General features: G+C 72.9%; 206 protein-coding genes, 1 tRNA gene, 1 other RNA gene, 5 pseudogenes and 1 riboswitch (2 of these 214 running past the window's edge). Of the genes and pseudogenes, 122 read left to right on the top strand and 91 right to left on the bottom strand.

The features are described from left to right. Positions 1 to 942 carry the end of a hypothetical protein gene (locus ACH4C6_RS27055; protein ID WP_398111201.1) on the top strand. The gene continues 1350 nt to the left of window position 1, outside the view, so 942 of the gene's 2292 nt are visible here — the last part of the coding sequence; its start codon lies beyond the left edge, outside the window; the stop codon is at positions 940 to 942. An 85-nt stretch (positions 943 to 1027) separates the two neighbouring features. Here the strand turns inward: ACH4C6_RS27055 and ACH4C6_RS27060 are convergent, their stop codons facing one another. Further along, on the bottom strand, positions 1028 to 1384 hold the full coding sequence (locus ACH4C6_RS27060; RefSeq protein ID WP_010037217.1) for an iron-sulfur cluster assembly accessory protein: 357 nt from the start codon (positions 1382 to 1384) through the stop codon (positions 1028 to 1030). Between the two features lie 282 nt (positions 1385 to 1666). Between ACH4C6_RS27060 and nadA the strand changes: the two genes are divergently transcribed. Further along, positions 1667 to 2851, top strand: coding sequence for a quinolinate synthase NadA (nadA, locus tag ACH4C6_RS27065; protein ID WP_398111202.1), 1185 nt, complete (start codon positions 1667 to 1669; stop codon positions 2849 to 2851). 66 nt (positions 2852 to 2917) lie between these two features. Here nadA and ACH4C6_RS27070 read toward each other — a convergent pair whose 3' ends face one another. The 5 genes and pseudogenes from ACH4C6_RS27070 to ACH4C6_RS27090 all read right to left on the bottom strand — a co-directional run bounded on the left by ACH4C6_RS27070 (position 2918) and on the right by ACH4C6_RS27090 (position 9286). Next, positions 2918 to 6037: an efflux RND transporter permease subunit gene (locus ACH4C6_RS27070; protein WP_398111203.1), complete on the bottom strand. Its 3120-nt coding sequence runs from the start codon at positions 6035 to 6037 to the stop codon at positions 2918 to 2920. A gap of 158 nt (positions 6038 to 6195) precedes the next feature. Beyond that, positions 6196 to 6879, bottom strand: a complete 684-nt coding sequence (locus ACH4C6_RS27075) for a response regulator (protein ID WP_398111475.1) — start codon at positions 6877 to 6879, stop codon at positions 6196 to 6198. Next, positions 6876 to 8099 carry a sensor histidine kinase gene (locus ACH4C6_RS27080; protein WP_398111204.1) on the bottom strand — a complete coding sequence of 408 codons (1224 nt, stop codon included), beginning with the start codon at positions 8097 to 8099 and terminating at the stop codon, positions 6876 to 6878. Before ACH4C6_RS27080 ends, ACH4C6_RS27075 begins: the two co-directional genes overlap by 4 nt. 124 nt (positions 8100 to 8223) lie before the next feature. Continuing rightward, a pseudogene (locus ACH4C6_RS27085) lies at positions 8224 to 8481 on the bottom strand (hypothetical protein); the annotation flags it as partial. Positions 8482 to 8515: 34 nt separating this feature from the next. Further along, entirely contained in the window at positions 8516 to 9286 is a 771-nt protein-coding gene (locus ACH4C6_RS27090; protein ID WP_398111477.1) for a PspA/IM30 family protein, read from the bottom strand. Between the two features lie 332 nt (positions 9287 to 9618). On the opposite strand from ACH4C6_RS27090, the gene ACH4C6_RS27095 reads away from it, so the two are divergent. Beyond that, entirely contained in the window at positions 9619 to 10218 is a 600-nt protein-coding gene (locus ACH4C6_RS27095) for a DUF3043 domain-containing protein (RefSeq protein WP_398111205.1), read from the top strand. An 83-nt stretch (positions 10219 to 10301) separates the two neighbouring features. Then, entirely contained in the window at positions 10302 to 11003 is a 702-nt protein-coding gene (locus ACH4C6_RS27100) for a class I SAM-dependent methyltransferase (RefSeq protein WP_398111206.1), read from the top strand. A gap of 54 nt (positions 11004 to 11057) precedes the next feature. Here ACH4C6_RS27100 and ACH4C6_RS27105 read toward each other — a convergent pair whose 3' ends face one another. After that, entirely contained in the window at positions 11058 to 11270 is a 213-nt protein-coding gene (locus ACH4C6_RS27105) for a hypothetical protein (protein ID WP_376323609.1), read from the bottom strand. Positions 11271 to 11447: 177 nt separating this feature from the next. On the opposite strand from ACH4C6_RS27105, the gene ACH4C6_RS27110 reads away from it, so the two are divergent. After that, positions 11448 to 12647, top strand: a complete 1200-nt coding sequence (locus ACH4C6_RS27110; RefSeq protein WP_398111207.1) for a bifunctional adenosylcobinamide kinase/adenosylcobinamide-phosphate guanylyltransferase — start codon at positions 11448 to 11450, stop codon at positions 12645 to 12647. Between the two features lie 6 nt (positions 12648 to 12653). Here ACH4C6_RS27110 and ACH4C6_RS27115 read toward each other — a convergent pair whose 3' ends face one another. Beyond that, positions 12654 to 13700: a methyltransferase domain-containing protein gene (locus ACH4C6_RS27115; RefSeq protein WP_398111208.1), complete on the bottom strand. Its 1047-nt coding sequence runs from the start codon at positions 13698 to 13700 to the stop codon at positions 12654 to 12656. A 181-nt stretch (positions 13701 to 13881) separates the two neighbouring features. Here ACH4C6_RS27115 and cobT point away from each other — a divergent pair, with 181 nt between their 5' ends. Beyond that, positions 13882 to 14982, top strand: a complete 1101-nt coding sequence (gene cobT / locus ACH4C6_RS27120; protein ID WP_398111209.1) for a nicotinate-nucleotide--dimethylbenzimidazole phosphoribosyltransferase — start codon at positions 13882 to 13884, stop codon at positions 14980 to 14982. 132 nt (positions 14983 to 15114) lie between these two features. Then, entirely contained in the window at positions 15115 to 15813 is a 699-nt protein-coding gene (locus ACH4C6_RS27125) for a hypothetical protein (protein ID WP_398111210.1), read from the top strand. Here ACH4C6_RS27125 and ACH4C6_RS27130 read toward each other — a convergent pair. Beyond that, a complete protein-coding gene (locus ACH4C6_RS27130; protein WP_398111211.1) occupies positions 15753 to 16514 on the bottom strand; it encodes a hypothetical protein in 762 nt (253 codons plus the stop codon). The genes ACH4C6_RS27125 and ACH4C6_RS27130 overlap by 61 nt on opposite strands. Positions 16515 to 16574: 60 nt before the next feature. On the opposite strand from ACH4C6_RS27130, the gene ACH4C6_RS27135 reads away from it, so the two are divergent. Continuing rightward, a complete protein-coding gene (locus tag ACH4C6_RS27135; protein ID WP_398111212.1) occupies positions 16575 to 17357 on the top strand; it encodes an adenosylcobinamide-GDP ribazoletransferase in 783 nt (260 codons plus the stop codon). Between the two features lie 82 nt (positions 17358 to 17439). Beyond that, on the top strand, positions 17440 to 18051 hold the full coding sequence (locus ACH4C6_RS27140; protein WP_398111213.1) for an RDD family protein: 612 nt from the start codon (positions 17440 to 17442) through the stop codon (positions 18049 to 18051). Here the strand turns inward: ACH4C6_RS27140 and ACH4C6_RS27145 are convergent. Next, positions 18011 to 18790, bottom strand: a complete 780-nt coding sequence (locus ACH4C6_RS27145; RefSeq protein ID WP_398111214.1) for an endo alpha-1,4 polygalactosaminidase — start codon at positions 18788 to 18790, stop codon at positions 18011 to 18013. The two genes, ACH4C6_RS27140 and ACH4C6_RS27145, sit on opposite strands and share 41 nt — an antisense overlap. Positions 18791 to 19093: 303 nt before the next feature. Here ACH4C6_RS27145 and ACH4C6_RS27150 point away from each other — a divergent pair, with 303 nt between their 5' ends. From ACH4C6_RS27150 to ACH4C6_RS27180, 7 genes are all read left to right on the top strand, one after another. Continuing rightward, entirely contained in the window at positions 19094 to 20620 is a 1527-nt protein-coding gene (locus ACH4C6_RS27150) for a leucyl aminopeptidase (protein ID WP_398111215.1), read from the top strand. A 283-nt stretch (positions 20621 to 20903) separates the two neighbouring features. Then, the gene (lpdA, locus tag ACH4C6_RS27155; RefSeq protein ID WP_398111216.1) at positions 20904 to 22292 is read left to right on the top strand and encodes a dihydrolipoyl dehydrogenase; all 1389 of its coding nucleotides are present in this window, start codon (positions 20904 to 20906) and stop codon (positions 22290 to 22292) included. Positions 22293 to 22354: 62 nt separating this feature from the next. Continuing rightward, a complete protein-coding gene (gene sucB, locus ACH4C6_RS27160) occupies positions 22355 to 24190 on the top strand; it encodes a 2-oxoglutarate dehydrogenase, E2 component, dihydrolipoamide succinyltransferase (protein WP_398111217.1) in 1836 nt (611 codons plus the stop codon). 220 nt (positions 24191 to 24410) lie between these two features. Beyond that, positions 24411 to 25034, top strand: coding sequence for a GntR family transcriptional regulator (locus ACH4C6_RS27165; protein ID WP_398111218.1), 624 nt, complete (start codon positions 24411 to 24413; stop codon positions 25032 to 25034). A gap of 266 nt (positions 25035 to 25300) precedes the next feature. After that, positions 25301 to 28003: a pyruvate dehydrogenase (acetyl-transferring), homodimeric type gene (aceE, locus tag ACH4C6_RS27170; protein WP_398111219.1), complete on the top strand. Its 2703-nt coding sequence runs from the start codon at positions 25301 to 25303 to the stop codon at positions 28001 to 28003. A 132-nt stretch (positions 28004 to 28135) separates the two neighbouring features. After that, positions 28136 to 29122 (top strand): helix-turn-helix transcriptional regulator, encoded by a 987-nt coding sequence (locus tag ACH4C6_RS27175; RefSeq protein WP_398111221.1) that lies wholly within the window; start codon positions 28136 to 28138, stop codon positions 29120 to 29122. A gap of 56 nt (positions 29123 to 29178) precedes the next feature. Beyond that, on the top strand, positions 29179 to 29697 hold the full coding sequence (locus tag ACH4C6_RS27180) for a DUF4240 domain-containing protein (protein WP_398111478.1): 519 nt from the start codon (positions 29179 to 29181) through the stop codon (positions 29695 to 29697). 33 nt (positions 29698 to 29730) lie between these two features. On the opposite strand, the gene ACH4C6_RS27185 is transcribed toward ACH4C6_RS27180, so the two are convergent. After that, positions 29731 to 30504, bottom strand: a complete 774-nt coding sequence (locus tag ACH4C6_RS27185) for a peptidoglycan recognition protein (protein WP_398111479.1) — start codon at positions 30502 to 30504, stop codon at positions 29731 to 29733. A 276-nt stretch (positions 30505 to 30780) separates the two neighbouring features. On the opposite strand from ACH4C6_RS27185, the gene ACH4C6_RS27190 reads away from it, so the two are divergent. After that, on the top strand, positions 30781 to 31965 hold the full coding sequence (locus ACH4C6_RS27190; RefSeq protein WP_398111222.1) for a MarP family serine protease: 1185 nt from the start codon (positions 30781 to 30783) through the stop codon (positions 31963 to 31965). Between the two features lie 16 nt (positions 31966 to 31981). Here the strand turns inward: ACH4C6_RS27190 and ACH4C6_RS27195 are convergent, their stop codons facing one another. Continuing rightward, a complete protein-coding gene (locus ACH4C6_RS27195) occupies positions 31982 to 32479 on the bottom strand; it encodes a GNAT family N-acetyltransferase (RefSeq protein WP_398111223.1) in 498 nt (165 codons plus the stop codon). Positions 32480 to 32550: 71 nt separating this feature from the next. Here ACH4C6_RS27195 and ACH4C6_RS27200 point away from each other — a divergent pair, with 71 nt between their 5' ends. Then, positions 32551 to 33453 carry a TIGR01777 family oxidoreductase gene (locus ACH4C6_RS27200; RefSeq protein WP_398111224.1) on the top strand — a complete coding sequence of 301 codons (903 nt, stop codon included), beginning with the start codon at positions 32551 to 32553 and terminating at the stop codon, positions 33451 to 33453. An 857-nt stretch (positions 33454 to 34310) separates the two neighbouring features. Further along, positions 34311 to 35717, top strand: coding sequence for an NAD(P)/FAD-dependent oxidoreductase (locus ACH4C6_RS27205; RefSeq protein WP_398111225.1), 1407 nt, complete (start codon positions 34311 to 34313; stop codon positions 35715 to 35717). A gap of 25 nt (positions 35718 to 35742) precedes the next feature. On the opposite strand, the gene ACH4C6_RS27210 is transcribed toward ACH4C6_RS27205, so the two are convergent. Continuing rightward, positions 35743 to 37215: a regulator gene (locus ACH4C6_RS27210; RefSeq protein WP_398111226.1), complete on the bottom strand. Its 1473-nt coding sequence runs from the start codon at positions 37213 to 37215 to the stop codon at positions 35743 to 35745. 238 nt (positions 37216 to 37453) lie between these two features. Between ACH4C6_RS27210 and lipB the strand changes: the two genes are divergently transcribed. The 4 genes from lipB (at position 37454) to ACH4C6_RS27230 (ending at position 40566) form a co-directional block, all read left to right on the top strand. Next, positions 37454 to 38254 (top strand): lipoyl(octanoyl) transferase LipB, encoded by an 801-nt coding sequence (lipB, locus tag ACH4C6_RS27215; RefSeq protein ID WP_398111227.1) that lies wholly within the window; start codon positions 37454 to 37456, stop codon positions 38252 to 38254. A 94-nt stretch (positions 38255 to 38348) separates the two neighbouring features. Beyond that, positions 38349 to 39314 (top strand): lipoyl synthase, encoded by a 966-nt coding sequence (gene lipA, locus ACH4C6_RS27220; RefSeq protein ID WP_398111228.1) that lies wholly within the window; start codon positions 38349 to 38351, stop codon positions 39312 to 39314. 261 nt (positions 39315 to 39575) lie between these two features. Next, positions 39576 to 39788 carry a hypothetical protein gene (locus tag ACH4C6_RS27225; protein ID WP_398111229.1) on the top strand — a complete coding sequence of 71 codons (213 nt, stop codon included), beginning with the start codon at positions 39576 to 39578 and terminating at the stop codon, positions 39786 to 39788. A 76-nt stretch (positions 39789 to 39864) separates the two neighbouring features. Then, positions 39865 to 40566 carry a DUF4191 domain-containing protein gene (locus tag ACH4C6_RS27230; RefSeq protein WP_398111230.1) on the top strand — a complete coding sequence of 234 codons (702 nt, stop codon included), beginning with the start codon at positions 39865 to 39867 and terminating at the stop codon, positions 40564 to 40566. Between the two features lie 93 nt (positions 40567 to 40659). Here the strand turns inward: ACH4C6_RS27230 and ACH4C6_RS27235 are convergent, their stop codons facing one another. Continuing rightward, complete coding sequence (locus ACH4C6_RS27235) at positions 40660 to 41127, bottom strand: RDD family protein (protein WP_398111231.1); 468 nt, start codon at positions 41125 to 41127, stop codon at positions 40660 to 40662. 210 nt (positions 41128 to 41337) lie between these two features. Here ACH4C6_RS27235 and glnA (ACH4C6_RS27240) point away from each other — a divergent pair, with 210 nt between their 5' ends. The 7 genes and pseudogenes from glnA (ACH4C6_RS27240) to ACH4C6_RS27270 all read left to right on the top strand — a co-directional run. Further along, complete coding sequence (gene glnA / locus ACH4C6_RS27240) at positions 41338 to 42747, top strand: type I glutamate--ammonia ligase (RefSeq protein ID WP_369196108.1); 1410 nt, start codon at positions 41338 to 41340, stop codon at positions 42745 to 42747. 143 nt (positions 42748 to 42890) lie between these two features. Next, complete coding sequence (locus ACH4C6_RS27245; protein ID WP_398111232.1) at positions 42891 to 43154, top strand: hypothetical protein; 264 nt, start codon at positions 42891 to 42893, stop codon at positions 43152 to 43154. 27 nt (positions 43155 to 43181) lie between these two features. Next, complete coding sequence (locus tag ACH4C6_RS27250; RefSeq protein ID WP_398111233.1) at positions 43182 to 43565, top strand: signal peptidase I; 384 nt, start codon at positions 43182 to 43184, stop codon at positions 43563 to 43565. 588 nt (positions 43566 to 44153) lie between these two features. After that, positions 44154 to 44738: a hypothetical protein gene (locus ACH4C6_RS27255; protein WP_398111234.1), complete on the top strand. Its 585-nt coding sequence runs from the start codon at positions 44154 to 44156 to the stop codon at positions 44736 to 44738. Between the two features lie 40 nt (positions 44739 to 44778). Next, positions 44779 to 46413, top strand: a complete 1635-nt coding sequence (locus ACH4C6_RS27260; protein ID WP_398111235.1) for an alpha/beta fold hydrolase — start codon at positions 44779 to 44781, stop codon at positions 46411 to 46413. Positions 46414 to 46535: 122 nt separating this feature from the next. Then, complete coding sequence (locus ACH4C6_RS27265; protein WP_398111236.1) at positions 46536 to 47717, top strand: winged helix DNA-binding domain-containing protein; 1182 nt, start codon at positions 46536 to 46538, stop codon at positions 47715 to 47717. A gap of 63 nt (positions 47718 to 47780) precedes the next feature. Then, positions 47781 to 47918, top strand: a pseudogene (locus ACH4C6_RS27270) (aldo/keto reductase); the annotation flags it as partial. Between the two features lie 130 nt (positions 47919 to 48048). On the opposite strand, the gene ACH4C6_RS27275 reads toward ACH4C6_RS27270, so the two are convergent. Beyond that, on the bottom strand, positions 48049 to 48369 hold the full coding sequence (locus ACH4C6_RS27275; RefSeq protein WP_398111237.1) for a hypothetical protein: 321 nt from the start codon (positions 48367 to 48369) through the stop codon (positions 48049 to 48051). 226 nt (positions 48370 to 48595) lie between these two features. Here ACH4C6_RS27275 and ACH4C6_RS27280 point away from each other — a divergent pair, with 226 nt between their 5' ends. From ACH4C6_RS27280 to ACH4C6_RS27320, 9 genes are all read left to right on the top strand, one after another. Next, positions 48596 to 48955, top strand: a complete 360-nt coding sequence (locus ACH4C6_RS27280; RefSeq protein WP_398111238.1) for an arsenate reductase family protein — start codon at positions 48596 to 48598, stop codon at positions 48953 to 48955. Positions 48956 to 49074: 119 nt separating this feature from the next. Further along, on the top strand, positions 49075 to 49791 hold the full coding sequence (locus ACH4C6_RS27285; RefSeq protein ID WP_398111240.1) for a hypothetical protein: 717 nt from the start codon (positions 49075 to 49077) through the stop codon (positions 49789 to 49791). Positions 49792 to 50119: 328 nt separating this feature from the next. Continuing rightward, on the top strand, positions 50120 to 51151 hold the full coding sequence (gene glnII, locus ACH4C6_RS27290) for a glutamine synthetase (RefSeq protein WP_398111241.1): 1032 nt from the start codon (positions 50120 to 50122) through the stop codon (positions 51149 to 51151). A 126-nt stretch (positions 51152 to 51277) separates the two neighbouring features. Then, on the top strand, positions 51278 to 51400 hold the full coding sequence (locus tag ACH4C6_RS27295; RefSeq protein ID WP_398111242.1) for a hypothetical protein: 123 nt from the start codon (positions 51278 to 51280) through the stop codon (positions 51398 to 51400). A gap of 119 nt (positions 51401 to 51519) precedes the next feature. Beyond that, positions 51520 to 52110, top strand: coding sequence for a winged helix-turn-helix domain-containing protein (locus ACH4C6_RS27300; RefSeq protein ID WP_398111243.1), 591 nt, complete (start codon positions 51520 to 51522; stop codon positions 52108 to 52110). Between the two features lie 169 nt (positions 52111 to 52279). Continuing rightward, positions 52280 to 53281, top strand: coding sequence for an NAD-dependent epimerase/dehydratase family protein (locus tag ACH4C6_RS27305; protein ID WP_398111244.1), 1002 nt, complete (start codon positions 52280 to 52282; stop codon positions 53279 to 53281). A 100-nt stretch (positions 53282 to 53381) separates the two neighbouring features. Next, on the top strand, positions 53382 to 54641 hold the full coding sequence (locus tag ACH4C6_RS27310; RefSeq protein WP_398111245.1) for a sensor histidine kinase: 1260 nt from the start codon (positions 53382 to 53384) through the stop codon (positions 54639 to 54641). Continuing rightward, a complete protein-coding gene (locus tag ACH4C6_RS27315; protein ID WP_398111246.1) occupies positions 54632 to 55285 on the top strand; it encodes a LuxR C-terminal-related transcriptional regulator in 654 nt (217 codons plus the stop codon). The genes ACH4C6_RS27310 and ACH4C6_RS27315 overlap by 10 nt, the downstream gene beginning before the upstream one ends. A gap of 203 nt (positions 55286 to 55488) precedes the next feature. Next, on the top strand, positions 55489 to 57030 hold the full coding sequence (locus ACH4C6_RS27320) for a DUF1996 domain-containing protein (protein ID WP_398111247.1): 1542 nt from the start codon (positions 55489 to 55491) through the stop codon (positions 57028 to 57030). A gap of 81 nt (positions 57031 to 57111) precedes the next feature. Here the strand turns inward: ACH4C6_RS27320 and ACH4C6_RS27325 are convergent, their stop codons facing one another. Continuing rightward, complete coding sequence (locus tag ACH4C6_RS27325) at positions 57112 to 57543, bottom strand: hypothetical protein (protein WP_398111248.1); 432 nt, start codon at positions 57541 to 57543, stop codon at positions 57112 to 57114. 165 nt (positions 57544 to 57708) lie between these two features. Here ACH4C6_RS27325 and ACH4C6_RS27330 point away from each other — a divergent pair, with 165 nt between their 5' ends. The 3 genes from ACH4C6_RS27330 (at position 57709) to ACH4C6_RS27340 (ending at position 61029) form a co-directional block, all read left to right on the top strand. Then, positions 57709 to 58236 carry a tetratricopeptide repeat protein gene (locus tag ACH4C6_RS27330; protein ID WP_398111249.1) on the top strand — a complete coding sequence of 176 codons (528 nt, stop codon included), beginning with the start codon at positions 57709 to 57711 and terminating at the stop codon, positions 58234 to 58236. Between the two features lie 48 nt (positions 58237 to 58284). Beyond that, the gene (locus tag ACH4C6_RS27335; RefSeq protein ID WP_398111250.1) at positions 58285 to 60246 is read left to right on the top strand and encodes a hypothetical protein; all 1962 of its coding nucleotides are present in this window, start codon (positions 58285 to 58287) and stop codon (positions 60244 to 60246) included. 93 nt (positions 60247 to 60339) lie between these two features. After that, positions 60340 to 61029: a TetR/AcrR family transcriptional regulator gene (locus ACH4C6_RS27340; RefSeq protein ID WP_398111251.1), complete on the top strand. Its 690-nt coding sequence runs from the start codon at positions 60340 to 60342 to the stop codon at positions 61027 to 61029. A gap of 6 nt (positions 61030 to 61035) precedes the next feature. Here ACH4C6_RS27340 and ACH4C6_RS27345 read toward each other — a convergent pair whose 3' ends face one another. The 7 genes from ACH4C6_RS27345 to ACH4C6_RS27375 all read right to left on the bottom strand — a co-directional run bounded on the left by ACH4C6_RS27345 (position 61036) and on the right by ACH4C6_RS27375 (position 73711). Then, positions 61036 to 61392 (bottom strand): 5-carboxymethyl-2-hydroxymuconate Delta-isomerase, encoded by a 357-nt coding sequence (locus ACH4C6_RS27345; protein ID WP_398111252.1) that lies wholly within the window; start codon positions 61390 to 61392, stop codon positions 61036 to 61038. An 89-nt stretch (positions 61393 to 61481) separates the two neighbouring features. Beyond that, positions 61482 to 66878, bottom strand: coding sequence for a pullulanase-type alpha-1,6-glucosidase (gene pulA / locus ACH4C6_RS27350; protein ID WP_398111253.1), 5397 nt, complete (start codon positions 66876 to 66878; stop codon positions 61482 to 61484). Between the two features lie 193 nt (positions 66879 to 67071). Further along, a complete protein-coding gene (locus ACH4C6_RS27355) occupies positions 67072 to 68445 on the bottom strand; it encodes an alpha-amylase family protein (RefSeq protein ID WP_398111254.1) in 1374 nt (457 codons plus the stop codon). Positions 68446 to 68565: 120 nt separating this feature from the next. Then, on the bottom strand, positions 68566 to 70257 hold the full coding sequence (locus ACH4C6_RS27360) for a glycoside hydrolase family 13 protein (protein WP_398111255.1): 1692 nt from the start codon (positions 70255 to 70257) through the stop codon (positions 68566 to 68568). A gap of 138 nt (positions 70258 to 70395) precedes the next feature. Beyond that, complete coding sequence (locus tag ACH4C6_RS27365; protein WP_398111256.1) at positions 70396 to 71307, bottom strand: sugar ABC transporter permease; 912 nt, start codon at positions 71305 to 71307, stop codon at positions 70396 to 70398. Positions 71308 to 71320: 13 nt separating this feature from the next. Next, entirely contained in the window at positions 71321 to 72325 is a 1005-nt protein-coding gene (locus ACH4C6_RS27370; RefSeq protein ID WP_398111257.1) for a carbohydrate ABC transporter permease, read from the bottom strand. Positions 72326 to 72442: 117 nt separating this feature from the next. Continuing rightward, positions 72443 to 73711, bottom strand: a complete 1269-nt coding sequence (locus ACH4C6_RS27375; RefSeq protein ID WP_398111258.1) for an extracellular solute-binding protein — start codon at positions 73709 to 73711, stop codon at positions 72443 to 72445. A gap of 390 nt (positions 73712 to 74101) precedes the next feature. Between ACH4C6_RS27375 and ACH4C6_RS27380 the strand changes: the two genes are divergently transcribed. Both ACH4C6_RS27380 and ACH4C6_RS27385 read left to right on the top strand, forming a co-directional pair. Beyond that, on the top strand, positions 74102 to 75136 hold the full coding sequence (locus ACH4C6_RS27380; protein ID WP_398111259.1) for a LacI family DNA-binding transcriptional regulator: 1035 nt from the start codon (positions 74102 to 74104) through the stop codon (positions 75134 to 75136). A gap of 93 nt (positions 75137 to 75229) precedes the next feature. Next, entirely contained in the window at positions 75230 to 76216 is a 987-nt protein-coding gene (locus ACH4C6_RS27385) for a phosphatase PAP2 family protein (RefSeq protein WP_398111260.1), read from the top strand. Between the two features lie 331 nt (positions 76217 to 76547). On the opposite strand, the gene ACH4C6_RS27390 is transcribed toward ACH4C6_RS27385, so the two are convergent. Then, on the bottom strand, positions 76548 to 79556 hold the full coding sequence (locus ACH4C6_RS27390) for a bifunctional [glutamine synthetase] adenylyltransferase/[glutamine synthetase]-adenylyl-L-tyrosine phosphorylase (RefSeq protein ID WP_398111261.1): 3009 nt from the start codon (positions 79554 to 79556) through the stop codon (positions 76548 to 76550). 291 nt (positions 79557 to 79847) lie between these two features. Between ACH4C6_RS27390 and ACH4C6_RS27395 the strand changes: the two genes are divergently transcribed. Both ACH4C6_RS27395 and ACH4C6_RS27400 read left to right on the top strand, forming a co-directional pair. After that, positions 79848 to 80297: a VOC family protein gene (locus ACH4C6_RS27395; protein ID WP_398111262.1), complete on the top strand. Its 450-nt coding sequence runs from the start codon at positions 79848 to 79850 to the stop codon at positions 80295 to 80297. Positions 80298 to 80413: 116 nt separating this feature from the next. Continuing rightward, positions 80414 to 81040, top strand: coding sequence for a glyoxalase (locus tag ACH4C6_RS27400; protein WP_398111263.1), 627 nt, complete (start codon positions 80414 to 80416; stop codon positions 81038 to 81040). A gap of 33 nt (positions 81041 to 81073) precedes the next feature. Here ACH4C6_RS27400 and ACH4C6_RS27405 read toward each other — a convergent pair whose 3' ends face one another. From ACH4C6_RS27405 to ACH4C6_RS27415, 3 genes are all read right to left on the bottom strand, one after another. Further along, positions 81074 to 82828 (bottom strand): NAD+ synthase, encoded by a 1755-nt coding sequence (locus ACH4C6_RS27405; RefSeq protein WP_398111264.1) that lies wholly within the window; start codon positions 82826 to 82828, stop codon positions 81074 to 81076. A gap of 94 nt (positions 82829 to 82922) precedes the next feature. Then, positions 82923 to 83543, bottom strand: coding sequence for a DUF305 domain-containing protein (locus ACH4C6_RS27410; RefSeq protein ID WP_398111265.1), 621 nt, complete (start codon positions 83541 to 83543; stop codon positions 82923 to 82925). Beyond that, the gene (locus ACH4C6_RS27415) at positions 83540 to 84205 is read right to left on the bottom strand and encodes a DUF3105 domain-containing protein (RefSeq protein ID WP_398111266.1); all 666 of its coding nucleotides are present in this window, start codon (positions 84203 to 84205) and stop codon (positions 83540 to 83542) included. Before ACH4C6_RS27415 ends, ACH4C6_RS27410 begins: the two co-directional genes overlap by 4 nt. Before the next feature lie 476 nt (positions 84206 to 84681). Here ACH4C6_RS27415 and glnA (ACH4C6_RS27420) point away from each other — a divergent pair, with 476 nt between their 5' ends. Then, positions 84682 to 86043 carry a type I glutamate--ammonia ligase gene (glnA, locus tag ACH4C6_RS27420; protein WP_398111268.1) on the top strand — a complete coding sequence of 454 codons (1362 nt, stop codon included), beginning with the start codon at positions 84682 to 84684 and terminating at the stop codon, positions 86041 to 86043. Between the two features lie 134 nt (positions 86044 to 86177). Here the strand turns inward: glnA (ACH4C6_RS27420) and ACH4C6_RS27425 are convergent, their stop codons facing one another. Continuing rightward, a complete protein-coding gene (locus ACH4C6_RS27425) occupies positions 86178 to 86684 on the bottom strand; it encodes an ArsI/CadI family heavy metal resistance metalloenzyme (protein WP_398111269.1) in 507 nt (168 codons plus the stop codon). An 88-nt stretch (positions 86685 to 86772) separates the two neighbouring features. Here ACH4C6_RS27425 and ACH4C6_RS27430 point away from each other — a divergent pair, with 88 nt between their 5' ends. From ACH4C6_RS27430 to ACH4C6_RS27445, 4 genes are read left to right on the top strand one after another with little or no spacing between them, the layout of a single operon-like run. Beyond that, complete coding sequence (locus ACH4C6_RS27430; RefSeq protein ID WP_398111270.1) at positions 86773 to 87153, top strand: ArsR/SmtB family transcription factor; 381 nt, start codon at positions 86773 to 86775, stop codon at positions 87151 to 87153. Further along, positions 87150 to 87920, top strand: coding sequence for an aquaporin (locus tag ACH4C6_RS27435; RefSeq protein ID WP_398111272.1), 771 nt, complete (start codon positions 87150 to 87152; stop codon positions 87918 to 87920). Before ACH4C6_RS27430 ends, ACH4C6_RS27435 begins: the two co-directional genes overlap by 4 nt. Continuing rightward, a complete protein-coding gene (locus tag ACH4C6_RS27440) occupies positions 87920 to 88336 on the top strand; it encodes an arsenate reductase ArsC (protein WP_398111274.1) in 417 nt (138 codons plus the stop codon). Before ACH4C6_RS27435 ends, ACH4C6_RS27440 begins: the two co-directional genes overlap by 1 nt. Before the next feature lie 32 nt (positions 88337 to 88368). Continuing rightward, positions 88369 to 88842: a GNAT family N-acetyltransferase gene (locus ACH4C6_RS27445; protein ID WP_398111480.1), complete on the top strand. Its 474-nt coding sequence runs from the start codon at positions 88369 to 88371 to the stop codon at positions 88840 to 88842. Positions 88843 to 89028: 186 nt separating this feature from the next. Here ACH4C6_RS27445 and ACH4C6_RS27450 read toward each other — a convergent pair whose 3' ends face one another. The 5 genes from ACH4C6_RS27450 to ACH4C6_RS27470 form a co-directional block, all read right to left on the bottom strand. Further along, positions 89029 to 89574 carry a hypothetical protein gene (locus ACH4C6_RS27450; protein ID WP_398111276.1) on the bottom strand — a complete coding sequence of 182 codons (546 nt, stop codon included), beginning with the start codon at positions 89572 to 89574 and terminating at the stop codon, positions 89029 to 89031. A gap of 170 nt (positions 89575 to 89744) precedes the next feature. Beyond that, complete coding sequence (locus tag ACH4C6_RS27455; RefSeq protein ID WP_398111277.1) at positions 89745 to 90962, bottom strand: MFS transporter; 1218 nt, start codon at positions 90960 to 90962, stop codon at positions 89745 to 89747. A gap of 132 nt (positions 90963 to 91094) precedes the next feature. Then, on the bottom strand, positions 91095 to 92147 hold the full coding sequence (locus ACH4C6_RS27460) for an endonuclease/exonuclease/phosphatase family protein (RefSeq protein ID WP_398111278.1): 1053 nt from the start codon (positions 92145 to 92147) through the stop codon (positions 91095 to 91097). A gap of 177 nt (positions 92148 to 92324) precedes the next feature. Further along, complete coding sequence (locus ACH4C6_RS27465) at positions 92325 to 92975, bottom strand: TetR/AcrR family transcriptional regulator (protein WP_398111279.1); 651 nt, start codon at positions 92973 to 92975, stop codon at positions 92325 to 92327. A gap of 104 nt (positions 92976 to 93079) precedes the next feature. Beyond that, positions 93080 to 94681 carry an MFS transporter gene (locus tag ACH4C6_RS27470; protein ID WP_398111280.1) on the bottom strand — a complete coding sequence of 534 codons (1602 nt, stop codon included), beginning with the start codon at positions 94679 to 94681 and terminating at the stop codon, positions 93080 to 93082. 199 nt (positions 94682 to 94880) lie between these two features. Between ACH4C6_RS27470 and panB the strand changes: the two genes are divergently transcribed. The 3 genes from panB to ACH4C6_RS27485 all read left to right on the top strand — a co-directional run bounded on the left by panB (position 94881) and on the right by ACH4C6_RS27485 (position 97749). Continuing rightward, a complete protein-coding gene (panB, locus tag ACH4C6_RS27475) occupies positions 94881 to 95750 on the top strand; it encodes a 3-methyl-2-oxobutanoate hydroxymethyltransferase (RefSeq protein ID WP_398111281.1) in 870 nt (289 codons plus the stop codon). Positions 95751 to 95917: 167 nt separating this feature from the next. Next, positions 95918 to 96937 carry an ATP-binding cassette domain-containing protein gene (locus ACH4C6_RS27480; protein WP_398111282.1) on the top strand — a complete coding sequence of 340 codons (1020 nt, stop codon included), beginning with the start codon at positions 95918 to 95920 and terminating at the stop codon, positions 96935 to 96937. Then, positions 96934 to 97749, top strand: coding sequence for an ABC transporter permease (locus tag ACH4C6_RS27485; protein ID WP_398111283.1), 816 nt, complete (start codon positions 96934 to 96936; stop codon positions 97747 to 97749). Before ACH4C6_RS27480 ends, ACH4C6_RS27485 begins: the two co-directional genes overlap by 4 nt. A gap of 20 nt (positions 97750 to 97769) precedes the next feature. Here ACH4C6_RS27485 and ACH4C6_RS27490 read toward each other — a convergent pair whose 3' ends face one another. After that, complete coding sequence (locus ACH4C6_RS27490; RefSeq protein WP_398111284.1) at positions 97770 to 101045, bottom strand: BTAD domain-containing putative transcriptional regulator; 3276 nt, start codon at positions 101043 to 101045, stop codon at positions 97770 to 97772. A gap of 218 nt (positions 101046 to 101263) precedes the next feature. Between ACH4C6_RS27490 and ACH4C6_RS27495 the strand changes: the two genes are divergently transcribed. After that, entirely contained in the window at positions 101264 to 102064 is an 801-nt protein-coding gene (locus tag ACH4C6_RS27495) for a site-2 protease family protein (protein ID WP_398111285.1), read from the top strand. Between the two features lie 11 nt (positions 102065 to 102075). Here the strand turns inward: ACH4C6_RS27495 and ACH4C6_RS27500 are convergent, their stop codons facing one another. Beyond that, on the bottom strand, positions 102076 to 102255 hold the full coding sequence (locus ACH4C6_RS27500; protein ID WP_398111286.1) for a hypothetical protein: 180 nt from the start codon (positions 102253 to 102255) through the stop codon (positions 102076 to 102078). 65 nt (positions 102256 to 102320) lie between these two features. After that, positions 102321 to 103040 (bottom strand): NADPH-dependent F420 reductase, encoded by a 720-nt coding sequence (gene npdG, locus ACH4C6_RS27505; protein WP_398111287.1) that lies wholly within the window; start codon positions 103038 to 103040, stop codon positions 102321 to 102323. Positions 103041 to 103251: 211 nt separating this feature from the next. Between npdG and ACH4C6_RS27510 the strand changes: the two genes are divergently transcribed. Next, on the top strand, positions 103252 to 103854 hold the full coding sequence (locus ACH4C6_RS27510; RefSeq protein ID WP_398111288.1) for a hypothetical protein: 603 nt from the start codon (positions 103252 to 103254) through the stop codon (positions 103852 to 103854). Positions 103855 to 103977: 123 nt separating this feature from the next. Here ACH4C6_RS27510 and ACH4C6_RS27515 read toward each other — a convergent pair whose 3' ends face one another. After that, entirely contained in the window at positions 103978 to 104208 is a 231-nt protein-coding gene (locus ACH4C6_RS27515; RefSeq protein ID WP_398111289.1) for a hypothetical protein, read from the bottom strand. 58 nt (positions 104209 to 104266) lie between these two features. Here ACH4C6_RS27515 and map point away from each other — a divergent pair, with 58 nt between their 5' ends. Continuing rightward, positions 104267 to 105124, top strand: coding sequence for a type I methionyl aminopeptidase (map, locus tag ACH4C6_RS27520; protein WP_398111290.1), 858 nt, complete (start codon positions 104267 to 104269; stop codon positions 105122 to 105124). Between the two features lie 155 nt (positions 105125 to 105279). Then, complete coding sequence (locus ACH4C6_RS27525) at positions 105280 to 105927, top strand: heme oxygenase (biliverdin-producing) (protein ID WP_398111291.1); 648 nt, start codon at positions 105280 to 105282, stop codon at positions 105925 to 105927. Between the two features lie 70 nt (positions 105928 to 105997). Here the strand turns inward: ACH4C6_RS27525 and ACH4C6_RS27530 are convergent, their stop codons facing one another. Both ACH4C6_RS27530 and ACH4C6_RS27535 read right to left on the bottom strand, forming a co-directional pair. After that, positions 105998 to 106201 carry a hypothetical protein gene (locus ACH4C6_RS27530; protein ID WP_369197323.1) on the bottom strand — a complete coding sequence of 68 codons (204 nt, stop codon included), beginning with the start codon at positions 106199 to 106201 and terminating at the stop codon, positions 105998 to 106000. Between the two features lie 98 nt (positions 106202 to 106299). Next, positions 106300 to 106944 (bottom strand): PhzF family phenazine biosynthesis protein, encoded by a 645-nt coding sequence (locus ACH4C6_RS27535; RefSeq protein ID WP_398111292.1) that lies wholly within the window; start codon positions 106942 to 106944, stop codon positions 106300 to 106302. A gap of 218 nt (positions 106945 to 107162) precedes the next feature. Here ACH4C6_RS27535 and efeO point away from each other — a divergent pair, with 218 nt between their 5' ends. From efeO to ACH4C6_RS27555, 4 genes are all read left to right on the top strand, one after another. Further along, positions 107163 to 108314 (top strand): iron uptake system protein EfeO, encoded by a 1152-nt coding sequence (gene efeO, locus ACH4C6_RS27540; protein ID WP_398111293.1) that lies wholly within the window; start codon positions 107163 to 107165, stop codon positions 108312 to 108314. A gap of 11 nt (positions 108315 to 108325) precedes the next feature. After that, on the top strand, positions 108326 to 109564 hold the full coding sequence (gene efeB, locus ACH4C6_RS27545) for an iron uptake transporter deferrochelatase/peroxidase subunit (protein WP_398111295.1): 1239 nt from the start codon (positions 108326 to 108328) through the stop codon (positions 109562 to 109564). A 2-nt stretch (positions 109565 to 109566) separates the two neighbouring features. After that, a complete protein-coding gene (efeU, locus tag ACH4C6_RS27550; RefSeq protein ID WP_398111296.1) occupies positions 109567 to 110397 on the top strand; it encodes an iron uptake transporter permease EfeU in 831 nt (276 codons plus the stop codon). A gap of 124 nt (positions 110398 to 110521) precedes the next feature. Further along, positions 110522 to 111514 carry a hypothetical protein gene (locus tag ACH4C6_RS27555; protein WP_398111297.1) on the top strand — a complete coding sequence of 331 codons (993 nt, stop codon included), beginning with the start codon at positions 110522 to 110524 and terminating at the stop codon, positions 111512 to 111514. A 47-nt stretch (positions 111515 to 111561) separates the two neighbouring features. On the opposite strand, the gene ACH4C6_RS27560 is transcribed toward ACH4C6_RS27555, so the two are convergent. Further along, positions 111562 to 112296, bottom strand: a complete 735-nt coding sequence (locus ACH4C6_RS27560) for a bifunctional DNA primase/polymerase (RefSeq protein ID WP_398111298.1) — start codon at positions 112294 to 112296, stop codon at positions 111562 to 111564. A 208-nt stretch (positions 112297 to 112504) separates the two neighbouring features. Between ACH4C6_RS27560 and ACH4C6_RS27565 the strand changes: the two genes are divergently transcribed. Continuing rightward, positions 112505 to 113380 carry a glycerophosphodiester phosphodiesterase gene (locus ACH4C6_RS27565; protein WP_398111299.1) on the top strand — a complete coding sequence of 292 codons (876 nt, stop codon included), beginning with the start codon at positions 112505 to 112507 and terminating at the stop codon, positions 113378 to 113380. A 45-nt stretch (positions 113381 to 113425) separates the two neighbouring features. Here ACH4C6_RS27565 and ACH4C6_RS27570 read toward each other — a convergent pair whose 3' ends face one another. Continuing rightward, on the bottom strand, positions 113426 to 114067 hold the full coding sequence (locus ACH4C6_RS27570; protein WP_398111300.1) for a TetR/AcrR family transcriptional regulator: 642 nt from the start codon (positions 114065 to 114067) through the stop codon (positions 113426 to 113428). Positions 114068 to 114174: 107 nt separating this feature from the next. On the opposite strand from ACH4C6_RS27570, the gene ACH4C6_RS27575 reads away from it, so the two are divergent. Further along, positions 114175 to 114372 (top strand): DUF6243 family protein, encoded by a 198-nt coding sequence (locus ACH4C6_RS27575; RefSeq protein WP_398111301.1) that lies wholly within the window; start codon positions 114175 to 114177, stop codon positions 114370 to 114372. A gap of 228 nt (positions 114373 to 114600) precedes the next feature. Here the strand turns inward: ACH4C6_RS27575 and ACH4C6_RS27580 are convergent, their stop codons facing one another. The 3 genes from ACH4C6_RS27580 to ACH4C6_RS27590 form a co-directional block, all read right to left on the bottom strand. Continuing rightward, on the bottom strand, positions 114601 to 115620 hold the full coding sequence (locus ACH4C6_RS27580) for a small ribosomal subunit Rsm22 family protein (RefSeq protein WP_398111302.1): 1020 nt from the start codon (positions 115618 to 115620) through the stop codon (positions 114601 to 114603). A 71-nt stretch (positions 115621 to 115691) separates the two neighbouring features. Then, positions 115692 to 116879, bottom strand: a complete 1188-nt coding sequence (locus tag ACH4C6_RS27585) for a serine hydrolase domain-containing protein (RefSeq protein ID WP_398111481.1) — start codon at positions 116877 to 116879, stop codon at positions 115692 to 115694. Next, on the bottom strand, positions 116813 to 118138 hold the full coding sequence (locus ACH4C6_RS27590; RefSeq protein WP_398111303.1) for a multidrug effflux MFS transporter: 1326 nt from the start codon (positions 118136 to 118138) through the stop codon (positions 116813 to 116815). The genes ACH4C6_RS27585 and ACH4C6_RS27590 overlap by 67 nt, the downstream gene beginning before the upstream one ends. A gap of 85 nt (positions 118139 to 118223) precedes the next feature. On the opposite strand from ACH4C6_RS27590, the gene ACH4C6_RS27595 reads away from it, so the two are divergent. Continuing rightward, complete coding sequence (locus tag ACH4C6_RS27595) at positions 118224 to 119258, top strand: Gfo/Idh/MocA family protein (RefSeq protein WP_398111304.1); 1035 nt, start codon at positions 118224 to 118226, stop codon at positions 119256 to 119258. Here ACH4C6_RS27595 and ACH4C6_RS27600 read toward each other — a convergent pair. Further along, complete coding sequence (locus ACH4C6_RS27600) at positions 119245 to 120885, bottom strand: alkaline phosphatase D family protein (protein ID WP_398111305.1); 1641 nt, start codon at positions 120883 to 120885, stop codon at positions 119245 to 119247. The genes ACH4C6_RS27595 and ACH4C6_RS27600 overlap by 14 nt on opposite strands. A gap of 134 nt (positions 120886 to 121019) precedes the next feature. Between ACH4C6_RS27600 and ACH4C6_RS27605 the strand changes: the two genes are divergently transcribed. Further along, positions 121020 to 121778: an SDR family oxidoreductase gene (locus ACH4C6_RS27605; RefSeq protein WP_398111307.1), complete on the top strand. Its 759-nt coding sequence runs from the start codon at positions 121020 to 121022 to the stop codon at positions 121776 to 121778. A gap of 276 nt (positions 121779 to 122054) precedes the next feature. Here ACH4C6_RS27605 and ACH4C6_RS27610 read toward each other — a convergent pair whose 3' ends face one another. Beyond that, positions 122055 to 122381, bottom strand: a complete 327-nt coding sequence (locus tag ACH4C6_RS27610; protein WP_398111308.1) for a nuclear transport factor 2 family protein — start codon at positions 122379 to 122381, stop codon at positions 122055 to 122057. Positions 122382 to 122542: 161 nt separating this feature from the next. Here ACH4C6_RS27610 and ACH4C6_RS27615 point away from each other — a divergent pair, with 161 nt between their 5' ends. Then, a complete protein-coding gene (locus tag ACH4C6_RS27615) occupies positions 122543 to 123100 on the top strand; it encodes a DoxX family membrane protein (protein WP_376323435.1) in 558 nt (185 codons plus the stop codon). Positions 123101 to 123144: 44 nt separating this feature from the next. Next, on the top strand, positions 123145 to 123489 hold the full coding sequence (locus tag ACH4C6_RS27620) for a MazG-like family protein (protein ID WP_398111310.1): 345 nt from the start codon (positions 123145 to 123147) through the stop codon (positions 123487 to 123489). 26 nt (positions 123490 to 123515) lie between these two features. Here the strand turns inward: ACH4C6_RS27620 and rnpB are convergent. The 4 genes and pseudogenes from rnpB to ACH4C6_RS27640 form a co-directional block, all read right to left on the bottom strand. Then, positions 123516 to 123919, bottom strand: an RNA gene (rnpB, locus tag ACH4C6_RS27625) — RNase P RNA component class A. Between the two features lie 115 nt (positions 123920 to 124034). Beyond that, positions 124035 to 124814: pseudogene (locus ACH4C6_RS27630) on the bottom strand (DMT family transporter); the annotation flags it as partial. A 19-nt stretch (positions 124815 to 124833) separates the two neighbouring features. Further along, entirely contained in the window at positions 124834 to 125664 is an 831-nt protein-coding gene (locus tag ACH4C6_RS27635) for an AraC family transcriptional regulator (protein WP_398111312.1), read from the bottom strand. A gap of 24 nt (positions 125665 to 125688) precedes the next feature. After that, positions 125689 to 126267 (bottom strand): Uma2 family endonuclease, encoded by a 579-nt coding sequence (locus ACH4C6_RS27640; protein WP_398111313.1) that lies wholly within the window; start codon positions 126265 to 126267, stop codon positions 125689 to 125691. Between the two features lie 166 nt (positions 126268 to 126433). On the opposite strand from ACH4C6_RS27640, the gene ACH4C6_RS27645 reads away from it, so the two are divergent. The 4 genes and pseudogenes from ACH4C6_RS27645 to eda all read left to right on the top strand — a co-directional run bounded on the left by ACH4C6_RS27645 (position 126434) and on the right by eda (position 129351). After that, a complete protein-coding gene (locus ACH4C6_RS27645; RefSeq protein WP_398111314.1) occupies positions 126434 to 127192 on the top strand; it encodes a MerR family transcriptional regulator in 759 nt (252 codons plus the stop codon). After that, positions 127189 to 127768, top strand: a pseudogene (locus ACH4C6_RS27650) (hypothetical protein). The gene ACH4C6_RS27645 and the pseudogene ACH4C6_RS27650 overlap by 4 nt, the downstream one beginning before the upstream one ends. A gap of 43 nt (positions 127769 to 127811) precedes the next feature. Next, positions 127812 to 128594 (top strand): peroxide stress protein YaaA, encoded by a 783-nt coding sequence (gene yaaA, locus ACH4C6_RS27655; RefSeq protein WP_398111315.1) that lies wholly within the window; start codon positions 127812 to 127814, stop codon positions 128592 to 128594. A gap of 103 nt (positions 128595 to 128697) precedes the next feature. After that, positions 128698 to 129351 carry a bifunctional 4-hydroxy-2-oxoglutarate aldolase/2-dehydro-3-deoxy-phosphogluconate aldolase gene (gene eda, locus ACH4C6_RS27660; protein ID WP_398111316.1) on the top strand — a complete coding sequence of 218 codons (654 nt, stop codon included), beginning with the start codon at positions 128698 to 128700 and terminating at the stop codon, positions 129349 to 129351. On the opposite strand, the gene ACH4C6_RS27665 is transcribed toward eda, so the two are convergent. Genes ACH4C6_RS27665 through ACH4C6_RS27675 form a run of 3 tightly spaced genes read right to left on the bottom strand, consistent with a single transcriptional unit; the run spans position 129326 to position 132588 of the window. Further along, the gene (locus tag ACH4C6_RS27665) at positions 129326 to 130975 is read right to left on the bottom strand and encodes a bifunctional RNase H/acid phosphatase (protein ID WP_398111317.1); all 1650 of its coding nucleotides are present in this window, start codon (positions 130973 to 130975) and stop codon (positions 129326 to 129328) included. The genes eda and ACH4C6_RS27665 overlap by 26 nt on opposite strands. An 18-nt stretch (positions 130976 to 130993) precedes the next feature. Further along, complete coding sequence (locus ACH4C6_RS27670) at positions 130994 to 131737, bottom strand: zinc ribbon domain-containing protein (RefSeq protein ID WP_398111482.1); 744 nt, start codon at positions 131735 to 131737, stop codon at positions 130994 to 130996. Then, positions 131734 to 132588, bottom strand: a complete 855-nt coding sequence (locus ACH4C6_RS27675; RefSeq protein WP_398111318.1) for a Nif3-like dinuclear metal center hexameric protein — start codon at positions 132586 to 132588, stop codon at positions 131734 to 131736. The genes ACH4C6_RS27670 and ACH4C6_RS27675 overlap by 4 nt, the downstream gene beginning before the upstream one ends. Positions 132589 to 132787: 199 nt before the next feature. Between ACH4C6_RS27675 and ACH4C6_RS27680 the strand changes: the two genes are divergently transcribed. The 3 genes from ACH4C6_RS27680 to ACH4C6_RS27690 all read left to right on the top strand — a co-directional run bounded on the left by ACH4C6_RS27680 (position 132788) and on the right by ACH4C6_RS27690 (position 135837). Continuing rightward, positions 132788 to 134104, top strand: a complete 1317-nt coding sequence (locus ACH4C6_RS27680) for a hypothetical protein (RefSeq protein WP_398111319.1) — start codon at positions 132788 to 132790, stop codon at positions 134102 to 134104. A gap of 97 nt (positions 134105 to 134201) precedes the next feature. Then, on the top strand, positions 134202 to 134366 hold the full coding sequence (locus ACH4C6_RS27685; protein ID WP_398111320.1) for a hypothetical protein: 165 nt from the start codon (positions 134202 to 134204) through the stop codon (positions 134364 to 134366). A 256-nt stretch (positions 134367 to 134622) separates the two neighbouring features. After that, positions 134623 to 135837, top strand: coding sequence for a polysaccharide pyruvyl transferase family protein (locus ACH4C6_RS27690; RefSeq protein ID WP_398111321.1), 1215 nt, complete (start codon positions 134623 to 134625; stop codon positions 135835 to 135837). A 26-nt stretch (positions 135838 to 135863) separates the two neighbouring features. Here ACH4C6_RS27690 and ACH4C6_RS27695 read toward each other — a convergent pair whose 3' ends face one another. After that, positions 135864 to 136610 (bottom strand): class I SAM-dependent methyltransferase, encoded by a 747-nt coding sequence (locus ACH4C6_RS27695; protein ID WP_398111322.1) that lies wholly within the window; start codon positions 136608 to 136610, stop codon positions 135864 to 135866. Between the two features lie 240 nt (positions 136611 to 136850). Then, positions 136851 to 138311, bottom strand: coding sequence for an MFS transporter (locus ACH4C6_RS27700; RefSeq protein WP_398111323.1), 1461 nt, complete (start codon positions 138309 to 138311; stop codon positions 136851 to 136853). Between the two features lie 218 nt (positions 138312 to 138529). Between ACH4C6_RS27700 and ACH4C6_RS27705 the strand changes: the two genes are divergently transcribed. From ACH4C6_RS27705 to ACH4C6_RS27730, 6 genes are all read left to right on the top strand, one after another. Further along, positions 138530 to 140269, top strand: coding sequence for an MFS transporter (locus ACH4C6_RS27705; protein ID WP_398111324.1), 1740 nt, complete (start codon positions 138530 to 138532; stop codon positions 140267 to 140269). An 87-nt stretch (positions 140270 to 140356) separates the two neighbouring features. Continuing rightward, positions 140357 to 141007: a class I SAM-dependent methyltransferase gene (locus tag ACH4C6_RS27710; RefSeq protein ID WP_398111325.1), complete on the top strand. Its 651-nt coding sequence runs from the start codon at positions 140357 to 140359 to the stop codon at positions 141005 to 141007. A 107-nt stretch (positions 141008 to 141114) separates the two neighbouring features. Next, positions 141115 to 141402, top strand: coding sequence for a hypothetical protein (locus tag ACH4C6_RS27715; RefSeq protein ID WP_398111326.1), 288 nt, complete (start codon positions 141115 to 141117; stop codon positions 141400 to 141402). A 62-nt stretch (positions 141403 to 141464) separates the two neighbouring features. Then, positions 141465 to 142415: an N-acetylmuramoyl-L-alanine amidase gene (locus tag ACH4C6_RS27720; protein ID WP_398111327.1), complete on the top strand. Its 951-nt coding sequence runs from the start codon at positions 141465 to 141467 to the stop codon at positions 142413 to 142415. A 158-nt stretch (positions 142416 to 142573) separates the two neighbouring features. Then, on the top strand, positions 142574 to 143410 hold the full coding sequence (locus ACH4C6_RS27725; RefSeq protein ID WP_398111328.1) for a hypothetical protein: 837 nt from the start codon (positions 142574 to 142576) through the stop codon (positions 143408 to 143410). A 125-nt stretch (positions 143411 to 143535) separates the two neighbouring features. After that, complete coding sequence (locus tag ACH4C6_RS27730) at positions 143536 to 143826, top strand: hypothetical protein (protein WP_369197287.1); 291 nt, start codon at positions 143536 to 143538, stop codon at positions 143824 to 143826. 77 nt (positions 143827 to 143903) lie between these two features. Here ACH4C6_RS27730 and ACH4C6_RS27735 read toward each other — a convergent pair whose 3' ends face one another. The 3 genes from ACH4C6_RS27735 to ACH4C6_RS27745 are packed head-to-tail and all read right to left on the bottom strand — an operon-like array spanning position 143904 to position 147150. After that, positions 143904 to 144974, bottom strand: a complete 1071-nt coding sequence (locus ACH4C6_RS27735) for a prenyltransferase (protein WP_398111329.1) — start codon at positions 144972 to 144974, stop codon at positions 143904 to 143906. After that, positions 144971 to 145720, bottom strand: a complete 750-nt coding sequence (locus tag ACH4C6_RS27740; RefSeq protein WP_398111330.1) for a methyltransferase domain-containing protein — start codon at positions 145718 to 145720, stop codon at positions 144971 to 144973. Before ACH4C6_RS27740 ends, ACH4C6_RS27735 begins: the two co-directional genes overlap by 4 nt. After that, positions 145714 to 147150, bottom strand: a complete 1437-nt coding sequence (locus ACH4C6_RS27745) for a glycosyltransferase family 4 protein (protein ID WP_398111331.1) — start codon at positions 147148 to 147150, stop codon at positions 145714 to 145716. Before ACH4C6_RS27745 ends, ACH4C6_RS27740 begins: the two co-directional genes overlap by 7 nt. A 212-nt stretch (positions 147151 to 147362) precedes the next feature. Between ACH4C6_RS27745 and ACH4C6_RS27750 the strand changes: the two genes are divergently transcribed. The 6 genes from ACH4C6_RS27750 (at position 147363) to ACH4C6_RS27775 (ending at position 153908) form a co-directional block, all read left to right on the top strand. Then, entirely contained in the window at positions 147363 to 148028 is a 666-nt protein-coding gene (locus ACH4C6_RS27750) for a TetR family transcriptional regulator (protein WP_398111332.1), read from the top strand. An 81-nt stretch (positions 148029 to 148109) separates the two neighbouring features. Continuing rightward, positions 148110 to 148178, top strand: a riboswitch (cobalamin riboswitch). Between the two features lie 131 nt (positions 148179 to 148309). After that, positions 148310 to 149539 (top strand): prenyltransferase/squalene oxidase repeat-containing protein, encoded by a 1230-nt coding sequence (locus ACH4C6_RS27755; RefSeq protein ID WP_398111333.1) that lies wholly within the window; start codon positions 148310 to 148312, stop codon positions 149537 to 149539. Next, a complete protein-coding gene (locus ACH4C6_RS27760; protein WP_398111334.1) occupies positions 149536 to 150201 on the top strand; it encodes an SCO2322 family protein in 666 nt (221 codons plus the stop codon). The genes ACH4C6_RS27755 and ACH4C6_RS27760 overlap by 4 nt, the downstream gene beginning before the upstream one ends. After that, positions 150194 to 151288, top strand: coding sequence for a CbiQ family ECF transporter T component (locus ACH4C6_RS27765; RefSeq protein ID WP_398111335.1), 1095 nt, complete (start codon positions 150194 to 150196; stop codon positions 151286 to 151288). The genes ACH4C6_RS27760 and ACH4C6_RS27765 overlap by 8 nt, the downstream gene beginning before the upstream one ends. Beyond that, on the top strand, positions 151285 to 152997 hold the full coding sequence (locus ACH4C6_RS27770; RefSeq protein WP_398111336.1) for an ABC transporter ATP-binding protein: 1713 nt from the start codon (positions 151285 to 151287) through the stop codon (positions 152995 to 152997). Before ACH4C6_RS27765 ends, ACH4C6_RS27770 begins: the two co-directional genes overlap by 4 nt. Further along, positions 152994 to 153908, top strand: coding sequence for an ECF transporter S component (locus ACH4C6_RS27775; protein ID WP_398111338.1), 915 nt, complete (start codon positions 152994 to 152996; stop codon positions 153906 to 153908). The genes ACH4C6_RS27770 and ACH4C6_RS27775 overlap by 4 nt, the downstream gene beginning before the upstream one ends. A 212-nt stretch (positions 153909 to 154120) precedes the next feature. Here ACH4C6_RS27775 and ACH4C6_RS27780 read toward each other — a convergent pair whose 3' ends face one another. Then, entirely contained in the window at positions 154121 to 154399 is a 279-nt protein-coding gene (locus tag ACH4C6_RS27780; protein ID WP_398111340.1) for a DUF397 domain-containing protein, read from the bottom strand. After that, positions 154359 to 155207: a helix-turn-helix domain-containing protein gene (locus ACH4C6_RS27785; RefSeq protein WP_398111341.1), complete on the bottom strand. Its 849-nt coding sequence runs from the start codon at positions 155205 to 155207 to the stop codon at positions 154359 to 154361. The genes ACH4C6_RS27780 and ACH4C6_RS27785 overlap by 41 nt, the downstream gene beginning before the upstream one ends. 93 nt (positions 155208 to 155300) lie before the next feature. On the opposite strand from ACH4C6_RS27785, the gene ACH4C6_RS27790 reads away from it, so the two are divergent. Further along, positions 155301 to 155702: an ATP-binding protein gene (locus ACH4C6_RS27790; protein ID WP_398111342.1), complete on the top strand. Its 402-nt coding sequence runs from the start codon at positions 155301 to 155303 to the stop codon at positions 155700 to 155702. A 15-nt stretch (positions 155703 to 155717) separates the two neighbouring features. On the opposite strand, the gene ACH4C6_RS27795 is transcribed toward ACH4C6_RS27790, so the two are convergent. Continuing rightward, the gene (locus ACH4C6_RS27795) at positions 155718 to 157760 is read right to left on the bottom strand and encodes a phosphatase PAP2 family protein (protein ID WP_398111343.1); all 2043 of its coding nucleotides are present in this window, start codon (positions 157758 to 157760) and stop codon (positions 155718 to 155720) included. A gap of 394 nt (positions 157761 to 158154) precedes the next feature. On the opposite strand from ACH4C6_RS27795, the gene proP reads away from it, so the two are divergent. Continuing rightward, positions 158155 to 159537, top strand: a complete 1383-nt coding sequence (gene proP / locus ACH4C6_RS27800) for a glycine betaine/L-proline transporter ProP (RefSeq protein WP_398111344.1) — start codon at positions 158155 to 158157, stop codon at positions 159535 to 159537. 138 nt (positions 159538 to 159675) lie between these two features. After that, positions 159676 to 160347 carry an O-methyltransferase gene (locus ACH4C6_RS27805; RefSeq protein ID WP_398111345.1) on the top strand — a complete coding sequence of 224 codons (672 nt, stop codon included), beginning with the start codon at positions 159676 to 159678 and terminating at the stop codon, positions 160345 to 160347. Positions 160348 to 160389: 42 nt separating this feature from the next. On the opposite strand, the gene ACH4C6_RS27810 is transcribed toward ACH4C6_RS27805, so the two are convergent. After that, positions 160390 to 160782, bottom strand: a complete 393-nt coding sequence (locus tag ACH4C6_RS27810) for a hypothetical protein (protein ID WP_369197271.1) — start codon at positions 160780 to 160782, stop codon at positions 160390 to 160392. An 89-nt stretch (positions 160783 to 160871) separates the two neighbouring features. Between ACH4C6_RS27810 and ACH4C6_RS27815 the strand changes: the two genes are divergently transcribed. Further along, positions 160872 to 161279, top strand: a complete 408-nt coding sequence (locus tag ACH4C6_RS27815) for a DUF1992 domain-containing protein (protein WP_398111346.1) — start codon at positions 160872 to 160874, stop codon at positions 161277 to 161279. Between the two features lie 18 nt (positions 161280 to 161297). On the opposite strand, the gene ACH4C6_RS27820 is transcribed toward ACH4C6_RS27815, so the two are convergent. Next, positions 161298 to 162149: a hypothetical protein gene (locus tag ACH4C6_RS27820; RefSeq protein WP_398111347.1), complete on the bottom strand. Its 852-nt coding sequence runs from the start codon at positions 162147 to 162149 to the stop codon at positions 161298 to 161300. 5 nt (positions 162150 to 162154) lie between these two features. Then, positions 162155 to 162859, bottom strand: a complete 705-nt coding sequence (locus ACH4C6_RS27825; RefSeq protein WP_398111348.1) for a hypothetical protein — start codon at positions 162857 to 162859, stop codon at positions 162155 to 162157. Between the two features lie 168 nt (positions 162860 to 163027). Between ACH4C6_RS27825 and ACH4C6_RS27830 the strand changes: the two genes are divergently transcribed. Next, complete coding sequence (locus ACH4C6_RS27830) at positions 163028 to 163519, top strand: GNAT family N-acetyltransferase (protein ID WP_398111349.1); 492 nt, start codon at positions 163028 to 163030, stop codon at positions 163517 to 163519. A 45-nt stretch (positions 163520 to 163564) separates the two neighbouring features. On the opposite strand, the gene ACH4C6_RS27835 is transcribed toward ACH4C6_RS27830, so the two are convergent. Beyond that, complete coding sequence (locus ACH4C6_RS27835) at positions 163565 to 165628, bottom strand: MFS transporter (RefSeq protein WP_398111350.1); 2064 nt, start codon at positions 165626 to 165628, stop codon at positions 163565 to 163567. A gap of 1098 nt (positions 165629 to 166726) precedes the next feature. Between ACH4C6_RS27835 and ACH4C6_RS27840 the strand changes: the two genes are divergently transcribed. Continuing rightward, positions 166727 to 167785, top strand: coding sequence for a peptidoglycan-binding protein (locus ACH4C6_RS27840; protein WP_398111351.1), 1059 nt, complete (start codon positions 166727 to 166729; stop codon positions 167783 to 167785). A gap of 131 nt (positions 167786 to 167916) precedes the next feature. Further along, positions 167917 to 168094: pseudogene (locus tag ACH4C6_RS27845) on the top strand (chloramphenicol phosphotransferase); the annotation flags it as partial. Positions 168095 to 168273: 179 nt separating this feature from the next. Here the strand turns inward: ACH4C6_RS27845 and ACH4C6_RS27850 are convergent. Both ACH4C6_RS27850 and ACH4C6_RS27855 read right to left on the bottom strand, forming a co-directional pair. Further along, positions 168274 to 168933 (bottom strand): HAD-IA family hydrolase, encoded by a 660-nt coding sequence (locus ACH4C6_RS27850; protein WP_398111352.1) that lies wholly within the window; start codon positions 168931 to 168933, stop codon positions 168274 to 168276. 202 nt (positions 168934 to 169135) lie between these two features. Continuing rightward, entirely contained in the window at positions 169136 to 169717 is a 582-nt protein-coding gene (locus ACH4C6_RS27855) for a TMEM165/GDT1 family protein (protein WP_398111353.1), read from the bottom strand. A gap of 389 nt (positions 169718 to 170106) precedes the next feature. On the opposite strand from ACH4C6_RS27855, the gene ACH4C6_RS27860 reads away from it, so the two are divergent. The 5 genes from ACH4C6_RS27860 (at position 170107) to ACH4C6_RS27880 (ending at position 175409) form a co-directional block, all read left to right on the top strand. Further along, positions 170107 to 170751, top strand: a complete 645-nt coding sequence (locus tag ACH4C6_RS27860; RefSeq protein WP_398111354.1) for an HNH endonuclease family protein — start codon at positions 170107 to 170109, stop codon at positions 170749 to 170751. A gap of 81 nt (positions 170752 to 170832) precedes the next feature. Next, complete coding sequence (locus tag ACH4C6_RS27865; RefSeq protein ID WP_398111355.1) at positions 170833 to 172473, top strand: alkaline phosphatase D family protein; 1641 nt, start codon at positions 170833 to 170835, stop codon at positions 172471 to 172473. A 231-nt stretch (positions 172474 to 172704) separates the two neighbouring features. Next, positions 172705 to 173157: a DoxX family protein gene (locus ACH4C6_RS27870; RefSeq protein WP_398111356.1), complete on the top strand. Its 453-nt coding sequence runs from the start codon at positions 172705 to 172707 to the stop codon at positions 173155 to 173157. Positions 173158 to 173399: 242 nt separating this feature from the next. Further along, the gene (locus tag ACH4C6_RS27875; protein WP_398111357.1) at positions 173400 to 173996 is read left to right on the top strand and encodes a DedA family protein; all 597 of its coding nucleotides are present in this window, start codon (positions 173400 to 173402) and stop codon (positions 173994 to 173996) included. 129 nt (positions 173997 to 174125) lie between these two features. Beyond that, positions 174126 to 175409, top strand: coding sequence for a phosphatase PAP2 family protein (locus ACH4C6_RS27880; RefSeq protein ID WP_398111358.1), 1284 nt, complete (start codon positions 174126 to 174128; stop codon positions 175407 to 175409). A gap of 18 nt (positions 175410 to 175427) precedes the next feature. Here the strand turns inward: ACH4C6_RS27880 and ACH4C6_RS27885 are convergent, their stop codons facing one another. Then, a complete protein-coding gene (locus ACH4C6_RS27885; protein ID WP_369197258.1) occupies positions 175428 to 175658 on the bottom strand; it encodes a DUF2277 domain-containing protein in 231 nt (76 codons plus the stop codon). A 103-nt stretch (positions 175659 to 175761) separates the two neighbouring features. On the opposite strand from ACH4C6_RS27885, the gene ACH4C6_RS27890 reads away from it, so the two are divergent. The 3 genes from ACH4C6_RS27890 to ACH4C6_RS27900 all read left to right on the top strand — a co-directional run bounded on the left by ACH4C6_RS27890 (position 175762) and on the right by ACH4C6_RS27900 (position 177810). Next, positions 175762 to 176667: a ketopantoate reductase family protein gene (locus ACH4C6_RS27890; RefSeq protein ID WP_398111359.1), complete on the top strand. Its 906-nt coding sequence runs from the start codon at positions 175762 to 175764 to the stop codon at positions 176665 to 176667. Between the two features lie 51 nt (positions 176668 to 176718). Next, positions 176719 to 177072: a hypothetical protein gene (locus ACH4C6_RS27895; protein ID WP_398111360.1), complete on the top strand. Its 354-nt coding sequence runs from the start codon at positions 176719 to 176721 to the stop codon at positions 177070 to 177072. Positions 177073 to 177270: 198 nt separating this feature from the next. Next, on the top strand, positions 177271 to 177810 hold the full coding sequence (locus tag ACH4C6_RS27900; protein ID WP_398111361.1) for a hypothetical protein: 540 nt from the start codon (positions 177271 to 177273) through the stop codon (positions 177808 to 177810). 64 nt (positions 177811 to 177874) lie between these two features. Here ACH4C6_RS27900 and ACH4C6_RS27905 read toward each other — a convergent pair. After that, positions 177875 to 177946 (bottom strand) — tRNA-Val (locus ACH4C6_RS27905). Between the two features lie 197 nt (positions 177947 to 178143). Between ACH4C6_RS27905 and ACH4C6_RS27910 the strand changes: the two genes are divergently transcribed. After that, positions 178144 to 178995 carry a DUF4097 family beta strand repeat-containing protein gene (locus ACH4C6_RS27910; RefSeq protein WP_398111362.1) on the top strand — a complete coding sequence of 284 codons (852 nt, stop codon included), beginning with the start codon at positions 178144 to 178146 and terminating at the stop codon, positions 178993 to 178995. A 74-nt stretch (positions 178996 to 179069) separates the two neighbouring features. Further along, a complete protein-coding gene (locus ACH4C6_RS27915; protein WP_398111363.1) occupies positions 179070 to 180470 on the top strand; it encodes a hypothetical protein in 1401 nt (466 codons plus the stop codon). Between the two features lie 19 nt (positions 180471 to 180489). On the opposite strand, the gene ACH4C6_RS27920 is transcribed toward ACH4C6_RS27915, so the two are convergent. Genes ACH4C6_RS27920 through ACH4C6_RS27930 form a run of 3 tightly spaced genes read right to left on the bottom strand, consistent with a single transcriptional unit; the run spans position 180490 to position 185196 of the window. Continuing rightward, entirely contained in the window at positions 180490 to 181662 is a 1173-nt protein-coding gene (locus tag ACH4C6_RS27920) for an amidase domain-containing protein (protein WP_398111364.1), read from the bottom strand. Between the two features lie 47 nt (positions 181663 to 181709). Further along, positions 181710 to 183008 (bottom strand): hypothetical protein, encoded by a 1299-nt coding sequence (locus ACH4C6_RS27925; RefSeq protein WP_398111365.1) that lies wholly within the window; start codon positions 183006 to 183008, stop codon positions 181710 to 181712. 55 nt (positions 183009 to 183063) lie between these two features. After that, positions 183064 to 185196 (bottom strand): transglycosylase domain-containing protein, encoded by a 2133-nt coding sequence (locus tag ACH4C6_RS27930; RefSeq protein ID WP_398111366.1) that lies wholly within the window; start codon positions 185194 to 185196, stop codon positions 183064 to 183066. A 302-nt stretch (positions 185197 to 185498) separates the two neighbouring features. Here ACH4C6_RS27930 and ACH4C6_RS27935 point away from each other — a divergent pair, with 302 nt between their 5' ends. Both ACH4C6_RS27935 and ACH4C6_RS27940 read left to right on the top strand, forming a co-directional pair. Continuing rightward, positions 185499 to 185723: a zinc ribbon domain-containing protein gene (locus ACH4C6_RS27935; RefSeq protein ID WP_398111367.1), complete on the top strand. Its 225-nt coding sequence runs from the start codon at positions 185499 to 185501 to the stop codon at positions 185721 to 185723. Between the two features lie 59 nt (positions 185724 to 185782). After that, positions 185783 to 186565 carry a DedA family protein gene (locus tag ACH4C6_RS27940; protein ID WP_398111368.1) on the top strand — a complete coding sequence of 261 codons (783 nt, stop codon included), beginning with the start codon at positions 185783 to 185785 and terminating at the stop codon, positions 186563 to 186565. Here the strand turns inward: ACH4C6_RS27940 and ACH4C6_RS27945 are convergent. Genes ACH4C6_RS27945 through ACH4C6_RS27955 form a run of 3 tightly spaced genes read right to left on the bottom strand, consistent with a single transcriptional unit; the run spans position 186486 to position 191015 of the window. Next, positions 186486 to 187298: an HAD family hydrolase gene (locus ACH4C6_RS27945; protein ID WP_398111369.1), complete on the bottom strand. Its 813-nt coding sequence runs from the start codon at positions 187296 to 187298 to the stop codon at positions 186486 to 186488. The genes ACH4C6_RS27940 and ACH4C6_RS27945 overlap by 80 nt on opposite strands. Continuing rightward, complete coding sequence (locus tag ACH4C6_RS27950; protein ID WP_398111371.1) at positions 187295 to 189817, bottom strand: phosphoribosyltransferase; 2523 nt, start codon at positions 189815 to 189817, stop codon at positions 187295 to 187297. Before ACH4C6_RS27950 ends, ACH4C6_RS27945 begins: the two co-directional genes overlap by 4 nt. A gap of 31 nt (positions 189818 to 189848) precedes the next feature. After that, complete coding sequence (locus ACH4C6_RS27955; RefSeq protein ID WP_398111372.1) at positions 189849 to 191015, bottom strand: HpcH/HpaI aldolase/citrate lyase family protein; 1167 nt, start codon at positions 191013 to 191015, stop codon at positions 189849 to 189851. A gap of 228 nt (positions 191016 to 191243) precedes the next feature. On the opposite strand from ACH4C6_RS27955, the gene ACH4C6_RS27960 reads away from it, so the two are divergent. Then, entirely contained in the window at positions 191244 to 192149 is a 906-nt protein-coding gene (locus tag ACH4C6_RS27960; protein WP_398111373.1) for a TerD family protein, read from the top strand. A gap of 30 nt (positions 192150 to 192179) precedes the next feature. Here ACH4C6_RS27960 and ACH4C6_RS27965 read toward each other — a convergent pair whose 3' ends face one another. From ACH4C6_RS27965 to ACH4C6_RS27990, 6 genes are all read right to left on the bottom strand, one after another. Further along, a complete protein-coding gene (locus ACH4C6_RS27965) occupies positions 192180 to 192914 on the bottom strand; it encodes a Tellurium resistance (protein WP_398111374.1) in 735 nt (244 codons plus the stop codon). A 131-nt stretch (positions 192915 to 193045) separates the two neighbouring features. Then, a complete protein-coding gene (locus tag ACH4C6_RS27970) occupies positions 193046 to 194191 on the bottom strand; it encodes a DUF475 domain-containing protein (protein WP_398111375.1) in 1146 nt (381 codons plus the stop codon). 125 nt (positions 194192 to 194316) lie between these two features. Then, positions 194317 to 194892 (bottom strand): TerD family protein, encoded by a 576-nt coding sequence (locus ACH4C6_RS27975; protein ID WP_398111376.1) that lies wholly within the window; start codon positions 194890 to 194892, stop codon positions 194317 to 194319. Between the two features lie 118 nt (positions 194893 to 195010). Beyond that, complete coding sequence (locus tag ACH4C6_RS27980; RefSeq protein ID WP_369197241.1) at positions 195011 to 195586, bottom strand: calcium homeostasis/redox stress adaptation protein; 576 nt, start codon at positions 195584 to 195586, stop codon at positions 195011 to 195013. A gap of 147 nt (positions 195587 to 195733) precedes the next feature. Beyond that, complete coding sequence (locus ACH4C6_RS27985) at positions 195734 to 196192, bottom strand: peroxiredoxin (RefSeq protein WP_398111377.1); 459 nt, start codon at positions 196190 to 196192, stop codon at positions 195734 to 195736. Between the two features lie 107 nt (positions 196193 to 196299). Further along, the gene (locus tag ACH4C6_RS27990; protein WP_369197239.1) at positions 196300 to 196737 is read right to left on the bottom strand and encodes a DUF3052 domain-containing protein; all 438 of its coding nucleotides are present in this window, start codon (positions 196735 to 196737) and stop codon (positions 196300 to 196302) included. Positions 196738 to 197186: 449 nt separating this feature from the next. Here ACH4C6_RS27990 and aceE (ACH4C6_RS27995) point away from each other — a divergent pair, with 449 nt between their 5' ends. Together aceE (ACH4C6_RS27995) and ACH4C6_RS28000 are read left to right on the top strand one after the other, a co-directional pair. Beyond that, positions 197187 to 199934 (top strand): pyruvate dehydrogenase (acetyl-transferring), homodimeric type, encoded by a 2748-nt coding sequence (gene aceE, locus ACH4C6_RS27995; protein WP_398111378.1) that lies wholly within the window; start codon positions 197187 to 197189, stop codon positions 199932 to 199934. 272 nt (positions 199935 to 200206) lie between these two features. After that, positions 200207 to 200941 carry a potassium channel family protein gene (locus tag ACH4C6_RS28000; RefSeq protein WP_398111379.1) on the top strand — a complete coding sequence of 245 codons (735 nt, stop codon included), beginning with the start codon at positions 200207 to 200209 and terminating at the stop codon, positions 200939 to 200941. 105 nt (positions 200942 to 201046) lie between these two features. Here ACH4C6_RS28000 and ACH4C6_RS28005 read toward each other — a convergent pair whose 3' ends face one another. Together ACH4C6_RS28005 and ACH4C6_RS28010 are read right to left on the bottom strand one after the other, a co-directional pair. Next, a complete protein-coding gene (locus ACH4C6_RS28005; RefSeq protein WP_398111380.1) occupies positions 201047 to 201355 on the bottom strand; it encodes a small hydrophobic protein in 309 nt (102 codons plus the stop codon). A gap of 265 nt (positions 201356 to 201620) precedes the next feature. Then, on the bottom strand, positions 201621 to 203243 hold the full coding sequence (locus ACH4C6_RS28010) for an MFS transporter (RefSeq protein WP_398111381.1): 1623 nt from the start codon (positions 203241 to 203243) through the stop codon (positions 201621 to 201623). Between the two features lie 117 nt (positions 203244 to 203360). On the opposite strand from ACH4C6_RS28010, the gene ACH4C6_RS28015 reads away from it, so the two are divergent. The 3 genes from ACH4C6_RS28015 (at position 203361) to ACH4C6_RS28025 (ending at position 206196) form a co-directional block, all read left to right on the top strand. Further along, a complete protein-coding gene (locus ACH4C6_RS28015) occupies positions 203361 to 203993 on the top strand; it encodes a TetR family transcriptional regulator (RefSeq protein WP_398111382.1) in 633 nt (210 codons plus the stop codon). A 73-nt stretch (positions 203994 to 204066) separates the two neighbouring features. After that, the gene (locus ACH4C6_RS28020) at positions 204067 to 205275 is read left to right on the top strand and encodes an alpha/beta hydrolase (RefSeq protein ID WP_398111383.1); all 1209 of its coding nucleotides are present in this window, start codon (positions 204067 to 204069) and stop codon (positions 205273 to 205275) included. 66 nt (positions 205276 to 205341) lie between these two features. After that, complete coding sequence (locus tag ACH4C6_RS28025) at positions 205342 to 206196, top strand: DUF4429 domain-containing protein (protein ID WP_398111483.1); 855 nt, start codon at positions 205342 to 205344, stop codon at positions 206194 to 206196. Positions 206197 to 206280: 84 nt separating this feature from the next. Here ACH4C6_RS28025 and ACH4C6_RS28030 read toward each other — a convergent pair whose 3' ends face one another. Together ACH4C6_RS28030 and ACH4C6_RS28035 are read right to left on the bottom strand one after the other, a co-directional pair. After that, positions 206281 to 207294 (bottom strand): aldo/keto reductase, encoded by a 1014-nt coding sequence (locus ACH4C6_RS28030; RefSeq protein WP_398111384.1) that lies wholly within the window; start codon positions 207292 to 207294, stop codon positions 206281 to 206283. Further along, positions 207291 to 207755 carry a MerR family transcriptional regulator gene (locus tag ACH4C6_RS28035; RefSeq protein ID WP_398111385.1) on the bottom strand — a complete coding sequence of 155 codons (465 nt, stop codon included), beginning with the start codon at positions 207753 to 207755 and terminating at the stop codon, positions 207291 to 207293. Before ACH4C6_RS28035 ends, ACH4C6_RS28030 begins: the two co-directional genes overlap by 4 nt. A 126-nt stretch (positions 207756 to 207881) precedes the next feature. Between ACH4C6_RS28035 and ACH4C6_RS28040 the strand changes: the two genes are divergently transcribed. Further along, a complete protein-coding gene (locus tag ACH4C6_RS28040) occupies positions 207882 to 208697 on the top strand; it encodes a serine hydrolase domain-containing protein (protein ID WP_398111386.1) in 816 nt (271 codons plus the stop codon). Between the two features lie 37 nt (positions 208698 to 208734). Here ACH4C6_RS28040 and ACH4C6_RS28045 read toward each other — a convergent pair whose 3' ends face one another. Continuing rightward, entirely contained in the window at positions 208735 to 209403 is a 669-nt protein-coding gene (locus ACH4C6_RS28045) for a pirin family protein (protein WP_398111484.1), read from the bottom strand. 62 nt (positions 209404 to 209465) lie between these two features. On the opposite strand from ACH4C6_RS28045, the gene fasR reads away from it, so the two are divergent. The 5 genes from fasR to fabF all read left to right on the top strand — a co-directional run bounded on the left by fasR (position 209466) and on the right by fabF (position 214395). Next, complete coding sequence (fasR, locus tag ACH4C6_RS28050; protein WP_398111387.1) at positions 209466 to 210671, top strand: fatty acid biosynthesis transcriptional regulator FasR; 1206 nt, start codon at positions 209466 to 209468, stop codon at positions 210669 to 210671. A gap of 89 nt (positions 210672 to 210760) precedes the next feature. Beyond that, a complete protein-coding gene (locus tag ACH4C6_RS28055; RefSeq protein WP_398111388.1) occupies positions 210761 to 211690 on the top strand; it encodes an ACP S-malonyltransferase in 930 nt (309 codons plus the stop codon). Positions 211691 to 211705: 15 nt separating this feature from the next. Next, positions 211706 to 212707, top strand: a complete 1002-nt coding sequence (locus ACH4C6_RS28060) for a ketoacyl-ACP synthase III (protein WP_398111389.1) — start codon at positions 211706 to 211708, stop codon at positions 212705 to 212707. Between the two features lie 81 nt (positions 212708 to 212788). Then, positions 212789 to 213037, top strand: coding sequence for an acyl carrier protein (locus ACH4C6_RS28065; protein ID WP_003989952.1), 249 nt, complete (start codon positions 212789 to 212791; stop codon positions 213035 to 213037). A gap of 86 nt (positions 213038 to 213123) precedes the next feature. Next, a complete protein-coding gene (gene fabF, locus ACH4C6_RS28070; protein WP_398111390.1) occupies positions 213124 to 214395 on the top strand; it encodes a beta-ketoacyl-ACP synthase II in 1272 nt (423 codons plus the stop codon). Between the two features lie 124 nt (positions 214396 to 214519). Here the strand turns inward: fabF and ACH4C6_RS28075 are convergent, their stop codons facing one another. Next, positions 214520 to 215014, bottom strand: coding sequence for a DUF3145 domain-containing protein (locus tag ACH4C6_RS28075; RefSeq protein ID WP_398111391.1), 495 nt, complete (start codon positions 215012 to 215014; stop codon positions 214520 to 214522). A gap of 256 nt (positions 215015 to 215270) precedes the next feature. Between ACH4C6_RS28075 and ACH4C6_RS28080 the strand changes: the two genes are divergently transcribed. Together ACH4C6_RS28080 and ACH4C6_RS28085 are read left to right on the top strand one after the other, a co-directional pair. After that, positions 215271 to 216158, top strand: a complete 888-nt coding sequence (locus ACH4C6_RS28080; protein WP_398111392.1) for an SGNH/GDSL hydrolase family protein — start codon at positions 215271 to 215273, stop codon at positions 216156 to 216158. Between the two features lie 325 nt (positions 216159 to 216483). Beyond that, entirely contained in the window at positions 216484 to 217716 is a 1233-nt protein-coding gene (locus ACH4C6_RS28085; protein WP_398111393.1) for a pyroglutamyl peptidase, read from the top strand. Here ACH4C6_RS28085 and ACH4C6_RS28090 read toward each other — a convergent pair. Next, positions 217667 to 218494, bottom strand: a complete 828-nt coding sequence (locus ACH4C6_RS28090) for an EI24 domain-containing protein (protein ID WP_398111394.1) — start codon at positions 218492 to 218494, stop codon at positions 217667 to 217669. The genes ACH4C6_RS28085 and ACH4C6_RS28090 overlap by 50 nt on opposite strands. A gap of 192 nt (positions 218495 to 218686) precedes the next feature. On the opposite strand from ACH4C6_RS28090, the gene ACH4C6_RS28095 reads away from it, so the two are divergent. Beyond that, positions 218687 to 219832, top strand: coding sequence for a serine hydrolase domain-containing protein (locus ACH4C6_RS28095; RefSeq protein ID WP_398111395.1), 1146 nt, complete (start codon positions 218687 to 218689; stop codon positions 219830 to 219832). Positions 219833 to 219901: 69 nt separating this feature from the next. On the opposite strand, the gene ACH4C6_RS28100 is transcribed toward ACH4C6_RS28095, so the two are convergent. After that, entirely contained in the window at positions 219902 to 220321 is a 420-nt protein-coding gene (locus ACH4C6_RS28100; protein ID WP_398111396.1) for an organic hydroperoxide resistance protein, read from the bottom strand. Positions 220322 to 220417: 96 nt separating this feature from the next. After that, entirely contained in the window at positions 220418 to 221440 is a 1023-nt protein-coding gene (locus ACH4C6_RS28105) for an NADP-dependent oxidoreductase (RefSeq protein ID WP_398111397.1), read from the bottom strand. Between the two features lie 102 nt (positions 221441 to 221542). Between ACH4C6_RS28105 and ACH4C6_RS28110 the strand changes: the two genes are divergently transcribed. Further along, the gene (locus ACH4C6_RS28110; RefSeq protein ID WP_398111398.1) at positions 221543 to 221992 is read left to right on the top strand and encodes a MarR family winged helix-turn-helix transcriptional regulator; all 450 of its coding nucleotides are present in this window, start codon (positions 221543 to 221545) and stop codon (positions 221990 to 221992) included. Between the two features lie 527 nt (positions 221993 to 222519). Here ACH4C6_RS28110 and ACH4C6_RS28115 read toward each other — a convergent pair. Further along, positions 222520 to 223175: the 3' portion of a hypothetical protein gene (locus ACH4C6_RS28115; RefSeq protein WP_398111399.1), read on the bottom strand. Its footprint extends 223 nt past the window's final position; the window shows 656 of its 879 coding nt (coding positions 224–879); its start codon lies beyond the right edge, outside the window; the stop codon is at positions 222520 to 222522.

A 223175-nucleotide genomic window follows, 5' to 3' on the forward strand; every position in this document is an offset into this window, starting at 1 on the left:
AAGGGCGTCGACACCTGCAAGGGCCCGCAGGCGGCCGGTGGCGATCCCGTCGGCGAGGCGGAGGCGCGGCGGGCGGCCGCGCCGGTGCTGAAGGCGGTGGGCCAGGACGGCGCGAAGCTGGACACGAGCCAGGTCATGGGCGCCCAGCGGGTCGTGAACGCCGAGCCCCGGGTCGGCGGTCTGCCCACCCACGGCTGGACGACCGGGATCACCGTGGGCCCGGACGGCGAGGTGGTCGGCGGCAGCGGCCGGCTGCGGGCGCCGGTGAAGGGCGACACGTACCCCGTGGTCGGCGCCGAGAAGGCGCTGGAGCTGATGGAGGGGCAGTCCGGGGGTGACCGCCGGGCGGGCGTCGGCGGCTGCGCCTCCCCGGTTCCGTTGGAGGGCCGCCCGGAGGAGGAGCCCTGCGGAACGCCGGCGGGCGGCGGGCCCGCGAAGGAGACCGTGACGGTCGAGGACGCGGTGTTCGGGCTGGCCGCGCACCACGTGGACGGGCGCGAGGCGCTGGTGCCGTCCTGGCTGTTCGAGGTGCGGGCCCCGGGCGCGCGGGATCCGTTCACGGTGACGTACCCGGCGGTCGATCCGACGTACCTGGCCTCCCCCGCGCCGAGCGAGCCGCAGGAGCGGCCGACCTCCGCGCCGGGGCCGCGCGAGGTGAAGGTGGACGGCTACCGGGCCGAGGGCGCGGAGCTGACGGTGTCGTTCACGGGCGGCGTGTGCGCCGACTACGACGTGACGGCGGCCGAGAAGGGCGACGAGGTGACGGTCACGGTGACCTCGACCCCGTGGCCGGACAAGGTGTGCGTCATGATCGCCAAGCAGTTCCAGAAGACCGTGCAGCTGGACGAGCCGCTCGGTGCCCGCGGGGTCGTGGACGCGGACGGCAGGGCGGTCCCGCTGGCCAAGGAGGGTGCGCGGCTGCCCGCTCCGCCCACGCGGTAGTCCCGGGAAGCACGAAGGCGGCGACCCCGTCGGAGGGGGTCGCCGCCTTCTTTGCGTCCGCGTGCCGCCGGGGCGGCCGGCCGGCTCAGCTGAAGGAGTCGCCGCAGGCGCAGGAACCCGTCGCGTTGGGGTTGTCGATCGTGAAGCCCTGCTTCTCGATGGTGTCCACGAAGTCGATCGTGGCACCACCCAGGTACGGGGCGCTCATGCGGTCGGTGACGACCTTCACACCGCCGAAGTCCTTCTCCACGTCGCCGTCGAGGGACCGCTCGTCGAAGAAGAGCTGGTAGCGCAGGCCGGAGCAGCCGCCGGGCTGGACGGCGACGCGCAGGGCGAGGTCGTCGCGGCCCTCCTGGTCGAGCAGCGCCTTGACCTTGGACGCGGCGGCGTCGGTCAGGATGATGCCGTCGGTGACGGTGCTGGTCTCGTCCGATACGGACATCTACATCTCTCCCGGGTTGTTCGGAGACTGCTTGCCGACGGTTGCAACCGGCGGGGCCTCGGATTCATTCCGGACCGGACGCTCGATCTCGGCTCCTTGCCATGCTCGCACACCCGCCCGGGAGCGGAAAACGGCTCTTTCCGGGCCTTGTGGGGAAGAGACGGCCGTGGGCCGGGATTCACGTCACACCGACGCTATGGCCATCGTCAAAGTGACGTGAAGCGGTTATGATAGATAGCGTCAAATCGACGAAAAGTCGCAGAAACAGAAAGGGTGCGTGTCGTGACCACCGCCCAGACCCAGGACCTCGACGTACAGCCGACGCCCCTCGCCCTGCTGCTCCTCGGCCGCGAGGCCGACCCGCGGAGCGAGCGCGGCGTGGAGTGTCCCGGTGACCTGCCCTCGCCGTCCGACCCGGACCTGGTGGAGCGCGCCCGCAAGGCGAAGGAGAAGCTCGGGGACAAGGTCTTCGTGCTCGGCCACCACTACCAGCGCGACGAGGTCATCCAGTTCGCCGACGTGACGGGTGACTCCTTCAAGCTGGCCCGGGACGCGGCGGCACGCCCGGAGGCCGAGTACATCGTCTTCTGCGGTGTGCACTTCATGGCGGAGTCCGCGGACATCCTCACCTCGGACGACCAGAAGGTCGTGCTGCCCGACCTGGCCGCCGGCTGCTCCATGGCCGACATGGCGACGGCCGAGCAGGTCGCCGAGTGCTGGGACGTGCTCACCGAGGCCGGCATCGCCGAGCAGGTCGTGCCCGTCTCGTACATGAACTCCTCCGCGGACATCAAGGCCTTCACCGGCAAGCACGGCGGCACGATCTGCACCTCGTCCAACGCCCAGCGGGCCCTGGACTGGGCGTTCGAGCAGGGCGAGAAGGTGCTGTTCCTGCCCGACCAGCACCTCGGCCGCAACACCGCCGTGCGGGACATGGGCATGTCCCTGGAGGACTGCGTCGTCTACAACCCGCACAAGCCGAACGGCGGCCTGACCGCCGACGAGCTGCGCGGCGCGAAGATGATCCTGTGGCGCGGCCACTGCTCGGTGCACGGCCGCTTCAGCCTGGACTCGGTGAACGACGTGCGCGAGCGCATCCCCGGCGTGAACGTCCTGGTGCACCCCGAGTGCCGGCACGCGGTCGTGGCCGCGGCCGACTACGTCGGTTCGACCGAGTACATCATCAAGGCCCTGGAGGCCGCGCCGGCCGGCTCCAAGTGGGCCATCGGCACGGAACTGAACCTGGTCCGCCGCCTGGCGAACCGTTTCGCTCCGGAGGGCAAGGAGATCGTCTTCCTCGACAAGACGGTCTGCTTCTGCTCGACCATGAACCGCATCGACCTCCCCCACCTGGTCTGGGCCCTGGAGTCCCTGGCCGAGGGCAACCTCGTCAACCGCATCGCGGTGGACAAGGAGACGGAGGCGTTCGCGAAGCTGGCCCTGGAGCGGATGCTGGCGCTGCCGTAGCGGGTCCCGAGCGACGCGAAGGCCCACCCGGGGTCCCCGGGTGGGCCTTCGTCGTGCCGCGGCAGGTCAGACCTGGGCCGGCTCCGGCTCCGGGGCGCTCTCCTCGGGGCCCGTGAGGCCCTTCTTCGCCGCGCGCTTCTTCGCCCGGCGCTCCTTGCGCAGCTCGACCATCGCGTACAGCGTCGGCACGAGCAGCAGCGTGAGCAGGGTCGATGTCACCAGGCCGCCGATCACCACCACGGCCAGCGGCTGGGCGATGAATCCGCCCTCGCCCGTGATGCCGAGGGCCATCGGCAGCAGCGCGAAGATCGTCGCCAGTGCCGTCATGAGGATCGGGCGCAGCCGGTGCCGGCCGCCCTCGATCACGGCCTCGACGACGCCGTGGCCCTGCTTGCGGTACTGGTTGATCAGGTCGATCAGGACGATCGCGTTGGTGACCACGATGCCGATCAGCATCAGCATGCCGATCATCGCCGGGACGCCCATCGGGGTGCCGGTGGCGATCAGCAGGCCGATCGCGCCGGTGGCGGCGAACGGGATGGACACCAGCAGGATCAGCGGCTGGATCAGCGACCGGAAGGTGCCGACCAGCAGCATGAAGACGATCGCGATGGCCGCGAGCATCGCCAGGCCCAGGTTGGCGAACGCCTCGTCCTGGTCCTCGGAGACACCGCCGATGGAGGCGGTGGCACCGTCCGGGAGCTTCAGCCCGTCGATCTTCGACTGGAGTGCGGCGCTGACCGCGCCGGTGTTGTCGCCGGTGGGCTTGGCGGTGATGGTGGCGGCGCGCTGGCCGTCGATGCGGGTCATCGAGACCGGCCCGTCGACGACCTTCACGGTCGCGATGTCACCGAGCTTCACCGAGGCGCCCAGGCGCAGGTCCTCGAGCTGCTTCAGGGTCTGCGCCGGCTTCGCCGAGCGGATGACGACGTCGCGCTCGGTGTCGTCCAGCACGGCCTTGGCGGTGGGGATGCCGCGCACCGCCTGGGCGACGACGGCCCCGAGGCTCTGGTCGTCGAAACCGGCCGCTGCCGCCTTGGTGTTGGCCTTCACGGAGATGCGCGGGACGCTCTGCGACAGGTCGCTGGTGACGTCCCGGACGTCGTCGAGCGAGGCGACCGCCTTGCGGACCTCCTCGGACGCCGTGCGCAGGACACCGGCGTCGGCGGCCTTCACGACCACGCTGAGGTCCTGGGCGCCGAAGCCGTCACCGGCGGAGACGGTGGTGGTGCCGATGCCCTTCAGCCCGGCCAGGCCCTTCTCGATGTCCTCCTGGACGCCCTCGGCGGACGCGGAGTCCTCCAGACTCACCTGGTAGGACGCCTGGTTGGTGTCCGTGCCGCCGCCGAAGGCGGCCATGAAGCCGGACGAGCCGATCGTGACCTGGTAGTCCTTCACACCGTCGGTGTCCGCGAGCAGCCGCTCGACCTTCCTGGCCTGGGCGTCGGTGGCGGTCAGGCTGGTGCCGGGCTTCAGCTCCTGCTTGACGGTGAGGACCTCGACCTCGCCCTGGTCGAAGAAGTTGGTCTTCAGCAGCGGTGCCATGCCGAAGGTGCCGACCAGGACGACGACGGCGATGGCCACGCTGGTGAGGCGGCGGCGCGTGGCGAAGCGCAGGACCGGGACGTAGACCCGCTGGAGGCGGCTCCTGGCCTCCTTGTCCTCGGCCAGCCTGCGCGCCTCGGCCGCGTCCTCGGGCGTGCCCTTGGGCGGACGCAGGAACCAGTACGACAGGACCGGGACGACCGTCAGGGAGACGAGGAGGGACGCCAGCAGGGCGGCCGTCACGGTGAGGCTGAACGAGCCGAACAGCTCGCCCACCATGCCGCCGACCAGGCCGATCGGCAGGAACACCGCGACCGTGGTGAGCGTCGAGGACGTCACCGCGCCCGCCACCTCGCGGACGGCGTTGATGATGGCCGAATGCCGCTCCTCGCCGTAGCCGAGGTGCCGCTTGATGTTCTCCAGGACCACGATCGAGTCGTCGACGACCCGGCCGATGGCGATGGTCAGCGCGCCCAGGGTGAGGACGTTGAGCGACAGGTCGCGCGTCCACAGCACGATCAGCGCGAGGACCACGGACAGCGGGATGGACACCGCGGTGACGAGGGTGGAGCGGACCGAGGCGAGGAAGACGAGGATCACCAGGACCGCGAAGAGCAGACCGAGCGCGCCCTCGGTGGTCAGGCCCTCGATGGACTTCGACACGGCCGGGCCCTGGTCGCTGACGACCGTGAGGGTGGCGCCGGAGCCGAGGTCCTCGCGCAGGCCGGGCAGCTTGTCCTGGACGGCCTCGGAGATGGCGACCGCGCTGCCGTCGCGGTCCATGGTCACGGCGACGGCGAGGCTGGGCTTGCCGTCGGTGCGGGTGAGGGAGTCGGCCGGGGCCTCCTGCTGCTTCACCGCGGCCACGTCGCCGAGGCGCACCGGCTCGCCCTTGCCGGGCTCGCCCTTGACCATCAAGTCCTTGATCTGACCGACGGAGGTGAAGCCGCCGCCGACCTGGACGGTGCGGTTGGCGCCGCCCTCGTCGAAGGAGCCGGCCGGGACGGTCGCGCCGCCCGCCCTGAGGGCCTCGCCGAGCGACTGGACGGTCAGGCCGGCCTTCGCCAGCTTCGCGTCGTCGGGCGTGACGGTGACCTGGACGTCGCGCACGCCGTCGACGGTGACCTGGCCGACGCCGTCGATGCTCTTCAGGTCCGGCACGACCGTCCTGTCGAGCTGGTCGGCCAGGGCCTGCTGGTCGCGGCCGGAGGTGACGGCCAGGACGACGGTCGGGATGTCGTCCGTGGAGCCGGCGACGACCTGCGGGTCGACGTCGTCCGGGAGCTGGACGCGCGCCCGGTTGACGGCCTGCTGGACGTCTCCCACCAGCTGCTCGGTGTTGTTGCCGTAGTCGAAGGACGCCATGATCACGGCGTTGCCCTCGCTGGCGGTGGAGGTGACGCCGCTGATGCCGTCGACGGCTTCGAGGTTGTCCTCGATGGGTTCGACGACCTGCTTCTCGACCACGTCCGGGGACGCGCCCTGGTAGGGCGCCAGGACGGACACCATGGGCAGTTCGATGGTGGGCAGCAGCTGCTGCTTGAGCTGGGGTATCGCGATCGCCCCGAAGACGAGCGCGATGATCGACATCAGCCCGATCAAGGCCCGTTGCGCGAGGCTGAACCTGGACAGCCAGGACATGGGTGAGGGTCTCTCTTCTGTTAACGGCAGAAGCGGCAGCGGACGCGCAGAGGAGCGCCCGTCCCTACACCCTGGGCCATGGGACGACGCTGTCCCGTAGGCCCCAGGTCCATTTCCTTATGCGGCGCATACTCCGCCCGCAGTACGCCCGGTGGCGCTCACTCCACCCTCGGACGGACCAGCCCGGACTCGTAGGCGATGACCACGAGCTGGGCCCGGTCGCGGGCGCCGAGCTTGGCCATGGCCCGGTTGACGTGCGTCTTCACCGTCAGCGGACTCACCTCCAGCCGCTCGGCGATCTCGTCGTTGGAGTGGCCGCCGGCCACCTGCACCAGCACCTCGCGCTCGCGGACGGTGAGGGAGTCCAGGCGCTCGCCGCGGGCCGGGTCGCGGTCGCCGTCGGCCGGGTCCTCCTGGGCGAGGAAGCGGGAGATCAGCCCGGTGGTGGCCGCCGGGGAGAGCAGGGCCTGGCCGCCGGCGGCGATCCGGATGGCGTTCAGCAGCTCCTCGGGCTCGGCGCCCTTGCCGAGGAAACCGGAGGCCCCGGCGCGCAGCGACTGCACCACGTAGTCGTCGACCTCGAACGTCGTCAGGATGACCACCCGGACGTCCGCGAGCGCGGGGTCGGCGCTGATCAGGCGCGTCGCCGCGAGACCGTCGGTGCCGGGCATCCGGATGTCCATGAGGACGACGTCGGCGTGGTGCTCCTTGGCCAGCCGCACCGCCTCCGCACCGTCGGACGCCTCCCCGACGACCTCCATGTCGGGCTCGGAGTCGACGAGCACGCGAAAGGCGCTGCGCAGCAGCGCCTGGTCGTCGGCGAGCAGGACGCGGATGGTCATGCGGGGTCCTCCCCGTCGGATGTGCGGTTCTTGACGGGCAGGATCGCATGCACGCGGAAACCGCCCCCGTAGCGGGGACCGGTGGTGAGGGTGCCGCGCAGGGCGGTGACGCGCTCGCGCATGCCGAGCAGCCCGTGGCCGCCTCCGCCGGCGGGGGCCTCGTTGTCGCCGCTGCCGTCGTCGAGGACGGTGATCTCGACGTTCGGCCCGACGCGGACCACGCTGACCTCGGCCCTGGCCTGCGCCCCGGCGTGCTTCTGCACGTTGGTCAGGGCCTCCTGGATGATCCGGTAGGCGGCGAGGTCGACGGCCGCGGGCAGGGCGGTGCCCTGGTCGGCGCGGGCGACCTCGATGTGCAGGCCCGCGTTGCGGAAGGTGCCGGCGAGTTCGTCGAGGCGGTCGAGGCCCGGGGCGGGCTCGGTGGGGGCCTCCGGATCGCCGGACTGGCGGAGCAGGCCGACGGTGGCGCGCAGCTCGTTGAGCGCGGAGCGGCTGGCCCCACGGACGTGCGCGAGGGCCTCCTTGGCCTGGTCGGGGCGCTTGTCCATGACGTGGGCGGCGACCCCGGCCTGGACGTTGACCAGCGCGATGTGATGGGCGACGACGTCGTGCAGGTCGCGGGCGATGCGCAGGCGCTCCTCGGCGACCCGGCGGCGGGCCTCCTCCTCCCGGGTGCGTTCGGCGCGTTCGGCGCGTTCCCGGATGGCCTGGACGAAGGCGCGGCGGCTGCGGACGGCGTCGCCCGCCGAGGCGCCGATACCGGTCCAGGCGAAGATCGCCAGGTTCTCCTGGGCGTACCAGGGCAGGCTGCCGGCCGCCATGGCGGTGCCGGTGAGCACGGTCATGGTGAGCAGGCCGACGCGCCAGGTGGTGGGCCGGTCGGTGGTGGAGGCGACGGTGTACAGGGCGATGACGGCGGACATCGCGACGGGCGCGCGGGGGTCGGCCGTGACGGACTCGACGACGGACGCCGCGCCGGTGACGGCGAGGACTCGCAGCGGGGCGCGGCGGCGGAAGACCAGGGCCGCGGCGGCCAGGGTCATCAGCACCAGGCTGAGGGTGTCCGGGGTGCGCAGGACGCCCCAGCTGACGTTGTCGCGGTGCCGGGGCTCCACGAAGGATCCGGCGACCATGCAGACCAGGACGGCGGCGGCCAGGGCCGCGTCCACGGCCAGGGGGTGTGCCTTGGCCCGGCATCTGGCCCGCGCGAATGTGCTCACGAGCGTTCACGGTATCCGGCTCCAGGGCCGGGCCCCCAGCCCTCCGCCGGCCGGAGGGGCCCGGGCCCCGGCCGCCGGGGGACGGCCGGTGTCGGGTGCGGAGCTCAGCCCGGATCAGGCCGTCGTCACTGAGGAGCTCCCGGACGTCCTCGAGCGTCGCGTCCGGGGAGGGCAGGATCAGCTCGGACGGCTCCAGGGAGTCGTCCGGCAGCGGTTCGCCGAGGGCGCGGACCCTGGCGAGCAGGGCCTGGAGGGTGCGGCGGAAGCCCGGGCCGTCGCCCTTCTCCATCTCCGCGAGCAGCTCGTCGTCCAGCTCGTTCAGCTCGGCGAGGTGGCCGTCGGCCAGACTCACCTGGCCCTCCCCCATGATCCGTACGATCATGTCGCCTCCCTAGGCGTGGACCCCTGCCGCTCGGCTACTGCTTGTCGAAGCGCGGGGTGTCCTGCGGCTGCTGCTGGGACTGCTGCCCGGTCGTGCCGCCCTCGATGGCCTGCTGCCCGGCGCTCGGGCCCCCGGCCAGCTCGGCCTTCATGCGCTGCAGTTCCAGCTCCACATCCGTACCACCGGAGAGCCGGTCCAGCTCGGCCTGGATGTCGTCCTTGTGCATGCCGGAGGGGTCGTCGAGGGCACCGGAGGCGAGCAGTTCGTCGATCGCGCCGGCGCGGGCCTGGAGCTGGGCCGTCTTGTCCTCGGCACGCTGGATGGCCAGGCCCACGTCGCCCATCTCCTCGGAGATGCCGGAGAACGCCTCGCCGATGCGGGTCTGCGCCTGGGCCGCCGTGTACGTGGCCTTGATCGTCTCCTTCTTCGTGCGGAAGGCGTCGACCTTGGCCTGGAGCCGCTGGGCCGCGAGGGTGAGCTTCTCCTCCTCGCCCTGGAGCGTGGCGTGCTGGGTCTCCAGATCGGTCACCTGCTGCTGGAGCGCGGCACGGCGGGAGAGCGCCTCGCGGGCGAGGTCCTCGCGGCCCAGCGCCAGGGCCTTGCGCCCCTGGTCCTCCAGCTTCCCCGACTGCGACTGCAGCTGGTTCAGCTGAAGTTCCAGGCGCTTGCGGCTGGTCGCCACGTCGGCGACACCGCGCCGCACCTTCTGGAGCAGCTCCAGCTGCTTCTGGTACGAGTAATCGAGGGTCTCGCGCGGGTCCTCGGCCCGGTCAAGGGCCTTGTTCGCCTTCGCGCGGAAGATCATCCCCATACGCTTCATGACACCGCTCATGGGCTTCGCGCGCCCCCTTCTGACCGACTCCGGCTGAGCTCCTGCGACAGAACCCACAGTACGGGCCCTGCATCCATTACCGCACTGTTCGGGGACGGATGCGCTCATCCCCAAGGACGACTGCGCGCGCTCCCGGTCCGGCGTAGGGAGTAGGTGGTACCCGGGGTCACCGGAGGGGGGCCTCCAGGGGAACGACCGGGTGCGTGCGCAACGTCCCGTCTGTCCCCTTACAGACGACTGGTGTTGCCGGATCGTTCCCCGCGGGACTGGGGTCCATGCCCGTCATGCCCTTACCCTTGGGTTTTGTGTTCCGTAGCCGTGCCAAGGAAGAGAAGGCCCAGGCCGCCGACAAGGCGCCGGTGAACTTCTCCAAGCAGCCCCGCGACCCGCAGGCCCCCAAGGGCCGCCCCACGCCCAAGCGCAGCCAGGCCCAGAGCCAGCGCCGCAGCGTGGCCAACACGTCGATGACGCGCAAGGACGCCGCCAAGCGCCAGCGGGAGGAGCGCCGCGCCGCCCTCGAGCGCCAGCGCCAGGCCCTGGCGAGCGGCGACGAGCGGTACCTGCCCGCGCGTGACAAGGGACCGGTCCGCCGGTTCGCGCGCGACTTCATCGACTCGCGGTTCAACATCGCGGAGTTCTTCCTGCCGATGGCGGTGGTCATCCTCGTGCTGAGCATGGTGCGGGTGGCGTCGCTGCAGAACGTCGCGCTGCTGCTGTGGCTCGTGGTGATCGTGCTGATCGTGCTCGACTCGTTCGTCACGGCCTTCCGCCTGAAGAAGCAGCTGAACGAGCGCTTCGCGGGTGAGAACAAGCGCGGCGCGATCGCCTACGCCCTGATGCGCTCCCTCCAGATGCGTCGGCTCCGGCTGCCGAAGCCGCAGGTCAAGCGCGGAGAGCGGCCCTGACCACGACGCCGTTCTCCGGGGGTGCGGCGGACGCCTGGCTGGACAAGCTGGGCGGGCTGCGCGATGTCGTCCGGCAGGAGCTGGTGGCCCGCCAGCTGGACGAGCAGATAGTGGCCCGGTTCCCGGTCGGGCAGCGCCTGCGGGTGCTGGACGTCGGGATGGGCCAGGGCACGCAGGCGCTGCGGCTGGCCCGGGCCGGGCACGAGGTGACGGGCCTGGAGCAGGACGCGACGATGATCTCCGTGGCGCGGGAGTCGCTCGCCGGGGAACCGGCGGGCATCCGCAAGCGGATGCGGATCATCGAGGGCGACGGCCGGGACACCGGCGTGCACTTCCTGCCCGGCAGCTTCGACGTGGTGCTCTGCCACGGCGTCCTGATGTACGTGGAGGAGCCCGACCCGCTGCTGGCGGGGCTGGCCCGGGTGCTCGCGCCCGGCGGGCTGCTGTCCCTGCTGGTGCGCAACGGCGACGCCCTGGCGCTGCGTCCGGGGCTGTCCGGTGACTGGGCGGGCGCGCTGGCCGCGTTCGACACGGTGGCCTACCGCAACCGCCTGGGGCTGGACGTGCGGGCCGACCGCCTGAAGGACCTGACGGCGACGCTCGCCGGGATCGGGGCGCCGCTGCACGTCTGGTACGGCGTGCGCGTGTTCACGGACACGGCCGCGGACGGCGCCGAGGTCCCCGCCGACGTCGAGACGCTGCTCGCGGTGGAGGAGAAGGCCGGGCGGACGGATCCGTACCGCGGGGTGGCGGCGCTGCTGCACCTGTGCGGCGTGCGGGGCTGATCCCGCCGGCCGCGCACGAGCAGGGGCGGGGACCGCGGGCCCCCGCCCCCGGGCTCACGCCTCGGCCGCGTGCAGGCTCATCGGCCCGTAGATCTCCGTGGCGTCCTCGAACAGCCGCACCTGGTCGGCGCCGCCCTCCTGGAGTTCCTTCCAGTGCTCCCCGATCCAGGACTCGGCGTCCCCCTGGGTCGTGAAGTCCTCCGGCGCCACCGCGGGCTGGACCTCCGTCCCGTCGGTCTTCTCGAACCGCCACGTCCATGCCGCCATGTACGCCTCCCATGCGTGTGAGCACATTGCACAGCGAGAAGCCGGAACAGGGTCCGGCTCCTGACCAGAGCCTAAGCGCTCGGCCGGGCGGGGCGGCACAGGTGGTCGGATGCGCGCGTGACCCCGCGAGGGTGTCTCCGTCACGCGAGTCCCGCACGCGCGGGTGAGAATCGGGGCGTGGAACTGACTCTCCTCGGCACCGGCGCCCCCGCGGGACTCCCCCGCCCCGACTGTCCCTGCGCGGCCTGTGCGGTCGCCCTCGGCCCCGACGCGCGGGCGGCGACCGCGCTGCTGCTGGACGGGGTGCTGCTGCTCGACCTGACGCCCGGGGCGGCCTTCGCGGCGGCCCGGGCGGGCCGCTCCCTGGGCGGGGTCCGGCAGGCGCTGCTGTCCCATCCGCACGACGGGCCCGCGGTGGAGGTCCCGGCGGGGCTGCCGCAGCCCGGACGGGTGCCGGACGGGCAGGAGTTGACGCTGCTGACGGGGCATCGGGTGCGGGCGACGGCACTCGACGCGCCGGGCACGGGCTACGCGGTGACGGGGCCCGAGGGGCAGCGGCTGCTGTACCTGCCGCCGGGCGGGGCGCCGGCCGGGATCGAGGGTCCGGCCGAGCCGTACGACATGGTCCTGGCGGACGTCGTGGGGCGGCCCGACGCGCTGGCGAAGCTGCGGGCGGTGGGAGCGGTGGGGCCGACGACCGACGTGGTCGCCGTCCACCTGGACCACGACGTGCCGCCCGGACCGGAGCTGGGGCGGCGGCTCGCCGCGGCCGGGGCCCGGGCCGTGCCGGACGGGACGACGCTGACGGTGGGCGTGTACGAGGACGTGCCGGACGTGCCGCGGCGGACGCTGGTGCTGGGCGGGGCGCGCTCGGGCAAGTCGGTGGAGGCGGAACGGCGGTTGGAGGCCTTCCCCGACGTGCTGTACGTGGCGACGGGCGGGTCGCGCAACGGGGACACCGAGTGGTCCTCGCGGGTGGCCGCGCACCGGGACCGGCGGCCCGGGTCGTGGCAGACGGCGGAGACCTGCGACCTGGTGCCGCTGCTGGCCGGGGAGGGGCCGCCGCTGCTGATCGACTGTCTGTCGCTGTGGCTGACCGACGCGATGGACTCCGTCGGGGCGTGGGACGACGCGGTGTGGGCGGAGCAGGGCGAGAAGGCGCTGCGGGAGCGGGTGCGGGAGCTGACGGAGGCGGTGCGGACGACACGGCGGACCGTGGTCGCCGTGTCGAACGAGGTGGGGTCGGGCATCGTGCCGGCGACCGCGTCGGGGCGCCGGTACCGGGACGAACTCGGGCGCCTGAACGCGGGGTTCGCCGACGAGTGCGAGCACGTGCTGCTGGTGGTGGCGGGGCAGGCGGTGGCCCTGCGGGGCTGACAGCCCTCAGGGGGCCTTGCGGGCGATCACCCGGTAGGTGTTGGCGAAGCGGGTGCGCCGGGCCACCGGGGCGATCAGGTGGTCGGCGGTCGCCGCCAGTGCCACCAGGGGGACGCCCGCCCGCAGCAGGGCCGTGCGGGTGTGCCGGTGGAGCGGGGGCGGGGGGACGGCCCGCCAGGGGGTGTCCGGGGCCGGGAGGCCGTGGGAGATCGCCAGGGCCAGGGCGCCGGAGAGGTCGTGCGGGATGTGGACCGGGCGGTGGTCGAGCGTCAGGACCTCGCAGCCGTCCGACTCGAGTTCGGCGCGGAGGTTGCGCGGGGGCAGCAGGTGCAGGTGGCGGGGCTGGTCGTAGGGGAGCCACCAGCGGCCCAGGAGGGCGGCGAAGACGCTGCGGGGGCTGAGGGTCTCGACGATCAGGTGGCCGCCCGGGCGCAGCACGGTGAGCGCGGCCCGCAGTTCCGCCCGGGGGTCGGGCGTGCCCTCCAGGTGGTGGAGCATGCTGACCACGTCGTAGCGACCGCGCAGTTCGGCGGCGATGCGGGGGTCCGTCAGCCGGCCGACGTGGGCCTCCTCGACGCGGTCGGCGGAGCGGGCGCGCACCACCCGGGGCGTGGGGTCCAGGCCGTCGAAGGCGGTGTAGGGGAAGTACCGCCGGGCCGTCGCCGGGAAGCGGGCGTGGCCGGTGCCGACGTCCAGCCAGCTCTCCGGCTCCCCGGTGCGCAGCATCGCCTTGGCGGCCGAGCGGTGCCGGCGGGGGCTGGCCCGCAGGGCGAGGAGGCCGTCGCTCGCCGGGTCCCGCGGCGCCCCGCGCACGCTGCGGTGGTAGAGCGCGAGGCCCTCGGCCGTGAGGCGGGGGTTCTGGAAGGTGTGGCCGCACTCGCGGCACTCGTCGACGGTGAAGACGCCGGGCTTGTACTCCCGTACGTCACCCGTCCGCAGCCGGTTGCGCAGCCGGGCCGAGCCGCACCAGGGGCAGTCCTCCCGGCGCGGTTCGTGGACCGGGGCGCTGGTGCGGGGGGCGGGGGGTGCGGAGGGGGCGGGACGGGCGGGCATGGGCGGCTCCCGGGCACGACGGCGTACGGCAGGACGGCGGGGCTGCCCTGGGGGCGAACATGTAGGACAATCCGCGCGAAAGGGAACGTATGGGATGCCGGTGCCGGGTGCAACGATGCCGTCCCGGCGGAGTCGTGACGTGGCGCCCTGCCGTTCGGCCACGGCCGGTACTGTTCGGCGAATGAGCTCGCTTAATCTCGACGACTTCACCGATCTGATCGAGCGTCCGGACGGCGGGATCCGCCGTGACGCCGAGGCGCGCCGGGAGCGACAGGTCGTGCCGCCCGGCTCGCTGGGCCGGCTGGACGACCTGGGTGAGTGGCTGGCCGCGGCGCAGTCGGCGGTGCCGGTGCGGCCGGTGGAACGGCCGCGGGTGGTGCTCTTCGCCGGTGACCACGGCGTCGCCGCCCTGGGCGTCTCGGCCCGGCCGGCGGGCAGCGCCGCGGAGTCGGTGCGCGAGGTGCTGGAGGGCGGGCGGCCGGTGTCGGTCCTGGCCCGCCGTCTGGGCGTGCCCGTGCGGATCGTCGACATGGCCCTGGACTGCGACCCGGCGACCCTGCCCGAGGACGTCGTGCGGCACCGGGTCCGGCGCGGCAGCGGGCGCATCGACATCGAGGACGCGCTGAGCCTCGCGGAGGCGGAGGCGGCGTTCCGGGCCGGGATGGCGGTGGCCGACGAGGAGGCCGACTCGGGCACGGACCTGGTGGTGCTCGGCGATGTGAGCGTCGGCGGGACCACGGCGGCGGGCGTGCTGGTCGCCGCGCTGTGCGGGGTCGACGCGTCGGTGGTCACCGGGCGCGGCGGGCAGGCCGTCGACGACCTGGCGTGGATGCGCAAGTGCGCGGCGATCCGGGACGCGCTGCGCCGGGCCCGGCCGGTGCTCGGCGACCAGATGCAGCTGCTGGCGACGGTGGGCGGCGCCGACCTCGCGGCGATGACGGGCTTCCTGCTGCAGAGCGCGGTGCGCAAGCTGCCGGTGGTGCTCGACGGGGTGGTGACGGCCGCGTGCGCCCTGGTCGGGCAGCGGATCGCGTTCCGGGCGCCGGACTGGTGGCTGGCCGCGCACGACAGCGGCGAGCCCGGGCAGGCCAAGGCGCTGGACCGGATGGCGCTGGAGCCGCTGCTCGGCCACGGCGTGACCGTCGGGGAGGGCACCGGCGGGCTGCTGGCCCTGCCGCTGGTGCAGGCGGCGGCCGCGCTGGCCGCGGAACTGCCCGAGCGGCCGAAGGAGTCCGAGGCGGCCGACGCGTCGCCCGCCCCGGAGGTTCCCGCCGAGTCGTAGGTGCGCCGGAGATCCAGGTCACGCCCGCCCGGCTCAACGTCGTCCCGTTGCGGTCGGTCTTGGCACACGGTGTCCGTTTGACTGAGTGACGGACACCCGCGCCCGGACCACCGCACCGACGAGGACGACCCGATGAGCACGCTCGCCCGCTGGGCCCGCGCCGAATGGGGGCCGTTGGTCGCCGCGATGCGCGGGCCGCTGGCGCGGCGGCGGTGGCGGGCCGTGCCCCTGGCGGTCACGTCCGTGTGCCTCACAGCGGCGCTGCACTTCGCGGACGGCCGGGCGTGGGGCCACCGGTTCGTGCAGGACGCCGGGGGCGTGCGGGCCGAGGACCCGCTGTGGGCGGCGCTGCTGCGCACACCGCTGTCGCTGTTCGTGCCCGCGCTGGACCTGCCGGTGTGGGGTGCGCTCGTGCAGCTGCTGCTGGTGTTCGGGATCGCGGAGCTGTGCCTGGGCCGGTGGCGGACCCTGGCGATCGCCTACCTCGCCACGCTCGCCGGCACCCTCTACGCCCGGCTGGGCATCTGGCTGGGGCCCGGCTCGCCGCTCGGCCTGCCCGCCTCGGACGCCCGGGTGGTGGACACCGGGCCGTCGGCGGCCGTGGTGGGCCTGGCCGTGTTCGTCGCCTGGCGCTTTCGCGCGTACGCCACCGCCGGGCTGGTGATCGCGGCGATGGTGGCCGAGGTCGTGGTGAAGGAGAACCTGGCGGGCAAGGAGCACCTGGCCGCGATCGCGGCCGTGCTGGTGCTGTGCGCGGCCGGCGAGGTGCGTCAGCGGCGCTCCAGGGCGCGGGCGGGCTCGGGGTCCGGGGCGCCGCCGATCCAGTCCTGAAAGGTCCGCCGGGGCCCCACCCAGCGGCGGTCGTGGTGGTAGGCGCGCAGACCCGACTTGGCCCGGGCCCGGGGGCGGTTGCGGTAGAACCGCTTGGCCCACGGGGAGGCCGGGCGGGCCAGCCGCACGGCGGCGACCAGGGCCACGAGCGGGACGATCACGCCCAGGACGGCCATGCGGACCTTCCCCTTGAACAGGGCGATGAGGGCGAAGCCGAAGTTCACCAGGACGTTGGCGAGGACAGCGGCGCGGTTCTGCTGCTGGTCCTCGGTCAGGTCGTTCACGCCCAGGGGCGAGAAGCCGATCAGGAGCAGCCCGACGAGGGAGGCGGTGAGGACGACCATCTCCACGCTCTTGCGCCCGTCCGGGGTCCAGTAGACGTCGGCCAGGTGCAGCACCAGGGCGAACTCGTCCAGCACCAGGCCCGCGCCGATGCCGAAGATCACCGCCGCCAGGCACGAGCCGAAGCCGTGCTGCCCGCCCGCGACCGCGCCGAAGCCGCCGACGAGGGTGAGGATGACACCGGGCACCACGTGGTGGACGTGGACGCCGCCGCTGCTGATGTTGCCGAAGGGGCCCTTGCCCGCGCGGATGAGGCGGGTGATGACCCGGGTGATCACGAAGGTCAGCACGAAGGCGACGAGGGCGAGGAGCAGCGGCAGTTTGCCCGGTTCGACGATGTTTCGCTCCAGCCATCCCATAACGGAACTTTATCCTCGCCTGCCGTCACCGCTCTCGTGACCGGCGGGTAGCCTGCGCCGGTGCCCAGAACCTCGCCCTTCGACGGCCTCCGTTTCGCCTTCGGCACCCTGACGGTGTTCCCGGTCCGGGTGACCCGCTGGGATCGCGAGGCGGCCCGCGGCGGCATGCTGTGCGCCCCGCTCGCCGGCCTGGCCGTGGGGGCCGCCGCGGCGGGCCTCGGGCTGGTGCTGCTGGTCCTCGGCGCGGGCGCGCCGCTGGCCGCGGTGGCCACCGTCGCTGTGCCGGCGGTCCTCACCCGCGGCCTGCACCTGGACGGGCTCGCGGACACCGCGGACGGGCTGGGCAGCGGCAAGCCCGCCGAGGACGCCCTGCGGATCATGAAGCAGTCGGACATCGGGCCGTTCGGCGTGATCACCCTGGTCCTGGTCCTGGCGGGCCAGGCCGCCGCGCTCGCCCAGTCCTACGGCACCTCCTGGACCCGTGGTGCCTGCGCCGCGGTCCTGTCGGCGACGGTGGCCCGGCTGGCCCTGACCCTGGCGGCCCGGGCCGGGGTGCCCGCGGCCCGGCCGGAGGGGCTCGGGGCGGCGGTCGCGGGCGTGGTGCCGGTGCGGGCGGCCGCGGCGGCGGGGCTCCTGGTGGCGCTGGCCGCGGCAGCGGCGGGCGGCGCCTGGGGACCGTACGGGGCGGTGCGGGCCGTCCTCGCGGTGGTCCTCGCGCTGGCCGCCGCCGAGGCACTCCTGCGGCACTGCACCCGCCGTCTCGGCGGGATCACCGGCGACGTCTTCGGCGGTCTGGCGGAGACGGCCGCGACCGCGGTGCTGGTCGTCGTGTCACTGGGCTGAAACGATCCCCTTGTCGCCCTCCCGACCCGGCCTCCGGGCGGCTAGCTTCCTTCCCGGACACACGAGTGATCGGGGGACGTTCATGCCGAAGCTGCGCCGTGCCGTGGCCTGGGCCGTCGACTTCGCGCTGGTGGTGACGCTGGCGTCGGCGCTGGCGGTGCTCACCTTCCACCGGGTCTCGGCGCTGGTCACCGACGTGCCCGAGCTGGCCGCCCGGGGCGGCTGGGACCTGCTGACCTCGCGCGGCGACGTCGTCGACGCCTCCGCCGGCCTGGGGTTGTCGCTGTGGGACAGGTCGGTGCTGTACGTGGAGCAGGCCTTCGGGCTGCTGGTGCTGGCGGTGTTCCTCTACCAGTGGGCGTGCCTGTCACTGGCCGGGCGCACGGCCGGCAAGGCCCTGACCGGTCTGAAGGTCACCGGGGGTGTGCCGGGCCGGGTCAGGGCCGCACGGCGGGCCGCCGTCACCACGGTCGTCGACGTCGCCGTGTACGCGGTGGCCTGCGTGCTGCTGGTCGAGGGGCAGCTGCTGCTGTCAGTCCTGGTGTGGGCGGTCGCCGTGGTGCTGTTCCTGCTGAACGCGCTGCCGGTCCTCTCCCCCGGCCGCCGGTCGCTCGCGGACCGGCTGGCGGGCACCTCGGTGACCGGCATCGGCCTCAGCAGGCCCGTCGCCACACCCCCAGTTCGTACTTCTTGAGCAGCGAACTCAGCTTCAAGCGGCGGGAGTCGGGGCAGAAGCGGCCGGTGGGCAGCTCGTACTCGACGTGGAAGACGGCCTTGTCCGCGTCGACGAACGGCTTCAGCTCCGCGCACTCGCCGTACTGGGCGCACTGCTCGTTGACGGCGAAGTCGAAGTCCCCGACGAGCTGCGGGATCTGGTCCAGGTCGTTCTTCAGCCCGACGGCCAGGCCGCGCTCGTGGGCCAGGCGGGCGATGAGACGGTTGTAGCGGAGCTGGTCGGCGGCGGTGAGGGGGAAGCCGGTGTCGTTCCGGTAGCCGTCCATGTTGTCCGGCTCGACCGCGTCGAAGCCCTTGTCCCGGCACATGTCGATCCGGGCGGCCATCAGCGGCCGCAGGACGTCGGTGCGGCGGATGTCGAGCCAGCGCTCGCCCTTCCAGCCGTTGCCGCGGCCCAGCACGGACGCCGGGAACCTCTTCGCGTCCGGCCGGAACTCCTCCCAGGCGCCGGTGGAGAGGTAGCAGATGACCTTGCGGCCGTCGTCGTGCAGCCGCGAGACCGTCTCCGCGGAGTGGTCGTAGCCGTCGATGTCGTAGACCGGCACGTCGACGGAGGTGTCCAGGCGCCCGCTGAGCTGCCACTGCCAGCCGGTGCCGGGGCGGGGCTGCCAGCGCGGGCCGGGTTCCTCGTCCGCGGGCTGCGAACAGCCCGCCAGCAGCAGGGCGAACAGGACCAGGAACAGGGACGGGCGTCTCACGAGGCGTTCTCCGCAGGGGGTTCGGGGCGGGACCGGGGTGTCCACGACGATCATCCCCCGCCCCGCCGGGGCCGGTTCACGGGTGCCGGGAACCGGACATGGCCGCCGGGCCACGGGCGGGTGAACGCCCGCGGGGCATGAGCCGGGCGGGCCACGCGCGTAGTCTCGTCGTCGAGTGTTCGCCGTACCGGGGAAGGCCCCGTGACCACCGGCCCCAGGGGCCGGACTAGGGTCGGCTCGGGCCCGGTCGACCCACACCGTTCGACCACCGCAACTTCACATCGGAAGCGAGATTTCACCACCGTGACTGCTCTCACTCTCAGCACCGCCGCGGCGCCCGGTCTGCGGGCCGACGCCATCGTGATCGGTGTGGCCAAGGGTGCCAAGGGACCGGTCGTCGCGCCGGGCGCCGAGGCCGTGGACAAGGCGTACGACGGCAGGCTCGCCGGCGTCCTGGAGACTCTCGGCGCCTCCGGTGCCGAGGGCGAGCTGACGAAGCTGCCGGCGCCGTCCGGCTTCAAGGCCCCGCTCGTGCTGGCGGTGGGCCTGGGCGCGGTGCCCGAGAAGGACGCCGACTACGCCGCCGAGGCCCTGCGCAAGGCCGCCGGCGTCGCCGCCCGCGCCCTGGCCGGAGTCAAGAAGGCCGCCTTCGCCCTGCCCCTGGCCGACGCCGCCGACGTGGCCGCGATCGGCGAGGGCGCGCTGCTCGGCGCGTACTCCTTCGACGCGTACAAGGAGAACGGCAAGGACGCCCGGTCCAAGAACGGCAAGGCGCCCCTCGCCGAGGCCACGCTGCTCGGCGGCAAGTCCCGCGACAAGGCCCACAAGGCGGCCGTCGAGCGGGCCGTCGCCGTGGCCGAGGAGCTGAACCGCGCCCGCGACCTGATCAACATGCCGCCGAACGACCTCGACCCCGAGGCGTTCGCCGCGATCGCCCAGGCCGCGGCCAAGGAGCACGGCATCAAGGTGCAGGTGCTCGACGAGAAGGCCCTCGTCAAGGGCGGCTACGGCGGCATCCTCGGCGTCGGTGCGGGCTCCGCGTCCGGTCCGCGCCTGGTGAAGCTGTCCTACACCTCCTCCAAGGCCAAGAAGCACCTCGCCCTCGTCGGCAAGGGCATCACCTACGACTCGGGCGGCATCTCGCTGAAGCCGGCCGGTCACAACGAGACGATGAAGTGCGACATGAGCGGCGCGGCCGCGGTGTTCGCCGCGGTCGTCGCCGCCGCGCGCCTCGGCCTGGAGGTCAACGTCACCGGCTGGCTGGCGCTCGCGGAGAACATGCCCTCCGGGTCCGCGACCCGTCCGGGTGACGTGCTGCGCATGTACAGCGGCAAGACCGTCGAGGTCCTCAACACGGACGCGGAGGGCCGCCTGGTGCTGGCCGACGCGCTGTGGGCCGCTTCGCAGGAGAAGCCGGACGCGATCGTCGACGTGGCGACCCTGACCGGGGCGATGGTGCTGGCGCTGGGCAACCGGACGTTCGGGATCATGGGCAACGACGACGCCTTCCGCACGGCGGTGCTGGAGGCGGCCGAGGAGGTCGGGGAGCCGGCGTGGCCGATGCCGCTGCCGGAGCACCTGCGCAAGGGGATGGACTCGGCGACCGCCGACATCGCGAACATGGGTGAGCGGATGGGCGGCGGCCTGGTGGCCGGTCTGTTCCTGCGCGAGTTCGTGGGCGAGGGCATCACCTGGGCGCACCTGGACATCGCCGGGCCGGCCTTCAACGAGGGCGGGCCGTTCGGATACACGCCGAAGGGCGGCACGGGGACGGCTGTGCGGACGCTGGTGCGGCTGGCCGAGCTGACGGCCGCCGGGGATCTGGGCTGACCTTCCCCTGAGAGCTCGGTCTCGTCCGTCGTGTGGCGAGTGCGGGGGCGTGGGGGCTGTTCGCGCAGTTCCCCGCGCCCCTTCGGGGCGCTCCCCGGCACGCTCATCCGAACGTGGGGTGTCTCACACCGCAGCCCGGCGTCTCCTTGTGTGCCGACAAGTGCGAAGATGGGGCTCGGCAGGACAGGGCCCCACCGAAGGGCCGAAGAACGAGCGGCCGGACACCAGCCGCCTGCCGGTCACTGACGACCGGCTCACGGCGCACATGCATGGAGGACGTGACGTGGCGAACGACGCCAGCACCGTTTTCGACCTAGTGATCCTCGGCGGTGGCAGCGGTGGTTACGCCGCGGCCCTGCGCGGGGCGCAGCTGGGCCTGGACGTCGCCCTGATCGAGAAGGACAAGGTCGGCGGCACCTGCCTGCACCGGGGATGCATCCCCACCAAGGCCCTGCTGCACGCGGGCGAGATCGCCGACCAGGCCCGCGAGAGCGAGCAGTTCGGTGTGAAGGCCTCCTTCGAGGGCATCGACATCGCGGGCGTCCACAAGTACAAGGACGGCGTGATCGCCGGCCTGTACAAGGGCCTGCAGGGTCTGGTCGCCTCCCGCAAGGTGACCTACATCGAGGGCGAGGGCCGACTGTCCTCCCCCACCTCCGTCGACGTCAACGGCCGCCGCGTGGAGGGCCGCCACGTCCTGCTCGCGACCGGCTCCGTGCCGAAGTCGCTGCCGGGCCTGGAGATCGACGGCAACCGGATCATCTCCTCCGACCACGCCCTCGTCCTGGACCGCGTGCCGAAGTCCGCGATCATCCTGGGCGGCGGCGTCATCGGCGTCGAGTTCGCCTCCGCGTGGAAGTCCTTCGGCACCGAGGTCACGATCGTCGAGGGTCTGAAGCACCTCGTCCCGGTCGAGGACGAGAACTCCTCCAAGCTGCTGGAGCGCGCCTTCCGCAAGCGCGGCATCAAGTTCAACCTGGGCACGTTCTTCCAGAGCGCCGAGTACACCCAGGACGGTGTCAAGGTCACCCTGGCCGACGGCAAGCAGTTCGAGGCCGAGGTCCTGCTGGTCGCCATCGGCCGCGGCCCGGTCTCCCAGGGCCTGGGCTACGAGGAGCAGGGCGTCGCGATGGACCGCGGCTACGTCCTGGTCGACGAGTACATGCGCACGAACGTGCCGACCATCTCCGCCGTCGGTGACCTGGTCCCGACCCTCCAGCTCGCGCACGTGGGCTTCGCGGAGGGCATCCTGGTGGCGGAGCGTCTGGCCGGTCTGAAGACCGTCCCGATCGACTACGACGGTGTCCCGCGGGTGACGTACTGCCACCCCGAGGTCGCCTCCGTCGGCATCACCGAGGCCAAGGCCAAGGAGATCTACGGTGCGGACAAGGTCGTCGCTCTGAAGTACAACCTCGCGGGCAACGGCAGGAGCAAGATCCTGAACACCGCGGGCGAGATCAAGCTCGTCCAGGTCAAGGACGGTGCCGTCGTCGGCGTCCACATGGTCGGCGACCGCATGGGCGAGCAGGTCGGCGAAGCCCAGCTGATCTACAACTGGGAGGCGCTGCCCGCCGAGGTCGCGCAGCTCATCCACGCCCACCCGACGCAGAACGAGGCGCTCGGCGAGGCCCACCTGGCCCTGGCCGGCAAGCCCCTGCACGCGCACGACTGACCCTCGGTCGACGAACGCGACGACACAGACTTCCGCACTTTCCGTAAGGAGCAACCGAAACCATGGCGGTTTCCGTAACCCTTCCGGCGCTCGGCGAGAGCGTCACCGAGGGCACCGTCACCCGCTGGCTGAAGGCCGAGGGTGAGCGCGTCGAGGCCGACGAGCCCCTGCTCGAGGTCTCCACCGACAAGGTCGACACCGAGATCCCCTCCCCCGCCTCCGGCGTGCTGTCCTCCATCAAGGTCGCCGAGGACGAGACCGTCGAGGTCGGCGCCGAGCTGGCGCTCATCGACGACGGCTCCGGCGCCCCCGCCGCCGCGGAGGCCCCGGCCGCCGAGCAGGCCCCGCAGGCCGAGCAGGTCGCCGAGCCCGCCCCCGAGCCGGCCGCGGCCGCGCCCTCCACCGAGCAGTCCGCCCCGGCGCCCGCCCCGACCGCCGACGCCGCCGCCGGCGGCGGCTCCGCCGAGGGCACGGACGTCGTCCTGCCCGCGCTCGGCGAGTCCGTCACCGAGGGCACCGTCACCCGCTGGCTGAAGTCGGTCGGCGACACGGTCGAGGCCGACGAGCCGCTGCTGGAGGTGTCGACGGACAAGGTCGACACCGAGATCCCCGCCCCGACCTCCGGCACGCTGCTGGAGATCGTGGTGGGCGAGGACGAGACCGCCGAGGTGGGCGCCAAGCTCGCCGTCATCGGCGAGGCGGGTGCCGCCCCGGCCGCCGCCCCCGCGCAGGAGGCCCCGGCCGCTCCGGCGCAGCCCGAGCCCGCTCCGGCACAGCCCGAGCCCGCCCAGGCCCCGGCCCCGCAGCAGGCCGCCCCGGCCCAGCAGGCCCCGGCTCCGCAGGCCCCCTCGGCCCCGGCCCCGCAGCAGCAGACCACCCCGGCTCCCGACCCGGTCCCGTCCGCTCCCGCGCCGGCCCCGGCTCCGGCCCAGGCCCCGGCCCCGGCCGCCGCCAAGCCGGCCGACGACGGCGCCTACGTCACCCCGCTGGTGCGCAAGCTCGCCGCCGAGCAGGGTGTCGACCTGGCCACCGTCAAGGGCACCGGCGTCGGCGGGCGTATCCGCAAGCAGGACGTCGTCGCCGCCGCCGAGGCCGCCAAGAGCGCCGCCGCCACCCCGGCCCCCGCCGCAGCCGCCCCGTCGGCCGCGAAGAAGGCCCCGGCGCTGGAGGCCTCCCCGCTGCGCGGCCAGACCGTCAAGATGCCGCGCATCCGCAAGGTCATCGGCGACAACATGGTCAAGGCCCTGCACGAGCAGGCGCAGCTGTCCTCGGTCGTCGAGGTCGACGTCACCCGCCTGATGAAGCTCCGCGCCCGTGCCAAGGACGCGTTCGCCTCGCGTGAGGGCGTCAAGCTCTCCCCGATGCCGTTCTTCGTCAAGGCCGCCGCCCAGGCGCTGAAGGCGCACGCGCCGATCAACGCCCGGATCAACGAGGCCGAGGGGACCATCACCTACTTCGACACCGAGAACATCGGTATCGCGGTGGACTCCGAGAAGGGCCTGATGACCCCGGTCATCAAGAACGCCGGTGACCTCAACCTCGCCGGTATCGCCAAGGCCACGGCCGACCTGGCGGGCAAGGTCCGCGCCAGCAAGATCACCCCGGACGAGCTGTCCGGCGCGACCTTCACCATCTCCAACACCGGGTCGCGCGGCGCGCTCTTCGACACGATCATCGTGCCGCCGGGCCAGGTCGCGATCCTCGGCATCGGCGCCACGGTCAAGCGCCCCGCCGTGATCGACACCGAGGACGGCCCCGTCATCGGCGTCCGGGACATGACGTACCTGACCCTGTCCTACGACCACCGTCTGGTGGACGGCGCCGACGCCGCCCGCTACCTGACGGCGGTCAAGGCCATCCTGGAGGCCGGCGAGTTCGAGGTCGAGCTCGGTCTCTGACCCGTCGGTACGGCTGTACGGTGCCCCCGCCCGGATCATCTCCGGGCGGGGGCGCTTTGTTCAGGGGCGCGGGAGGCCGCATACGAGGCGCCGGTCGAACGACAGCCCCACACCCCCCGTGTAAGTCTCGTCTCACCTGCGCGACAGCGCCCTCGTCGGCCCCACCCGCGGAGCGAACCGGCCGTATTGTCTAAGCGTCGATCCCGCCTAAGGAGCCCTCATGACCGCGCCCGTCATCCACTCGCTCCGCGAGCAGATCCGCGAGCACATCCTGGAGGGGATCATCAGCGGACGCTGGCAGCCGGGCGAGCGGATCGTCGAGCGCCGGATCGCCACCGAGCTGGAGGTCAGCCAGACCCCGGTCCGCGAGGCCCTGCGCGAGCTGGAGTCGCTGCGCCTGATCGAGTCCGCTCCCAACAAGGGCGTCCGGGTGCGGAACCTGACCGCAGCCGACCTGGAGGAGAGCTATCCCGTCAGGGCCGGTCTGGAGGCCATCGCGGCGGAGCTGGCCGCCGAGGGCCTCGCGGAGGACTGCTCGGCGCTGGAGCCCCACGTCAGCGCCCTGCACGAGGCCGACCGCGTCTCCGACGGCACCGCCCAGGTCCGCCACACCGTCGCCTTCCACCGCGAACTGGTGCGCGCCGCCGGGAACTCGGTCCTGCTGCACACCTGGGAGGGCCTGGGCATCGAGGTGTTCACGGCCCTGTCGATCCGCTGGCTGGGCACGCGGCAGCAGTCGTACGCCGAGGAGCACGAGGAGCTGGTCGCCGCGTTCAAGCGGCGGGACCCCCGGATCGCCGAGCTGGTGAAGGCCCACGTGCTGGGGTGCGCACCCCGGGCGTGACACCCGAGCGCCCTCCCGCTCAAACGCCTCCGACCTGCGAGAACCAGGCGCATCCCGGTCACCGCGTGCCACCGTCGGAGGCACCGCGTGCCTACTTTCTCGTGATCAAGAGGTTTTGGTCCTCAACCCTTTGATCGATCATCGATCAGGGAGTTACAGTCGCCGACGGGCTTCCACCGAAGCCTCAGCCCTGTCCTGCCAAAGACCAAGGGCACCCCCGATCCCCTTACGTGAGGGAACCCCCTTCGACTGAGGAAGGCGGCGACATGACCGACCCCAACGCCATCCAGCCGAGCGAGCTCGACCAGCTCCCCGACCGGGACCCGGAGGAGACCGCCGAATGGCAGGCCTCCCTGGACGCGGTCACCCAGGCTGCCGGGCCGCACCGTGCCGCGTACCTGATGCGCCGCACGCTGGAGCGCGCCGAGGGCGCCGGCATCGCGCTGCCGAAGCTCCTCGAGACCGACTACGTCAACTCCATCCCCACCTCCGCCGAGCCGGCCGTGCCCGGTGACGAGGCGATGGAGCAGCGGATCACCGCGTGGAACCGCTGGAACGCGGCCGCGATGGTCACCCGCGGCAGCAAGTACGGCGTCGGCGGCCACATCGCCACCTTCGCCTCCGCGGCCTGGCTGTACGAGACCGGCTTCAACCACTTCTTCAAGGGCAAGGAGGCCGACGGGTCCGGCGACCAGCTCTACATCCAGGGCCACGCCTCCCCCGGCATCTACGCCCGCGCGTTCCTCGACGGCCGGCTGGACGAGGAGCAGCTCGACAACTTCCGCCGCGAGGCGGGCGGCAACGGTCTGCCCTCCTACCCGCACCCGCGCCGCCTGCCCTGGTTGTGGGAGTTCCCGACGGTCTCCATGGGCCTCGGTCCGCTGTCGGCGATCTACCAGGCGCGCTTCAACCGCTACCTGGCCGACCGCGGCATCAAGGACACCTCCGCCTCGCACGTGTGGGCGTTCCTCGGCGACGGCGAGATGGACGAGCCCGAGTCGACCGCCGCCCTCGCGCTGGCGGCCCGTGAGGAGCTCGACAACCTCACGTTCGTCATCAACTGCAACCTGCAGCGCCTGGACGGCCCGGTCCGCGCCAACTTCAAGATCGTGCAGGAGCTGGAGGCCCAGTTCCGCGGCGCCGGCTGGAACGTGATCAAGACGCTGTGGGGCACCGCCTGGGACGAGCTGTTCCAGCTCGACACCACCGGCGCGCTGGTACGCCGCCTGCGCCAGGTACCCGACGCGCAGATCCAGACGTACCAGACCCGCGACGCGGCCTACATCCGCCAGGACTTCTTCGGCGCCGACCCGGCGCTCGTGGAGATGGCGAAGCTGCTGAGCGACGACAAGATCCTCGAGTGCTTCCACCTCTCGCGCGGTGGTCACGAGTCCCGCAAGGTGTTCGCCGCGTACAAGGCGGCCGTCGAGCACCAGGGCGCGCCGACCGTGATCCTGGCCCAGACGGTCAAGGGCCACACCCTCGGCGAGGGCTTCGCGTCGAAGAACGCCAACCACCAGATGAAGAAGCTCTCGGTGGACGAGTTCAAGAACATGCGCGACCTGCTGGAGCTGCCGATCTCCGACAGCGCGTTCGTCGACGGCGTGGTCCCCTACGGCCACCCCGGCGCCGACTCCCCCGAGGTCCGCTACCTCCAGGAGCGGCGCGCGGCCCTCGGCGGCCCGGCCCCGGCCCGCCGCGTGCACCCGGTCGCCCCGCTGCCCGCCCCGGCGGAGAAGGCGTTCGCCTCCTTCGACAAGGGCTCCGGCTCGCAGAACGTGGCCACCACCATGGCGTTCGTCCGCCTGGTCAAGGACCTGGTCCGCGACAAGGAGACCGGCAAGCGCTGGGTGCCGATCGTCCCGGACGAGGCGCGTACCTTCGGCATGGAGTCGCTGTTCCCGTCGCTCGGCATCTACTCGCCCAAGGGCCAGACGTACGAGCCGGTCGACCGCGACCAGCTGATGTACTACAAGGAGGCCAAGAACGGCCAGATCCTCAACGAGGGGATCACCGAGGCCGGTTCGATGGCCGACTTCATCGCCGCGTCGACGTCGTACGCGACGCACGGCGAGACGATGATCCCGTTCTACATCTTCTACTCGATGTTCGGCTGGCAGCGCACGGCCGACCAGATGTGGCAGCTCGGCGACCAGCTCGGCCGCGGCTTCCTGGTCGGGGCCACGGCCGGCCGCACCACCCTGACCGGCGAGGGCCTCCAGCACGCCGACGGCCACTCCCCCGTCATCGCCGCGACCAACCCCGCGGCGCTGACGTACGACCCGGCCTTCGCCTACGAGGTCGCGGCCATCGTCAAGGAGGGTCTGCGCCGGATGTACGGCGAGGCCGCCCCGGGCGAGGACCAGGACGTCTTCTACTACCTGACCGTCTACAACGAGCCGCTGCCGCAGCCGGCGAAGCCGTCCGTCGCCGGAATCGACGAGGGCATCGTCAAGGGCCTGTACCGCTTCAACACGGCGGAGTCGGCGGGCGTGACCGTCCCGGCGAACGCCCCGCGGATCCAGCTGCTCGGCTCCGGCACCGCCATCCACTGGGCGCTCAAGGCGCAGGCGCTGCTGGCCGAGGAGTGGGGCGTGGCGGCCGACGTGTGGTCGGCGACGTCGTGGAGCGAGCTGCGCCGGGACGCCCTGGAGGCGGACGAGGCGCTGCTGCGCGGCGAGGAGCGGGTGCCGTTCGTGCGGCGGGCGCTCCAGGGCGCCGAGGGCCCGGTGCTGGCGGTCTCCGACTACATGCGCCAGGTCCCGGACCAGATCGCGCAGTGGGTCGAGCAGGACTGGTCCTCGCTGGGCGCCGACGGCTTCGGCCTGTCGGACACCCGTGACGCGGCCCGCCGCCACTTCGGTGTCGACGCCGAGTCGATCGTGGTCGCGGCCCTGGCCCAGCTCGCCCGGCGCGGCGAGGTCAAGGCGGCGTCCGTGAAGGAGGCGCGCGAGAAGTACGGCCTGTAGGTTCTGCGGCCCCCGCCGGTCCCGGTCGTTCGTCGACCGCGGGCCGGCGGGGGCTTCGTCGTGCAGGTACCGCGCTCCTGGAACAGGCCCGCCCCCACACACCCGCACCCCGACACGCACCATGATGGCCCTATGCGTGCTGCCCGGCTGATCAAGATGGTGTTGCTGCTCCAGTCCCGGCCCTCCATGACGGCCGCCGAGCTCGCCCGGGAGCTGGAGGTGTCGGAGCGGACGGTGACGCGCGACGCGCAGGCGCTGTCGGAGGCGGGCGTGCCGGTCTACGCGGACCGGGGCCGGGCCGGCGGCTACCGGCTGGTCGGCGGGTACCGGACGCGGCTGACCGGGCTGCACCGCGGCGAGGCGGAGGCGCTGTTCCTGTCCGGGGTGCCCGGGGCGCTGCGTGAGATGGGTCTGGAGGACGCGGCCTCGGCGGCCCGGCTGAAGGTGTCGGCGGCGCTGCTGCCGTCCCTCAGGGACGCCTCCCGGACGGCCGCGCAGCGGTTCCACCTGGACGCGCCGAACTGGTTCAGGGAGCCGAAGACGCCCGCGCTGCTGCCGGCGGTCGCGGACGCGGTCTGGGACGACCGGCGGATCGGCGCCCGCTACCGGCGCGGCGAGGAGGAGGTCGTCCGGGAGCTGGAGCCGTACGGGCTCGTGCTGAAGGCGGGCGTCTGGTACCTGTGCGCGCGGGTGGCCCGCGGCACGTCCTTCCGGGTGTACCGGATCGACCGGTTCACGGCGGTGGAACCGGCTGAGGAGCGCTTCGAGCGGGTGCCGGAGTTCGACCTGCCCGCGTTCTGGGAGGAGCGGGCGGAGCAGTTCGCGCGGTCCATCCTGCGGGCCCGCGTGGTGGTGCGGCTGTCCCCGGCCGGTGTGCGCGCCCTGCCGTACGCCCTCGACCCGTTCACCGCACGGGAGGCCCTGGCCGGGGCGGGCGAGCCGGACGGCGAGGGCTGGGTGCGGGTGGACCTCCCGGTGGAGTCCGAGGAGGTCGCGCACAGCCAGCTCGCGGCGCTGGGCCCGGAGGCGGAGGTGCTGGAACCGGCCGGGCTGCGCGAGCGGTTCGCCGCGGACGCGGCACGGCTGGCGCGCCTGTACGGACGGGCGGACGGCGCATAACGATCCCGTCCACTCCGGGTGCGCCCCTGTCCCCCAGGCCCGATGCTGGACCCGTGATGGACGAGACGGAGTTCTGGGAGCTGGTGGACGACGCCCGTGAGGCCGCCGAGGGCGACCCGGAGGAGCAGGCGGATCTGCTCGTGGAACGGCTCGTTCGGCTGGACCCGGACTCGGTGCTGGACTTCGCCCGTCACTTCGAGTCCCGCTACCACCGCGCCTACCGCTGGGACCTGTGGGGCGCGGCCTGGGTGCTGCTGGACGGCGCCAGCGACGACGCCTTCGACTTCTTCCGCTGCTGGCTGATCGGCCAGGGCCGGGAGGTCTTCGAGGGGGCGCTGCACGACCCGGACGCGCTCGCCGGGCTGCTGGACGACTTCGACGAGGAGATCGACGGCGACGGCGAGGAGCTCGGTTACGCGGCGGACGAGGCGTACGAGCAGCTCACCGGGGTGGTCGCCCCCGATCTGGAGATCGCCGCGCCGCCCCCGGAGCCGGAGGGCACGCCGCTCGACTTCGAGAACGAGCGGCTGCTGGCCGAGCGCTACCCCCGGCTGTGGGAGCGGTTCAGGGGCTGACCGGAGCCTTCCCTGGGTGCGGCGGGCCGGGGCTCAGGACGCCGCGCGGCGGCTGTGGCCCTCCTGGGTGGGGGCCGGTCTGCCCTGCATCCGGGCCGCCATGTCGCGGATCTGCGGCAGCCGGGCGTGCAGGGCGGCGCCGGGGCAGCTGGTCATGTAGCCGTCGTTGTGGCCGGCCAGGGCGGGCAGCGTGGCGGTGCTGCCGGCCGCGTACCGGCTCAGGCCGTTGCTGGAGACCAGGCGGACGCGCGCGCGCGGGTCGGTGCCGCTCAGGCCGAGTTTCCAGGCGGCCAGCGCGGCGATGGACCTGATCATCGGCTGCGGGACGGGCATGCCCTCCGTGAAGGTGCCGAGGGCGGCGATGCCGGAGGTGCGGTGGTTGAAGCCCTGGGTGTGGGCGCCGGTGACGGCCCGTTCTACGCCCCCGGCCCGGCCCTCGTAGATGGTGCCGCAGCGGTCGACGACGAAGTTGTAGCCGATGTCGTCCCAGTCGCGGGTGCCCCGCTGGCCGGTGTACACGTCGCGGATGATGCGGGGCGCGTCGGCGCAGTCGTAGCCGTTGGGCGAGTCGGTGTGGTGCACGAAGACGGCCGCGACCCGGTCGTCGTAGCGGGGGCGGGGCTGGGTGCGGGCCGCCCCGCCCAGCCACTGCGAGCGCGGCACGATGGGCGGGCGGGGCGCCGCGTAGGGGGTGGTGGCGGGCCGGTGCGCGGCCGCGCCGCCGGCCTCGGCGGCCGTCTCGACGCCGTGCGCGCACAGCACCAGCGCCACGACGGCGGCGGTGCCCGGCAGGCAGCCGAGCAGCACCCGGGCCGCGCGCGGCAGGCCCGCTCGGCCGGGCGTCCCGGCGGTGCGGTGCCCGCGTGTCCCTGGCCGACCTCCGAAGGCACGCATGGTCCCACTGTCGGCCTGTTCCGCTCCGTCCGCGATGTGTGATGTGCCACCCGGTGGAACCATCGTCACGGTCCGCGGCGTTTTTCCGGGTGCACGCGTGCGGGAAGGGTCTCCTCCGCCGCGCGGGTGCGACTGATCAACGGGGCGTTCCCGCGCGTACTAGGGGTTCCCGAGGAGAGGCGGCGTTGCGTGGACCTGCTCGACATCCTGCTGTTGCTGGTCGTCCTGGCCTACGCGGCGTCCGGGTACCGCCGCGGCCTGGTGGCCGGCTGCGTGTCCCTGGCCGGGTTCGTCGGCGGTGCGGTCGTCGGCGTGTGGATCCTGCCGTGGGTGATGGACCTGGTCGAGCCGGGGACGACCCGGGCGACGCTGACGGCGGTGCTCACGGTGCTGCTGCCGGCGGTGCTAGTGCACGAGCTGGCGGGCCGGCTGGCGCTGCGGCTGCGGCGGGAGCTGGACCGCGGGCCGCTCCGGGTGGCGGACGGGGTGGGCGGGGCCGTGGCCAACGCGGTCGCGGTGCTGATCGTGGCGTGGGTGGCCGCGAGTGTGCTGGGCGCCTCCTCCTCGCCCGCGGTCACCTCGGCGATCCGCGACTCGCGGCTGCTGGGCGCCGTGCAGCGGACGATGCCGGACACGACCCCGGCGTGGTTCTCGGAGGCCACCTCCGCGCTGACCCAGGCGGGCTTCCCGCAGGTCTTCAACCCGTTCGAGAGCGAGTCGGCGGCGGAGGTCGCCGAGCCCACCGGCGACAACGTGACGCGGGCCGCCACGCGGGCCGCCCAGCGCAGCACGGTGAAGGTGGAGGGCGTCGCGGGCACCCAGGGGCGCGAGGGCAGCGGGTTCGTGTACGCACCGCGGCACGTGATGACCAACGCCCATGTGGTGGCCGGCATCGACGAGCCGACCGTGCAGATCGGCGGCGTCGGGCGGGCGTACGGGGCGCGGGTGGTGCTCTTCGACCCGGACAAGGACGTGGCCGTGCTGTACGTGCCGGAGCTGCGGGCGCCGAGCCTGCGTTTCGACGACGACGCCGGGCGCGGGGACGCGGCGGTGGTGGCGGGCTATCCGCAGGACGGCGACCTGGACCTGCAGGCGGCCACGGTCGCGAACCGGGTGCGGGCGACCGGCCAGGACATCTACAACGAGGGCACGGCCGTCCGCGAGATCTACTCGATCCGCTCCACGGTCCGCCCGGGCAACTCCGGCGGCCCGCTGCTCACCACGGACGGCCGGGTGTTCGGCGTGGTCTTCGCCCGCTCCACGTCGGACGCCGAGACGGGGTACGTGCTGACGGCCGACGAGGTCGCCCCGGAGGCCGAGCGCGCGGCGCGGGCGACGGAACCGGTGGACACCGGCGAGCCCACCGGATCGTGAGCGCGCCGGGTGCGGCTCAGAGGAAGCGCCCCATGAAGACGTCGTCGACGTACCGCCCGTCGAGGAGGAACTCCTCGGGCAGGACGCCCTCCACCACGAACCCCTCGGCCTCGTAGAGCCTGCGCGCGGGGGTGTTGTGGCCGAGGACGCGCAGGGTCAGGCGCCGCGCGCCGCGCCGGCGGGCCTCCGCGACGGCGGCCCGGACCAGGGCTCGGCCCGCCCCGCGGCCGCGTGCCTCCTCGGCGACGGCGAGGCCCTGGATCTGGAGCACGTGCCGGTTCGCGGCGAGAGGGGTCGGGAAGCCGAGGTGCGCGTACCCGGCCGGGCGGCCGTCGTGCTCGGCGACGAGGCAGTCCTGCGGCGGGTGCCGGTCGCTGAAGAACGGCGGGTAGGGCGGCCGCGGCTCGGGCGTGACGGCGTGCAGGGGCGACCAGGCGCGCCGGTCCAGCAGGGCCAGTTCCGTCTCGTCCTCGGGCACGGCGACGCGGACGCGCACGTCGGGATGGTCGGGCATGGGCGTCACCCTAGGTCGCGGGGCCCGTGGTCCGACAGTGGATATGCGGGGTCCGGGGGCAGGATGGGGGGATGGAACGCTCACGTATCGCAGTGGCCGGCGCGTCCGGTCTCATCGGCGGCGCCCTGGTGCGGTCACTGGCGTCGGACGGGCACGAGGTGGTGCGCCTGGTGCGCCGGGAGCCCCGGGGCACGGACGAGGTCCGCTGGGACCCGGAGGGCGGGCGGGTGGACGCGGCCGGGCTGGCCGGGTGCGCCGCGGTCGTCAACCTGGCGGGGGCCGGGGTCGGCGACCGGCGCTGGACGGACGCCTACAAGCAGCGGATCCGCGACAGCAGGGTGAACGGCACGGCCGCGCTCGCGCGGGCGGTGGCCTCGCTGGCCGACGCGGACCGGCCGCGGGTCTTCGTGAACGGCAGCGCCATCGGCTACTACGGCGAGACCGGGGACCGCGCCGTCGACGAGAGCGCCCCGGCGGGCTCGGGCTTCCTGCCCGAGGTGTGCGTGGAGTGGGAGGAGGCAGCGGCGCCCGCCCGGGAGGCCGGTGTCCGCACCGCGTTCACCCGGACCGGGCTGGTGGTCTCCCGCGAGGGAGGGGCGTGGGGGCGGCTGTTCCCGCTGTTCAGGGCCGGGCTGGGCGGGCGCATGGGCGACGGGCGGCAGTACTGGTCGTTCGTCGCGCTGCACGACGAGGTCGCCGCGATCCGGCACCTCCTCGACACCGACGGCCTGTCGGGACCGTTCAACATCACCGCCCCGAACCCCCTGACGAACCGTGAGATCACCGCGGCGATGGGGCGGGTGCTGCGCCGGCCCACGGTGTTCCCGGTGCCGGCGCCCGTCCTGCGGTCCGTGCTGGGCGAGATGGCCGGCGACGTCCTCGGCAGCGCCCGCGTCCTGCCGACGCGGCTGCTGGATTCCGGCTTCCGCTTCGCGTTCCCGGACGTCGAGGGAGCGATCCGCGCGGCGCTGTAGGCCCCGAACCTCACCCCCGCGCCACACCCGGGCGGCGCGGGGCCCTCGCCACGCCACCCGCCGAAGGCATGAGAGCCTGCCCCTGCCCGAGCCACGCCCCGTCGGCCCGCGTAAGTCCCCCCCCCACTGCACGCCGCCGAGGCAGGGACCACGACAGTCCGCGTCACACACCAGCCACCGGGGGGCACCTCCACGCCCCACACCATCCCCAGAAGGCCGCTCCCACGCCCCACACAAGCCCAGGGGGACCGCTCCCCTGCCCCACGGGGACCGCCTCCACGCCCCACACCAGCCCCAGAAGGCCGCTCCCACGCCCCACACCAGCCCAGGGGGACCGCTCCCACTCCGCACACAAGCCCAGGAGGGCCGCTCCCACGCCCCACCGGGGGCCGCCTCCGCGCCCCACACCGACCCCGCGGGATCCCTGGTCTGCGCCCCACACCGCCGACGCGGGGGCTGCGCTCCGCGTAAACGCCCGCCCACGAGGGTCCTTGCCGCGCCACACCGGCGGCGCGGCTGCCGACCCCGCGCCGCGCCTCGCCGGTGCAACGGCCGGCGCTCCGCACCACACACCGGCCCACGAGGGCCGCGCCCCGCCGCGGTTGTCGCGGCCGCTTCCGCCGCCTTCTCCCGTTCCCCCGGTTCCCCCGGGGCCCGGCCCCCGGCCGCGCACCAGTCCCCCGTGACCACTTCATGCCCACACGGCATCCGTATGCGACCACCGTGCGACCGTGCCCTGTTCATGCGCGACTCCATCTGACCGATCACAGCCCTACGCTCGACCGGAACTCGCGTATCCCTGGGGCCTGTTGAGGGCATGACGTCTCCAGCGCCCGCGCAACCTCGAGGAGGGGCACGTGCTTGAGCCCGCGTACCAGGCGGACGTGGTCGTCGTGGGGGCCGGGGTCGCCGGCCTCTCGGCCGCGCATCGGCTGACCAGCGCAGGAGTGACGACCATGGTCCTGGAGGCCGCCCATCACGTCGGCGGCCGGATGGCGACGGAGAAGGTCGACGGATTTCGGCTCGACCGGGTCGGCCAGTTGCTGTCCACGGCGTATCCCGAACTACACCGGACCCCGGGGCTGGGCGGGCTGGTGCTGCGCCCCTTCGCACCGGGCGTCCTGCTGCACGGCGACGGGCGCCACCACCGCGCGGGCGTCCAGCCCGGCGTGGGGGGCGCACGGGGCGCGCTGCACGCGGTCCGTGCGCTGGCGAGTGCGCCTCGGCCGCCGGCGGCTCCCCGGGTGCCGCGCAGGCCGGTGGCCGTGCCCGGCCGGCAGGTCTCCGTGCCCCGCAGCCGGTCCGGCGCCCCGCTCGGCACGGCCGTCGACCAGGCCCGGCTGGGCGCGGCCCTGACCCGGCTGGCCGGCACCTCCGCCGAACGGCTGCTGGCCCGCCCGGAGTTGCCCGCCGGCCAGGCCCTCGCCGAACGGGGGCTGCCCGCACGGACCATCGACGGCTTCCTGCGCCCGCTGCTCGCAGCCCTGCTGTGCGACCCGGACCTGACGACGTCGAGCCGGTGCGCCGACCTCGCGCTGCGCGCCTTCGCGAGCGGCCGGCTGTGCGTGCCGGAGGGCGGGGCGGAGGCCCTGCCCGAGCTGCTGTCGCGGACCCTGCCGGAGGGGTCGGTGCACACCGGCGTGCGCGTCACCTCCGTCTCCACGACCTCGGTGACCACCGCCGAGCACGGGGTGATCCGCTGCCGGGCCGTGCTGGTGGCGACGGACGCCCGGGCGGCGGCCGTCCTGCTGCCCGGGCTGCGGGTACCGGACTTCCACCCGGTGACGGTGGTGCACCACACCACCGACGAGCCGCCGGGGACGGGCGCGTCCCTGCTGCTCGACGCGGACCTCGGCGGCCCCGTGGCCCACACGGCGGTGCTCAGCCACGTCGATCCGTCCCGGGCGCCCGTGGGCCGGGCCCTGGTGTCCTCGACGGTGCTCGGCCGGCCGCCGGGCGACGTCGACACGGCCGTGCGGATGCACCTGGCACGGCTGTACGGGACGTCGACGGCGCGGTGGGAGACGCTGGCGGTGCACCACACGGCCGAGGCGGTGCCCGCCATGCGGCCGCCGCACGATCTGCGGCGGCCGGTGCGGTTGCTCGCGGGCCTGTACGTGTGCGGGGACCACCGGGACACCAGCACCGTCCAGGGCGCCCTGCACTCCGGGCACCGGGCGTCCGCGGCGATCCTGGCGGACCTGGGGGCGGGGCGGTCGATGCATGCCGCCGATCCCGTGCCGACCGTCCCGAGGGCTGCCTAGGGCCACCCCCGGCGAGCGAGGAGCCTCACCCCAGGGCCGCCACCTTGTCGCGGTAGGTCCGCACCGGAGCCGCGTCCTTGTACGGTTCCAGCCGCCGCTCGAAGTCCCGCACGTACTCCACCGCCCGCACCGAGCGCATCTCGGCGGCCTGGCCCGCGGCCTCCGCGGCCAGCTGGCAGGCCTGGTCGAGCTCGCCCAGCCCGAGGCGGGCGGTGGCGAGGACGACGCGGCAGAACAGCCGGCTGCGGGCGTAGGACGGGGCCCGCAGTTGCAGCGAGCGTTCCGCGTGCTGGGCGGCGGCACGGAACTGCTGGAGGTCGCGGTGGCAGTGGCCGAACTCGTCGGCGAGCTGGGCCTCGTCGAAGAACCTCGCCCACGGCGGCACGTCGTCCCCGGGGCGGGCCGTCTCCAAGGCCCGCTCGGCGCGCACCAGGGCCGCCGTGCAGGCCCGGACCTCGCCGAGCACCCCGTGCCCGCGCGCCTCGGAGGCGTGCAGCAGGGCCTGCAGGACGGGCGGCCCGGCGGTGCCCACGCCCTGCTGGGCGACCCGGGCGAGCTGCACGGCTTCCCGCCCGTGCCCCAGGTAGACGGCCTGGCGGCTCATGGTGACCAGCACGTAGGCCCCGAACGCCCGGTCCCCGGCGGCCTGGGCGAGCCGGAGCGCCTGCACGAAGTAGCGCTGGGCCAGTCCGTGGGCGGCGATGTCGTACGAGGTCCAGCCGGCGAGCCGGGTCAGGTCGGCGGCGGCGGCGAACAGCCGGCGACCGGTCTGCTCGCCGTAGGTGCCGCGCAGCATGGGCTCGCACTCGTGCTCCAGGTAGCGCACGAGGGCCTGGCGGGCGTGGCCGCCGCCGTAGGCGTCGTCGAGGGTGCGGAACAGCTCCCCGACCGAGCGCAGGGCGGCGATGTCCCCGGCGGTGACCCGCTGGCCGGGGCCGCGCTCGGCCCCGCCGCGCTGGCGGGGCAGGGACGCGACGCCCTGCTCGGCCGGGAGCCTCAGGGCGGGGCGGCCCTGCGGGGGGATGCGGGCGGGGTGGGGCTCGCCCCGGGCGACCTTCTCGTCGGCGCGGCCGATCAGCCAGTCCCGGCTGGGCACCACGAGCCCGGCCGGGGTAAAGGCGATCTTGCGCAGCTCGGCGTGGCTGCCGGAGTCCTTGCGCCACAGCCCGCTGACGATGTCGACGGCCTCCTCCGGGGTGGCGGCGAACTCCAGCCCCGCGTAGACCGGCGCGCAGGCGTCCAGTCCCAGGTCCTGGGCCGTGAGGCGGCGGCCCAGGCGCCGGGTGAACACCTCGGCGATCAGGGCGGGCGTGGTCCCCCGGGGCTGCTGGCCGCGCAGCCACCGGGTGACGGAGGTCTTGTCGTATCTCAGGTCGAGGCCGTGTTCCAGCCCGAGCTGGTCCACGCGACGGGCGAGTCCCGCGTTGGAGAACCCCGCTTCTGCGATGAGCGCGGCGAGCTGTCGGTTGGGGGTGCGCTGCGCGGGTCGTTCCGTCATCTGCGGTGCGGTCTCCTGCCTTCCGGCCTTCGTGATGTGCGCGGATTGCCTGTGAGCTGGCCTTATGCCTTGCTGGACGGCGCGAATGTAGCGGAGAGTAAGCACCCCATCACACATTTTCCCGGACATTCATCCGATCGTGTGAGGATTGACCCCGGGACTGACGTGTCCGGGCCGGACGTACAGTGGCTTGGGCGCGTTACGTGCCTGACACACCCGTCCGAGGGAGGCGCTTGCCGTGAGTGAGTTGCGGTTCGTCCGCATGGGGTTCGGCGACGAGGCCGTCGAGTACCAGGAGGCCTGGGACGAGCAGCGCCGGGTGCACGCGGCGCGCTTCGCCGACGAGGTCCCCGACACCGTCCTGCTCCTGGAGCACCCGCCGGTCTACACGGCCGGGCGGCGCACGGCGGACAACGAGCGGCCCCTGGACGGCACGCCGGTCATCGACGTGGACCGCGGCGGCAAGATCACCTGGCACGGCCCCGGACAGCTGGTGGGCTACCCGATCCAGAAGCTCCCGCGCCCGGTGGACGTGGTGGCCCACGTCCGGCGCCTGGAGGAGGCCCTGATCCGCACCTGCGCCGACTTCGGGCTGGAGACGACCCGGGTCGAGGGCCGCAGCGGCGTGTGGGTCCTGGGCGACCCGGTCGAGCAGCGGCCCGCGCTCGGAGGCCTGTCGCTGGACTTCGACCCGCGGTTGCAGGACGAGGAGTTCGACCCGCGGCTGAACGGACCGGAGTACGCCCCCTCCAACGCGGGCCAGCGCCGCGAGGACCGCAAGATCGCCGCGATCGGCATCCGCGTCGCCAAGGGCGTCACGATGCACGGCTTCGCGCTGAACGTGAACCCCGACAACAAGTGGTTCGACCGGATCATCCCCTGTGGCATCCGCGACGCGGGCGTGGCCTCCCTCGCCGCCGAGCTGGGCCGCGACGTGACGATCGAGGAGGTCCTGCCCGTGGTGGAGCGCCATCTGAGGGACGTCCTGGAGAACGCCGACCTCAAGCCCCGGGAGATCGAGCGGACACCGGCGGCATAGACGCCCGCGGGGAGGGGCTGACACCACACACAGGCATTCAAATCCACGGGCGTACCCTTGAGGACGCCGAAGAATCAACGCTAGGGAGCCGGTCGTGTCCGCAGTCGCACCCGACGGACGCAAGATGCTGCGCCTGGAGGTCCGCAACAGCCAGACCCCCATCGAGCGCAAGCCCGAGTGGATCAAGACCCGGGCGAAAATGGGCCCCGAGTACACCAAGATGCAGAACCTCGTGAAGAGCGAGGGCCTGCACACGGTCTGCCAGGAAGCCGGCTGCCCGAACATCTACGAGTGCTGGGAGGACCGCGAGGCGACCTTCCTCATCGGTGGCGACCAGTGCACCCGGCGCTGCGACTTCTGCCAGATCGACACCGGCAAGCCCGAGGCGCTGGACCGCGACGAGCCCCGCCGCGTGGGCGAGTCCGTGGTCACGATGGACCTGAACTACGCCACGATCACCGGCGTCGCCCGCGACGACCTGGAGGACGGCGGCGCCTGGCTGTACGCCGAGACGGTCCGCCAGATCCACCGGCAGACGGCCGGCCGCGAGGGCGGCCACACCAAGGTCGAGCTGCTGGCCCCCGACTTCAACGCGATCCCCGAGCAGCTCGAGGAGGTCTTCTCCTCCCGCCCCGAGGTCTTCGCGCACAACGTCGAGACCGTCCCGCGGATCTTCAAGCGCATCCGCCCCGGCTTCCGCTACGAGCGCTCGCTGAAGGTGATCACCGAGGCCCGCGACTACGGCCTGGTCACCAAGTCGAACCTGATCCTCGGCATGGGCGAGACGCGCGAGGAGGTCAGCGACGCGCTGAAGCAGCTGCACGAGGCAGGCTGCGAGCTGGTCACCATCACGCAGTACCTGCGCCCCTCCGTGCGCCACCACCCCGTGGAGCGCTGGGTCAAGCCGCACGAGTTCGTGGAGCTGCAGCAGGAGGCCGAGCAGATCGGCTTCTCCGGCGTGATGTCCGGCCCGCTGGTGCGCTCCTCGTACCGCGCCGGGCGGCTGTACCGGATGGCCATGGAGCAGCGGGACGCGCGCGTCGCGGCCCAGGCCGTCTGACGCGGCGTCACCCCCTCTTCCCGGCACGGGAGGAGACAATCGTGTGAATTCGCGCACGTGATACTACTGACCGGTAGTGACCGGTTCGACGCGGTCCTGACCGTCCTCGCAGATGAGGGCGCACGTCAGGGCCGCGTCGGCGTTCCCCCGCTCCCCGGCCGGGCTTCACGGGTGTTTGACCGGCCGGTCACGCCCTGGTAACACCAATCAGTGACGCTGAACTCACAGCACGTACACCCGTTCCGAGGGGGGACCTCACCCATGCAGGCCGCGCCCGTCCGCGCCACCGCGATCCCGTCGTTCACGACCGCCCTGCGCGCGGTCGAGGCGCTGCTGATGAGCAGCGGCCAGCGCACCGCCCGGCGCAACGCGTGGACCTCCGTGCTGGAGGACCGCCGTCGTGCCAAGGACCGGGTCGAGGCGCAGCGCGTGCTGGAGCAGTCCCTCACGCACTCCCTGTCCGCCCGCCCCTGAGGCCCGGACCGCGCTCCGCGGGCCCCGGGCGGCACTGCCGTCGTCGGCGCTCGTGCGGACACGTAGACTTCGTGGCATGGCGAGGAAGGAACCTGCAGCGGACGCTGCGAACCCCGGGCGACTGAAGCAGATCGCCCTGACCTACAAGATGACCCGCAAGGCCGACAAGAAGATCGGTCTTGTACTCGCGGCTGTCGGAATCGTCACCTTCGGTGTCTTCCTCGCGATCGGTTTCTTGATCGGTCACCCCATCTATCTCGGTATCCTGGGCCTCCTGCTCGCCTTCCTCGCGACGGCGATCGTGTTCGGGCGCCGGGCCGAGCGGGCCGCCTTCGGGCAGATGGAGGGCCAGCCCGGTGCCGCGGCGGCGGTGCTCGACAACATCGGCCGGGGGTGGACGACGACCCCCGCGGTGGCGATGAACCGCAACCAGGACGTGGTGCACCGCGCGGTCGGCAAGGCCGGCATCGTGCTGGTGGCCGAGGGCAACCCGAACCGGGTGAAGACCCTGCTCGCCGCCGAGAAGCGCAAGATGAGCCGCATCGTCGCGGACGTTCCCGTGCACGACCTGGTGGTGGGCACCGGCGAGGGCCAGGTCGAGCTGAAGAAACTGCGCACGACCATGCTGAAGCTGCCGCGCGTGCTGACCGGCCCGCAGGTCACCGCGACCAACGACCGGCTGCGCGCCCTGGGCGACCTGATGAGCAACATGCCGCTGCCGAAGGGCCCGATGCCCAAGGGCATGCGCCTGCCGAAGGGCGGGCCGAAGGCCCGCTGACCCGCACCCGTACGACGAAGGGGCGCCCGGACCACTCCGGGCGCCCCTTCGTCGTACGGGTACGCGGCACGCGGCGGGTGCTCGGCGCGTACGTCAGATGCGGACCTCGACGGTGCCGGCCAGCCGGTCGTGCAGGCCGCGGCCGTCGCGGTCCCAGATCAGGGCGGGGATCGCGAGGAACAGCAGAACCGTGCGCAGGACGGCCCGCCAGGGGCTGACCCGGCCGGTGTCCAGGGCGAGCACCCGGATGCCGAACAGGCGCTTGCCCGGCGTGAAGCCGACCGTGCCGACCGTCAGCACCATCAGCGCGAACATGATCAGCGGCGCCCAGACCTGCGCCGCCTCGTTGTAGCTGTCGGCGATCAGGCCGTACGCGATGAGCAGGCTCAGCCCCCAGTCCACGGCCAGGGCGCCGATCCGCCGGCCCGGGCGGGCGATCGAGCCGGAGCCCTCCTCGGGCAGGCCGAGCTGCTCGCCCCGGTAGCCGAAGTCGACACCGGCCTCTTCCGCGGCCGCGCGGGGCCCGGAGAGCCACGATCCGATTGCTTGCCTGTTGTCCACCCGTCCACGGTACTGCGCCCCCATATGACCGGAGCACGGCGGGGTGCGTCGGGGCTACGGTGGAGGGTGAGCCGGTTAACTTGTGCGAAACAAACGGGTCACGCCCGAGAAATCACCCGTCCCTAGGGTCGAGGACAGCGTGTGCCACCCGCACTGGCCGCACGAACGAACTACCACCCCGGCGGGACGGTCGGGAGTAGGAGGAGCTGGATGTTCCAGAACGCCGACGAGGCCAAGAAGTTCATCGCGGACGAGGACGTCAAGTTCGTCGACGTCCGCTTCTGCGACCTCCCGGGCGTGATGCAGCACTTCACGGTGCCTGCGGAGGCGTTCGACGCGGAGGAGGAGCTGGCCTTCGACGGCTCCTCGATCCGGGGTTTCCAGGCCATTCACGAGTCCGACATGGCCCTGCGCGCGGACCTGTCGACCGCCCGGGTCGACCCGTTCCGCCGTGACAAGACGCTGAACATCAACTTCTTCATCCACGACCCGATCACGGGCGAGCAGTACTCCCGCGACCCGCGCAACGTGGCCAAGAAGGCCGAGGCCTACCTCGCCTCCACCGGCATCGCCGACACGGCGTACTTCGGCCCCGAGGCGGAGTTCTACGTCTTCGACTCCGTCCGCTTCGCCACCAGCGCGAACGAGTCCTTCTACCACATCGACTCCGAGGCCGGCGCCTGGAACACCGGTGCGCTGGAGGACAACCGCGGCTACAAGGTGCGCTACAAGGGCGGCTACTTCCCGGTCCCGCCGGTCGACCACTTCGCCGACCTGCGCGCCGAGATCTCCCTGGAGCTGGAGCGGGCCGGCCTGAAGGTCGAGCGCCAGCACCACGAGGTGGGCACCGCCGGCCAGGCCGAGATCAACTACAAGTTCAACACGCTGCTCGCCGCCGCCGACGACCTCCAGCTCTTCAAGTACATCGTGAAGAACGTGGCGTGGAAGAACGGCAAGACGGCCACCTTCATGCCGAAGCCGATCTTCGGTGACAACGGCTCGGGCATGCACGTCCACCAGTCGCTGTGGACCGGCGGCCAGCCGCTGTTCTACGACGAGGCCGGTTACGCGGGCCTGTCGGACACCGCCCGCTACTACATCGGCGGCATCCTCAAGCACGCCCCGTCGCTGCTGGCCTTCACCAACCCGACGGTGAACTCCTACCACCGCCTGGTGCCGGGCTTCGAGGCGCCGGTGAACCTGGTGTACTCGCAGCGCAACCGCTCCGCGGCCATGCGCATCCCGATCACCGGCTCCAACCCGAAGGCCAAGCGCGTCGAGTTCCGCGCCCCGGACGCCTCCGGCAACCCGTACCTGGCCTTCTCGGCGCTGCTGCTCGCCGGCCTGGACGGCATCAAGAACAAGATCGAGCCGGCCGAGCCGATCGACAAGGACCTGTACGAGCTGGCTCCCGAGGAGCACGCGAACGTCGCCCAGGTCCCGACCTCCCTCGGCGCGGTCCTGGACCGCCTGGAGGCCGACCACGAGTTCCTGCTCCAGGGTGACGTGTTCACCCCGGACCTGATCGAGACGTGGATCGACTTCAAGCGCGCCAACGAGATCGCGCCGCTCCAGCTGCGTCCGCACCCGCACGAGTTCGAGCTGTACTTCGACGTGTGAGCGACGCCCCCGTCGTCCGTCCGGTGCCCCCGTCTCCCGCAGTGGAGGCGGGGGCACCGTCGTCCGCGCCCGGGCCGCGCTTCCCAGGCGGGCCCCCGAGGGGGATCATCTAGGGGGACGGTTGTTCGAGAAGGGGTGCGGGGATGCCGGGACGGGACGACGAGGAGCGCGAGTTCGATATCCGGTGGGCTGACGGCGCCGAGCACAAGGAGCCGTCCGCGCGGGCCCGCATGCTCGCCGCCCGCTGGAAGCACGACCCGCCCGGGCCGGTGCCGTTCCGTCCCGAACCCGGGCACGTGGGCCGCGCGCGCCGCCGGTCCCCATGGGTGTCGACGGCCGTGGTGCTCGGCTGCCTGGCGGCGGTGATCGTCCTGCTCGGGTACCTGGACTTCCGTCCCCCGTTCTAGCCCGCGGCCCTGCTAGCGTCCGGGCCCGTGGACGACAGCGTGTACACGGGCAACGCCGGCGAGGACGCCGCGCTGGACCGGGGATGGATCCTCGGGCACTTCAAGGCCGCCGGGGACCCTCGGCACAGCGAGGACGTCGAGATCAAGTGGGGGGTCCACCCCCCGGGCGACGAGCGCGCCGAGTGGGTGCGCGGCGAGCAGCGCACCGCGCTGCTGGTCCTGATCAGCGGGCGTTTCCGCGTCGAACTGCCGGGGCGCAGCGTGCTGCTGCGACGGCAGGGCGACTACGTGGTGTGGGGGCGGGGCGTCGACCATTCCTGGCGCGCGGAGGAGGAGTCGGTGGTGCTGACGGTGCGGTGGCCGTCGGTGCCCGGATACGCGGTCGGATACGCGGTGGAATCCGGGGCCTGACGGCCATGCCCGTCTCGGTGCCGCAGGCTCGGCGGTCGGTGCCGGGCCGGGCCGCCCGGAGCCGGTGGCCGACGGCCGTGCGCGGGAGCGACGGCCGGGGCTGCGCCGGGGCCCGTGGCCGGGGCCGTGGGTGGCCTCGGCCGCAGGCTCGGCGGTCGGCGCCGGGCCGGGCCGCCCGGGGCCGGTGGCCGACGGCCGTGCGGGGGCGGTGGCCGACGGCCGTGCGCGGGCGCGGTGGCCGACGGCCGTGCGGAGGTGGTGGCCGACGGCCGTGCGCGGGGACGGTGGCCGACGGCCGTGCGGGGGCGGTGGCCGACGGCCGTGCGGGGGCGGTGGCCGATGGCCGTGCGCGGGGACGGTGGCCGGGGCTGCGCCGAGGTCGGTGGCCGGGGCTGCTCCGGAGCCGGTGGCCGACGGCCGTGCGCGGGAGCGACGGCCGGGGCTGCGCCGGGGTCGGTGGCCGGGGCCGTGGGTGGGTGGCGGCTTTGCCCGGAGCGGAGGTGATCGCGACCTGCTCATGGGTGAGCGCGGCGCACACTGGCTGGGGAACCAGTGCCTGACTGCGCGAGGTGAGGCGGTGAGCGGCCGATGGGTCTGCTGGACATCCTGCTCGGCCGGACCAAGCCGGTCGTCCCGGATCTCGACCGGCTCTTCGCGCTGCCGTCCGCGGCCCTGACCCTGGAGGCGGCCGCCGGCTTCACGCCCACGGGGCGGGGCGCGGTCTGCTTCTCCACGGTGGAGGGCGCCGCCTTCGAGCAGACCCACCGGGAGGTGCAGGCGCTGCTGGACGCCGACACCGACCGCGACGGACCGCCGGTGGAGCTGCGCACGGACGGCTACGGCTACTCGTGGTTGGTCTCCCGCCGCTCCCCCGGTCAGCTGCCGGCGCTGGTGAACGACCTGCACGCCGTCAACAGCCAGATGGAGGTCAACGGTTTTGGCCCGCAACTGCTGTGCAGCTGGGCCGGGTTCGAGGACCGCGCCGGACGGCGTCTTGCCCTGGTCCACCTCTACAGACGGGGCACGTTCTACCCGTTCGCGCCCCTGCCGGGCGGGGCGGAGCGGCGCGACAACGCCCTGGAACGCCGGGTGGGTTCCGCACTCCGCGCCGAACTGCCCGTCGAGCAGGACCTGGGCCGCTGGTCCCCGGTGTGGGGGGCGCCGGGTCTGTGAACCGCCCCGCGGGCCGCGGTCCGCGTGAGTGAATGACCGCATGAGTGAGCCGACCCCCTTCACGCACACGGCCGACGGCGAGCGGCTCGGCGGGCTGCGCTGCGGTGCGGACCGGCCCGGTGGGGCGACCGTCGTGCTGCTGCACGGCGCGGGAAACGGCAGCGCGGAGCGGCTGGTGCCGCTGCTGGAGGAGTTCGCCGCGCACGGCTGCCGCGCTCTCGCCTTCGACTTCTCCGGCCACGGCCGCAGCACCGGCCTGCTGCGGGAGCTGAGCCTGCGCCGCCGTTTCGAGCAGGCCGTGTCCGTGATCGACGCGCACGCGCGCGTGGACGGGCCGCTGGTGCTCGTCGGGTTCAGCATGAGCGGGCAGACGGTGGCGGATCTCACCCGGCACTACGGGGACCGGGTGGCGGCCCTGGGACTGTGCGCGCCTGCGGTGTACGCGGCCGACGCCTGGGACGTGCCGTTCGGCTCGGGTGACGGGCGGTTCAGCGAGCTCATCCGCGCGGAGGGGAGCTGGCGCGGTTCGCCCGCGCTGGAGGTGCTGCGGGCGTACGAGGGGCGGGCCGTGCTCGCGGTGCCGGGCCGGGACGAGGTCATCCCGGCGGCCGTGACCCAGGCGGTCTCCGAGGCGCTGGCCGGGCGGGCGCAGTTCACCCACCGGGAGTTTCCCGGGGCCCGGCACCGGCTGGGACTGTGGTTCCGCGACCACGCCGCCGACCGGCGGGAGTTCGTGGCCGCCGTACTGGCCGGGCTCGGCGAGGGGGGCTGGACGGCCACGCGCGCGTGGGTGGCCAAGCAGCTGCCCGAGGGCCGCACAGTGACCGGCTCGGCGTTCCTGAGCGGCGGCTGGAGTGCCCAGATGCGGCGGCTCACGCTGGACGACGGCCGCGCACTCGCCCTGCGGTCCTTCGTGAAGCCGTTCTTCCGCCGGCACGCGGGCGGGCTCCTGGGTCGCGAGGCGGAGATCCTGCGTCTGCTGGCAGGTGAGGAGGGGGTGCCGGCCCCCGCCCTGGTCGGTGTGGACGCGACGGGTGAGCACTGCGATCACCCGTCGCTGCTGATGACGCTCCTGCCGGGCCGGGTGCGGGTCGACGAGGACGACGTCGGCCCGAGGATGGACCTGCTCGCGGCCCAGCTGGCCCGGATCCACCGGGTCGTCCCCGCCGAGCGGCCCCGGACGTACCAGGCGTGGACGTCGCCGGAGCGGGTGGCGGCGCCGGCGGGTGCGGTGTGGGAGCGGGCCGTGGAGGTGATCCGCCGGGAGCCGCCTCCGTACGAGGGCTGTTTCCTGCACCGGGACTTCCACCCCGGGAACGTGCTGTTCACCGGCTCGGGGGCAGGTGTGCGGATCAGTGGCGTCGTCGACTGGGTGGAGACCTCGTGGGGGCCCGCCGACCTCGACGTGGCCCACTGTGCGACGGCGCTCGCGCTGCTGTACGGGCCCGAGCACGGTCTCGCGTTCCGGGGCGCGTACGAGGCGTGGGGCGGCCGGTGTTCGGCGGACGGGTCCGCGCATCTGTACTGGCGGCTGCTGGACGCGCTGGCCTACGTCCCGGACGCGGCGAAACTGGCCGGGCCGTGGCGCGAGCTGGGCCGGACGGATCTGACATCGCGGGTGCTGGGCGAGCGGCTGGAGGCGTATGTGAGGGGGCTGCTGGAGCGGTACGGCTGAGCGGCGGCAGGTGATCGCGGGCGCGTTGTCGGTGGGGGGCGCGATGATGCCGGTGGGCGGCGGTGCGTCGTCGGGATGAGCGGTTGCCGCCGGGCAGGCGGTGCCGGGACGGGGAGGCCGGTATGGAGGCGCGGCGGTACATCGGCGGGGTGGAGCGGCGGGCCCGGCTCGCGTTGCGGCAGCGGCTGGCCGGGCAGGCCCGGGCGGCCACGCCCGAGCAGGTCGCCGAGTCCCTGGTGGCGCTGCACGGCACGGACCCGGCGACGGTGTACCTGGCCGTGGGCGCGCGGCTGGCGGACCCGGCGAAGGCCGTGCCGGAGACCGAGCGCGCGCTGTACGAGGACCGGACCCTGGTGCGGATGCACGGCATGCGGCACACGGTCTTCGTGTTCCCCACGGCCCTGACGGCGGTCGTGCACGCCTCGATGGGGCTGGCGGTCGCCGCGAGGGAGCGGGCCGCGCTGCTCGCGCACATGGCGGCGGCCGGGGCGCCGGACGCGGCCTGGCTGCGCGAGGTCGAGGAGTCGACGCTGGCGGCCCTCGCCCGGCGCGGGCAGGCGACGGCGGCCGAGCTGGCCCGGGACGAGCCGCGTCTGCGCGAGCAGTTCGTATACGGGGCGGGGAAGAGCTACGAGGGGCTGCACCGCGTCTCGACGCGGCTGCTGAAGGTGCTGGGCGTGGAGGGCAAGGTGGTGCGCGGCCGGCCGCTCGGCTCCTGGACGTCCAGTCAGTTCCGCTGGGCCCTCGCGCCCGAGCACGAGGAGCTGGACACGGCCGCGGCGCAGGCCGACCTGCTCGGGCGGTGGCTCACGGTGTGCGGTCCGGCCACCGAGGCCGACCTGAAGTGGTGGTCGGGCTGGCGGGTGGCGGAGGTGCGCCGCGCGCTGGCGGCGATCGGGGCGGAGCAGGTGGAGCTGGACGGGGGCACGGGCTTCGTGGCGCGGGGTGACGCGGAACCGGCGCCCGCGCCCGACGGTCCCTGGGCCGCGCTGCTGCCCGCTCTCGATCCGACCGCCATGGGATGGCAGCAGCGCGACTGGTACCTCGCGCCCGAGGTGCGGCCGCGGCTCTTCGACCGCAGCGGCAACGTCGGCCCGACGGTGTGGTGGGACGGCCGGGTGATCGGCGGCTGGGCCCAGCGCCCGGACGGGGAGATCGTGTGGCGGATCCTCGACGAGGCGGGCGTCGGCCGGGAGGCCCGCGCGGCCGTCGAGAGGGAGGCGGAGCGGCTGCGCGGCCTGCTCGGGACGACCCGGGTCACCCCGCGGTTCCGCACTCCTCTGGAGAAGGAGCTGGTGGCATAGCCGGCGTCTGCGGGGCCGTGTCCGTCACGGGCGTACGAACACCCCGGCCCGGGCCGCCGTGGCCTCACCCCCGAGCAGGTGGCCCGGCTCGACGCGGTGAGCCACCGACCGGCGCCCTACCCCTACTTCCCCTACGAGCGCCAGGAGGGGTTCGCCCGGCTGAACCCGCCGGTGATCCCGGCGCCGGGCCGGGTCGCGTGAGCACGCGCAGGGACCCGTGGTCCGGGGCGTGCGGGCAAGCGAGCGGACGCCGGACAGCCTCGGCTCCAGGGCCGCGATCGGGCGCCGGGCACCCCCGGATCGGGGTTCCCGGCGCCCGGAGCGCGGCGGTTCAGCGGGCGTAGCGCATGAGCGCGCGCACCATGTGGCACGTCGTGTCCGACGGCGGGTGGACGCCGATCAGTTCCGCCGCGTCGCGGATCGTCTCGTTGCGCGCCTGGCCCGGCATGTGGATGCCGGAGTCGAGCAGGGCGATGGCCAGCCGCATCGCCTTGAGGCGCCGGTTGTGCGCCACGTACCACTCCCGCGGCCGGCCGGGCGGCAGCGGCCGCTTCTCCACGGGCGCGTACGGCAGGTCGAGCAGGACGGGACGCTTCGCGGTGGACTGGGTGGGCAGCGGCTTGGACTTCGGCTTCAGAGCGGCAGCGGGCACAGGCATCCTCCTGTCGCGGTCGGGTGACCCCGGGACTTCCGCACCCCGGCGCCACCCTCGAACACTGCTTCCAGTGTACCGCCGGGCACTGACAACGGGGAGTGCGCACAGCCTGTCAAATGTGCAGGTGAGAGCGGGAATTGGCGCTTCGGCACGGGCAGGTTCGGGAGAGGCTGCTGAGGCGTCAGAAAATCGAACAGAGGGCGGTGCGCGTACTGTGCTGCCCATGGAGATCTGGATCAACCCGGCCTGCTCGAAGTGCCGCAGTGCCGTGCAGCTGCTCGACGCCGAGGGCGCCGACTACACCGTCCGCCGCTACCTGGAGGACGTGCCGAGCGAGGACGAGATCCGCGAGGTGCTGACGCGCCTCGGACTCGAGCCGTGGGACATCACCCGCACCGCGGAGGCCGCCGCCAAGGAGCTCGGCCTCAAGGACTGGCCCCGCGAGGCCGGTTCGCGCGACCGGTGGATCGCGGCGCTCGCCGAGCATCCCAAGCTGATCCAGCGCCCGATCATCACCGCGGACGACGGCACGGCGGTCGTGGCCCGGACCGACGAGGCCGTACGGGACGCCCTGTCGCGTTGACCCCGCCCCCCACCGGGTGTGGTGCAGGTCACTCGGCCGACTCCTGCGACCGCTGAGCAACCCCGTTCGGTATCTCGTACATAGCGGCGTACGCTCCCCTACCTCTTCAGGAGGCGCGCATGTCGCGCAGGAGAACTCTCGGCACGAACAAGACGATCGCGCTGCTGGTCGGCGCGGCGGCGGTGGCGGGAGGCGGGGCCTTCGTCATGGCGAGCACGTCGAACGCCGCGCCGACCCCCAAGTCCGCGTCGGAGTCGACCGTCTGCCTCGGTCTCGCCACGGCCCTGGGCAACAACCAGAAGTTCATCGCGGACCAGCGGGCCAATCCGGACGCCCAGTCCGAGGCGCGGATCGCCAACCGCGAGGCGGTCGTCGCGGAGATCAAGCGGAAGCAGGAGGCGTCGGGGTGCGCGGTCGGGGAGTCGGCTCAGGACTCCCAAGCCGCGCAGCCCTCGCAGCCCGCTCAGGGCGGTCAGCAGGCCGGCGGTGGCCAGCAGGCCGGCGGCGGTCAGCAGGCCGGGGGCGCGCAGCCCTCGCAGCCGGCCGCCTCCGCACCCGCGGCGAACCCCGGCGGCGGGGCCGCGGCCGGCCGGCAGGTGTGCAACGGCTCCACGGTCACGCTCTCCGGCGAGGGCGGTGCGCCCGCCGCGTCCAGCAACCAGTTCCCGGCCGGCACGAAGCTGAAGGTCACCAACCTGGACAACAACAAGTCCACGACGGTGGAGGTCACTTCGGTCTCCGGCAGCTGCGTCCTGCTGAACAACGCGGCCTTCGAACAGGTCCGTGAGTCCGGCAAGTTCCTGATCCGCCGGGCCGTGATCGAGAAGGTGGGGTGAGGCCGGACGACCGGACAGGTCCCTGAGGCGGCGGCCCACCCCTCGGCCGCCCCTCGTACGTGTCACCGGTCCTGCCACCCCCGGCCAGGGGTGGCAGGACCGGCGCGCGTGCGGACCCTGCGGCCCGTGCGGCCCGTGCACCGGCTCGACGGAGGGGAGCCGGTGCACGGCGCCACCGGGACGACCGGGTAACACGGGGTTCACACCCGGGCAACGGCCGGGTAATCGCCGGTTGCCAGGCTGCCGGGCAGCACCTCGCGGCGCCTCAGTGCGGCAGCGCCGCAGCACCCGCGATACGCGCCCGGACACACCCCGAAGGAAGTGGCCCGTGACCTTCAAGGCTGAGTACATCTGGATCGACGGCACCGAACCGACGGCCAAGCTGCGGTCCAAGACCAGGATCATCCCGGGTTCGCCCGCCGGTCTGGACGCGCTGCCGATCTGGGGCTTCGACGGGTCCTCCACCAACCAGGCCGAGGGCCATTCCTCGGACTGCGTCCTGCGGCCGGTCTTCACGTGTCCCGACCCGATCCGCGGCGGCGAGGACGTGCTGGTCCTGTGCGAGGTGCTGAACATCGACCTCACCCCGCACCCCACCAACACGCGGGCGGCGCTGGCCGAGGTGGCCGAGAGGTTCGCGGCGCAGGAACCGATCTTCGGCATCGAGCAGGAGTACACGTTCTTCAAGGACGGCTACCCCCTCGGCTTCCCCAAGGGCGGCTTCCCGGCCCCCCAGGGCGGCTACTACTGCGGGGTCGGCGCCGACGAGATCTTCGGCCGGGACGTCGTCGAGGCCCACCTCGACAACTGCCTCAAGGCCGGCCTCGGCCTGTCCGGCATCAACGCCGAGGTCATGCCCGGCCAGTGGGAGTTCCAGGTCGGCCCGCTGGCGCCGCTGGAGGTCTCCGACCAGCTGTGGGTGGCCCGCTGGCTGCTCTACCGCACCGCCGAGGACTTCGACGTCGCCGCCACCCTCGACCCCAAGCCGGTCAAGGGCGACTGGAACGGCGCCGGTGCGCACACCAACTTCTCCACCAAGGCGATGCGCGAGTCCTACGACGCGATCATCACCGCCTGCGAGTCGCTCGGCGAGGGCTCCAAGCCGCTCGACCACGTCAAGAACTACGGCGCCGGCATCGACGACCGCCTGACCGGCCTGCACGAGACCGCCCCCTGGGACAAGTACTCCTACGGCGTCTCGGACCGCGGCGCCTCGGTGCGCATCCCGTGGCAGGTCGAGAAGGACGGCAAGGGCTACATCGAGGACCGCCGCCCCAACGCCAACGTCGACCCGTACGTGGTGACGCGTCTGCTGGTCGACACGTGCTGCGCGGCGCTGGAGAAGGCCGGCCAGGTCTGACCGGCCCGTCGACCGGCTCCCCGGGGGCGCCCACCCGCGTGGTGGGCGCCCCCTCGGCCGTCCGGCGGGTGTCCGAGGGGTGAGAGAAGGTCCCTGCGTCGCGGGGACGTCTGCTTCAATGGGGCCATGGCCAGCTACCGGAAGAACGCCGCGACGGGTCGCCACGACCTCGAGCCCTTCTGGCCGTCCCGCCAGGACCACGACTTCGACCGGGTGTGTTGCCGCGCGACGAACGCGCAGGCCTGCTGAAGCCGCCCACACCCGGCCTCCGGCCAGCGCGAACCGCGTACGTCCCTCGGCGAGCCCGACCACGAACTCGCGGCCGCCGTCTCCCCGGCGAACTCCTCGCGCGAAAGAGCTGACCTCTCATGGCGACCACTCGTTCCCTGTCCCCCGCCGCCCCGTTCACCGCCTCCGCCGGCCACGGCCCCCGGCACCGGCTGCGCGCCGTCGACCGCGACGAGGTGCTGACCGTGGCCGACCTGCTGCCCCCGGGCGCCACCTGGCTCCCGGCACCGCAGCACACCCTGCCCACCCTGCCGGGACAGCCGCCGATGGTCGGCTACCTGGTGCTCGTCCCGGCCGACCAGCAGCCGCCGTTCCCGGTGGCCGTGCCGGACCGGCCCGTCGCGGCGGAGTCCGGGGCGGCCCCCGGGCCGGGCGGTGACGCGCTGATCCGCGTCGACACCGTGCAGCGCACCGCGCAGGTGGCCGGACGGCCGCTGGACCTCACCTACCTGGAGTTCGAGCTGCTGGCCCATCTCGTCGCCCACCCGGGCCGGGTGCACACCCGCGACCAGCTGGTCGGCACGGTGTGGGGCTACGGGCACGTGGGCGACGGCCGCACGGTCGACGTCCATGTCGCGCGGCTGCGCCGCAAGCTGGGCGCGGAGTACCGCGACACGATCCGCACCGTGCGGCGCGTGGGCTACAAGTACGTGCCGCCGACGGGCCGTTGACGGCTCCTCCCGCGCCCCGCCCGGTCCCGCGCCCGGCCCGCCCTCGTGATCTGCCGGTCCCGCGATCGGCCGGTCCCATGATCGGCCGTTCCCGCGAGCGGCCGTTCCCGCCTCTGCCGAGAGCAGATGACCGTTCCCCGGGGCCGCCCCACCGGGCACAGTGCACGGCATGAGACTGCTGATGCTGGGTGGGACGGAGTTCGTGGGGCGGGCCGTCGTGGAGATGGCCCTGGAGCGGGGCTGGGACGTGACCGTGTTCCACCGGGGACGGCACGACGCCCCGCCGGGCGCGCGGACGCTGCTCGGCGACCGGACCGCGCCCGGAGGCCTGGCCGCCCTGGCCGGAGACCCGGGCGAGTGGGACGCCGTCGTCGACACCTGGTCGGCGGCGCCCCGCGCGGTGGCGGACGCGGCACGGCTGCTGCGGGACCGCGCCGGGCGGTACGTGTACGTGTCGAGCTGCTCGGTGTACGCCTGGTCCCCGCCCGCCGGGTACGGCGAGGACGCCCCCCTGGTGCCGGGCGCCTCGGCCGAGGCGGAGCAGACGGACTACGCGCGGGACAAGCGCGGCGGTGAACTGGCCGTGCTGGACGCCTTCGGCGAGGACCGGTCGGTGCTCGTGCGGTCGGGCCTGATCCTCGGCCCGCACGAGAACATCGGCCGGCTGCCCTGGTGGCTGGCCAGGACCGCGCGCGGCGGCCCCGTCCTGGCCCCGGGACCGCGCGAACTGCCCTTGCAGTACGTGGACGTCCGCGACCTGGCCGCGTGGATCCTGCACGCGGCGCAGCGGCGGCTGAGCGGGCCGTACAACCTGGTCTCCCCGCAGGGGCACGCCACCATGGGCCGCCTGCTGGAGGCCTGCGCGCGGGTCACCGGCGGGCGGGCCGAGCTGCGCTGGACCGAGCCCGGGGCGATCCTCGACGCCGGCATCGAGCCGTGGACGCAGCTGCCGGTGTGGGTGCCGCCGGGCAGCGACCTGCACGACGCCCTGCACAGCGCGGACGTCTCCCGGGCGATCGGGGCGGGGCTGGTCTGCCGGCCCGTGGAGGAGACGGTGGCGGACACCTGGCGGTGGCTCCGGGAGCGCGGGGGCACGGCCCCCCAGCGCCCCGACCGCCCCCGCCCGGGTCTCGACCCCGAGGTGGAGGCGAAGGTGCTCGGGAGCAGGTGAGCCGGCCCGCCGGCACCGGCCCGGGGGTGTAGGTAGCACCACCCCCGAGCCGGTGGCCCGGCCCCGTGACCGGGCCGCCGGGCTCGGCCAGACTGACGCCATGACCACCGACACGAAGAACGGCAACGGGCGGATCGACGGACGGCGCATCGGGCTCGCCGCCGTGCGCGGACTGGCGCTGGCCCTCGTCGGCCTGCCGGGGGCGGTGCTGTGCTTCTCCCTGTCCCTGCTCTCGATCGCGCTCATACCGATCGGCGTCGGGCTCGTCACGACGCCCTACGTGCTGGGGGGCGTCCGCGCGTTCGCGAACTGGCGGCGGTTGCTCGCGGCCGAGTGGGGCGGGGTGCGGATCCCGCCGGCGTACCGGCCGCTGCCGAAGGACGCCAACCCGTGGGCGCGCACCTTCGGGATGCTGCGCGATCCGGCGACCTGGCGGGACCTGGGATGGCTGCCGGTCGACATGACCGCGGGGTTCGTCACCGCGCTGCTCCCGGCCGTGCTGCTGCTGTACCCGCTGGAGGGGTTCGCGCTCGCCGTCGGCCTGTGGCGGGTCTTCCCCGACGGGTACTGGTACGGCTTCGTGCCGGTGACGGGGCAGGCGTCGGCCTTCGGCGCGGCGGCCCTGGCCCTGGTGCTGCTGTTCTTCGCGCACTTCTTCGCACCGCGCCTGCTGGACGTGCACTTCCGGCTGACCCGGGCCGTGCTCGGCGGCAGCCAGGAGGAACTGGCCGAGCGGGTGCGGGTGCTGACCGAGACCCGGCGCGACGCGGTCGACGCCTCCGCCGCCGAACTGCGGCGCATCGAGCGGGACCTGCACGACGGGGCCCAGGCGCGCCTGGTCGCCGTCGGCATGGACCTGGGCACCATCGAGGCCCTGCTGGACAAGGACCCGGCCCAGGCCCGGCTGCTCGTCGCGCAGGCCCGCGCCTCCTCGGTCGAGGCCCTGGCCGAGCTGCGCGAGCTGGTGCGCGGCATCCACCCGCCGGTCCTCGCCGAACGCGGGCTGGGCGACGCGGTGCGGGCACTGGCGCTGCGGCTACCGGTGGCCACCGAGGTGAGCGTGGACCTGCCCGGGCGGGCGGAGGCACCGGTGGAGTCGGCCGCGTACTTCGCGGTGAGCGAGGTCCTCGCCAACGCCGTGAAGCACTCCGGCGCCGACCGGATCTGGATCGACCTGCACCGGGCGGACGGCATGCTGCGGGCGACCGTCACGGACAACGGCAGGGGCGGGGCGGTGGTCGGAGCCGGCTCGGGGCTCGCCGGGGTGGAACGGCGACTGGGTACATTCGACGGCGTCCTGGCCGTCAGCAGTCCCGTGGGCGGCCCCACCATGGTCACCATGGAGATCCCTTGCGCGTAGTCCTGGCCGAAGACCTGTTCCTGCTGCGCGACGGCCTGGTGCGGCTGCTGCAGGCGCACGGCTTCGAGATCGCGGCGGCCGTCGAGTCCGGGCCCGAACTGGCCGCCGCGCTGGCGGAACTCGACCCGGACGTCGCCGTGGTGGACGTGCGGCTGCCGCCGACGCACACCGACGAGGGCCTGCAGTGCGCGCTCGACGCCCGCCGCAGGCGACCCGGCCTTCCGGTGCTGGTGCTCTCCCAGCACGTGGAGCAGCTGTACGCCCGCGAACTGCTCGCCGACGGCAGCGGCGGGGTCGGCTATCTGCTGAAGGACCGGGTCTTCGACGCGGAGCAGTTCGTGGACGCGGTGCGGCGGGTGGCCGCCGGGGGGACGGCGATGGACCCGCAGGTCATCCAGCAGCTGCTGGCGCGGCAGTCCGGCGAGGACCGGCCGCTGGCGCGGCTGACGCCGCGGGAACGGGAGGTGCTGGAGCTGATGGCGCAGGGCCGGTCCAACGCGGCGATCGCCGGCAAGCTGGTCGTGACCGAGCGGGCCATCGCCAAGCACACCGCGAACATCTTCGCCAAGCTGGGCCTGGAGGTCTCGGACGACGACAACCGGCGCGTGCTGGCGGTCCTCGCGTATCTCGACCACGGCCGGTGACGCCGGACCGGCCCCCTCACCCTCGGTGCGGGATCGGCAACTCCTGGTTTCACAGGGGTTGTTGAGGGCACAGAGTCCTCACGAATCTCGCATCAATTCTCAGGACCCCTGAACACCTCGGGGGCGGCCTCCGTATGGAAGGGGGCCGCTTCACTCCTGTCGGGCGCCTCGATGCCCCCGAAAAAGGAAGTCAGAGGAGTTCCATGGGACGCAACACAAGAAAACGCCGTACGCCGCTGGCCACCAAGGCCATTGCCGCATCGGCGGCCCTAGCGCTCGGTGGGGGCGGGCTGATCTGGGCGAACTTCTACGCATCGGCGCACGAGTCGAACTCGGCGAACCGGACGAAGTCCGCGGGCTGGCAGATCGCCACGATCCAGTGCCCGGACGTCGGCCAGAAACTGACGTCGGTGCCCAACCGCGCCCGCCGGGGGGTGGACAAGGAGCTGGCGAACCTCGACAAGCAGATCAGCGAGGCGTACTCCCGGCTCGCCTCCACGCGCCGGGCGCAGGCCGGTGATCCGGGCTTCGTCGACAACGCCATCCTGGGCCCGCTCAGGTCGAAGCGGACCGCGGCCCTGGACCGTATCGGCATCAACATCCGGCGGGTGGGCGGCAAGGCCCCGCGCAACCTCGGTCAGCTGGCCAAGTGCCGCGGCATGGCCGCCGACGCCAACACCAACGACGGCGGGCAGAACGGCGGTCAGAACAACAACGGCGGCCAGGACCAGGGCCAGAACAACGGCGGCCAGAACGACGGCGGTCAGAACAACAACGGCGGGCAGAACGGCGGCCAGAACAACAACGGCGGCCAGGGTGGCAACGGTCCCGCGGCGGACGACTTCATCAAGATCGAGGACGTCCAGCCGAACAGCCGCAACCTGCCCAACGGCCTGCCGGCGAACGGCGACGGCGGCTCCACCGGCACCTTCACCACGTCCTGCGGCACCAACGAGAACGAGAACCGCAACTCGGACAACGTGATCGTGGCGCCCGGTGTCTCCAACGGCGCCAAGCACCAGCACGACTACGTCGGCAACCAGAGCAACAACGCCTTCGCGAGCGACGAGGACCTGGCCAACGCCCAGACCACCTGCCAGAACCAGGGCGACAAGTCCTCGTACTTCTGGCCGGTGCTGCGCATCCAGGACGGGTCGCAGGACATCGACCAGGGCCAGCCCGGCGGTGGTCAGGACGGCAACGTCGGCAAGATCGTCGAGCCGGCCGAGGCGCAGCTGAAGTTCGTCGGCAACCGGACGAGCGACGTCGTCGCCATGCCGAAGGCGCTGCGCATCATCACCGGTGACGCCAAGTCCCTCACCAACGGTCTGAACAACGCCAACACGGCCTGGAGCTGCACCGGCTTCGAGGACCGGCAGGTGACGGACAAGTACCCGATCTGCCCCGACGGCAGCTCCGTGGTGCGCACGTCCAACTTCCAGAGCTGCTGGGACGGCCAGAACATCGACAGCGCCAACCACCGCACCCACGTGGACTTCGTGGAGGCGGACGGCAGCTGCTCGAACGGCTTCAAGGCCATCCCCCAGCTCCAGGTCCGCCTGGTCTACGACATCCAGGCGCCGCAGATCGACAACGGCCAGGTGCAGAACGCCTTCGCGGTGGACTCCTTCCCGGAGCAGCTGCACAAGCCGATCACCGACCACAACGACTTCATCAACTTCTTCGACGAGAACCTGATGAACGAGATGGTCCAGTGCATCAACAGCGGTGAGGACTGCCAGTAGTCCCCGGCCGCACGAGAGAGCCGGCGGTGGGAATCCCCACCGCCGGCTCTCTCTCGTTCCGGCCCCCCCCCCCCCGCGTCCTCAGCCGTGGTGGCCGCCGCGGTTGTGGCTGCCGCCGGGGTTCATGTGCGCCGAGCCCTCCTCCATCGTGCCGCCGAGGGTGCCCTGCAGGGCCGTGACCGTCTTCTCCTGTCCCACGGCGACCCACTTGCGGCCGACGAGGTAGTAGCCGCCGTAGTCCTTGGCGCTGTTCAGCCACTCGCGCTGGCCCCGGTCGGTGGCGAAGGTGGCGAGGACGTACTTCTCCTTGCCCTTCCTGCACAGGGCCTGGCGGATGGTGTCCGCGTCGGTCTGCATGTTCGGCTTGCACTTGGCCTCGGCCGCGATGTGCTCCAGACTGCCGGTCACCGCCTCCGGGACGGCCGCCTCGTCCTCGCCGCCGGTTCCACAGCCGGCCAGCGCCAGTATCGCCACCGCGCCGCTCAGCGCGAGCATCGGTCGGGTCACCCTCATCTGTTCCTCCGGTCCTTGTGACGGCACGGTCCTGGTCACGGCACGGTCCGGACACATGCCGCACGGAGCCCCGGCACGAGGCTCTCGCCTTCGATACGGCTGCGGAGGCCGAAGCACTCAAAAACCCACCTGCCCGCGGCGGCACTCCTGTGCGAGGGTGGCCCGGTGGACCAGGACTGGGAAGAACGCGTGAGCGCCCTGTGGGACCGTTTCGACGACTACGCCGAGACGGAGGAGGGCGAGGCCCGCTTCCGCGCCGACGTGGACGCCCTCGTCGCCGAACTGCCCGCGGACAGCCCGCTCGGGCCGTTCGAGCAGGCCTGCGCCTGGGACTCCACCGGCCGCTCCGACCTGGCGGTGCCGCTGTACCGGGAGGCGCTGCGGCGCGGCCTGCCCGGCGTCAACCGCTACAAGGCCCGCCGGACGAAGATCCAGCTGGCCAGCTCCCTGCGCAACATCGGGCGCGCCGAGGAGGGCGTGGCGCTGCTGACGCCGGAACTGGACGCGCCCTCCGACGAGCTGGACGATCCGGTGCGGGCCGTCCTCGCCCTGTGCCTGTCGAGTCTGGGCCGTGACCGCGAGGCGCTGTCGCTGGTGCTGGGCGCGCTCGCCCCGCACCTGCCGCGCTACCAGCGGTCGATGGCGCACTACGCCCGGCTGCTCGTGGAGCCCGCCGGGTCCCCCGGGGTGTGACGCTCCGCAGTCAGGTGACCAACCGCCGATTCGCTCGTTCTGCTGAACGTGCAGTCACAGGATGTCGCCCAGCGCCCCGCACCCTCCTCCCCCGCCGGCCCGGTCGTCGACGTCGAGCAGGCCGAGGCCGCCCTCGTCGAGCACTACCCCCGACTGGTCCGCCTGGCCTATCTGGTGCTGCCTCCGCGCCTGGGCCGCAGCAGGCGCGTCCTGACCGCACACGCCCTCACCCAACGCGCGCTGCCCCGCAACCGCACGGCCTCACCGGTGATCCCGGCCCAGTCCGCGGGCGCCGACCCCGTGAGCGGAGCCGAACACCGGGCGAGCGGCCGGGACGGCGACCCGGGATACGCCCTCGTCCGGCTCCAGGTGCTGCGCACGGCGCTGGAGGCGGGGCTGCCGCTGCGGTTCGGGGCGTGGCCCAAGCGGGCGCAGCTGCCCGCGCTGCTGCCGCAGGTGTGGGGCCTGAAGCTGTTCCCGCGCTCCGGCGGGGCCGACGAACTCGCCCTGGACCAGCGGCTGTCCAGCCTGTCCGGACCGGCCCGGGCGGTGTACGCGCTGCGCGGTCTGGAGCCGCTGACCGACGAGGGCGTGTGCGAGGTCCTCGCGGCGGCCGGCGCCGCCGACCCCGAGGGCGCCCTGCGCGAGGCGGACGCGGTGCCGGCCCGGTACGGCCTGCTGGAGTCGCCCGAGTTCGACCCCTGCTCGCTCCAGGCCCGCCCCACCGACCTGATGCGCCGCCGCCAGCACCTGAAGGCCGCCCTGGCCGCCGGTGCGGCCCTGCTGGTCTGCGGGGCGCTGCTCGGGCTGCCCGGTGAGGGCTGGGGCCCCGACGGCGCCGCGGCACCGCCGTACGCGCGCAATCCGGCCGCCCAGGCCGCCCTCGACCCGGCGAAGCTGACCAGGGTCTCCCCCGACGCGTGGCGCAGCTCGGCGCGCACCGACTTCTCCGTGTGGCCCGCGCGCGGTGACCTCACCGGGGACGAGGCCCTGCTGCGCCGCGCCCTGGCGGTGTGGGCCCGCCCGGGCGGGACGGTGCAGGTCTCGGCGACACCGGGCACCCCGTCCGGCGGCCCGGCCGGTCCCCCTCAGTTGCTGTTCGCCGGGACGGTGGACGCGGCCCGCGTGGTGATCCTCCACGACGGGCTGCGCATCGCCCGGTACGCCGAGCCGAAGGACGGCACCCAGGGCGCGGCCCTCGACTTCGCCCGGGTCGACGGCGCGGGCCGGGCCGAGTCGGGCGCGGTGGTCCTGGGCCGGGCCGACGGCAACGTCCGCTATCTGACGGCCCCCTGGGTGAGGAAGGCGGGCGAGCGGGATCTGATGAAGCCCGCCTCCGGGGCCATGGACCTGGCCCTGACCGACGGGGTGACCGCGCCGCTGGCCAGCCCGGCGCTGCGGTCGGGGCCGTGCACGTCGTGGAACGTGCTGCAACTGTCCGACGGCACCGGCACCCGGCTGCTGACCGACCTCGGCGAGCTGGTCCCGGCGCGGCTGACCGCCGGGCGGCCGGGCTCCCCGGGTGAGGCGTCCCGGCCCGCCGCCCTGGCCGGCTGGGCGCCGTTCGCCTGCTCGCTGGGCACGCTGCGGTCCGCCGGGGTGCGCGGCGTCAACGCCTGGGCGTTCAACGAGCAGCGGCTGCCCGACGGGAGCGGCTCGGCGGTGTGGGTGTGCACCCGGGCCGAGACCTGGCGCGGGGGCGGCGCCCGGGTGCTGGCGCAGTTCCACACGCCGGGTGGAGCCTACGGGGCGGTCACGGCGAAGGCCGAGAACGTCCCGGCCTGCGGGGCGCGCGAGCCGCATGTGCTGGCCGGGGTGCTGTGGAAGTCGGAGGCGGGTGACTGGTACCTGCTGGCCGCAGGCAGCCGGGACACGGCGTCGATCCGGGCCACCGGCGGGGTCGAGGGGACGGCGCGCGGCAGTTCGCTGACCGTGCCCGCCGCACAGGGGGCGCAGGCCGAGCTCAAGGGGACGCTGAAGGACGGCCGTTCCGTCGGCGGGCTGCGCTGACGAGCGGCTTCCCGGGGCGTCGGCGGCACGTCGGCGGACATCCGCGCTCGGTCCGGCCCGTTCGAGGCCGGATTCGATCGGTAAGGTGTTCGTATGACTACCGGGGTTCGCCGCAGGATGGGAGTCGAGGAGCGGCGGCAGCAGTTGATCGGCGTCGCCCTCGAACTGTTCAGCCGCCGCTCGCCCGACGATGTCTCCATCGACGAGATAGCGTCGGCCGCGGGCATCTCGCGGCCGCTGGTCTACCACTACTTCCCCGGCAAACTCAGCCTGTACGAGGCCGCGTTGAAGCGGGCGTCGGACGATCTCGCGGCCCGGTTCGTGGAGCCGCACGAGGGTCCGCTCGGGGCTCGGCTGCTGCGCGTGATGCGCCGCTACTTCGACTTCGTGGACGAGCACGGGCCCGGTTTCTCGGCCCTGATGCGCGGTGGTCCGGCTGTCGGCTCGTCGACGACCAACGCACTCGTCGACTCCGTACGGCAGGCCGCGTATGTCCAGATCCTTTCGCACCTGGGCGTGACGGATCCGCCCGCGCGGCTGGAACTGGTGGTGCGGTCGTGGATCTCGCTGGCCGAGTCGACGGCACTGATCTGGCTGGACGGGCGGCGCATCCCGCGCGAGGAGCTGGAGCCCCAGCTGGTCAACGACTTCGCCGCGCTCGCCGCCGTCAGCGCCGCCTACGACGAGGAGATGGCGCAGCTGCTGCGCACGGCCCTCAAGGACGAGCCGGCCGACGGCCCGTTCGCGCACCTGGTCGGCCGGCTGGTCGCCCTGGCGGGCTGAGCGGGCTCAGCTCTCGTACGTGGCGTAGGACGGGTCGAGGTCGCGGACCTCGGCGGAGGCGTGCAGGGCGAGACCGGCGGGCTGCTTCAGATGCGTCCGCAGCGCCTCCAGCGCGGCCTCGGTGAGCCGCGCCTTGGTCTCGTCGGTGCGGCCGGCGAGCAGCGCGATGTGCACGTGGACGTGGGCGTGGCCCTCGCTCTCGGGGCCGACCACGATGTCCTCGGTGCGGCGGAAGCGGGTCTTGCACGCGGGCGGTCGCGCGGCCGCGATCTCGACCGTCGCCTCGTGCAGCGCCCTGGCGAACCCGGGCCGGTCGAAACCGTCCGCGAGGTCGGCGGAATAGTCGACGGTGATCTGCGGCATCAGCACTCCTGTTCCGGGTGGGTGTGCTCACCCTAACGGCGGGCGGGGCGGGCCGCCGGTCGCGGTCCGCCCCGCCCGCACCGGGTGCGCTACCCCGCGGTCCGGGTGAAGACCGCGACCGTGCGCGCCGGCACGGTGAAGGTGCCGGACGCCCGCGCGTAGGCGGCCGACTTCACGGTGGCGTCGGCGCCCGCCGCCTGCACCGGGTGCAGCCGGTAGCCGCTCCCGGCGAGCGCGGACACGCGCTGCTCCTGCCGTTCGGGCGTGGCGTTGAAGACGACGACGAGGTCACCGAGCCGCATGGTGATCACGCCGGGCGTCTCGTCCTTGCCGGAGAGCGGGAAGGACAGCCGGGACTGCACCCGCGCGGCGGTGGCGAGGGAGAAGTCCTTCTCGGTGCTGCGGATCCGCAGCAGGTCGCGGTAGGCGGCGGAGGCGCCCCGGATCTGCTCGCAGCCCACCCGGGCCTTGGTCAGCAGCGGCTTGGCGTAGGGCCACTTGTCCGCGTTGTCGGCGGCCATGGGCAGTCCGCGGCCGAAGCCGTTGCCGTCGGCGCAGTCCCAGTGGATGGCGTTGAACCAGTCGCCGCTGTCGTAGGAGTTGCGGTCCAGGGACTTGGAGCGCAGCAGGTCGGTGCCCGCCTGGGAGAGGGCCGGGCCCTGCGAGAGGGTGGCCGTCGCCATGGCGAGGACCTGCATCCTGGCCCGGTCGGACGCCGTGGTGCCCGCCGGGAGCTTGAAGGCGAGGGCGTCGAACAGGGACTCGTTGTCGTGCGCGTCGGCGTAGGCGAGGGCGTCGCCCGGGGCGTCGGCGTATCCGGCGGGGGCGCCGTTGTAGTCGACCTGGGAGCCCTTGACCTCCTTGCCGCTGGTGTCGGTGAACGTGTAGGCGCTCAGGTTGCCGGTCAGGCCGACCTTGAGGAGGTCCTGGTAGTGCAGCAGGCGGGCCTTCTGCTCGGCCGGGGTGCCGTTGTTCTTCGAGGAGTTGGGGTCGGTGTACAGGCCGGACGCGAAGCCCTGGACGCCGGGGTCCTCGTCGAAGGGGCCGCCGCCGCGCACGGCGTCACGGGCCCGGTCGGAGAAGGTGGCGATGCCGGTACCGGCCATGTTCTTCTGCGTGGCCTGGACGAAGCGGGCGTCGTCGGCGACCTCGCCGAAGTTCCAGCCCTCGCCGTACAGGATGATCTTCTTGCCGTCGACGCCGTCCTTCGCGAGGGTCAGCTCGTCCAGGGCCTTGCGCACGGCGAGGATGTTTGCCTTCGGGTGGTGGCCCATGAGGTCGAAGCGGAAGCCGTCGACCTTGTACTCCTTGGCCCAGGTGACGATCGAGTCGACGACCAGCTTGCCCATCATGGCGTTCTCGGTGGCCGTGTTGGCGCAGCAGGTGCTGTTGGCGACCGAGCCGTCGGCGAGGAGCCGCTGGTAGTAGCCGGGCACGATCCGGTCCAGGACGGAGGTGCCGGCCTGGCCGCTCGCGGCGGTGTGGTTGTAGACGACGTCCATGACGACCCGCAGTCCGTCGTCGTTGAGGGCCTTGACCATCCTGCGGAACTCGACCGTGCGGGCGGTGCCGTCGGGGTCGGTGGCGTAGGAGCCCTCGGGGACGGTGTAGTGGAACGGGTCGTAGCCCCAGTTGTAGGCGTCCTTCGCGGCGATCCTGCCGACGCACTCCTGCTGCTTCTCGGAGTCCGCCGGGTGCGAGGCGAGGTCGCAGTCGGTCCGTGCCTGGTCGGCCTTGCGCTCGGGGATGGTGGCGATGTCGAACGCGGGCAGCAGGTGGACGTAGGAGGTGCCGGCCTTCGCCAGCTCGCGCAGGTGCTTGCTGCCGTCGCTCGCCTTGTCGGTGAAGGCGAGGTAGGTGCCGGGGTGCTTCGCCGTGCGGTCCTCGACGGAGAAGTCCCGGACGTGCAGCTCCTGGATCTGGGCGTCCCGCAGCGGCACGGCTTTGGGCTTGGTGTACGACGACCAGCCGGACGGCTCGAGCGCCTTGTCGGCCAGGTCGACGACCAGGCTGCGCTTCGAGTCGGTGGTGAGGGCGACGGCGTAGGGGTCGGTGACCTTGTTGGTTACGACCTTGCGGACGCTGGGCGCCCACACCTTCACGGCATAGCGATAGGGCTTGCCCTTCCAGGACGCCGGGCCGGTGACGGACCAGACGCCGGTGGCGTCGTCGCGGCGCATGGGGACGGCCCTGCCGTCGAGTTCCAGGGCGACGGACTGCGCGGTCGGCGCCCACACGGACAGAGTGGGGCGGCCCTTGGCGAAGAGGGGGCCGAGGTCGGCCTTGGTGGCGCCCGGGTACAGGTCGTCGAGGACGCCGGCGATCTGGACGCCGGTCGCCGCGAGCACAGCGCCGTTGACCGCTCGCTGGGTGGCGACGACCTGGCCGCGCAGGGCCGCGCGGACCCGGTCGCGGTCACGGGGGTCGACGGTCCAGGCGGTGTGGTCCTTCAGGTGCGGGAACTTCGCCTTCTGCGCGTCGCTCAGCGTCCCCTTCGCCAGGCGCAGCCATGCGGCGTCGCCGGTCAGGGTGCCGTTCTCGGCCTTGATCGTGCCGTCGCGGGAGTACAGCAGCTGGGTGGAGGCGGCGGCTTCGGAGCCGTTCCAGGCGAGGGTGTTCCGGTCGATCCAGACCGCCTTGGAGGTGGTCGGGTCGAGGGCGGCGGCACTGCCCGCGGGCTGCGGGAGCAGGTACTTCTCCTGGCCGTTCACCAGCCACACCTCGTGGCCGTTCGCCTTGAGGTCGAGCGACTGGTCGGTGGGCAGGTCCTTCTCGTCACCCTTGTGGAGGATGTAGCTGAGGCTGGTGGCACCCTCGGTGAGCGGCACCTCGAAGACTGCGCCATAGGAGTCAGTCTTCACCGGCTTCAGCGGGTTCGACCAGTCGGTGGGGTTCGCGGCGCCGGTCCAGACGTGCAGTCCCCAGTCGTCGTGGTTCCCGTCGGCCCGGTGGTAGTGCAGGACGGCCTTGGACTTGTCGGGGGCCGGGTAGTCGGGCCGTTCGGTGGTGACGGTGTCCTTGCCCTGCTCGATCCAGATCTCACCGGTCTTGGTGACGTCGATCGTGCGGTCGGTGGAGACGTCCTTGGTGCCGTCCTTGTCGATGACGAGGAAGCCGACGTTCGAGGCACCGGGCTTGAGCTTGACCCAGGCGAAGGCGCCGTAGGCGTCCCGGCCGGTGAAGGGGTGGCTCTTGGGCCATTCGGTGGCCTCGCCCTCGGCGAGGTCGCCCCAGGCGTACAGGCCCCAGTCGGCGTAGTCGCCGTCCGCGCGCTTGTAGTGGACGATCGCGTAGTCGCGGGAGGACGCGGTGGGCGGCTCCTGGACGGGTGGGGTGCCGGTGGTGGAGGCGGCCAGGGCGCTCGCGGTGCGGCCGGCCGAGTCGATCACGACGGCCTTGTAGCGCAGGGCCGTGCCGGGTGCCACGTCGTTGCCGATGGTGTGGGTGACCTTGTAGGGGGCGTGGTCGGCGGAGCCGAGGACCTGCCACTTGCCGTTGCCGGTCTGCGCGGCGAAGACGACCCGGTTCAGCTGCCCGCCGTCGACGTCCGCGGTGACGTCCACCGTGCCGGTGGCGCCTGCCGCGGGGGCCTTCAGGGTGAGCGCCGGGGCCGCGGCGGGCTTCGCGAGCTTCCCGGCGGCCTTGAGGACGATCGCCGAGCCGGCCGGGACGGTGACGGTGAGCTTCCTGTCGCCGTCGCTCTTCGGGCGCGCGTCGGTGCCGTGGATGCCCCGGTAGGTCATGCCGGCCGAGCCGGTCGGGAAGGTCGCGGTCTTCTTCTCACCCGCGTTGTTGAAGGCGACGACGTACTCGGTGCCGGTCTTCGCGTCGGTGCGGGTGAAGGCGTAGACGCCCGGGCCGTCGGCCGCGTACCGCTCCTGCTGGACGCCGTCGGCCAGCGCCGGGTTGGCCTTGCGGAGCTGGGCGAGGGCCCTGATCTGCCGGTAGAGGGGCGCCTTGGTGTCGTAGGCGTCCTCGGCGTGCGTGGCGTCGGTGCCGATGCGGTCGTCGTCGAGGTAGTCGGCGGTGCGTGAGGCGAACATGCTCTGCCGGGCGTCCTTGTCGCCGCCCGGGCCGGTGAAGCCCTGCTCGTCGCCGTAGTAGACGACCGGGTTGCCGCGGCTGAGGAACATCAGCTCGTTGGCGAGCTTGTCCTTCGCGAGGAGCTCGGCGTCGGTGGCCTCGGGGTCGTCCTGCTTCAGGAACGACCCGATGCGGCCCATGTCGTGGTTGCCGAGGAAGGTGACCTGCTCGTACGCGTTGGCCTTGCCGGTCGTGTACTTGTAGTCGTCACCGAAGACGCCGGCGAGCTTGCGGGCGCTGCCGCCCTGGGAGGCGTACTGGCGGGCCGCCTCCTGGAAGGGGAAGTCGAGGGTGGCGTCGAGCCGGCCCTGGGTGACGTACGGGGCGGTGACGTCCGTGTCGGCCGAGTAGACCTCGCCGAACATGAAGAAGTCGTCGCGGCCGCGTTTCGCGGCGTAGGCGTCGAGAGCGGTGGCCCACTGGGTCCAGAACTCCATGTTGACGTGCTTCACGGTGTCGATCCGGAAGCCGTCGATGTCGAAGTCCCGCACCCAGCGCTGGTAGATCCTCTCCATGCCGTCGACGACCTCGGGGCGCTCGGTCCACAGGTCGTCGAGGCCGGAGAAGTCGCCGTGGGTGGAGCTCTCACCGGCGAAGGTGGAGTCGCCGCGGTTGTGGTACATCGTCGGGTCGTTGAGCCAGGACGGCACCTTGTTCTTCCTGGTGACCACGGGGGTGCGCGGGAAGGAGTCCCGGTCGACCGCGGGGAAGCGGCGCCGCCCGTCGGCGTAGTCGGCGTCGTCGAAGGGCACGCCGTCCTTCGTCAGGTAGGGGAAGGCGCCCTTGGAGAGGTAGTCGTAGGACTTCTCCTCGTAGTCGACGACGTCGGCGGTGTGGTTGGTGATGACGTCGAAGAAGACCTTCATGCCCTTGTCGTGGGCCTTGTCGATGAGGTTCTCGAGGTCCTCGTTGGTGCCGAAGTGCGGGTCGACCTGGGTGAAGTCGGTGATCCAGTAGCCGTGGTAGCCGGCGGAGGCGTTCGCCCCGGTGCCCTGCACGGGCTGGTTCTTGAAGATGGGCGCCATCCACAGGGCGGTGGTGCCCAGGCCCTTGATGTAGTCGAGCTTCCGGGTCAGGCCCTTGAGGTCGCCGCCCTGGTAGAAGCCCTTGTCGGTCGGGTCGTAGCCGGTCGACAGGCGTGAACCGGTCAGGCCGCCCTTGTCGTTGCGCGGGTCGCCGTTGGCGAAACGGTCGGGCAGGACGAAGTAGAACTGCTCACGGGTGGCGTCGTGCCGGGCGGGCTGGGCGGCCAGCGCGGCGTCGGACGGCGGCGCCGGCGGGGTGGCCGCCCCGGCGGCGAGCGGCTGGACGAGTGTGGCGGCCAGCGCCGCTGCGGTGACCGCGGCGACCCGTCCGGCACGGGCGGTTCGGCGCCTGGACGGCACCGGCCATCTCGGTATCACAGATGGGCTCCTAGCGATTGCGGCTCTCTCGGGTCCGACCCCGCGCGACCGTATCGCCGCCGAAACCCTTACAGCAAGAGTCCTGAAAGCATGGGAAAGAACTTTCAACCACCGGGCGTGGCCCGGCGCACCGGTCCCGGCCGCCACGTGAGGGGGCGGCCGGGACCGGGCTACCGCGCACGGAAGTGCGCGTCTAGCAGGCGGACTTGCCCGCGTGGATCGCCAGAGCCGTGTTGGCGCCCAGGGTGGCCGTGACCTGCCCGCTCGCATTCACGGTCACCTGCGTGTTGTTCTGCACGTTGCAGTACGTCCCCGCGGGCATCGACGTCTGGTAGGTCCGGGTCAGGGAGCCCGACTCGTGGTTGATGGCCACGAAGCCCTTGCTGCCCCGGCCGAAGGCGATGGCGTCACCGCCGTTGTCCCACCAGTTGGTGACGGCCTGGCCCCGGGTGGCGTTGCGGAAGCCCACCATGGACTTGATCTCGGGCCAGTTGTGCTGGCACTTCCAGCCGTCCTGCCAGCAGGCGTTCACCTGGCCTCCGTTGGGCGGCCCGGCGTCGTGGTCGGTGAACTCGTAGCCGGAGTTGACGTCGGGGGCGCCGTAGGGCCAGGCCAGCATGAAGACGCTGGCCAGGGTGTAGTTGGCCCCGTCCTTGTAGCTGAGGGTCGAGCCGTTGCGCTCGGTGTCGTGGTTGTCGACGAAGACGCCGGAGACGCCGCTGTTCATGTAGCCCCAGCCCTCGCCGTAGTTCTTCAGGTAGGCGAGGTTCTCGTTGGTGAAGACCCGCTTGAGGTCGTAGGCGTAGCGGAACTCCTGGACGTCGCCGTTGCCGGTGTACTCGGTGGGCTGGACGGCCTCGCCGGCGCCGAAGATGGCCTCCTGCTTCCAGTACACCGACGGGTTGCTCAGCCGGGACTTGATGGCGGCGAGGTCCCCGGCCGGCATGTGCTTGGCCGCGTCGATGCGGAAGCCGTCGACGCCGAGGGAGAGCAGGTCGTTCATGTACCCGGCGATGGTCCTGCGGACGTAGTCCTCGCCGGTGTCGAGGTCGGCGAGGCCGACCAGTTCGCAGTTCTGGACGTTGCCGCGGTCCTGGTAGTTGCTGATCTGCGAGGTGCAGTTGTCGAAGTCGTAGGAGGAGTACAGGCCGGGGTAGGTGTACTTCGTGTACGACGAGCCGCCGGTGCCGGTGCCGCTGCCCGCCGACATGTGGTTGATGACGGTGTCGACGACGACCTTCACCCCGGCCGCGTGACAGGTGTTCACCATGTTCTGGAAGGCGGCGCGGTCCCCGAGCCGGCCGGCGATCTTGTAGCTGACCGGCTGGTACGAGGTCCACCACTGCGGGCCCTGTATGTGCTCGGCAGGCGGGGAGACCTGCACGTACCCGTAGCCCGCGGGGCCGAGGGTGGTGGTGCACTCGCGGGCGACGGAGGCGAACTTCCACTCGAAGAGGACGGCGGTGACGTCCTTGGTGCCGGGTGGCGAAGCCTGCGCGACGGTCGGGTTCATGACAACCGCAGCCGCGGCGAGCGCGACGGCGGCGGAGAGGTGTCTGCGTGCCATGTGGGGTTTCCTTCTCCGTTGAAGGCTCTTGCTGCAAGGTTCAGAAACCTTGCGGTGACGCAGATGTTAAAGGCCCGCCGCCCGAAAGGGCAGCGGGCCGTACGAAATCGAGAGCGAAAACTAGTCGGCCTGCGCGGTCGTCCACCACACCGTGGTGTCGGCGGGCACCTTCGCCTCGTCGTCCACGAGCACGATCTCCCCGCTCGCGACCAGCACCCGGCCGTGGGCCGGCAGCGCCACCGACTCGCCCGTGGTGTTGGCGACGCAGACGAACTCCCCGCGCCGGAAGGCCAGGACGCCCTCGGGCGCCCGCAGCCACTCCACGGACGTGCCGGCGCCCAGGTCGGGGTGCTCGCGCCGGACGGCGAGGGCGGCGCGGTACAGCTCCAGGGTCGAACCGGGCACCCCGGTCTGCGCCTCGACGCTCAACTCGCCCCAGCTGTCGGGCTGCGGCAGCCAGCTTCCCCCGTCACCGAAGCCGTACGAGGTCCCCGTCCGGGTCCACGGGATGGGCACCCGGCACCCGTCACGGAAGCCGTCCTGGCCGGCCCCACGGAAGTACGCCGGGTCCTGGCGCACCTCGTCGGGCAGGTCGACGACGTCGGGCAGGCCGAGCTCCTCGCCCTGGTAGACGTACGCCGAGCCGGGCAGGGCCAGCATCAGCAGGCTCGCGGCGCGGGCGCGGCGCAGGCCCAGCTCCCGGTCGCCGGCCAGGCGGATCTGGGTGCCCAGGCCGGGCGGGTTGGCGAAGCGGGTGGCGTGCCGGGTCACGTCGTGGTTGGACAGCACCCAGGTGGCGGGCGCGCCGACCGGGCGCATGGCCTCCAGCGTCCGGTCGATGACCTCGCGCATCTCGGCGGCGTCCCAGTGGGTGCTCAGGTACTGGAAGTTGAACGCCTGGTGCAGCTCGTCCGGGCGGACGTAGTGGGCCGTGCGCTCGATGGTCGGGGTCCAGGCCTCGGCGACGAAGATCCTCTCCCCCGCGTACTCGTCGAGGACGAGCCGCCACTGCCGGTAGATCTCGTGCACGCCTTCCTGGTCGAAGAACGGCATGACATCGTTGCCCAGCAGCTTCACCTGGTCGTGGGATCCCAGGTCGGGCAGCCCGTCCGCCTTCACCAGGCCGTGGGCGACGTCGATGCGGAAGCCGTCGACGCCCATGTCCAGCCAGAAGCGCAGGATCGAGCGGAACTCGTCGCCGACCGCCGGGTGGTCCCAGTTGAAGTCGGGCTGCTCCGGCGCGAAGAGGTGCAGGTACCACTCGCCGGGGGTGCCGTCCGGTTCGGTGACCCGGGTCCAGGCCGGGCCGCCGAAGATCGACTCCCAGTCGTTCGGCGGCAGTTCGCCGTCGGCGCCCTTGCCCGGGCGGAAGTGGTAACGCTCCCGCAGCGGGGAGCCCGGGCCCTCGGCGACGGCCCGCTTGAACCACTCGTGCTGGTCGGAGGAGTGGTTGGGCACGAGGTCCACGATGACGCGCAGGCCCAGGTGGTGGGCGTCGCGGATCAGCGCGTCGGCGTCCAGCAGGCTGCCGAACATGGGGTCCACGGCCCGGTAGTCGGCGACGTCGTAGCCGGCGTCGGCCTGCGGTGAGGCGTAGAAGGGGCTGAGCCACACGGCGTCCACGCCGAGGTCGCGCAGGTAGGGAAGACGGGTGCGGACACCCTCCAGGTCGCCCATGCCGTCGCCGTTGCTGTCGGCGAAGCTGCGCGGGTACACCTGGTAGATCACCGCGTCCCGCCACCAGTCGCGGCGCTTGGCGACGGCCAGGGCGGACGTGGGGCTGGGGGCAGGTGCAGCTGAGTGCTGGCTCATGTCGTCCTTGAGGCGTAACGAGGGTGTGGTCATGGGACGTGAGGTGGTGCGAGGCGGCCGCGGCACAGCGGGGTCGGATGGGCACCGCGGCCGCCTCGGGCTGGTGGGGGGGCCGTCCGGCGATGGCCCGGGGGCGGGTCAGCCCTTGGTGCCGCCGGCGGTGAGCCCGGTCACCAGGTTCTTCTGCACGAGGTAGAAGAACGCGGAGACGGGTATCGCGATGAGCACCGCGGTCGCGGCCATCAGGTTGCGCTGGGCGTCGTGCTCGCTGATGAAGCTCTGCAGGCCGACGGCGAAGGTGTACTTCTCGTCGTCCAGCATGAACACGGTGGCGAAGGCGACCTCGCCGAAGGCGGTGATGAAACTGTAGAAGGCCGCCACCGCCAGTCCCGGCCGGGCGAGCGGCAGGATCAGCCGGAAGAAGGTGCCGAAGGGGGTGAGCCCGTCGACGCGGCCGGCCTCGTCGATCTCGAACGGGATGGTGTCGAAGTAGCCCTTCAGCAGCCAGGCGCAGTAGGGCACCGCGGTCGAGCAGTAGACCAGGATCAGGCCGAAGTAGGTGTCGACGAGCTGAAGGCTCGACAGGATCTGGTACATCGGCACGATCAGCACGGCGATGGGGAACATCTGCGTGCACAGCAGGACCCACATGAACTTCTTGTAGCCCGGGAAGCGCATGCGGGACACCGCGTACCCGGTCGTGGCGGCGATGACCACTCCGATGACGGTGGTCCCCAGGGACACGAGCAGGGTGCTCTGGAGCCAGTGGAAGAAGGCGGTCTCCTGGAGCACGAAGCTGTAGTTGTCCAGGGTCATCTTCGACCAGATGCCGCCGGGGTGCAGGTAGTCGTCCTTGTCCGGGCCGAGGGACAGGAAGACCAGCCAGGCGATCGGGAAGATCGCGATCAGGCTCGCGAGGGTCAGCAGGCCGTGGGAGAGGAGGCTCCCGGCCGTGCCGCGCCGGCCGCGCGGGCGCGCGGGGGCGGCGGCGGGGGCGACGGCGGGGACCGGAGCCCCGCCGGCGGACTGCTGGACGGTCGTGGTGCTCATGGGGACTCCTGCCTCAGATCGCGAGCTGCTGCTCATCGCGGTTCAGCCAGCGGCGGTAGAAGGAGGTGAAGACGATCAGGATGCCGAGCAGCAGGATGCCGTAGGCGGCCGACTGCGCGAAGTCGCGCGGCTGCTGTCCGAAGCCGAGCTGGTAGGCCCAGGTGACGAGGATCTGCGCGTCCGGGGCGGTGTTGCCGAACAGCAGGAAGATGATGGCGAACTGGTTGAACGTCCAGATCACGCCGAGCAGCACCACGGTGGAGCTGACCGACCTCAGGCCCGGCAGCGTGACGTAGCGGAACTGCTGCCAGCGGCTGGCGCCGTCCATCTCGGCGGCCTCGTAGAGGGAGGAGTCGATGGACTGCAGGCCGCCGAGCAGGGAGACCATCATGAACGGCACGCCGCACCAGGTGTTGACCATGATCGCGGCGAAGCGCTGCCAGAAGGTGTCCTCCAGCCACGCCGGGCTCGGCAGGTGCAGCATCTCCAGGCCGGAGTTGATGATGCCGGAGTCGGCGAGCATGAAGCGCCAGCCGAAGACGGTGACGAAGGTCGGCACGGCCCAGGGCAGGATGAGGATCAGCCGGTAGAAGGTGCGCCCGCGCAGCTTCTGGTTGAGCAGCAGGGCGAGGCCGAGGCCGATGGAGTAGTGCAGGGCGACGCACAGGGCCGTCCACACGATCGTCCAGAGGAAGTGGGACCAGAAGCGGTCGTAGGCCGTCTCCCCCCACAGGATGTCGGCGTAGTTGTCGAAGCCGATGAACTTGTAGGTGGCCTCGATCTCGTTGACGCCGATCGTCCGGGCCGTGTTGAGGCTGGTCGCGTCGGTCAGCGTCAGGTAGAAGCCGTAGGCCAGGGGGTACAGCACGAGGACGCCGAGCACGACGGCCACGGGCGCGATCATCGCGTAGGCGTACCAGTGCTTCTGGTAGCTGTGCTTGAGGCGCCGGCCCAGCCCGGACCGGGGACCGCGGTCACCGCTCCGCTTGCCGGTCGCTCGGTCGATGGCGACTGTCATGTTCGACAACCTTCTTCGCGAACTGGAGATCAGCTGGAGATCAGGGGTTACGGCACACAGGCCGATGGCCGCCGGATCCTTCCCCCTCTGTCTGGAGGATCCGGCGGCCGTGGGGGCCTACTTGCTGTAGTCTGGCAGCAGCTTGGCGATGGAGGTCTCGGCGCTCTTCAGCCCCGCGTCCAGGGACTTCTTGCCCCCCGCGATCGCGAGCAGCTCGTCGTCCAGCGGCGTCCACAGCGAGCTGTACTCGGGCAGCTCCGGGCGCGGCTGGGCGGCGGCGAGCACGCCCTGGTAGCCGGCGATGCCCGGGTCGGCCTTGACCTCGGCGGTGTAGGCGTCGTCGCGCGTCGGCAGCGTGTTGTTCTTGAGCGCGATGGTCTCCTGGGCCTTGGCCGAGGTCATGAACTTCACGAACTTCAGCGAGGCCTCCTGGTGGGCCTTGTCCGAGCCCGCGTACACCGAGAGGTTGTGGCCGCCGGTCGGGGCGCCCGCCTTGCCGGAGGAGCCGGCCGGGACGGTGGCGATGCCCAGGTTGGCCTTGTCCTTGAACGCCGAGCCCTTGTAGAAGTTGGTGATCTCCCACGGGCCCTGGATGATCGAGGCGACCTTGCCGCTGACGAACGCCTCCTGGATGTGGGCGTAGGCGTCGGCGGTGGTGTCGGCCTTGTGCAGGCCCTTGCCCTTGAACAGGCTCAGCCAGGTGCCGTAGGCCTTCTCGGCCGCGGGCGAGGTGACCGTGATCTTCTTGGCGCCGACGTCGACGGTGTCGGCGCCCTCGCCGTAGAGGAAGGAGTGGGCGTAGTAGGACTGGGTCGAGCCCCAGTAGCCGTCGACGCCGGTCTTGTCCTTGATCGTGGCCGCGGCCTTCTTCAGGTCGTCCCAGGTCTTGGGGGCCTCGACGCCGGCCTTCTCGAACAGGGCCTTGTTGTAGACGAGGGCCAGGGTGTCCGTGGTGAACGGGACGCCGTAGGTCTTGCCCTCGTACTGGGCCTGCTTGATCAGGTTGGACTTGAACTTGTCCTGCTCGGCGAGGGCGTCCGTGCCGTCCAGCGGCAGGAAGAAGCCCTTCTTGGCGAAGGCCGGGGTCCAGCCGACCTCGGAGCGCAGCACGTCCGGGGCACCCTTGGAACCGGCGGCGGTGTCGAACTTGTTCTGCGCCTGGTCGAAGGGGACGTTGACGTACTTGACCTTGACGTCCTTGTTGGCGGCCTCGAACTCCTTGACGAGGGCCTTGTAGGTCGGCGCCTCGTTGGTGGCGTTGGAGGTGTCCCACCAGGTGAGGGTGACGGGACCGTCGGCCTTGTCGCCGCTGTCGCTTCCGCCGCACGCCGTCGCTGCCAGGGCGAGGGACGCCACCAGCGCGGTGGCCGCTATGCCACGCCGCATGAGTTCTCCTTGAGGGTGAAGCCCGTTTCGTGCTGCCGACTGCGCCGTTGGCCGCCGGGCGTCGGTGACATTAGCCCCGCTGCAAGGCGTTGCGAAAGACCTTGCAGCAAAAAGTTGCAAGAGGTGGGGATGGTTATCCCGCCGTGACCTCTCCTCGACCGCTTCGAGGCCCCGATTTCCGGCTGTTCGGCGGGGACTCGGACAGTTGTGCAAGACTCTGCAAGCACTTGCCATCCGTTGCCGTCGGGGGAATCATCCGTTGCGGAGCGGACGCCGACCACGAGTTGAGGGACCGCGATGACCAAGCCACCCGCAGTGGGCCGCGCGACCGCGCGCACCAGGCGTCCCGTCGGTGTGCAAGCGGAGATCCGGCCGCTACAGTCCGGTGCTGTGACCACACGGCTTGCGGACATCGCGTTGCAGGCGGGGGTGAGCGAGGCGACCGTCAGCCGGGTCCTCAATGGGAAGCCGGGCGTCGCCGCCACCACCCGCCAGTCCGTGCTGGCCGCCCTCGACGTCCTCGGCTACGAACGTCCGGTGCGGCTGCGCCAGCGCAGCGAGGGCCTGGTCGGCCTGATCACCCCGGAGCTGGAGAACCCGATCTTCCCGGCCCTGGCCCAGGTCATCGGCCAGGCGCTGACCCGGCAGGGCTACACGCCGGTGCTGGCCACCCAGACCCCGGGCGGCTCGACCGAGGACGAGCTGACCGAGATGCTCGTGGACCGCGGCGTCGCCGGCATCATCTACGTCTCCGGACTGCACGCCGACACCACCGCCGACATGCAGCGCTACGACCGGCTGCGCGCACAGGGCGTGCCCTATGTGCTCGTCGACGGCTTCTCGCCGAAGGTGCAGGCGCCGTTCATCTCCCCCGACGACCGCGCGGCGATGAGCCTGGCGGTGACGCACCTGGCGTCCCTGGGGCACACCCGGATCGGCCTGGCGCTCGGGCCGAAGCGGTTCGTGCCGGTGCAGCGCAAGATCGAGGGGTTCGTGCGGGCGGTGCAGGACCAGCTGGGGCTGGCCGCCGAGGTCGTCGAGACCGAACTGGTCCAGCACTCGCTGTACACGCTGGAGGGCGGGCAGGCCGCCGCCGTCGCCCTGATGGAGCGGGACTGCACGGCCGTGGTGTGCGCCAGCGACATGATGGCCCTGGGGGCGATCCGGGCGGCGCGGCAGCGCGGTCTGGACGTGCCGAAGGACATCTCCGTGGTGGGCTTCGACGACTCCCCGCTGATCGCCTTCACCGACCCGCCGCTGACCACGATCCGCAAGCCGGTCCCGGCGATGGGCCAGGCCGCCGTGCGCACGCTGCTGGAGGAGATCGGCGGAACGCCCGCCCCGCACAGCGAGTTCGTGTTCATGCCGGAACTGGTGGTGCGCGGCTCGACCGCGTCGGCTCCCGGGGACCGTGCCCGCTCCTGAGGCGTACGGCCTGATTTCGCCGTAGAACATGCGGCTCGGACCGGGCCGCGGGATCATCGGTGGGGAAGTCCTTTTCTGGCAGACTTTGTGCCTATGGGTGACACGACCGTGACGCAGCCGGAGGGCAGGGAAGCGGCCCTCCCGATCACCGCTGCGTCCGGATCCCGGCCGGGCCCCCTGCGGCGGCTCCGGGCCCCGCGCAGACCTCGGTTCTGGTTCGAGATCCTGCTGATCGCGGTGAGTTACTGGGTGTACTCACTCGTCCGCAACGCGGTCCCCGAGCAGAAGACGCAGGCGCTGCGCAACGCCGACTGGATCTGGCAGGTCGAGCACCAGCTGGGCATCGCCGTCGAGGAGTCGGTCAACCACGCGGTCAACTCGGTGACTTGGCTCATCATCGGGATGAACTACTACTACGCCACGCTGCACTTCGTGGTCACGCTGGGTGTGCTCGTCTGGCTCTTCCGCCGCCACCCCGGCCGCTACGCGGCGACCCGCCTGGTGCTGTTCGCGACCACCGCCGTCGCCCTGGTCGGCTACTACCTGTATCCGCTGGCTCCCCCTCGGCTGATGAACGGCGGGGACTTCGTCGACACGGTCATGGTCCACCAGACCTGGGGCTCGATGGCGTCCGGCGACCTGAAGAACATGTCCAACCAGTACGCGGCGATGCCGTCGATGCACATCGGCTGGTCCCTGTGGTGCGGGCTGACGATCTTCGCCCTGGCGAGCGTGCCGTGGGTGCGGGTGCTGGGCCTGCTGTACCCGGCGCTGACGCTGGTGGTCATCGTCGCCACGGCCAACCACTTCTGGCTGGACGCCGTGGGCGGCCTGCTGTGCCTGGCGTTCGGCTTCGCGGTGGCCCGCCTGTGGTACGGCAGGCAGCCGTACGCGCTGCCGCGCACGGTGGTCGAACGCGCGGGCGCTGCGCGGGCGGGGGCCGCGCGGGCGGACGTCCCGCAGGCGGACGTCCCGCGTCCCGGCGGCTCACGGGCGGACGCGGCGCGGGGGGATGCGGCGCGGGCGGACGTGCCGCGTCCGAGCGGCTCACGGGCCGGCGCCGCACGACCGGACGCGTAGGCGGACGGCCCGGCGGGCGGACGTCTCGCGGGTGGACGTCCCGCGTCCGAACGGCTCACGAGACGGCACATCCCGCGTCCCTGCGGCTCGCGAGCCCGCGCCGCAATACCGGGAAACCCGCGGGCGGGTGCCGCGCGGCCGTACGCGCAGCGGGGCGTCTCGCGTCCGGGCGGCTCATGAGCCGGCGCCCGTACGGCCGGGCCGCTCTCGGGCGGACGCGGTGCGGGGGTGCCTCGGCCGGGAGAGGCTGGGCGTGGTCCGGCGCTGCGGGGGGCGTTCGGGGGCGGGGTGTTGGCGGGGCTGAGCGGCCCGGTGGGCACCGGGTCCGCGACTACCGCTCCCCCGCGCCGTAGAACAGCTCCTCCACCACGCCGCGTGCCCTGCGTGCCGTGCGCCGGTAGGCGTCCAGCATGTCTCCGACGTGACCGGGTCCGTACCCCAGGTAGCGGCCCACCGCCGCCAGTTCCCTCGGGTCCGAGGGGAAGGTGTCGCCGGCCCGGCCGCGGACCAGCATCACCGCGTTGCGTACGCGACTGGCGAGCACCCAGGCCTCGTCCAGGATCTCCGCCTCCTCGTCGCCGATCAGACCGGCCGCGCGGGCGGCGGCCAGGGCCTGCCGGGTGCGGGTCGTGCGCAGTCCCGCCTCCTCGGCGCCGTGCCGCAGCTGCATGAGCTGCACGGTCCACTCGACGTCGGACAGGCCGCCCGGGCCGAGTTTGGCGTGCAGCTTGGGGTCGGCGCCGCGCGGCAGCCGCTCGGACTCCATCCGGGCCTTCAGCCGCCGGATCTCGCGGACGGCCTCCTCGCTCAGCCCGTCGGCCGGGTAGCGCAGCGGGTCGATCAGCTCGATGAAGCGGCGGCCCAGGTCCTCGTCCCCGGCGACCGGTTCGGCCCGCAGCAGTGCGTGCGACTCCCAGGTCAGCGACCACCGGCGGTAGTACGCCCCGTAGGACTTCAGGGTCCGCACGAGGGGGCCGGACTTGCCCTCCGGGCGCAGGTCGGCGTCGATGAGCAGCGGCGGGTCGGCGCTGGGGATCTGCAGCAGGCGGCGCATCTCGGAGACGACCTTGCCGGCCGCCCGGGAGGCCTCCGCCTCGTCGGCGCCCTCGCGGGGCTCGTGCACGAACAGCACGTCCGCGTCGGAGCCGTAGCCCAGTTCGTGACCGCCGAAGCGGCCCATGCCGATGATCGCGAACCGGGTGGGCAGGCTGTCGCCCCAGTGCTCGCGGACCACGGCGCGCAGCGTGCCCGCGAGGGTGGCGGCGGTCAGGTCGGACACCGCCGCCCCGACGAGGTCCACCAGGGCGCCCTGGTCGGCCTCTGCGGGCTGCTCCTCGGTGCCGTAGGAGCCGACGATGTCGGCGGCGGCCGTGCGGAACAGCTCCCGGCGGCGCACCCCGCGGGCGGCCGTGACCGCCTGGGCGGCGCCGTCCGCCCGCCGCACCGCGGCGAGTATCTCCTGCTCCAGGTGGAGCCGGGGGCGTGGCTCCAGCCCGCCTCCGTCCCCGTCGCCGAGCAGCGCCACCGCCTCCGGGGCGCGCATCAGCAGGTCGGGCGCGAGCCGGCCGGCGGACAGCACGCGGGCCAGGTTCTGCGCGGCGGCGCCCTCGTCCCGCAGCAGCCGCAGGTACCAGGGCGTCTTGCCCAGGGCGTCGGACACCTTGCGGAAGTTCAGCAGGCCCGCGTCCGGGTCGGCGGAGTCGGCGAACCAGCCGAGCAGCACGGGCAGCAGGGTGCGCTGGATGGCGGCCTTGCGGGTGACGCCCGAGGCGAGGGCTTCCAGGTGGCGCAGCGCGGCGGCGGGATCGGCGTACCCGAGGGCGACCATGCGCTCGCGCGCCGCCTCGGTGCTCAGCCGGGCCTCGCCGGGGGCGAGCTGCGCCACGGCGTCCAGCAGCGGCCGGTAGAACAGCTTCTCGTGCAGCCGGCGTACGACGGTGGCGTGCCGGCGCCACTCGCGGTGCAGGCCGGCGACCGGGTCGGTGCGCAGGCCGAGGGAGCGGCCGATGCGGCGCAGCTCGGCCTCGTCCTCGGGCACCAGGTGGGTGCGCCGCAGCCGGAACAGCTGGATGCGGTGCTCCATGAGGCGCAGGAAGCGGTAGGCCTCGTCCATCTGGGCGGCGTCGGCCCGGCCCACGTAGCCGCCCGCGGCGAGGGCCTGGAGGGCGTCGAGGGTGGTGCCGCTGCGCAGCGAGGTGTCGGCCCTGCCGTGCACGAGCTGGAGCAGCTGCACGGCGAACTCGACGTCCCGGAGGCCGCCCGGGCCCAGCTTCAGCTGGCGGTCGACCTCGGCGGCGGGGATGTTCTCCACGACCCGGCGGCGCATCTTCTGCACGTCGGCGACGAAGTTCTCCCGCTCGGCCGCCTTCCACACCAGCGGCTGCACGGCGGCCACGTACTCCGCGCCGAGGTCGAGGTCGCCGGCCACCGGACGGGCCTTGAGCAGGGCCTGGAACTCCCAGGTCTTGGCCCAGCGCTGGTAGTAGGCGAGGTGGCTGGCCAGGGTCCGCACGAGCGGGCCGTTGCGGCCCTCGGGGCGCAGGTTGGCGTCGACCGGCCAGATGGAGCCCTCGACCGTGGTCTCCGAGCAGATCCGCATCAGGTGCGAGGCGAGCCGGGTCGCGGCCCGCACGGCCTCGGTCTCGTCGGCGCCCTCGGCGGCCTCCCCCACGAAGATGACGTCCACGTCGGAGACGTAGTTCAGCTCGTGTCCGCCGCACTTGCCCATCGCGATCACGGCGAGCCGGCACTGGGCGTCGTCCTCGGGTGCGGCGGCCCGTGCGAGGCCGAGCGCGGCCCGCAGGGTGGCGGTGGCGAGGTCGGCCAGCTCGGCGGCGGACTCGGCGACGCCGGTCGTGCCGCACACGTCCCGGGCGGCGATGGACAGCAGGCAGCGCCGGTAGGCCACGCGCAGGGAGACGGGGTCGTCCGCCTCCGCGAGGCCCGCCTCGAACTCCTCCACTCCGGGGTGCAGGTCCCGCGACTCGTAGGTCACCAGGGCCTGCCAGTCGCCCGGGTGGCGGACGAGGTGGTCGGCCAGGGCGGTGGAGGCGCCGAGCACACCGAGGAGCCGGTCGCGCAGCGGTTTGGCCGCGATCAGCGTGTCGAGCAGCTCCTGCCGGGCGCCGGGGTCCGGCTGGGCCTCCAGCAGGCGGACCAGCCCGAGCAGGGCGAGGTCGGGGTCGGCGGTGCCGCCCAGCGCGGCCAGCAGCACGGGGTCGTCGCGCAGGGGGGCGAGCTCGGGGCTGTCCAGCAGGCGCTCGGCGGCGGAGGCGTCGGTGAAACCGTGCCGCAGCAGCCGTGTGAAGGTACTGCTCCTGCGCCCCGGCACCGCCGTCATCCGGGCCTCCCTCGCACTGTTCCTCGGACATCCATCGGATCAAGGTCGTACGGCTTTGAGCCTAACCGCACGAGGCCGCTCGGGCGCCGCCGAGTTCGGCAGGCGGACGGGCTCCCTCCCGTGGGTCGTCCGGCAGGCCCCGGCGAGCGGACCGCGGGGCACCGGCGGGCTCGCGGGCGGGCGGGCCGGTGCGATTCGGTGGCGCCGCGCCCGGATTTCCGGTTCGGTGAGGGGAGCCGCTCCGCAGGACGGGGCGGTGGCTCGCCGGACGCCGGACGAAGGAGTCTCGCCGTGGACCTCACCCTCGAAGTCATCCCGCTGCCCGTGACCGACGTCGACCGCGCCCGGGACTTCTACCGGGACAAGGTCGGCTTCCACGTGGACATCGACCAGGAGGTCATGCCGGGGATGCGCATCGTGCAGCTGACCCCGCCCGGTTCGGGCTGCTCGATCGCCCTGGGCGAGTCCATCTGGCAGATGACCCCGGGTCCCACTCCGGCCCCGGGCAGCTACCAGGGCCTTCAGCTGTGCGTGGCCGACATCAAGGCGGCGCACGCGGAGCTGGTCGCGCGCGGCCTGGAGGTGTCCGAGCCGGTGCAGTACGCCCCGGACGACGGCGCCACGTTCATGCACTTCCAGGACCCGGACGGCAACGGGTGGGCGGTGCAGGAGTACCGGCGCAGGGCCACGGAGCCGCTGCACGAGCTGCTGGCGAAGGTGAAGCGGCAGCAGACGGGCTGAGGCCCCGCCCGGCGCACCCACCCGGCGCACCCGCCCGGCGACCCCGCCCACCGGTCGGGTGCATCCGGTCAGGAATCGAGAAGCCCGTGCGCGACGCCGTGACTAGCGTCGTCCTCATGACCTCTCTCGCACACATCACCCTCGAAGTGACCGACGTCGACGCCGCCGAGCGCTTCTACCGCACCGCCTTCGGCCTGGACGGACGCCTGCGGCTGGCGGCCTCCGAGGCGCCGTCCACCGGCTTCCGCGGTTTCACGCTGTCGCTGGTGGTGGCGCAGCCGGCCGACGTCGACGCCCTCGCCGAGGCCGCCGTCGCCGCCGGTGCCCGCACGCTGAAGCCCCCGGCGAAGTCGCTGTGGGGCTACGGCGGCGTCGTGCAGGCCCCGGACGGAACCGTCTGGCAGCTCGCCTCGTCGGCGAAGAAGAACACCGGCCCGGCGTCGAGGAGCGTGGAGGAGTTCGTGCTCCTGCTGGGCGTGGAGGACGTGAAGGCGGCCAAGCAGTTCTACACGGGCCGCGGGCTCGCCGTCGCGAAGAGCTTCGGCTCCAAGTACGTCGAGTTCGCCACCGGCACGGGTCCGGTCAAGCTCGCCCTGTACAAGCGGCGCGGTCTGGCCAAGGTCGCCGGCGTCTCCCCCGAGGGGAGCGGCTCGCACCGGATCCTGATCGGCAGCGACGCCGGACCGTTCACCGATCCCGACGGGTTCGCCTGGACGGCCGCCGCGGAGGCCGCCTCGCGGTGAGGCACGGGGGCACCGGCCCCCGCGCCGCCACCGTCACAGCGACTCGCGCCACCCGTTGGTGATGGGCAGCCGCCGGTCCTTGCCGAAGCCCTTCGGGGAGATCTTCGTGCCCGGCGGGTACTGCCGGCGCTTGTACTCGGCCGTGTCGACCATGCGCAGCGTCTTCGCGACGAGCTGGGCGTCGAAGCCGGCCTCGACGATCTCGTCGGCGCCCCGGTCGCGGTCGACGTACAGCTCCAGGATCGCGTCCAGCACCGGGTAGTCCGGCAGGGAGTCGGTGTCGACCTGGCCCGGGCGCAGCTCGGCGCTCGGCGGCTTGCTGATCGAGTTCTCCGGGATCGGCGGGGTCTGGCCGCGCTCCCGTGCGGCGCGGTTGCGCCACTCGGCCAGCCGGAACACCGACGTCTTGTAGACGTCCTTGATCGGGCCGTACGCGCCGACGGAGTCGCCGTAGAGCGTGGAGTAGCCGACCGCCAGCTCCGACTTGTTGCCGGGGGCCAGGACGATGTGGCCCTCCTGGTTGGACAGGGCCATGAGCAGCGTGCCGCGCAGCCGGGACTGGAGGTTCTCCTCCGCCAGGCCGGTGAGGTTCACGGAGCCCATGTACGCGTCGAACATCGGCTCGATGGCGACCGTGCGGTAGTTCAGGCCCGTGCGGCGGGCGAGCTCGGCCGCGTCGTCCTTGGAGTGGTCCGAGGAGTACTTCGACGGCATGGACACGCCGTACACGTTCTGCGCGCCCAGCGCGTCGCAGGCGATCGCCGCGACCAGCGCGGAGTCGATGCCGCCGGACAGGCCGATGAGGACCGACTCGAAGCCGTTCTTCGCCACGTACGCGCGCAGGCCCACGACGAGGGCCGAGTAGACCTCCTCGTCGTCGTCGAGGCGGTCCGCGTAGCCGCCGGTGTGCTCCGGCTCGTACCGGGGCAGCGGGTCCTCGGACAGGACGACCCGGTCGATGCGCAGACCGTCGTTCACCACGCCCGTCGGGGCGTCGGGGGACGCGGCCGGCAGGTCCAGGTCGACGACCACGCAGCACTCGGAGAACTGCGGCGCCCGCGCGACGACGGCGCCGTCCTTGTCGACGACGATCGAGTCGCCGTCGAAGACCAGGTCGTCCTGGCCGCCCATCATGGCGAGGTAGGCGGTCGTGCAGCCGGCCTCCTGGGCGCGCTTGCGGACCAGCTCCAGACGGGTGTCGTCCTTGTTGCGCTCGTAGGGGGAGGCGTTGACGGACAGCAGCAGCCCCGCCTGCGCGGCGCGGGCCGCGGGGACGCGTCCGCCGTCCTGCCAGAGGTCCTCGCAGATGGCCAGGGCCACGTCCACGCCGTGGACGCGCAGGACGGGCATGCTGTCGCCGGGCACGAAGTAGCGGAACTCGTCGAAGACGCCGTAGTTCGGCAGGTGGTGCTTGGCGTAGTGGAGGACCACCTCGCCGCCGTACAGCACCGCTCCGGCGTTCTGGGGCGCGCCGGCCGGCTGGCCGTACTTCGGCTGGGCGCTCTCGCTGCGGTCGAGATAGCCGACGACCACCGGAAGCTCCCCGAAGCCCTCGTCGGCCAGCCGGGCGGCGAGGGCGCGCAGGGCCGACCGGGAGGCCTCCACGAAGGACGACCTCAGGGCGAGGTCCTCGACGGGATACCCGGTCAGCACCATCTCCGGGAACGCCACGAGGTGCGCTCCCTGCTCGGCGGAGTGCCGGGTCCAGCGGACGATCGACTCGGTGTTGCCGGCGAGGTCGCCGACGCGGGCGTCGATCTGGTTCAGGGCGAGACGTAGTTGAGGCACGGGCCCAGTGTAATCGTCAGAGCGACGCAATAGGGTGGCGGGGCACCAGGGTGGGGCACTCCTCACCGCACTCCTCACCCCCGGCGCCGGCCCGCTACGGACGGGGTGCTGCTCCGCGCTCCTCGAGCAGGTCCGCCATGAGCCCGATCTCGGACTGCTGGGCGTCCACCATGCCCTGGGCGAGCCGCTTCTCCACGCCGACCGTGCAGGCGCGCACGCACGCCTCGGCCATGTGGATGCCACCGCGGTGATGGGCCGTCATCAGGCGCAGGTAGTAGACCTCGGCCTGCTCGCCGTCGAGTTTCCCGAGCCGTTCCATCTCGGCGTTCGTCGCCATGCCGGGCATCAGCGCGCCGTCCTCGCCCGAGGCCATGCCGCCCATGTCCATCCAGGTCATGGGGGGTTCGGAGGTGACCTTCGGCAGGCCCCACAGGTCGAGCCAGCCGAGCATCATGCCGCGCTGGTTGGCCTGCGTCTGCGCGATGTCGTAGGCCAGGCGCCGCACCTCCTCGTCCTCGGTGCGGTCGCGCACGATGTACGACATCTCCACGGCCTGCTGGTGGTGCACGGCCATGTCCCGGGCGAACCCGGCGTCCGCGGACTCCACCGACGGGACGGTGGTGCCGCCGTCGTCACCGGCGACGGCGTAGGTGATCGCCCCGGCCGCGACGAGCGCCGTCGCCGCGGCCGCGGCGACCAGCGGCACGTGCCTCACTGCGACAGCCCGTTGGTGCAGGCGGCACCCGGCTCGGGGGTCTGCTCGCCCTGGACGAACTTCTCGAAGAACGTGTCGACGTCCGGGTCGTCGGCGCCGGTCACCGTGCGCTGGTGCCCCCAGGCCGAGAGCATGATCGGGTCCTTCTGGTCGTCCATCGGGCTCATCAGCGTGTACGGGGTCTTCTTCACCTTCGCCGCGAGCGCGTCGACGTCGGCCTTCTTCGCGTCGGCGTTGTACGTCACCCACACCGCGCCGTGCTCCAGGGAGTGCACGGCGTTGGTGTTGTTCAGTTCCTTGGTGTAGACGTCGCCGTTGCAGTTCATCCAGACCTGGTTGTGGTCACCGCCGACGGGCGGCTCGGAGGCGTACTCGACGGCCTTGGTGACGTGGTTGCGCGACAGCTTGCCCTGCCACGTCCTCACCCCGTCCTTGCCGCTGACGAACCTGCCCTTGCCGGAGGAGTCGCTCGTCGCGGTGCTGCTGCCGCCGTCGTCCTGGGAGCGCACGAGCACCACGCCGCCGGCGACGAGTCCGCCGACGACCACCACACCGGCCACGGCGGCGAGGATCCGGTTGCAGCGCTCGCGTGCCCGCTCCGCACGCCGCATCTCCTCTATGCGCGCCTGGCGTCCGGTGCTGCTCTTCTTGGCGGAGCCCATGGGGTGTCCTTCGGGAAAAGTGACGGTCGGGTGGGCTGATCGTAAGGGTGCGGGAGGGGCGTGCCGTAGGGCGGTGGCGGGAATGGGCCGAATCGATACGGCACCGACAGCGGACCGACAGCCCGGCAGCCGGTGGGAACGGGTTCGGGCCGGCCGGCGGCGACTGAGGGCGGGACGGCGTGGCCGAGCACGGCGGCGGCGGCGGACGGGTACTCGGTGTGATCACGTACCGCTCGGGGTGACGCCCCGCCCGGCACCGGAAGCGGACCGGCCGTTACGGACGCCGGTGCGAGCAGGCACTATGGGCATCGGAGCAGTCCACCCGGCGTACGCGGGTCGTCCGGTCACCGCCGGTCGGGCGATCATGGTCCGCAACGCGTACGAAATGGTCGTGTGGTGGGATGCTCAGGTGCCCGACCGCCTCCCGTGGTACGGAAGAGAAGGCGGCCTGACCAGCAAGGATGGGGAAGCGGAAGATGGACAAGCAGCAGGAGTTCGTGCTCCGGACTCTGGAGGAGCGCGACATCCGGTTCGTACGCCTGTGGTTCACGGACGTGCTGGGCTTCCTCAAGTCCGTCGCCGTGGCACCGGCCGAGCTGGAGCAGGCCTTCGACGAGGGCATCGGCTTCGACGGCTCCGCGATCGAGGGCTTCGCCCGGGTCTACGAGTCCGACATGATCGCCAAGCCGGACCCGTCGACGTTCCAGATCCTGCCCTGGCGTGCGGAGGCCCCCGGCACGGCCCGGATGTTCTGCGACATCCTGATGCCGGACGGCTCGCCCTCCTTCGCCGACCCCCGCTACGTGCTCAAGCGCGCCCTGGCCCGCGCCTCCGACCTGGGGTTCACCTTCTACACCCACCCGGAGATCGAGTTCTTCCTGCTGAAGGACCGCCCGCTGGACGGCTCGCGCCCCACCCCGGCCGACAACTCCGGCTACTTCGACCACACCCCGACCAACGTCGGCATGGACTTCCGCCGCCAGGCGATCACCATGCTGGAGTCGATGGGCATCTCCGTGGAGTTCTCCCACCACGAGGGCGCGCCCGGCCAGCAGGAGATCGACCTGCGGTACGCCGACGCGCTCTCCACGGCCGACAACGTCATGACGTTCCGTCTGGTCATGAAGCAGGTGGCGCTGGAGCAGGGCGTGCAGGCCACGTTCATGCCGAAGCCGTTCTCGGAGCACCCCGGCTCCGGCATGCACACCCACCTCTCCCTCTTCGAGGGCGACCGCAACGCCTTCTACGAGTCGGGCTCGGAGTACCAGCTGTCCAAGGTGGGCCGCTCCTTCATCGCGGGCCTGCTGCGGCACGCAGCGGAGATCTCCGCGGTCACCAACCAGTGGGTCAACTCCTACAAGCGCATCTGGGGCGGCGCCGAGCGCACGGCGGGCGCGGGCGGCGAGGCGCCGTCGTACATCTGCTGGGGCCACAACAACCGCTCGGCCCTGGTCCGGGTCCCGATGTACAAGCCCGGCAAGACGGGTTCGGCCCGCGTCGAGGTCCGCTCCCTCGACTCCGGCGCGAACCCGTACCTGGCGTACGCGGTCCTGCTGGCCGCCGGCCTCAAGGGCATCGAGGAGGGCTACGAGCTCCCGCCGGGCGCCGAGGACGACGTGTGGGCGCTGTCCGACGCGGAGCGCCGCGCGATGGGCATCGAGCCGCTCCCCCAGAACCTGGGCGAGGCCCTGACCCTGATGGAGCGCAGCGACCTCGTCGCCGAGACCCTGGGCGAGCACGTCTTCGACTTCTTCCTGCGCAACAAGAGGAGCGAGTGGGAGGAGTACCGCAGCGAGGTCACGGCGTTCGAGCTGCGGAAGAGCCTGCCGGTGCTGTAGGGGCAGGCTTCCTGCCGATGCGACGGATGGGGCCGACGGACTGAGGACCGTCGGCCCCCTCGCTTGTTTGTTCACCGGGCCGTCTGTGGGCCGTCCGGACGCATCCCGGCGCTGAGAGCCGGCCCGGGCGCCGGTCAGCTGCCGCAAGCGCATCCGGCGGCGGCCTTGGCCTCGGCCGGGGTCCGGGCCGGGTCGACAGCCGCCTCGTCAGGGGTGCAGCAGGCAGTGGTACCGCAGCACGCGTCAGGGGCGGTGCCGGCCTTCTCCAGGGTGTCGGCGTCGGCCTTGACGACGTAGACCTCCCACGGCTCCTTGCCCGGTCCGGTCACCCACACCTTGTCCTGGAGCGCGTAGCAGCAGGAGGTGTCGTTCTCCTCGAACGTGGCCAGCCCTGCTTCCTTCAGCCGGGTCGTGGCGGCGTTCACGTCCTCGGTCCCGGCCACCTCGACACCGAGGTGGTCCAGGCGGGTGTCCTCGCCGGTCCCGCCCTCGATGAGGACGAGCTTGAGCGGGGGCTCGGTGATGGCGAAGTTGGCGTAGCCCTCGCGGCGCTTGGCGGGCTCGGCGTCGAACAGCTTGGAGTAGAAGGCGATCGAGCCTTCGAGGTCGGCGACGCGCAGGGCGAGCTGAACGCGGGACATGGCGGTCTCCCATCCGGAAGCGACTGTTTCGACAACTGTCGATACAGGCGACCTTGCCACCGGATTAGATGCCTGTCAACATAGAGAAATGTCGAAACACGCTGATCTGCCGGTGCTCGGACAGGACGAGGCGGCGTGCTGCGCGCCGATGGTCCGCGAGCCTCTGGGCGAGGAAGCCGCGGCCGAGCTGGCGCGGATGTTCAAGGCCCTGTCGGACCCCGTCCGGCTGCGGTTGCTGTCGCTGATCGCCTCACACGAGGGCGGCGAGGCGTGTGTGTGCGACCTCACGGGCCCGTTCGACGTCTCCCAGCCCACCATCTCCCACCACCTGAAGGTGCTGAGGGAAGCCGGGCTGGTGGCCTCGGAGCGGCGCGCGACCTGGGTGTATTACTGGGTGCTCCCCGAGGCGCTCGCGAAGCTGTCCGCTCTGCTCCAGACCCCCGCTGCGGCCGCGAAGGTGCCGGCGTGAGCGTGGCAGCGCCACTGGCCCGGCGGGCGGCCGTCGAGGGAACAGGCACGGCCGCGCTGGTCGCGGTGGTGGTCGGCTCCGGCATCCAGGCCAGCGAACTGACCCGCGACGTCGGCGTGCAGCTGCTCGCCAACTCCCTGGCCACCGTCTTCGGCCTCGGCGTACTGATCACCCTGCTCGGCCCGGTGTCGGGGGCGCACTTCAACCCGGCGGTCACCCTCGCCGCCTGGTGCACCGGCCGCCGGACGGGACAGGCTCCGGCCCTGCGCGACGTCGCAGCATATGTGCCCGCCCAGATCGCCGGAGCGATCGCGGGTGCGGTGCTCGCCGACGCCATGTTCGGCAGGCCGCTGGTGGAGTTCTCCACCCACGATCGGTCCGCCGGCCACCTGTGGCTGGGCGAGGTGGTGGCCACGGCCGGGCTGGTCTGGCTCGTCGTCGGCCTGGCCCGCGCAGGCCGCGCCCACCTGGCGCCGGTCGCGGTCGCCTCCTACATCGGCGCGGCGTACTGGTTCACCTCCTCCACCTCCTTCGCCAACCCGGCCGTCACGATCGGCCGGGCATTCACCGACAGCTTCGCCGGTATCGCCCCCGCGTCCGTGGTGCCGTTCCTCGCCGCCCAACTGGTCGGCGCCGCCGCCGGTCTGGGCCTGGCCGCCGTCTGCTTCGGCCGCCCGGCCAGGGTGAACGAGGACGTCGCCGTCCCCCATGGCAGGCAACAGCCCGCCGATCTGCCCCGCCCCACCGAAGAGAGCGCCCTGACCTGATGAGCACCTCCGCCGTTCCCTCCGTGCTGTTCGTGTGTGTGCACAACGCCGGCCGCTCCCAGATGGGCGCTGCCTTCCTCACCCACCTCGGAGGCGACCGTGTGCAGGTCCGCTCGGCCGGGTCCGCCCCGGCCGAGGCGGTGAACCCGGCCGTGGTGGAGGCCATGCAGGAGGTCGGTATCGACATCTCCGCCGCGACCCCCAAGGTCCTCACCGTGGAGGCGGTGGAGTCGTCCGACGTGGTGATCACCATGGGCTGCGGCGACGCCTGCCCGTACTTCCCCGGCAAGCGGTACCTGGACTGGAAGCTGGACGACCCAGCCGGCCAGGGCGTCGCGGCGGTCCGCCCGATCCGCGACGAGATCGGGCGACGCATCCGTGGTCTGCTCGCCGACCTCGGCATCGAGGCAGCGTGAAGGGCCCGGCCACCGGCCTGCGGATCGCACCGATGCGGCCCGAGCACGCCGCACAGGTCCTGGCGATCTACCGATCGGGCATCGACGAGGGCAACGCCACCTTCGAGACCACGGCCCCGACCTGGGAGGCGTTCGACGACGCCAAACTGCCCGACCACCGCTTGGTCGCCCTGGACGAAGGCGCCCTGGTTCTCGGGTGGGCCGCCGTCGTGCCGGTCTCCGACCGGTGCGCGTACGCCGGTGTCGTCGAGCATTCCGTGTACGTCCACCCCGACGCCCGGGGCCGCGGGGTCGGCATGAGCCTGCTGACCGCGCTGCTCGCTTCCACCGACGCGGCGGGCATCTGGACGGTGCAGTCCGGCATCTTCCCGGAGAACACCGCCAGCCTCGTCATCCACGAACGGGCGGGGTTCCGCGTCATCGGCACCCGCGAGCGCATCGGCCGCCACCACGGCACATGGCGCGACGTCGTCCTCGTCGAACGCCGAAGCCCCACCGTGGACTGAGCGTCACGGAGGTGATCCCGGCCGGTGGCCGCTCCTGGCGGCCCGGAACGCCATCAGAGGGTGCCTGCCGGTACGGCCCAGCCTCGGCGAGCAGATCCGCCACCGGGCGCGGCGCGGGCCTGGCCCTGCTCCTGGCCACGGCCGTGGCGCTCGCGCACGTCCGCGCGGGCCGGCAGCCGGTCGCCGTCAGGCGGTCTCGTCCTGCTGCTGCCAGACCCGGGGCCAGTTGCCTGAGGGCGGCGGGGGTCCCGGGATGCCCAGGTCACGCCGTGCGAGGGCGTAGAACTGGTCACGTGCTCGACTCATCCGGCCGACTGCCCTCTCCCAGCCCGCGGGGTCGTCCCTCATGCCGCGCGCATAGAGTTCGACGTTCCACACCGCCTCGTGCCACTGCCGGGCCGCCGCCACCGTCTCGGCATCGCCGACGAGCAGCACCGTTTCCCACTCGGACGCACGCCGCGCCTCGGCCTCGGCGAGCTGCACCAGGCCTTCTTCCTCGGGGTCCAGTGGGTCCACAGCGTGCTGGAACCCTCGGGCAGCGCCCATGCGCTGGGCGATGTTGATCTGATGCTTCAGGCAGTTCGCGTAGGACGCGTAGGTGTCCAGCCTCTTCTGATCCCAGCGTTCGGCCCGTGCGCGTCGCCACCGGCTCCGCTCGGTGAGGCTGGTGGCCACATAGGAGCCGACGGCTCCCACGAGGACACCGGCCAGAGCAGGCACCTGTTCCCACACGTCGTCTCCCCCATGACTCACGCGGACAGTCGGAGACACGGTGCCGCAACGGGAGGCTCCGGTAAAGGCGGTCCCCACCGGAGGTCAGGACCTGCCCGGGCAGGCGGAGAGCACGGCAGCCCCCGGGCGTGTTCCCGGGGGCTGCCGTGCTGTCGCTCGTGCCGGAGGCGTCAGTGGTGGAGGGCCTCCGCCTCCTGCGGGACGTGGCTCGCCACGACCCGTTCGCGGCCCGGCGCCGGCGCCCGGCGGCGGTCCACCGCCGCGGCCAGCGCGGCCACCCCCAGGCCGAGGACGGCCAGGGCCGCTCCCGCCAGGGCCGGGGACGTGACGCCGAAGCCCGCGGCCAGGGCGAGGCCGCCGATCCAGGCGCCGCCCGCGTTGGCCAGGTTGAAGGCGGCCTGGTTGGCCGAGGAGGCCAGGGACGGGGCCGCGGAGGCCTTCTCCATGACCATCAGCTGCAACGGTGACCCGGTGGCGAAGGCCGCCATGCCCAGGAGCGTCACCGCCACGGCGGCCGTCACCTCCGTGCGCATCAGCAGCGGGAACAGCGCCAGGACCGCCACCAGCGAGATCAGGCCGCCGAACAGCGTGCCGCGCAGCGAGTGGTCGGCCAGGCGGCCGCCGAGCAGGTTGCCGGCGGTGGCGCCGACGCCGAACAGCGCCAGCAGCAGGGTGACGCTGGCACCGGCGTACCCGGCGGCGTCCGTCAGCATCGGGGTGATGTAGCTGTAGGCCGCGAACAGGGCGCCGAAGCCCGCGACGGTCGTGCCGAGCGACAGCCAGACCGGCAGGGAGCGCAGGGCGGCGAGTTCGCCGCGCAGGCCCCGGGCGGTGGCGTGCTCGTGGTCGTGCGGGATGAGCGCCGCGAGTGCGGCGATCGCCACCAGTCCGATGGCGCTGACGCCGAGGAAGGTCGCGCGCCAGCCGAGGTGCTGGCCCATGAGGGTCGCGACCGGCACCCCGGCGACGTTCGCGACCGTCAGGCCGAGGAACATCAGGGACACCGAGCGGGCCTTGCGTTCGGGGGCGACCATGTTCGTGGCCACGACGGCCCCCACGCCGAAGAAGGCGCCGTGCGGCAGCCCGCTCAGGAAGCGGGCGGCCAGCAGCCAGCCGTTGCCGGGTGCGAGCGCCGACAGGGCGTTGCCGACGACGAAGAGCCCCATCAGGCCGATCAGGACCGTGCGGCGGGACATCTTCGCGGTGACGGCGGCCAGCAGCGGCGCGCCGATGACCACGCCGAGCGCGTACGCCGACACCAGGTGGCCGGCGCCGGGGATGGAGATGTTCAGGTCGTCCGCGACATCGGGCAGCAGCCCCATCATCACGAACTCGGTCGTGCCGATGCCGAAGGCACCCACGGCGAGGGCGAGCAGGGCCAGGGGCATGAAGAACCTTTCGAGACGTGCTGAGATCCGTACGCTTATGTTCAAGTACGGAACAAAGTCTCGCAGGCGCTGCATTCCAGCAGCCGGGGCCCCGAGAGGGTTTTCCCGCCGACGCGCCCCTGACCTGCGGGTTCAGGATCCCGCTGTGGTGACCTTCACACGGGCCGCGACCGGCAGATGGTCGCTTCCCGTCTGCGGCAGGGTCCAGGAACTCTGCGGTGTCAGACCGCGGACCATGATCTGGTCGATGCGCGCCATCGGGAACGAGGCGGGCCAGCTGAAGCCGAAGCCGCTGCCGGCCGCGCCCTGCGTGGAGCGCATCTGGGAGGTCACCGCGTTGAGCGCGCGGTCGTTCATGGTGCCGTTCAGGTCGCCGAGCAGGACGACGTCGGGCAGCGGCTCGTGGGCGATGGCCTCGCCGAGGTAGTCGGCGCTGCGGTCGCGCTGACGGGCCGTGAAGCCGGCCTCCATCTTCACGCGCACGGACGGCAGATGGGCGACGTAGACGGCGAGCCGTCCGGTCGGCGCGGTCACCGTGGCGCGCATCGCCCGCGTCCAGCCCATGTCGAGGTCGACGGCCCGCACCCCGCTCAGCGGGTACTTGCTCCACACGCCGACCGTGCCCTGCACGGAGTGGTAGCGGTACGTCGACGCCAGCGCCTTCTCGTACACCGGGACGGCGGCCGGGGTCAGTTCCTCCAGGGCGAGGACGTCCGCGCCGGAGGCGGCCACGTCCCGGGCGGTGCCCTGCGGGTCGGGGTTCTCGGCGTTGACGTTGTGCGTGACCACGGTCAGGTCGCCGCCGGTGGCCGTCTTGTCGCTGAGCTGGCCGCCGAAGAGGTTCAGCCAGATCACCGAGGGCAGCACCACGGCGATGAGCGCGGTCGCGGACCGGCGCACCACCGCGAGCAGGAGCAGCACCGGGATGCACAGCCCCAGCCAGGGCAGGAAGGTCTCGGTGAGACTGCCCAGGTTGCCGATGCTGTTGGGGATCTGCGCGTGCAGCGCCAGGACCACACCCAGCAGCACCGCGCACCCGGCGACGACGAGCCCGCGCCGCCAGACGCGGGGATCGCCCCGCCAGCCCCGGGCCAGCCGTCCGAACAGGCGCCGAAGCCGGGTTCCCCGGTGCTCGGGTCCCGAGCCGCCGTTGTCCGTCTCCGTCATGTACGCCTGCTGCGCCATACCGTCGCCTCACTGCCTGCCGTGCACACCATCGCCCCCGTGCCTCACGACCCTAGGGGATGATCCGTTCCGTTCCCGCCGTCCGTCGACGGCCGTACGGGAGCGAGGACGTTCGAGTTCCTCCGGGGAGTTCCGATCACACCCGCCGAACGTGTGGTCTGTGACGAAACGCGCACATTACGGCCGGTCGGGACCGGCCTCACCGGGAGGCGGGCCGGCCGGGCGCAGGCCCTGGAGCAGGGTGTCGACGACCCGTTCGGCGAGGTCCTCGGGAAGGTCGGCGTCCGGGCTCAGGACGGAACGGACCAGGACCGGGCCGACGAACAGGTCGTTGAGCAGCTCCAGGTCGACGTCGGTGCGCAGTTCGCCGTTGTCCTGCCCGCGGCGCAGCACCTCGAGGCCGAGCCGGCGGCGCGGGGCGACGACGGTGGCGTGGTACGCCGCCCAGAGCTTGGGACTGCTCTTCATCTGGGCCTGCACGCTGTGCAGGATGGCCGAGGAGCGCTGGGCCAGGCCGCGCCGGCGCACCTGCTCCAGCAGCACCACGAGGTCGTCGCGCACGGAGGTGCCGGGCAGCTCCGGGTCGGGGAGTTCGGCGCCGCGCACGATGTCGACGAACAGCTCCTCCTTGCCGCTCCAGCGCCGGTAGATCGTGGCCTTGCCGACGCCGGCGGTGCGGGCGATGCGCTCGATGGACAGCTCCGCGAGGGGCACGCCCTCCTCCAGCAGCCTCATCACGCCCTCGATGATGGCGCGTTCGGCGGCCTCGCTCCTGGGGCGGCCCCGGGCGGGTCCGTCGTGCGGGGTCTGCCGTTCGGCGAGGCTCACGTCGCTGCGTCCTTTCCTGGCACCGGGTGCTCTCACGGCACCGGGTGCGTCGCTGACACCGGGTGGGGACGGCTCCTTGCCGCGGGTTGCATTGTCCCGCGGAGTCAGGACCCGGTGTGCGACAACTCCTGTTCCCTGCCGGGCTGCTGGGGGTCCTGCCGCCTGCCGGGCAGGAACAGCGCCACGACGACCGCGCCGAGCAAGGCGATGCCCGCGCCCCACAGGGCCGTGACGTGCATGGCGTGCAGGAAGGCGTCGTAGGCCGGGGTGACCAGGGCCCTGCCCTCGGGTCCCAGCTTCTGGGCGACGCCGAGGGTGGCCTCGATGGACTCCCCCGCGGTGTGGCGCAGGCCCGGCGGCAGCTGCCCCAGGTCCCCCTCGATGCTGTTGCGGTACGCGGTGGACAGCACCGAGCCGAGGACGGCGATGCCGAGGGCGCCGCCGACCTGGCGGAAGGTGTTGCTGAGGGCGGAGGCCGAGCCGGCCTTCTCGCGGGGCAGGGCCTGCATGATGACGACGCTGACCGGCGTCATGATGTGCGCCATGCCGGCGCCCATGAGGAAGAAGATCACTTCCAGGAGCCAGATGGGCGTGTCCGCGTCCAGGAGGGCGAAGGCGGCCAGCATCGCGGCGAGGACGAGCATGCCGGCCGTGGTGGTGGCCCGGTTGCCGAAGCGGTCGACCACCAGCCGGGCGCGCGGCGCGAAGAACAGCTGGGCGGCGGCCAGCGGCAGCATCAGCAGACCGGTCTGCAGCGGCGAGTACCCGCGCACGCTCTGCGTGTAGAAGACCGCGAAGAAGGTCACGCCCATCAGGGCGAAGAACACCAGCGCGATGGCGGCGATGGCGGCCGAGAAGACCTTGTTCTTGAAGTACGTGACGTCGATCGACGGGTGGTCGCTGCGCTTCTCGACCACCACGAAGGCCACCAGCACGGCCAGACCCGCGCCGATCGTCGACAGCACGGTGGCGTCGGTGAAGTCGGCGAGCTGACCGCCCTTGATGATGCCGTAGACGAGCAGCACCAGGCCGACGACGGACAGCACGACGCCGACGGGGTCGATGCGGCCCGGAGCCGGGTCGCGGGAGTCGGGCACGAGCCAGAGCATCAGGGCGAGGGCGAGCAGCACGATCGGCACGTTCACGAGGAAGACCGAGCCCCACCAGAAGTGGTCGAGCAGCAGTCCGCCGGTGATCGGGCCGATGGCGATGGCCAGCCCGACGCCGCCCGCCCAGATGCCGATGGCCTTCGGCTGCTCGTCGCGCTCGAAGACGTTCATGAGGACGGCGAGGGTGGCGGGCATGACGAACGCGGCGCCCACGCCCATCACGGCGCGGAAGGTGATCAGCTGGCCGGGTGAGCCGGAGAACGCGGCGAGCGCCGAACCGATGCCGAACACGGCGAGGCCGCCGAGCAGGACCTTCTTGCGGCCCAGCCGGTCCCCGAGCAGCCCGGCGGTGAACAGCAGGCCGGCGAAGACGAGGGTGTAGGAGTTGATCGCCCACTCCAGCTCGCTCTGGGTGGCGCCCAGGCCGGTGGGGGCCGGGGTGGAGATCGTCTTGATGGCGACGTTGAGGATGGAGTTGTCGAGAACGACGATCAGCAGGCTCAGCATCAGCACGCCGAGGATCGCCCAGCGGCGCCGGTGCACCGCTTCCGGTACGCGGGGGCCGGTGGGGGCGGCCTGGTCGGCAGGTGAGGTCATGTGTCCAGCGTAGGCCATTTTCGATACGAGACCGTCTCGTATCGGAATACTCTTACCGCGCTCTTACTGCGGATTCCGCTTGTGGCCGGGGCGCACCTCACAGGGGCTCCTCTAGCCCAACCCGGCACGAAGTGCCACCATGGACGTGGTCCGGGGACGCCGTCAGGGCGCCTCGAGATGACGTGTTAGGAGCCGTGCCATGACGCAGCTTCCGGCTGCCCAGACTGCACATGCCGCCGACGGCGGGAAGACGCTGTACGGGGGCAAGGGGAATCGGCGCATCACCGTCCGCGACATCGCCGCCGCGAAGGAGCGCGGCGAGAAGTGGCCGATGCTCACCGCGTACGACGCGATGACCGCATCCGTGTTCGACGAGGCCGGGATCCCGGTGATGCTCGTCGGCGACTCGGCGGGCAACTGCCACCTCGGCTACGAGACGACCGTGCCCGTCACCCTCGACGAGATGACCATGCTGTCGGCCGCGGTCGTACGGGGCACCTCGCGCGCCCTGATCGTCGGCGACCTGCCCTTCGGCTCCTACCAGGAAGGGCCGGTGCAGGCGCTGCGCTCGGCCACCCGCCTGGTGAAGGAGGCCGGCGTGCAGGCCGTGAAGCTGGAGGGCGGCGAGCGCTCGCACGAGCAGATCCGGCTGCTCGTCGAGTCCGGCATCCCGGTGATGGCCCACATCGGCCTGACCCCGCAGTCGGTCAACGCGATGGGCTACCGGGTGCAGGGGCGCGGCGAGGAGGCCGCCCAGCAGCTGCTGCGCGACGCCAAGGCCGTGCAGGACGCCGGGGCCTTCGCGGTGGTGCTGGAGCTGGTCCCGGCCGAGCTCGCCGCCGAGGTGACGCGCGTGCTGCACATCCCGACGGTGGGCATCGGGGCGGGCCCGGAGACGGACGCCCAGGTCCTGGTGTGGACCGACATGCTGGGTCTGACCGGCGGGCGCGTGCCGAAGTTCGTGAAGAGCTACGCGAACCTGCGCGAGGTCATGGGGAACGCGGTGAAGGCGTTCGCCGAGGACGTCGTCGGCGGCACCTTCCCGCAGGAGGAGCACTCCGTCCACTAGCCACTGCCGCACCACCCCCGGACAGCCCGTCGATCTTCCCCCGTCGACGGGCTGTCCCCTTTCGCCACGCGTTCCCCGACGGGTTCCGCCCCGGGCCGGCGGGCCTGTCGGGGCGGTGTCGGCGGCTTGTCGGTGAAGTGTCGGTGGGGCCTGGCACCGTCTGTGCCATGACGCGCATCGACGAACGAACCAGCGGCGCCGCTGTCACCGTGCGGGGGCTGGTCAAGCACTACGGGGAGACGAAAGCCCTGGACGGGGTCGACCTGGACGTGCGGGAGGGCACCGTGATGGGGGTGCTCGGACCGAACGGGGCCGGGAAGACGACCCTGGTACGCATCCTGTCCACCCTGCTCACCCCCGACGCGGGACGGGCCACCGTGGCCGACTACGACGCCGTACGGCAGCCCCGGCAGCTGCGGCGGGTGATCGGCCTGACCGGGCAGTACGCCTCCGTGGACGAGAAGCTCTCCGGCTGGGAGAACCTGTACATGATCGGACGGCTGCTCGACCTGTCCCGCAAGGACGCGCGGGGCCGGGCCGACGAGCTGCTGGAGCGCTTCTCGCTCACCGAGGCGGCCAGGCGGCACGCGGGCACGTACTCCGGCGGCATGCGGCGGCGGCTGGACCTGGCCGCCTCGATGATCGGCCGGCCGTCCGTGCTCTTCCTGGACGAGCCCACCACCGGGCTCGACCCGCGCACCCGCAACGAGGTGTGGGACGAGGTCAAGCGCATGGTCGGTGACGGGGTGACCGTGCTGCTCACCACCCAGTACATGGAGGAGGCCGAGCAGCTCGCCTCGGAGCTGACCGTCGTGGACCGCGGCCAGGTCATCGCGGGCGGGGCCATCGAGGAGCTGAAGGCGAAGGTCGGCGGCCGTGCGCTGCGGATCCGCCCGGCCGACCCGGCGCACCTGCGGCCGCTCGCCGCCGCGCTCGACGACCTCGGCATCACCGGCCTCGCCACCACGACCGTGGACGGCGACCGCGGTGACGTCCTGGTGCCGATCCTCAGCGACGAGCAACTGACCGCGGTGGTCGGCGCGGTCACCGCGCGCGGCATCACCCTCGCCTCCATCACCACCGAACTGCCCAGCCTGGACGAGGTGTTCCTGTCCCTCACCGGCCACCGTGCCAGTGCCCCGCAGGACGCCGTGCCCGCCGAAGACCTTCAGGAGGCCGCCGTATGAGCGCCGTCACCCTCGACGACACCGTGACCGACGCCCGTATCCCGCTGCGCGGCCATCTGCGCCACACCGGTGCCCTGATCCGGCGCAACCTGCTGTGGATCCGCAAGGACCCGGAGTCGATGGCCGACGCGCTGCTGATGCCGGTCATCTTCACCCTGCTGTTCGTGTTCGTCTTCGGCGGCTCGATCGGGCAGGCCCTGGGTGGCGGGCAGGAGCGGTACGTGCAGTACGTGATCCCGGGCATGATCGCGATGATGAGCATGACGCTGTCCCAGGGCGTCGGCACGGGCTTCAGCCAGGACTTCAACTCCGGTGTCATGGACCGTTTCCGGTCCATGCCGATCGGGCGGGGCTCGGTGCTGTTCGCGAAGATCTCCGTGGAGCTGCTGCGGATGCTGTTCGCGACCGCCGTGCTGATGGTCGTCGCCGTCGCCGTCGGGTTCGAGATCACCGACTGGCCGGGGCTGCTCGCGTCCGTGGCGCTGTCCACCGCGTTCGCCTCGTCGATCATGTGGGTGTTCCTCACCCTGGGCGTGATGCTGAAGAACGCGCAGTCCGTGCAGGCGATGGGCTTCCTGGTGCTGTTCCCGCTGCAGTTCGGCTCGTCGATCTTCGCGCCGACCACGTCGATGCCGGGCTGGCTGCAGGCGTTCACCGACTACAACCCGCTGTCCACGCTGGCGGACGCCGCACGCGGCCTGATGATCGGGGGGCCGGTGGCGCACGACCTGTGGGTGACGCTCGGCTGGTCGGCCGCCATCACGGCCGTGATGGCGCCCGTCGCCATCCACAAGTTCCGCACCAAGAGCTGACCGGGGGCGGCCGGGCGCCGTCAGAGCAGGGCGGCGGCCTCCTCGACCGTGAGGCCGTCGCCCCGCGCGTACGCGGCCTCGTACGCCGTGTCGCCGAGCACCGCGCGGGCCTGCCGTTCCGCCGTCTCGCGGGTCTCGCGCTCCTGCCGCTGGGCGAGGTGGCCCGGCGGCAGCAGGGCGTCGGCGGCGCCGAGGCAGCGGGCCGCGTCCGCGGCGCGCCGTCCCCCGTCGAGGGCGGACAGGGCCCTGGCTCCGGTGATCAGGTACACCGCCCGCATATGGGGCGCGATGGCCTCGGACACGGGGTCGCCCGCCTGCTCCAGTGCCCTGCGGGTGCGGTCCAGGCAGTCCTCGTGGCGGCCCTCCATGGCGTCCAGCCAGGCCTCCGCGCCGAGGATGAACGCGTCGAAGACGATGAAGTGGGAGATCCGGAAGTCCTCGCGCAGCCGCCGCAGTTGCTCGCGGGCCTCGGGGAAGCGGCCGGTCATGCCGAGCCGCCCGGCGAGGAACAGCCGCGCGGCGGGCATGGCCTCGCTGTGCGAGTCCTCGTGCTGGGCGATCACCTCGCGCAGCAGCCGCTCGCCGCGTTCGTCCTCGCCGGACTCCAGCAGCGCGCTGCCGAGCCGGGCGGTGAGGACGGCCGCCTGGGCCCGGGCGCCGAGCCGTTCGGCGTGGGCGATGGCGGCCTCGTAGTCGGCGGCGGCCAGGGCGTGGTGCCCCTTGCGCTCATGGGCCTCGGCGCGGGCGGACAGGGCCTCGGCGGTGCCCCAGGAGTCGCCGAGGCGGCGGTAGATCTCCAGCGACTCGTCGGCGTCGCGCCCGGCGTCACCGGCCCAGTCGGTGCGGTTGGCGAGGAAGTTGGCCCGCATCTGCAACCCGGAGGCCAGCTCCCAGTCGAAGCCGGGCGTGGCGCGGCAGGTGCGGATGGAGGCGTCCATGATGATCCGCAGCCGGTCCATGTCGCCGGTCAGCATCACGGCGAAGAACCACAGCAGGCCGGGCAGGCGGCAGTTCTGCGGCAGGCCCGGCTCGTAGGTGGCGGCGATGGTCCGCAGCTTCTGCTGGGAGCGCGGGTTCTGCCAGGCGTCCAGTTCGGTGTCCATGCACGCCAGGTGCGCCAGGTGGATGCCGCGCCGGGCCTCCCACAGCACCTCGCCGGTCATCGGCGGCGGGGCGTCGGTGCAGCGCTGCCAGACGGGGGCGGCGGGGCGCACCGGCTCGGTGAACGGGTCCGGCCCGAGAGCCATGACCTCGCGGCACCAGTTGCGGGCCTCGATGCGCAGATCGCGCATCTGCCAGTACCAGACCAGCGACAGGGCCAGGCACAGCGCCTCCTGCTCGTCGCGCAGGGCGACGGCGTGCCGCAGGGCGGTGCGCAGGTTCTCGTACTCGCGCTCCAGGCGCCGGATGGCGCCGCTCTGCTCCGGGCCGCGCAGCAACGGGTCCGTGCGGCGCGCCAGTTCGCGGAACCAGGTCAGGTGGGCCCGCTCGGCCGCGGCGCGCTGCCCGGACTCGTCCAGCCGCTCGGCCGCGTACTCGGCGACGGTCTCCAGCAGCCGGTAGCGCATCTCGCCGTCGGCCGGTGCGGCCACGACCAAGGAGCGGTCGACGAGGGAGCCGAGCGCCTCCAGGGCGGCCGGTCCGCACACCGCCTCGGCGGCGGGCAGGTCGCAGCCGCCCGCGAACACCGACAGCCGCCGCAGGACGTCACGTTCGTCCTCGTCGAGGAGTTCCCAGGACCAGTCGACGACGGCCCGCAGGGTCTGCTGGCGGGGCAGGACCGTGCGGCTGCCGGAGGTGAGCAGGCGGAAGCGGTCGTCGAGCCGGTCGGCGATCTGGCGGGGGGTGAGCATCCGCAGCCGGGCGGCGGCCAGTTCGATGGCGAGCGGCAGTCCGTCCAGCCGCCGGCAGATCTCGGCGCACGCCTCGGGGTCGTCCTCGATGCGGAATCCGGGCCGGACCGCGGCGCCCCGCTCGGCGAACAGGCGCAGGGCGACCGGCTCGGGCAGCGGCTCCACCGGGCGGAGCAACTCGCCCGCGACGCCCAGGGGTTCGCGGCTGGTGGCCAGGACGGTGAGGCCGGGGCAGCGCTGGAGCAGTTCCTCGGCGAGCCGGGCGGCCGCGGCGGCGACGTGCTCGCAGTTGTCCAGGATGAGCAGCATGCCGGGGCGGGAGCAGTGCTCGGCGAGACGTTCGACGGGGTCGTCGAGCCGTTCGGCCACGGCGGCGCGGATGCCCTCGGCGCCGGCGCCGTACAGCACGGTCTCGCGGGCGCCGACGGCGGTGAGCACGGCCTCCGGCACGGCGGCGGGGTCGTCGACCGGAGCGAGTTCGGCCAGCCACACCCCGCCGGGCATGCTGCCCCGCACGGTCTCGGCGGCCTCCTGCGACAGGCGGGTCTTCCCGGCGCCACCGGGGCCGAGCAGCGTCACCAGGCGGGCCGCCTTGAGGTCCCGGCGGAGGGTGTCGATGTCGGCCTCGCGGCCGATGAAGGAGGTGAGGCGGGCGCGGAGGTTCCCGGCCGGCCGGCCCGGCCGCACGGCGGCGGGCACGGGCCCGGGGTCGTCACCGGCCCGCAGCAACTCCGCGTGCAGGGAGCGCAGTTCGAGGCCCGGGTCCGTGCCCAGACGGTCGGCGAGCAGCCGCCGCACCTCGTCGTAGGCGTCCAGCGCCTCCGCGGTGCGGCCCGCCTCGCGCAGGGCGCGCAGCCGGAGTGCCTGGAGCGGCTCGTCCAGGGGGTGGCCGTCGCACAGGGCGGTCAGCTCCGGCAGGGCCTGCTCGGCCCGGCCCAGGGCGAGGGCGGCGGTGTGGCGGGCCCGCAGCACGTCCAGCCGGCGGGCCTCGACGCGGGCCGCCTCGGCGGTGCGCTCGGGCAGGTCGGCGAGGGCCGGGTCGCGCCACAGCGCGAGGGCGTCGTCGAGAACGGCGGCAGCCTTGCCCGGGTCGCCGTCGGCCAGGGCGCGCAGCCCCTCGCCCGCGAGCCGTTCGAAGCGGTGCAGGTCGATGTCGTCCGGCGCGGCGGTGAGGCGGTAGCCGCCCTCGGCGGAGGCCACGGCGTCGGCGCCCAGTGCCCGCCGCAGCCGGCCGACGAGCGCCTGCAGCGCGCCCGGGGCGTCGGCGGGGGGCTCGGCGCCCCACACCTCGTCGACGAGCAGACCCACGGACACGGTCCGCCCGGCGCGGAGGGCCAGCACGGTCAGCAGCGCACGCAACCGCGCCCCGCCCACCGGGACGGCCGAGCCGTCGGTGCGGAGCGCCTGGGTGGTGCCGAGGATGCGGTAGCGCACGGGGTCCATTGTCTCCGGTGGTACGGGGGCGGGGCACGGCGGTGCCCGGCGCGGCGGCGGTTGCGCGGCCGGATGCGGGGTGCCGGTCGGGTTCTTGCGGCCCGGCGCGGTCACCGGGCGCCGGACCGCACCACCCTTGCGGAACCGGCCGCCCCGCGCGAGGCGTTTTTCGTGTGCGCCCGGTAGCGTCGGGCCGTCCCACCGGGTGTTCGAGAGCAGGGAGTCCGATGACCACCGCCACCAGCCGCCACAGCGAGCGGCGGATGAGTCCCGTCTTCGTCGGGATCCTGGCCGTGACGGCGGTCACGGGATGGGCGACCTGGACCGGGTTCGCGGAACAGCCCGGGGTCGCCGTGTTCCTGTTCGTGACGGCGGCGTGGATCGTCTCGCTGTGCCTGCACGAGTACGCGCACGCCCGCACCGCCCTGCACAGCGGCGACATCTCGATCGGCGCGAAGGGCTATCTGACCCTGAATCCGCTGAAGTACACGCACGCGCTGCTCAGCATCGTGCTGCCGGTGATCTTCGTGATCATGGGCGGCATCGGTCTGCCCGGCGGTGCCGTGTTCATCGAGCGGAACCGGATCCGGGGCCGCTGGAGGCACAGTCTGATCTCGGCGGCGGGCCCGCTGACCAACGTGCTGTTCGCCGTCGTGTGCACCGCCCCGTTCTGGCTGGGCGCGCTGGAGGGCGTGCCGGCCGACTTCCGGTTCGCGCTGGCGTTCCTCGCGCTGCTCCAGGTGACGGCGGCGCTGCTGAACTTCCTGCCGGTGCCGGGCCTGGACGGCTACGGCGTGATCGAGCCCTGGCTGTCGTACGGCGTCCGGCGGCAGGTGGAGCCGTTCGCGCCGTTCGGCCTGCTGTTCGTGTTCGCGCTGCTGTGGCTGCCCGCGGTGAACGGCGTCTTCTTCGACGCGGTCGACGCGATCCTGAAGTCCCTCGGGATCAGCGACGTCGAGACGTACTGCGGGCAGGAGCTGTACCGCTTCTGGCAGGGCTCGAACGAGTTCTGCTCGGTGGCGCCCTGAGGGTGCCGGTCTCAGCCGGTGACGGACTTCTGCTGCCGGCCGCGCTTGACGTAGTACCAGCACATGTTGGACGACAGGCCCGCCAGCAGCACCCACACGATGCCCAGCCAGCTGCCCTGGACGAAGGAGACGACGGCCGCGGTCACGGACAGAAGGCAGACGACGAGGGCGTAGAGGGCGAGGCGGGGCATGTCGGGTGGCTCCTGTCGGGGGACACTGCGGGCACTGCGGGCGCCTTCCAGTGTCCCCCATGCGGTCATACGTCCGTGACGCGGAGCCCGGCGTGTGCCTTGTAGCGGCGGTTGACCGAGATCAGGTTCGCGACCAGGGACTCCACCTGGTGGGCGTTGCGCAGCCGCCCGGCGAAGACGCCGCGCATGCCGGGGATGCGGCCGGCCAGGGCCTGCACGATCTCCACGTCCGCCCGCTCCTCCCCGAGCACCATGACGTCGGTGTCGATCCGCTCGATCTCCGGGTCCTGGAGCAGGACGGCCGACAGGTGGTGGAAGGCGGCCGTGACGCGGGAGTCCGGCAGCAGGGCGGCGGCCTGCTCGGCGGCGCTGCCCTCCTCCGGCTTGAGGGCGTAGGCGCCCTTCTTGTCGAAGCCGAGCGGGTTGACGCAGTCGACGACGAGCTTGCCGGCGAGCTCCTCGCGCAGCGACTCCAGGGTCTTGCCGTGGCCCTCCCACGGCACGGCGACGATCACGATGTCGCTGCGGCGCGCGGTCTCGGCGTTGTCCGCGCCCTCGACGCCGTGGCCGATCTCCTCGGCGGCGGCCTGCGCGCGGTCGGCGGCCCGGGAGCCGATGATCACCTTCTGCCCGGCCCGGGCGAGCCGGTTGGCGAGGCCCTTGCCCTGGGGGCCGGTCCCGCCGAGCACGCCGACGACGAGCCCGGAGACGTCGGGCAGGTCCCAGGGGTCCTTGGCGGGCGCCTTCTGCGCGGTTCCGGTGGCGGCACTGTCGGTAGAGGTCATGGCCCCGACTCTACGGCCGCGCCGCGGACCCGACCGTTCCAGGTGCCGGTGCCCGGCGCCCGGCCGGCCGGGCCGGGGGGGACGACGCGTCTCCCGGCCGCTCCCCCGCCCGTTCGGCCGTGGAACGGGTGTCCGGGGCGTGTGCCCGGGCCGGGCGAATCCGCGGGCAAGCGCGTCCGGGTCCCGGGGCCGCCGGGGCAGGATCGGGGTCATGGATGCCGTACGGGTCGCGCTGCTGCGGGAAGTGCTCGCCGGGACGGAGTGGCTGGGCGCCACCCGGCGGTTCGCCGGGGCCCTGCGGGGGTCGGTGGTGTCGCACGGCGGCGGACTGCTGCTGGTCGGCACGCCGGAGTACGAGCCCTGGCACCTGGCGGCGCACCTCGTGGACGAGGCCGCCTGGTCGGGCACGCCGGAGCTGGCCCCGACGCTGGTGCGGCACGACGCCCGCCCCTCGGACCCGGCGCACCTCGCGGTCGGTCTCGGCCGGCTGGAGGCGGTCCGGCGCGGCGAGACCCTGCTGGTGGTGACCCCGGGGGCCCCGGCGGCCGCACTGCTGGAACGCGTCTTCGACGCCCGCCGCGCCGGGGCGACGATCCTGGCCCTCGGCCAGGGCGGGGACGAGCTGCCGTCGATGTCCCACGAGGTCCTGGCGGTCCCCGACGGGGCGGAGCTGGACCTCGACACCGTGCAGCACCTGGTCAGCGCGGCGGCGGGCGAGAACGCCCTGCCGGCTCCACGCGGCCGGCGCCGGCTGCGGGACCGGGTGTCGAGGCTGGCGGAACACCTGACGGCACCACCCCCGGCCCGCTGGTGACACGCCGCACCCCGCACCCCCGGCCTGGCGCCCAGCGGGGGGCACCCCCGGGGCGCATCACTCCGGCATGACCGACGCCCGGGGCGGCAGGGGCCGGGGTCCCGGGCGTCGTGGTGTGACGGGTCAGCCGTCCTCTCGGCCGCCCGCCGGGGCGTCGTGCCACTTCGGGTCGTTCTCCCACTGGAGATTGCGCTCGCGGGCGGTCGCCATCGCGTGCTCGGCCTCCGTACGGCTCGTGTACGGGCCGAAGCGGTCCTTGTTGGGGCACTCGGGCCCCTCTTCGACCTTCTTGTGCTCCAGGCAGTAGTACCACTCGCCCGGCTTGCCGACCGTCCGCTTCTTGAACAGGGCCATGACCAGCTCCTCTCGCCACCGACATGTTCCCCCGTCGCCGCTGGTTAGACTCGCTGGCATGTCTGGCCAGTCGCTGCTCGTCCCCGGGGAGCTCTCCCCCACCCGTTCCGTGCCCGGAAACATCCGCCGCCCCGAGTACGTGGGCAAGCCCGCGCCGAAGCCGTACACCGGACCGGAGGTGCAGACGCCCGAGACGATCGAGGCGATGCGCGTCGCCGGCCGGATCGCGGCCCGGGCGATGGCGGAGGCCGCGAAACTCATCGCCCCCGGCGTGACGACCGACGAGCTCGACAAGGTGGCGCACGAGTACATGTGCGACCACGGCGCCTACCCCTCGACGCTCGGCTACCGCGGCTTCCCCAAGTCGCTGTGCACGAGCGTGAACGAGGTCATCTGCCACGGCATCCCGGACTCGACCGTGCTGCGCGACGGCGACATCGTCAACCTGGACGTCACGGCGTACATCGGCGGGGTGCACGGCGACAACAACGCCACCTACCTCGTGGGTGACGTCGACGAGGAGTCGCGGCTGCTGGTCGAGCGGACCCGGGAGTCGCTGGAGCGGGCGATCAAGGCGGTCAGGCCCGGCCGGCAGATCAACATCATCGGCCGCGTCATCGAGTCGTACGCCAAGCGCTTCGGGTACGGGGTGGTGCGGGACTTCACCGGCCACGGCATCAACTCGTCGTTCCACTCGGGCCTGATCGTCCCGCACTACGACAGCCCGCACGCGACCACGGTCATCCAGCCCGGGATGACGTTCACCATCGAGCCGATGCTGACCCTCGGGACGCACGAGTACGACATGTGGGACGACGGCTGGACCGTCGTCACCAAGGACCGCAAGCGCACGGCGCAGTTCGAGCACACGCTGGTCGTCACGGACACCGGCGCGGAGATCCTCACGCTGCCGTAGCGCGCGCCCACGAACCCGGCGACGGCCCGCTCTCCCCGGAGGGCGGGCCGTCGGCGTGCGCACGGCGGTTTTTCCCGACGCCGTGTCGGGAAGTTTACCGACAGCACGTCGGCAAGCCGTTGACTCGGGGTGACCCGACCGCAGAGAGTGGGCCCATGGAATCCTTCTCGACCGTCGTCCGGACCGCGTCCCGCGAGCAGCACGAGGAGGTCAGGGGCTCGGCCTTCCTGAGCGACCTGCTCGGAGGCAGGCTGGGGGTCGAGGCGTTCGCCCGCTACACCGAGCAGCTGTGGTTCGTGTACGACGCCCTGGAGTCCGCCGCCGGGCGGCTGGCCGAGGACCCGGTGGCCGGCCCCTTCGTCCGCCCGGAGCTGTTCCGCGGGGCGGCGCTGGAGCGGGACCTGGAGCATCTGCGCGGCCCCGGCTGGCGCGCGTCGGCCGAAGCGCTGCCGGCGACGCGCGCGTACGCCGGGCGGATCGCCGAGTGCGCGCGCACCTGGCCGGCCGGGTACGTCGCCCACCACTACATCCGCTACCTCGGCGACCTCTCCGGCGGGCAGATCATCCGCGCCACGGCCGAGAAGACGTGGGGCTTCGCGAGCAGAGGTGACGGGGTCCGCTTCTACGTGTTCGAGCAGGTCCCCAACCCGGCCGCCTTCAAGCGGGGCTACTGGGAGCTGCTGGACGCGCTGCCCGGGGACGCGCTGGAGCGCCGGCGCGTCGTGGCCGAGTGCCGGCGGGCGTACGAGCTGAACAACGGGGTGTTCCGCGCCCTGGGCGAGGAGTTCCCGCTCTCGGCGTGACGCGTGCGGGAACGGACCGGGGCCCCTCGCGCGCGGCGAGGGGCCCCGGTCCGTTCGAAGCTCGGCCGACTCAGATGTCGAACGGGCCGTTGTGGCAGACGGCGCCGCCCCACTCGATCTCGGCGGTCTCGGCCTCGAGCTCACCGAAGTACGGGCTGCACGCCACGTGGTCGCGGTACTCGTGGCCCTCGTCGTCGGCCGCGGCGGTCGCCGCACCCGTGGCGGTCACGGCGGCGGTCAGGGCGATGACGGCCAGAGCGGAACGAATGCGCATGGGATTCCTCTCGCGGTGGTGCTCGGTCACGCCCAGTGGTCCCCGCTCACCGCGGCTCACACACGCTGTTCCACCCGTACGGGCGCGCGCCACCCGGGTCAGCGTTCCAGACGCACCCGGCCGCCGACCTCCGTCCAGCCGCCCGGCTGGGGTGCGGTGAGGATCTGGGACCCGGCCCCCTGGGTGATGTTGAGGGCCCGGCCCAGCAGGTCCGTGAGCAGCAGGGCCGCCGCCCCGGTCGCCTCGTCCTCGTCGATGCCGTCGCCCCGGCCGGGGAAGGCCCGGGCCCGGATCCGCCCGGCGGACTCGTCCTCCCAGGCCCAGGCGTACACCCACTCCCCGACGGGTGGCACGTCCAGATGCTCGACCTCCGCTGCGCTGCCGTACTGGCGCAGGGTGCGCGGCGGGACCCAGTCCGCCCGGGCCTCGATCCAGCAGAACTCCCCGTCCTGCCGCGCCCCGGCGACCCCGGCCGGGGTGACCAGTTCCGGCACGTCCAGCAGCCAGGCCGCGCCGACGCAGGGGTGCCCGGCGAAGGGCAGGCGCACGGTGGGCGTGTAGATGTCGATCATCCCGCGCTCGGGGTCGTCGACGAACACCGTCTCACTGAACCCGGCCTTCGCGGCGAACGCCTGCCGGTCCTCCCGCTCCGGCAGCACGGAGCCCTCGCGCACGACCGCGAGCTCGTTGCCGTAGCCGCCGTTCGGCCCGCAGAACACGCGGAGCACGTCGTAGTCAGTCACGGGGGCATTCAAGCACCGGTCGATCACCCGGGTGGCCGGGGGCGGAGGACGGGAAGAACGAGCGTTCGCGCAACCCGGCGCCGCAGTCTTGACCGCTCTTTGACCGATTCATGAGGTGGATTTGATGACACTTACGCGATTCTTATGCGTTAGGTGAGCCTCACCTTCCCAAGCCGAGGCTCACCGCACTCATGTTTCGGCCACGCACTGGAGCCCTCATGCGATCCGCGAGACCTTCCCTCGCCCTCACCGCCGTCGCGGTGGCGGCTCTGACCGCCGTCACCGGCTGCACCGAGAAGAGCGACGCCAAGGGCGGCGACCGCGTGATCAACGTGACCGCGACCGACGACAAGTGCGAGGTGTCGAAGAAGGAGTTCCCGGCCGGGCACGTCGAGCTGGCCGTCGAGAACAAGGGCTCCAAGGTCACCGAGGTCTACGTCCTCTTCCCCGACGACCGCGTGGTCACCGAGCGGGAGAACATAGGCCCCGGCACCAAGCAGCGCGTCACCGCCGAGGTGAAGGCCGGCGACTACCAGATCGCCTGCAAGCCCGGCATGAAGGGCGACGGCATCCGCCAGTCCGTGAAGGCCACCGGCGGCAAGGCCGTCAAGCGCGACCCCCGCCTGGACCGGGCCGTGGCGGCGTACCGGTCCTACGTGCAGCAGCAGGCCGACGAGACCCTGCCGAAGGCGGAGGCCTTCGCCGAGGCCGTCCAGGACGGTGACCTCGACGCCGCGAAGAAGGCCTACGCCCCCTCCCGCATCGGCTGGGAGCGCACCGAGCCCGTCGCGGAGTCCTTCGGCGACATCGACCCCAAGGTCGACGTCCGCGAGGACGGGCTGGAGGACGGCCAGGACCCGGCCACCGACTGGACCGGCTGGCACCGCCTGGAGAAGGCGCTGTGGGAGGACGGGAAGATCGGCGCCCGCGAGAAGGACCTCGCCGGGCTGCTGATCAAGGACCTGAAGGACTGGCAGAACCGGGTCGGCAAGGCCGAGATCACCCCGACCTCCATGGCCAACGGCGCCAAGGAACTCCTCGACGAGGTCGCCACCGGCAAGGTCACCGGCGAGGAGGAGCGCTACTCGCACACCGACCTGGTCGACTTCAAGGCCAACGTCGAGGGCGCGCAGAAGTCCTACGACCTGCTCGAGCCGGTCGCCAAGGAGAACGACCCGGCCCTGGCCACCGAGCTGGGCAAGCAGTTCGCGGCCCTGAACGCCCTGCTCGACAAGTACCGTCCCGACAGCGGCTCCTACGCGTTCACCTCCTACGACAAGGTCGGCAAGGCCGACCGCAAGGAGCTGTCGGACGCGGTCAACGCCCTGGCGGAGCCGCTGTCGAAGCTCGCCGCGGCAGTCGTGAAGTAGCGGGAACCGCCATGACGGACAGCAACGCGCCCTCCCCCAGCCGCCGTTCCCTGCTCGGGTGGGGCGGCGCGGGCCTGGCGCTCGGCGCCGCCGCGGCCGGCGGCGCCGTGGCGATGGCCCGCACGGACGAGGAACCGAGGCCGCAGGCCGGCACGGCGGTCGCCTTCCACGGCCCCCACCAGGCGGGCATCGCCACCCCGGTCCAGGACCGCCTGCACTTCGCCGCGTTCGACGTGACGACGGACGACCGGGCGTCCTTCGTCCAGCTCCTCAAGGACTGGACGGAGGCGGCCCGCCGCATGACCGCCGGGCACCCGGTGGGCGAGGGCGCCTACGGCGGCCTGCCCGAGGCACCCCCGGACGACACGGGCGAGGCGCTCGGCCTGCACGCGTCCCGCCTCACCCTGACGATCGGCTTCGGTCCCTCCCTGTTCGACAGGTTCGACCTGGCGGACCGGCGGCCCGAGGCCCTGGTGGACCTGCCCAAGTTCCCGGGCGACAACCTCGACCGGGCCCGCAGCGGCGGCGACCTGTGCATCCAGGCCTGCTCCGACGACCCGCAGGTGGCGGTCCACGCCATCCGCAACCTGGCCCGCATCGGCTTCGGCAAGGTCGTCATCCGCTGGTCGCAGCTCGGCTTCGGCAAGACGTCCTCGACGACGCCCGAAGGGCAGACCCCGCGCAACCTCTTCGGCTTCAAGGACGGCACGCGCAACATCGCGGGCACCGAGACGGACCGCCTGCGCGAGCACGTCTGGGTCGGCGAGAAGGACGGCCCGGCCTGGATGGCGGGCGGCAGCTACCTCGTCGCCCGCCGCATCCGCATGCACATCGAGACCTGGGACCGCACCTCGTTGCAGGAGCAGGAGGACATCTTCGGCCGTGACAAGGGCGAGGGCGCGCCGGTCGGCAAGGCGAAGGAGCGCGACGAGCCGTTCCTGAAGGCGATGAAGCCCGACGCGCACGTGCGGCTCGCGCACCCCGACGCCAACCACGGGGCGACGATCCTGCGCCGCGGCTACTCCTTCACCGACGGCACCGACGGACTGGGCCGCCTGGACGCGGGCCTGTTCTTCCTGGCCTACCAGCGCGACGTGCGCAAGGGCTTCATCCCGATCCAGCGCAACCTGGCCGCGGACGCGCTCAACGAATACATCCAGCACGTGGGTTCGGCGCTGTTCGCCGTCCCGCCGGGCGTCCGCGACCGGGACGACTGGTGGGGCCGGGCGCTGTTCTCCGAGGAGGCGTAGGCATGTTCTCCAACTACCTGATCGGCCTGCGCGAGGGTCTGGAGGCGAGCCTCGTCGTCTGCATCCTCATCGCGTACCTGGTCAAGACCGGCCGCAGGGACGCCCTGAAGCCGATCTGGGCGGGCATCGGCGTCGCCGTGGCGCTCGCGCTCGGCTTCGGCTGCGCCCTCGAATTCGGCTCCCAGGAGCTGACGTTCCAGGCGCAGGAGGCGCTCGGCGGCTCCCTGTCGATCCTCGCCGTGGGCCTGGTGACGTGGATGGTGTTCTGGATGCGGCGCACCGCCCGGCACCTGAAGTCGGAGCTGCACGGCCGGCTGGACGCGGCCCTGGCGATGGGCACCGGCGCGCTGGTCGCCACCGCGTTCCTCGCGGTCGGCCGGGAGGGCCTGGAGACGGCCCTGTTCGTCTGGGCCTCGGTGCACGCCGCGAGCGACGGCACCCCCAAGCCGCTGCTGGGCGTCGCCCTCGGCCTGCTGACGGCGGTCCTGCTGGGCTGGCTGTTCTACCGGGGCGCCCTGCGCATCAACCTGGCGAAGTTCTTCACGTACACCGGTGGCATGCTGGTCGTCGTCGCGGCGGGCGTCCTGGCCTACGGCTTCCACGACCTGCAGGAGGCCGACTTCCTGCCCGGCCTCACCGACAAGGCCTTCGACATCTCCGGCACGATCCCGCCGGACAGCTGGTACGGCACCCTGCTGAAGGGCGTCTTCAACTTCCAGCCCGATCCCACCACCCTCCAGGTCGCCGCCTGGCTGCTGTACCTGATCCCGACCCTGGCCCTGTTCCTGGCGCCGGCCAGGACCGCCGAGGAGCCGGTGGGCGAACGGGTCTGACGCCGCCGGGTCCGCCCGTGCACCCGCTCCGCAGCGGGCGCGCACGGGCCGGACCCACCCCGGTCCGGCCGCCGGAGGCACCCGGTAGGGTTCGCCTCCGGAAAGGGGAAGGTGAAGGAACCCGATGAGCAGGGATCGCGACCCTCGAACGCTCCGCCGGCCCGCCCGGAGCGCCCTCATAGCAGCCTCGCTGACCGCTTTGTCGCTGACGGCGAGCGGATGCGTCGTCGTGCACGGCGAACGGGAGGTCCTCCCGTCCACCACCCGGGCCCAAGCGGCCGAGGCGCTGCGGGAGTTCACCGCCGCGTACAACGAGGCCGACGAGGCCTACGACGCCTCCCTGGACGCCGACCGCACCACGGGAGCCCTCGCCGACATCGACGCGGCCCGGCTGAAGGCCGGCAAGGTGAACAACCCGGACGGCAACCCGAACCACACGCCGCTGAAGCTGACGGACGCGAAGTTCACGATCCCGAAGAAGGCCGGCTGGCCCCGCTGGTTCCTCGCCGACGCCGCAGGCAACAAGGGCGGATCCGCCCGCTGGCTGCTGGTGTTCACCCGCAGCAGCCTCGACGACCCCTTCCAGGTGGCGTACCTGACGCTCGTCGCCCCGGCCGCCGTCCCGCGGTTCGCGCAGGACGCGGACGGCTGGGCCGAGTCCGTGCCGGTGCGGGCGAAGGACCTGGCGACGGCGCCCGGCGAGCTGAGCCGGACGTACGCCACGTACCTCAAGAGCGGCGGGAAGGGCTTCACCGACGGGCCGCACACCAGCCGGTGGCGGGCCCTGCGGGAGAAGAACGGCAAGCGGCCGGGCATGGTCACGCAGTACATCGACGAGCCGCTCGCCGGCGGCGACTACACGCCGCTGGGGCTGCGCACGCAGGACGGCGGTGCGCTGGTGTTCTTCGCCACGCGGCACTACGAGAAGCAGACGGCGCACGCGGGCACGTCGGTGCCGACGCCCAACAAGGCCGTGCAGGCGCTGACCAAGGGCGAGATCAAGCAGACCCTGACGATGGAGTTCGTCTCCAACGAGGTCGCGCTGGACCCCAAGGGCCCGGGCAAGGTGACGGTCCTCGGGCGGATCCAGGGCCTGACGGCGGCCCAGGGCTCCTAGACGTCACCCGCGGCACGGCGCACCGGCGTGCGGCGGGGCCGGGCGCCTCAGTGCCGCAGGGGCCAGGCCGTACCGGCGGGGTCGCTCTCCTGGCCGGCGTAGCGGGTGCAGACCTCGGTGAGCACCTCCAGCAGGCTCAGCGGGTCGGGCAGCGCGTGCTCCGGGCCGCGCACCCACCGCACGGCCTGCTCGTCGCCGGGCAGCCGCGCCGGCGGGACGAGCACGTAGGAGCCGCGGCAGTGCCAGCGCAGCCCGGGGTGCTCGTCCATCGTCTCGGGGTGGCAGTCCAGTTCGCAGGGCCACCACTCGTCCTCGTCCTCGGGCGTACCGCGGGTGAGGGTGAAGAACAGCATGCGCCCGTCGTCGCTCTCGGCGACCGGCCCGACCTCGACGCCCTCGGCGAGCAGCCGCTCCAGCGCGTCACGGCCGGCCTCGAGGGGCACGTCCAGGACGTCGTGCACCATGCCGGTCGCGGTGATGAAGTTGGCCTGCGGCTGATGGCGGGCCCAGCGCTCGATCTGGCCGCGGTCGGTGGTGGACTGCGTCTGCCAGGCGAAGGACACCGGGTGACGGGCCGGGGTGGGGCAGCCGACGCGGTCGCAGGAGCAGCGGTATCCGGCCGGATGCGCGGCGGGCGCCAGGGGCAGTCCCGCGTCGGCGGCGGCGAGCAGCAGGTCCTCACGGCCGCCGTCCCCGGCGGCCTCCTTCGGCCGGCGCCCGGCGCGCAGCCACTGGGTGAGTCTGCCCTGCAGGCCGCTCCGGCCGCCGAACTCCGCGCTCATCTATCTCCTCGCCTCGCCGTCGTGCCGAACAGCATGCCTCATCGTCCCATCTTTGCGCGCACCGGGGGCCCAGAGCCCACATCCGGGGCAGGACGGCCGAGACGGGTACCGGTGGGGCGAGGCATATGCCGCCGGGATGATCGGTACTCCTCATATGATCTGGTGTCATTGCCTGCTTTGTCGTGACATGGCGCCCTACCGTAACGCCATGGTCATTTGGATCGCGCTGACGGGTCTGGCCTCCGCGGCATCCGTGGTCTCGCTGACCCTGACGGGACCCGCCGGCGCCGCCCCGGTCCCGCTGGAGTGGGGCACGGGCCACCTCACGGCGGCGGCCCTGCCCCGGATCACCTACGTCGCCCATCGCGGCGGCGCCCGGGAGGTGCCGGAGAACAGCATGACGGGCCTGATGGCCGCCTACGCCCGGGGGACGGCGCAGGTGCTGGACTTCGACACCCGGATGCTGCGCGACGGCACACCGGTGGTGTTCCACGACGAGACGCTGAACCGCACCACCGCCCTCGGGGGCGAGGTGCGCGGCCTCGACGCCCGGGAGTGGCAGGGCGTACGGCTGCGCCCGAGGGACCGGCTGCCGGGCAGCTGGCGCCCGGAGCGGCCGCCGACGGTCGCCGAGGTGCTGGATCGTTTCGGCGGGCGGATCGTGCTGATGCTGGAGGCGAAGGACCCGCGCAGCCTGGACCGGCTGGCCGGTCTCATCAAGGCCCGCGGCCTGACCCGTTCGGTGTTCGTGAACTCCAACGACCCCGCGGTCGCGCTGCGGGTGCACCGGCTCGGCCTGCTGACGCAGCTGTGGCGCTCGGCGGAGCAGTTGCGCACCGACCGGCCCGAGCGGTGGCGGTCCTTCGTGGACCTGCTCGACGTCGACCACCGGGCGCGCGACGCGGACCTGGTGCGGGCCGTGCGGTCGGGCATCCCGCGGGTGTGGGCGCACACGGTGGTGACGGACGCGCAGCGCGACCGGGTGCTCCGGCTGGGCTGCGACGGCGTCATCACGGACGCCCCGGGGCGCCTGGCCCGGGCCGCACGGCGGGACGTGCGGCGGGACGTCCGGCGGGGCACGTGACGGACCGCCCGGTGGGGCGCGTCCAGCGGGCGTCCAGCGGGCCTCTCAGCGGGGCGCGAGGCCGTGGAGGGCGTAGTCGACGAGCGTGTCGGTGTACGCGTGGGAGATCGGACCGGTGTGCTGGAGCCAGCGCTGGGCGAGCGGGGAGACGAAGAACTCCAGGGCGATGCGCGGGTCGACGTCGTCACGGATCTGCCCGGCGTCCTGCGCGGCACGCAGCCGGCCGATGTAGAGGTCGAGTGAGGGCTGCAGGAGCTCGGCCACCAGTTCCCGTCCGAGCTGCTCGTTGACGACGCCTTCGGCGGCGAGCGCCCGCGAGGGTGCCTCGAAGCGGGGGTCGCGCAGTTCGTCGACGGTGGCGCGCAGGACCGCCTTGAGGTCGGCGGCGACGTCACCGGTGTCGGGAAAGGTGTGGGGCGCGGCCCCGGCCTCCTCGGTGGACCGCTCGGCGAGGTCGAGGAAGGCCTCCATCAGCACGTCCGCCTTGGACGGCCACCACCGGTAGATCGTCTGCTTGCCGACCCCGGCCCGGGCGGCGATGCCCTCGATGGTGGTCTTCGGGTAGCCGGCCTCGACGACGAGCGCCAGGGCGGCGTCGTAGATGGCGCGGCGGGACCGCTCGCTGCGGCGGGTGGAGTCGGGGGCGGGCTTGCCGGCGGCGGGCTGGGGCGAGTTCTGGGCGGCCATGGCCCGAACTTATCAGTTGACAAGACGGTTCGTCTCGCCGACAGTGGAGCACGTCCGAACGCGAGACGATACGTCTCGTTCACTGAAGCGGGAGAGGGGAGTCCGACATGGCCCGAGGCGGAGCCGGAAACATGCTGGGGATTGGCGGTGCGCGCAGGAACCTCAGCCGCGAGGCCCTGCGGGGCGCGGGCAGGGCGGGCCGGGTCGGCGGCGGACTCGATCCGCAGGCCCGCAAGCGCGAGCTGCTGCGCCGGCTCGAGGAGCAGCGGGAGCAGCGCGGAGAGCGCGGAGACCGGGAGGGATGACGGGAGGAGGCGGACGGTACGGCACGGCCGTCGCCCTGAGCCTCCCCCGTCCGGAGGAGGCGGCCCCCTCCTGCGCGGGATCCTCCCGGGCCGTACGGCGGATGTACTGAGGCGGTCGCGGCCGGCGACCGGCGGACACCGCCGAACGGACTCCCGGGAGGACCCTGCTCATGTGCGCAGGGCGCGGGTGGGCGCGGGGGTCGCCCCGGGCCGCGGGGCCGGGTTCCGTCAGACGGAGGGGCCGGGGGTAGGGCCAGGACCGGCAGCGGCATCGGGCCAGGGGTCGCCCCAGTCGGCGTCGCGGGCGGCCTTGTAGAGGTCGCCGTGCCGCTTGGTGACGGTGGTGCGGCGCAGGGACGGTTCCTTCTCGCACAGGTCGAGGAGGACCTGGCCCTTGCGGATCTGGGGGCGCCGGACGATGCGGGAGGGCGCGGCCTCGGCGGGGAACCGGCTCGCGGCGACGTAGCTGAACTTCTCGTCCTCGTACGCGAGCGAACCGCCCTTGACCTGGCGGTGCAGGGAGGAACGGCTGAGCCGGGCGGAGAAGTGGCACCAGTCCGTGCCGGGGGCGATGGGGCAGGCGGCGCTGTGCGGGCAGGGCGCGGCGATGTGGAACCCGGCGGTGATCAGGCGGTCCCGGGCCTCGATGACACGGGCGTACCCGTCCGGGGTGCCGGGTTCGACGATCACGACGGCCTGGGCGGCGGCCGCGGCGGCGTCGACGAGGGCGGTGCGGTCGGCGGGCGTCAGCTCGTTCAGGACGTAGGAGACCGTGACGAGGTCGGTGCTCTCGAGGGTGAGCGCCGCGCCGATGCGGGAGCGCTGCCAGCGTGCGTCCCGCAGCGCGGGGTCGGCCCCCGCGATCTCCCGCCCGAGGGCGAGGGCGGGCTCGGCCCAGTCGAGCACGGTGACGGGCCGCTGCCCGTCCCAGGTCGCGCTCACCGCCCACGCGGCGGCCCCGGTCCCGCCGCCGACATCGGTGTGCCCGCCCGGCGCCCAGGAGGGCACCGCCTGCGCGAACGCCTCCAGCGCGGAGCGCACCGCTTCGAAGGTGGCGGGCATGCGGTAGGCGGCGTAGGCGGCGACGTCGGCCCGGTCGCGGAGGATGGGGGCGTCGGTCGGGGTGGCCCCGCGGTAGTTGGCGATCAGCCGCTCGACGGCCTGCGCGGCCTGCCGGGGCGGAAGACCGTCGAGCAGGCCGGCAAGGGCGGCGCGGAGATTCTCGGCCGGAAGTGCGGGGGCGTTCACCCGGCGATTCTACGAGGCGCGGCGGGGGGCCGGAGCGGCGCTCCGCAGTGGGACCAGCACCGGGCGGCGGATCACCGTACCGCCCGGGCCACCCTCGATCCCGCCGCCGCCCTGGGCGCGCTGTCGGGGCGGCGCCTGCGGGGGTGGACCGCGTTCGTGAGCAGGATCAGGAACGTGTCCGTCGCCCGGTCCAGAACGAGGGACGTGCCCGTGAAGCCCGTGTGCCCGGCCGCCCCGCGCCCGGCCAGGTCGCCCATGAACCACGGCTGGTCGAGCGAGAAACCCAGCCCCGGCGGGGTGAAGAGGAGGTCGACGAAGTCGGGGCCGAGGATGCGGGCGGGGCCGTAGGAACCCCCGGCGAGCAGGGTGCGGCAGAACACCGCCAGGTCCCGGCCCGTGGAGAACAGGCCGGCGTGGCCCGCCACTCCGCCGAGCGCCCAGGCGTTCTCGTCGTGCACCTCGCCCCGCACCATGCCCCGGTCCGCCTTGGCCCAGGGGCGCCGCTGGTCCTCCGTCGCCGCCGCGCCCGGGCACGGCCCGAAGCCCGTCGCCGTCATGCCCAGCGGCCGGGTGATGCCGTCGCGGACGAGGACGTCCAGCGTGCGGCCGGTGAGGCGTTCCAGGAGGTGCTGGAGGAGCAGCATGTTCAGGTCGGAGTAGCAGTAGGTGCCGGGCACGCCGACCGGTGCCTCGGCCCGGAGCAGGGCGAGGCGCTGCCCGTCGTCGGCGCAGTCGTACAGCGGGAGTTCGGGCCGCAGCCCGGACGTGTGGGTGAGCAGCTGCCGGACGGTGATGCCGTGCCGGGCCGCCGCGGTGAAGTCGGGCAGGTAGGCCCCGGCCTTCGCGTCGATGCCCAGCGTGCCGCGCTCGATCTGCTGCACGGCGGCGACGGAGGTGAAGAGCTTGGTCAGGGAGGCCAGGTCGAAGGGCGTGCCGACGGTCATGGGGACCCGCTCCCCGGGGGGCAGTTCCACACCGGCGTCGGTGTCCGGGTCGTAGGCCGCGTAGCGGACGGCCCAGCCCGCCGCCTCCTCGACGGCGATCACGGCGCCGCGTCCGACGACCAGGACCGCGCCCGGTGCCCAGGGACGCCGCCCCGTGGTGAGGACGTTGATCTCCCGGACGAGGTGACGCAGCTCCGCGGGGTCGAGTCCGGCGCGTTCCGGCGTGCCGTCGCGCAGTCTCGGTGCGCTCAGCTCTCCGCCCCTTCCGCCGGTGCCGCTGCCGCAGCGCTCGTGCGCCGGCCTCCCGTCCTCCAGGGTCGGCACATTCCCATGAAGCAGGCCAGTGCCACCAGGGCGGAGGCCAGTTGGACGACGGCCATCGGGACGGCGGTGTCCTCGCCGGCGACGCCAACGAGCGGGGAGGCGATCGCGCCGACGAGGAACGAGGTCGTGCCGAGCAGGGCGGACGCCGAGCCGGCGGCGTGCTTGGTGCGCATCAGGGCGAGCGCCTGGGTGTTGGGCATGGTGATGCCCATGGCGGACATCAGCAGGAACAGCGCGACGGCGACGGGCCCGAGGCCGACCTCCCCGAACACGCCGAGGGACATCAGCAGCAGCGCGCCGGCCGCGGTGATGACGATCGCGAGGCCGATGCCCAGCACCCGGTCCAGGCTGACCCGGCCGACCAGGACCTTGCCGTTGATCTGGCCGACGATGACCAGTCCGACCGAGTTGACGCCGAACAGCAGGCTGAAGGTCTGCGGGGAGGCGCCGTAGATCTCCTGGACGACGAAGGGGGACGCGGAGATGTAGGCGAAGAGGGCGGCGAAGGCGAAGCCGCCGGTGAGCATGTAGCCGGTGAAGGCGCGGTCGGCGAGCAGGCCGCGCATCGCGTGCAGGGCCTCGCCGACGCCGCCGCTGTGCCGCCGCGCGGGCTCCAGGGTCTCCGGCAGCCGCGTCCAGACGAGGACCCCGATCAGCACGCCGATGACGGTGAGGACGACGAACACGCCCCGCCAGTCGGTGACCCGCAGGACCTGACCGCCGATCAGCGGGGCCACGATCGGGGCCACTCCGGAGATGAGCATGAGGGTGGAGAAGAAGCGGGCCATGGCCATGCCGTCGTAGAGGTCGCGGACGACGGCGCGGGCGATGACGATCGCGGCGGCGCCCGCGAGGCCCTGGGCGAGCCGGAAGGCGACCAGGGTCTCGACGGTGGGGGCGAGCGCGCACAGGACGGTGGCGACGACGAAGACGGCGAGCCCGGCGAGCAGCGGCCGGCGGCGCCCCCACCGGTCGCTCATCGGCCCGACGACGAGCTGCCCGAGCGCCATGCCGGCGAGGCAGGCGGTGAGGGTGAGCTGGACGGTCGCGGCGGGCGCGTGCAGGGAGCGGGTGACCTCGGGCAGGGACGGGAGGTACATGTCCATGGCCAGGGGCGGTACGGCGGTCAGGCTCCCGAGGAGGAAGGTGACCAGGAGCCCGGTGCGGCGGTGCGGTGTGCGGTCGGGCCGCTCCGTCCCGGCTGCGGCCTCCTGCGCGGTCTTCGATATGGACGCCCCACCCTCGGGCATGAGTCCCTCCCTCGATACGTCGATCGCCACCTATGCTCTCAGCTCGTACGCAGTGCTCGGGGTCACGAGGTGGAGGCGGGGCGGAATGACGGCGGACACGGTGCGGTGGGGGATCCTGGCGACCGGGGGGATCGCGGCGGCGTTCACCGCGGATCTGATCGACCTGCCGGACGCGGAGGTCGTGGCGGTGGCGTCGCGGTCGCCGGAACCGGCGAAGGCGTTCGCGGAGCGGTTCGGGATACCCCGGGCCTACGGCGGCTGGGACGCCCTCGCCCAGGACGAGGACATCGATGTCGTCTACGTCGCCACCCCGCACACCGCGCACCGGGCCGCGGCCGGTCTGTGCCTGGCGGCGGGGCGGCACGTGCTGTGCGAGAAGCCGTTCACGCTGAACCTGCGCGAGGCGGAGGAACTCGTCGCGCTGGCGCGGGAACACGGGCGCTTCCTGATGGAGGCGATGTGGATGTACTGCAATCCGCTCGTGCGGCGGATGAAGGCGCTGGTCGACGACGGGGCGATCGGCGAGGTGCGCAGTGTGCAGGCCGACTTCGGGCTGGCGGGTCCCTTCCCGCCCTCGCACCGGCTGCGCAGCCCGGAGCTGGGCGGGGGCGCGCTGCTCGATCTGGGCGTGTACCCGGTGTCGTTCGCGCAGTTGCTGCTCGGTGAGCCGTCGGACGTCGCGGCGCGCGCGGTGCTCTCGGAGGAGGGCGTCGACCTCCAGACGGCGGCGGTGCTCTCGTGGGAGAGCGGCGCCCTGGCCTCGGTGCACTGCTCCATCGTGGGGGGTACGCCCAACGCCGCCTCGATCACCGGCTCCCGGGGCCGCATCGACCTCCCGCACGGGTTCTTCTTCCCGGAGCGGTTCGTGCTGCACCGGGACGGCCGGGACGCCGAGGAGTTCACGGCCGACCCGCTGGACGGCCCGCGCAACTCCATGCGCCACGAGGCGCTGGAGGTCATGCGGGCCCTGCGCGCCGGCGAGACGGAGTCCCCGCTGGTCCCGCTCGACGGCACGCTCGCGGTGATGCGGACGCTCGACACGATCCGCGACCGCGTCGGCGTCCGCTACCCCGGCGAGACCCCGGCGGGGGACGCGGCAGCGGACCTCACGCCGGCTTGAGCCCCTGCTCCCCCACCTCCGTGACGAACGACGCGGCCGTCGTGACCGGCGCCCCCTGCCTGGTCACGTACGGCACGGTCTTGAAGTCGGCGCGCGCGGAGCGCTGTCCGAGGGTGACCGTGGCGTAGCCGCGCCGTCCGTTGAAGAACTTCAGGTGCGGGTTGGCGGACGTGTAGGTGTCCCAGGTGGCGGGTCGGTCGGCGCCGTCCCGGCCGCTGGAGACCGACGTCGTCACGATCTCGGTGCCGAGGGTGGCGGAGGCCGGGTCGTCGAAGTCGTCCTTGATGTCGAAGGCGTAGGCGGAGTGCACGTCGCCGCTGAGCACCATCAGGTTCTCGACTCCGGCGGCCTTCGCCCCGTCGAGCACGCGGCGGCGCGAGGCGCTGTAGCCGTCCCAGGCGTCCATCGACGCCCGGGCGGGGCGGGTGAGGTCCATGTTCCGCCGGGAGAACAGGACTTGCTGCGGTACGACGTTCCACAGCGCCCGTGAGGAGCGCCAGCCGTCGAGCAGCCACCGCTCCTGCGTGGCGCCGGTCATGGTGCGCGCCGGATCGTCGGACTCGGGGCCGGGGACGTGCGCAGTGTCGCCGTAGGCCTGGTCGGAGCGGTACTGGCGGGTGTCGAGGACGTCGAACTGGGCGAGCCGGCCCCAGGTCAGGCGGCGGTACAGCCGCATGTCGGGTCCGGCCGGGCGCTGGGGGCGGCGCAGCGGCTGGTTCTCCCAGTAGGCGCGGTAGGCGGCGGCGCGGCGCAGCAGGAACTCCTCCGGCGGGACGCCGTTCTCGGGGGTGTCGTCGGCGTAGTTGTTCTCGGTCTCGTGGTCGTCCCAGGTGACGACGAAGGGGTGGGCGGCGTGGGCGGCGCTCAGGTCCGGGTCGGACTTGTAGAGGGCGTAGCGCAGCCGGTAGTCCTCCAGCGTCAGCGTCTCGCGGGCGAACAGGCCGGGCAGGGTGCGGTCGGTGTACTTGCGCTGCCCGCCGGCCGCGTCGACGGCGTACTCGTAGAGGTAGTCGCCGAGATGGAGGACGAGGTCGACGTCGTCGGCGGCGAGATGGGCGTACGGGGTGTAGTAGCCGTCGTGGTAGGCCTGGCAGGAGACGGCGGCCAGGGTGAGGGACGGGACGCGGCTGCCGGGCGCGGGGGCGGTGCGGGTGCGGCCGGCCGGGCTCACCCAGCGGCCCGTGCGGAAGCGGTAGTGGTAGACGCGGCCGGGTTGGAGGTGGTCCACCTCGACGTGGACGGTGTGGTGGAACTCGGGGTGGGCGGTGGCGGTGCCGCGCCGGACGATGCGGCGGAAGCGCTCGTCGTGGGCCAGTTCCCAGTGCACGGTGACGCGTTCGGCGGGCAGGCCGCTGTCGGCCTGGAAGGGGACGGGCGCGAGGCGGGTCCACAGGATCACGGAGCCGGGCTGCGGGTCGCCGGAGGCGACGCCCAGTGTGAAGGGGTCGTCGGTGATGCGTGCGGCGTCGAGTTCGGCGGCGGCCGCGACTCCGGGCGCGGGCAGGCCGGTCGCGAAGGCCAGCGCGGCGGCGGCGCCGGTGGTGGTGAGGAAGCGACGGCGGTTGATGTGGCGGGCGGCGGCGCGGAGTTCGGGGGCGTGGTGCGACGGGTGTGCTGCGGGTGTCATCCGGTCCTCCCCTGGCGAATGGCTGCAAGGGGCATTGCAGTGGCCGGGGACGACTCCTGGTTGACGCGTACACGGCACCCACATGGCGGGCAGGGAAGTTCCGGGTGACGGGCCCTGCCGTACGCTGCGGGCCCATGAACGCCAAGGAAAATGCAGTCGCGGTGGTGACGGGTGCGGGCTCGGGCATCGGCCGGGCGGTCGCGGTGGAACTGCTGCGCGCCGGCTGGTCGGTGGCACTGGCGGGCCGGCGCGCACAGACGCTGGAGGAGACGGCGGCCCTGGTTCCCGAGGGAGCGGCGCTGACGGTGCGGACGGACGTCTCACGCCCCGAGGACGTCACCGCCCTGTTCGACACCACGGCCGGGCGGTTCGGCCGGGTGGACCTGCTGTTCAACAACGCCGGCACGTTCGGGCCCGGCGGCGTGCCCGTCGAGGAGCTGCCCTACGACGCGTGGCGGCACGTGGTGGACACCAACCTCAACGGGGCGTTCCTGTGCGCGCAGGCGGCGTTCCGGCGGATGAAGGAGCAGGACCCGCAGGGCGGCCGGATCATCAACAACGGCTCGATCTCCGCGCACACCCCTCGTCCGCACTCGGTGGCCTACACGGCGACCAAGCACGCCCTGACGGGCCTGACGAAGTCCCTCTCCCTGGACGGCCGTCCGTACGGGATCGCGGTCGGGCAGATCGACATCGGCAACGCGGCGACCGACATGACGGCCGGCATGCAGGCGGGAGTGCTCCAGGCAAACGGGGAAGTAGCCCCGGAACCGGTGATGGACGTGGCGGACGTGGCGCGCACGGTGCGGCACATGGCGGAACTGCCGCTGGGGGCGAACGTGCAGTTCGCGACGGTGCTGGCGACGACGATGCCGTTCGTCGGACGCGGCTGAGGACGGACGCGGAAAGTCCACGCGTCAACGTGCACATCCGGAATATGAACGTCCGAACTATTGCGGCCGGTCGGGCGCTTATGCTCAACTCTCCTACACCAAAGCTTCACACTTGGAGCAGAGGGCTTCCATGGGCCACATCCAGGGGGGAGGCGGCAGTCGTTCCACGGCACCGGGTGGGGGTGGACCCCGCGTGGGATCGCGGAGTACGCACCGGTACGCGTGGAACGACTGCCGCCCAAGGCCTGAGGGGCGCAGGCCTTGCGGAAGGGGACGTCAGGCCTGGCCGGTCTCGAAGCGGGAGATGCGGCCGTCGTCGTCCACGGTGAAGCTCCAGCGGGTGCGCATCTCGCCCCACGTGTCGTTGCTGTAGCGGGCGACGAGCGAACGGCCGCCGTTGGACTCGTTGTCGACCTCCATGTGGCCGCGCGAGGAGAAGATCTCCCGGTCGACCCACTCGGTGAGGTCCCGGTCCGTGCCGTCGTCGGCCATGGTGGCGCCGGGCGCGAGGAGCGCCATGAAGGCGTCGCGGTCGTGGTTGTTCACGGCCGCCACGAAGGCCCGGACGGCCGGGTCGCTGAGCCGCGTGGTCTGGATCGTCATACGAGCAGCGTGGTCCCGCGGGCCGGGCCTCGCCACCCGTACCACCCGAACGGCGCTCCCGGCGCCGCCGCCGGATGTCCGCTGCATCCGCAGGTGCCACGGTGGAGGAGCGCCTCCGCACGAGGCCCCACTTGTTCCTGCTGTCCGCTCCGGGAGACGACGTGACGCGCTACGACCGACGTGATCTGGGACTGCTGCTCCTGCGACTGGGGACGGGCGGTGTCCTGGCGGCCCACGGCGCGCAGAAGCTGTTCGGCTGGTTCGGCGGCCACGGCATCGAGGGGACCGGCCAGTTCATGGAGTCCATCGGCTACGTCCCCGGCAAGGCGAGCGCGACGGCGGCGGGCCTGGCCGAGACGGGCGGCGGCACGCTGCTGGCGCTGGGCCTGGCGACCCCCGCGGCCGGGGCGGCGGCGGCCGGCGCGATGGCGGGCGCGGCGGCGGTCCACACCCCGAACGGCTTCTTCAACCAGGAGGGCGGCTACGAGTACGCGGCGACGCTTGCCCTCACGGCGGCGGGCCTGGCCGTCACCGGCCCGGGCCGCCTCTCCCTGGACCACGTCCTCGGCCACGCGGTGAACCGCGGCTGGATGATCCCGGCGGCCTTCGCGGCGACGGCGGCGGGCACGGTGCTGGTGATCGGCGCGCGGGCGAGGCGCCTGAGGAAGGCGAAGGAGGGCGAGCAGGACCCGCTCTTCGAGGAGGAGTACCTGGAGTAGCGGGCCCCCGGGGGTTGTCAGACCCTCGTGGCAGGCTGCCGCCCATGACGGATCACACGCCGCCCGCGCCCGACCTGTGGGACACGATCGACACCTTGTCGGAGTGGCTCGACACCAACCGCCCGGTCGAGGGCCGCGAGGGCCTGCTCCTGCGCATCCTGAAACTCTCCGAGGAGGTCGGCGAGGTCGCGCAGGCGGTGATCGGGGTGACGGGCCAGAACCCCCGCAAGGGTGTCACGCACACGTGGGAGGACGTGCAGGCGGAGCTGTGCGACGTCGTCGTGACGGCACTGCTGGCACTGCGGACGCTGACGCCGGAGGCGCGGGAGGTGTTCGGGGGGCATGTGGCGCGGGTGCGGGAGAGGTCGCTGGTGTCGACCCGGCCGTGACGGCACCGGCGATCCGCTGAGAGCGGCAGACGAGTCGGGCTGTACGCCGGGTTCTGTTCCCCGGGTTCCTCGCGGAGCCCGGGGCGACGGCCATCCATCTAGGGCCGGCGTTGCCGCCGGCCTCGTGCGGTCTACCCGCGGACTCGGGCGGGCAGCCCTCGAACGTCCGCGCAGAGACACCGAGGTGTCTCCTCTTGACCTTGCTCCGGGTGGGGTTTACCTAGCTGCCTGAGTCACCTCAGGCACTGGTGGTCTCTTACACCACCGTTTCACCCTTACCGAGGACCGAGATCCCCGGCGGTCTGCTTTCTGTGGCACTGTCCCGCGGGTCACCCCGGGTGGCCGTTAGCCACCACCCTGCCCTGTGGAGCCCGGACGTTCCTCGGGAAGCCCCCTCACGGGGACTCCACGCGGCCGTCCGCCCGGCTCGTCTGCCGTGTCGACCATGGTACCCGGGGTGCGTCCCGCTTCGGTGCCGCGGCCGTGGCCAGGACCGAACCCGCCAGGATCAGCGTGAAGGCGACGCCGATGCCCAGGGTCAGCTCCTCGCCCAGCAGGAGCGCGCCCGCGGCCACCGCCACCGCCGGGTTGACGTACGTGATCACCCCGGCCCGGGTCGGGCCGATCTCCTTGATCAGCTCCAGGAACGCCACGAACGCCACCGCCGTGCAGACGACACCCAGCCCGGCCAGCGCCGCCAGGACCTCGCCGGAGGGCATGGCGTCGGGGCGGGTGAGGAAGGCGGCCGGGGCGTAGACGGCGGCCGCCAGCGCCAGGCAGGGCGTGATCAGTTGCAGCGTCGGCACGTCCTTGAGGTGCCGGGCGGCGATCAGCGGGGCGGTGGCGTAGCCGACGACCGTCACCAGCACCTCGGCCAGGGAGCGGGCGTCTCCGCCGGTGAGGTGCGGCAGGGTGAGGACGGTGACGCCCGCGAGACCGAGGGCCAGCCCCGCGACACGGCGGGCCCCCACCCGCTCCCCCGCGCCGAAGAAGCGGGCGAGGAGGATCGCGACGATCGGCACGCCCGCGATGAGGAGCCCCGCGGTGGAGCTGGACAAGTGGCGTTCGGCGTCGGTCAGGGTCCACCAGGGGCCGATGATCTCGATGACGGCGAAGGCCAGCATCGGCTTCCAGTGCGTCCGGACGGTCCGGCCGAGTCCGCCCTGGCGCAGCGCGAACGGGAGCAGCAGCGCGGCGCCGAGCGCACACCGCGCGAACACCACCACGGACGGCGACAGGTCGTCCACCGCCACCTTGATCATCAGATAGGGAATGCCCCAGACCACTCCCATCAGGGAGAACAGGAACCAGCCGCGTGCAGTCATGCGGTGATTCTCGGCCGCGTCACCGGACCGCGTCTTGAACGCTGTTGCGGTACGCCGCCGGGGTCACGCCCAGCACCCGGCGGAACCAGCGGGTGAGGTGCGCCTGGTCGGCGAAGCCCACGAGCGCGGCGGCCTCGGCCGGGCGCAGGCCGGCCTCCAGCAGGCCCCGGGCCCGAGCCACGCGGTGCTGCGCGAGCCAGGCGTACGGCGGGACGCCCACGGTCGTGCGGAAGGCGCGCAGGAGCTGGTAACGGGACAGGCCCAGGTCGGCGGCGAGGGCGGCCAGGGACGGCGGGTCCAGCAGCTCGTCGGCGAGGCGGTCGCGGACGGTCCGGGCGAGGGCGGCGGCCCCGGGCACGGTGTCGTCCGCCGCGCGGGCGGTGGAGTGGCGGCGGGCCAGGGCGGTGAGCAGCCAGGGCAGGCGGGACTCGGCTTCCAGGGGGTCGGGGCAGGCGCTGATGTCGGTGTGCGCCGCGCGCAGGGCGGCGGCCAGTTCCGGGTCGTGCAGGACGGGGTCGCGGAAGTGCGGCAGCCCGCCGAGCGTGCCGTCGCGGAGCAGGGAGGTCCCGGCGTAGAGGGCCTGGTAGGCGTAGCCGTCGCACGCGGCAGGGCCGCCGGTGTGCATCTCGCCCGGCTCCAGCACGACGATCGAGCCGGGGTAGGAGTGGATGTGCCCGCCGCGATAGGCGATGATCTCGGACCCGCCGACGGTGACGCCGATCGTGAACTCGTCGTGGGCGTGGGGCGCGTAGACGTGCCGGTCGAAGCAGGCGGTGAGCAGATCGAGCGCCGGCCCGCCCCGCCCCAGCCGCGCCCTGGTCCAGCTGGCATGCTCCCGCGGTGTCCCCATGTCGTACCCCCCGCCTCCAGGGGATCAGAGGAGGTCGGCGGTGTCCAGGTCGAAGGCGAAGGGGTCGGGCAGGGTGACGGTCTTGCCGAAGGGGCGGGCGCAGTGCTCGCGGTAGTCGTCGTCCTTGGGTTCGCTGAACACGGTGACCTGCGCGGTGTCGCGGTCGACGAGCAGGTAGAGCGGGATGCCCGCGCGGGCGTAGCAGCGGCGCTTGGTCTCGCGGTCGGCCTGCGGTTTGGTGGAGGTCACCTCCAGGACCAGGGCGAGGCCGTCGCAGGGCATCCATGAGCCGGACCCGCCGAACAGGTCGCGGTCGAGGGGAGCGAAGGTGGCGTCCGGTACCAGGTGGTTCTTCGGGCAGGCACCCCCGCTTGTGAGCTTCAGCCCCTTGTTGCCGGAGAAGTCCATGTCGGTCCGCGAGTGCCTGATCACCTGCCTCACGATCCGGCTGATGCACTTCTCGTGATCCCCGTCCGGCGGCGGCGTCACAACGATCTCCCCCTCGATCAGTTCGGCCCGGAAACCCTCCGGTGTGTCCAGGGCGAGAAAGCCCTCCAGCAGGACGTCTTCCTGCGAGAGCGGCTCGTGGGCCATGGCAGTCATGTCACGCCCCTCCTTCTGTCGCTCGCCAGACTGGGACATCGCCGAACCACCCGCCCGTGAGATCGGGAACCGTTCCCTCGATCGTGGCACACGCCCGCCGTCCCCGTCAGAAGGCCGGGGACCCGCTGCTTGACCTTGCCGTGGCGTCAGCGTTTTCACTGGTGGCATGCGGATCGGAGAACTCGCCCGGGTCGTCGGCGTCACCACGCGGGCCGTGCGGCACTACCACCATCTCGGGCTGCTGCCCGAGCCCGAGCGGCGGGCCAACGGGTACCGGGAGTACACCCTGCGGCACGCCGTCGTGCTGGCGCGGATCCGGCGGCTGACGGAGCTGGGGCTGGGGCTCGCCGAGGTGCGGGACGTACTGGCCGACGAGGAGGGCAAGGACCTCGTCGAGGTGCTCACCGAGCTGGACGAGGACCTGGCGCGGCAGGAGGAGGAGATCCGCGGGCGGCGGGCGCGGCTGAGGGCGCTGCTGGAGGCGGAGGACGGGCTGCCCGCCGAGGGGCCGGTCTCACCGGAGCTGGCGGCGCTGTTCGCCGGGACGGCGCATCTGTCCGAGCACTCGCCGATGGCCGCCAAGGACCGCGAGATCATCGCGTTCCTGGAGACCGCCATGCCGGCCGGGGACCGGGAGCGGATGGTCGCGTCGATCGGGGAGGCCTTCGGCGCGCCGGGGGCGGTGCAGCGGGTGGCGGCCGCGTACGCGCTGCTCGACGCGCTCGCCGGTGTCGAGCCGGACGACCCGCGGGTCGAGGAGGCGGCCCGAGCGCTGGCCGGCTGCATCCCGCCCGGCCTGTTCCCGCAGGCCGGGGAGGTCGACGAGAACGACGGCGTGGTGCGCGCGCTCTACGCCGACCTCGCCCCGGCGCAGGCGGAGGCCGTCCGCCGCACCATGCGGCTGCTCGGCGAGGAGCTGCGGTGAGGACCGTGCGGCGGCTGGCCGGGCACGAGCTGCGGTTGCTGTGGAGCCTGGTGCTGTGGGCGGCCCGGCGCAGGCAGGGCGCGGCCGGCGGGCAGAGCTTCGGGTACGCGGGCGGGCAGGGCGCCATGATGGCCGGGTTCGCTTTCGTGTGCCTGGTCGAGACGGTGGCGATGTCCGTGCTGCTGGAGGACTTGGCCGACCGTGCACGCGGTGGTCCTCCTCCTGGACGTGTACACGATCGTGCTGGTCGTCGCCCTGCACGCCTCGTCCGTGGTGCGCCCGCACGTGCTGGACACCGGCGCCGGCGCGCTGCGGATCCGGCGGTACGTCCATGTCGACCTGGAGGTGCCGCTGGAGCGGATCGCCTCGGTACGGCGGGAGCTGCGGATGACGCACGAGCGGGCCGAGGGCGAGCTCGACGTGGAGGTCGGCGCGCAGACCACCGTCACACTCGAACTGACCGAGCCGGTCACCCACGTCACCTTCCTGGGCCGCCGCCGCGAGGTGCGGGTCGTCCGCTTCCACGCCGACGACGCCGGCGGCCTGGTCCGCGCCCTCGGGCGGGCCCGGGTCTGACGCCCCCGTACGCTGGCGGCGGAGTTCGATCGAAGGAGTACCCGTGCTCGTCCTGCTGCCGCCGTCCGAGGGGAAGGCCGCGTCCGGCCGCGGTGCCCCGCTGAAGCCCGAGTCGCTGTCCCTGCCGGGGCTGGCCGGCGCCCGCGAGGCCGTGCTCACCGAGCTGGTCGAGCTGTGCTCCGGTGACGAGGAGAAGGCGCGCGAGGTGCTGGGGCTGAGCGAGGGCCTGCGGGGCGAGGTCGCCAAGAACGCCGCGCTGCGCACCGCCGGGACCCGGCCGGCCGGGGAGATCTACACCGGCGTGCTGTACGACGCCCTCGGCCTGGCCACCCTCGACACGGCGGCCAAGCGCCGCGCGTCGCGGTCGCTGCTGGTGTTCTCGGGGTTGTGGGGGGCGGTGCGGGTGACGGACCGGATCCCGTCCTACCGCTGCTCGATGGGCGTGAAGCTGCCGGGTCTGGGCGCGCTGGGCGCGCACTGGCGTGCGCCGATGGCGTCGGTGCTGCCGGAGGCGGCCGGGCAGGGGCTGGTGCTGGACCTGCGGTCCGCCGCGTACGCCGCCGCCTGGAAGCCCAAGGGCGAGGTCGCCGGGCGGACCGCGTCGGTGCGGGTGCTGCACGCGCCGACCCGCAGGGTCGTCAGCCACTTCAACAAGGCGACGAAGGGGCGGATCGTACGGAGTCTGCTGACCTCGGGGGCGGCGCCGGAGTCGCCCGCCGCGCTGGTCGAGGCGCTGCGGGACCTCGGGTACGTCGTGGAGGCGGAGGCGCCCGCGAAGGCGGGGCAGCCGTGGTCCCTGGACGTGCTGGTGGACGAGGTGCATTAGGACCGGCGAGGTGCACCAGGACCGGCGAGCCACCCGAGCACCACTGTTGCGCAGTGCGCAACGACCTTTGCGCACTGCGCATCGCCGACGGCAGGATGAAGTCATGGTCTCCTCCTCCCCTCCGCCTGCCTCCGTGCTGGATCTCGCGCCCGTCCTTCCCGTCGTGGTCGTCGAGGACGTCGGTGACGCCGTGCCGCTGGCGCGGGCTCTGGTCGCAGGTGGGCTGCCGGCGATCGAGGTGACCCTGCGCACGCCCGTGGCGCTGGACGCGATCCGGGAGATCGCCCGGGAGGTGCCGGAGGCGGTGGTCGGCGCGGGGACGGTGATCGGCCCCGGCCAGGTGGCCGACGCCGTGGCCGCGGGGGCGCGGTTCCTGGTGAGCCCGGGCTGGACGGACCTGCTGCTGGACGCGATGCGGGACTCCGGGGTGCCGTTCCTGCCGGGGGTGTCGACCACGTCCGAGGTGGTGGCGCTGCTGGAGCGCGGGGTGCGGGAGATGAAGTTCTTCCCGGCCGAGGCCGCGGGCGGTACGGCGTATCTGCGGTCGCTGGCGGGGCCGTTGCCGCAGGCGCGGTTCTGCCCGACGGGCGGGATCGGCCCGGACCGCGCCCCGGACTATCTGGCCCTGCCCAACGTGGGCTGCGTGGGCGGCAGCTGGATGCTGCCGGCGGACGCGGTCGCCTCCCGCGACTGGGGGCGCGTCGAGGCGCTGGCCCGGGCGGCGGCGGGGCTCAGCGCAGGTACGACGTGTCGTTGAGGAGGCGGACGCTGGCGTTGCCGTCGGCGTAGTGGGCGACGACCGACAGGGACGCGGCGGACAGTTCCATGCGGAAGAGGGACTCCGGCGGGGCACCGAGGGCCAGGCGCACCAGTGTCTTGATCGGGGTCACGTGCGTGACGAGCAGGACCGTGCGGCCCGCGTGGGCCGCCAGCAGCTTGTCGCGGGTGGCGGCCAGCCGGGTGGCCGTCTCGGCGAAGCTCTCGCCGCCGCCGGTGGGCCGGGCGTCCGGGGAGGCCAGCCAGGCGTTCAGGTCGTCGGGGTGGCGCTCGCGCACCTCGGCGAAGGTCAACCCCTCCCAGGCGCCGAAGTCGGTCTCGCGCAGGCCGTCCTCGATCTGTACGTCGAGGCCGAGGCGGGCGGCGACGATCCCGGCGGTCTCGCGCGTGCGGGCCAGGGGCGAGGACACGACGGCCTGGATCGTGCCGCGCCGGGCCAGCATCGCGGCGGCCCGCTCGGCCTGCTCCCGGCCCACGTCGGACAGCGAGGGGTCGCTCCCGCCGCTGCCGGAGAACCGCTTCTGCGGGGTCAGCGGGGTCTCGCCGTGCCGGAGCATGACGAATGTGGCCGGGGCGCCCATGTCGGCGGGAGCCCACCCCGGACTCGCCACGGCCTGAGCGGCCCGGGCAGCGGTAGCGCCCTTGGCACCGACGCCCTCCTCGGCCTCACCGGCCGGGACATCGGCACCGGCACCGCTCTTGCCATCGGCACCGCCGCCGTCCTCGACCTGACCGGCCCGGTCATCGGTGTCCGTAACACCGGCCCGGTCGTCGGTCTCCGCAGCACCGGCCCGGTCGTCGGTCTCCGCGGCACCGGCCCGGTCGTCGGCCTCGGCAGCACCGGCCCGGTCGTGAACCTCGGCAGCACCGGCTCCAACGGGGGCGCCTTCGGCGGTCCCGGCTGCGGTCCCGGTGTTCGAGGCTCCGGTCCTCGCGGCCCCGCCGCCTGCGACGGCCCGCGCGGCGTCCACATCGGTGTCGGCCGCCGCAGGGGCGACTCCACGCGGCGACGGCTCCGCGTCCGCCGCACCCGTCGAGGCACCCTTGTCCGACGACCCGGCGGCGCGTCCCGCGGCCAGGGCATCGCGCACCCGGGCCGCGCCCGCGACCGCGTCGCCGGGCGGCTGCTGCGGTGCCACCGCTCGGGGTGCCGCGTCCAGTTCGGCCGTCGACGCCGACTCCGACCACTGCTGCCCCTTGGCACCCGCGTCCATCGCCTCGTTGGCCAGGCGGTCCGCGTGCTTGTTGCGCTCCCGCGGGATCCACTCGTAGCTGACGCTGCCGGGCGGGAAGACGCGGGCGGCCTGCGCCGCCAGGGGCTTCATGTCGGGGTGCTTGATCTTCCAGCGGCCCGACATCTGCTCGACGACGAGCTTGGAGTCCATCCGGACGTGGACCGTCGCGGCCGGGTCCAGTTCGCGGGCGGCGCGCAGGCCGGCGAGGAGTCCTCGGTACTCGGCGACGTTGTTCGTGGCGACGCCGATGTACTCGGCGGTCTCCCGCAGGGTCTCCCCCGTCGCCGCGTCGCTGACGACGGCACCGTAGCCGGCGGGCCCCGGGTTGCCCCGCGACCCGCCGTCGGCCTCGACGATGAACTCCCGCACCGGTACCGCTCCCTCGGCCTAGAGGCCGGACTCGGCCGTGCGCACCAGGATGCGGCGGCAGTTCTCGCAGCGGACGACCGTGTCGGGCGCCGCCCGCCGGATCTCGTTCAGCTCGGTGATGGCCAGCTCCTGCCGGCAGCCCTGGCAGGAGCGCGCGTACAGCTTCGCCGCGCCGATGCCGCCCTGCTGCTCGCGGAGCTTGTCGTACAGCTTGAGCAGGTCCGCCGGGACGGAACCGGCGACCACCTCGCGCTCCTTGGTGACCTGGGCGACCTCGGCGTCGATCTGCTCGACCGCGGCGTCGCGGCGCGCGGTCGCGTCGTCGACCTTCGCCTGGACGGCCGACACGCGCTCGGTCAGCTCGGCCACCCGCTCCTGCGCGGACTCCCGGCGCTCCATGACCTCCAGCACCACGTCCTCCAGATCGCCCTGCCGCTTGGCGAGGGAGGCGATCTCGCGCTGGAGGTTCTCCAGGTCCTTGGGCGAGGTGACGGCACCGGAGTCCAGGCGCTGCTGGTCGCGGGTGGCGCGCTGGCGCACCTGGTCCACGTCCTGCTCGGCCTTGGTCTGCTCGCGGGCGGTGTCGCTCTCCTCGGTCTGCGCGGCGACGAGCAGGTCGCGCAGCTGCGTGTGGTCCTTGGTCAGCGACTCGATCTCGGCGTGCTCGGGCAGCGACCTCCGCTTGTGCGCGAGCTGCTGGAGGCGGACGTCGAGGTCCTGGACGTCGAGGAGTCGGATCTGGTCGGCGGGCGCGGCGTTCAGTTCGGGGCTCCAGGGGATTCAGAGGTGGTCGAGGCCGCGTGGGCGGTCCAGGGGTCGGTGACCGTCTTCGAGACGTGGACGCGCAGGTCCCATCCGTGCCGGTCGGAGATCTCGTCGAGCTGGCTCGCGGCCAGCTCGCACCAGGGCCACTCGGTGGCCCAGTGCGCCGCGTCGAGCAGCGCGAGGGGACTGTGGGCGCGGGCCTCCGACACCGGATGGTGGCGCAGGTCCGCGGTGAGGAAGGCGTCGACACCGGCCGCGCGGACCTGGTCGAAGAGGCTGTCGCCGGAGCCGCCGCTGACGGCGACCGTGCGCACGGGCGCACCGGGGTCGCCGGCGACGCGGATGCCCTGCGCGGTGGCGGGCAGCCGCTCGGCGGCGAGGGCGGCGAACTGCCGGACGGTCAGCGGGTGGTCCAGGGCGCAGACGCGGCCCAGGCCCCGGCGGCCGGCGGGATCCGCCGGGTCCGGTACGAGCGGCCCGGTGACCCGCAGACCGAGGGCGCCCGCGAGGGCGTCGGAGACACCCGGGTCGGCGGTGTCGGCGTTGGTGTGGGCGACGTGCAGCGCGATGTCGTTCTTGATGAGGGTGTGCACGACGCGGCCCTTGAAGTGCGTGGCCGCCACGGTCGTCGTGCCGCGCAGGTAGAGCGGGTGGTGGGTGACGAGCAGGTCGGCGCCCAGTTTCACCGCCTCGTCGACGGTCTCCTGGACCGGGTCGACGGCGAACAGGACGCGCGTGACCTCCTGCTCGGGGTCGCCCATGACGGTGCCGACCGCGTCCCAGGACTCGGCCCGCTCGGCGGGCCACAGGGTCTCCAGCGCGGCGATGACTTCAGACAGACGGGGCACGGGAGCAAGGCTACCCGCCTGATCTGTGGCGTTGCACCGCCCTGGGCGAGGGGCGTCCCGCGGCGCGACGCGCAGCACAGGTGTCCCGCTCTCCTCAGGCGAATCGTTCCTGGAACACCCTTATGTGTGAAGTCGGGGTCCGAGGAATTCCCCGCCCGTGCGTGCGAAAACTACGTTCGTCACTGGAGGTGACCGAACGATGACGGCCTGTGCGATCGAGCCTTCGGCGGGACGCGAGGACCGGGACCGGGAAGGGGACCGGGAAAGGGGACGGGACGGGGACCGGAGCGGGTACCGGGACGGTCCCGCGCCGGCAGGCTGCACCCTCACCGCGGACGGCGCCTACGCCGCCCGTCTGGCGTCGGCCGGCGACTCCTGGTTCCCCGAGCGCTGGACCTTGGACGGCCCCGAGCCCTATGCGGTCCCACTGCCCCGCAATCAGCCGGAGGAGCCGGGCACCGAGGTGCAGCCGATGGGCGACGGGCGGGTGCTGATCCACCGGCTGGTGGCGGGGCGGCACGCCTTCTCCCTGCTCTATCCGACCGGGCCCGGCACGGGTGAGCTACCCCTGGGCGCGGTCGAGTGCCGCGACAGCACCGCCCGGCTGCGGCTGCTGCCGCCCGCCCCGGGCGGGGAGCGGGCGTACGCACTGGCCGTCGGGCAGCGGTCCACCTCGGTCTGGCTGGTGGCCGGCGGGGCGTTCGGGCCCGAGCGGCTGGCGGAGCTTCCCGGCCGCTGCTCGGGCGGGGTGTGGCTGGACCGCGCGGGGCGGCTGCTGGCCCTGGACCGGGAGACCGGGGGGCGCACCAAGGCGGTCGTGGTGGACCTGGAGTGCGGGGGCGAGGTGTCGCCGCTGCTGCAGATCGCCGCCGACAGCGACGACCGGGTCCTGCTCGCCGACCACGACAGCGGTCTGCTGATCGTCCGCTCCGACGCGCCCTCTCCCGGGCAGGAGCGGTTGGGCTGGGGGGTGCTGGGCAGCACGCTGCCGGTGCGGTTCCCCGAGTGCCTGCGGCTGCGGGACTGCTGGGTGACGCCGTTCGCCATCCAGCCGGGGCAGGTGCTGACACCGGAGAGCTGCGCGGTGGCCCTGCGGGTGGACGGGCCGGCGGGCAGCTGGGTCGGGGTGTGGCGTCCGGCGGAACGGCGGGTGCACCATCTCCCGGCGCCGCGGGGGTGGTTGGCGGGCACGGGACTGTGGACGGCGGACGGCGTGCTGCGGCTGCCGTACGCGACGGAGGCCGTGCCGTGCGGGGTGGCGCAGGTGAGTCCGCCACCGGCCGCAGCGGCGGGACCGGCGGGACCGGCGGCACCGGGGCGCGTTCCGGTGCCGGACGCGGAACCGAACACGGCGCCTGACGCGGTGCCGGACGTGCCGGGCGCGCAGCTCCCCGAGTCCTTCCCGGACGTTCCGGGGGCGTGCTCGCCACCCCCGTCCGACCGGGCTCCGGCGCCCGCCGCCGCGCGCCCGGTTCCGCTCGGGCAGGCGCCGTTGGGACGCCTTGTAACGAACTAGTGCCGGTCGGCGTGGCCGCCTGGAAACGGGGTGCGGTGGGCCGGTTACACTCGCCCGGCTGTAAAGAAGATGATGTTGACGGGGTGAATTCCAGCCGATGAACGACGCCAGCACGAACCAGCGCATGGCCGACGTCCAGGAGACCTCCGCCGGTCACGGCCGGCACCGTGGCGAGGTGTCCACGCAGGACAGTGAGAGGGCTCCGCGCGGCCGTCACCGCAAACCGGTGGCGGAGAGCGAGCCGGCCGGGACGGCGGCCTGACGAACCGTCGGCCACCACACGGCGCAACGGCCCTTCCCGGCGTACGACATACGCCGGGGAGGGCCGTCGTCGTGTCGCTCCGCCGGCCTTCCGCCTCTCGCTCCGCCGGCCTTCCGCCCCACCGGGCCGCGGCCCGGTGGGGCGGCGCCTGCGTGTACGTTGGCCGGGGGGCCGCGCTCCCTGCCGAGGGAGCCGCCGAGGGGCCGCACGGCCCGGGCCGAGCAGGCGAAACGACGACCAGGGGAACAAGGGGCACATGGCACGCGTCGCCGTCATCACCGCGCCGAACATCGGGTACCGCAACACGGGCATGCTGACCGTGGACTTGGCGTTCGAGTCCCTGCGGCGACGGGTGGGCGGCGCGTTCGACGCCACCTGGTACACGCTGCACACCCCGGACACCGTGCCGCTGCGCGACTGCGCGCGCGGGACGCGGATGCCGTTCGACTTCCTTCCGCTGGCCGAGCACCTGGACGACCTCGGCGACCACGACGCGGTCGTCTTCTGGGGCGACTTCCTCCACACGCGCCACTACCTGGCGCAGGACGCGACGAACCGCCTGACGGACTTCGGGATCGCCGCGGACCGGGACGCGGCCCGCGCCCTGCTCAACCGGACGCTGCTGCTGGCGGACCGGCCGGACGCGCTCCTCGCCCGGACCCTCAGCTACGGCGGGACGATCCTGCACAACACCCAGTCCGACTACGAGGACAAGGAGTACGGCCCGCTGTTCACTCGCCTGGTGCGGCGCGCTCACCGGGTCTGGGTGCGCGACCCGCTCTCGGCGGCGAAGATCTCGCACCTGCGCGGCGACCGCGCCACCGACCACTTCGGTTCGGACGCGGCCCTGCTGAACCGTCCCGGCGACTTCGGCCTCCTGCCCGTCACGGACTGGTCGGGGTCGGTCCCGGACGGCGGTGCGATCGGCGTGTTCCTCGGCGCCCGCACACCGGTCCCCGACTGGCTGCCGGACACCTGCGGCGAGCTGTCCGACCGGCTGGGCGCCCCGCTGGAGTGGCTGCCCTGGTTCGACCGGGACGTCCCCGCCGCCCTCGCGCACATTCCGCGGCGCCCGGGCGAGCACACCGTCGGCGACCTCCTCGGGGTCCTTCCCCGCTACCGGCTCGTCATCACCGACACCTACCACCTGGCCGTCAACGCCTGGGCGGCCGGCACCCCGGCGGTGTGTGTCGGCGCCCCGGAGCCGACGCCCAAGACGCACGACGACTACCTGACGCTGAGCGACGTGAAGAAGCACGTCTTCCACCTGGCGTACGACGCGACGGACTTCTACCTGTCGACCCGGCAGGGGTACGGGGGCGACGCCGAGCGCATCGTCCGGCTGGTCGAGGGCGGCGGGGCCGCGGCGGTGGCGGCGCGCATCCGTGACCACGCGGAGTACTCGGCGACGTCGTTCCTGACCACCCTGACCTCACTGCTGGACGCGCCCCGCCCCGGCGCCGGCCTCTGACGGGCCCGCCCGCGGGGCGCCCCGGGTCAGTTCCGGTCCCGCCGGAACAGGGCCGTCCACAGGAAGGGCTCCCCGAAGTGCTCCGAGTCCTCCGGCTCGTCCCGCATGCGCCGCAGTTCCAGCTCGGTCAGGCCGGAGAAGACGTGCCGCAGGGACTCCGGCGTGTACGCGAGGCCGCCGAGCCGCCCGCCGCCCTCGCGGTAGAAGCCGGCGTCGGACACCTCCGAGCCCATGCCGCCCTCCCCGGCGGCGAAGCAGGTGAGCCCGAACAGGCCGCCCGGCGCCAGCAGCCGCTCCAGCAGGGCCAGGTGGCTGACCCGGCGGTGCGGCGCCAGGTGGTGGAAGCAGCCGGAGTCGTAGATCAGGTCGTACGGGCCGGTCAGTGCGGTGGCGGCGAGGGCGAAGGCGTCGCCGCAGTGGAACCGCACGCCGTCCGCCCCGGCCTCGCGCGCCCGCTCTAGGGCCCATGCGAGGGCCTGCGGTGACAGGTCGACCGCGTCGACCTCGAAGCCCTGCCCGGCGAGGTACAGGGCGTTGCGGCCCGGTCCGCAGCCCAGGTCGAGCGCGCGCCCCCGGCCGGTGCCGTACCGCTCCACGCAGCGCACGAGGTTCTCGTCGGGCTTCGCCACGAAGAACGGCACCGGCCGCGAACGGTCGGCGTAGAAGCCGTCCCACCAGTGCGCGCCCCGCTCCGACCAGCGGTCGGCCTCCGGCGCGAACAGCCCGTCCATAAGGGCGAGTACGTCGTCGGCGGTGCGTATGGTCCGGTCCATCCGGTCCCCCTTTCCCGAGCCGCCCACGCTAGGCGCGGAGGGGAGGAAAGGCCAGGTCAGCAGCTTTCTGACGCCACGTCAGGAAGCTGCTCCCCGGGCCTGCGGGGCACGCGCGGGCGCCCCCTCGGCACCCCGGTCCGGACCGGGGCCGAAACAGCGGTGGCGTGCCCGCGGCGGGCCCGCACGGGCCTGTTGCGGGGCACGCCACCGCCGCCGTTTCCACCCTGGCGCCGAAGGGCCTCACCCGGTCCGCGGCTCCCGCCCCGGCCGGGGCAGCCACACCCACATGAGCACCACTCCGGCCGCCAGCACCGCCGCGCCGACCCGGAACGCCAGGGCGTAGCCCTCGGTCAGCGCCTGCGGGGTCGTGCTGCCGCCCGAGCGGGCGGCCGCCAGGGTCGACAGGACGGCCAGACCGAGCGAACCGCCCATGGTGCGGGAGGTGTTGACGAGGCCGGAGACCAGTCCGGCCTCCTCGGGCGCCGCCCCGGACGTGGCCAGGGAGGCCAACGGGGTGCCGGCCAGGCCCGCGCCGAGCATCATCAGGACACCGGGGACGAGGATCCCGGTGACGTAGGGGCTGCCGGGGGTCAGGGTGGACTGCCAGGCGAAGCCCGCCACCGCGATCAGCGTGCCGAGCACCGCCACCGGGCGCGGTCCGGCCGTGCGCATCAACCGCGGTGCGACCTTGGAGCCGAGGACGACGGCCAGCGAGCTGGGGACCAGCGCGAGCCCGGCCTCCAGCGGGCCGTACCCGAGCACGTTCTGGGCGTAGAGGGTCATGAAGAACCACATGCAGAACATCGCCGAGCCGCTCAGGAACATCGCGGCGTTGGCGGAGGACACCGAGCGCAGGCGCAGCAGGCCGAGCGGCATCAGCGGGCTCGCGGTGCGCGCCTCGACGGCGAGGAACGCGGCCAGCAGGACCAGCCCCGCGAGCAGCGGGACCAGGGTGGCCGCGGCCGTCCAGCCCGCCGCCTCCGTCTGGGAGATGCCGTAGGCGAGGGTGCCGAGCCCGGCCGTGACGAGGAGGGCGCCGGGCAGGTCCAGGCGCCGCCCGTCCCCGGCCCGGCCCTCGACGAGGAACCAGGCGGCGGCGCCCAGCACCACCGCTCCCACGGGCACGTTGATCAGCAGAACCCACCGCCAGGACAGCGTCTCCACGAGCAGTCCGCCGACGAGGCCGCCCGCGGCCCCGCCGCCGGCGCCGACCGCCGTCCAGGTGCCTATCGCCTTGGCCCGCGCGGCCCCCTCCGGCACCGAGGCGGTGAGGATGGTCAGCGTCGCGGGCGCCAGCACCGCGGCGCCCAGTCCCTGCACGGCCCGCGCGAGCAGCAGGTGCCACTCCGCCTGCGCGAACCCCCCGGCCAGCGAGGCGAGGGTGAACAGACCGAGCCCGACGAGGAACATCCGCTTGCGGCCGTAGAGGTCACCGGCGCGGCCGCCGAGCAGCATGAAGCCCGCGAAGGCGATGGCGTAGGCGTTGACCACCCATTGCAGGCCCTGCTCGCTCAGCCCCAGGCCGGTCCGCATCGAGGGCAGCGCCACGTTGACCACGGACACGTCGAGCACGACGAGGAACTGCCCGGCGCAGGTCAGCGCCACCACGAGCCAGGTCGGCGGCGTACCGCGCGGGCGCGGGCGGGAGGGGCGGGGCGGGTGATCGGTGTCGGGGCGGGCGGATTCGAGCATGGGTGTCATGCTCTCAACCCGCTCGGGCCCCTTGCATCGGGATTTCGCCGGGCCGGGGTCTCGGTCCGGGGCCCTAGGTCCGCCGACCGCCGAGCCCCAAGGGAAGGTCAAGAATTCGTTAGAGTGCCAAAGCAACGGAATAGTTGCCCGGACGAACGAGGTTCGCACTCCATGCAACCGCTCGACCCTTGTCCCTTGTGCAGTTCCCGGCCTGGAGGCCCTCCTCAATGACGCAGACGACGACAGACCGTCCCGCCGGCAGAGCGAGCGGGGCCGTGGTGCCGGTGCTCGCCTTCGCGGGCATCGTTGTCGCGGTGATGCAGACCCTGCTCGTCCCGGTGATCAAGGACCTGCCGCGTCTGCTGGACACCACTCCCGGCAACGCCACCTGGGTCCTGACCTCGACCCTGCTGTCGGGCGCGGTGGCGACCCCGATCATGGGCCGCCTCGGCGACCTCTACGGCAAGCGCCGCATGCTGATCCTCAGCCTCGCCGTGATGGTCGCCGGCGCCCTGCTCAGCGCGCTCACCAGCGATCTGCAGGCGATGATCGCCGGCCGCACGCTCCAGGGCTTCGCGATGGGCGCGATCCCGCTCGGCATCGGCCTGATGCGGGACATGCTGCCGCGCGAGCGGCTCGGCTCGGCGATGGCCCTGATGAGCTCCTCCATAGGCGTGGGCGGCGGCCTCGCCCTGCCCGCCGCCGCCCTGGTCGCCCAGCACAGCGACTGGCACGCGCTCTTCTACGGCGCCGCCGGCCTGGGCGTCCTCTCCATCGCCCTCACCCTGCTCGTCGTGCCGGAGTCCCCGATGCGCGCCGCGGGCTCCTTCGACCTGCCGGGCGCGCTCGGCCTGTCGGCCGGCCTGGTGCTGTTCCTGCTGCCGATCACCAAGGGCAGCGACTGGGGCTGGACCTCCGCCACGACCCTCGGCCTGTTCGCCGCGGCGGCGGTGGTGCTCGTGCTGTGGGGCGTGATGGAACTGCGCGTCAAGGCGCCGCTGGTGGACCTGCGCACCACCGCCCGCCCGGCCGTGCTCTTCACCAACCTCGCCTCGATCATGGTCGGCGTCTCCTTCTACGTCGTCTCCCTGGTCCTGCCCCAGCTGCTGCAGCTGCCGGAGTCCACCGGCTACGGCCTCGGCCAGTCGATGGTCGTCGCGGGCCTGCTGGTGGCGCCGCTGGGCCTGACGATGATGTTCACCGCTCCGGTGTACGCCCGGCTGTCCGCCGCGTACGGCCCCAAGGTCACCCTGATCCTCGGCCTGACGATCATCGCGGTCGGCTACGGCGCGGGGCTCGGCCTGATGAGCGCCGCCTGGCAGAGCCTGGTCATCTCGGTGCTGCTGGGCGCGGGCATCGGCCTGGCCTACTCCTCGCTGCCCGCGCTGATCGTGGGCGCGGTCCCGGCCTCGGAGACGGGCGCCGCGAACGGGCTGAACACGCTGATGCGCTCCATCGGCACGTCCGTCTCCAGCGCGGTGATCGGCATGGTGCTGGCGAACACCGCGGACACCGTCGGCGGTGTCGAGATCCCCACCATGCACGGCTTCCGGATCTCCTTCCTGATCGCCACGGCCGCGGTGGCCGTGGGTCTGGTCCTGGCCCTGTTCCTGCCGGGCAACCGGCCCTCGGGCAAGCCGCAGTTGCGGGCCAGCAGCGAGGAGGACGCCGGACTGGAGCGCGCCGAGCAGGCCCTGCGCGGCTTCCGCGGCCGGGTGCTCGCCGGCGACGGCTCCCCGGTGGCGCGCGCCAAGGTCACGCTGATCGACCACCGCGGCCGGCAGGCCGGCGCGACCCTGTCCGCCCAGGACGGCAGCTACGCGCTGGGCGTCCCCGCCCGCGGCTCCTACGTCGTCGCCGCCCGCGCCGCCGGCCACGGCCCGCACGCCTCGTCCGCGACCCACGCGGGCGACGACCGGCCGGTCGACCTCGACCTGTCCCTGCCGGGCGAGACGGTCTCCGCCTGACCGGCGCCTCCGTACCCCCTGTCGGCACGCGGCAGGGGGTACGGCACGATGGGCGGCCGGACCCGTCGTACGACCGAGAGGAACCCCATGCCCGCGGCCCCGAAGCCCGAGATCCTGGCCGCGTTCGAGGCGGCGAAGGGGTTCATGCCCGCCGGTGAGGGCCTGGCGCTGTACGCGGCGGCCGTGGAGGCCGGACGGCTGGGGCTGCCGCTGCTGGAGGTCGGCACGTACTGCGGCCGCTCGACGATCCTGCTCGCCGACGCGGCCCGGCAGGCCGGGGTCAGCGCCCTGACGGTGGACCACCACCGCGGCAGCGAGGAGCAGCAGCCCGGCTGGGAGTACCACGACCCGGAGACGGTCGACCCCGAGATCAGCCTGATGGACACGCTGCCCACGTTCCGCCGGACGCTGCACCGGGCGGGCCTGGAGGACCACGTGGTGGCGCTGGTGGGGCGCTCCCCGCAGATCGCCGCGTTCTGGCGGACGCCGCTGGGGTTCGTCTTCATCGACGGCGGTCACACCGACGAGCACGCCACCGCCGACTACGAGGGCTGGGCCCCGCACGTCGCCGAGGGCGGACTGCTCCTCATCCACGACGTGTTCCCCGAGCCGGAGGACGAGTTCACCGGCCAGGCGCCCTACCGCGTCTACCTGCGGGCGCTGGCCTCCGGCGCGTTCACCGAGGTCTCGGCGACGGACTCGCTGCGGGTCCTGCGGCGTACCGGCCCGGGCGTGTGAGGGAACGGCTGGGCGGGTGAATCGCCCCCGGTGGGGGCCCGCCCGGTCGGCCCACGGGCGGCGTGGCGCGTCGGCGCCGGGCCGCCGCTGCCCAAGGATCCGGGCGCGTGGCCCACACCTTCGAAGAGCTCGTGGAGAAGCAGCGCACGGCGGACGAGGCCTACGCCCGCGTGCGGCAGCTGCAGGACGCGTACGGTCCGCCCACCCAGACCAAGTGGAGCGAACAGCAGACCACCACCTGGGAGACGGCCTGGCGCGCCTGGCGGGACCTCGCCCGGGACGTGCAGGCGGCGGTGACCGCGTACGCCCGACAGGAGGACACCGCGCGCACGGAGATCGAGGCCCGGGTGAAGGAGGCGGTACGGCACGGGGAGGCGGACGCCGGCTCCGGCTAGCCGCCACCCGTCGGGCCCCCTTCCGCCCGCCCGCCCCGGCGCACGGCCGCTAGGGTGGAAGCGTGTCGTACGCAGGCCCGGAATTCGAACCGTCCCCGCCCCGCCGCCCCCGTCGCGGCCCCCTGACCGTGGCGCTCGCCGCGCTGGTGCCGGGGGCGTTGCTCGGCTGGCTGGTCTACGAGACGGTCGGCGGCTCCGGGGGTGGTGACGACCCGGGACGCGCGGACGTGCGGTCCTCCTCCCCCACCGTGTCGCGCGCGCCCTCCGACGACGCCAAGGAGCCGGGCGCCTCACCGTCCCCCTCGAAGTCCGCCACGGCGTCCGCCCCCGCCGCCTCCGGGCCGCTCAAGGGCAAGGTCGTCGTCATCGACCCGGGCCACAACCCGGACAACTTCCGGCACGCCGCCGAGATCAACCGCCAGGTCGACATCGGCACCCACCGCAAGGAGTGCGACACCACCGGCACCTCCACCAACGCCGGGTACACCGAGGCCGAGTTCACCCTCGACGTGGCGCACCGGATGCGCACGCTGCTCCGGGAGCAGGGCGCCACGGTGAAGCTGACGCAGGACGGGGACCGGCCGTTCGGGCCGTGCGTGGACGAACGGGCCCGGATCGGCAACGAGGCGAAGGCCGACGCGGTGGTCTCGATCCACGCGGACGGCTCGGGTGCCGGCAACCGCGGCTTCCACGTGATCCTGCCCGGCTCGGTCCACGCGGGCGCGGCGGACACCCGGGCGATCGTGGGCCCTTCGCGTGATCTCGGCGAGCGGGTCGCGGGCCGCTTCGTGGCCGTCACCGGCACCGCGCCCTCCAACTACATCGGCGACGGCGGGGGTCTCGTCACGCGCAAGGACCTCGGCGGTCTCAATCTGTCAACGGTTCCCAAGGTGTTCATCGAGTGCGGCAACATGCGCGATAGCAAGGACGCGGCGCTGCTCACCAGTGGCGCCTGGCGGCAGAAGGCCGCGCGGGGGATCTCCGAAGGAATCGTGGGTTTCCTGCGCGGGTAGGCGCGGGCCGGAAGATCCCGGCGGACACGCCGACCGGGCGGGCGATAGGGTCCCTCTTACGATGAGGGGCCACCCCTGCGCTTCCCACCGGGGCCCGACGGCGGTCCGGTGACGGCGACGCCTCTATTGACGACGAGACGACCTACGAAGGACCTGAAGTGAATATCCGCTCCCTCACTCGGGGCGACGGCGTGGTGATCGGAGCAGCGGTGTTGCTGTTGATCGCGTCGTTCCTCGACCTCTACTCCTTCGACAATGTCCCCGACAGCGTCGACCTTCCGAGCCTGTGGGGCAGCGGCCCGGTCGTGTTCGGCGTCGTGCTGGCCGGGATCATCGGTGCGGCGCTCGTCGTCGTCGCCCGGGGCCTGCCGCAGGCGCCGAAGGTCGCGGGGCTGGACCTCGGCCAGTTCGGCATCGCCTTCACGGTGTTCGCCGCGTGGTGCGCGCTCGGCAACGTCTTCGACGCCCCGGGCGGCTACGACAACATCGGCGACTTCGGCGACGCCAACGCTCCCAGTCCCGGCGTCGGTATGATCCTCGCCCTCGTCGCCACGCTGCTGCTGGCCGCCGCCGCCGTCGCCACGCCGCTGGTGCCGGCCCTCAAGGGCTCGCTCGTGCCGGCCCCGCGCCCGGCCGCCCCGCAGCCCTACGGCGCGCAGCCGCCCGGCGGTTACGGCTACCCGGGTGCGCAGCAGCCGGGCGGCTACGGCCACCCGCAGCCGGGCCAGCCGCAGCCCGGGCAGCCGTTCGGCGGCCAGCCCCAGCAGGCGCAGGCCCAGCCGCAGCCCCCGGCCGGGGACTTCTCGCCGTTCTGGTTCGCCGTGCCGGTTCCGCGGCCGCTGTTCGCCGAGGACGGCTCCCCGTCGCCGATCGCCGAACTCGCCCCCGGTACCTGGTACCTGGCGGTCGAGCAGCGCGGTCAGGCCCTCGTCGCCCAGACGCAGGACGGCCGCCGGGGCGTTCTCCAGGACACCTCGGGCATCCAGCGCGGCTGAGCCGCACCGAGCGCGCACGGCCCCTCGCCCTCCCGGGCGGGGGGCCGTCGCCGTTGCCCGGACGTATCTGAACTGCTGAGCGAATCCCCGGGTTTCATCCATGGTTCGGGGGCAAGACGGGAGTCATGTCCCCTCGATATCGCAGCGGCTCGAGCGCCGGCACGGCCATCGCGGTCGTCGCCGACATCATGGCCCTCATCCTGGGCCTGTGGATCCTGATGTATCTCCTGGACGCCAACCAGGGCAACAGTTTCGTCCAGTTCATCCATGACTGCGCCCGCGTTCTGGCGGGCTGGTCCCACGACCTCTTCACGTTCGACGAGGCGTGGGCCCGGGTCGTGGCGGGTTACGGACTGGCGGCGGTGGTCTACCTGTTCGTGGGCCACGCCATCGCCAACCGGGTGCACCGGCACTGACGCCCTCGGGGCGCGGGGACCTGCGCGACGCGTCGCGCACGACCCGCGCCCTCGGCACCGGCGGGGCGGCCGGGCTGTCAGGAGCAGCAGTCCGACTCGAGCCCGACCGGCAGGTCCGTGCCCCCGAACACCTGGCAGGTCGCCTCGTGTCCGCCCAGCGCGGCCACGGCGAGCAGCAGTGACCCGGCCGTCCAGGTGGTGAGTTCGCGCGGCCAGACGGCGTCGTCGTCGAAGACGTACCCCGTCCAGTACAGGCCGCTTTCCGCGTCCCGCAGGTGCTGGATGGACTGCAGGATCTCCAGGGCCCGGTCGGACTCCCCCATCGCCCACAGCGCGAGCGCCAGTTCGGCCGACTCGCCACCGGTCACCCACGGGTTGGGCACCACGCAGCGCACCCCGAGTCCCGGGACGACGAACCGCTCCCAGCCCTCCTCGATACGGGCCTTGGCCTCGGAGCCGGTCAGCGCGCCGCCCAGCACCGGGTAGTACCAGTCCATCGAGTAGCGGTTCTTGTCCAGGAACCGTTCGGGGTGGTGCCGCAGGGCGTGCCGCAGCGCTCCGACGGCCAACTCCCAGTCCGGTTGGGCCTCCTCGCGCTGCTCGGCGATGGCCAGGGCGCAGCGCAGGGCGTGGTGGATCGAGGAGCAGCCGGTCAGCAGGGCGTCGGCCGTGGGTGTGCCGTCGTCGTCGCGCCGCCAGCCGATCTGCCCGCCCGGCTGCTGAAGGCGCAGTACGAACTCCACCGCCGCGTACACCGACGGCCACATCCGCTCCAGGAACGTGTCGTCGCCGGTGGAGAGGTAGTGGTGCCAGACGCCGACCGCTATGTAGGCGACGAAGTTGGTCTCCCGGCCCCGGTCGGTGACGTCGGCGAAGTCGCCGTCGGCGTAGGCCGCGTACCAGGAGCCGTCGTCGTTCTGGTGCCGGGCGAGCCACAGGTAGGCGCGTTCGGCGGCCTCGTGCTCGCCGGCCGTGTCCAGGGCCATGGCGGCCTCGACGTGGTCCCAGGGGTCCAGGTGGTGGCCGCGGAACCAGGGGATCGCGCCGTCCTCGCGCTGCACGGCGAGGAGGCCGGCGACGGTCGCTGCGGCCTCCCCCGCGGTGAGGACCCCGGGCAGGACCAGGTGTTCCGTCCGGGGAGTGGTCACGCGGCGTCCGCCCCGGCACCGGCCGTGCGCGGCAGGTGCGGCTTGGTCGCGTAGGCCACGAAGCTCTTGCCGATCAGCGGGTTCAGCGCCTGCTCGGCGACCCGGGTGGCCAGCGGCTTCTTCATGATGTCCCAGACCAGCAGCTTGTGGTACGCCCGCACCGGCAGCGCCTTGTCGTTGTCGACGCCGAACGCGCACTTCAGCCACCAGTAGGGCGAGTGCAGGGCGTGGGCGTGGTGGGTGCCGTAGGGCTTCAGGCCGGCCTCGCGGATCTTCGCCAGGAGTTCGTCCGCGCGGTAGATGCGGATGTGCCCGCCCTCGACCTCGTGGTAGGCGTCGGACAGGGTCCAGCAGACCTTCTCGGGGCCGTAGCGCGGGACGGTGACGGCGATGCGCCCGCCGGGCTTGAGCACGCGCACCATCTCGGCGAGGACGCCCTTGTCGTCGGGGATGTGCTCCATCACCTCGGAGATGATGACGACGTCGAAGGACTCGTCGGGGAAGGGCAGGGCGAGGGCGTCGCCCTCCATGGCCGTGGCGGTGGCTCCCTCGGGTGCCTCGCCGGCCTCCTTCATCGCCGCGAACCACTTGGCGACCTCGCGGATCTCCTCGGCGTTCTGGTCGAGCGCCACGACCTGCGCGCCGCGCCGGTAGCACTCGAACGCGTGCCGGCCGGCCCCGCAGCCGAGGTCCAGGACGCGGTCGCCCGGGGCGAGCGGGAACCGGGAGAAGTCGACGGTCAGCACGTGGCCCTGCTTTCGGAGTTGACGCCTGCTACATCTGCCGCCGCCGCGGGCACGGGCCCGGGGGCAGCGCTGGTCCCGGCCGCGGCCGGGGCGGACCGGGCGGTGCCCGGTGCCGGGCGGCCGGGGGCGCCGGTGCGGTCGATGGCCTCGCGGTAGCGGGTCACCGTGCCCTGCGCGGCCCTGGCCCAGGTGAAGTGGCGGAGCACGCGGTCGCGTCCGGCGGCGCCAAGGCGGGCGCGCAGGTCCGCGTCGCCGAGCAGGCGGACGAGGCCGGCGGCGAGTGCGCCCGCGTCGCCGGGCGGCACCGCCAGGCACGTCTCGCCGTCGCGGCCGGCCACCTCGGGGATGGCCCCGCCGGTGGTGGCGAGCAGCGGGGTGCCGGTCGCCATGGCCTCGGCGGCCGGGAGGGAGAAGCCCTCGTAGAGCGACGGGACGCACGCGACCTGCGCCGAGCGCACGAGGTCGACGAGTTCCGCGTCGGAGATGCCCTTGACGAACTCGACGGCGCCGTCGAGGTCGTAGCGCTCCATGGCCTGGGCGACGGGGCCCTCGGCGGGGCGCTTGCCGACGACGACGAGGTGGGCCCCCGGGTGCTCGGTGCGCACCTTGGCCAGCGCCTCGACGAGGTGCACCAGGCCCTTCAGCGGCACGTCCGCGCTGGAGGTCGTCACGATCCGGCCCGGGACGACGGGCACGGACGGGTCGGGCGAGAACAGGTCGGTGTCGGCGCCGATGTGCACGACGTGGATCCGGTCGGGGCGGACCCCGAGGTGGTCGACGATCTCCTGGCGGGAGGTGCCGGAGACGGTCAGCACGGTCGGCAGGCGGCGCGCCACGCGCTTCTGCATGCGCGTGAAGGCGTACCAGCGCCGCACCGACAGACGGCGCTTGAGGCCCTCGGCCGCGTCCAGCTCCAACTGCCGGTCGACGGTGATGGGGTGGTGGACGGTGGTCACCAGGGGTGCGCCGACGTCGCCCAGCAGGCCGTAGCCGAGGGTCTGGTTGTCGTGCACGACGTCGAACTCGCCGCGGCGGGCGCGCAGGTGGCGGCGGGCGCGCAGGGAGAACGTCAGGGGCTCGGGGAAGCCGCCGGTCCACATGGTGCCGACCTCGAGCGCGTCGATCCAGTCGCGGTACTCGCCGCGGCCCGGGGTGCGGAAGGGGTCCGGCTGGCGGTACAGGTCGAGGCTGGGCAGCTCGGTGAGGCTCAGACCGTCGTACCCCTCGTCCAGGACGGGGTAGGGCTGGGAGCCGATGACCTCGACGCGGTGGCCGAGGCGGGCCAGTTCCCGCGAGAGGTGGCGGACGTAGACGCCCTGGCCTCCGCAGAACGGGTTCCCTTTGTAGGTGAGGAGCGCGATGCGGAGCGGTCGCAAGCCGTCGGCGGCCGGGTCCTGCGGGGCCCCGTCCTGACTGGCCTGAGCGGTCACCCTGGGCCCCCTTCTCCCTGCATGGTCCCGCGAGATTACGCCGGGACGCTAATCTAGAACAAGTTTCAGACTTGATCGTTCGGAGGCTCCGAATCTACCGGCAGGTAGGGGCGCTGTGAGCAGTGGATCAGGTGATTCACGCCACGGCCGGTGCCGTGCCATGCTGAGTGATCACCCGTCCTCACGGACGGTCACGTCAACGGGATCGACGCATGCCCGCAGGAGCCGAGGTGAGCGCTCAGGTGAACAAGGTGGCCAAGGCGGAACCCGCGGCAGCAGCCGCCGCCCTCGCCTCCCCGCCCCTGACGGAGCGGCAGGAGGCCCGCCGCCGCCGTATCCTGCTCGCGAGCGCCCAACTGGCCGTCCGGGGCGGCTTCGACGCCGTCCAGATGCGGGAGGTCGCGGAGTCCTCGCAGGTCGCGCTGGGCACCCTCTACCGGTACTTCCCCTCCAAGATCCATCTGCTGGTCGCCACGATGCAGGACCAGCTGGAGCACATGCACGGCACCCTGCGGAAGCGGCCGCCGCGGGGCGAGACGGCGGCCGAGCGGGTCGCCGAGACGCTGATGCGGGCCTTCCGCGCCCTCCAGCGCGAGCCGCAGCTGGCCGACGCCATGGTCCGGGCCCTCACCTTCGCCGACCGCAGCGTGAGCCCCGAGGTGGACCAGGTGTCCCGGCAGACGACGGCGATCATCCTGGACGCGATGGGCCGGGAGGATCCGACGCCCGAGCAGCTCTCGGTGGTCCGGGTCATCGAGCACACCTGGCACTCGGCGCTGATCACCTGGCTGTCGGGCCGCGCTTCCATCGCCCAGGTCCGGGTGGACATCGAGACGGTCTGCCGCCTGATCGACCCGGTGCCCCCGGGCCGCTCCTGACGCGGTCCCCCACGTCCCTCACCCCGCGGGGCGCTTGTGACGGGCGGGTACAGTGAGCGGGTCGTCATCACACCGTACGAGGGGAAGCCGGTGCAATTCCGGCGCTGACCCGCAACCGTGAGCCGCCCCGGGGCGGTGAGCCGGATCGCCGCGTACGGTTCGTGACCGGCTCGCGTGCCCGGCAGTCCGCCGGTGCACGGCACCGTCGAGGTATACGGAGCCGAGCCGCCGGGGTGTCCCCTGCTGCCCGGCTCCCCCACAGGGAGAGGCACCCGCCGATCATGAACGTCCGCCGCAGCGCCGCGGTCCTGGCCGCCGTCGCCGTGATCGGCGCCGCCACCCCGGCCGCCGCCGACCCGTCCCCCTCGCCGTCCCGGGCGCTCCCCTCCGCGCTCCACGGCGACAAGGACCCGAAGTACGACGGCGTCTGGCGCCAGTCGCTCGCGCTGCTCGCGCAGGACACCGTGGGGGTGAAGCCCGCGGCCAAGTCGGTGCAGTGGCTGGTGCGCCAGCAATGCGCCGACGGCGGCTTCGCCGCCTACCGCGCCGACCCGGCCGCCGCCTGCGACGACACGACCATGCTCGACACCAACGCCACCTCCGCCGCCGTGCAGGCCCTCGCCGCGCTCGGCGGGCACGACGAGGCCACCGGCAAGGCGGTCGACTGGCTGAAGTCGGTCCAGAACGAGGACGGCGGCTGGGGCTACGCGCCCGGCGGCGCCAGCGACACCAACTCGACGTCGGTCGTCATCGGCGCCCTGGCCGCGGCCGGCGAGCAGCCGGGCCGGGTCGACAAGGGCGGGAAGTCGCCGTACGACGCGCTGCTGAAGCTCGCCCTGCCGTGCGGCGGGGACGAGGACGGGGCGTTCGCGTTCCAGCCGGACAAGAAGGGCAAGCTGTTCGCCAACGCCGACGCCACGGCCGCCGGAGTGCTCGGGGCGCTCGGCAAGGGCATGGTGACGAAGCCCGGCGAGAAGGAGTCCGGCGCGGACTGCGCGACGGCGCGCACGCCCGAGCAGGCGGCGGCGAACGGGGCCGGCTACCTCACGGCCGCGCTGGCCGCGGACGACGGCCACCTGATGTCCGCCCTGCCCGGCGCCGAACCGCAGCCCGACTTCGGCAACACCGCCGACGCGGTCGTCGCCCTCGCCGCGCACGGCGACACCGGCCCGGCACAGAAGTCCGTGCGGTGGCTGGAGAAGAACTCCGCCGCCTGGGCCCGGCAGAACGGGCCCGCCGCCTACGCCCAGCTGATCTTCGCCGCGCACGCGACGGGCACGGACCCGCGCGACTTCGGCGGCGCCGACCTGGTCAAGCAGCTGAACGCCACCGGCCCGGCCCCGCAGTCCGCCGCCGCGAAGGCGGACGGGCAGGGCGAGGACGAGAAGAAGGACTCGAAGGACTCGGACTCCGTGTTCGGTGTCTGGTGGTACGTCGGTGTCTGCCTGGTCGCGGGCATCGGCATCGGCTTCCTGTTCAGCAACGGCCGCCGGAAGAAGCAGCAGCTGTGATCCGCCGGGCCCTGCCGTTGCTCCTGGCCGTGCTCCTGCCGCTCGCGGGCGCCGGTCAGGCCCAGGCCGCCGGCTACCGCTACTGGTCGTTCTGGGAGCGCGACGGCGACCGCTGGGTCTACGCCACCCAGGGGCCGTCCACGGCCCGCCCCGCGGACGGTGAGGTACAGGGGTTCCGCTTCGCGGTGAGCGAGGACTCGGCGGACGCGACCCGGCCGCGCGGCGCGGCCCGTTTCGACCCGATCTGCGCCAGGACGCCGGCGAAGGAGGGCACCAAGCGCGTCGCCCTCGTCCTCGACTTCGGCACGGCCGCCGACGCCCCCGACGGGGAGCGTCCGCCGCCCGCCCGCACGGCCTGCGCCCGGGTCTCCCCCGACGCGACCACCGCCGAGGCCCTGGCCGCGGTGGCCGGGCCGCTGCGCTACGGCAGCGACGCCCTCCTGTGCGCGATCGCCGGCTACCCCGAGAAGGGCTGCGGCGAACAGGTCGCCCAGCGCCCGGACCCGTCGGCGGGCGGGAAGGAACCGACGGAGGACGGGACGGAGGACGGGACGGAGGACGGCACGTCCGGCGGCGGCCCGTCCCTGGGGCTGGCCGCCGGCATCGCGGTGGTGGTGATCCTGGGGGGAGCAGCCGTCTGGCAGGTACGGCGGCGTGGCTAGCACGACCCCGCCGCGGGGGCGCCCGGCCGCCCTGCACCCCGGTGCCTGGTGGCTGTGGGCGCTCGCCCTGGGCACCGCGGCCACCCGCACCACCAACCCCCTGCTGCTCGCCCTGCTCGTCACCGTCTCCGCCTACGTCGTGGCCGCCCGCCGCCCCGACGCGCCCTGGTCCCGCTCCTACGGCGCCTTCGTCAGACTCGCCCTGCTGGTGCTGCTGGTCCGGCTGCTCTTCGCGACGGTCCTCGGCTCCCCGATCCCCGGCACGCACACCCTGTTCACGCTGCCCGAGGCCGGCCTGCCCGACTGGGCGCAGGGCATCCGCCTCGGCGGCCGGGTGACGGCGGAGGCCCTGGTCTTCGCGCTGTACGACGGTCTGCGGCTGGCCACCCTGCTGATCTGCGTCGGCGCCGCGAACGCCCTCGCGAACCCGGCCCGTCTGCTGAAGTCCGTGCCGGGCGCGCTGTACGAGATGGGCGTGGCGGTCGTCGTCGCCCTCACCTTCGCGCCGAACCTGATCGCGGACGTGCGGCGGCTGCGCGCCGCCCGCAGGCTGCGCGGCCGTCCGGACAAGGGCGTCCGCGGCCTGCTGCAGGTGGGCCTGCCGGTGCTGGAGGGCGCGCTGGAGCGGTCCGTCGCCCTGGCCGCCGCGATGGACGCCCGGGGCTACGGCCGTACCGCGCGGGTGCCGCCCGCCGTACGGCGCACCACCGCCGCCCTGACCCTGGGCGGGCTGCTCGGCGTGTGCGCCGGGACGTACGGGCTGCTCACCGCCGAGGGCGGCTCCTACGGCGTGCCCGTCCTCCTCCTCGGCTGCGCCGCCGCGCTCGCGGGCCTGCGGCTCGGCGGCCGCCGCTCCCTGCGCACCCGCTACCGCCCGGACCGCTGGGATGTGCGCGCCTGGCTGGTCGTGGCCTCCGGTGTGGCCGTCGCGGCCCTGCTCACGCTCGCCTCCGTGCGCGATCCCGCGGCACTTCAGCCCGGTGTGGTCCCGCTCGTGGCGCCGACGCTCCCCCTGTGGCCCGCCGCGGCGATCCTGCTCGGCCTGCTGCCCGCGTTCGTCGCCCCCGACCCGAAGGAGCCTTCGTGATCCGCTTCGAGGACGTCTCCGTGACCTACGACGGGGCCGCCGAACCCACGGTCCGGGGCGTCGACTTCGAGGTCCCCGAGGGCGAACTCGTCCTGCTGGCGGGCCCGTCCGGAGTCGGCAAGTCGACCGTCCTGGGCGCGGTCAGCGGTCTGGTCCCGCACTTCACCGGCGGCACGCTGCGCGGCCGGGTCACGGTCGCCGGGCGTGACACGCGCACCCACAAGCCGCGCGAACTGGCCGACGTGGTGGGCACGGTCGGCCAGGACCCGCTGTCCCACTTCGTCACGGACACCGTCGAGGACGAACTGGCCTACGGCATGGAGTCGCTGGGCCTCGCCCCGGACGTGATGCGCCGCCGCGTCGAGGAGACGCTGGACGTGCTGGGCCTGACCGGTCTGCGCGATCGCCCGATCGCCACCCTCTCCGGCGGGCAGCAGCAGCGGGTCGCGATCGGCTCGGTGCTCACCCCGCACCCGGACGTCCTCGTCCTGGACGAGCCGACCTCCGCGCTCGACCCGGCCGCGGCCGAGGAGGTGCTGGCCGTCCTCCAGCGGCTGGTGCACGACCTCGGCACGACCGTCCTCATGGCCGAGCACCGCCTGGAGCGCGTCGTCCAGTACGCCGACCGGGTCGTGCTGCTGCCGGGGCCGGGCGCCGCGCCCGTGCTAGGCACCCCGGCCGAGGTGATGGCCGTGTCGCCGGTGTACCCGCCGGTGGTGGCCCTGGGCCGCCTCGCGGACTGGTCCCCGCTGCCCCTCACGGTCCGCGACGCCCGTCGCCGGGCGGCCCCGCTGCGCGACCGGCTCGCCGGCGCGCCCGAGGCGGGCGGCGGCCCGGACGGCCGCCCCCGCCGATCCCTCACCCGCACCACCGAGCCCCCTGCCCCCGGCCGGCGGCGCCCCTGGTTCCGCCGCGACCGCGCCGTCCCCGCCGCCCAGGACGCCGTGCACGTCGCCGAGGTCCGGGCACTGGCCGTCACCCGGGGCCGCGTCCGGGCCCTGCGCCACATCGACCTGACCGTCGACCCGGGCGAGACGGTCGCCCTCATGGGCCGCAACGGCGCCGGGAAGTCGACGCTGCTCAACTCCCTGGTCGGCCTCCTCGCCCCCACCTCGGGCACGGTCCTGGTCGACGGCGCGACGCCCCACCGGACGGCGCCGAAGGACCTCGTCCGCAAGGTCGGGCTGGTCCCGCAGGAGCCGCGCGACCTGCTCTACGCCGACACCGTCGCCGCCGAGTGCGCGGCGGCCGACCAGGACGCGGGCGCGGATCCCGGCACCTGCCGGGCCCTGGTCGGCGACCTGCTCCCGGGCGTCGCCGACGGCACCCACCCCCGGGACCTGTCCGAGGGGCAGCGGCTCGCGCTGGCCCTGGCCGTCGTGCTGACCGCCCGGCCCCCGCTGCTGCTGCTCGACGAGCCGACCCGCGGCCTGGACTACGCCGCGAAGGCCCGGCTGGCCACGGTGCTGCGCACCCTGGCCGCCGAGGGCCACGCGATCGTGCTGGCCACCCATGACGTGGAGCTCGCCGCCGAGATCGCCCACCGGGTGGTGCTGCTCGCGGAGGGCGAGGTCATCGCCGACGGCCCGACGGCCGACGTGGTGGTGTCGTCGCCGTCCTTCGCCCCCCAGGTGACCAAGATCCTCGCCCCGCAGCACTGGCTCACCGTCTCGCAGGTCCGCGCGGCTCTCGCCGGGACCGGCCGATGAGCGCCCGCACGACCGCCCCCGCGCCCGCGCGGCCGAAGCCCCGGCGCCCCGCCCGGGCCGTCCGCCTCGGCCCCCGGTCCGTCGCCTCGCTGCTCCTGGTCAGCGCGGTCGGGATCGCCGCCTTCGGCTGGCCCTTCCTGGCCCCGCCCGCCTCGGGGCTCAGCGCCCACGCGCAGGACGCGCCCTGGCTGTTCGCGGGGCTGCTGGTGCTGCTCGTGGCCGTGGTGGGCGCGTCGATCGCGGAGTCGGGCCTGGGCCCGAAGGCGGTGGCGATGCTCGGGGTGCTCGCCGCGACGGGGGCGGCCCTGCGGCCGATCGGCGCGGGCACGGCGGGTATCGAGCCGATGTTCTTCCTGATGGTGCTCAGCGGCCGGGTCCTCGGCCCGGGCTTCGGGTTCGTCCTCGGCTCGGTGACGATGTTCGCGTCCGCCCTGCTCACGGGCGGGGTCGGACCGTGGCTGCCGTTCCAGATGCTGTCGATGGGCTGGTTCGCGATGGGCGCGGGGCTGCTGCCCGGGCCGGACCGGCTGCGCGGCCGGACGGAACTCGCGCTGCTCGCGGCCTACGGTTTCGTCGCCGCGTTCGCCTACGGCACGATCATGAACATGGCCGGGTGGCCCTTCATGGGGGCGCTCGCCTCGAACGTGGCCTTCGACCCCGACGCGCCGGTCGCCACGAACCTGGCCCGCTTCCTCGCGTACTGCGTGGCGACGTCCCTCGGCTGGGACCTGGGCCGGGCCGCCGTCACGGTCGTCCTGACCCTGGCGCTCGGCCCGGCGGTCCTCCGGGCCCTGCGCCGGGCCACCCGCCGGGCGGCCTTCGAGACGCCGGTCACGTTCGAGGCGCCCGGGCCGGACGGCGGGCGTGACACCCCCCACAGGACCGGCGTCACGTACGAAGCGGGGCCGTAGCGCAAGGCGGTGGTGACGCGCGAAGGGCTCCGCGCGGTGTGCGGCCGGGCCTAGTAGAGAGGCTCGTTGCACGCACCCGGCGGGCCTGTTTCGGTGGACGACCGCGCCGCGTTCGGCAGTGTGCGCGGCGCCCGGGACCGGTCACGAGCCGGTCCCCTCCGACCGGAGGCGGCGGCCCCCTGATCCCCGGGGCCGCCGCCTTCGCCGTACGGTTACTCGGCGGCGGCGGAGGCCCAGTCGACGAACGTGGTGAACGCGGCGGGACGCAGGGTCAGAACGGGCCCGGCGGGGTTCTTGGAGTCGCGCACGGCGACGGTCGCCTCCGGCGTTTCGGCGACTTCGAGGCACTGGCCGCCTTGATCACTGCTGTAGCTGGACTTACGCCAGGCCAGGGCCCCGATCGGCGCGCATTCGACGCACTCGCCGCCTTGATCACCGCTGTAACTGGACTTACGCCATTGAGTGCCCGCCGGTATCGCGTTGCTCGCCATAGCGTTCCTCCATCACTCGCCGGATCAACTCCGCCGAATCCCTGAGGGAGAGCGCGGCGGCTTGCAGGTGATCGTAACGGAGCGAGCAGTCCTTGACGGTGTCCGGATTCGCGGTCGGATGCCCGCTGCCGTAGCCCTCGGTGTAGACGATGGCCGGGCTGCTCGCGAACCGAAAGAGGGTGAACGAGCCTTGCATGCCTGCGTGAGCACCGGCCGCGAACGGCAGGATCTGAACGTTGACCATGGGGACGTGCTCGAACGCCAACAGGTGGGCCAGTTGTCCTCGCATGGTCTCCCGGCCGCCCACCTCCTGGTGCAGGACGGACTCGCTGACGACCATCCAGAGGACGGCAGGTTCGTCCTTCTCAAGGATGCGCTGCCGAGCCAACCGCACGGCGGTACGGTCTTCGAGGTCAGCGCCGTCCAGCACACCGAGCACTGCACGGGCGTACTCGGGGGTCTGCAGGAGGCCATGCACGGCATGCGTCTGGAACGTGTTGATGTGGGTCGCGCGCCCCTCCAGCTCCGCCACCTGCTGGAACCACGCCGGGAGCTGGCTGCGCATGACCAGCTCGACGAGCCGCGAGAACAGACCGTCGGTCCCGAGGGCCGCATCCGCTCGTTCGCTGAACTCCGGCGTGGGAAGCTTCCTGGCCGTCTCGATCTGGCCCACCAAGGAGCCGGTGTAGTTGACGATGTCCCCCAACTGCCGTTGCGTCAGGCCCGCCGCCTCCCGATGCCGGCGCAACTCGTAGCCGTAGTAGTCGAGCGGGGAGGCCCCCGGGTCGAGGGCGTTGATGTGGGTCATGCGCGAAGCCCCTCTCACGCAACTCCGTCCACCACGGGACGCGTTGTATCCGTTCCGTAGCCGAGGGTAGTCACCGCACGTCAGGCTCGTCCTGTGAACGGATACATTCCCGCGCAGTACTCGATGCGCCTCACCGTCGGCGCGCACGCCCCCCGCCACGTCCGCCGCATCGTCCGCTCGTTCCTCGGACAGTGGGGCATGCCCGAGCTGTCGGACGCCGTGGAACTGGGCGTGACGGAGCTGCTGGCCAACGTCGTACGGCACGTCCCCGACCGCCGCTGCGCCCTTCTGCTGCTGCGGCAGCGGACCGGCGTACGGGTGGAGGTCACGGACGGCAGCGCCGAACTGCCGCGCACGCCAGCGTCCTTGGACGAGGACTCGGAGGGCGGCAGGGGCCTGCTCCTGCTGGAGGCGACGGCCGACAAGTGGGGCGTGTCCCTGTGGGCGGACGGCGGCAAGACGGTGTGGTTCGAGTGTGGGACCGAGACTCACTGAGCCTCGCGGTGGGCCTTACCCCCGCACGGGGTCCAGGCTCGGCTTACGGTCAGGCTCTTCGGCCGCCGCATCGACCGGCGGTCTCGGTCCGGACAGCAGGTACGTCAGCCCGAACCCGGCTGCCACCACAGCCGCTCCGCCCACCGCGTCCAGCACCCAGTGGTTCCCCGTAGCGACGATCGCCGAAACCGTGCACAGGGGGTGCAGCAGCCCCAGGGCCTTCGTCCACCAGCGGCGGGCCAGGACGGCGATCACCACCCCGCACCACAGGGACCAGCCGAAGTGCAGGGACGGCATCGCCGCGTACTGGTTGGTGAGGTGGGTGAGCGTGCCGTAGTCCGGCTGGGCGAAGTCCTGGACGCCGTGGACGGTGTCGATGAAGCCCAGCGTCGGCATCAGGCGCGGCGGGGCGAGCGGGTAGAGCCAGAAGCCCACCAGGGCGAGCAGGGTGGCGTATCCGAGGGCCGAGCGCGCCCAGCGGTACTGGGCGGGGCGGCGCCAGTAGAGGAGGGCCAGGACGGTCAGCGGGACGACGAAGTGGAAGGAGGTGTAGTAGAAGTCGAAGAACTCGCGCAGCGCGTCGATGCCGGCGACGGTGTGGTTGACCCAGCGCTCGACGTCGATGTGCAGGGCGCGTTCGAGGTCGTACACCTGCATCCCGTGCTCCTCGGCCTCGGCCCGCCCCGCCGCGTTGCTGCCGCCGGTCGCGGCGAGCCTGACCTCGGAGTATCCGGCGTAGGTGACGCGGATGAGGAGCAGTTCGAGCAGCAGGTTCGGCCGGGTGAGGACCCGGCGCAGGGACGGCACGAGCGGCACGTGGCGGAAGCGGGTGGGGACGGCGGGCGCGTACGCGGCCGGTTTCGGCTCGCGGTAGTACGACGAGGTGCGGGGCAGGAACGGCAGGGCGACGGCGGCGGCGAGGGCGGCCAGCAGCACCGCGTTCGTGCGCAGCGGGTCCAGGGACGTCATGTCCGGGAACAGCACCTTGGCCGGCAGGGTCATGACCAGCACGACGGCGACGGGCCAGACGTAGCGGTCGGAGCTGCGGGTGCCGACCCGGCCGACGGCCGCGAGGAGCACCCACAGCAACTGGTGCTGCCAGGCCGTGGGCGAGACGGCGATCGCGGTGCAGCCGGTGACGGCGACCGCGAGCAGCAGCTGGCCGTCGTGCGCGTAGCGCACGGCCCGGCGCAGTGCCAGGACGGCGACGGCCGCGCCGAGGGTGAGAAAGAGGGCGATCTCCAGCGGGCCGCTGAGGCCGAGGCGCAGCAGGGCGCCGTGCAGGGACTGGTTGGCGAGGTCGTCGGCCGGGCCGCCGAGGCCGGCGCCCGCCAGGTGGTGCACCCAGTAGCGGTAGGAGTCGGCGGGCATGGCCGCCCAGGCCAGGCCGGTGCAGGCGGCGAAGGTGGCCCCGGCGGACAGGGCCGCGCTGCGGCGGCCGGTGCACCACAGCAGCGGTGTGAACAGCAGCAGGGTCGGCTGGAGCGCGGCGGCGAGGCCGATGAGCACGCCGCTGGTGCGCTGGCCGTGTGCGGCGAAGCAGCCCAGCAGGACGAGCAGGACCGGGATGATGCTGGTCTGGCCGAGCCACAGGGCGTTGCGCACCGGCAGGGAGATCATCAGCAGGCTGATGGCGACGGGGGTGGCCAGCAGGGCGGTGCGGCGGCCGACCGGCTGCGGCAGGGCCCGGGCGGCGAGCACGCCCAGGGCGACGACCAGCAGCAGGGTGCCGAAGGTCCACCCCCAGCCGAGGGCCTGCTCGGCGGAGCGGGTGAAGGGCTTGAGGGCGAGGCCGTTGAAGGGCGTGCCGGTGAAGCGGGTCGAGTCGTAGAGCGAGCCGTTCACGTGCAGCACGCCGTCCGGGCCGACCCAGGTCTCCAGGTCGGTGAGGCGCTCGCCGCGCGGGGTGGCCAGGACGACGGCCACCTGCCGGGCGGCGAGCAGGGCGACGACCAGCCACAGGCCGAGGCGGGCCGCTCTCAGGCGTGGGTGGTCCCGGCCGACGGCTGTCGCTCCGATGGATTCCGCCGGTCGCCCGTCGCGATTCGCCTGAGACATGCCCTTGCCGGCCTCCCGCCCCAGTTCATCCCACATGTCATGGTTGTGGGATTTCCTCCGCGAACCCTACGAGGGCTCGCCTCGCCACGGGAAAGAAGACGCGGGTTACCCCCGATTCACCTGACGTCCGTCCTCCTTTTGTCCGGATGACGATAGTCCGCGCCCGTTTCGGTTGCCTCTCGTGAACGCGAGAAGGATCACAGGAAGATCGCGTGGGAACCGGGCGCGGACGGGCAGAAGCCCCTGGGCAACCACGGTTTACGTGCAGTGTGCAACGAAAGGCGTACCGCCCGTAGGCGGGCCAAAGCCGCCTATCGTCGCTTTTCGGCCCGTACGACAGCGCCGCCGCGCGGGACCGTGCCCCTGTCCCCGTCGAAAGGTAGGCGAGCGAGTCTTGTCGACTGCCTCAGTCGTCACCTCCCCGTCCCTGGCGAAGCCCCGCAGCGCGAAGGCCGCCGACCCCACCGTCACCGACCCCGCACTGGTCAAGCGCGCCGTGAAGGCGGCCGCGCTGGGCAACGCGATGGAATGGTTCGACTTCGGTGTCTACAGCTACATCGCGGTCACGCTGGGCAAGGTCTTCTTCCCCTCGGGCAACCCCACCGCCCAGCTGCTGTCCACGTTCGGCGCCTTCGCCGCGGCCTTCCTGGTCCGCCCCCTGGGCGGCATGGTCTTCGGCCCGCTCGGCGACCGCGTCGGCCGCCAGAAGGTCCTCGCCCTCACGATGATCATGATGGCCGCGGGCACCTTCGCGATCGGTCTGATCCCGTCGTACGCGACGATCGGTGTCGGCGCGCCGATCCTGCTGCTCGTGGCCCGCCTGGTGCAGGGCTTCTCCACCGGCGGCGAGTACGCCGGTGCCTCGACGTTCATCGCCGAGTACGCCCCGGACAAGCGGCGCGGCTTCCTCGGCAGCTGGCTGGAGTTCGGCACGCTCGCCGGCTACATCGGCGGCGCGGGCCTGGTCACGCTGATGACCGCCCTGCTGTCCGCCGACGACCTCACCTCCTGGGGCTGGCGCATCCCGTTCCTGATCGCGGGCCCGATGGGCATCATCGGCCTCTACCTGCGCATGCGCCTGGAGGAGACCCCGGCGTTCGCCGCCGAGGTCGCCAAGGCCGAGAAGGACCGGCCCAAGGTGCCGCTGCGCGAGATGGTCACCGGCCAGTGGCGCGCGCTGCTGCTCTGCGTCGGCCTGGTGCTGGTCTTCAACGTCACCGACTACATGCTGCTGTCGTACATGCCCAGCTACCTGACCAGCGAGCTGCACTACGACGAGACCCACGGTCTGCTCGTCGTGCTCGGTGTGATGGCCGTGATGATGGTCGCCCAGCCGTTCGTCGGCGCGCTGACCGACCGCGTCGGCCGCCGCCCGGTGATCGCCACCGGCTGTGCGGGCTTCCTGCTGCTGTCGGTGCCCGCCCTGCTGCTGATCCGCGACGGCAGCCTGCTCGCGGTCGCGCTCGGCATGGGCGCCCTGGGCCTGCTGCTGGTGTGCTTCACGGCGGCCATGCCCGCGGCCCTGCCCGCCCTGTTCCCGACCCGGGTCCGCTACGGCTCGCTGTCGATCGGCTTCAACGTCTCGGTGTCCCTGTTCGGCGGCACGACCCCGCTGGTGGTCACGGCCCTGATCGGCGCGACCGGGAACATGATGATGCCCGCGTACTACATGATGGCCGCGGCCGTGATCGGCGGTTTCGCCGTGTGGCGCATGGCGGAGTCGGCCGGCCGCCCCCTGCCCGGCTCGGCCCCCTCGGTGGCGGCACCGGAGCGGTGAGCCCCGCGGGCGGCTCGGCGGGCCCCGTGCCCCGGCCGTCCCCGGTCCGGCCGGGCGGAACCTCCGCGCGGTGGTGGTCGTTCGTCTGCTGGTGAAGCGTTGGTGGACCATTCCGGCCGGGCACAGAAGGGCAGCCGTATGAGCGAGTCGCATGTCTGGGACGAGGTCGACGCCTACTTCAGCGAGCGTCTCGCCCCGGACGACGAGGTCCTGGCCGCCGCCCTGCGCGACAGCGACGCCGCCGGGCTCCCCCGCATCGCGGTCTCCTCGAACCAGGGCAAGCTGCTGCAACTCCTCGCACAGATCCAGGGCGCCCGGCACATCCTGGAGATCGGCACGCTCGGCGGCTACAGCACCATCTGGCTGGGCCGCGCCCTGCCGGCCGACGGACGCCTGGTCTCCCTGGAGTACGACCCGCGGCACGCCGAGGTCGCCGCCGGCAACCTCGCCCGCGCGGGGCTGGCCGAGCGCGTCGAGGTGCGGGTCGGCCCGGCCCTGGAGTCGCTGCCCGCCCTGGCCGCGGAGAACACGCCCCCGTTCGACCTGGTGTTCATCGACGCCGACAAGGGCAACAACCCGCGCTACGTGGAGTGGGCGGTCGAACTGGCCGGGCCGGGCTCCCTGATCGTCCTCGACAACGTCGTCCGCGGCGGTCGCGTGACCGACGCGGACAGCACGGCCCCCGACGTGGTCGGCACCCGTACGGCCATCGACCTGATCGGCAGCCACCCGAGACTGTCCGGCACGGCGATCCAGACGGTCGGCACCAAGGGCTACGACGGCTTCGCGCTGGCCCGCGTCCTGCCGTGAACCGGCCCGGTGGGGCGGCGCCCGCCCCGCACGCCCCGTGCGTCACACCTCGTGGTAGAAGCCCACGTTGACGCTGCGCGGGGCGGTGCGGTCCTGGACGACGATCTCGCCGCTGCCGCCCCTCGGCAGCGGGACCGTCCCGCCGTAGGCGAGCGGCTGGGCGTACTCGCCGACCGTCAGCCGGACCTCGGAGGAGGGGTCGGGCTGCGAGCCGCGCAGCCAGGTCACCTGCCAGGTGCCGTCGGGCCCGCAGAGGAACTCCAGGTGGACGCGGGAGACGAACAGCCAGTCGTCCGGCGTGCCCAGCCGGCACACGGACTTGTCGCGGCCCACCCGCAGCACCGCACCCGGCTCGCTGGGCGCCTCGGCCATGAGCATGCCGGCCGTGGCACCCTCCTCCGCCGCGGAGACGGCGGCCATGGTGAGTTCGAGCACGTGCGCTCCTCCTGGGACGTCCGAAACGGGCCTGTAAGCCCGCCGCATGATAGAACGCCCGGCTGCGCGGTGTCCGGCACAATGGGTGCATGACCGAGCGGAAGCCACCCGGCGTCGACTTCGAGTCCTGGGTCGACCGGCAGATCCGTGACGCGGAGGCGCGCGGGGAGTTCGAGCGACTGCCCGGGGTCGGCCGGCCCCTGCCGCCGGACGTGGAGAACACGTACGACGAACTGTGGTGGGTCAAGCGGAAGATGGCCCGCGAGGGCTTCTCCGTCCTGCCGCCCGCGCTGGCCCTGCGCAAGGAGGCCGAGGACGCGCTGGAGGCCGCGCTGGCGGCCCCCTCGGAGCGGATCGTCCGGAAGATCATCGGCGAGGTCAACGACAAGATCCGCGACATGATGTTCAAGCCGCCGCCCGGCCCCCCGCTCGGAAAGAAGCCGTACGACGTCGAGGACGTCGTACGGCAGTGGCGGGAGCGCCGGGCGGAGCACTGAGCGGGCCGGCCGGCCCGGTCAGACGTGCAGCAGGCGTTCCGCGATTTCCCGGTAGTCCTTCAGGGCCAGGCGGAGCTGCTCGGTGTCGGCGGCGGAGACGGACTTGTCCCCGCCGCTCTCGGCGGTCTGCCAGGACCGGCGCAGCGTCCGGCGCCGTTCCGTCACGACCTCGGTGAACCGGGCCGTGATCTCCTCCAGTACCTGGTCGGCCTCCTCGACGGAGGCGCGGGGCCCGTCGACGAACCCGGCGACGGCGTGCCGCAGGCGCTCGCCGAGCTTGTCGGAGGCGTCGTGCGGGAAGAGGTGCGCATCGGCGGCGCCGCCCGCCCGGCCGGCGTCGCGTCCGGTGCCGTGGCCGTGGACGCCGTCCCCGTGGACGCCGTGCTGGTGGGTGCCGGTCGTGGTGGCGTGGTCCGCGTCGGTGCCGTGCGTGCCGCCGGGGGCGGCGTCGCCACCACGGGTGCCGGTGCCGAGGATCTTGGTGTCGTGGACCCCGGTGCCGTGCGTGCCGGTGCCTTGCACGCCGGTGCCGGGCGTCGCTGTGCCGTGGAGGCCGGTGTCGTGGGTGGCGTTGCCGGGCGTCGCTGTGCCGTGGAGGCCGGTGTCGTGGGTGGCGTTGCCGGGCGTCGCCGTGCCGTGGGGGTCGGTGCCCTGGGCGGCCACGCGGCCGGCTTCGGTGGCACGGTCCGCGTCGGCGAGACGGGGGTCACCGGCGGGGATGCCGGTGCCGTGGGCCGTGCCGCTGCCGGTGTCCGCCGGAACGTGTCCGGCGGCCGGGGCGGTCTCGCCGCGGGCGTCCGGCGCCGGGGTGTGCGGCGCGTCCGGCGTGTGAGGCGTGTGGTCGCCGGGCCGTCGGGTCATGTCGGTCATCGGACTCAGCTCTCCTTCGCCTGGCGTCGGTTGAGGGCCCACGGCATGTGGCCGCGCGCGGGGGCCTTGCGGCCGCCGGCCGGCGCGGTGCGGTCCCGGCCGTCGTGGCGCGCGGCCTCGTGCCGCCCGTCCGTGCGGCCGCCGTCGTGGCGGTCCGGCCGCACCAGTTCCTCGAACAGGGCGCGGGCGGCCACCATGGCCTCGCGCATGTCCTCGGTCCCCTGGCCGCCGTCCCGGGCGTCCTCCGGGCGCAGCTGCGCCGCGCGGTGCACGCGCCGGTAGCCGTCGACGTGGTGGGCGTGGTGGACGGACAGCGCGGCGAGCTGCTCCTCGTACTGCCCGCCGTCCGGGAAGCCCCGCACGCCGGCGAGTTCGGCGATCAGCGCGTCCGCCTCGGCGACGGCGTCGCGCGGCGAGTCGACGAACCGCTCCTGCGCGGCGGTCCAGCGCGCCTGGTACTGCTCGCGCTGCGCCGGCTCCAGCGGACGTGCCCGCAGGTCGCCGTGGCGCTCCAGACGCTCGGTCAGCTCGCGCTCGGCCGCCGTGGTGTCACCGTCGTGCCGGGCGAGGACCCGCTCGTACTCGGGTCCGAAGCGGCGCTTGAGGTTCGGGCCGCGCCCGGTCCCGCGGGCACGCAGGGTCAGGGCGGCCGCGATGATGACGACGACCGCCGCGATCACGATCAATGCAATGATCAGGCCAGTGGACATGGATGCCTTCCGGGGTTCGGGCCCAACCGGTCCTCCTCGCGGGCCGGTTCGCGATTCGGGTTGCCCGGAAGTTGGGCCGTAAACGATGCGCGCACGGGACGGGGCCCGTGCGGGCCCGGGATTTATCCGGTTGCGGGGCCCGTGGGGCGGCTGCGGAGAATGCGGTTCATGACCTGGACCGTGGCCCCGGAACCGTACGACTCCCCCGACGCCGCCGCGCTGTGGCGGGCGTACTACACGGAGGTCAGCGACCGCTGGCATCTGCTGCACGAGGGGCGGCGCACCGATCCGGACGAGCTGGAGCGGGAGATCGCCGCCCAGCCCGGCGCCGATCTCGCGCCGCCGCGCGGGGAGTTGCTCGTGGCCCGGTACGGCGGTGAGCCGGCCGGCACGGCGGGGGTGCGGCTGCTGGACGGCACGACCGCCGAGCTGAAGCGGGTGTTCGTGCACCCCTCGATGCGGGGCAGGGGCGGCGCCCCGCTCCTGGTCGGCGCCGCCGAGGACACCGCACGCGCGCTCGGCGCCGCACGGCTGATCCTGGACACCCGCAGCGACCTCGTCGAGGCCCGTGCCCTGTACGGCCGGCTCGGCTACACGGAGACCGGGCGGCACAACGACGACCCGTACGCCGAGCACTGGTTCACCAAGCAGCTCCTCTGACGCGGCCGGGACCGGCGGCTCAGACCGGCTGCTCGGACCTGCCGCTCAGACCGGCTGCTCGGAGCGCTGTTCGGGCTGCCGCACCTCGCGGGGACGGTCGTTGCGGGATCCGCACAGCTCGCCGTTCAGCTCCCGGACGAGCGCGACCAGGTCGGTGGGCCGGTCGGGGCCCCACCAGTCGCCGAGCAGTTCGGCGAGGGACTCCTCCCGGGCCTCGGCCAGCCGCTCGGCGTGCGCGCGGCCCTGATCGGTCAGCACGAGGTCGACGCCCTCGCGCACGGCGAGCCGCCGCTCCTCGACCTGACGGACGGCCTCCATGACGACGGACAGCGGCACGGGCATGCGCTCGGCCAGGGCGACGGGCTCGACCGCGCCGTACCTGCGGATGCGCAGCAGCAGCCAACTCGCCGCGGGCAACAGGTCGTAGCCGGCCCGCTCGGTGATGTCGCGGTAGATCTCCCGGCGGCCCGCGCGGGTGCCGAGCACCGACAGCGCGCGGCACACCTCGTCGTACGAGGACCGCTCGACGGGGTTGCTGGCCAGGGTCTCGGAGATGTCCGGCGCGGTGACCGAGGCGCGCAACCGGTCCTCCTTCAGGAACCAGGCGAGCACGAACCCGAGGAGCGCGACGGGCGCGGCGTACAGGAAGACGTCCGTGATGGCGACGGCGTAGGCGTGCAGGGCCGCCGGGCGCAGGCCGGGCGGCAGGGCGGCGATGCCCCGCGGGTCGGCCTCCAGCGAGCCCGGGGAGACGCCGGCCGGAAGCGGGGTGCCGCGGAAGGCGTCGCCGAGCAGGTCGCCGAGCCGGCCCGCGAAGACCGTGCCGAAGACGGCGACGCCGAACGAGGCGCCGATGGAACGGAAGAAGGTCGCCCCGGAGGTGGCGACGCCGAGGTCCTCGTAGGGGACGGCGTTCTGCACGATCAGCACGAGCACCTGCATCACCAGGCCGAGGCCGAGCCCGAAGACGAAGAAGAACCCGCTCAGCTCGGCCGTGGAACTGTGCTCGTCGAGCTGGTGCAGCAGGAGCAGGCCCAGCGCGGTGATGCCGGTGCCGGCGATCGGGAACACCTTCCAGCGGCCGGTCCGGCTGACGATCTGCCCGGACGTCGTGGAGGCCAGCAGCAGCCCGACCACCATGGGCAGCATGTGCACGCCCGACAGGGTGGGGCTGATGCCGTGCACGACCTGGAGGAAGGTCGGCAGGTACGTCATCGCGCCGAACATCGCGAAGCCGACGACGAAACTGATCACGGCGGAGAGTGTGAAGGTCCGGACCTTGAACAGCTTGAGCGGCAGCACGGGTTCGGCGGCCCGTCGCTCCACGGCGACGAACGCGCAGGCCAGCAGGACCCCGAGGACGGCGAGGCCGATGATCTGCGGGGACCCCCAGGCCCAGGTGGTCCCGCCGAGCGAGGCCACCAGCACCAGGCAGGTGGCGACGGCGGCGATGAGGAAGGTGCCGAGGTAGTCGATGACGTGGCGCTGCCGGTTGCGGGGGATGTGCAGGACGGCCGCGATCACGGCGAGTGCGACCACGCCCACGGGCAGGTTGATGTAGAACACCCAGCGCCAGCTGGCGTGCTGGGTGAGCACCCCGCCGAGCAGCGGCCCGAGCACACTGGTCGCGCCGAAGACGGCCCCGAACAGGCCCTGGTAGCGCCCGCGTTCGCGCGGCGGCACGAGGTCGCCGACGATCGCCATCGACAGCACGATCAGGCCGCCGCCGCCCAGTCCCTGCAACGCCCGGAAGGCGATCAGCTGGCCCATGTCCTGCGCGGCCCCGCACAGCGCGGAGCCGATCAGGAAGATCACGATCGCCGTCTGGAACAGCCGCTTGCGGCCGTACTGGTCGCCGAGTTTGCCCCACAGGGGTGTGGCGGCGGTCGCGGCCAGCAGATACGCCGTGACCACCCAGGACAGGTGATCCAGGCCGCCGAGGTCGCTGACGATGGTGGGCAGCGCGGTCGAGACGATGGTCTGGTCGAGTGCGGCGAGCAGCATGCCGAGCAGCAGCGCGCCGATGGAGACCAGCACGTTGCCGGGCACCTGCTCCCGGTCGGCGGTGCCCGCACCTGAGGGCTTGACGGCGTTCACGTCCCCGGCCATGCGACCTCCCACGGGCTCTGTGACATTTTCCATCGTGACCGCTGTGGGCCGTTATGGCCCGCCGGGCCCGTTTGGAAGCCGAGGTTCCGGAGGCTCGCCCGCCGCGCTGTGGAGAAGATCTGGATAATCTCTGGAGTTCGCGAGGGGAGGGAGGAGCGCGTGGAATCGCCGGCAGGCCACCCGTGCCCGGAGTGCGGGGTACCCAGACGGCAGGACAGCACGCCTTCCTGCTCCTGCACGGACCGCGTCGCGGAGGCCCTGCGCGACGCCCGCACGGCGGAGGCGGCCGCGGCGGAGGACTTCGACCCGCTGCGCATCCGCCCGTACGTGGAACTCGACGGCGCGCGGCCCGAGGAGCGTGAGCCCGGGGATCGGGCAAGCGGCGAAACGCTTCACCACCCCGGTGGCACGGCCGCCCCTTCACCCGCTTCGGAACCCGGTCAGGCCGCGCTCTCCCCGGCGGCCGGACGCAAGCGGCGGCAGGGTGCGGCCCGGCCGGAGGCTCAGCCACCGGTCGCGGCCACGACCGACGGCAGGCCGACCACCCCGCATCCCGCCGACGCGCCGGGCGGCGCCTCCCCCCTCGCCCCCGCAGAGGGGCGCAAGCGCCGCCAGGACCAGCCCCGCCCGCCGGCGCAGACACCCGCGCCCCCCGCAGCCGGAAGCACGCCGCCACCCGCGAACCCCGCAGACGACACCCACCCGCACTCCCCCGCCCCCGCGAACACACCCGGCGGCAACCCCCCACTTTCCCCCGCAGCCGCACGCAAGCGCCGCCACGACCAGCCCCGCCCGGCGGCGCAGACACCCATGCCTCCCACGGCGGGAAACACGCCGCCACCCGCGAACCCCGCAGACGACACCCGTCCGCACTCCCCCGCACCCGCGCACACACCCGGCGACAACCCCCCGCTCTCCCCCGCAGCCGCACGCAAGCGCCGCCAGGACCAGTCCCGCCCGGCGGCTCAGACACCCGCGCCACCCGCCGCGGCAAGCACACCGCCACCCACGGACCCGACAGACGACACCCACCCGCACTCCCCCGCACCCGCGCACACACCCGGCGACAACCCCCCGCTCTCCCCCGCAGCCGGACGCATGCGCCGCCAGGACGCGTCACGCCCGGCGGCGCGGGGCTCGGCTGGCGGGCCTTCGCAGGAGCGCGCAGGGGACTCGCCCGGCGGCGAGGCCTCGCGCTCCGCGCGGAGCCCGGGGGCGGCAGCCGGCCCGCCGGCGCCTTCCCCGGCCGAGACCACCCTGCCCCTGAGCGCCCTCGGCCCGTCCGACCCGGACGCGACCGCCGTCCTGCCCTCCGCCGCCGCCCCGGCCCACGCCCGGCCGGGCGACCCGGTGGACACCGACCCCACGACCGTCCTGCCGGCCACGGACGCCACCACCGTTCTGCCGGCCGGTCCGGCCGACTCGGCGGTTCCCGCGCCCCTCGTGTCCGGTGCGAGCGAACCGAGCGTGGCCGATCTGCGGCTCTTCGACGGTGCGGACGCCCGCGACCCCGGCGCGCAGGAGCCGCACGGCGCCGGCCCGCGCCGGGCCGGACGGCGGCGCCGGGCGGTGATGGTCGCCGCCGCCGCGGCCGGTGTCGCCGTCGTCGCGGCGGCCGGATACGCGAGCGGCCTGTTCTCCTACGAGAGCCCGACCCGGGACACCGCCCTGCCGGACGACCTGCGGGCCAGCGTGCCGGACGCCCCGGCGAGCAGCGTGGACTCCACCCCGTCCGCAGGCACCTCCGCGCCCGCCTCCTCGGCCCCGGCCGCGCCCTCGCCGTCCCGCACGGGCAGCCCTTCGGCCTCCCCCTCCCCGTCCGCGTCGAGCGCCTCGCCGAGCCCGTCGGAGTCGGCCACCCCGTCGGCGCGGCCCTCCGCATCGACGAGCGCCCCCGGGCAGGACGGGCCGGAGTCGGGCCGCCGCGGCGGTGCCACCGTCCTGCGCCTCGGCGACCGTGGCGCGGAGGTCACCGAACTCCAGCTCAGAATGCGGCAGTTGTACCTCTACGGTGAGGACGCCGACGGCTTCTTCAGCAGCCGGCTGGAGGACGCGGTGCGCACGTACCAGTGGTCGCGCGGCATCCAGACCCGGAACCTCGGGGTCTACGACGAGGCGACCCGGGCGAAGCTGGAGTCGGAGACCCGGGAGCCCTGAGCGCTCCGGTCGTCCTACCGTGACGCCGTGACGCCGTGATCCCCGAGTGATCGTGCTCAACGGCGGTTCCAGCTCGGGCGAGTCGGCTGAGCGCCGGCTTCCGGAGGCTGGCCCGGATCGTCGTCGACGGCGTGCTCCTCGGCGGCCCGGTCTCCCAGGAGGGCCGGCGCCGGGCTCTGGCCGGACTCGACGGGCCATGGGTCGGCGTCCGGTGCGATGGCGAGGTCGCCGCCGGGCGGAGATCGCCGGGGAGAGCGGACGGGCGGCTTGGCCGCGGCCCAGGCGCAGCTCGTGCCCGAGGGCGTGACGTACGACGTGGAGGTCGACACGACCCGGGCCGAGTCCCCGGCGTGCGCACGCGTCGTCGTCGCCCTCATACCTGACCGACGGGACCGGTCCGGGACCGACGGCCCCGCGCACCGTCCGCAGGCGGCGGCCCACCCGGGGCGCCAGGTCACCCGGAGCGCCAGGTCACCACGGGCGCCGGGTCACCCGATGTGGAGGCGGATCGTCCCGTCCTCCGCGCGTTCCACCCGCACCCGGGTGAGGTCCTCCACGACCACGTCCGGGTCGTGGAAGGAGGCCCGGGGCCCGATCCCGACGACCCGCATGCCCGCGGCGCGCCCCGCGGCGATACCGGCTCCGGAGTCCTCGAACACCACGCAGTCCGCGGGGTCGACCCCGAGTTCGGCGGCGCCCTTGAGGAAGCCCTCCGGGTCGGGCTTGCTGGCCCCGACGGACTCGGCGGTCACCCGCACCTCGGGCAGCGCGAGTCCGGCCGCGGCCATGCGCGCGGTCGACAGCGGCACGTCGGCGGAGGTCACCAGCGCGTGCGGCAGACCGGCCAGCGAGGCCAGGAACTCCGGCGCCCCGGAGATCGCCACGACACCCTCGGTGTCGGCCGTCTCCTCCTGGAGCATCCGGGCGTTGTCGGCGTGGTTCTGCTCCATCGGCCGGCCGGGCAGCAGCAGCGCCATGGAGGCGTAGCCCTGCCGCCCGTGGACGACCTTCATGACCTCGTCGCCGTCCAGCCCGTGGCGCTCGGCCCAGCGCCGCCAGACGCGCTCCACGGAGGCGTCGGAGTTGACGAGGGTGCCGTCCATGTCCAGCAGGAGGGCGCGGGCGGTGAGCACGGCGGTGGCCGTCATCGGCTGCTCCAAGGCTCGGGGCGCGTTCCAGCGCGGGCGAGGGGCGGGCGGCGCGACACGTCCGGCACGCCCCCGGGAGGGACAAGGCGGCCCCGCCCGCCGGTCAGGGAAAACGGGCGGAGGCCACTTTGTTTCTCTACGGTACAAAACAAACAGGCCCTCGCGCCAGGCGCCCCCTCCGGACGTTCACCCGCTGTTCGCCTCACCCGGTCACGGCCTCCCACAGGCTCCACACCCCGAGCGCCAGCATCACCAGCGCGGCGATCTGGGTGATCAGCCGCAGCGGCACCTTCTTCATCAGCGCCTTTCCGCCGACGATGCCGAGCCCCGCCACGGCCCACAGCGCGAGCACCGCGCCCAGACCGACGGAGAGCGGGTCGTCGTAGCGGGCGGCCAGATTGGCGGTCATGATCTGGGTGAGATCGCCGAACTCGGCGACCAGGATGAGCATGAACCCGGCGCCCGAGACCTTCCAGAACGACTGGTTCTCCGGCTTGCGGACCTCTTCCTCCTCCTCGCCCTTCTTCAGCAGCAGCACGGCCGCGCCGCCCAGGAAGAGGACGCCCGTCAGGGCCTGCACGAGCTGCTGCGGCAGCAGCGTCAGCACACTGCCGGCCGCGACGGCGAGCGCGACGTGCACCGCGAAGGCGGCGGCCACACCGGCGAAGACGTAGGAGGCGCGGTAGCGGGTGCCGAGGACGAGGCCGGCCAGGGCGGTCTTGTCCGGCAGTTCGGCGAGGAAGACGACGCCGAAGACGACGGCCGTCACGGTCAGGCTGATCAAGGGTTCCTCAATCGGTCGGGGCTGCCCCACCGAGAGTGCTGGATCCTCACACACGACACCTCGGCACGGCAGCGCACTCGGCGCCCGCGCCGGGGGGCACGGGCGTGCACTGCTTGCCGAAGGTCTCGCTGGCCCGCCCCTTGCGGGGCCTGCCTCCGGGCGCCGGCTCAGGCTGGCTGAGCAGTGTGTCGACGGTCCGGCGAAGAGCTACTCCCCTTCTGCGCCGTCCATGGTACGCGACGGTCCGGGCGTGAAAAGTTCCCCCGTGAACCTTGTCATGTCATGAACCCGTCACTACCTTCTCACCGGGCGCACACCTGTGCGCAACACGGCTGCGCGAGCATTCCCTCGCTCGCCCGCCAACACGCCCTTCCCAGCAGGGAGTTCGCATGCCCAGGTTCTACGCGCGTCGACGGTTCAGCCTCGCCGCGGCCGCCACCGCGCTCATATCGGCCGCCACCCTCTTCAACGCCCCCACGGCCTCCGCCGCCCTCCCCACCCCCGTGAGCGGCGCCACCGCCCGCTCCTACCTCGCCACGCTCACCGTGGCGACCGAGAACCGCACCGGGTACAACCGCGACCTCTTCCCGCACTGGATCACCCAGTCCGGCACCTGCAACACCCGCGAGGTCGTCCTCAAGCGCGACGGCAGCAACGTCCAGCAGGACTCGTCCTGCGCCGCCACCAGCGGCAGCTGGTACTCCCCGTACGACGGCGCCACCTGGACGGCCGCCTCCGACCTGGACATCGACCACCTGGTCCCGCTGGCCGAGGCCTGGGACTCGGGCGCCGGCTCCTGGACGACCTCCCGCCGCCAGTCCTTCGCCAACGACCTGACCCGCCCGCAGCTCATCGCGGTCACGGACAACGTCAACCAGGCCAAGGGCGACCAGGACCCCGCCACCTGGATGCCCTCCCGATCGGACTACCGCTGCACCTACGTCCGCGCCTGGGTCCAGGTGAAGTACTACTACGGCCTCTCGGTCGACTCGGCGGAGAAGTCGGCCCTGCAGAACTACCTCGCGAGCTGCTGACACGCACGCGATTTCGTGTCGGAACCTCCCCGCCGCTCTCCGTCGTTCCGTACCGTACGGGGCGACGGAGAGGGGAACGACATGGCCGACCTGCGCCTCGGACCACTGCTGAGGTACACCGACGGCTCGTCCGCGACCGTCTGGATGGAGACGGACGGCCCGTGCGCCGCGGAGGTCCGCTGCGCCGACGGCGCGGGCGGGAGCGCGCAGAGCTTCCTGATCGCGGGCCACCACTACGCCCTGGTGCCGGTGACCGGCCTCACCGCCGGCACGACCACGTCGTACGAGGTGCTGCTCGACGGCGCCAGGGTGTGGCCGCTGCCCGGCTCGCCCTTCCCGCCCTCGGTGATCCACGCGCCGGGCCCCGAGGGCGCCCTGCGGGTCGCCTTCGGCTCGTGCCGCTGGGCCGCCCCGCCCGCCGGCGGGGACGACCCGGCCGGCCCCGACGCCCTGGACGCGCTCGCCACGCGCCTCGCCGCCGACCCCGACGGCGAGCGGCCGCACGTCCTGCTGCTGCTCGGTGATCAGGTGTACGCCGACGAGACCTCCGACGCCACCCAGCGCTGGCTGGCCGAGCGGCGGGACACGAAGAAGCCTCCGGGCAGCGGGGTCGCCGACTACGAGGAGTACACCCACCTCTATTACGAGTCCTGGCTCGACCCGAGGATCCGCTGGCTGCTGTCCACGGTGCCGAGTTTCATGATCTTCGACGACCACGACGTCATCGACGACTGGAACACCTCCGCCTCCTGGCTCGCCGACATGCGCGCCACCGACTGGTGGCAGGAGCGGCTGCTCAGCGGCCTGATGTCGTACTGGGTCCACCAGCACCTGGGCAACCTCTCCCACGACGAGCTGGCGGCCGACCCCGTCTACGAGGCGGTGCGCGCGGCGTCGGACGGCACCGGGGTGCTGCGCGAGTTCACCGCCCGGGCCGACGCCGACGCGGCCACGGTCCGCTGGAGCTACCGCCGCGACTTCGGCCGGGTCCGCCTGGTGATGGTCGACAGCCGGGCCGCCCGCGTACTGGAGGAGAAGGACCGCGCGATGCTCGACCCGGGCGAGGAGGCCTGGCTGCGCGAGCAGATCACGGACCGGGGCGAGGGGTACGACCACCTCCTGCTGGGCACCTCCCTGCCCTGGCTGCTGCCGGACCTGGTGCACAACGCCGAGGGGTGGAACGCGGCGCTGTGCCGGGGCGAGCGGGGCGAGCGCTGGGCGCGCCTCGGGGAGAAGCTGCGGCGGGCCGCCGACCTGGAGCACTGGTCGGCCTTCCCGGAGTCCTTCGCGGGCCTCGCGGACCTGATCGCCGAGGCGGGTTCCGGACCAGGAGCGCCGGCGACCGTCTGCGTGCTGTCCGGGGACGTGCACCACGCCTACATCGCCGAGCCGTCCTGGATCACCGGCCCCGGCCCGGACTCCCGGGTGGTGCAGCTGGTCTGCTCGCCCGTGCACAACTCGGTGCCGCTGTCGATGCGACTGGCCTTCCGCCTCGGCTGGAGCCGTGCGGCCCGGGGCCTAGGCCGCCTCCTGGCCCGGCACGGCCGGCTCGCACGGCCGCCGGTCGGCTGGCGCAAGACGGACGGCCCCTGGTTCGGCAACCAGCTCATGACCCTGACGCTGCGCGGCCGTTCGGCCCGGCTGCGGCTGGAGCACGCCAAGCCCCGGCAGGGCGCGGAGCCGCGGCTGACGACCCTCCTGGACTCCGAGCTGAGCCGGTGACCGCGTCCCGGCCGGCCGGCCGGGTGTGGATCCGGTCACTTCCCGGACGCGGCGGGCGGGGCGCGAGGGGCCTCACGTGCTGCTGGGACGGCGGTCGCACCCGTCACCAGGACCGAAGCCATGGCCAAATGTTGAACTTGCAAGCATCGGTTAGGTCCACCTAACGTGAGGGCTCGTCGGTTCGTCCCCGACCGGCCTGCCCCGGGCCGGCCAACCGAAGGAGCCCCCCACATGACCGCACGCCTCGACGGCGCCCAGCCGTACGCACTCGGACTGTTCCGGATCGTCGTGGGCCTGTTGTTCGCCTGCCACGGGGCCGTCGCGCTCTTCGGCGTCCTCGGCGGCGCGGACGGCAAGGGCGGCACCGTCACGACCGGTGCCTGGCCGAACTGGTACGCCGCCGTCATCGAACTGGTCGGGGGCACCCTGGTGCTGCTCGGCCTCGGCACCCGGGTCGCGGCCCTCGTCTCGTCGGGCGCCATGGCGTACGCCTACTTCAAGGTCCACCAGCCGCAGGCGCTGTGGCCGATCGAGAACAGCGGCGAGGGCGCGGCCATGTACTGCTGGGCCATGTTCCTGCTGATCTTCACGGGCTCCGGCGCGTTCGGCGTGGACCGGCTGCTGTCGCGCCGCCCCTCGGCGGGGCAGCGACCCTCGGCGGAGCAGACGCCCGTGGCCGCCTGAGCCGTCCGGCCCCGCACCGCGGTGCCTCCCCGCCCGGCGGGAGGCGCCGCGGCGTCGCGTCGCCCGGAGGGCCAAGCCGGGCGAGACGGCACGAGGTGAACACTCGGTACCGAACGTACGAGCCCCCCGTGAACCGCCCGTCACACCCGCGCGTACGCTGTATGGCTGTCATGGCCACTCCTGCCGCTCCCCCCGCGTCGCCGCGGCACGGCTTGGCCCACGGGGGACCACGGGGAGTTGCGGTGCTGGAGCAGATCGGGTCGCTGGTCGGCAGTCCATGGATCTACGCGGTGGTGGCCCTGTCGGTGCTGCTCGACGTGTTCCTGCCGGTGCTGCCCAGCGGAGTCCTGGTCATCACGGCCGCCACGGCGGCGGCCGCCGGGACGGCGACCGACGTGCCCGACATCCTCGCCCTGACCCTGTGCGCGGCCACCGCCTCCGTCCTCGGTGACCTGGTCGCCTACCGTCTCGCCTGGCGCGGCGGCCCCCGGCTGGACCGGGCGATCTCCCGCTCCCGGCGCCTGACCCGCGCCCAGGAGCGACTCGGCGCGGCCCTGGCGCGCGGTGGCGGCGCCCTCGTCGTCCTGGCCCGCTTCGCCCCCGCCGGGCGCTCGGTGGTCTCCCTCGGCGCGGGCGCCGCCCGGCGCCGGGCCCGCGACTTCCTCCCCTGGTCGGCGCTGGCCGGTCTGACCTGGGCCGCGTACAGCGTCGCCCTCGGCTACTTCGGCGCGCAGCTGCTGGGCGCGACCTGGGTGGCGACGGCGGTGTCCGTGGGGGCGCTGTTCGGGGCCGGGGCCGGGGCGGCGTACCTGATGCGGCGCGAACCGCGGCCCTCGTAGCCCCGGCGGGCCCCCCACCACGACCACGGACACGATCGGGAAGCGGCTGAGACAGTGACCACTCCGGCATCGCCCCAGGCGTCACGCCCACGACGGATCGCGCAGGCCGCGCGCCGTCACCCACGGGCGGTGCTGTGGTGCGCGGCGGGAGCGATCACGCTGGGCTTCCTCCTGGCGCTCCAGCTCGTCGCGCGGCACCTCGGGATACCCGGGCCGATCACCACCCAGGCGCGGGAGGTCGTGTACGCCCCGAAGTCGGGCTTCCTGCTCTACGCCAGCCTGGGCCTGACGATGCTGGTCCTGACCTGGCGGCAGCGGCTGATCGCCCTGGGCGCGGCCGTCGGCATCGACCTGGTCTTCCTGGCCGTGCGGTTCGCGACCGGCGCCCTGCCGGGCGAGGGCCACCCCTTCGGCAACGGCGCCCTGTGGGTGATGCTGGGCCTGGTGGTCGTCGCCCTCACGCGCCGCACCGGCGCGGAACGCGTTCTGCTGCTCAAGGGCGTGGGGCTCGGTCTGCTGCTGGTGACGGGCCGCAAGACCGGGGACACCTGGCTGTCGATCACCTCGCAGACCCGGCCCGTCACGCTCGACCCGTACATCGCCATGGCCGACCACGCGCTGGGCAACCCCTCGTGGCTGGCGGGCCGGCTGCTCCGGGCGAGCGGCCCGGTCGGCGAGCACGCGCTCGACTACGTCTACGCCCAGCTCGCGGTCGCCGCGGTCGTGGTGGCGCTGTACCAGCTGCGCCACGTGGCCGCCGAGCGGCGCTTCCCCCGCCACCACCTGGTCCGGACGTTCCTGGTGATCGGCCTGGTCGGGCCGGCGGTCTACATGGTCTACCCGGTGGTCGGGCCGATCTTCGCCTACGGCCCCGAGGGCGGGCCCTGGGCGGTGGCGAACCTGTGGCCCCACACCCTGCCGCCGGTCACCACGCCGTTCAAACTGCCCTTCGACGAGGTCACCCCGCGCAACTGCATGCCGAGCCTGCACACCGCGTGGGCCGTGACGATCTTCATCCACTCCCGGCAGGGACCGCGCTGGCTGCGGTGGGCCGGTGCGTTCTGGCTGGTGGCCACGCTGGCGGCGACCCTCGGGTTCGGCTGGCACTACGGGGTGGACCTGGTCGCGGGCGTGGTCTTCGCGTACACCGTCGAGGCGGCCCTGCGCTCCTTCGACCGAGGCTGGGACCGGACCGGGGTCTGGCTGGTCGTCCACGGCACGACGGTGTTCGCGGTGCTGCTGGCGTCCTACCGCTTCCTGCCGATGGAGATGGCCCGCCACCCCTGGCTCGCCGGACCGCTGCTGCTGCTGGCGATGGCGTCGGTGGTGCGCGGCTACCACCGGACCCTGCGGCTGTGGGAGACGGACCTTCCCGCGGCACCGCGGCCACAACCCCAGCCGGAACTCGTCTGAGCCCTCGCGCCGCGGGCGCTAACCGGCCCGGCGGGCCGCGGCCCCCCGCACCTCCAGGCCGTCGAGCAGCTCGGCCGTGGCCTGCGTGACGGCCTCGACGGCGCGGTCGAACACCTCCTGGTTGTGGGCGGCGGGGGCACGGAAGCCCGAGACCTTCCGTACGTACTGCAACGCTGCTGCGCGCATGTCCGCCTCCGTGGCCTCTTCGGGCAGGGCGGGCGGACGAAGCGTCTTGATACTCCGGCACATGCCCCCCAGTCTCGCCCCTCCGGCCCCCCGAGGACAGCGCCGGCTGCCATGATCCTCCCGAGGCGGCCACCACACAGGGGCCGACCGACGAGAGGAACCCCTCATGGCGAACGAACTCACCGTGGCCGTCCTGGGCCCCGGCGGCGTGGGCGGACTGCTCGCCGCCCTGCTCTCCCGCGCCGGCCACCGCGTGATCTGCCTGTCCGGCGAGCGGACGGCCGGGATCCTGCGCGGCGAGGGCATCCGGGTCCGCAGCGCCCGGTTCGGCGACTTCACGGCCCGGGTCGAGGCGGACACGGCCCTGCGCGAACCGGTCGACGCCTGCCTGGTAACCGTCAAGCACACCGCACTCGACGCGGCCCTGGCGCGCGTCCCCGCGTCCGTCCTGTCCGACGGGCTACTGGTGCCGTTCCTCAATGGCGTCGAGCATCCGGCGGCCCTGCGCGCCCGCTACCGGCCCGACCGGGTCGCCCCGGCCGTCATCCGGGTCGAGTCCACCCGCCCGGCCCCCGGCGTGGTGGAGCACGACAGCCCCTTCGCGGAGGTCGACCTGACGGGGGCCCGGGCACCCCGGGCGCGCCTGGACGCCCTCGCGGGGGCCCTCGACGCGGCCGGGCCCACCACCCGGGTCCTGGAGGACGAGACCGCGGCCCTGTGGGCCAAGATGTCGTTCCTGGCGCCCTTCGCGCTCCTGACCACCCGGTACGGCCTGCCGCTGGGCGAGGTCCGCGACCGCCACCGCGACGAGCTGACGGCCCTGGTCGCGGAGACGGCCGCGATCAGCCGCGCCTGCGGCGGCCCGGGGGACCCGGCCCAGGCCCTCGCCCGTTACGAGGCCTTCCCGGCGACGGCCAGGTCGTCGATGCAGCGCGACGCGGAAGCGGGCCGGCCGCTCGAACTGGACGCCGTCGGCGGCGCGTTGCTGCGTGCGGCCGAGCGGCACGGGGTGGCGGCGCCGGTGGCCGCGCAGGTGGTGCGGGAGCTGGAGCTGGTACACCCGTTCGCATGAACCACGGGAACGAACTCGCCCGCGTAAATCGAACAGGCGTATTATTGGGCCGTGGCTACGACCTATGACTTTCCGAGTGACCTCCTCGCCGGTCAGGAGGAACTCCATCAGGTCCGGGCCGAGTTGTCGGCCCTGCTCAAGCGGCTCCCCTGGTCCGTGGAACCGCTGGACGGATTCAGCGACGACAACGGCTGGCGCAAGGTGGAACGCCCCGCCTCCCCCGGCTGGACGGCCGACGAGCAGGCCGAGGTGGAGAAGCTGCGCCGCCGCGAGCACGAACTCGCGGTGTTCGTCAGCACCCACCGCTACTGGTCCGCGCTGACGGGTCCGGACCGGGTGGCGGCCCGCTCCCGGCTGAAGCACGCGCACGAGGCCCCGCCGGTGGAGACCGGCGGAGCCCCGTGACGCGCGGGGGTCGGCGCACGCCGCCGGCCGGGAGCCGCTTCATCCCGGCGACGCCCTCGTGGGCGAACTCGCGTGCGGCCGGCGGGACATGAGTGCGAGCGCGCGACCCCATCGGGTGAACTCATTCAAGCTTCTACAACCGTCCGCGAGCCGCAGGACGTCGTACCCCCGCACGACACGATTGATCGAGGGGTACCCATGAGCCAGCAGCACCCGCAGCAGCCCGCCCAGCCCTACCCGCCGCAGCAGCCCGGGTTCGGCGCCCCGGCGCCGCAACCGCCGAGGAAGCGCGGCATCGGCAAGATCGCGGGGCTCGGCTGCGCGGGCGTCCTCGCCCTCTTCGCCATCGCCGCCGTCGCCACCGGCGGCGGCGGGGACGACAGCGGCGACAGCTCGACCAAGAACAAGGCCGTCACCGCCGACAGCAAGCCGAAGAAGGCCGGGCCGGCCGCGGACAAGAGCCAGGCCGAGCAGTTCCGCGCCTGTGTCGCCGAGAGCGGCACGCAGACCGAGAAGGCCGCCGCCGAGCACGTCACCAAGGTGACCGGCGCGGACAAGCGCAACGACATCCTCGACGCGGCGGAGGTCTACACCGACTTCAGCGGCGGGCTGACCGGTCCGCATCAGGGCGAGGGCAAGCTCATCGCCTCCGCGTTCACGTCCTGCTACGAGTCGGACAACGGCCTGGTGACCGTCTACGACAAGGACGGCGAGATCCTGGCCAACGCCAACTACTGACCCGCCCACCGGCCCCAGGAACGGAACAGGCCCCCGGGAGAACCCGGGGGCCTGTCGACCGCGGTGGGCGCGGACGGTTTCGAACCGCCGACATCCTGCTTGTAAGGCAGGCGCTCTACCCCTGAGCTACGCACCCGCATCCCGGGGCACGCCCAGGACGAGTGGACAGCCTACCCTGCCCGGGGCGAGGTCCCGCAAACCCGTATCGGGCCGTGCCGGGGGTTAACCCCACCGCCGATCCGGGAGCGGCCCGGATCCTCCCGGCGGCCCCGGTTGCCTACGGTCGTGACAGCGCCCGAGAGCGCCCGTCGTTCCGTCCATGGGGAGACCGTCATGGCCCGCACCGCACGCACCGCCCGCACGACCCGCACCGCCACCGTCCGTGCGGCCGCCCTCACCGGTGCCGTCGCGGTCCTCGTCGCCGGGCTCAGCGCCTGCGGGGCCTCCGCCGGGGACGACAAGGACCCCGACCACAAGGCCTTCGACCTGAAGGGCCGCACGCTCACCGTCGACTCGGACGACTCCGCCCTGGAGATCGTCGCCGCCGAGGAGCACCCGGCCGGCCGCATCCAGGTCACCCGCTGGTTCCAGGGCTCGGTCGTCATGGGCAAGGATCCCGAGGTGACCTGGTCCCTGCGGGACGACCGGCTCGTCCTGCGGCTGAAGTGCTCCGGCGTCGTCGCGGACTGCTCGGCCAAGCACCGCATCGAGGTGCCCCGCGGCATCACCGTGAAGGTCGAGGACGGCGACGGCAGCGTCCGCGCCCGGGGCTTCCGCGACCGGCTGGACATCCGCACCGGCGACGGCTCCGTCCGCGTCACCGACACCACCGGCCCCACCGAGCTGCGCACCGGGGACGGCTCGATCCGCGTCTCCGGCGTGAGCGGCCCGCTGCGGATGCGCACCGGCGACGGCTCCATCCGGGCCGACGTCTCCTCCCGGGACGTGCGCACCCGCACCGGTGACGGCTCCGTCCGGCTCGAACTCGGCGTCGTACCGGACCGGGTGGAGACCCGCAGCGGCGACGGCTCCGTCACCGTCTCGGTGCCCCGGGCGGCCTACCGCGTGACCACCCGGACCGGCGACGGGGGCGTCGACGTGTCGGTCCCGCGCGACGAGAACAGCGGGCACGTGGTGACCGCCGAGACCGGTGACGGCAGAATCACGGTGCGAACGGCGAACTGACCGGCCCGTGTGTTCGTCCTTCACCGGTGGGACAATGACACCGGGCAGGGTGGACCACAGCACGGGAGAGGGATGTGACGGCGACACCAGCGCAGCCGTACTCGCCGTCGGTGCCGCGCGCACCTCGTCCGCGCCGCCGCCCTCCCCGCGCCCCGGGCCCGCTGCGCGACACGCTCGCGCTGGCGGCGCTGCCGGTGCTGCTCGCCCTGGCGCTGCCCGCGGCCTTCGCGGGCGGCGGCACCCGGCGCTGGTTCGGCGGCCGGGCGGAGAACCAGCGCGCCGAGGCCCAGGCCGCCAAGGACGCCGTCGCCGCCGCCTTCTACGAGCTCGACACCGCCCAGCGCGACCTGCGCATCTCCATCGAGACGATCAGGGCGGTCGACGACTCCCCCGCCGCCCGGCGCGCCGTCGAGGGCTTCGACGCCCTGGGGCGGCGCATCGACGAGGCCAGCCACCAGTACATCTCGGCCGTCGACGCCCACGACCTCGACCGTGACGACCTGGAGGCCTCGGCGGCTTCCCGGGCCCGGGCCGAGCTGGCCGCGGCGAAGGAGGAACTGGACCGGGTCAAGCGCGACCTGGACCGGTTCGCGGAGGGCCTCGGCCCGCTGCTCGGCAAGGCCGAGACCCAGCTGGCCCGCCTCGCCCCCGCCGTCGAGCGGGCCCGCCAGGCCCTGCTGGCCGCCTCCGGCGCGCTGGACGCCGTGCGCGGCTCGGGCCTGAAGGCGGACGACCTCGCCGCGCGTCTGGCGGCCCTCTCGCCGGAGCTCACCAAGCTGAACCAGGGCGCCGGGCAGCACGGCGTGCCGCAGACCCTGGAGCGGGCCGAGCGGGTCACGCGCGCCGCGGAGGCGGTCCGGGTCGAGGCCGAGCGGCTGCCGGAGCGCGCCGCCGAGATCGACCACCGCCTGGTCTCCCTGCGCACCCGCGCCCAGGCCCTCACCACCCGCTCCGAGCAGGTGGAGCCGACCCTGAGCGAACTGCGCCGCCGGTTCACCGCGGCCTGCTGGCAGGACCTGCAGCAGGTCCCCGACGTGGCGGCGGGCAACGTCCGCCAGGCCGAGACGAAGCTGGCCGAGGCCCGCGCCGCCCGCGACGAGCAGCGCTGGGCGGACGCCACGGCCCTGCTGTCGACCGTGCGGGCCCTGTTGAACACCACCGACGAGGCGGTCTCCGCCGCCGGTGACCGGCTGCGCCGCCTGAACGCCGTGCAGAAGGACCCCGAGCAGGAGATCGAGCGCACGCGTTTCGCGATCCGCGACGGCCAGCGGCTGGCGATGGCCGGCCGCAACACCCCGGACCCGCGCCACGCCCGCCCGCTGGACGAGGCCGTGGCGCGGCTGGAGCGCGCCGTCGCCGCTCTGGAGGGCCGGCACCCCGACTACTGGCACTTCCTGCTGGAGACGGAGGCGGTGCGGCAGTCGGTGGCCGGCGTGGTCTCCCGGATCCGGGAAGAGCGCGGGGCCGGGCACTGAACCCGGCCCCCGCCCGCCATCAGGTGCGGTAGGCGTAGTAGTACGCGGTCGGGTACGACGCCACGAGGCTCGCCACCGACCGGCGCAGGGTGTTGTTCGAGTGGTACGTCACGTACGGCACGCCGCGGCTCTTGTACGTGACGATCATGGTGTGGTCCTTGGACCCGTCCCGGTCGAAGTCCATCTGGAGGACGTCGCCGACCTCGAGCTGGTAGACGTTCGACAGCGGCGTGGTCCGCTTGGAGTTCTGCGCGAACCAGGACCACTCGTTGACGCCGATGAACGAGTGCGACTGGATGTCGGCGTTGCCGAACCACCGCGTGTAGTCGTACACGTAGCCGGGGACGTGCTTCCAGCCGCCCGCCTTCAGGGCCTGGCTGACGAAGTTGGTGCAGTCGCCGCCGGCGCCCTGGCCGTTGAAGTCCGGGTAGTCCTTGTTGTAGGCGTTCCAGTGCTTCTCGGCGTAGGCCGCCATGGCCTTGTAGTCGTACGTCGTGGCGGTCTTGGGCACCTGGACCGGGTAGCGGGTGGTCGCGGCCCGGGGAGCGCTCGGCGTCGTGGTGGTGCCGGCCGTGGCCACCTTCACGGAGGCCGGCTTGGACAGCGTGTTCACCGCGAGGCCGCCCTCGTCGCTGTCGCGGATGGCCGTCAGCCGCCAGTTGCCCTGCCGGTCGGCCTTGAAGGTCAGCTCGTGCTTGGCCTGGAAGCCGGTGGTGCGCGGCGCGCCGCCCCGGGCCTCGGCGTAGGTCAGGGTGGTGGTCTCGGTGACCGCGGCCTTGGCCGTACGGCCGGTCACCCGCGTGGCGTTCAGGGTGACGGTGGTGCCGGCCTTGCTGTACTTCTCACCGGCCTTGGCCAGCCTCGCCTTGCGCTGCTCCAGCCCGGACAGCGTGGCGTCCTCGGTGCGGGCCGTGCCCGAGGACAGGGCGACGTCGCCGGAGAACCGGTCGGTCAGCGGCGCGTCCTTGCCGCCCCGGCCGCCGTCGAGCAGGGCGTTGGTCCGGTCGGTGAAGACGGCGTCCGCCAGCCGCTGGAACGTGGCCTTGGTCCGCGCGTCGACCGTCGGGTCGTCGGTGACCGCCGCGCCGGCGCTCCAGTTGGGCAGCAGGGCGACCCCGGCGACCACCGAGGTCGCCGCGGCCCCGATTATCGTGACGCGGCGTCGGGTGCCGGTCAGTCTTCTCGATCTCACTGATGTTCCTCTCTGGCCCGGCCAGGTTGTGCCGGGCTTGGGGTCTGTCACTTCACGACCTTCGACCAGTCGGGCGACTGGGCCGGGTCGAGGGAGCGCAACCGCTGAAGGGTCTCGGGCTTCTGCGCGTCCAGCCAGTCGGCCAGCTCCCTGAAGGACACGCACTTGACGTCCTTCTTGGTGCACACCGTCTTGACGACCTGGTCGACGGCTCTCATGTATATGCCGCCGTTCCAGTTCTCGAAGTGGTTTCCGATGAACAGGGGGGCACGGCTGCCGTAGTACACCCGGTTGAAGCCGGACATGTAGGAGTTGACCGTCTGCTGCTCCCACTCGGGGTACTTCGCCGGGTCGCCCTCGGTCTCACCGTCGGACTGGTTGTACAGGAAGTTGAAGTCCATGGACAGGCCCTGGTAGTCGCCGCCCTCGTAGGGGAGCATCTGCAGCGGGAAGTCCCAGATGCCGTCCTTCTTGCGGGGCCATATCTGGAAGTCGCCCGCGGAGCTCGCGTCGTAGCGCCAGCCGTACTTCTCGGCGGCCTTCAGCAGGTTGGCCTGTCCCTCCAGGCAGGGCGCACGGCCCCCGGTGATCTCCTTCCGCGGGTCGAAGGGCAGCGGATCCAGGTCCTTGAAGCCGGTGTTGGTCTTCCACTTCTCGACGAACGAGTAGAACTGGTCGATCTCGCTCTTCCACTCCTCGACGCTCCAGTCGCCGCCGCCCTTCTCCCCGCAGAAGTGGCCGTTGAAGTGGGTGCCGATCTCGTTGCCGTTGCGCCAGGCGTTGCCCAGTTCCTCGACGGTGGTGCGGATGTGCTCGTCGGTGGGGAAGCTGATCGCCGCCGAGCCCTTGTCGTGCTGCGGCGGGGAGTAGAGGTCCTTCTTGCTCTTGGGCACCAGGTAGATGCCGGTGAGGAAGAAGGTCATGTGGGCGTCGTACTGCCGGGCCAGCTCCCGGTAGTGCGAGAACAGCCCGTCGTCGCCCTGGAGCGCGCCGTCCCACGAGAAGACGACGAACTGGGGCGGCTTCTCGCCCGGCTTGAGCGGAACCGGCTTCAACTGCTTCTTCGGCGGGCCGGTGTAGGAGGTGGAGCCGTCCCCGAGGACCTTGGTCTTGCCGTCCCACTGCGGCTGGTGGTCGTTCTTCTCGGAGGTGTTCTTGCGGGCCGCCCCGGAGGAGGCGGTCGGGGTGGTCTTCTCCTGTCGCGTCAGCACCAGGTAGCCCGCGACCAGGCACGCGACGACGACGAGCGCCGCCAGGGTCAGGATGCGCGGGGACATGGCGCCCAGGGCGCGGCGGGACGCGCTGGGTGCGCGCGGTGCGCGGCGGCGACCGGAGGGTGACTTCATGCGCGGCTCATTCTGCGAGGGAGTGGGAAGGTCTGGGAGGCGCCGGGCGCCGGGGTCAGCCGACGCCCCGGGCTCTGGACCAGATGGTGTACGGGACGCTGTCGTCGGGGGTCCCCGCGATCCCCTTCAGCGGAAGCGGTTCCAGGCTCTTGGTGAGGTCGATGCGGTAGGTGACGACGGCCGTCGACACGGACTCGGCGGTTCCGACATACCAGGACGCGGTGTCGCTCTGCACGGTTCCCGCCTTGCCGGACACCCCGGCGGGCGCGTCCGCCCCCGGGTGGGCGGTGCGGAAGGCGTCCGCCAGGGCGGACTGGACCGCCTCGGCCGTGGCCGTCTTCACCGCGCGGCGGGACGCCGGCGCGGCCAGCGCGACCTTGGAGCCGTTGCGGGTGATCCGGTCCACGGAGTACGGCTCGACGTGCTTGCCCCCGGCCGCGAAGGTCGCGTACCCGCTCGCCATGCGGATCGCGCTGGGCGTGGCGCTGCCCAGGGACATCGCCGGCACATTCGGGCCGAAGCTGGAGGAGAGCAGGCCCGCGGCCTCGGCGGTGCCGCGCACCTTGTCCAGGCCGGTGTCCATGCCGAGCTGCATGAACGGGGTGTTCACGGACAGGGCGAGCGCCCGGGCCAGGCTGATCTGCCCGTAGGACTTCTTGCCGTCGTTGCGGGCGGCGACCTTCTTGCCGCTGCGGTCCCAGTAGGGCCCCTCGGGGGTCGTCACGGGGACACCGTCGTCGCCGTTGTAGAGGGTCTCCGGGGTGACCTGGGTGCGGGTGCCGTCCCGGGTCTTCTGCACGCCGTGCTCCAGGGCGGCGGCGTAGACGAACGGCAGGAAGGCCGAACCGGCCGGGACGGTGGTCGCGTTGGACTCGTTGTAGCCCTGCTTGCGGTGGTCGGGGCCGCCGTGCAGGGCGAGGATGCGCCCGTCGGTGGCCACCGAGGCGGCGCCGTAGTGGACGGTCTTCGCCTTGGCCGGGTCGTCCTTGCGGGCCTGCTCGCGGGCCTTGGTCACGGCCTTGGTGAGCGCGGTCTCCTGCCCCCGGTCGAAGGTCGTGTAGATCTGGAAGCCGCCGAGGTCGAACTCCTTGTCGGAGATGTGCGCGGCCTTCTTGACGTACTGGGTGGCCAGCTCGACGAGGTAGTCGCTCTGCTTGCCGGTGTCGTAGCCCGGCGCGTGCTTGAGCGGCTCGGGGAACTTCCGGTACTTGGCCCGCTCCGACTTCGACAGCGTTCCGACGTCGACCATGCGGTCGAGTATCCAGGACCAGCGCTCCACGGCCCGGGCGTGGTTGGCTCCGCCCAGGGCGGGGTCGTAGAGTCCGGCGCCCTTGAGGAGGGAGGCGAGGAAGGCGGCCTCGCTGACGTCGAGTTCGCGGACGTCCTTGCCGTAGTACGCCTGGGCGGCGCGCTGGATGCCGTAGGTGCCGCGGCCGAACCAGCTGGTGTTGAGGTAGCCCTCGAGGATCTCGTCCTTGTCCATCTCGTTGTCGAGCTTGAGGGCGAGCATGGCCTCGGTGAACTTGCGGCTCACCGAACGGTCCTGGTTGAGGTAGACGTTCTTGACGTACTGCTGGGTGATGGTCGAGCCGCCCTGGGTCTCCCCCTGGCCCACGGTGCGCCACACGGCCCGGGTGAGGCCGCTGAAGGATATGCCGGGGTCGCTGTAGAAGCTGGCGTTCTCGGCCGCCAGCACCGCGTCGCGGACGTCCACGGGGATGTCCTTCAGGGGCATCTCCTGGCGCTGCACCCAGCCGGTGCGGGCCATGGGCGTGCCGTCGGACCAGTAGTAGACGTTGTCCTGCTGGGTGGCGTACGAGTTGAGGTTCTCGGGGACGTCGGTGGCGGCGTAGGCGACGCCCAGGAACATGACGGACAGCCCGGTGAACGTCAGCGCGGCCCCGAGCCACTGCCGCCAGGAGGGCGCCCAGCGGCGCCAGCCGGTGCGGCCGGGCCGGGGGTAGACCGGCCGCAGACGGCGGGCGTAGGGGGCGAGGCGGGCGGCGTAGGGGGCCAGCGGGGCGAGGTAGGCGGCGGGCTTGAACGTCCGGGCGGTCCTGCGCCGGCGGCGGGATCCGCCGGAGCCGCGGCCGGAGGACGGTTCCGCGGCCTCGTCGGAGGCGGGGGCCCTCTCGGAAGCCGCGGCCGCGTTGGTGGCCGCGACCACGTCCTCCGCACGCAACTGCATGGTTTGATCGGGTCTGTCCGCATGTGGGGACGCGGGAGCCTTCAACTGCATGGTCTCGTCCGGTTCCCGCCCAGCCTCGGTCACGGCTGTGTCTCCCCTCCCCCGCTTACAGTGGTGCTCGCGCGAGAGCCCGGCACCGCTGTCGACCGCGGCGCGCTCCACATCCCCCCGGCCGTGTGGCTTCTCGCGACGATGGAAAGCTACCAGTGGCCTTTACAGCTTCTCCATAGCGGTTGGGGCAAGAACGGTCACATGTGATCCCGACGAGTGGTATTTCCATCGCCTCGCACTAATCTGTCCCCATGCCTCGCTACGAGTACCGCTGCCGGACCTGCGGCGACACCTTCGAACTGAGCCGCCCCATGGCCGACTCCGGCGCCCCCGCCGCCTGCCCCTCGGGGCACGACGACACGGTGAAGCTCCTGTCCACCGTCGCGGTGGCCGGCTCGGCCTCCGCCCCGGCCCCGGCGCCCCGGTCGGGCGGCGGTGGCGGCGGGGGCTGCTGCGGCGGCGGCTGCTGCGGCTGACACCGGCCCCGGGGTCCTTCCTCAGCTCTTCTTCAGGTCCGGTTTCCTACGGTGGCCGCATGACAGCCATCGCCGCGGACGCCGGACCGCAGTGGGTCAACGACCTCATGGACACGATGGGCGCACCGGGTGCCGGTCTCGCCATCGCCCTGGAGAACCTGTTCCCGCCCCTGCCCAGCGAGGTGATCCTGCCGCTGGCCGGCTTCGCCGCGAGCAGTGGGCGGATGAGCCTGCTCGCCGTGCTGCTGTGGACGACGGCCGGCTCGGTGATCGGCGCCCTCGCCCTGTACGGGGTCGGCGCGCTGCTCGGCCGTGACCGGACGGTGGCGATCGCGGAGCGGCTGCCGCTGGTGAAGGTCTCGGACATCGAGAAGACCGAGGCCTGGTTCGACAGGCACGGCACCAAGGCCGTGTTCTTCGGCCGGATGATCCCGATCTTCCGCAGCCTGATCTCCGTGCCGGCCGGCGTGGAGCGGATGCGCCTGCCGGTGTTCCTCGGCCTGACCACCCTGGGCAGCGCGATCTGGAACACGGTGTTCGTGCTCGCCGGCTACTTCCTCGGCGCGAACTGGCACACGGTGTCCGACGTCGTCTCCACCTACTCCAAGGTGGTCCTGGCGGTGGTGGCCCTGGCGGTGGTGGTGTTCATCGCGCTACGGCTGCGACGGCGCCGCGAGGGGACGCGCGGCGAAGGGGCGCGGGGAACCGCGCGGCAAGCCACCGACACGCCGCACCCGCACGACGACCAGGACACCCGAGTGCTCAGGCGTCCCGTACTGCCTCCAGAAACTCGCGGAGAATCCGCTCCCCGGCCAGGGCGCCCCTCTCGGGGAGCGCCCTGACCGCAGGGGCCGTGAAGCCCGTGTCGGCCAGCTCCCCGTGCCCCGGGCGCCAGCCCCGGTCCGCCGCGAGGAGCAGGTCCGCGTCGAGCAGCGAGTCACCCGCGGCGAGGGTGAGCTCGGCCCCGGTCCGCCGGGCGACCTCGCGCAGGGCCGCGCTCTTGGTGAGCGGCTTGGGGACGGCGTAGATCTTGCGGCCCTGGAGGGACACGGTCCAGCCCCGGTTCTCCGCCCACACGGCGAGTTCCTTCACCCAGTCCTCGTCGAGCAGTTCGCGCTCGACGACGAGGTAGGCGAAGAGGTCGTCGGCGACGCGGTGCTTGCGCACCCAGACCGGGTCGGCGGCCCGCAGCAGGTGCTCCTGCACCTCGGCCAGGGGCGCGCACTGGTCGGCCAGCCGCGCGGTCACCTGCGCGTGCCAGTCGGGGTCGGACACCCCGTCCACCAGGAGGTGACCGCCGTTCGCGCAGATCGCGTACGTGGGCTGCGGGCCGGGCAGGTTGATGCGCTGGTACTGCTTGCGCGTCCGGGTCGTCGCCGGCACGAACACCGCCGCGTCGCCGAGGTCCGTCAGCAGCCGGGCCGCGGTCTCCGTCATGTACGACAGCGGCCTGCTCTCGTGCACCTCCACGCACAGCAGCCGGGGCGCCCGGGCGTCCGGCATGGTCAGCGCCAGGGCCGCCGAGGAGTAGATCAGCGTCCGGTCGAGGTCGCTCGCCACGATCACGCGCGTCACAGGGTCACCGCCTTGCCGTCGGCGCCGGTCGCGCCCCGGGTGTACTTGGGGTGGATCAGGCCGACGCAGGTGTAGGGCAGCGCGTCGACCTCCTCCACCGGGACTCCGCGCTGCTCGGCCAGCAGGCGGACGTGGTCGAGGTCGCTGCCCGCCCCGGCCCGCGCCAGGACCTTCCAGGGCACGCGGCGCAGCATCACCCGGGTGGTCTCGCCGACGCCGGGCTTGACGAGGTTCACGTCGTGGATGCCGTACTCCTCACTGATGCGCTCGACGGCGGCCCAGCCCTCCCAGGTGGGCGTGCGGTCGGCGGCGAGCAGCTCCGCGGCCTGGGCGCAGGCCGCGTCCGCGACCTCGGGGAAGCGGGCCGAGACGGCGTCCAGGAACGCCACCGAGACGTCCGTGGCGGCCAGTTCGCGGTAGAACTTGGCGCCGTGGAAGTCGTGCGGGCCGACCAGGTCCGCGCGCAGCACGGTCCGCGAGACCAGCCCCGACACGGTGGAGTTGAGGCAGGCGGAGGGGATGAGGAAGTCCTCGCGGGTGCCGTAGGTGCGCACGCAGGAGCCCGGGTCGGCCAGCACGGCGATCTCCGGGTCGAAGCCGGTGACGCCGTCGGACTTCTCGAACTCCGTCAGGGCCTGGGCCAGTTCGCGGGTGATGGCGCCCTTGCCGGTCCAGCCGTCGACGAAGACGACGTCCCGGGGGTCGTGGTGCGCCGCGAGCCAGCGCAGGGCGTTGGCGTCGATGCCGCGGCCGCGCACGATCGACACGGCGTAGTGCGGCAGGTCCAGGCCGTGCCGGTGCTGCGCCCAGCGGCGCATGAGGATGCCGACGGGGGTGCCGGCCCGGGCCAGCGAGACCAGGACCGGACGCGGGGACCGCTCGGCGAGGACCGTCTCGGTGACGACGCCGACCGCCCGGGCGATACGGGCCGCGGAGACGGTCAGCGCGGCGTGGAACAGCTCCTGGTACTGCTCGCTGGGCTGGTACTCCACGGGCAGGGACTCCGCGTAGTGGGCGCCGCCGCTCTGGATCGCCTCCTCGCGCTCCTCGGTGGGGGCCTCCAGGGTCACGTCCGAGAGGTCCTGGAGCAGCCAGCCGACCTCCTCGGGCGCGTACGAGGAGAAGGCGGGGCCACGGAGGGGCGCGGGCAGCATGCGGGGCCTTTCAGGGACGTACGACGGTACGACGGCGAGGAGGACCTCGGGGGTGTACGCGGCGAGCCGGGCCAGCAGGCCGTCGGGCGCGTGCAGCGCGGGGGTGTCGGCGGCCGAGTCGACCACCACGACGACGGCGTCGGATCCGGCGCCCGCGACGTTGTAGGCGTACCGCTCGCCGGGGCCGTCGGCGGGGTCGTCGTGGGCGGGGAAGGCGAGCCGGGTGCGTATCGCGTAACCCGGGTCGTCGAGCGCCAGGACGGGCGAGCGGGTGGTGGTGGAGTAGCGGACCTCGGCGTCCGTCGTCCGCTCCAGGGCCTCGGCGAGCCGCAGCGGGGCGTACATCAGCTCCTCGAAGCCGAGGACGTGGACGCGGCGGACGCCGGGAGGCAGGGCCTCGGCGATCCTGGCCGCCATCGCGGGCAGGGCTGCCTCCAGCCGGATGCGGTGCGCGGGGGTGAACCCGTGTCGCCCCCCGTCGGGGAGGCCGGAGGGCCAGTCCAGGTCGACGTGGGTGACGTGGGGGGCGGTGCCGTCGTCGTCCGGCTGCGGACCGGTGGCGCTTGCCCGCGCAGTTCCCCGCGCCCCCAGGGGGGCGTTCTCCGCCTCGTAGCGGGCCACCAGCTCCTGGCCCTTCTCCAGTACGCCGTCGGGCAGCCGCACGGTCCCCGAGGCGGCCGCCACCAGATCCACCCGCGCGCCGATCTCCCGGGCGAACTCCTCCAGCCGCCCCGCGTCGGCGGCGGACCGCATGTCCACCAGCGCCACCACGACGTACCACCGCCGCGGGTACCGCTCATGCAGGTCCCGGACGGTGTTCAGCACCGTGTTGCCCGTGGAGAACTCGTCGTCGACCAGGACCAGCGGCCCGTCCCCGGCGAGCAGCGCCGGGTCCTCGGGCAGCAGCAGGTGCGAGGTCGCGTGGGAGTGGGACTCCTCGAAGCCGCCGGCCGGGGCGAGGCCGGGCACCGGGCGGCGGGTGGAGTGCAGGTAGGGAGCCAGGCCCAGTCCGTCGGCGACGGAGTGGCCGAGGCCCGTCGCGGTCTCCGCGTAGCCGAGGACGACGGCCCGCCGGGCCTCGTCCTCGCCCAGCAGTTCCCGCACCCGGCGCCCCAGCGCGACCCCGTGCCCGTACACCACGGACGGCGCCTGCGGGACGTGCTTGCCCAGCACGTTCGACACCAGCAGGTGGGCGCGCTTGGGGTTGCGGCGCAGGGCCAGCCCCAGCAGGCCGGTCAGCCGGTCGTCGCCGACGAGTTCGACGCCGAGCCGCTCGGCGACCCAGTCGCCGGACCAGACGCCGCCGGACCCGTCGCGCACCTCGGGGTGCTCCCCCTCGTTCACTGCCTTCTCCGCCTCGTCCATGGACCCTTCGAATTCCTCGGAAACCCCGCGCTCAGCCCGGCAGGCCCGCCGCCAGCAGCTCCACGAAGCCGATGTCCTCGTTGGCCACGCCGAAGACCTCGGCGCGCAGCAGGGTCCGCTCGGCCCAGGCCCGATGCGGCTTCACCTCGTTCATCTTGTTCGTGTACGCCGATCTCAGCACACCCCCGCCGCCGCGCTCGGGACGCAGGATGTCCTGGGCGTCCGAGAACTCCTCGCGGCTGACCACCGACAGGGCGTGCACCGGCAGCACGTGGGAGGGGTGGATGCAGGTCTTGCCCAGCAGTCCGTTGGCCTGGTCCAGGGAGATCTCGCGCAGCAGCCCGTCCATGGCGTGCTCGATCAGCTGGGAGCGCAGCTCGGCGGCCTGCACCTCCAGGAAGGGGCTCTGCCGCAGCAGCGGCTTGAACATGCGCTCCTGCACGCGGAAGTACTCCCACACCGGCCCGGTCACCGTGAAGCCCGTCCCGTCGGCCCGGCCCAGCATGTTCACCACGTCGGCGATCACCGAGGCGACGATCTGCACGTCGTAGGCGGTCATGTCCGGGCCCCTGCGCAGCCCGTAGGAGGAGCAGAAGTCGGTGACGCCCAGGCGCAGGGCGAGCACACGGTCGCGGTACTTGTCGACCGCGCGGAAGATGCCCTCCAGGGTCTCCACGCGCGACTCTCGGTAGAGCAGCTCCGGCGACTCCAGCACCGGCATGGCGAAAAGGCGACGGCCGCTTCCGGCCTCGGCGGCCGCGAGGGCCTCCAGGAACGGGATGCCGCGTTCCGCGGTGAACTTGGGCAGCACGAAGCCGGACAGCAGCCGTACGGCCGGGCCCAGGCGCCGCACGAGGTCGGGTATCTGCTCGGGGGCGCGGACCCGGATGAACAACAGCGGCAGGTCCGCGTCCGGGAGGCCGTCCAGGACCGTGAGCTGGCGGACCAGGTTCTCCTCACCGGGGCCGACCTCGGCGTCGTCGATCGAGTCCTCCAGGCACAGCACCATGGAGACCACGCCCCGGCCGGCCTGCTTGCGGACGTCGTCGGCGAGGTGCGGGCGGGTGGCGGGGCTGTACAGCGTGGCGCCCAGGGCGGCCGACAGCAGCCGCGCCGGGGAGTCCCGCGTGAACGCGCACGGTTCGCGGTGGAAGAGGCGCCGGCGGACCTCAGGGGCGATCTGCCCGAAATGACGCATGGATCTCCCCCGTGGTGGTTGCGCGACCTGCGAATCGACGAAAGCTGGCCGGTAATAGTACGTAGAAGTCCATGTCCCAGGTTCCCGTCAGGCATGAATTTCAGGTAACGCGGGCAAGCACAGCCGAACCCGGCCATCTCGACGGTAGCCCCCGACCGCCGGGGGCGCCGCTCGTGGCGCCGTGCCCCCGCGTTGTCGTGAGCAGGACCGAGAAGGCAGGATGACCGCATGACGCACGCGATGCTGAAGGGGTCGAACGTCCCGCTGGAGGCCACCACGGTACGCGCCGTGCTGCGCTGGACACCCGGGCAGGGGGTTCCGGACGTCGACGCCTCCGCGCTGCTCCTCGGCCCCGGCGGCCGTGTGCGCTCCGACGAGGACTTCGTCTTCTACAACCAGCCCCGCCACCCCTCGGGCACGGTGTGGCGGCTCGGCAAGAAGCGGGTCGCCGAGGGCCTGACCGACACGATCCGGACGGAGCTGACCGGTGTCGAGTCCGAAGTCGGCCGCATCCTGATCGTCGCCTCGGCGGACGGCGTCACCTTCGACCGCGTGCAGGCACTGCGCATCCTGCTGTACGACGCGGCGGGCACGGACGAGGAAGCGCTGGCGTACTTCGACGTGAAGCCGGAGACGGGCGAGGAGACGGCGCTGATCTGCGGCGAGCTGTACCGCCGCGGGGAGGGCTGGAAGTTCCGGGCACTGGGCGAGGGCTATTCGAACGGGCTGAAGGGCCTCGCGACGGACTTCGGCATCTCGGTGGACGAGTCGGAGGCGGCCGAGGAGGCCACCACCTCCGTCCCGACGCCCCCGACCACGGCCGGCCCCGCCCCCACCACCGCCGGGCAGCCCGCCTCCCACCCGGAGGCGTCCCGCCCGCTGCCGCCGGAGCAGCCGCCCGGGGTGCCCGCGCAGCCCGGGTACGGCTACCCGACGCAGCAGCCCCCGGTGACGCAGCCGGCCTACGGCTACCCCCAGCCCACGAGCCCGCCCGTCTACGGCTACCCGCAGGCGCCGGCCACGGCCGGGGCCGCGGGCGCACAGTCCGGCTACGGCTATCCGCCCCCGCCCCTCGGCGGGCCCGACCCGGACTTCCGGCTGCCCCCGCAGGGCCCGCAGTTCATCGGCCGCTGACGCGGCACCGGCGGGCGGGGCGGGCGCGGGTCAGCGGTCGACCTTGGTCTTGTAGCCCCGCCCCCACTGCAGTCCCCAGCCGTAGAGCCGGTCCAGCTCGGCCTGGAAGCCGTAGACGAACTTCGCCTCGCGCCGGACGACGATCTCGTCCTTGACCTTCTCGATCATGACGACGGCGCAGGAGCGGGCCTGCGGCTGGCGCTCGTCCAGGTGGATCTCGATCCGCGGCCCGCTGCTCGGATAGAGGGTGACGCTCGCGTGGGTGCGGTCGAACGCGGGTGTCTGGTCGTAGATGTAGACGAACACCAGGAGCCGCTTGATGTGTTCGCGGTGGTCCAGGTTGATGTACATCGTCTCGCCGGACCCCGAGCCGAAGCGGTCGTCGCCGCTGAGCTTGACGTACGGCGGGGCGTTGACGTCCCCGAAGTAGCCGCCGAGGGGCTGCACGACGCCCTTGCTGCCGTCCTGCAACTCGTAGAGGCAGCCGAGGTCCAGGTCGACGTTGACCATGGACTGGCTGTGGCCGACGACCTCCGGCGGTTTCAGCGCCCGGAAGGGGTGGCGCAGCAGGCTCTCGCGCTGCGCGCCGCCGATGTCGGACGTGCGCATCCGCCAGCTGAGGTTGACGCGTAGATGGCCGGTGGCCGCGTCCTGCTTGGTGAGTGATATCTGCGCGCGCCGCTTGGTCAGCTCGATCGCGTTGGTCGCCGCGTTGCCCGAGTCGAACTGCGCCTCGCCGCGCCGGAGTCCGTCGAACAGGCCCATTCCGCCCCCCATGTTCACTTGGGGACCGCGGGTCACCGTCGTGCCCGCGGCCCCTGACGGCCGACGGGGCGGCCGCCGAGGAGTCGCCTCGGTGGCCGCCCTGTCGAGAGCGTTCCTCACCCGGAGGGGTGTCACACCCCGGACGAGACCTCAGTCTTGTCGTCCGATCCGGCGTTTCCCTCGGCCGCCGCGAGCGCCTTGTTGCGGCGGACGGAGGACCAGAAGGAGGCGCCGATGAGGACGACGCCGATGAGGCCGGTGATGATCTCGTTGATCTCGTACTGGATGGTGACCAGCAGGATCATGGCGAGCGCGCCGATGGCGTAGTGCGCGCCGTGCTCCAGGTAGACGTAGTCGTCCAGGGTGCCCTGGCGGACCAGGTAGACCGTCAGCGAACGGACGTACATGGCGCCGATGCCCAGGCCGAGCGCCATCAGGACGATGTCGTTGGTGATGGCGAAGGCGCCGATCACGCCGTCGAAGGAGAAGGACGCGTCCAGGACCTCCAGGTAGAGGAACATGAAGAACGCGGCCTTGCCGGCCAGCTTGACCGCCGACTTGGGCTTGCCCTCGCGCTCGGCCTTCTCCTCGGCCTCGTGCTCGCGCTCCTCCTCCTCTTCGAGCTTGTCCTCGAAGTAGCTGGAGAGACCGCCGACGATCATGTACGTGATCAGACCGGCGATCCCGGCGAGCAGGACGGTCTCCGCCTTGTCGGCGTGGGTGCCGCCGTGCTGGTGGGCGTGGGCGCCGAAGGTGATCGAGGAGATCAGCAGGACGATCAGGGCGATGCAGACCGACAGCATGTCGACCTTGCCGAGCTTGGACAGCGGGCGCTCCAGCCAGCCGAGCCACTTGATGTCCCGGTCCTCGAAGATGAAGTCGAGGAAGATCATCAGCAGGAACATGCCACCGAAGGCGGCGATCGACGGATGCGCGTCGGTCACCAGCTCCTGGTAGCGGTCCTTGTCCGTGAGGGCGAGGTCGACCGCCTCGATCGGACCCAGCTGGGCACTGATCGCGACGATCACGACGGGGAAGACCAGCCGCATGCCGAAGACGGCGATCAGGATGCCGACGGTGAGGAAGATCTTCTGCCAGAAGGCATTCATCTTCTTCAGGATCCCGGCGTTGACCACGGCGTTGTCGAAGGACAGCGAGATCTCGAGGATGGAAAGGATCGCGACGATACCGAAAGCGGTCCACCCTCCGTAGAAGACCGCTGCGACCAAGCCGAGCGCGGTGACCGCGAACGACCACCCGAAGGTTTTCAGAACCACTGGCTACCCAATCGTGTGTGTACGGGGTACCCCCGCGCCGTACCCGGCTTTACGAACTTTTGAAGCCGCAGTCTAGTGCGCCCCTCCGGGCCCGCCGCGAGGCCCCGGATTTTGCTCATATCGCGTCAGGAGACGTTCACCCCGAAGTCCATCGCGATGCCACGCAGACCCGACGCGTACCCCTGGCCGACCGCCCTGAACTTCCACTCGCCCTGGTACCGGTACACCTCGCCGAAGATCATGGCGGTCTCGGTGGAGGCGTCCTCGCTGAGGTCGTAGCGGGCGAGCTCCTGGCCGTCGGCCTGGTTCACCACACGGATGAAGGCGTTGCTGACCTGGCCGAAGGTCTGGCCGCGCTCGTCGGCCATGTGGATGGAGACCGGGAAGACGATCTTGTCGCACTGCGGCGGCACCTTGGCGAGGTCGATGAGCAGCGACTCGTCGTCGCCCTCGCCCTCACCCGTGAGGTTGTCGCCGGTGTGCTCGACCGAGCCGTCCGGGCTCTTGAGCTGGTTGTAGAAGACGAACCACTCGTCCCCGAGCACGCGACCGCCGCTGCACATCAGGGCGCTGGCGTCGAGGTCGAAGGGCGCTCCGGTGGTGGAGCGCGCGTCCCAGCCGAGACCGATCATCACGTGTGTGAGGTTCGGTGCGGCCTTGGACAGGGAGACGTTGCCCCCCTTGGCAAGCGTGACGCCCATGATGTGTCCCTCCCCGAACGATGTTTCCTAGGTGGTCCTGCGCGTCCGGCGCCGCACGTAAACCGTGCGGCGCCGGACGGGAGGTCGCGGGGCCCCGGTGCGGGGCCCGGCGGGTGGCTCAGACGTTCACGCCGAAGTCCTGCGCGATGCCGCGCAGGCCCGAGGCGTAGCCCTGGCCGATGGCGCGGAACTTCCACTCCGCGCCGTGCCGGTAGAGCTCGCCGAAGACCATGGCGGTCTCGGTGGAGGCGTCCTCGCTCAGGTCGTACCGGGCGATCTCCGCACCGCCGGCCTGGTTCACGACGCGGATGAACGCGTTGCGGACCTGGCCGAAGGACTGCTGGCGGGTCTCGGCGTCGTAGATCGAGACGGGGAAGATGATCTTCTCCACGTCGGCCGGCACGGTCGCCAGGTCGACCTTGATCTGCTCGTCGTCGCCCTCGCCCTCACCGGTGAGGTTGTCACCGGTGTGCTCGACGGAGCCGTCCGGGCTCTTGAGGTTGTTGAAGAAGATGAAGTGCGCGTCGCTGGCGACCTTGCCGGAGCTGTTCAGCAGCAGCGCACTGGCGTCCAGGTCGAAGTCGGTGCCGGTCGTGGTGCGGACGTCCCACCCCAGACCGACGATGACCGCGGTCAGGCCCGGCGCCTCCTTGGTCAGCGATACGTTGCCGCCCTTGCTGAGGCTGACTCCCACGAGTCCTCCATTGGTGTCCGGGGGCGGGATGCCCCGTTGTGCTCGGATGTCGGATCAACGTTTCGATCCTAGTGACGGGTTCCCGCCCCTCGCAGGCCCTGGGGCCGACATTTCAGCGGGTGTCGGGCTCCGGACGCCCGGCCGGCGTCACAGCGAGTCGAGCGCCTTCACGTAGTCGTTCAGGTCGCGGGCGTCCGGCAGGCCGTTCACGACGGTCCACCGCACGACGCCCTCCTTGTCGATGACGAAGGTGCCGCGCACGGCGCAGCCCTTGCCCTCGTCGAAGACGCCGTAGGCGCGCGAGACCTCGCCGTGCGGCCAGAAGTCGGACAGCAGCGGGTACTCCAGGCCCTCCTGCTCGCCGAAGACGCGCAGGGTGTGGATGGAGTCGTTGGAGACGGCGAGCAGCTGGGTGTCGCGGTCGGTGAACTGCGGCAGGTTGTCGCGCAGCTCGCACAGCTCGCCGGTGCACACGCCGGTGAAGGCGAACGGGTAGAAGAGCAGGACCACGTTCCGGGAGCCGCGGAAGTCCGACAGCCTCACCGCGGCGCCGTGGTTGTCCCTGAGCTCGAAGTCGGGGGCCTTGTCGCCGACCTGGATCGCCATCGTCGCGGGTGTCCTTCCTGGTGGTGTGCCGGGAGGACAACCCTACGCAGGGGCCGGGGCACGCCGGTGGGCGGGCCGCCTGCGCGGCCCGCCCACGGGGGTTACGACTACCGCTTGGACTTGGCGGCCTTCGGCGTCGCCAGGCGGCTGCCGCTCCAGTCCTTGCCGACGCTGACGCTCTTGGACGCCGTCAGACCCGCCGTGGTGGCGGCTTCCGAGATGTCGCTCGGCTCCACGTAGCCCGAACGGCCGGTCTTCGGCGTCAGGAGCAGGATGGCGCCGCCTTCTTCGATGTACGTGGTGGCATCCACCAGCGCATCCGTCAGGTCGCCGTCGTCGTCACGGAACCACAGCACAACGGCGTCGGCCACGTCGTCGTAGTCCTCGTCCATCAGGTCGCCCTCGATGACGCCCTCGATGGTCTCGCGGAGCTCCTGGTCCACGTCGTCGTCGTAGCCGATCTCCTGGACCACCTGCCCGGGCTGGAACCCCAGCCTGGCGGCAGGGTTCGTCCGCTCCTCCGCGTGGTCCGCGGTCGCGCTCACGGGTTGCCTCCTGATCATGTCTTCGGATGGGGGTACCCCCTGCTCCTTTGAGCTTGGGGGAATCTCAGCCACGCGCGTGCGCGAAGCATTGGCCGTAGTCCACACGGGCGGGACCGATCGCGCAAGTACCCGGCCGTGCAGACCGCCGAAACGGTGACGATCCCGGCGGTGTCACCGCAACTCCAGGCACACCATCATGGCCCGAGGTGATGCACACCACACCTTTCTGCCCTGTTTGGGCGTTTGGGAATCGTCTGTGGGTACGAGACTCGAAGGTATTCGCCCCTGGTGTCGCGGAGCCGGTCTCACGCTCGGGTTACCGCTCGGTAGAGATGACGATTCACGGCCCCGAGGTGGACCATGGACAGCGGCGCGCCCCCCAGCGACGACGCCCCGCGACGACAGCGAAACAGCGGCCCTCGCCGGCCCTCTGACAGGTAAGGAACAGCGTGGCTTCCGCATCCGATCGCAACCCGATCATCATTGGCGGCCTTCCGAGTCAGGTTCCTGACTTCGATCCCGAAGAGACGCAGGAGTGGCTCGACTCCCTGGACGCCGCCGTGGACGAGCGCGGCCGCGAGCGCGCCCGCTACCTGATGCTGCGGCTGATCGAGCGGGCCCGCGAGAAGCGCGTGGCCGTGCCGGAGATGCGCAGCACGGACTACGTCAACACCATCCCGACCAAGAGCGAGCCGTTCTTCCCGGGCAACGAGGAGATCGAGCGCAAGGTCCTGAACGCCACCCGCTGGAACGCGGCGGTGATGGTCTCGCGGGCCCAGCGCCCCGGGATCGGCGTCGGCGGCCACATCGCCACCTTCGCGTCCTCCGCCTCGCTGTACGACGTCGGGTTCAACCACTTCTTCCGCGGCAAGGACGAGGGCGACGGCGGCGACCAGGTCTTCTTCCAGGGCCACGCCTCCCCCGGCATCTACGCCCGCGCCTTCCTGCTGGACCGGCTCAGCGAGCAGCACCTGGACGGCTTCCGCCAGGAGAAGTCCAAGGCCCCGTACGCGCTGTCGTCGTACCCGCACCCGCGGTCGATGCCGGACTTCTGGGAGTTCCCGACGGTGTCGATGGGCCTCGGGCCGATCGGCGCGATCTACCAGGCGCGGATGAACCGCTACATGGAGGCGCGCGGGATCGCCGACACCTCCAAGTCGCACGTCTGGGCGTTCCTCGGCGACGGCGAGATGGACGAGCCGGAGTCGCTGGGCCAGCTGTCCATCGCCGCCCGCGAGGGCCTGGACAACCTCACGTTCGTCGTGAACTGCAACCTCCAGCGCCTCGACGGCCCGGTGCGCGGCAACGGCAAGATCATCCAGGAGCTGGAGTCGGTCTTCCGCGGCGCCGGGTGGAACGTGATCAAGCTGGTCTGGGACCGCAGCTGGGACCCGCTGCTCGCCCAGGACCGCGACGGCGTCCTGGTCAACCGGATGAACACCACGCCGGACGGGCAGTTCCAGACCTACGCCACGGAGACCGGCGCGTACATCCGCGACCACTTCTTCGGCGACGACCACCGGCTGCGCGCGATGGTCGAGGGCATGACCGACGACCAGATCCTGCACCTGGGGCGCGGCGGCCACGACCACCGCAAGATCTTCGCGGCGTACAAGGCCGCCGTGGAGCACAAGGGCCAGCCCACGGTCATCCTCGCCAAGACGATCAAGGGCTGGACGCTGGGCCCGAACTTCGAGGGCCGCAACGCCACGCACCAGATGAAGAAGCTGACGGTCGACGACCTCAAGCGCTTCCGCGACCGCCTGCACCTGCCGATCCCGGACAAGGAGCTGGAGTCCGGCGTCCCGCCGTACTACCACCCGGGCCGGGACTCGGAGGAGATCCAGTACATGCACGACCGCCGCAGGTCGCTCGGCGGTTACGTGCCCACCCGCGTCGTCCGCTCCAAGCCGCTGACGCTGCCCGAGGACAAGACGTACGCGACCGTGAAGAAGGGCTCGGGTCAGCAGTCCATCGCCACGACGATGGCGTTCGTCCGGCTCCTCAAGGACCTCATGCGGGACAAGGAGCTCGGCAAGCGGTTCGTGCTGATCGCGCCGGACGAGTACCGCACGTTCGGCATGGACTCGTTCTTCCCGAGTGCGAAGATCTACAACCCGCTCGGGCAGCAGTACGAGTCGGTCGACCGCGAGCTGCTGCTCGCCTACAAGGAGGCGCCGAACGGGCAGATGCTGCACGACGGCATCTCCGAGGCGGGCTGCACGGCCTCCCTGATCGCCGCCGGCTCGGCCTACGCCACGCATGGCGAGCCGCTGATCCCGGTCTACGTCTTCTACTCGATGTTCGGCTTCCAGCGCACCGGCGACCAGTTCTGGCAGATGGCCGACCAGCTGTCCCGCGGTTTCGTCCTGGGCGCCACCGCCGGGCGCACCACGCTGACGGGTGAGGGCCTGCAGCACGCGGACGGCCACTCGCAGCTGCTCGCCTCGACGAACCCGGCGTGCGTGGCGTACGACCCGGCGTTCGGCTTCGAGATCGCGCACATCGTGCAGGACGGCCTGCGCCGGATGTACGGCTCCTCGCAGGAGCACCCGCACGGCGAGGACGTCTTCTACTACCTGACGGTCTACAACGAGCCGATCCAGCACCCGGCCGAGCCGGACGGGGTGGACGTCGAGGGAATCCTCCAGGGCCTGTACCGGTTCAGCGAGGGCACGGGCGGCTCGGTGCCGGCGCAGATCCTGGCCTCCGGGGTGGCGGTGCCCTGGGCGGTCGAGGCGCAGAAGATCCTGGCCGAGGAGTGGAACGTCAAGGCGGACGTCTGGTCGGCGACCTCCTGGAACGAGCTGCGGCGCGAGGCCGTGGAGTGCGAGCAGCACAACCTGCTGCGCCCCGAGGAGGAGCAGCGCGTGCCGTACGTGACGCGCAAGCTCGCGGACGCCCAGGGGCCGGTCGTGGCCGTGTCGGACTGGATGCGCTCGGTCCCGGACCAGATCGCGCGCTGGGTGCCGCAGACGTACCAGTCGCTCGGCGCGGACGGCTTCGGCTTCGCCGACACCCGGGGTGCGGCGCGCCGCTTCTTCCACATCGACGCCCAGTCGATCGTGGTGGCGGTGCTGACGGAGCTGGCGCGTGAGGGCAAGGTCGACCGGTCGGTGCTCAAGCAGGCCATCGACCGCTACCAGCTGCTCGACGTGTCGGCGGCGGACCCGGGGGTCGCGGGCGGCGACGCCTAGGGTCTGTCGTTTGGATCAGCCCGGCTGTGAGGCTCGGCTCTGTCAGCCGACCCGAGCGGGGCCTGGTGCGTCCAGATGCAAGGCGGAGGAGGGCGTCAACGCGGAGCGTTGGCAACCGACGACAACGCCGCAGATGGGCGTGCCAGGCCCCGCGACGCCGGAATGATCCAAACGACAGGCCCTAGCCCGGCGGGAGCTCTTCTTCCAGGGGTGGTGAGCCTCACGGACGCACCGTGGGCCCGCCACCCCTGCGGCTTTCCTACGATGCCTGCATGCAGCAGCAGTCGGCCCAGCTCCGCTGGGAGCAGCACACGCAGCGCCCCCTGTTCGCCCTGGCCCTCGCGTTCGCCGTCGCCTACGCCGTGCCGATCGTCCGGCCGGACGCGGACCCCCGGGTGGTGCAGGCGTGCGCGGCGGTCGAGTGGGTGGTGTGGGCGGCGTTCGTCGTCGACTACGTCGTGCGCCTGGCCCTCGCCCCGCACCGGCCGTCCTTCGTGCGGACGCACTGGCTCGACCTGGCCGCGGTGGTGCTGCCGCTGCTCCAGCCGCTGCGGCTGCTGCGGCTGGTGTCGACCCTGCTGCTCGTCGGGCAGCGGGCGCGGATGGCCTCGCAGATCCGGCTGACCACGTACGTCGCCGGGGCCGTGGTGGGGCTGCTCATGTTCGGCTCGCTGGCGGTGCTGTCGGTGGAGCGCGACGCGCCGCACGGGAACATCCGCACCCTGGGTGACGCGGTGTGGTGGTCCTTCACGACCATGACGACGGTGGGGTACGGGGACCACGCCCCGACGACCGGTCTGGGGCGCGTGCTCGCGGTGGGGCTCATGCTGTCCGGCATCGCCCTGCTCGGTGTGGTCACGGCGAACATCGCGGCCTGGTTCATCGCACGGTTCGACAAGGACGACGTCGAGGAGCGGCGGCAGACGCAGGCGATCCTGGAGTTGACGGAGGAGGTCCGGGCGCTGCGCGCGGAGGTGGCGGCCCTGAAGGGGACGCCCGTCGAATGAGGGCCGGGTGAGGCGCCAGGGTGGTCCCCGGGCGTCCGCCCTCCACCGGGCGCACGAGCGAGCCCCCGGCCGAACCGCCGGAGGCCCGTGCTCACTTCACCCGGTTCAGTACAAGCCCAGGCCCGGTGTCATGGCTCCGGACAGCCACAGCAGGGCGAGGAGGGTGTCGATGGCGCCCAGGACGAGGGCCACCACGGCCGCGGGCGGGCGGGAGCCCGACCAGGTGCGGCCCATGGCGAGCCAGCCGCAGACGATCGCGGCGGGGCCGAGGACGATCCCCAGCACGAAGAAGCCCGCGACCGCGCAGATGACTCCGACGAGCCCGAGCGTCGCGCGATCCGTCCCGGTCCGTGACCACGTCCGGCCACGTGAGCGGGGGTGCCTGCGCGTACCGTGTCCGAAGCTCGCCATCATCAACTCCCGTGATTCCTCGGTCGGTCGAGGCTCTGCTCGGGTATGACATGGCGGGTACCCCGCGATCGGACGGCAATGCACCGCTGCCTGCGCGCCACCCCCCTCCGGCAGCGCGCCGCAGCGTCCGCCCTCCATGCCCTGCGGAGGACTTGACCCACTGTGACCTGTGCGGCGGGCCCAACGGGAGGCTTCGGCGGTCCTGTTCACCCTGATGAGCGAACGCCCCCGGGGGACGTCCTTCCCGGGGGCGTTCGGCGGCGGACCGTCAGATGTGCCCGACGCCCACGCCCGCCTCGGCGTTCTGCCCACGCTTGGTGAGGAACGCCACCAGCACCGCCACCGCGGCGACGCCCGCCGCGACGAGCGAGGCCGCGCTCATGCCGGAGATGAAGGTGTCGTGCGCGACCCCCGTGATCTTCGCCGCGACCGTCTCCGGGGTGCCCGGCGCCAGCGGCGGGACGCCGACCTGCACCGCTTCCGAGGCCTGGTGCTGCTGCTCCGGCGTGAGCGGCGGGAGGCCCGCCTCGCGCCAGTTGCCCGCCAGGTCGCTGTTGACCTTGGAGGCCATGACGGCACCGAGGACGGCCGTGCCGAGGCTGCCGCCGATCTGCATGGCGGCCTGCTGAAGACCGCCCGCGACGCCCGACAGCTCCATCGGGGCGTTGCCGACGATGACTTCGGTCGCGCCGACCATGACCGGTGCGAGGCCGAGGCCGAGCAGGGCGAACCAGAGCGACATGACGCCGCTGCCGGTGTCCGTCTCCAGGGTCGACATGCCGTACATGGCGATCGCGGTGAGCGCCATGCCGCCCGCGAGCGGGACCCGGGGACCGAACTTGGTGATCATCGCACCGGCCAGCGGCGAGCCGACGATCATCATGCCGGTGAGCGGGAGCAGGTGCAGACCCGCGTCGACCGGGCTCATGCCGTGCACGTTCTGGAGGTAGAACGTGACGAAGAACAGGCCGCCCATGAACGCGATGGCCATCAGGATCATCAGCACCACACCCGCGGACAGCGCCACGGAACGGAACAGCGCGAGCGGGATCAGCGGCTCCCTGACCTTCGTCTCCCACAGGGCGAAGAGCGCGAAGCCCAGCACGGACGCGCCGAGGAAGCCCAGCGTCTTCGCGTCGCCCCAGCCCCACTCGGACGGCGGGGCCTTGATGAGCGCCCACACCAGGCAGAAGACCGAGACCGACAGCAGGGCGATGCCCAGCAGGTCGAAGGAGCGCGGGGCGTTCACGGCGCGGTGGTCGAGCAGGATCCACACACCGAGGACGACCGCGAGGATGCCGACGGGCACGTTGATGAAGAACACCGACTGCCAGTTGACGTGCTCGACGAGCACACCGCCGAGGATCGGGCCGCCGGCGGTGGACGCGCCGATGACCATGCCCCAGATGCCGATGGCCATGTTCAGCTTCTCGGCCGGGAAGGTGGCCCGCAGCAGGCCGAGCGCGGCCGGCATCAGCAGCGCGCCGAACAGACCCTGCAGGACACGGAAGACCACGACCAGCGCGATGCTGTCGGACAGGCCGATGGCGCCCGAGGCGGCGGCGAAGCCGACGACGCCGATGAGGAAGGTCTGCCGGTGCCCGAAGCGGTCGCCGAGCTTGCCCGCGGTGATCAGGGAGACGGCGAGGGCGAGGAAGTAGCCGTTGGTGATCCACTGCACCTCGGCGAAGGTGGCGCCGAGGTCCTTCTGGATCGCCGGGTTGGCGATGGCCACGATGGTGCCGTCCAGGGCCACCATCATGACCCCCACGGCGACGGTGATGAGGGTGAGCCAGGGGTGCCCGCGCAGCCCCTTGCCCGGCGTCGCGTCCACCGTGCCCGGCGTCTTGCCCCCCGACCCCGACGTGTCGATGGCGGTCTGACTAGTCATACGTTCGAGGCTAGTGACAGTCACTGACAATTGACAAACCAATTCACCGGTCGCTCACCGGCACGCCTTCCCCGGATAGCCTGAACTGGGAGAACACTGCGCACAGGAGGACCTTTCTTGAACTTGCGCGAGCGCAAGAAGCAGCGCACGCGGGACGCGCTGCTGCGAGCCGCCCTGGAGCTGTTCGCCACGCGCGGGTACGAGGAGACGACCGTCGACGACATCGCCGCGGCCGCCGACGTGTCGCAGCGCACCTTCTTCCGCTACTTCGCCGGCAAGGAGGAGACGGCGCTGTTCGTGCCGCGCCTGGCGGAGGACGTCGTCGTCGACGCCCTGCGGGCGCGCCCGCCGTCCGAGCCGCCCCTGGAGGCGCTGCGCCGGGCCGTCCTGGAGAGCTGGGACGCCATCCACGAGGCCGTCGCCGAACTGGTCCCGATCGAACTCCACCTGCGGGTGTACCGGGTGATCGAGTCGACACCCGCACTGCTCGCCGTCCATCTGCGGCGGGCGGCCGAGTTGGAGGAGCGGCTGGCCGGCATCGTCGCCGAGCGCGAGGGTCTCGACCTGGACGCCGATGCCCGGCCCAGGATCGTCGTCGCCCTCTTCGGCGGGGTGATTCGTGTCACCGAGCGGCTGTGGTCCACTGGGGAGGACCTCACCGTGGAGGGACTGCGCGAACTCACCGCCGCCTACCTGGATCAGGTCGGTCCGGCACTGGCGGGGAACTGGCGTCCGGGGCGGTCCCCCTGACGCCCCGACCAAAACGTGATCCCGGTCACTTGATTGACGCGAGACCCTCTCGTTCTCCTAGTGTGTCCTTTCAGTGACTTCCTTCGACACCTCCCCGCAATCGAACGTCTGGCGCGCACTGCTCGCTCTGGCCGTGGTGTTCGTGATGCTGGCGACCACCGGCTGGACCGCCCTGCGCACCCAGCGGGGCGACACACCGCTGCAGGCCTCGCTCTCCGCGTGGGAGCACGGCCGCGTCGGCGGCCACCGGCTGCCCGACCCGCGGTCCGCGCCGGGGAAGCTGACCCGCTTCTTCGACTCGCTCGGTGAGGCGGAGCGCGCGAGCCTGGCCCGCAGGTACCCGCTCGCCGTCGGCAACATGAACGGCGCCCCCGTCGAGCTGCGCTACCGCGCCAACCGCATCGCGCTCGCCAAGGAGCGCGAGGTGGAACGGGAGCGCCTCCATGACGAGCGCCTCACACCGGCCGGGCGGCAGGACGCCGGGCGCCGCATGGACCGCCTGGACGACCTGCTGGAGAAGGGCCGCCGCATCCTGGCCTTCGACCCGGAGGGGTCGGGCCGGGTCGCCGAGGTCCTCGGCGACCTGCGCCGGGCGGACCGGGTCTCGGTCGTCGTGCCCGGGGTGGACACGAACCTGCTCACCTTCCAGCGCACCCAGCGCACGTACTCGGCCCCGGTCGGCATGGCCCGGTCCCTGTACGACGCCGAGCGGCAGGCGAGTCCCTCGACCCGCACCGCCGTGATCGCCTGGGCCGACTACACCGCGCCCAGCGGGCTGGGCATCGACTCGGCCACGGCGATGCGTGCCGAGGAGGGCGCGGTCCGGCTGGACGCGCTGGTGCGGGCGCTGCCCGGCAGGGCGCCGGTCTCGCTGTTCTGCCACAGCTACGGCTCGGTGGTGTGCGGCGTCGCGGCGCACCGGCTGCCGGGCCGGGTGTCCGACATCGCGGTCGCCGGCAGCCCCGGCATGCGGGCGGAGAACACCGAGGAACTGCGCACCGGGGCCCGGGTGTGGGCGATGCGGGACGCCGACGACTGGATCCAGGACGTGCCCTACCTGGAGCTGGGCGGGCTGGGCCACGGGGCCGACCCGGTGTCCTCCGGCTTCGGCGCGCGGGTGCTGTCGGCGGCGGGCGCGAAGGGTCACGCCGGCTACTTCGAGCCGGGTACGGCAAGTCTGTTCAATTTCGCAGAGATCGGCGTCGGCGCATACCGCTCGGTGCACTGCGCGCACGAAGACGGCGTCTGCCGTACCGGTTTGTCCGGCGCGGCAGCGGCCTGACGCGCGTAGAGGCGGAGAAATTGCGGTCTGCTCGGGAGGGGGACGGAGGAGCGCGTGCCGCATACGATGAGCCGCATGGGTGACGTACTGGCCGGATTTCATGCCACCTGGGAGTTCGAGTCCGACTCCGTGCTCATCCGCTACGAACGGGGGATTCGAACACCGAAGCTCTTCCAGGCGCTCGGGGAGCGCCGCGTGCCCTTGGAGGCGATCGCCGGGGTGTCGCTGACGCGCGGCAAGCGCGGCACCGTCGTGCTGCGTGTCGAGCCGCGCCCCGGGGCCGATCCGCTGATGGAGGCGGCCGCCGGCCAGCTGAAGGAGAGCTGCGACCCCTACCGGCTGGTGCTGCCCGCCGAGCGCGAGGTGCTCGCCGAGTACTACGCCGACGAACTGACGTCGCTGCTGTCGGAGTCCGGGCCTACGGACCGGTTCCTCGTGGAGCCGCCGAAGGGGCCGCCGTCCTTCAAGGCGTACGACGGGAAGGCGGCGTTCGACGGACGGACCGTCAGTTTCCGCTGGTTCTGGACCGGAGCGTCGTCGGCGAAGTGGAAGGCCGGGGACCAGAGCTTCCCGGTGGGCGAGCTGAGCGGCGTCGAGTGGCGCTCGCCGGAGGTGTTCGAGGGCCATCTGCGGCTGCTGCACCGGGACGGGGCGGCCGTCACCCCGGCGCAGGCCGACCAGGACCCGGCCGCGGTGGTGTTCGGGCTGGGGTACGGGCCGGTGCACGAGTCGCTGCCGTTCGCGGCGGCGGTGCTGGCCGCGGTGCGCACGTCCGGCCCGGTGGCCGCGGTGCCCGCGCCGCGGCGTGATCCGGCGGACATCGCCGAGCGGATCCGGCATCTCGGGGAGCTGCACCAGGCCGGGCTGGTGACGGACGAGGAATTCTCGCTCAAGAAGAGCGAGTTGCTGGCGGAGCTCTAGCGTCCGCGGGGTGCCGCGCGCCGGCCGGTGCGGGTCGCACGTGGCCGGTCGCGCCGTTCCCCGCGCCCCTGAAGGGGCGCCTGCCTACTCCCGGCCCGCCGAGGTGAACGCCATGTCCGCGTAGCGGTCGCCCGTCACCTGGGCCGCTATGCCGTCCAGGAGTTCCAGCTGCTCGTCCGTCAGGTGGATGCCGGTCGCCGCCGTGTTCTCCTCCACCCGCGACGGCTTGCGGGTGCCGGGGATCGGGACGACCGGGAGGCCGTGCACCTCGGCCCGGCGGTGGGCCCAGGCCAGGGCGATCTGGCCGAGGGTGGCGTCATGGGCCTTCGCGACCGAGCGGATCAGTTCCAGCAGGGTGACGTTGGCGGTGGCGTTCTCGCCCGTGAACCGCGGCTGCCGGCGGCGGAAGTCGTCGGACGACAGCTCCTCGGCCCGGGCGAAGGAACCGGTGAGGAAGCCGCGGCCGAGGGGTGAGTACGCCACGAGCGCCGCGCCCAGCTCCCGGACGGCGGGGACGACCTGGGCCTCGATGTCCCGGCTGAACAGGGACCACTCCGACTGCACGGCGGCGATGGGGTGCACGGCGTGCGCGGCGTGCAGTTCACCGGCCGTGACCTCGCTCAGGCCGAGGTGCTTCACCTTGCCCTCGCGGACCAGGTCGGCCATCGTGCCGACGGTCTCCTCGATCGGCACGTCCACATCGCGCCGGTGCATGTAGTAGAGGTCGATGACGTCGACGTCCAGGCGCTTCAGACTCGCCTCGACGGCCCGGCGGATGTAGGGCGGGTCGTTGCGGATGATGCGCCGGGCCGGGTCGTCCGGCGGTATGGACAGGGCGAACTTGGTCGCGATGACGACCTCGTCGCGGTGTGCCTTGAGGAAGGGCGCGAGGAACCGCTCGTTCTCGCCCGCTCCGTAGGCGTCGGCCGTGTCGTAGAGCGTGACGCCCAGTTCGAGGGCCCGTTCCAGGGTGGCGCGCGACGCGTCCGCGTCCGCGGGGCCGTAGCCGAAGCTCATGCCCATGCAGCCGAGGCCCTGGACGCCCACCTCGGGGCCGTCCGCGCCCAGCTTCGCCGTCGTGATCCTGCCGTCCGTCATCGAGGCCCCTCCGACGCCGGGGCGCGCCCGGCGTCCGCGTAGAAACTGATCTTCCGGTCCAGTACGGCCAGTGTGCCCCGGAGTTCGTCGATCCTTGCCAGGACGTCCTCGCGGGTCGTCCGCAGCAGCTCGAAGCGCTCGCCGTAGGTGTGGTCGCCCGCGCGCACCAGTTCCGCGTAGCGGACCATGTCCGCCACCGGCATGCCCGTCAGCCGGAGTTTGCCGACGAGGTCGAGCCAGTCGAGGTCGCGGTTGGTGTAGCGGCGCTGGCCGGTGTGGGAGCGGTCGATGTGCGGCATCAGGCCGATGCGCTCGTACCAGCGCAGAGTGTGGGCCGTCAGGCCGGTCAGGGCGACGACCTCGCTGATCGTGTAGCGGTCCTGGCCGTCCGGGCGCCGGTTCTGCTGCGGCGGACCGGCACAGAGGTCGGTCCCGGTCCCCGTGGTCTCCATCACCGTCATGGCCCCACGCTAGAACCCTGGAGTGCGCTCCAAGCAAGCACCCACGGCGATAAATCGGCACGGACGCCCGCGGGCGGGCCGGACCCCTCGCCGGGGCGCACGCGCTCAGCGCATAGGCTCGCAGGCATGTCGCTCAAGAGCCTCGCGCTGATCGAGAACTGGCCGGTTCCCACCGCCGCCGCGGGCGTCGTCCGGGCGGACGGCACCCTCCTGGGCACCCACGGCCCGGCCGGACAGCGGTTCCCCCTCGCGTCGGTGACCAAGCCGCTGGCCGCCTACGCGGTGCTGGTCGCCTACGAGGAGGGCGCGGTCGAGTTCGACGAGCCCGCGGGTCCCCCCGGGTCGACGGTCCGGCACCTGCTCGCGCACACCTCGGGTCTGGCCTTCGACGAGCACCGGGTCACGGCCCCGCCCGGGGAGCGGCGGCTGTACTCCAACGCCGGTTTCGAGCAGCTCGGCGACCATCTCGCCGAGGCGACCGACATCCCCTTCGCCGAGTACCTGCGCCAGGCGGTGCTGGAGCCGCTGGGCATGACCTCGACGTCCCTGGAGGGCTCCCCGGCCAAGGACGCCGTGTCCACCGTGGAGGACCTGCTGCGGTTCGCCGCCGAGTTGCAGGCGCCGCGGCTGCTGGACCCGCGTACGGTCGCCGAGGCGATGACCGTGCAGTACCCGGGCACCAAGGGCGTGCTGCCGGGCTACGGCCACCAGAACCCCAACGACTGGGGGCTGGGCTTCGAGATCCGCGCCGCCAAGTCGCCGCACTGGACGGGCGCGTCGTCCTCCCCGCGCACCTTCGGGCATTTCGGTCAGTCCGGTACGTTCCTGTGGGTCGACCCCGACGCGGGTGCCGCGTGCGTGGCGCTGACGGACCGCGCGTTCGGCCCCTGGGCGATCGAGGCGTGGCCGGCGTTCACGGACGCGGTGCGCGCCGAACTGTAGGGCCTGCCGCGACGCGGCATGATCCGAACGACAGGCCTTAGGGCCGGGCGGCGCCGTCCGCCATCTCCCAGACCAGCAGCTCGGCCGCGGTGACGCCTTCGGCCTCCAGGGCCTTCGCGTCGGTGATCCGGGCCGCGTCCCCGGCGCCGAGCTCCTCGCCGTCCAGGCGGACCGCGCCGCGCACCACGTGCACGTACACGTACGCCCCGTCCGGCACCGCCGTCCGCTCCCCCGCCCCGAGCCGCCGCACGTGCAGCATCGCCCCGGCCCGGGGCAGGGCGTACGGCGTGGAGTCGGCGATGCCGCGGACGACCTCGTAGGACGGTTCGCCGCCGGGCCGCAGCGGGGCCAGCCACATCTGCACGAAGGTCAGCGGCCCCGGTCCGTCGTTGCGCTCCACGTGGCGCACCCCGCCCGCCGAGCTGAGCCGCTGCACGTCCCCGGGGCGCACGACCGACTCGTGCCCGGCCGAGTCCCGGTGGGTCAGCTCGCCCTCCACCACCCAGGTCACGATCTCCGTGTGGCTGTGCGGGTGCTCGTCGAAGCCGGCGCCCGGCGCCAGCCGCTCCTCGTTGCACGCGAGCACCGCGCCGAACCGGAGGTTGTCCGGGTCGTAGTGCGGGCCGAAGGAGAAGGCGTGCCGGCTGTCGATGCCGGCGGCCGGATCCCCTCCCCGGTAGCGCTCGTCGGCGCGCCTGACGTCCATCACGCCGTCCACGGTAGACCCGGCGGCGCACCCTCCCGTCCGGATAAGGCAGTCTTGTCCCCGTGCCCGAACCCGAAACCGGCAAGAACCCGGCCGCAGCGACCGACCTCCATCCGCATTCCGCCACGCTGAGGCGGCTGGAGAAGTCGTCAGGATCGCTCGCCGCGCAGGCCATCGCGCGGATGGACGAGACGCTGCCCTGGTACCGGGCCATGCCCCCGGAGAACCGTTCCTGGATCGGTCTGGTCGCCCAGGCGGGCATCGCCGCCTTCACCGAGTGGTTCCGGCGCCCGGACGCCCCCCAGGCCATCTCCACCGACGTGTTCGGCACCGCTCCGCGCGAACTGACCCGGGCGATCACGCTGCGCCAGACCGTGGAGATGGTGCGCACCACCATCGAGGTCATGGAGTCCGCGATCGACGAGGTCGCGGCCCCCGGCGACGAGAGCGTGCTGCGCGAGGCGCTGCTCGTCTACGCCCGGGAGATCGCCTTCGCCACGGCCCAGGTGTACGCGCAGGCCGCGGAGGCACGCGGTGCCTGGGACGCCCGGCTGGAGTCCCTGGTGGTGAACGCCGTGCTCAGCGGCGAGGCCGACGAGGGCGCCGTGTCGCGGGCGGCCGCCCTCGGCTGGAACTCCCCCGAGCACGTGTGCGTGGTGCTCGGCACCGCGCCCGACGGGGACAGCGAGCTGACCGTGGAGGCCATACGGCGCGCGTCCCGGCACGCCAAGCTCCAGGTGCTCACCGGTGTGCTGGGCGACCGTCTGGTCGTCATCGCCGGCGGCAGCGACAACCCGCTGGCCGTGGCCAAGTCGCTCATCGGACCGTTCGCGGCCGGACCGGTCGTGGCCGGACCGGTGGTGCCCGACCTCCAGGCCGCGACCCGGTCCGCGCAGGCCGCCGCGGCGGGCCTGAAGGCGTGTTCCGCCTGGCAGGACGCCCCGCGCCCGGTCCTCGCCGACGACCTGCTGCCGGAGCGGGCCATCGCCGGGGACCCCTCCGCCCGCGAGCAGTTGGTGGAGGAGATCTACAGACCGCTGGAGGAGGCCGGGGCCGCGCTCCTGGAGACCCTCAGCGTCTATCTCGAACAGGCGAGCAGCCTCGAGGGCGCCGCCCGGATGCTGTTCGTGCATCCCAACACCGTCCGCTACCGGCTTCGACGTGTGACTGACGTCACCGGCTGGTCACCGTCCGATGTACGCTCTGCCTTCACGCTGCGGATCGCTCTGATCCTGGGGCGTCTGGTCGATGGAGATCTCCAGCCCTAAGGTTTTGTCGAGGCTCGACAAAACCCCCTCGTGTTCTTCGTCCCTGTCCCCACGGGCGGCCGTGCCCGTACCCAAGAGAGAGTGTGAGAGTGCTCGTACTCGTCGCTCCCGGCCAGGGCGCCCAGACGCCCGGCTTCCTGACTGAATGGCTCGACTTCCCCGGTGTCCGCGGTGCCCTCGAGGCCTGGTCGGACGCCGCGGGCCTCGACCTGATCCGTTACGGCACCGAGGCCGACGCGGAGGAGATCCGCGACACCGCGGTGGCGCAGCCGCTGCTGGTGGCCGCCGGACTGGCGTCCGCGTCCCTGCTGTTCGAGGACCCGGCGGACCTGCCCCGCAAGGTCGGCGCCATCGCCGGGCACAGCGTGGGCGAGATCACCGCGGCCTCGCTCGCCGGGGTGCTCCCGCACGAGGAGGCGCTCCGCCTGGTCCGCACCCGCGGTTTGGCCATGGCCGAGGCGGCCGCCGTCACCGAGACCGGCATGGCCGCGCTGCTCGGCGGCGACCCGGACGTGACGCTCCCGCACCTGGAGAAGCTGGGCCTGACGCCGGCGAACATCAACGGCGCGGGCCAGATCGTCGCGGCCGGCACCCTGGAGCAGCTCGCGGCGCTGGCGGAGGACAAGCCGGAGGGCGTGCGCAAGGTCGTGGCGCTGAAGGTCGCCGGCGCGTTCCACACGCACCACATGGCCCCCGCGGTCGACGCGCTGGCGAAGGCCGCCGAGGCCCTGACGCCGGCCGCCCCCGCGCTCGCCTACGTCTCCAACAAGGACGGGCGGACCGTCGCCGCCGGCACCGAGGTGCTGGAGCGTCTGGTCGGCCAGGTCGCCAACCCGGTCCGCTGGGACCTGTGCATGGAGACCTTCAAGGAGCTCGGCGTCACGGCGCTGATCGAGGTGTGCCCCGGTGGCACGCTGACCGGCCTGGCCAAGCGCGCCCTGCCCGGTGTGAAGACCCTGGCGCTCAAGACGCCCGCCGACCTGGACGCTGCTCGCGAGCTCATCGCAGAGCACGCCTGACAAGGAGCCCGGAGCATGGCGAAGATCAAGCCCAGCAAAGGCGCCCCGTACGCGCGGATCCTCGGCGTCGGCGGGTACCGGCCGACGCGGGTCGTGCCGAACGAGGTGATCCTGGAGACGATCGAGTCCTCCGACGAGTGGATCCGCTCGCGCTCCGGCATCGAGACGCGGCACTGGGCCTCCGACGAGGAGACCGTCGCGCAGATGTCGATCGAGGCGTCCGGCAAGGCCATCGCGGACGCCGGCATCTCCGTCGAGCAGATCGGCGGTGTGATCGTCTCGACGGTCTCGCACTTCAAGCAGACCCCGGCCGTCGCCACCGAGATCGCCGACAAGCTCGGCACGGACAAGGCCGCCGCCTTCGACATCTCGGCGGGCTGCGCGGGCTTCGGCTACGGCCTCACCCTCGCCAAGGGCATGATCGTCGAGGGCTCGGCGGAGTACGTCCTGGTGATCGGGGTCGAGCGGCTGAGCGACCTGACCGACCTGGAGGACCGCGCGACGGCCTTCCTGTTCGGCGACGGCGCGGGCGCGGTCGTGGTGGGCCCCTCCGAGGAGCCGGCGATCGGCCCGAGCGTGTGGGGCTCCGAGGGCGACAAGTCCGAGACCATCAAGCAGACCGTGCCGTGGACGGACTACCGCGACGGGACGGTCGAGAAGTTCCCCGCGATCACCCAGGAAGGCCAGGCGGTGTTCCGCTGGGCCGTGTTCGAGATGGCGAAGGTCGCCCAGCAGGCGCTGGACGCGGCCGGGATCACCGTGGACGACCTGGACGTCTTCATCCCGCACCAGGCCAACGTGCGGATCATCGACTCGATGGTGAAGACCCTGAAACTGCCGGAGCACGTCACGGTCGCCCGTGACATCCGCACCACCGGCAACACCTCGGCCGCCTCGATCCCGCTCGCGATGGAGCGGCTCCTGGCGACCGGCGAGGCGAAGAGCGGCGACACCGCGCTCGTCATCGGCTTCGGGGCGGGTCTCGTCTACGCAGCGACTGTCGTTACCCTCCCCTAGGCACTCCGTGCCGGATCATGCGGTCCGGCACGGTGCGTACCACCTGCCACACCCTCTGGATATCTACGAAGGAGCGCCAACATGGCCGCCACTCAGGAAGAGATCGTCGCCGGTCTCGCCGAGATCGTGAACGAGATCGCCGGCATCCCGGTTGAGGACGTCCAGCTGGACAAGTCCTTCACCGACGACCTGGACGTCGACTCGCTGTCCATGGTCGAGGTCGTCGTCGCCGCCGAAGAGCGCTTCGACGTCAAGATCCCGGACGAGGACGTCAAGAACCTCAAGACGGTCGGCGACGCGACCGACTACATCCTCAAGCACCAGGGCTGATCGACCGATCAGGCCCCTGGGCCGACTGCCCCGCCACCCGGCGGTGGCGCCGCTTAATCCTCGGATCCGTTGGAGAAAGAATTCCCGTGAGCTCGACCAATCGCACCGTGGTCGTCACCGGTATCGGCGCAACCACACCGCTGGGTGGCGACGCAGCCTCTACCTGGGAGGGCCTGGTCGCCGGCAAGTCCGGCGTCAAGCCCCTGGAGCAGGAGTGGGCGGCCGACCAGGCCGTCAAGATCGCGGCCACCGTGGCCGTGGAGCCGACCGAGGTCATCCCGCGGCCGCAGGCCCGCCGGCTGGACCGCTCCGCGCAGTTCGCGCTGGTCGCGGCCCAGGAGGCGTGGAAGGACGCGGGCTTCGAGGCCAAGGCCGGCGAGGACCCGAACGTCGACCCCGACCGGCTCGGCGCGGTCATCGCCTCCGGCATCGGCGGCGTGACGACCCTGCTCGACCAGTACGACGTGTTGAAGGAGAAGGGCGTCCGCCGCGTCTCCCCGCACACCGTGCCCATGCTGATGCCCAACGGCCCCTCGGCCAACGTGGGCCTGGCCGTGGGCGCCCGGGCGGGCGTGCACACGCCGGTCTCGGCCTGCGCCTCCGGCGCCGAGGCCATCGGCTACGCCATCGAGATGATCCGCACCGGCCGCGCCGACGTCGTCGTCGCGGGTGGCACGGAGGCGGCGATCCACCCGCTGCCCATCGCCGCGTTCGGCAACATGATGGCGATGTCCAAGAACAACGACGACCCGCAGGGCGCCTCGCGCCCCTACGACGTCGCCCGGGACGGTTTCGTCCTCGGTGAGGGCGCCGGTGTCGTGGTCCTGGAGTCCGCCGAGCACGCCGCCAAGCGCGGGGCCCGGGTGTACGCCGAGGCGGTCGGCCAGGGCATCTCGGCCGACGCGCACGACATCGTGCAGCCGGAGCCGGAGGGGCGGGGCATCTCGCACGCCCTGCAGAACCTGCTGGAGCGCACCGACCTGGACCCGGCGGAGGTCGTGCACGTCAACGCGCACGCGACGTCGACGCCGGCCGGTGACATCGCCGAGCTGAAGGCGCTGCGCAAGGTGTTCGGCGACGACGCCGACCACATCGCCGTCTCCGCGACGAAGTCGATGACCGGGCACCTGCTCGGTGGCGCGGGTGGCGTCGAGACGGTGGCGACGGTGCTCGCGCTGTACCACCGGGTGGCTCCGCCGACGATCAACGTGGAGAACCTCGACCCGGAGGCCGAGGCGCACGCCGACGTCGTCCGGGGTGAGGCGCGGAAGCTGCCCGTCGAAGGCCGTATCGCCGCGCTGAACGACTCGTTCGGCTTCGGTGGGCACAACGTGGTGCTGGCGTTCCGGACGGTCTGATCCCTGAGCGCTTCAATGGCCCGGACCCTGAGAAGGGTTCGGGCCATTCGCCGTTCTGTGTCGCGTTGGGTGCGGGGCTGTGGGGGCTGGTCGCGCGGTTCCCCGCGCCCCTAGAAGAATGGCGTCACACCACCTGGTGGAGCCAGCGGACCGGGGCGCCCTCGCCCGCGTAGCGGAAGGATTCCAACTCGTCGTCCCAGGGCTTGCCGAGCAGCTTGTCGAGCTCGGCCTCCAGGTCCGTCTCGCCCTGCCGGCTGCGCTGGAGGGCCGCTCTGAGCCGGTCCTCGGGGATCAGGATGTCGCCGTGGATGCCGGTGACGGCGTGGAAGATGCCCAGCTCTGGGGTGCAGCTGTAGCGCTCGCCCTCGGCGGTGGGGCAGGGCTCGGCGGTGACCTCGAAGCGCAGGAGGTGCCAGCCGCGCAGCGCGGAGGCGAGCTTGGAGGCGGTGCCGGCCTGGCCCTGCCAGGAGAACTCCGAGCGCCAGGTGCCGGGGGCCGCGGGCTGCCGGATCCAGTCGAGGTTGACGCGCGTGCCGAGCACCCCGGCGATGGCCCACTCGACGTGCGGGCACAGCGCGCGCGGCGCGGAGTGCACGTACAGAACTCCACGTGTCGTCACCGGAACCTCCGGGCAGAGCGGGACATCTTGCTGACGGGCGGAACGGCTGTGACCGGGCGGGTCACGTTGATGGCGAGGCTACCGTGCGTCGGCGCAAGGAGTGTGACGTACGGTCGGTCCGGGGGCCGGGAAACTCCCGCCATTCACCCAGGGGGACGCTTGTACGGGTGGGAGGCGTTGCACCTGACGGGCCGGGAACCCTCGTGCGTTGTCATGGGTGGGGGCAGGAACCGCTCGGCGAGGGGATGGAGCAGGGATGGGGATGCGAGGCCACCGCGCGCGGGGTGTGCTGGCCGTGGCCGTGGCCGCCGTGGTCGGTGTCGCCGGGTGTGACGCCGTGGGGGGCGATGCCGCCGCGCCGTCCGGCAGCGCCCGGCCGTCCCCGAAGCCCACGCCGGTGTGGGACCGCAGCCCGCGGTCCGTGGCGGCCGTCGGGGACTCCATCACCCGGGGGTTCGACGCGTGCGACGTGCTGTCGGACTGCCCGGAGGCGTCCTGGGCGACCGGCAGCAGCACCGAGGTCGACTCGCTCGCCGTGCGGTTGCTGGGGCGCACCGGTGCGGCCCGGCGGAGCTGGAACTACGCCGTGACGGGCGCGCGGATGGCCGACCTGCCCGGTCAGATGGCCCGGGCGGTGCGGCGCAAGCCCCAGTTGGTGACGGTGATGGTCGGGGCGAACGACGCCTGCCGGTCCACGCCGTCGGCGATGACCCCGGTCTCCGCCTTCCGCGCCGACTTCGAGGACGCGCTGCGCGGTCTGCGCAAGGCCCTGCCGAAGGCGCAGGTGTTCGTGGCGAGCGTGCCCGACCTGAAGCGGCTGTGGTCCGAGGGCCGCACCAGCCCGGTGGGCAGGCAGGTGTGGAAGCTGGGCATCTGCCCGTCGATGCTGGGTGACGCGGACCGCCTGGACGCGCAGGCGCGGGTGCGGCGCGACACGGTGCAGGAGCGGGTCGAGGACTACAACAAGGTGCTGGCGGAGGTCTGCGCCGAGGACGAGCGGTGCCGCCACGACGGGGGCGCGGTGTACGACTACCGCTTCGGCACGGCCCAGTTGAGCCGCTGGGACTACTTCCACCCGAGTGTGAACGGGCAGGCGCGGCTCGCGGAGATCGCCTACCGCGCCGTCACGGCGAAACGCCCCTGACGCCGGCTCTCGCGCCTTCCCGCGACCGTGCCGTGGCCGGGCACCCGCCCCGGTCCGGGGGTCAGGTCCCGGACCGGGGCTGCCGGGTGGGGAACTCGTCCCGTATCAGACGGTAATCCCCGCCATGACCCCGCGGCCGGTGATCGGGCGCCCGGCCCGGATCCCGTACGAACCCTTCACAACCCGGGCCCGGCGGCCGCGGGCCGGTCACCGTGCGGTGCGGACCGCCGCCGGACCCCCGGCTGCGCCCCATGGCGTGGACCACGTGGGTCGGGCGATACTGCGGCCGTCCGTACCCCCACCGCGACGGAAGGCCCGAACCCCCTTGACCTCCCTACGTGTTCGCCTCGGCGTCCTCGGCCTCGCCCTGATGACCGGCCTCACCGTTCCCGCCGGTGCGAGCGCCGCCGGGTCGGCCCCCTCCCCCACCGTCGAGGAGCAGCGGCTCGACCGGGCGGCTCCGCAGGAGATCCTGCGCCGCTCCGGCTTCGACACCGCCGCCCCGCGACTGGCCCGGGCGCTGGGGGCGGCCGGCTCCTACGCGCAGGCCCGGCAGGCCGTCACCCGTGCGGGTACGGAGCTGTGGCGGCGGGCCGTGGACCGGGCCCAGGGGCGCGGTCCGGCCGGCGGGGACCTGAGCCGGGACGACGACCGGCCGCTGTACTGGGCGCGGCTCGGCATGACGCGTGAGGTGCGCACCTGGCAGCCGGACTTCGCGCTGTCCGAGAGCCGGCGCGCCGCGCTGCTGGACGGGCTGGAGCGCACCTCGCGCGGCCAGACGTCCGTCCGGTACCCGCGGGGCAAGGGGCTGAAGCGGATCCTGCTGACCGGCTTCGACCCGTTCACGCTGGACCGGGACATCCGCATCTCCAACCCCTCGGGCGCCACCGCCCTCGCGCTGGACGGCACGGTCGTCGAGACGGCCGACGGACCGGCCCGGGTCGAGACGGCGGTGTTCCCGGTGCGCTGGCGGGACTTCGCCGAGGGCACGGTGGAGCGGGCGCTGCGGCCCCACCTGCCGGAGGTCGACCTGTTCACGACCGTGAGCCAGGGCCGCGTGGGGCGGTTCGACGTCGAGCGGACCAACGGCGCCTGGCGCGGCGGCTTCGGGGACAACGAGAACGTCGGCCGCACCGGGACCGTGCCCGTGAGCGACCCGGCCTCGCAGCCGCAGTGGACGACGACGACCCTGCCGTACGCGGCGATCGTCGCCGCGGACACCGGCCGGTTCCCGGTGTACGACAACACGAGCGTCACGGAGATCCCGGCGGGCGGCACCGACCCCGTCGTCCGCCCGGACGGGCCCACGCCGGGCTCGACCGCCCGCGCGGGCGGTGGCGGGGACTACCTCTCCAACGAGATCGCCTACCGGGCGACGCTGCTGCGGGACCGGCTGGGGCTGCACGACCGGCTGCCGGGCGGGCACGTGCACACTCCGGTGCTGCAGTTCGGCGCCGGGAACACCACCGAGGTCACCGACCCGGACTTCGTGCGGAACCGGCTGGACATCATCGCCCAGGTGCGGAGGATCCTGACGGTGGCCGCGGAGAACTCGTGACGGCGGCGCCGTCCTTGCCGCCGCCCTCGGTGATCTCCTCGCCCAGCAGGTCACGCGCCATGAGGGTGGCGCCGGCGACGGCGCCCGGCATCAGGAACACGGCGACGAAGGGCACCAGGAAGGAGACGGCCAGGGGCGTGCCGAAGCCCCACACCAGCGTCTTGCGGTCGCGCAGGAGCCGCAGCCGGGCGCGCAGTTCGACGCCGCGGCGCTGGAGGGCGACGGCGGTCAGTTCCTCGGTGAGGAAGAACCCGGTGACGAAGAACCCGATCACCGGGACGGCCGTCTGCCCGACGACCGGGATGAATCCGCACGCGAACAGCAGCACGCCCCACAGGGCGGCCCGTACGACGATCCGCAGGCTGTCCCGGGCGGAGATCCACAGCTCCCGCCAGAACGGCAGCCCCGATGCAGGCGCGTGCCCGTCCGGGGAGACGTCGCGGTCGACCTTCTCGGAGAGGTTCTCGTAGAAGGGCTGGCCGATCAGCAGGGTCACGGCGGTGAACGTCACGACGGCGAGGAGCAGGGCGAGGGCGAACAGCACACCGGTGAGCAGGCCGCGGAAGAGGCCGCGCCAGGGGCTCGACCAGTCGTCGGCGAAGGGCGTCGCCCAGCCCACCGCGTCCTCGCCCCACACCCCGAGCGCGACCAGCACCGCCGCGTACAGGACGAGGGTGATCAGGCCCGGGAGCAGCCCGAAGCCGTACTGCCTGCCGTGCCCGGCCACCCATCGCTGGCCCTTGAGCAAGTACCGGAAACCCGTCCCCAGATCGCGCATGGGTCGACCCTATCCGGGCCGGTGTCGCGCTCTTGACGCGCTCCGGTCACACCGGTGTCACGGGCGCCGGGGCCGGCGTTGCCCGCCCGGCCGTTGAGTCGAACCCGTGCGCCTCGCCGTACCGATCGGCGGGAGCCCCGGGTGAGGTTCGCGTGCGCACCACGGGACACGGCGGTTCCCCGAGGAGGGCGGATGACGCGGGAGATCCACGGCACGGTGGCCGAAGGCTTCGAGAGGGTCCGCGAGGTGTTCGCCGCGTTCGCGGCCGGTGAGCGGGACGACTACGAGGGGCAGGTGTGCGCCTACGTGCACGGCCGGAAGGTCGTCGACCTGTGGGCGGGGACCGACGCGGACGCCCTCTACGGCGTCTCCTCGTCCACGAAGGGCGCGGCCCACCTGGTCGTGGCCCTCCTGGTGCAGGACGGCACGCTCGACCTCGACCGCAGGGTGACGTACTACTGGCCGGAGTTCGCGGCCGAGGGCAAGGGCGCGCTGACCCTGCGCGATCTGCCGGCGCACCGGGCGGGGGTGGTCGGCACGGACACCGGTTTCACCCTGTCCGAGCTGGCCGACGACCGTCAGCTCGCCGAACGCCTCGCCGACCAGCGGCCGTTCTGGCACCCGGGGTCCGCCTTCGGTCACCACGTCCTGGTGGGGGGTGCCCTGGTGGGCGAGGTGGTCCGCCGCGCGACGGGCCGTACGCTCCAGGACGTCTACCGGGAGCGGGTCCGCACCCCGTACGGCCTGGACCTCCACCTCGGGTTGCCCGCGTCCGAAGAGCCCCGCTTCCGCACCGCCCTGCCGGTGGCCCCGACGCCCCGGCAGCAGGCCCTGCTGGACGCCATGCCCACCGGCCCGCACACCCTGGCCTCGATCGCCCTCAACCGCCACGTCGCCGAACCGGCCGAGCCGGCCGCGCTGGCGAACGCGCCGCTGATCCGCGCCCGGGGTCCGGCCTCGGTGGGCGGGGTGGCGTCCGCGCGGGGCCTGGCCAGGATGTACGCGGCGGCGATCAGCGAGGTGGACGGGCGGGCGCCGCTGCTGAAGCCCGACACGGTGGCGGAGTTCGGGCAGGTCCACTCGGCCGGCCACGACCTGGTGACCCGGGCCCACGCGTCGTTCGGGCTCGGTTTCGAGACCACCGCTGACACGTGGCACCCGTTCCTCGGCGCCGGGACGATCGGGCACAGCGGCGAGGGCGGCTCCCAGGCGTTCGCGGACCCGTGGAGCGGGCTGGCGTACGGCTACACGCGCCGCCGGGCCGCCTTCCCGGGCGGGGCCGCCCCGGAGAACGACCGCCTGGTGCGGGCCGTGCACCGGGCGGCGCTGGGGCGGTGAACCGCGGACGCGGGCGGAGGCCGCACCCCACGTCCAAGGGTGCGGCCTCCGGCTGTGCAACGACCGTTCTCACACGAGCGTCACGGTGATGTTCCCGCGCGTCGCCTTCGAGTAGGGGCACACCTCGTGCGCCTTCTCGATCAGCGCCCGCGCGGTGCCCCGGTCGGCCTTGGGGATGTCGGCCGAGATCTCGACGATGATCCCGAACCCGTCCCCGTTCCTGCCCAGGCCGACCTTCGCGGTGACGGTCGCACCGGTGAGGTCGGCGCCCTCCTGGCGGGCGACCACACCGAGCGCGCCCTGGAAGCAGGCGCTGTAGCCGGCGGCGAACAGCTGCTCCGGGTTGGTCCCGGTGCCGCTGCCGCCCATCTCCTTCGGCGGGTTGACGACGACGTCGAGCTTGCCGTCGTCGGTGGCCACCCGGCCGTCGCGCCCGTTCTCGGCGGTGGCGACGGCGGTGTAGAGGACGTCGGACTGCTGGATCGGCATGCGGTTGTGTTCCTTCGGTGGTCCGCCGCGGCTCGCGCCCGGGCCGGGACGGATTCGGAAACAAGTTACCGCATGCCGGAATTCAGGCGGAAGACGTCAGAGCTTGACGATCATCTTCCCGGTGTTCTCGCCGCGCAGCACGCCCAGGAACGCGTCGAGGTTGTTCTCGATGCCCTCGACGACGGTCTCCCGGTACTTCAGCTCGCCGGAGGCGACCCAGGGGGCGACCTCCTGCACGAACTGCGGCTGGAGGTCGTAGTGGTCCCCGACCAGGAAGCCCTCGATGCGGCCGCGGGTCTGGATGAGGCGCGCGAGGTTGCGCGGGCCCGGGGCGGGCTCGGTGTTGTTGTAGACGGAGATCATGCCGCAGACGGCGATCCGGCCACCCTGGTTGAGCGAGCCGATCGCCGCCTCCAGGTGGTCGCCGCCGACGTTGTCGAAGTAGACGTCGATCCCGTCGGGGGCGGCGGCGCGCAGCTGCTCGCTCACCGGCCCGTCCTTGTAGTTGAAGGCGGCGTCGAAGCCGTACTCCTCGACCAGGAGCTTCACCTTCTCGGCGGACCCGGCGGAGCCGATGACCCGCGAGGCGCCCTTCAGCTTGGCGATCTGCCCGACCTGGCCGCCCACGGCACCGGCGGCGCCGGAGACGAAGACGGCGTCGCCCTCCTTGAAGGCGGCCGTGCGCAGCAGGCCCGCGTAGGCGGTGAGACCGGTCATGCCCAGCACGCCCAGGTACGTCGAGAGCGGGGCGGCGTCGGCGTCCACCTTCACGGCGTTCTTGCCGGCGACGACGGCGTACTCGCGCCAGCCGAAGAAGTGCAGCACGTGGTCGCCGACGGACAGGCCCTCGGCGTTGGAGGCCACGACCTCGCCGACGGCGCCGCCCTGCATGACCTTGCCGAGCTCGAACGGGGCGACGTACGACTTCGCCGCGCTCATCCGGCCGCGCATGTACGGGTCCACGGAGAGGTACGTGTTCCGGACGAGGACCTGGCCCTCACCGGGCTGCGGTACCTCCGCCTCGACCAGGGCGAAGTCCTCCGGCTTCGGCCAGCCGACGGGCCGGCTCAGCAGGTGCCACTCGCGGCTGACGGACGGGAGGGTGGGGGTGTCGGTCATGGTGCGCCAGTCCTCACATGCGGGAAGCGAACATTTCAGTACCTGAAACAACCATGCTCCTGAATATTTCAGGTTGTCAAACAACCGGGTACCCTGATCGGCATGGCCTCCCCCACATCGACCACCAGGAATCCGGCCGGCCGGCCCGACCCGCTGACCCTCGAGGTCGTCGAGCTGATCGGTGAGGTGGTGGCGCGCTTCCACGAGGACTACGAGTCCGCGGCGGCGGAGCATGCCCTGACGGGCGCGCAGGCGAGGCTGCTGAGCCTGCTGTGCCTGGAGCCGCTGCCGATGCGGCGGCTGGCGCAGCGGCTGAAGTGCGAGCCGTCCAACGTCACCGGCATCGTGGACCGGCTCGAGGCGCGCGGCCTTGTGGAGCGGCGGCCGGCCCCGGCGGACCGCCGGGTGAAGGTCGCCGCCGCGACGCCGGAGGGCCGGCGCGTGGCCAGGAGCCTGCGCGAGTCCCTGCGGTTCGCCCGCGAGCCCCTGGCGGGACTCTCCGAGGACGAGCGGGTGGCGTTGCGGAACGCGCTGCGGGTGATGCTGGGCTGAACCCGGGGCGACCCGGGGCCCGGGGGCAGGCCCTGGGGCGGGCCTGCACGCCCTGGCGGCTTGAGGGGCTCGGCGCGTGACGGGTGGTGGCACCCGGAGGGCTCGGCGCTTGGCCGGTTGAGGCTCCAGCGAGGCTCGGCCGAGCCGGCCAGTGGGCGCCGACGGGTTCGGGCGGTCGGAGTCCGCCGGCCGGTGAACGGCTCGGGCGATCCGGGTCCGCCGGACGGCCGATCGGCTGGGCGAGGGGGCCTGCGGCGGCCTGGGGCTCGGGTCGAGCGCGCTTCGGTCAGCCGACAGGCTCCCTAGGGGACCGGTCGGGGGCGGCCGAAGGGCCCGGGCGAGCTGGCTCTAGGCGCGAAGGGCTCGGGCCGGGCGCGCTGCCGCCAGGCGACAGGCTCGCCAGGGGACCGGCCGAAGGGCTCAGGCGAGGCGGGCCGGGTCGCATGGGGCTCGGGCTGAGCATGCTTCCGCCGGGCGACCGGCTTCCTAGGAGACCCGGCCGAGGATGCCGCCGTGAGCGGTGGGTTCTATGTGCACCACCACAGGAACCGCTTGCACGGCTCCGACGGGGAGGGTTCCGGTTGTTCGGGGGCCTTGGTGGTCGGGCCGGACGACGGGGTCGGTGCCGGGGCGGGCGGGGCCGCCGTCGCACCGGACTCGGGGCTGCTGGGGGCGGTTCCCGCCGGACCCGCCTGGGCCTCCTTCGACGGCTCCCCGCTCGGGGACTTCGACGCCTTGTCCTCGGCGGACGCCGAGGGTGACGCGGAGCCGGACGGGTCCGGCGAGGCGGAGGCCGACGCCTTCGCGGATCCGGCCGCGGTGTCCGGACGGCCCGGTCTCGCCTCCCCGGCTTCCGCCGACGCGCCGCCGTCCGCCGACGCCCCGCCGGCGGTCGCCGGTCTCGGTGTCGAGTCCTGGGCGTCCATGCCGAGTTCGGCGAGGCTCAGCCCGCCCGCAGCGAGCAGGAAGCCCGCGACGACGAACAGGGTCCGGCGCCGCCGTCGCCGGTGCGCGGCGGCCTTCCGGTCCCGGCGGCTGGCACCGCCCGGGCCGTCCGCGTCGGGTCCGGCTCCGCGTCCACGCCGCCGGGCGGCCCGGCCGGAGGGGGTGCGGGCGCCCTCGTCGTCACGATCGCCGTCGCCGTCGCCGGCCTCGTCGTCGTGGTCGGCGTCGTGGTCGTCGT

Source organism: Streptomyces sp. NPDC017943, from assembly GCF_044328425.1.
In the GTDB taxonomy this organism is placed as follows: domain Bacteria; phylum Actinomycetota; class Actinomycetes; order Streptomycetales; family Streptomycetaceae; genus Streptomyces; species Streptomyces djakartensis_A.

Coding starts and splice junctions, on each gene's coding strand:
- ACH4C6_RS27985 (WP_398111377.1), bottom strand. CDS start 196,192: ATGGCGATCCAGGTCGGCGACAAGGCCCCCGACTTCGAGCTCAGGGAC.
- ACH4C6_RS27225 (WP_398111229.1), top strand. CDS start 39,576: ATGCAGGCCGCGCCCGTCCGCGCCACCGCGATCCCGTCGTTCACGACC.
- ACH4C6_RS27280 (WP_398111238.1), top strand. CDS start 48,596: ATGGAGATCTGGATCAACCCGGCCTGCTCGAAGTGCCGCAGTGCCGTG.
- eda (WP_398111316.1), top strand. CDS start 128,698: ATGGTCTCCTCCTCCCCTCCGCCTGCCTCCGTGCTGGATCTCGCGCCC.
- ACH4C6_RS27965 (WP_398111374.1), bottom strand. CDS start 192,914: ATGGGCCTGTTCGACGGACTCCGGCGCGGCGAGGCGCAGTTCGACTCG.
- ACH4C6_RS27530 (WP_369197323.1), bottom strand. CDS start 106,201: ATGCGCATTCGTTCCGCTCTGGCCGTCATCGCCCTGACCGCCGCCGTG.
- ACH4C6_RS28100 (WP_398111396.1), bottom strand. CDS start 220,321: ATGCCGATCCAGCAGTCCGACGTCCTCTACACCGCCGTCGCCACCGCC.
- ACH4C6_RS27830 (WP_398111349.1), top strand. CDS start 163,028: ATGACCTGGACCGTGGCCCCGGAACCGTACGACTCCCCCGACGCCGCC.
- ACH4C6_RS27260 (WP_398111235.1), top strand. CDS start 44,779: ATGAGTGAGCCGACCCCCTTCACGCACACGGCCGACGGCGAGCGGCTC.
- ACH4C6_RS27900 (WP_398111361.1), top strand. CDS start 177,271: ATGAGCCAGCAGCACCCGCAGCAGCCCGCCCAGCCCTACCCGCCGCAG.
- ACH4C6_RS27595 (WP_398111304.1), top strand. CDS start 118,224: ATGACGGCGGACACGGTGCGGTGGGGGATCCTGGCGACCGGGGGGATC.
- ACH4C6_RS27210 (WP_398111226.1), bottom strand. CDS start 37,215: ATGACGGAACGACCCGCGCAGCGCACCCCCAACCGACAGCTCGCCGCG.
- ACH4C6_RS27840 (WP_398111351.1), top strand. CDS start 166,727: ATGCGCCGCCAGGACGCGTCACGCCCGGCGGCGCGGGGCTCGGCTGGC.
- ACH4C6_RS27910 (WP_398111362.1), top strand. CDS start 178,144: ATGGCCCGCACCGCACGCACCGCCCGCACGACCCGCACCGCCACCGTC.
- ACH4C6_RS28095 (WP_398111395.1), top strand. CDS start 218,687: ATGACGCGGGAGATCCACGGCACGGTGGCCGAAGGCTTCGAGAGGGTC.
- ACH4C6_RS28000 (WP_398111379.1), top strand. CDS start 200,207: ATGCAGCAGCAGTCGGCCCAGCTCCGCTGGGAGCAGCACACGCAGCGC.
- ACH4C6_RS27325 (WP_398111248.1), bottom strand. CDS start 57,543: ATGAGGGTGACCCGACCGATGCTCGCGCTGAGCGGCGCGGTGGCGATA.
- ACH4C6_RS28010 (WP_398111381.1), bottom strand. CDS start 203,243: ATGACTAGTCAGACCGCCATCGACACGTCGGGGTCGGGGGGCAAGACG.
- ACH4C6_RS27105 (WP_376323609.1), bottom strand. CDS start 11,270: ATGGCGGCATGGACGTGGCGGTTCGAGAAGACCGACGGGACGGAGGTC.
- npdG (WP_398111287.1), bottom strand. CDS start 103,040: ATGACCTCTACCGACAGTGCCGCCACCGGAACCGCGCAGAAGGCGCCC.
- ACH4C6_RS27385 (WP_398111260.1), top strand. CDS start 75,230: ATGGGTGACACGACCGTGACGCAGCCGGAGGGCAGGGAAGCGGCCCTC.
- ACH4C6_RS27755 (WP_398111333.1), top strand. CDS start 148,310: ATGAACGTCCGCCGCAGCGCCGCGGTCCTGGCCGCCGTCGCCGTGATC.
- ACH4C6_RS27495 (WP_398111285.1), top strand. CDS start 101,264: ATGACCACCGCCACCAGCCGCCACAGCGAGCGGCGGATGAGTCCCGTC.
- ACH4C6_RS27345 (WP_398111252.1), bottom strand. CDS start 61,392: ATGCCGCAGATCACCGTCGACTATTCCGCCGACCTCGCGGACGGTTTC.
- ACH4C6_RS27130 (WP_398111211.1), bottom strand. CDS start 16,514: ATGGGATGGCTGGAGCGAAACATCGTCGAACCGGGCAAACTGCCGCTG.
- ACH4C6_RS27415 (WP_398111266.1), bottom strand. CDS start 84,205: ATGGGCTCCGCCAAGAAGAGCAGCACCGGACGCCAGGCGCGCATAGAG.
- aceE (WP_398111219.1), top strand. CDS start 25,301: ATGACCGACCCCAACGCCATCCAGCCGAGCGAGCTCGACCAGCTCCCC.
- ACH4C6_RS27180 (WP_398111478.1), top strand. CDS start 29,179: ATGGACGAGACGGAGTTCTGGGAGCTGGTGGACGACGCCCGTGAGGCC.
- ACH4C6_RS27695 (WP_398111322.1), bottom strand. CDS start 136,610: ATGGACCGGACCATACGCACCGCCGACGACGTACTCGCCCTTATGGAC.
- ACH4C6_RS27365 (WP_398111256.1), bottom strand. CDS start 71,307: ATGAGCACCACGACCGTCCAGCAGTCCGCCGGCGGGGCTCCGGTCCCC.
- glnA (WP_369196108.1), top strand. CDS start 41,338: ATGTTCCAGAACGCCGACGAGGCCAAGAAGTTCATCGCGGACGAGGAC.
- ACH4C6_RS27975 (WP_398111376.1), bottom strand. CDS start 194,892: ATGGGCGTCACGCTTGCCAAGGGGGGCAACGTCTCCCTGTCCAAGGCC.
- sucB (WP_398111217.1), top strand. CDS start 22,355: ATGGCGGTTTCCGTAACCCTTCCGGCGCTCGGCGAGAGCGTCACCGAG.
- ACH4C6_RS27700 (WP_398111323.1), bottom strand. CDS start 138,311: ATGACACCCATGCTCGAATCCGCCCGCCCCGACACCGATCACCCGCCC.
- ACH4C6_RS27860 (WP_398111354.1), top strand. CDS start 170,107: ATGCCCAGGTTCTACGCGCGTCGACGGTTCAGCCTCGCCGCGGCCGCC.
- ACH4C6_RS27340 (WP_398111251.1), top strand. CDS start 60,340: ATGACTACCGGGGTTCGCCGCAGGATGGGAGTCGAGGAGCGGCGGCAG.
- ACH4C6_RS27775 (WP_398111338.1), top strand. CDS start 152,994: ATGAGCGCCCGCACGACCGCCCCCGCGCCCGCGCGGCCGAAGCCCCGG.
- ACH4C6_RS27470 (WP_398111280.1), bottom strand. CDS start 94,681: ATGACCTCACCTGCCGACCAGGCCGCCCCCACCGGCCCCCGCGTACCG.
- ACH4C6_RS27600 (WP_398111305.1), bottom strand. CDS start 120,885: ATGACACCCGCAGCACACCCGTCGCACCACGCCCCCGAACTCCGCGCC.
- ACH4C6_RS27750 (WP_398111332.1), top strand. CDS start 147,363: ATGCCCGCAGGAGCCGAGGTGAGCGCTCAGGTGAACAAGGTGGCCAAG.
- ACH4C6_RS27950 (WP_398111371.1), bottom strand. CDS start 189,817: ATGGACGAGGCGGAGAAGGCAGTGAACGAGGGGGAGCACCCCGAGGTG.
- ACH4C6_RS27305 (WP_398111244.1), top strand. CDS start 52,280: ATGAGACTGCTGATGCTGGGTGGGACGGAGTTCGTGGGGCGGGCCGTC.
- panB (WP_398111281.1), top strand. CDS start 94,881: ATGACGCAGCTTCCGGCTGCCCAGACTGCACATGCCGCCGACGGCGGG.
- ACH4C6_RS27390 (WP_398111261.1), bottom strand. CDS start 79,556: ATGACGGCGGTGCCGGGGCGCAGGAGCAGTACCTTCACACGGCTGCTG.
- ACH4C6_RS27295 (WP_398111242.1), top strand. CDS start 51,278: ATGGCCAGCTACCGGAAGAACGCCGCGACGGGTCGCCACGACCTCGAG.
- ACH4C6_RS27620 (WP_398111310.1), top strand. CDS start 123,145: ATGACGGATCACACGCCGCCCGCGCCCGACCTGTGGGACACGATCGAC.
- ACH4C6_RS27645 (WP_398111314.1), top strand. CDS start 126,434: ATGCGGATCGGAGAACTCGCCCGGGTCGTCGGCGTCACCACGCGGGCC.
- ACH4C6_RS27690 (WP_398111321.1), top strand. CDS start 134,623: ATGGCACGCGTCGCCGTCATCACCGCGCCGAACATCGGGTACCGCAAC.
- ACH4C6_RS27955 (WP_398111372.1), bottom strand. CDS start 191,015: ATGCGTCATTTCGGGCAGATCGCCCCTGAGGTCCGCCGGCGCCTCTTC.
- ACH4C6_RS27360 (WP_398111255.1), bottom strand. CDS start 70,257: ATGAGCCAGCACTCAGCTGCACCTGCCCCCAGCCCCACGTCCGCCCTG.
- ACH4C6_RS27640 (WP_398111313.1), bottom strand. CDS start 126,267: ATGACTGCCATGGCCCACGAGCCGCTCTCGCAGGAAGACGTCCTGCTG.
- ACH4C6_RS27115 (WP_398111208.1), bottom strand. CDS start 13,700: ATGCCCGCCCGTCCCGCCCCCTCCGCACCCCCCGCCCCCCGCACCAGC.
- ACH4C6_RS27730 (WP_369197287.1), top strand. CDS start 143,536: ATGTCCCCTCGATATCGCAGCGGCTCGAGCGCCGGCACGGCCATCGCG.
- ACH4C6_RS27680 (WP_398111319.1), top strand. CDS start 132,788: ATGACGGCCTGTGCGATCGAGCCTTCGGCGGGACGCGAGGACCGGGAC.
- ACH4C6_RS27795 (WP_398111343.1), bottom strand. CDS start 157,760: ATGTCTCAGGCGAATCGCGACGGGCGACCGGCGGAATCCATCGGAGCG.
- ACH4C6_RS27635 (WP_398111312.1), bottom strand. CDS start 125,664: ATGGGGACACCGCGGGAGCATGCCAGCTGGACCAGGGCGCGGCTGGGG.
- map (WP_398111290.1), top strand. CDS start 104,267: ATGTCTGGCCAGTCGCTGCTCGTCCCCGGGGAGCTCTCCCCCACCCGT.
- ACH4C6_RS27060 (WP_010037217.1), bottom strand. CDS start 1,384: ATGTCCGTATCGGACGAGACCAGCACCGTCACCGACGGCATCATCCTG.
- ACH4C6_RS28005 (WP_398111380.1), bottom strand. CDS start 201,355: ATGATGGCGAGCTTCGGACACGGTACGCGCAGGCACCCCCGCTCACGT.
- ACH4C6_RS28065 (WP_003989952.1), top strand. CDS start 212,789: ATGGCCGCCACTCAGGAAGAGATCGTCGCCGGTCTCGCCGAGATCGTG.
- ACH4C6_RS27245 (WP_398111232.1), top strand. CDS start 42,891: ATGCCGGGACGGGACGACGAGGAGCGCGAGTTCGATATCCGGTGGGCT.
- ACH4C6_RS27785 (WP_398111341.1), bottom strand. CDS start 155,207: ATGACCCACATCAACGCCCTCGACCCGGGGGCCTCCCCGCTCGACTAC.
- ACH4C6_RS27070 (WP_398111203.1), bottom strand. CDS start 6,037: ATGTCCTGGCTGTCCAGGTTCAGCCTCGCGCAACGGGCCTTGATCGGG.
- efeU (WP_398111296.1), top strand. CDS start 109,567: ATGTTCTCCAACTACCTGATCGGCCTGCGCGAGGGTCTGGAGGCGAGC.
- ACH4C6_RS27075 (WP_398111475.1), bottom strand. CDS start 6,879: ATGACCATCCGCGTCCTGCTCGCCGACGACCAGGCGCTGCTGCGCAGC.
- ACH4C6_RS27400 (WP_398111263.1), top strand. CDS start 80,414: ATGACCTCTCTCGCACACATCACCCTCGAAGTGACCGACGTCGACGCC.
- ACH4C6_RS28045 (WP_398111484.1), bottom strand. CDS start 209,403: ATGGACGTCAGGCGCGCCGACGAGCGCTACCGGGGAGGGGATCCGGCC.
- efeB (WP_398111295.1), top strand. CDS start 108,326: ATGACGGACAGCAACGCGCCCTCCCCCAGCCGCCGTTCCCTGCTCGGG.
- ACH4C6_RS27570 (WP_398111300.1), bottom strand. CDS start 114,067: ATGGCCGCCCAGAACTCGCCCCAGCCCGCCGCCGGCAAGCCCGCCCCC.
- ACH4C6_RS27230 (WP_398111230.1), top strand. CDS start 39,865: ATGGCGAGGAAGGAACCTGCAGCGGACGCTGCGAACCCCGGGCGACTG.
- ACH4C6_RS27885 (WP_369197258.1), bottom strand. CDS start 175,658: ATGTGCCGGAGTATCAAGACGCTTCGTCCGCCCGCCCTGCCCGAAGAG.
- ACH4C6_RS27485 (WP_398111283.1), top strand. CDS start 96,934: ATGAGCGCCGTCACCCTCGACGACACCGTGACCGACGCCCGTATCCCG.
- ACH4C6_RS27835 (WP_398111350.1), bottom strand. CDS start 165,628: ATGGCCGGGGACGTGAACGCCGTCAAGCCCTCAGGTGCGGGCACCGCC.
- ACH4C6_RS27610 (WP_398111308.1), bottom strand. CDS start 122,381: ATGACGATCCAGACCACGCGGCTCAGCGACCCGGCCGTCCGGGCCTTC.
- ACH4C6_RS27960 (WP_398111373.1), top strand. CDS start 191,244: ATGACGCACGCGATGCTGAAGGGGTCGAACGTCCCGCTGGAGGCCACC.
- ACH4C6_RS27285 (WP_398111240.1), top strand. CDS start 49,075: ATGTCGCGCAGGAGAACTCTCGGCACGAACAAGACGATCGCGCTGCTG.
- ACH4C6_RS27865 (WP_398111355.1), top strand. CDS start 170,833: ATGGCCGACCTGCGCCTCGGACCACTGCTGAGGTACACCGACGGCTCG.
- ACH4C6_RS27825 (WP_398111348.1), bottom strand. CDS start 162,859: ATGTCCACTGGCCTGATCATTGCATTGATCGTGATCGCGGCGGTCGTC.
- ACH4C6_RS28110 (WP_398111398.1), top strand. CDS start 221,543: ATGGCCTCCCCCACATCGACCACCAGGAATCCGGCCGGCCGGCCCGAC.
- ACH4C6_RS27200 (WP_398111224.1), top strand. CDS start 32,551: ATGGAACGCTCACGTATCGCAGTGGCCGGCGCGTCCGGTCTCATCGGC.
- ACH4C6_RS28105 (WP_398111397.1), bottom strand. CDS start 221,440: ATGACCGACACCCCCACCCTCCCGTCCGTCAGCCGCGAGTGGCACCTG.
- cobT (WP_398111209.1), top strand. CDS start 13,882: ATGAGCTCGCTTAATCTCGACGACTTCACCGATCTGATCGAGCGTCCG.
- ACH4C6_RS27515 (WP_398111289.1), bottom strand. CDS start 104,208: ATGGCCCTGTTCAAGAAGCGGACGGTCGGCAAGCCGGGCGAGTGGTAC.
- ACH4C6_RS28060 (WP_398111389.1), top strand. CDS start 211,706: ATGGCGAAGATCAAGCCCAGCAAAGGCGCCCCGTACGCGCGGATCCTC.
- ACH4C6_RS27685 (WP_398111320.1), top strand. CDS start 134,202: ATGAACGACGCCAGCACGAACCAGCGCATGGCCGACGTCCAGGAGACC.
- ACH4C6_RS28090 (WP_398111394.1), bottom strand. CDS start 218,494: ATGCGCGATCTGGGGACGGGTTTCCGGTACTTGCTCAAGGGCCAGCGA.
- ACH4C6_RS27500 (WP_398111286.1), bottom strand. CDS start 102,255: ATGCCCCGCCTCGCCCTCTACGCCCTCGTCGTCTGCCTTCTGTCCGTG.
- efeO (WP_398111293.1), top strand. CDS start 107,163: ATGCGATCCGCGAGACCTTCCCTCGCCCTCACCGCCGTCGCGGTGGCG.
- ACH4C6_RS27930 (WP_398111366.1), bottom strand. CDS start 185,196: ATGCAGTTGCGTGCGGAGGACGTGGTCGCGGCCACCAACGCGGCCGCG.
- ACH4C6_RS27935 (WP_398111367.1), top strand. CDS start 185,499: ATGCCTCGCTACGAGTACCGCTGCCGGACCTGCGGCGACACCTTCGAA.
- ACH4C6_RS27705 (WP_398111324.1), top strand. CDS start 138,530: ATGACGCAGACGACGACAGACCGTCCCGCCGGCAGAGCGAGCGGGGCC.
- ACH4C6_RS27375 (WP_398111258.1), bottom strand. CDS start 73,711: ATGCGGCGTGGCATAGCGGCCACCGCGCTGGTGGCGTCCCTCGCCCTG.
- ACH4C6_RS27480 (WP_398111282.1), top strand. CDS start 95,918: ATGACGCGCATCGACGAACGAACCAGCGGCGCCGCTGTCACCGTGCGG.
- ACH4C6_RS27780 (WP_398111340.1), bottom strand. CDS start 154,399: ATGGCGAGCAACGCGATACCGGCGGGCACTCAATGGCGTAAGTCCAGT.
- ACH4C6_RS28040 (WP_398111386.1), top strand. CDS start 207,882: ATGTCGCTCAAGAGCCTCGCGCTGATCGAGAACTGGCCGGTTCCCACC.
- ACH4C6_RS27440 (WP_398111274.1), top strand. CDS start 87,920: ATGAGCACCTCCGCCGTTCCCTCCGTGCTGTTCGTGTGTGTGCACAAC.
- ACH4C6_RS27490 (WP_398111284.1), bottom strand. CDS start 101,045: ATGGACCCCGTGCGCTACCGCATCCTCGGCACCACCCAGGCGCTCCGC.
- ACH4C6_RS27165 (WP_398111218.1), top strand. CDS start 24,411: ATGACCGCGCCCGTCATCCACTCGCTCCGCGAGCAGATCCGCGAGCAC.
- ACH4C6_RS27455 (WP_398111277.1), bottom strand. CDS start 90,962: ATGCCCCTGGCCCTGCTCGCCCTCGCCGTGGGTGCCTTCGGCATCGGC.
- ACH4C6_RS27565 (WP_398111299.1), top strand. CDS start 112,505: ATGGTCATTTGGATCGCGCTGACGGGTCTGGCCTCCGCGGCATCCGTG.
- ACH4C6_RS27445 (WP_398111480.1), top strand. CDS start 88,369: ATGCGGCCCGAGCACGCCGCACAGGTCCTGGCGATCTACCGATCGGGC.
- ACH4C6_RS27890 (WP_398111359.1), top strand. CDS start 175,762: ATGGCGAACGAACTCACCGTGGCCGTCCTGGGCCCCGGCGGCGTGGGC.
- ACH4C6_RS27870 (WP_398111356.1), top strand. CDS start 172,705: ATGACCGCACGCCTCGACGGCGCCCAGCCGTACGCACTCGGACTGTTC.
- ACH4C6_RS28030 (WP_398111384.1), bottom strand. CDS start 207,294: ATGACGGACGGCAGGATCACGACGGCGAAGCTGGGCGCGGACGGCCCC.
- ACH4C6_RS27710 (WP_398111325.1), top strand. CDS start 140,357: ATGCCCGCGGCCCCGAAGCCCGAGATCCTGGCCGCGTTCGAGGCGGCG.
- ACH4C6_RS27805 (WP_398111345.1), top strand. CDS start 159,676: ATGAGCGAGTCGCATGTCTGGGACGAGGTCGACGCCTACTTCAGCGAG.
- ACH4C6_RS27320 (WP_398111247.1), top strand. CDS start 55,489: ATGGGACGCAACACAAGAAAACGCCGTACGCCGCTGGCCACCAAGGCC.
- ACH4C6_RS27430 (WP_398111270.1), top strand. CDS start 86,773: ATGTCGAAACACGCTGATCTGCCGGTGCTCGGACAGGACGAGGCGGCG.
- ACH4C6_RS27555 (WP_398111297.1), top strand. CDS start 110,522: ATGAGCAGGGATCGCGACCCTCGAACGCTCCGCCGGCCCGCCCGGAGC.
- ACH4C6_RS27310 (WP_398111245.1), top strand. CDS start 53,382: ATGACCACCGACACGAAGAACGGCAACGGGCGGATCGACGGACGGCGC.
- ACH4C6_RS27460 (WP_398111278.1), bottom strand. CDS start 92,147: ATGGCGCAGCAGGCGTACATGACGGAGACGGACAACGGCGGCTCGGGA.
- ACH4C6_RS27300 (WP_398111243.1), top strand. CDS start 51,520: ATGGCGACCACTCGTTCCCTGTCCCCCGCCGCCCCGTTCACCGCCTCC.
- ACH4C6_RS27525 (WP_398111291.1), top strand. CDS start 105,280: ATGGAATCCTTCTCGACCGTCGTCCGGACCGCGTCCCGCGAGCAGCAC.
- ACH4C6_RS27605 (WP_398111307.1), top strand. CDS start 121,020: ATGAACGCCAAGGAAAATGCAGTCGCGGTGGTGACGGGTGCGGGCTCG.
- ACH4C6_RS27425 (WP_398111269.1), bottom strand. CDS start 86,684: ATGTCCCGCGTTCAGCTCGCCCTGCGCGTCGCCGACCTCGAAGGCTCG.
- ACH4C6_RS27590 (WP_398111303.1), bottom strand. CDS start 118,138: ATGCCCGAGGGTGGGGCGTCCATATCGAAGACCGCGCAGGAGGCCGCA.
- glnA (WP_398111268.1), top strand. CDS start 84,682: ATGGACAAGCAGCAGGAGTTCGTGCTCCGGACTCTGGAGGAGCGCGAC.
- ACH4C6_RS27140 (WP_398111213.1), top strand. CDS start 17,440: ATGCCGAAGCTGCGCCGTGCCGTGGCCTGGGCCGTCGACTTCGCGCTG.
- ACH4C6_RS27090 (WP_398111477.1), bottom strand. CDS start 9,286: ATGATCTTCCGCGCGAAGGCGAACAAGGCCCTTGACCGGGCCGAGGAC.
- ACH4C6_RS27355 (WP_398111254.1), bottom strand. CDS start 68,445: ATGGCACGCAGACACCTCTCCGCCGCCGTCGCGCTCGCCGCGGCTGCG.
- ACH4C6_RS27265 (WP_398111236.1), top strand. CDS start 46,536: ATGGAGGCGCGGCGGTACATCGGCGGGGTGGAGCGGCGGGCCCGGCTC.
- ACH4C6_RS27370 (WP_398111257.1), bottom strand. CDS start 72,325: ATGACAGTCGCCATCGACCGAGCGACCGGCAAGCGGAGCGGTGACCGC.
- ACH4C6_RS27940 (WP_398111368.1), top strand. CDS start 185,783: ATGACAGCCATCGCCGCGGACGCCGGACCGCAGTGGGTCAACGACCTC.
- ACH4C6_RS27195 (WP_398111223.1), bottom strand. CDS start 32,479: ATGCCCGACCATCCCGACGTGCGCGTCCGCGTCGCCGTGCCCGAGGAC.
- ACH4C6_RS28080 (WP_398111392.1), top strand. CDS start 215,271: ATGGGGATGCGAGGCCACCGCGCGCGGGGTGTGCTGGCCGTGGCCGTG.
- ACH4C6_RS27850 (WP_398111352.1), bottom strand. CDS start 168,933: ATGACGGCCACCGCCGTGCTCACCGCCCGCGCCCTCCTGCTGGACATG.
- ACH4C6_RS27575 (WP_398111301.1), top strand. CDS start 114,175: ATGGCCCGAGGCGGAGCCGGAAACATGCTGGGGATTGGCGGTGCGCGC.
- ACH4C6_RS27560 (WP_398111298.1), bottom strand. CDS start 112,296: ATGAGCGCGGAGTTCGGCGGCCGGAGCGGCCTGCAGGGCAGACTCACC.
- ACH4C6_RS27820 (WP_398111347.1), bottom strand. CDS start 162,149: ATGACCGACATGACCCGACGGCCCGGCGACCACACGCCTCACACGCCG.
- ACH4C6_RS27815 (WP_398111346.1), top strand. CDS start 160,872: ATGACCGAGCGGAAGCCACCCGGCGTCGACTTCGAGTCCTGGGTCGAC.
- ACH4C6_RS28025 (WP_398111483.1), top strand. CDS start 205,342: ATGAGCCGCATGGGTGACGTACTGGCCGGATTTCATGCCACCTGGGAG.
- ACH4C6_RS27925 (WP_398111365.1), bottom strand. CDS start 183,008: ATGAAGTCACCCTCCGGTCGCCGCCGCGCACCGCGCGCACCCAGCGCG.
- ACH4C6_RS27175 (WP_398111221.1), top strand. CDS start 28,136: ATGCGTGCTGCCCGGCTGATCAAGATGGTGTTGCTGCTCCAGTCCCGG.
- ACH4C6_RS27510 (WP_398111288.1), top strand. CDS start 103,252: ATGGATGCCGTACGGGTCGCGCTGCTGCGGGAAGTGCTCGCCGGGACG.
- ACH4C6_RS27125 (WP_398111210.1), top strand. CDS start 15,115: ATGAGCACGCTCGCCCGCTGGGCCCGCGCCGAATGGGGGCCGTTGGTC.
- ACH4C6_RS27255 (WP_398111234.1), top strand. CDS start 44,154: ATGGGTCTGCTGGACATCCTGCTCGGCCGGACCAAGCCGGTCGTCCCG.
- ACH4C6_RS28035 (WP_398111385.1), bottom strand. CDS start 207,755: ATGACGGTGATGGAGACCACGGGGACCGGGACCGACCTCTGTGCCGGT.